Annotated in this window: 176 protein-coding genes, 7 tRNA genes, 5 pseudogenes and 1 riboswitch; of the genes and pseudogenes, 88 read left to right on the top strand and 100 right to left on the bottom strand. The window is 69.5% G+C overall.

All coding sequences use genetic code 11. The features are described 5' to 3' along the window. Nucleotides 1-102 precede the first annotated feature (102 nt). Both ABZ904_RS13565 and ABZ904_RS13560 read right to left on the bottom strand, forming a co-directional pair. Nucleotides 103-318, bottom strand: coding sequence for an acyl-CoA carboxylase subunit epsilon (locus tag ABZ904_RS13565; RefSeq protein ID WP_359390454.1), 216 nt, complete (start codon nt 316-318; stop codon nt 103-105). 951 nt (nt 319-1,269) lie between these two features. Further along, nucleotides 1,270-1,342 (bottom strand) — tRNA-Ala (locus ABZ904_RS13560). Nucleotides 1,343-1,523: 181 nt separating this feature from the next. Between ABZ904_RS13560 and ABZ904_RS13555 the strand changes: the two genes are divergently transcribed. Beyond that, the gene (locus tag ABZ904_RS13555; RefSeq protein WP_359390457.1) at nt 1,524-2,072 is read left to right on the top strand and encodes a DNA-binding protein; all 549 of its coding nucleotides are present in this window, start codon (nt 1,524-1,526) and stop codon (nt 2,070-2,072) included. Between the two features lie 86 nt (nt 2,073-2,158). Next, complete coding sequence (locus ABZ904_RS13550; protein ID WP_361823096.1) at nt 2,159-3,913, top strand: protein kinase; 1,755 nt, start codon at nt 2,159-2,161, stop codon at nt 3,911-3,913. A gap of 7 nt (nt 3,914-3,920) precedes the next feature. Here the strand turns inward: ABZ904_RS13550 and ABZ904_RS13545 are convergent, their stop codons facing one another. Both ABZ904_RS13545 and ABZ904_RS13540 read right to left on the bottom strand, forming a co-directional pair. After that, complete coding sequence (locus tag ABZ904_RS13545) at nt 3,921-5,405, bottom strand: hypothetical protein (protein ID WP_360991020.1); 1,485 nt, start codon at nt 5,403-5,405, stop codon at nt 3,921-3,923. A 189-nt stretch (nt 5,406-5,594) separates the two neighbouring features. After that, on the bottom strand, nt 5,595-5,723 hold the full coding sequence (locus ABZ904_RS13540) for a DLW-39 family protein (protein WP_003999697.1): 129 nt from the start codon (nt 5,721-5,723) through the stop codon (nt 5,595-5,597). Between the two features lie 336 nt (nt 5,724-6,059). Here ABZ904_RS13540 and ABZ904_RS13535 point away from each other — a divergent pair, with 336 nt between their 5' ends. Then, nucleotides 6,060-6,482, top strand: coding sequence for a DUF6344 domain-containing protein (locus ABZ904_RS13535; RefSeq protein WP_361823093.1), 423 nt, complete (start codon nt 6,060-6,062; stop codon nt 6,480-6,482). A 414-nt stretch (nt 6,483-6,896) separates the two neighbouring features. Here the strand turns inward: ABZ904_RS13535 and ABZ904_RS13530 are convergent, their stop codons facing one another. From ABZ904_RS13530 to dnaA, 11 genes are all read right to left on the bottom strand, one after another. Continuing rightward, a complete protein-coding gene (locus ABZ904_RS13530) occupies nt 6,897-7,523 on the bottom strand; it encodes a hypothetical protein (protein ID WP_361823090.1) in 627 nt (208 codons plus the stop codon). A 576-nt stretch (nt 7,524-8,099) separates the two neighbouring features. Beyond that, on the bottom strand, nt 8,100-8,453 hold the full coding sequence (locus ABZ904_RS13525; RefSeq protein WP_359390474.1) for a VOC family protein: 354 nt from the start codon (nt 8,451-8,453) through the stop codon (nt 8,100-8,102). Between the two features lie 336 nt (nt 8,454-8,789). Continuing rightward, nucleotides 8,790-8,866, bottom strand: a tRNA-Ile gene (locus tag ABZ904_RS13520). 306 nt (nt 8,867-9,172) lie between these two features. Beyond that, a complete protein-coding gene (locus ABZ904_RS13515; protein WP_359390476.1) occupies nt 9,173-9,907 on the bottom strand; it encodes a DUF3566 domain-containing protein in 735 nt (244 codons plus the stop codon). Between the two features lie 18 nt (nt 9,908-9,925). Beyond that, the gene (gene gyrA, locus ABZ904_RS13510; RefSeq protein ID WP_359390479.1) at nt 9,926-12,520 is read right to left on the bottom strand and encodes a DNA gyrase subunit A; all 2,595 of its coding nucleotides are present in this window, start codon (nt 12,518-12,520) and stop codon (nt 9,926-9,928) included. Between the two features lie 42 nt (nt 12,521-12,562). After that, nucleotides 12,563-14,647 (bottom strand): DNA topoisomerase (ATP-hydrolyzing) subunit B, encoded by a 2,085-nt coding sequence (gyrB, locus tag ABZ904_RS13505; RefSeq protein WP_359390483.1) that lies wholly within the window; start codon nt 14,645-14,647, stop codon nt 12,563-12,565. A gap of 362 nt (nt 14,648-15,009) precedes the next feature. Further along, nucleotides 15,010-15,543, bottom strand: a complete 534-nt coding sequence (locus tag ABZ904_RS13500) for a DciA family protein (protein WP_359390486.1) — start codon at nt 15,541-15,543, stop codon at nt 15,010-15,012. Further along, a complete protein-coding gene (recF, locus tag ABZ904_RS13495; protein WP_361823085.1) occupies nt 15,540-16,661 on the bottom strand; it encodes a DNA replication/repair protein RecF in 1,122 nt (373 codons plus the stop codon). Before recF ends, ABZ904_RS13500 begins: the two co-directional genes overlap by 4 nt. Before the next feature lie 52 nt (nt 16,662-16,713). Then, nucleotides 16,714-17,589, bottom strand: coding sequence for a phosphogluconate dehydrogenase (NAD(+)-dependent, decarboxylating) (gene gnd / locus ABZ904_RS13490; protein WP_359390492.1), 876 nt, complete (start codon nt 17,587-17,589; stop codon nt 16,714-16,716). 183 nt (nt 17,590-17,772) lie between these two features. Continuing rightward, on the bottom strand, nt 17,773-18,903 hold the full coding sequence (gene dnaN, locus ABZ904_RS13485) for a DNA polymerase III subunit beta (protein WP_359390495.1): 1,131 nt from the start codon (nt 18,901-18,903) through the stop codon (nt 17,773-17,775). A 1,104-nt stretch (nt 18,904-20,007) separates the two neighbouring features. Further along, a complete protein-coding gene (gene dnaA / locus ABZ904_RS13480) occupies nt 20,008-21,873 on the bottom strand; it encodes a chromosomal replication initiator protein DnaA (protein ID WP_360991001.1) in 1,866 nt (621 codons plus the stop codon). Between the two features lie 410 nt (nt 21,874-22,283). Here dnaA and rpmH point away from each other — a divergent pair, with 410 nt between their 5' ends. From rpmH to ABZ904_RS13435, 9 genes are all read left to right on the top strand, one after another. Next, a complete protein-coding gene (gene rpmH, locus ABZ904_RS13475; RefSeq protein ID WP_003956500.1) occupies nt 22,284-22,421 on the top strand; it encodes a 50S ribosomal protein L34 in 138 nt (45 codons plus the stop codon). Nucleotides 22,422-22,439: 18 nt separating this feature from the next. Beyond that, nucleotides 22,440-22,814 (top strand): ribonuclease P protein component, encoded by a 375-nt coding sequence (rnpA, locus tag ABZ904_RS13470; RefSeq protein WP_359390501.1) that lies wholly within the window; start codon nt 22,440-22,442, stop codon nt 22,812-22,814. Next, nucleotides 22,811-23,164: a membrane protein insertion efficiency factor YidD gene (gene yidD / locus ABZ904_RS13465; RefSeq protein ID WP_359390503.1), complete on the top strand. Its 354-nt coding sequence runs from the start codon at nt 22,811-22,813 to the stop codon at nt 23,162-23,164. Before rnpA ends, yidD begins: the two co-directional genes overlap by 4 nt. Before the next feature lie 3 nt (nt 23,165-23,167). Further along, nucleotides 23,168-24,550, top strand: a complete 1,383-nt coding sequence (gene yidC / locus ABZ904_RS13460; RefSeq protein WP_361823080.1) for a membrane protein insertase YidC — start codon at nt 23,168-23,170, stop codon at nt 24,548-24,550. A 15-nt stretch (nt 24,551-24,565) separates the two neighbouring features. Then, a complete protein-coding gene (locus ABZ904_RS13455; RefSeq protein WP_359390510.1) occupies nt 24,566-25,078 on the top strand; it encodes a R3H domain-containing nucleic acid-binding protein in 513 nt (170 codons plus the stop codon). A gap of 164 nt (nt 25,079-25,242) precedes the next feature. Then, complete coding sequence (rsmG, locus tag ABZ904_RS13450) at nt 25,243-25,959, top strand: 16S rRNA (guanine(527)-N(7))-methyltransferase RsmG (protein ID WP_361823078.1); 717 nt, start codon at nt 25,243-25,245, stop codon at nt 25,957-25,959. Between the two features lie 414 nt (nt 25,960-26,373). After that, nucleotides 26,374-27,447: a ParA family protein gene (locus ABZ904_RS13445; protein ID WP_359390733.1), complete on the top strand. Its 1,074-nt coding sequence runs from the start codon at nt 26,374-26,376 to the stop codon at nt 27,445-27,447. Then, nucleotides 27,444-28,595: a ParB/RepB/Spo0J family partition protein gene (locus ABZ904_RS13440; RefSeq protein WP_361823075.1), complete on the top strand. Its 1,152-nt coding sequence runs from the start codon at nt 27,444-27,446 to the stop codon at nt 28,593-28,595. Before ABZ904_RS13445 ends, ABZ904_RS13440 begins: the two co-directional genes overlap by 4 nt. A 322-nt stretch (nt 28,596-28,917) precedes the next feature. Further along, the gene (locus ABZ904_RS13435) at nt 28,918-29,535 is read left to right on the top strand and encodes a GNAT family N-acetyltransferase (protein ID WP_359390520.1); all 618 of its coding nucleotides are present in this window, start codon (nt 28,918-28,920) and stop codon (nt 29,533-29,535) included. A 128-nt stretch (nt 29,536-29,663) separates the two neighbouring features. On the opposite strand, the gene trxA is transcribed toward ABZ904_RS13435, so the two are convergent. The 7 genes from trxA to ABZ904_RS13400 form a co-directional block, all read right to left on the bottom strand. Next, on the bottom strand, nt 29,664-29,996 hold the full coding sequence (trxA, locus tag ABZ904_RS13430) for a thioredoxin (protein ID WP_359390522.1): 333 nt from the start codon (nt 29,994-29,996) through the stop codon (nt 29,664-29,666). 42 nt (nt 29,997-30,038) lie between these two features. After that, on the bottom strand, nt 30,039-31,010 hold the full coding sequence (gene trxB / locus ABZ904_RS13425; protein WP_360990988.1) for a thioredoxin-disulfide reductase: 972 nt from the start codon (nt 31,008-31,010) through the stop codon (nt 30,039-30,041). A 217-nt stretch (nt 31,011-31,227) separates the two neighbouring features. Continuing rightward, the gene (locus ABZ904_RS13420) at nt 31,228-32,160 is read right to left on the bottom strand and encodes a hypothetical protein (protein WP_361823072.1); all 933 of its coding nucleotides are present in this window, start codon (nt 32,158-32,160) and stop codon (nt 31,228-31,230) included. Beyond that, a complete protein-coding gene (sigM, locus tag ABZ904_RS13415) occupies nt 32,157-32,870 on the bottom strand; it encodes an RNA polymerase sigma factor SigM (protein WP_361823070.1) in 714 nt (237 codons plus the stop codon). Before sigM ends, ABZ904_RS13420 begins: the two co-directional genes overlap by 4 nt. A gap of 282 nt (nt 32,871-33,152) precedes the next feature. Beyond that, the gene (locus ABZ904_RS13410) at nt 33,153-34,877 is read right to left on the bottom strand and encodes a protein kinase family protein (RefSeq protein ID WP_359390534.1); all 1,725 of its coding nucleotides are present in this window, start codon (nt 34,875-34,877) and stop codon (nt 33,153-33,155) included. Between the two features lie 118 nt (nt 34,878-34,995). After that, the gene (gene murJ / locus ABZ904_RS13405; RefSeq protein WP_361823067.1) at nt 34,996-37,308 is read right to left on the bottom strand and encodes a murein biosynthesis integral membrane protein MurJ; all 2,313 of its coding nucleotides are present in this window, start codon (nt 37,306-37,308) and stop codon (nt 34,996-34,998) included. Nucleotides 37,309-37,354: 46 nt separating this feature from the next. Beyond that, nucleotides 37,355-39,793, bottom strand: a complete 2,439-nt coding sequence (locus ABZ904_RS13400; protein ID WP_361823065.1) for a DUF6049 family protein — start codon at nt 39,791-39,793, stop codon at nt 37,355-37,357. Nucleotides 39,794-40,015: 222 nt separating this feature from the next. Between ABZ904_RS13400 and ABZ904_RS13395 the strand changes: the two genes are divergently transcribed. After that, the gene (locus ABZ904_RS13395; protein ID WP_360990971.1) at nt 40,016-41,458 is read left to right on the top strand and encodes a CCA tRNA nucleotidyltransferase; all 1,443 of its coding nucleotides are present in this window, start codon (nt 40,016-40,018) and stop codon (nt 41,456-41,458) included. A gap of 104 nt (nt 41,459-41,562) precedes the next feature. Here the strand turns inward: ABZ904_RS13395 and ABZ904_RS13390 are convergent, their stop codons facing one another. From ABZ904_RS13390 to ABZ904_RS13375, 4 genes are all read right to left on the bottom strand, one after another. Continuing rightward, complete coding sequence (locus ABZ904_RS13390; RefSeq protein WP_359390544.1) at nt 41,563-42,033, bottom strand: hypothetical protein; 471 nt, start codon at nt 42,031-42,033, stop codon at nt 41,563-41,565. A gap of 173 nt (nt 42,034-42,206) precedes the next feature. Continuing rightward, on the bottom strand, nt 42,207-43,469 hold the full coding sequence (locus tag ABZ904_RS13385) for an MFS transporter (protein WP_360990967.1): 1,263 nt from the start codon (nt 43,467-43,469) through the stop codon (nt 42,207-42,209). A 97-nt stretch (nt 43,470-43,566) separates the two neighbouring features. Continuing rightward, entirely contained in the window at nt 43,567-44,649 is a 1,083-nt protein-coding gene (locus tag ABZ904_RS13380; RefSeq protein WP_359390550.1) for an inositol-3-phosphate synthase, read from the bottom strand. A 44-nt stretch (nt 44,650-44,693) separates the two neighbouring features. Further along, the gene (locus tag ABZ904_RS13375; RefSeq protein WP_359390553.1) at nt 44,694-45,374 is read right to left on the bottom strand and encodes a helix-turn-helix transcriptional regulator; all 681 of its coding nucleotides are present in this window, start codon (nt 45,372-45,374) and stop codon (nt 44,694-44,696) included. A 374-nt stretch (nt 45,375-45,748) separates the two neighbouring features. Between ABZ904_RS13375 and ABZ904_RS13370 the strand changes: the two genes are divergently transcribed. Next, entirely contained in the window at nt 45,749-48,418 is a 2,670-nt protein-coding gene (locus ABZ904_RS13370; protein WP_361823060.1) for a transglycosylase domain-containing protein, read from the top strand. A gap of 128 nt (nt 48,419-48,546) precedes the next feature. Beyond that, nucleotides 48,547-50,055, top strand: a complete 1,509-nt coding sequence (locus ABZ904_RS13365; RefSeq protein ID WP_361823057.1) for a glycosyltransferase 87 family protein — start codon at nt 48,547-48,549, stop codon at nt 50,053-50,055. 92 nt (nt 50,056-50,147) lie between these two features. On the opposite strand, the gene ABZ904_RS13360 is transcribed toward ABZ904_RS13365, so the two are convergent. The 3 genes from ABZ904_RS13360 to ABZ904_RS13350 all read right to left on the bottom strand — a co-directional run bounded on the left by ABZ904_RS13360 (nt 50,148) and on the right by ABZ904_RS13350 (nt 52,906). Continuing rightward, nucleotides 50,148-51,179 carry an alanine racemase gene (locus ABZ904_RS13360; protein ID WP_359390562.1) on the bottom strand — a complete coding sequence of 344 codons (1,032 nt, stop codon included), beginning with the start codon at nt 51,177-51,179 and terminating at the stop codon, nt 50,148-50,150. Between the two features lie 127 nt (nt 51,180-51,306). Next, the gene (gene femX / locus ABZ904_RS13355; RefSeq protein ID WP_359390565.1) at nt 51,307-52,425 is read right to left on the bottom strand and encodes a peptidoglycan bridge formation glycyltransferase FemX; all 1,119 of its coding nucleotides are present in this window, start codon (nt 52,423-52,425) and stop codon (nt 51,307-51,309) included. Between the two features lie 163 nt (nt 52,426-52,588). Continuing rightward, nucleotides 52,589-52,906 carry a hypothetical protein gene (locus ABZ904_RS13350; protein ID WP_359390568.1) on the bottom strand — a complete coding sequence of 106 codons (318 nt, stop codon included), beginning with the start codon at nt 52,904-52,906 and terminating at the stop codon, nt 52,589-52,591. A 263-nt stretch (nt 52,907-53,169) separates the two neighbouring features. Between ABZ904_RS13350 and rpsF the strand changes: the two genes are divergently transcribed. From rpsF to rplI, 4 genes are all read left to right on the top strand, one after another. Further along, complete coding sequence (gene rpsF, locus ABZ904_RS13345; protein WP_359390571.1) at nt 53,170-53,460, top strand: 30S ribosomal protein S6; 291 nt, start codon at nt 53,170-53,172, stop codon at nt 53,458-53,460. Between the two features lie 77 nt (nt 53,461-53,537). Further along, nucleotides 53,538-54,131 carry a single-stranded DNA-binding protein gene (locus ABZ904_RS13340; protein WP_361823052.1) on the top strand — a complete coding sequence of 198 codons (594 nt, stop codon included), beginning with the start codon at nt 53,538-53,540 and terminating at the stop codon, nt 54,129-54,131. A gap of 81 nt (nt 54,132-54,212) precedes the next feature. Continuing rightward, on the top strand, nt 54,213-54,449 hold the full coding sequence (gene rpsR / locus ABZ904_RS13335; protein ID WP_003949403.1) for a 30S ribosomal protein S18: 237 nt from the start codon (nt 54,213-54,215) through the stop codon (nt 54,447-54,449). 18 nt (nt 54,450-54,467) lie between these two features. Continuing rightward, complete coding sequence (rplI, locus tag ABZ904_RS13330) at nt 54,468-54,914, top strand: 50S ribosomal protein L9 (RefSeq protein ID WP_359390577.1); 447 nt, start codon at nt 54,468-54,470, stop codon at nt 54,912-54,914. A 156-nt stretch (nt 54,915-55,070) separates the two neighbouring features. On the opposite strand, the gene ABZ904_RS13325 is transcribed toward rplI, so the two are convergent. After that, nucleotides 55,071-56,408 (bottom strand): MATE family efflux transporter, encoded by a 1,338-nt coding sequence (locus ABZ904_RS13325; protein ID WP_359390580.1) that lies wholly within the window; start codon nt 56,406-56,408, stop codon nt 55,071-55,073. A 458-nt stretch (nt 56,409-56,866) separates the two neighbouring features. Here ABZ904_RS13325 and dnaB point away from each other — a divergent pair, with 458 nt between their 5' ends. After that, nucleotides 56,867-58,342 carry a replicative DNA helicase gene (gene dnaB, locus ABZ904_RS13320; RefSeq protein WP_359390583.1) on the top strand — a complete coding sequence of 492 codons (1,476 nt, stop codon included), beginning with the start codon at nt 56,867-56,869 and terminating at the stop codon, nt 58,340-58,342. 72 nt (nt 58,343-58,414) lie between these two features. Next, nucleotides 58,415-59,800, top strand: coding sequence for a serine hydrolase domain-containing protein (locus ABZ904_RS13315; RefSeq protein ID WP_361823049.1), 1,386 nt, complete (start codon nt 58,415-58,417; stop codon nt 59,798-59,800). A 66-nt stretch (nt 59,801-59,866) separates the two neighbouring features. Here ABZ904_RS13315 and ABZ904_RS13310 read toward each other — a convergent pair whose 3' ends face one another. Beyond that, complete coding sequence (locus ABZ904_RS13310) at nt 59,867-60,319, bottom strand: GNAT family N-acetyltransferase (protein ID WP_359390589.1); 453 nt, start codon at nt 60,317-60,319, stop codon at nt 59,867-59,869. A gap of 55 nt (nt 60,320-60,374) precedes the next feature. Then, nucleotides 60,375-60,833, bottom strand: a complete 459-nt coding sequence (locus ABZ904_RS13305) for a MarR family transcriptional regulator (protein ID WP_359390592.1) — start codon at nt 60,831-60,833, stop codon at nt 60,375-60,377. Between the two features lie 163 nt (nt 60,834-60,996). Between ABZ904_RS13305 and ABZ904_RS13300 the strand changes: the two genes are divergently transcribed. Beyond that, nucleotides 60,997-62,208, top strand: a complete 1,212-nt coding sequence (locus ABZ904_RS13300) for an MFS transporter (protein WP_359390595.1) — start codon at nt 60,997-60,999, stop codon at nt 62,206-62,208. Between the two features lie 76 nt (nt 62,209-62,284). Here ABZ904_RS13300 and ABZ904_RS13295 read toward each other — a convergent pair whose 3' ends face one another. Further along, nucleotides 62,285-63,154, bottom strand: coding sequence for a GNAT family N-acetyltransferase (locus ABZ904_RS13295; protein ID WP_361823045.1), 870 nt, complete (start codon nt 63,152-63,154; stop codon nt 62,285-62,287). 723 nt (nt 63,155-63,877) lie between these two features. Here ABZ904_RS13295 and ABZ904_RS13290 point away from each other — a divergent pair. Next, the gene (locus ABZ904_RS13290; RefSeq protein ID WP_361823043.1) at nt 63,878-65,299 is read left to right on the top strand and encodes a globin domain-containing protein; all 1,422 of its coding nucleotides are present in this window, start codon (nt 63,878-63,880) and stop codon (nt 65,297-65,299) included. Nucleotides 65,300-65,333: 34 nt separating this feature from the next. On the opposite strand, the gene ABZ904_RS13285 is transcribed toward ABZ904_RS13290, so the two are convergent. From ABZ904_RS13285 to ABZ904_RS13265, 5 genes are all read right to left on the bottom strand, one after another. Continuing rightward, nucleotides 65,334-65,816, bottom strand: coding sequence for an NUDIX hydrolase (locus tag ABZ904_RS13285; protein WP_359390604.1), 483 nt, complete (start codon nt 65,814-65,816; stop codon nt 65,334-65,336). 163 nt (nt 65,817-65,979) lie between these two features. Further along, nucleotides 65,980-66,885, bottom strand: a complete 906-nt coding sequence (locus tag ABZ904_RS13280; RefSeq protein ID WP_361823040.1) for a LysR family transcriptional regulator — start codon at nt 66,883-66,885, stop codon at nt 65,980-65,982. A gap of 259 nt (nt 66,886-67,144) precedes the next feature. Beyond that, nucleotides 67,145-68,299, bottom strand: a complete 1,155-nt coding sequence (locus ABZ904_RS13275; protein WP_360990924.1) for a cystathionine gamma-lyase — start codon at nt 68,297-68,299, stop codon at nt 67,145-67,147. Beyond that, complete coding sequence (locus ABZ904_RS13270; RefSeq protein ID WP_361823037.1) at nt 68,296-68,787, bottom strand: low molecular weight protein-tyrosine-phosphatase; 492 nt, start codon at nt 68,785-68,787, stop codon at nt 68,296-68,298. Before ABZ904_RS13270 ends, ABZ904_RS13275 begins: the two co-directional genes overlap by 4 nt. Before the next feature lie 9 nt (nt 68,788-68,796). After that, nucleotides 68,797-69,174, bottom strand: coding sequence for a phage holin family protein (locus ABZ904_RS13265; protein ID WP_359390615.1), 378 nt, complete (start codon nt 69,172-69,174; stop codon nt 68,797-68,799). Nucleotides 69,175-69,233: 59 nt separating this feature from the next. On the opposite strand from ABZ904_RS13265, the gene ABZ904_RS13260 reads away from it, so the two are divergent. From ABZ904_RS13260 to ABZ904_RS13245, 4 genes are all read left to right on the top strand, one after another. Continuing rightward, entirely contained in the window at nt 69,234-69,551 is a 318-nt protein-coding gene (locus ABZ904_RS13260) for a cupin domain-containing protein (RefSeq protein WP_359390618.1), read from the top strand. Nucleotides 69,552-69,716: 165 nt separating this feature from the next. Beyond that, nucleotides 69,717-69,929 (top strand): DUF5326 family protein, encoded by a 213-nt coding sequence (locus ABZ904_RS13255; protein ID WP_359390620.1) that lies wholly within the window; start codon nt 69,717-69,719, stop codon nt 69,927-69,929. A gap of 363 nt (nt 69,930-70,292) precedes the next feature. Then, a complete protein-coding gene (locus ABZ904_RS13250) occupies nt 70,293-71,051 on the top strand; it encodes a helix-turn-helix domain-containing protein (RefSeq protein WP_361823033.1) in 759 nt (252 codons plus the stop codon). Nucleotides 71,052-71,151: 100 nt separating this feature from the next. Beyond that, nucleotides 71,152-71,589 carry an SsgA family sporulation/cell division regulator gene (locus ABZ904_RS13245; RefSeq protein ID WP_359390626.1) on the top strand — a complete coding sequence of 146 codons (438 nt, stop codon included), beginning with the start codon at nt 71,152-71,154 and terminating at the stop codon, nt 71,587-71,589. A 189-nt stretch (nt 71,590-71,778) separates the two neighbouring features. Here ABZ904_RS13245 and ABZ904_RS13240 read toward each other — a convergent pair whose 3' ends face one another. Further along, nucleotides 71,779-73,230, bottom strand: a complete 1,452-nt coding sequence (locus ABZ904_RS13240; RefSeq protein ID WP_360990913.1) for a YibE/F family protein — start codon at nt 73,228-73,230, stop codon at nt 71,779-71,781. A 71-nt stretch (nt 73,231-73,301) separates the two neighbouring features. Beyond that, nucleotides 73,302-73,458: riboswitch (TPP riboswitch) on the top strand. On the opposite strand from ABZ904_RS13240, the gene thiC reads away from it, so the two are divergent. Beyond that, a complete protein-coding gene (gene thiC / locus ABZ904_RS13235; RefSeq protein ID WP_361823030.1) occupies nt 73,451-75,253 on the top strand; it encodes a phosphomethylpyrimidine synthase ThiC in 1,803 nt (600 codons plus the stop codon). It overlaps the preceding riboswitch by 8 nt. A 150-nt stretch (nt 75,254-75,403) precedes the next feature. Here thiC and ABZ904_RS13230 read toward each other — a convergent pair whose 3' ends face one another. From ABZ904_RS13230 to ABZ904_RS13220, 3 genes are all read right to left on the bottom strand, one after another. After that, entirely contained in the window at nt 75,404-76,270 is an 867-nt protein-coding gene (locus ABZ904_RS13230; RefSeq protein ID WP_361823027.1) for a hypothetical protein, read from the bottom strand. 192 nt (nt 76,271-76,462) lie between these two features. Then, nucleotides 76,463-77,554 carry a metallophosphoesterase gene (locus ABZ904_RS13225; RefSeq protein ID WP_359390638.1) on the bottom strand — a complete coding sequence of 364 codons (1,092 nt, stop codon included), beginning with the start codon at nt 77,552-77,554 and terminating at the stop codon, nt 76,463-76,465. Between the two features lie 244 nt (nt 77,555-77,798). Further along, entirely contained in the window at nt 77,799-78,911 is a 1,113-nt protein-coding gene (locus ABZ904_RS13220; protein WP_359390640.1) for a LacI family DNA-binding transcriptional regulator, read from the bottom strand. Between the two features lie 456 nt (nt 78,912-79,367). On the opposite strand from ABZ904_RS13220, the gene hisC reads away from it, so the two are divergent. From hisC to ABZ904_RS13195, 5 genes are all read left to right on the top strand, one after another. Next, complete coding sequence (gene hisC / locus ABZ904_RS13215; RefSeq protein ID WP_359390643.1) at nt 79,368-80,447, top strand: histidinol-phosphate transaminase; 1,080 nt, start codon at nt 79,368-79,370, stop codon at nt 80,445-80,447. Nucleotides 80,448-80,747: 300 nt separating this feature from the next. Beyond that, the gene (locus tag ABZ904_RS13210) at nt 80,748-82,256 is read left to right on the top strand and encodes a cytochrome ubiquinol oxidase subunit I (RefSeq protein WP_360990901.1); all 1,509 of its coding nucleotides are present in this window, start codon (nt 80,748-80,750) and stop codon (nt 82,254-82,256) included. 20 nt (nt 82,257-82,276) lie between these two features. Continuing rightward, a complete protein-coding gene (gene cydB, locus ABZ904_RS13205; protein ID WP_360990898.1) occupies nt 82,277-83,296 on the top strand; it encodes a cytochrome d ubiquinol oxidase subunit II in 1,020 nt (339 codons plus the stop codon). Between the two features lie 55 nt (nt 83,297-83,351). Then, on the top strand, nt 83,352-86,894 hold the full coding sequence (gene cydD / locus ABZ904_RS13200; protein ID WP_361823110.1) for a thiol reductant ABC exporter subunit CydD: 3,543 nt from the start codon (nt 83,352-83,354) through the stop codon (nt 86,892-86,894). Nucleotides 86,895-87,037: 143 nt separating this feature from the next. Next, the gene (locus ABZ904_RS13195; RefSeq protein ID WP_359390652.1) at nt 87,038-88,144 is read left to right on the top strand and encodes a M23 family metallopeptidase; all 1,107 of its coding nucleotides are present in this window, start codon (nt 87,038-87,040) and stop codon (nt 88,142-88,144) included. Between the two features lie 56 nt (nt 88,145-88,200). Here ABZ904_RS13195 and ABZ904_RS13190 read toward each other — a convergent pair whose 3' ends face one another. From ABZ904_RS13190 to ABZ904_RS13170, 5 genes are all read right to left on the bottom strand, one after another. Further along, nucleotides 88,201-89,100: a Cof-type HAD-IIB family hydrolase gene (locus ABZ904_RS13190; RefSeq protein WP_360990892.1), complete on the bottom strand. Its 900-nt coding sequence runs from the start codon at nt 89,098-89,100 to the stop codon at nt 88,201-88,203. 94 nt (nt 89,101-89,194) lie between these two features. Beyond that, a complete protein-coding gene (locus ABZ904_RS13185) occupies nt 89,195-90,097 on the bottom strand; it encodes an LLM class flavin-dependent oxidoreductase (RefSeq protein WP_361823020.1) in 903 nt (300 codons plus the stop codon). 78 nt (nt 90,098-90,175) lie between these two features. Beyond that, complete coding sequence (locus ABZ904_RS13180; protein WP_361823018.1) at nt 90,176-90,736, bottom strand: RNA 2'-phosphotransferase; 561 nt, start codon at nt 90,734-90,736, stop codon at nt 90,176-90,178. Nucleotides 90,737-91,283: 547 nt separating this feature from the next. Next, nucleotides 91,284-93,038 (bottom strand): SDR family oxidoreductase, encoded by a 1,755-nt coding sequence (locus ABZ904_RS13175; RefSeq protein ID WP_361823016.1) that lies wholly within the window; start codon nt 93,036-93,038, stop codon nt 91,284-91,286. Then, nucleotides 93,035-93,163 (bottom strand): hypothetical protein, encoded by a 129-nt coding sequence (locus tag ABZ904_RS13170; protein ID WP_359390667.1) that lies wholly within the window; start codon nt 93,161-93,163, stop codon nt 93,035-93,037. Before ABZ904_RS13170 ends, ABZ904_RS13175 begins: the two co-directional genes overlap by 4 nt. Nucleotides 93,164-93,415: 252 nt before the next feature. Here ABZ904_RS13170 and ABZ904_RS13165 point away from each other — a divergent pair, with 252 nt between their 5' ends. From ABZ904_RS13165 to ABZ904_RS13140, 6 genes are all read left to right on the top strand, one after another. Further along, nucleotides 93,416-94,378, top strand: a complete 963-nt coding sequence (locus ABZ904_RS13165; RefSeq protein ID WP_359390739.1) for an ABC transporter ATP-binding protein — start codon at nt 93,416-93,418, stop codon at nt 94,376-94,378. Next, entirely contained in the window at nt 94,368-95,276 is a 909-nt protein-coding gene (locus tag ABZ904_RS13160; RefSeq protein WP_359390670.1) for an ABC transporter permease, read from the top strand. Before ABZ904_RS13165 ends, ABZ904_RS13160 begins: the two co-directional genes overlap by 11 nt. Beyond that, on the top strand, nt 95,273-96,184 hold the full coding sequence (locus ABZ904_RS13155) for an ABC transporter ATP-binding protein (protein ID WP_360990876.1): 912 nt from the start codon (nt 95,273-95,275) through the stop codon (nt 96,182-96,184). The genes ABZ904_RS13160 and ABZ904_RS13155 overlap by 4 nt, the downstream gene beginning before the upstream one ends. Before the next feature lie 10 nt (nt 96,185-96,194). Beyond that, on the top strand, nt 96,195-96,914 hold the full coding sequence (locus ABZ904_RS13150) for an ABC transporter permease (protein WP_359390676.1): 720 nt from the start codon (nt 96,195-96,197) through the stop codon (nt 96,912-96,914). Nucleotides 96,915-97,113: 199 nt separating this feature from the next. After that, a complete protein-coding gene (locus ABZ904_RS13145; protein ID WP_360990872.1) occupies nt 97,114-97,353 on the top strand; it encodes a hypothetical protein in 240 nt (79 codons plus the stop codon). A 273-nt stretch (nt 97,354-97,626) separates the two neighbouring features. Next, nucleotides 97,627-97,712: transfer RNA gene (locus ABZ904_RS13140), tRNA-Ser, on the top strand. A gap of 213 nt (nt 97,713-97,925) precedes the next feature. On the opposite strand, the gene ABZ904_RS13135 is transcribed toward ABZ904_RS13140, so the two are convergent. The 9 genes from ABZ904_RS13135 to ABZ904_RS13095 form a co-directional block, all read right to left on the bottom strand. Further along, nucleotides 97,926-98,744: an HAD family hydrolase gene (locus ABZ904_RS13135; protein ID WP_361823010.1), complete on the bottom strand. Its 819-nt coding sequence runs from the start codon at nt 98,742-98,744 to the stop codon at nt 97,926-97,928. Beyond that, on the bottom strand, nt 98,741-100,018 hold the full coding sequence (gene serS, locus ABZ904_RS13130; RefSeq protein WP_359390683.1) for a serine--tRNA ligase: 1,278 nt from the start codon (nt 100,016-100,018) through the stop codon (nt 98,741-98,743). Before serS ends, ABZ904_RS13135 begins: the two co-directional genes overlap by 4 nt. Nucleotides 100,019-100,550: 532 nt before the next feature. After that, entirely contained in the window at nt 100,551-101,483 is a 933-nt protein-coding gene (pheA, locus tag ABZ904_RS13125; RefSeq protein ID WP_359390686.1) for a prephenate dehydratase, read from the bottom strand. Nucleotides 101,484-101,629: 146 nt separating this feature from the next. Further along, entirely contained in the window at nt 101,630-102,997 is a 1,368-nt protein-coding gene (efeB, locus tag ABZ904_RS13120; RefSeq protein ID WP_359390689.1) for an iron uptake transporter deferrochelatase/peroxidase subunit, read from the bottom strand. 8 nt (nt 102,998-103,005) lie between these two features. Beyond that, nucleotides 103,006-105,036: a copper resistance protein CopC gene (locus ABZ904_RS13115; RefSeq protein WP_361823107.1), complete on the bottom strand. Its 2,031-nt coding sequence runs from the start codon at nt 105,034-105,036 to the stop codon at nt 103,006-103,008. A 100-nt stretch (nt 105,037-105,136) separates the two neighbouring features. After that, nucleotides 105,137-105,589 (bottom strand): copper chaperone PCu(A)C, encoded by a 453-nt coding sequence (locus ABZ904_RS13110; protein WP_361823007.1) that lies wholly within the window; start codon nt 105,587-105,589, stop codon nt 105,137-105,139. Beyond that, entirely contained in the window at nt 105,586-106,260 is a 675-nt protein-coding gene (locus ABZ904_RS13105) for an SCO family protein (RefSeq protein ID WP_361823004.1), read from the bottom strand. Before ABZ904_RS13105 ends, ABZ904_RS13110 begins: the two co-directional genes overlap by 4 nt. A gap of 104 nt (nt 106,261-106,364) precedes the next feature. Continuing rightward, nucleotides 106,365-107,114: a YcnI family protein gene (locus ABZ904_RS13100; protein WP_361823001.1), complete on the bottom strand. Its 750-nt coding sequence runs from the start codon at nt 107,112-107,114 to the stop codon at nt 106,365-106,367. 148 nt (nt 107,115-107,262) lie between these two features. Beyond that, nucleotides 107,263-108,069 carry a hypothetical protein gene (locus ABZ904_RS13095; RefSeq protein WP_360990856.1) on the bottom strand — a complete coding sequence of 269 codons (807 nt, stop codon included), beginning with the start codon at nt 108,067-108,069 and terminating at the stop codon, nt 107,263-107,265. A 243-nt stretch (nt 108,070-108,312) separates the two neighbouring features. Here ABZ904_RS13095 and ABZ904_RS13090 point away from each other — a divergent pair, with 243 nt between their 5' ends. Further along, complete coding sequence (locus tag ABZ904_RS13090; RefSeq protein WP_359390703.1) at nt 108,313-108,768, top strand: ATP-binding protein; 456 nt, start codon at nt 108,313-108,315, stop codon at nt 108,766-108,768. Nucleotides 108,769-109,056: 288 nt separating this feature from the next. Here the strand turns inward: ABZ904_RS13090 and ABZ904_RS13085 are convergent, their stop codons facing one another. Both ABZ904_RS13085 and ABZ904_RS13080 read right to left on the bottom strand, forming a co-directional pair. Beyond that, nucleotides 109,057-110,514 carry an aminopeptidase P family protein gene (locus ABZ904_RS13085; RefSeq protein WP_359390705.1) on the bottom strand — a complete coding sequence of 486 codons (1,458 nt, stop codon included), beginning with the start codon at nt 110,512-110,514 and terminating at the stop codon, nt 109,057-109,059. Nucleotides 110,515-110,614: 100 nt separating this feature from the next. After that, nucleotides 110,615-112,132 (bottom strand): PP2C family protein-serine/threonine phosphatase, encoded by a 1,518-nt coding sequence (locus ABZ904_RS13080; protein ID WP_361822996.1) that lies wholly within the window; start codon nt 112,130-112,132, stop codon nt 110,615-110,617. Between the two features lie 481 nt (nt 112,133-112,613). On the opposite strand from ABZ904_RS13080, the gene ABZ904_RS13075 reads away from it, so the two are divergent. Continuing rightward, nucleotides 112,614-113,279: a bifunctional DNA primase/polymerase gene (locus ABZ904_RS13075; RefSeq protein WP_359390711.1), complete on the top strand. Its 666-nt coding sequence runs from the start codon at nt 112,614-112,616 to the stop codon at nt 113,277-113,279. A 155-nt stretch (nt 113,280-113,434) separates the two neighbouring features. Next, complete coding sequence (locus ABZ904_RS13070) at nt 113,435-113,935, top strand: hypothetical protein (RefSeq protein ID WP_359390746.1); 501 nt, start codon at nt 113,435-113,437, stop codon at nt 113,933-113,935. 256 nt (nt 113,936-114,191) lie between these two features. Here ABZ904_RS13070 and ABZ904_RS13065 read toward each other — a convergent pair whose 3' ends face one another. From ABZ904_RS13065 to ABZ904_RS13055, 3 genes are all read right to left on the bottom strand, one after another. Next, complete coding sequence (locus ABZ904_RS13065; protein ID WP_359390714.1) at nt 114,192-115,157, bottom strand: DUF5926 family protein; 966 nt, start codon at nt 115,155-115,157, stop codon at nt 114,192-114,194. A gap of 562 nt (nt 115,158-115,719) precedes the next feature. Then, nucleotides 115,720-116,262, bottom strand: a complete 543-nt coding sequence (locus ABZ904_RS13060) for an ATP-binding protein (protein WP_359390716.1) — start codon at nt 116,260-116,262, stop codon at nt 115,720-115,722. A 193-nt stretch (nt 116,263-116,455) separates the two neighbouring features. Beyond that, on the bottom strand, nt 116,456-117,265 hold the full coding sequence (locus ABZ904_RS13055) for a glycerophosphodiester phosphodiesterase (RefSeq protein ID WP_359390719.1): 810 nt from the start codon (nt 117,263-117,265) through the stop codon (nt 116,456-116,458). Nucleotides 117,266-117,542: 277 nt separating this feature from the next. On the opposite strand from ABZ904_RS13055, the gene ABZ904_RS13050 reads away from it, so the two are divergent. Next, nucleotides 117,543-119,015, top strand: a complete 1,473-nt coding sequence (locus tag ABZ904_RS13050; protein ID WP_359390722.1) for a trypsin-like peptidase domain-containing protein — start codon at nt 117,543-117,545, stop codon at nt 119,013-119,015. A gap of 95 nt (nt 119,016-119,110) precedes the next feature. Continuing rightward, nucleotides 119,111-119,195: transfer RNA gene (locus ABZ904_RS13045), tRNA-Ser, on the top strand. A gap of 965 nt (nt 119,196-120,160) precedes the next feature. On the opposite strand, the pseudogene ABZ904_RS13040 reads toward ABZ904_RS13045, so the two are convergent. After that, a pseudogene (locus ABZ904_RS13040) lies at nt 120,161-120,897 on the bottom strand (NUDIX domain-containing protein); the annotation flags it as partial. A 520-nt stretch (nt 120,898-121,417) separates the two neighbouring features. Here ABZ904_RS13040 and ABZ904_RS13035 point away from each other — a divergent pair. Both ABZ904_RS13035 and ABZ904_RS13030 read left to right on the top strand, forming a co-directional pair. Beyond that, on the top strand, nt 121,418-121,759 hold the full coding sequence (locus ABZ904_RS13035) for a DUF5713 family protein (protein WP_361822991.1): 342 nt from the start codon (nt 121,418-121,420) through the stop codon (nt 121,757-121,759). A 515-nt stretch (nt 121,760-122,274) separates the two neighbouring features. After that, nucleotides 122,275-122,589: pseudogene (locus ABZ904_RS13030) on the top strand (cation-translocating P-type ATPase); the annotation flags it as partial. 43 nt (nt 122,590-122,632) lie between these two features. Here ABZ904_RS13030 and ABZ904_RS13025 read toward each other — a convergent pair. Further along, nucleotides 122,633-123,577: a hypothetical protein gene (locus ABZ904_RS13025; RefSeq protein ID WP_361822988.1), complete on the bottom strand. Its 945-nt coding sequence runs from the start codon at nt 123,575-123,577 to the stop codon at nt 122,633-122,635. Nucleotides 123,578-124,216: 639 nt separating this feature from the next. Here ABZ904_RS13025 and ABZ904_RS13020 point away from each other — a divergent pair. Continuing rightward, complete coding sequence (locus ABZ904_RS13020) at nt 124,217-124,633, top strand: hypothetical protein (protein WP_361822986.1); 417 nt, start codon at nt 124,217-124,219, stop codon at nt 124,631-124,633. 176 nt (nt 124,634-124,809) lie between these two features. Here ABZ904_RS13020 and ABZ904_RS13015 read toward each other — a convergent pair whose 3' ends face one another. Next, nucleotides 124,810-125,313: a hypothetical protein gene (locus tag ABZ904_RS13015; RefSeq protein ID WP_361822983.1), complete on the bottom strand. Its 504-nt coding sequence runs from the start codon at nt 125,311-125,313 to the stop codon at nt 124,810-124,812. 971 nt (nt 125,314-126,284) lie between these two features. On the opposite strand from ABZ904_RS13015, the gene ABZ904_RS13010 reads away from it, so the two are divergent. Further along, nucleotides 126,285-127,658 carry a hypothetical protein gene (locus ABZ904_RS13010; RefSeq protein ID WP_361822981.1) on the top strand — a complete coding sequence of 458 codons (1,374 nt, stop codon included), beginning with the start codon at nt 126,285-126,287 and terminating at the stop codon, nt 127,656-127,658. Between the two features lie 640 nt (nt 127,659-128,298). On the opposite strand, the pseudogene ABZ904_RS13005 reads toward ABZ904_RS13010, so the two are convergent. Both ABZ904_RS13005 and ABZ904_RS13000 read right to left on the bottom strand, forming a co-directional pair. Then, a pseudogene (locus ABZ904_RS13005) lies at nt 128,299-129,172 on the bottom strand (helix-turn-helix transcriptional regulator). 28 nt (nt 129,173-129,200) lie between these two features. After that, nucleotides 129,201-129,380 (bottom strand): hypothetical protein, encoded by a 180-nt coding sequence (locus ABZ904_RS13000; protein WP_359410082.1) that lies wholly within the window; start codon nt 129,378-129,380, stop codon nt 129,201-129,203. 338 nt (nt 129,381-129,718) lie between these two features. On the opposite strand from ABZ904_RS13000, the gene ABZ904_RS12995 reads away from it, so the two are divergent. From ABZ904_RS12995 to ABZ904_RS12980, 4 genes are all read left to right on the top strand, one after another. After that, nucleotides 129,719-131,011 carry an alkaline phosphatase gene (locus ABZ904_RS12995; protein WP_361822978.1) on the top strand — a complete coding sequence of 431 codons (1,293 nt, stop codon included), beginning with the start codon at nt 129,719-129,721 and terminating at the stop codon, nt 131,009-131,011. 278 nt (nt 131,012-131,289) lie between these two features. After that, on the top strand, nt 131,290-131,520 hold the full coding sequence (locus ABZ904_RS12990) for a hypothetical protein (RefSeq protein WP_361822975.1): 231 nt from the start codon (nt 131,290-131,292) through the stop codon (nt 131,518-131,520). A gap of 233 nt (nt 131,521-131,753) precedes the next feature. Further along, nucleotides 131,754-131,921, top strand: coding sequence for a hypothetical protein (locus ABZ904_RS12985; RefSeq protein WP_361822972.1), 168 nt, complete (start codon nt 131,754-131,756; stop codon nt 131,919-131,921). A 224-nt stretch (nt 131,922-132,145) separates the two neighbouring features. Beyond that, nucleotides 132,146-133,108, top strand: a complete 963-nt coding sequence (locus ABZ904_RS12980; protein ID WP_361822969.1) for a DUF5996 family protein — start codon at nt 132,146-132,148, stop codon at nt 133,106-133,108. Nucleotides 133,109-133,301: 193 nt separating this feature from the next. On the opposite strand, the gene ABZ904_RS12975 is transcribed toward ABZ904_RS12980, so the two are convergent. Further along, on the bottom strand, nt 133,302-134,171 hold the full coding sequence (locus ABZ904_RS12975; protein WP_360990812.1) for a bifunctional DNA primase/polymerase: 870 nt from the start codon (nt 134,169-134,171) through the stop codon (nt 133,302-133,304). Nucleotides 134,172-134,451: 280 nt separating this feature from the next. On the opposite strand from ABZ904_RS12975, the gene ABZ904_RS12970 reads away from it, so the two are divergent. The 6 genes from ABZ904_RS12970 to ABZ904_RS12945 all read left to right on the top strand — a co-directional run bounded on the left by ABZ904_RS12970 (nt 134,452) and on the right by ABZ904_RS12945 (nt 140,198). After that, nucleotides 134,452-134,763, top strand: coding sequence for a hypothetical protein (locus ABZ904_RS12970; protein ID WP_361822967.1), 312 nt, complete (start codon nt 134,452-134,454; stop codon nt 134,761-134,763). Nucleotides 134,764-134,967: 204 nt separating this feature from the next. Next, nucleotides 134,968-136,023, top strand: coding sequence for an OB-fold domain-containing protein (locus ABZ904_RS12965; RefSeq protein WP_360990807.1), 1,056 nt, complete (start codon nt 134,968-134,970; stop codon nt 136,021-136,023). Beyond that, nucleotides 136,020-136,445, top strand: a complete 426-nt coding sequence (locus tag ABZ904_RS12960) for a MaoC/PaaZ C-terminal domain-containing protein (RefSeq protein WP_360990804.1) — start codon at nt 136,020-136,022, stop codon at nt 136,443-136,445. The genes ABZ904_RS12965 and ABZ904_RS12960 overlap by 4 nt, the downstream gene beginning before the upstream one ends. Next, a complete protein-coding gene (locus tag ABZ904_RS12955; protein ID WP_360990801.1) occupies nt 136,442-137,608 on the top strand; it encodes a lipid-transfer protein in 1,167 nt (388 codons plus the stop codon). Before ABZ904_RS12960 ends, ABZ904_RS12955 begins: the two co-directional genes overlap by 4 nt. A 259-nt stretch (nt 137,609-137,867) precedes the next feature. After that, nucleotides 137,868-138,443 carry a SigE family RNA polymerase sigma factor gene (locus tag ABZ904_RS12950; RefSeq protein ID WP_360990798.1) on the top strand — a complete coding sequence of 192 codons (576 nt, stop codon included), beginning with the start codon at nt 137,868-137,870 and terminating at the stop codon, nt 138,441-138,443. 78 nt (nt 138,444-138,521) lie between these two features. Continuing rightward, on the top strand, nt 138,522-140,198 hold the full coding sequence (locus tag ABZ904_RS12945) for a long-chain fatty acid--CoA ligase (RefSeq protein ID WP_359410062.1): 1,677 nt from the start codon (nt 138,522-138,524) through the stop codon (nt 140,196-140,198). Nucleotides 140,199-140,283: 85 nt separating this feature from the next. Here the strand turns inward: ABZ904_RS12945 and ABZ904_RS12940 are convergent, their stop codons facing one another. Both ABZ904_RS12940 and ABZ904_RS12935 read right to left on the bottom strand, forming a co-directional pair. Further along, the gene (locus ABZ904_RS12940; RefSeq protein ID WP_361822961.1) at nt 140,284-144,393 is read right to left on the bottom strand and encodes a PAS domain-containing protein; all 4,110 of its coding nucleotides are present in this window, start codon (nt 144,391-144,393) and stop codon (nt 140,284-140,286) included. Nucleotides 144,394-144,580: 187 nt separating this feature from the next. Next, on the bottom strand, nt 144,581-145,069 hold the full coding sequence (locus ABZ904_RS12935) for an SSI family serine proteinase inhibitor (RefSeq protein WP_361822958.1): 489 nt from the start codon (nt 145,067-145,069) through the stop codon (nt 144,581-144,583). Nucleotides 145,070-145,382: 313 nt separating this feature from the next. Here ABZ904_RS12935 and ABZ904_RS12930 point away from each other — a divergent pair. Together ABZ904_RS12930 and ABZ904_RS12925 are read left to right on the top strand one after the other, a co-directional pair. Next, nucleotides 145,383-145,473, top strand: a tRNA-Ser gene (locus ABZ904_RS12930). Nucleotides 145,474-145,691: 218 nt separating this feature from the next. After that, nucleotides 145,692-145,764, top strand: a tRNA-Arg gene (locus ABZ904_RS12925). Nucleotides 145,765-145,844: 80 nt separating this feature from the next. On the opposite strand, the gene ABZ904_RS12920 is transcribed toward ABZ904_RS12925, so the two are convergent. Beyond that, the gene (locus tag ABZ904_RS12920; protein ID WP_361822955.1) at nt 145,845-146,852 is read right to left on the bottom strand and encodes a DUF4232 domain-containing protein; all 1,008 of its coding nucleotides are present in this window, start codon (nt 146,850-146,852) and stop codon (nt 145,845-145,847) included. A 149-nt stretch (nt 146,853-147,001) separates the two neighbouring features. Beyond that, a pseudogene (locus ABZ904_RS12915) lies at nt 147,002-147,152 on the bottom strand (IS256 family transposase); the annotation flags it as partial. A 164-nt stretch (nt 147,153-147,316) separates the two neighbouring features. Between ABZ904_RS12915 and ABZ904_RS12910 the strand changes: the two are divergent. From ABZ904_RS12910 to ABZ904_RS12895, 4 genes are all read left to right on the top strand, one after another. After that, nucleotides 147,317-147,532 carry a hypothetical protein gene (locus tag ABZ904_RS12910; protein ID WP_359404776.1) on the top strand — a complete coding sequence of 72 codons (216 nt, stop codon included), beginning with the start codon at nt 147,317-147,319 and terminating at the stop codon, nt 147,530-147,532. 783 nt (nt 147,533-148,315) lie between these two features. Continuing rightward, nucleotides 148,316-149,002, top strand: coding sequence for a TNT domain-containing protein (locus ABZ904_RS12905; RefSeq protein WP_361822952.1), 687 nt, complete (start codon nt 148,316-148,318; stop codon nt 149,000-149,002). A gap of 72 nt (nt 149,003-149,074) precedes the next feature. Next, nucleotides 149,075-149,428: a hypothetical protein gene (locus ABZ904_RS12900; protein WP_361822949.1), complete on the top strand. Its 354-nt coding sequence runs from the start codon at nt 149,075-149,077 to the stop codon at nt 149,426-149,428. A 201-nt stretch (nt 149,429-149,629) separates the two neighbouring features. Next, a complete protein-coding gene (locus tag ABZ904_RS12895; RefSeq protein ID WP_359404784.1) occupies nt 149,630-150,061 on the top strand; it encodes a DUF5959 family protein in 432 nt (143 codons plus the stop codon). A 111-nt stretch (nt 150,062-150,172) separates the two neighbouring features. Here the strand turns inward: ABZ904_RS12895 and ABZ904_RS12890 are convergent, their stop codons facing one another. After that, nucleotides 150,173-152,767 carry a hypothetical protein gene (locus tag ABZ904_RS12890; protein ID WP_361822946.1) on the bottom strand — a complete coding sequence of 865 codons (2,595 nt, stop codon included), beginning with the start codon at nt 152,765-152,767 and terminating at the stop codon, nt 150,173-150,175. Between the two features lie 211 nt (nt 152,768-152,978). On the opposite strand from ABZ904_RS12890, the gene ABZ904_RS12885 reads away from it, so the two are divergent. The 6 genes from ABZ904_RS12885 to ABZ904_RS12860 all read left to right on the top strand — a co-directional run bounded on the left by ABZ904_RS12885 (nt 152,979) and on the right by ABZ904_RS12860 (nt 161,588). Further along, the gene (locus ABZ904_RS12885; protein ID WP_361822943.1) at nt 152,979-153,845 is read left to right on the top strand and encodes a DUF2797 domain-containing protein; all 867 of its coding nucleotides are present in this window, start codon (nt 152,979-152,981) and stop codon (nt 153,843-153,845) included. Between the two features lie 532 nt (nt 153,846-154,377). Then, on the top strand, nt 154,378-155,118 hold the full coding sequence (locus ABZ904_RS12880; protein WP_359404793.1) for a response regulator transcription factor: 741 nt from the start codon (nt 154,378-154,380) through the stop codon (nt 155,116-155,118). Beyond that, a complete protein-coding gene (locus tag ABZ904_RS12875; RefSeq protein ID WP_361822940.1) occupies nt 155,115-156,776 on the top strand; it encodes a HAMP domain-containing sensor histidine kinase in 1,662 nt (553 codons plus the stop codon). The genes ABZ904_RS12880 and ABZ904_RS12875 overlap by 4 nt, the downstream gene beginning before the upstream one ends. 14 nt (nt 156,777-156,790) lie before the next feature. Next, nucleotides 156,791-158,308: a bifunctional glycosyltransferase family 2/GtrA family protein gene (locus ABZ904_RS12870; protein WP_361822937.1), complete on the top strand. Its 1,518-nt coding sequence runs from the start codon at nt 156,791-156,793 to the stop codon at nt 158,306-158,308. Then, complete coding sequence (locus ABZ904_RS12865) at nt 158,305-160,557, top strand: glycosyltransferase family 39 protein (protein ID WP_361822934.1); 2,253 nt, start codon at nt 158,305-158,307, stop codon at nt 160,555-160,557. Before ABZ904_RS12870 ends, ABZ904_RS12865 begins: the two co-directional genes overlap by 4 nt. A 251-nt stretch (nt 160,558-160,808) precedes the next feature. Then, complete coding sequence (locus ABZ904_RS12860) at nt 160,809-161,588, top strand: TetR/AcrR family transcriptional regulator (RefSeq protein WP_359404804.1); 780 nt, start codon at nt 160,809-160,811, stop codon at nt 161,586-161,588. Nucleotides 161,589-161,603: 15 nt separating this feature from the next. Here ABZ904_RS12860 and ABZ904_RS12855 read toward each other — a convergent pair whose 3' ends face one another. The 4 genes from ABZ904_RS12855 to ABZ904_RS12840 all read right to left on the bottom strand — a co-directional run bounded on the left by ABZ904_RS12855 (nt 161,604) and on the right by ABZ904_RS12840 (nt 166,109). Beyond that, entirely contained in the window at nt 161,604-162,077 is a 474-nt protein-coding gene (locus ABZ904_RS12855; RefSeq protein ID WP_359404807.1) for a PPOX class F420-dependent oxidoreductase, read from the bottom strand. Between the two features lie 49 nt (nt 162,078-162,126). Then, nucleotides 162,127-162,948, bottom strand: coding sequence for a YceI family protein (locus ABZ904_RS12850; protein WP_359404810.1), 822 nt, complete (start codon nt 162,946-162,948; stop codon nt 162,127-162,129). 109 nt (nt 162,949-163,057) lie between these two features. Next, nucleotides 163,058-165,586, bottom strand: a complete 2,529-nt coding sequence (locus tag ABZ904_RS12845) for an MFS transporter (protein ID WP_360990761.1) — start codon at nt 165,584-165,586, stop codon at nt 163,058-163,060. Nucleotides 165,587-165,608: 22 nt separating this feature from the next. Continuing rightward, on the bottom strand, nt 165,609-166,109 hold the full coding sequence (locus ABZ904_RS12840; protein WP_359404816.1) for a MarR family transcriptional regulator: 501 nt from the start codon (nt 166,107-166,109) through the stop codon (nt 165,609-165,611). Between the two features lie 243 nt (nt 166,110-166,352). Between ABZ904_RS12840 and ABZ904_RS12835 the strand changes: the two genes are divergently transcribed. Continuing rightward, nucleotides 166,353-166,547, top strand: coding sequence for a hypothetical protein (locus tag ABZ904_RS12835; protein ID WP_360990757.1), 195 nt, complete (start codon nt 166,353-166,355; stop codon nt 166,545-166,547). A gap of 44 nt (nt 166,548-166,591) precedes the next feature. On the opposite strand, the gene ABZ904_RS12830 is transcribed toward ABZ904_RS12835, so the two are convergent. The 8 genes from ABZ904_RS12830 to ABZ904_RS12795 form a co-directional block, all read right to left on the bottom strand. After that, a complete protein-coding gene (locus ABZ904_RS12830) occupies nt 166,592-167,347 on the bottom strand; it encodes a hypothetical protein (protein WP_359404822.1) in 756 nt (251 codons plus the stop codon). Between the two features lie 86 nt (nt 167,348-167,433). Beyond that, entirely contained in the window at nt 167,434-168,345 is a 912-nt protein-coding gene (locus ABZ904_RS12825; RefSeq protein ID WP_359404825.1) for an RNA polymerase sigma factor SigF, read from the bottom strand. A 245-nt stretch (nt 168,346-168,590) separates the two neighbouring features. Then, complete coding sequence (locus ABZ904_RS12820) at nt 168,591-169,484, bottom strand: SigB/SigF/SigG family RNA polymerase sigma factor (RefSeq protein WP_359404858.1); 894 nt, start codon at nt 169,482-169,484, stop codon at nt 168,591-168,593. Nucleotides 169,485-169,685: 201 nt separating this feature from the next. Then, nucleotides 169,686-169,979, bottom strand: coding sequence for a Dabb family protein (locus ABZ904_RS12815; protein WP_359404828.1), 294 nt, complete (start codon nt 169,977-169,979; stop codon nt 169,686-169,688). Nucleotides 169,980-170,028: 49 nt separating this feature from the next. Beyond that, nucleotides 170,029-170,205 (bottom strand): hypothetical protein, encoded by a 177-nt coding sequence (locus ABZ904_RS12810; RefSeq protein WP_359404831.1) that lies wholly within the window; start codon nt 170,203-170,205, stop codon nt 170,029-170,031. Between the two features lie 263 nt (nt 170,206-170,468). Then, nucleotides 170,469-170,774 (bottom strand): helix-turn-helix transcriptional regulator, encoded by a 306-nt coding sequence (locus tag ABZ904_RS12805; RefSeq protein ID WP_361822926.1) that lies wholly within the window; start codon nt 170,772-170,774, stop codon nt 170,469-170,471. A 74-nt stretch (nt 170,775-170,848) separates the two neighbouring features. Continuing rightward, entirely contained in the window at nt 170,849-170,983 is a 135-nt protein-coding gene (locus ABZ904_RS12800) for a hypothetical protein (RefSeq protein WP_360990746.1), read from the bottom strand. 202 nt (nt 170,984-171,185) lie between these two features. Continuing rightward, nucleotides 171,186-171,695, bottom strand: coding sequence for a hypothetical protein (locus tag ABZ904_RS12795; protein WP_360990743.1), 510 nt, complete (start codon nt 171,693-171,695; stop codon nt 171,186-171,188). 305 nt (nt 171,696-172,000) lie between these two features. On the opposite strand from ABZ904_RS12795, the gene ABZ904_RS12790 reads away from it, so the two are divergent. Next, the gene (locus ABZ904_RS12790) at nt 172,001-172,774 is read left to right on the top strand and encodes an enoyl-CoA hydratase-related protein (protein WP_359404841.1); all 774 of its coding nucleotides are present in this window, start codon (nt 172,001-172,003) and stop codon (nt 172,772-172,774) included. Between the two features lie 143 nt (nt 172,775-172,917). On the opposite strand, the gene ABZ904_RS12785 is transcribed toward ABZ904_RS12790, so the two are convergent. The 6 genes from ABZ904_RS12785 to ABZ904_RS12760 form a co-directional block, all read right to left on the bottom strand. Beyond that, the gene (locus ABZ904_RS12785; protein WP_361822921.1) at nt 172,918-174,072 is read right to left on the bottom strand and encodes an NAD(P)-binding domain-containing protein; all 1,155 of its coding nucleotides are present in this window, start codon (nt 174,070-174,072) and stop codon (nt 172,918-172,920) included. Between the two features lie 422 nt (nt 174,073-174,494). Next, complete coding sequence (locus tag ABZ904_RS12780) at nt 174,495-177,101, bottom strand: SpoIIE family protein phosphatase (RefSeq protein ID WP_361822918.1); 2,607 nt, start codon at nt 177,099-177,101, stop codon at nt 174,495-174,497. Between the two features lie 729 nt (nt 177,102-177,830). Next, a tRNA-Ser gene (locus ABZ904_RS12775) sits at nt 177,831-177,915 on the bottom strand. Between the two features lie 66 nt (nt 177,916-177,981). After that, nucleotides 177,982-178,410: a tRNA adenosine(34) deaminase TadA gene (gene tadA / locus ABZ904_RS12770; protein ID WP_359404861.1), complete on the bottom strand. Its 429-nt coding sequence runs from the start codon at nt 178,408-178,410 to the stop codon at nt 177,982-177,984. 66 nt (nt 178,411-178,476) lie between these two features. Beyond that, nucleotides 178,477-179,010 carry a hypothetical protein gene (locus ABZ904_RS12765; RefSeq protein WP_360991268.1) on the bottom strand — a complete coding sequence of 178 codons (534 nt, stop codon included), beginning with the start codon at nt 179,008-179,010 and terminating at the stop codon, nt 178,477-178,479. A 274-nt stretch (nt 179,011-179,284) separates the two neighbouring features. After that, nucleotides 179,285-179,470, bottom strand: coding sequence for a hypothetical protein (locus ABZ904_RS12760; RefSeq protein ID WP_361822915.1), 186 nt, complete (start codon nt 179,468-179,470; stop codon nt 179,285-179,287). Nucleotides 179,471-179,627: 157 nt separating this feature from the next. On the opposite strand from ABZ904_RS12760, the gene upp reads away from it, so the two are divergent. Continuing rightward, a complete protein-coding gene (upp, locus tag ABZ904_RS12755; protein ID WP_359404853.1) occupies nt 179,628-180,263 on the top strand; it encodes a uracil phosphoribosyltransferase in 636 nt (211 codons plus the stop codon). A gap of 172 nt (nt 180,264-180,435) precedes the next feature. Here upp and ABZ904_RS12750 read toward each other — a convergent pair whose 3' ends face one another. From ABZ904_RS12750 to ABZ904_RS12720, 7 genes are all read right to left on the bottom strand, one after another. Next, nucleotides 180,436-181,083 (bottom strand): LytR C-terminal domain-containing protein, encoded by a 648-nt coding sequence (locus tag ABZ904_RS12750; protein WP_359404855.1) that lies wholly within the window; start codon nt 181,081-181,083, stop codon nt 180,436-180,438. A 193-nt stretch (nt 181,084-181,276) separates the two neighbouring features. Further along, nucleotides 181,277-181,573 carry a type II toxin-antitoxin system VapB family antitoxin gene (locus tag ABZ904_RS12745; protein ID WP_004943146.1) on the bottom strand — a complete coding sequence of 99 codons (297 nt, stop codon included), beginning with the start codon at nt 181,571-181,573 and terminating at the stop codon, nt 181,277-181,279. Nucleotides 181,574-181,945: 372 nt separating this feature from the next. Further along, nucleotides 181,946-182,092, bottom strand: a complete 147-nt coding sequence (locus tag ABZ904_RS12740) for a hypothetical protein (protein WP_359410867.1) — start codon at nt 182,090-182,092, stop codon at nt 181,946-181,948. Nucleotides 182,093-182,147: 55 nt separating this feature from the next. Next, nucleotides 182,148-182,483 (bottom strand): hypothetical protein, encoded by a 336-nt coding sequence (locus tag ABZ904_RS12735; protein ID WP_361822911.1) that lies wholly within the window; start codon nt 182,481-182,483, stop codon nt 182,148-182,150. Nucleotides 182,484-182,586: 103 nt separating this feature from the next. Next, nucleotides 182,587-183,261: an HdeD family acid-resistance protein gene (locus tag ABZ904_RS12730; protein ID WP_361822908.1), complete on the bottom strand. Its 675-nt coding sequence runs from the start codon at nt 183,259-183,261 to the stop codon at nt 182,587-182,589. A gap of 405 nt (nt 183,262-183,666) precedes the next feature. Continuing rightward, nucleotides 183,667-184,260, bottom strand: coding sequence for an HhH-GPD-type base excision DNA repair protein (locus tag ABZ904_RS12725; RefSeq protein WP_359410873.1), 594 nt, complete (start codon nt 184,258-184,260; stop codon nt 183,667-183,669). A gap of 24 nt (nt 184,261-184,284) precedes the next feature. Further along, the gene (locus tag ABZ904_RS12720; RefSeq protein WP_359410875.1) at nt 184,285-185,019 is read right to left on the bottom strand and encodes a siderophore-interacting protein; all 735 of its coding nucleotides are present in this window, start codon (nt 185,017-185,019) and stop codon (nt 184,285-184,287) included. 71 nt (nt 185,020-185,090) lie between these two features. Here ABZ904_RS12720 and ABZ904_RS12715 point away from each other — a divergent pair. From ABZ904_RS12715 to ABZ904_RS12680, 8 genes and pseudogenes are all read left to right on the top strand, one after another. Then, nucleotides 185,091-187,231, top strand: a pseudogene (locus ABZ904_RS12715) (penicillin acylase family protein). Beyond that, nucleotides 187,228-187,842: a GNAT family N-acetyltransferase gene (locus tag ABZ904_RS12710; RefSeq protein ID WP_361003249.1), complete on the top strand. Its 615-nt coding sequence runs from the start codon at nt 187,228-187,230 to the stop codon at nt 187,840-187,842. The pseudogene ABZ904_RS12715 and the gene ABZ904_RS12710 overlap by 4 nt, the downstream one beginning before the upstream one ends. Nucleotides 187,843-187,852: 10 nt before the next feature. Further along, nucleotides 187,853-188,332, top strand: coding sequence for a cupin domain-containing protein (locus tag ABZ904_RS12705; protein WP_359410879.1), 480 nt, complete (start codon nt 187,853-187,855; stop codon nt 188,330-188,332). After that, nucleotides 188,320-189,093 carry a glucose 1-dehydrogenase gene (locus ABZ904_RS12700; protein WP_361003246.1) on the top strand — a complete coding sequence of 258 codons (774 nt, stop codon included), beginning with the start codon at nt 188,320-188,322 and terminating at the stop codon, nt 189,091-189,093. The genes ABZ904_RS12705 and ABZ904_RS12700 overlap by 13 nt, the downstream gene beginning before the upstream one ends. A gap of 222 nt (nt 189,094-189,315) precedes the next feature. Further along, the gene (locus ABZ904_RS12695) at nt 189,316-191,175 is read left to right on the top strand and encodes a copper resistance protein CopC (RefSeq protein WP_361823102.1); all 1,860 of its coding nucleotides are present in this window, start codon (nt 189,316-189,318) and stop codon (nt 191,173-191,175) included. 395 nt (nt 191,176-191,570) lie between these two features. Beyond that, nucleotides 191,571-192,884: an ABC transporter substrate-binding protein gene (locus ABZ904_RS12690; protein WP_359397426.1), complete on the top strand. Its 1,314-nt coding sequence runs from the start codon at nt 191,571-191,573 to the stop codon at nt 192,882-192,884. 8 nt (nt 192,885-192,892) lie between these two features. Next, on the top strand, nt 192,893-193,873 hold the full coding sequence (locus ABZ904_RS12685) for a sugar ABC transporter permease (protein WP_359397428.1): 981 nt from the start codon (nt 192,893-192,895) through the stop codon (nt 193,871-193,873). Then, entirely contained in the window at nt 193,870-194,757 is an 888-nt protein-coding gene (locus tag ABZ904_RS12680) for a carbohydrate ABC transporter permease (RefSeq protein WP_359397430.1), read from the top strand. The genes ABZ904_RS12685 and ABZ904_RS12680 overlap by 4 nt, the downstream gene beginning before the upstream one ends. A gap of 121 nt (nt 194,758-194,878) precedes the next feature. Here the strand turns inward: ABZ904_RS12680 and ABZ904_RS12675 are convergent, their stop codons facing one another. Then, the gene (locus ABZ904_RS12675) at nt 194,879-197,590 is read right to left on the bottom strand and encodes a SpoIIE family protein phosphatase (RefSeq protein WP_361823100.1); all 2,712 of its coding nucleotides are present in this window, start codon (nt 197,588-197,590) and stop codon (nt 194,879-194,881) included. A gap of 367 nt (nt 197,591-197,957) precedes the next feature. On the opposite strand from ABZ904_RS12675, the gene ABZ904_RS12670 reads away from it, so the two are divergent. Continuing rightward, entirely contained in the window at nt 197,958-200,972 is a 3,015-nt protein-coding gene (locus ABZ904_RS12670) for a PA14 domain-containing protein (protein ID WP_361822902.1), read from the top strand. A gap of 289 nt (nt 200,973-201,261) precedes the next feature. On the opposite strand, the gene ABZ904_RS12665 is transcribed toward ABZ904_RS12670, so the two are convergent. Further along, entirely contained in the window at nt 201,262-202,350 is a 1,089-nt protein-coding gene (locus ABZ904_RS12665) for an aldo/keto reductase (RefSeq protein ID WP_359397434.1), read from the bottom strand. A 152-nt stretch (nt 202,351-202,502) separates the two neighbouring features. Between ABZ904_RS12665 and ABZ904_RS12660 the strand changes: the two genes are divergently transcribed. From ABZ904_RS12660 to ABZ904_RS12645, 4 genes are all read left to right on the top strand, one after another. Continuing rightward, the gene (locus ABZ904_RS12660; protein WP_361822899.1) at nt 202,503-203,114 is read left to right on the top strand and encodes a TetR family transcriptional regulator; all 612 of its coding nucleotides are present in this window, start codon (nt 202,503-202,505) and stop codon (nt 203,112-203,114) included. A 287-nt stretch (nt 203,115-203,401) separates the two neighbouring features. Then, a complete protein-coding gene (locus ABZ904_RS12655) occupies nt 203,402-205,090 on the top strand; it encodes a PA14 domain-containing protein (RefSeq protein WP_361822896.1) in 1,689 nt (562 codons plus the stop codon). Nucleotides 205,091-205,356: 266 nt separating this feature from the next. Beyond that, entirely contained in the window at nt 205,357-205,944 is a 588-nt protein-coding gene (locus ABZ904_RS12650; protein WP_361003236.1) for a hypothetical protein, read from the top strand. A gap of 172 nt (nt 205,945-206,116) precedes the next feature. Beyond that, nucleotides 206,117-206,713 carry a TIGR03086 family metal-binding protein gene (locus ABZ904_RS12645; RefSeq protein WP_361822893.1) on the top strand — a complete coding sequence of 199 codons (597 nt, stop codon included), beginning with the start codon at nt 206,117-206,119 and terminating at the stop codon, nt 206,711-206,713. A gap of 229 nt (nt 206,714-206,942) precedes the next feature. On the opposite strand, the gene ABZ904_RS12640 is transcribed toward ABZ904_RS12645, so the two are convergent. After that, the gene (locus ABZ904_RS12640) at nt 206,943-208,943 is read right to left on the bottom strand and encodes an Ig-like domain-containing protein (protein WP_361822890.1); all 2,001 of its coding nucleotides are present in this window, start codon (nt 208,941-208,943) and stop codon (nt 206,943-206,945) included. A 227-nt stretch (nt 208,944-209,170) separates the two neighbouring features. Between ABZ904_RS12640 and ABZ904_RS12635 the strand changes: the two genes are divergently transcribed. Further along, nucleotides 209,171-209,395, top strand: coding sequence for a hypothetical protein (locus tag ABZ904_RS12635; RefSeq protein WP_361822888.1), 225 nt, complete (start codon nt 209,171-209,173; stop codon nt 209,393-209,395). A gap of 184 nt (nt 209,396-209,579) precedes the next feature. Further along, a partial coding sequence (locus ABZ904_RS12630) for a hypothetical protein (RefSeq protein ID WP_361822885.1) occupies nt 209,580-210,179 on the top strand: 600 nt, incomplete at its 3' end.

Genomic DNA, 210,179 nt, shown 5'->3' with positions numbered 1-210,179 from the left:
GGGGCCAACCCGCCCCGGGGGGCCGCCGCCTTTGGGTCCTCCGCCCCCACGGTGGCGTTTCACGTGAAACGCCACCGTGGGGCACTCGGCTTCGCGGCGGCCTCAACTCCGCCAACTATGGGGTGCCGAGAATCCATAGGAGCGCTCCGGGCGGCGCCAGCCGGCTTTGCTCCGCCCCCTGTGGGCTGCGGCCCACGTGGACGACCGGGCCGCGGCACGAGCCAGCAGGACGGCCGTGATGGCGGCCACTTCCTCGGGCTCGGCATGGCCCTTTTCTATACGGAGGACGTCGAGGAGGTCTTCGGAGGCAGAGGTCATGGATCGTCCCATCCAGTGGTGGTCCCCGTGGGGGTGGTCTCCGCAGGATGTGGATCGCGGCTTGCTGCGGTGCTGTGCGTGCAGTAGGCGTTCGGCAGCTTCGCGCCGCGGCGCGAGACCCCCGCCGTGCCCCTGGTCGGCGCCGGGGGGGAACCCCGGAAGGGTCCGGGAAGACTCTCCTACGGAATGCTAAAAAGCGTTACATACCCGGACAAAGCGTGCAGCTTTTCTGACGCCCGACGCTTGCCCCGCGGAGCCGATCCGAGCACGTCACGGCGCCGCCGCCCGGCACCCCGCCGACCCTGGTGGGCGCGGCATTCGGCGCTACCGCGCTGGTCAGCCGCGCCGCCCAGGACCTGCCGCCGGCGTTCGTCGCCAACGGATCCGCAGATGGCCTGATGGTCCGCCAAATGGGTCTGCCGGCCCTCCGAGCCGGGGCGCGGCTGGACCCACACCAGTACTCAGGGGTGTGGGGACCGGACGCGCGGGGCGCCGGGCACCGAGTGCGGGGCGCCGGTCGCCGGTCGCCGGTCGCCGGTCGCCGGTCGCCGGTCGCCGGTCGCCGGTCGCCGGTCGCCGGTCGCCGGTCGCCGGTCGCCGGTCGCCGAACATCGGAACGAACCGTGGAGTCCCCATCGGAGCGTTTACGCCTTCCCCGTTCCATGACGTTTGCAACGCACCATCTGTGCAAGTTCCGTGGAGACTCCCCTCACCGAGCGCACCTCTCCACTCACCCACCTTTGGGCATCACGCGGGGATAAGTCGGTTTATATCAGCTCATGCCGCCAAGCAGCCGGAGTCGCCACCCGGGCAGGGGCCGCTGAACCCGTGCCCCTTGCAGGTGTTTGCGCAAAGAAATGCAATGAATGCAAATCCGCAGGTGTGGCGCGACTCACCCCTCACAACAGAACCGGCCAGCCGCCGCGAGGGGCGTCTGGCCGGTCCGAGGTGTGGAGCCTAGGGGAGTCGAACCCCTGACATCTGCCATGCAAAGACAGCGCTCTACCAACTGAGCTAAGGCCCCGGAGGAGGCGCGTCCGACCGGTACGAACTGAGACCGGCGGGCGCTGCGGACCAGCGTACCGGGTCACCCCCCGTATCTCACAAAAAGATGGGGCTCCCCGTGGACAACCACTCTCCGTAAGATGCTCGTCGTGGTTCGCGACAGCGAACCGCGGTACTTGGGGAAGCGATGGGGAGACGCAATGGACGCCGCACAGCAGGAAGCCACCGCAAGAGCGCGGGAGCTGCAGCGGAACTGGTACGGAGAGCCGTTGGGGGCGCTCTTCCGTAAGCTCATCGACGATCTCGGGCTCAACCAGGCGCGTCTCGCCGGCGTGCTGGGGCTGTCCGCGCCGATGCTGTCACAGCTGATGAGCGGTCAGCGCGCCAAGATCGGCAATCCCGCGGTGGTCCAGCGGGTGCAGCTGCTTCGGGACCTGGCGGGGCAGGTCGCCGACGGCACCGTGAGCGCCGCCGAGGCGACCGAGCGGATGGACGAGATCAAGAAGTCACAGGGGGGTTCCGTGCTCAACAACACGACACAGACGACGAACAGTTCGGGCGTGCCCACGGTCAAGCGCGTGGTCCGCGAGATTCAGTCGCTGCTGCGCTCGGTGGCGGCGGCCGGGGACATCATCGAGGCCGCTGAGACCCTCGCACCGACCCACCCGGAACTGGCAGAGTTCCTCCGGGTGTACGGCGCCGGCCGCACCTCCGACGCGGTCGCGCACTACCAGTCCCACCAGAACTGAGCGACACCTGCACTGCCGGGGACTCTCGCGCCGGGGGGTGCGCGGGAGTCCTGACCACCGTCCGGAAGGGGGCACGACGCACGACCATGGGTGAGGTCTTCGCCGGACGGTACGAGCTGGTCGATCCCATCGGGCGCGGGGGAGTCGGTGCGGTCTGGCGCGCCTGGGACCAACGCCGGCGCCGCTATGTGGCCGCCAAGGTCCTGCAGCAGAGCGACGCCCATGCGCTGTTGCGGTTCGTGCGCGAGCAGGCGCTGCGTATCGACCATCCCCATGTGCTCGCTCCCGCCAGCTGGGCCGCGGACGACGACAAGGTCCTGTTCACCATGGATCTCGTCGCCGGAGGCTCGCTGGTCCACCTCGTCGGGGACTACGGCCCGCTGCCCCCGGCCCTTGTCTGCACCCTGCTGGACCAGCTGCTGTCCGGACTGGCCGCCGTGCACGCGGAGAAAGTGGTGCACCGGGACATCAAGCCCGCCAACGTACTTCTCGAAGCCACCGGCACCGCCCGGCCCCGGCTGCGGCTGTCCGACTTCGGCATCGCCATGCGCCTGGGCGAGCCTCGGCTGACGGAGACCGACTATGTGGTGGGTACGCCGGGCTATCTCGCACCCGAGCAAATGATGGGCGCCGACCCGGACTTCACGGCCGACCTGTTCGGCGTCGGTCTGGTCGCGCTGTATCTGCTGGAGGGCGCCAAGCCGGACACCAGGGCGCTGATCGAGCACTTCATGGCACACGGCACACCGGGAGCGCCCCGCGGTGTCCCCGCGCCCCTGTGGGAGGTCGTGGCGACGCTGTTGCAGCCGGACCCCGCCGCCCGGTTCCGTACCGCCACGGGAGCACGCAAGGCCCTGGCCGCCGCCGCGGAGCTGCTGCCCGAACCCGGCCCGGACGACGAGCAGGTCGAGATCTTCGACCAACTCGGGCCGCTGCCGAAGGGATTCGGGCCCGACGGACCGCGGACGGAGGAGAGCGGGTCCGCCGACGTGAACGGCTCCGCCACGCCCCGGCCGCCCACAGCCCCCGGGACGGGCAGCGGCCCCGCGCGGCTCATGTCCGGCGCGATACCGCCGCGGCCGACCACCGCGCCCAGCGCCTCCGGCACCGGTATGTCCGCCGCCGCGTCCACAGGGTTCGGCACATCCGCGGCCGAAGGCCCCCGAACCGGCCCGTCCACGCCGCCGCCTCCCGGCACCGGCACGTTGTCATCCGTCGCTCCCCACAACGGCCTGACCACAGCCGCCGGCACCAGCAGCGCCGCGACCGCACAACCCGGCACCAGCAGCGCCGCGACCGCACAACCCGGCACCAGTACGTCCGCACCGGCTGCGTCCGCCGGCACCCCCGCACCGTCGACGGCTCCCGGGACCCCTTCCTCCGCCGCACAGCCCGGTTCGCCCCCATCCCCCGCCGTGCCCCCCGAGGCCGCACACCTGGCTGCACCACCCCGCCCCACGGTCGATCCGACGCCGTCCCAGCGGCCCCCGACGATGTCGGACACCGGGAGCTTCCATCTACCGCCTCCGCTGCCGCGAGAGGCGCTCCGGACGGTGCCGCGCCCACCAGAGCAGCCGCCGGCGCCGGCTCCGGTCCACGCAGCGCGCCCCGAGCCCACGCATGTGCCCTCCGGCCCTTCCGCGGCCCCGGTGCTGCGCCGGCCCGCCTACGCGTATGCCGTCCAGTCCCCGCACGCCGTCACGCGGCCGCAGGAGATCGCACGGCGCGGCGGAAAACCGGCCGTCCGGCGCCCGGGCCCGCAGGCGAAGATCGCCATACCGGTTCTGTTGCTCGCGCTCGTCTGCTTCGCGGTGGGGTTCTGGGCCTTGACGCGCATCTGAGCGTCGGTCACCCGGCCCACCGGCCGCGCGCCCGCCACCGGGCGACCACCGTCCACAGCGCGAGCCACAGGACCAGGGCGCTGCCGGTGCCGATCCCGCCCATCGCCACCAGCCTCATCGTCCCGGAGCTCTCGTCCTTTCCACCGTCCCCGGCGCCGCTCCGGACCGGTCCGCCGGAGCCTGCCGCCGCACCCCCTTTGGGTTCGCCGGATCCCGTGGAACCGCCCGGCCCGCCGGAACCGGTGGCACCGCCGCCCGGACCGGCCCCCTCGGACGCCCCTGCCGCCGCTTCCTCCCGGTCCGCCGCCGTCACCGTGAACACATCGCGGGGTGCGGACGTCCCTGCGTACACCGGCCCGGACTTCGGCGTCCCGCTCACCCGCACGCGCAGTGTCAGTCCGAACGGGCCGTCCCCGAACCTGTCCGTCACGGACGCCGCGAGGTGCACGACGAGGTAGTACCAGCCCGCGAACCGCATCGCGCCCGTACGGTCGCCGACGGCGTGGCGGTTCGCATAGTCGACGGGCGCGGACGGGTCGAGCGCGGCCGAGGTCTGGGCGCCGCTGTAACCGGCGTCGGCGTCGTCGACATGGGCCCGCACGGGGTTGTACAGGGACATGGCGACCGCGGTGCCGACATAGCCGTCGCCCCCGGTGGAGCTGCCCAGCTCGGCGGTGGCGGAGAGCTGCTGCCCCCAGTCGACGGGCACCTTGTAGAAGAGGGTCTGCCCGGGCCGGAACGCGTCCTGCCAGACGCCCTGGCCCACGGCGCTCGCACCGACGAATCCGGCGCCGCCCGCACGCCGCGTGGCGTCCCCGAAAACGGCCTCGGGCGGCGCGGAGTTCCAGCCTCCGGGCGGGGTCGTCGCACCGGGCTGCCGCAGGGCGGGCTCAAAGACGTAGTCGAGCTCCAGGTCCCAGTCACCGGACGAGGGCGCGGTCGGGGTCACACCGCGCCGTTCGATCACGACGTAGTAGACGCCCGCTCCCCTGCATCCGTACGTACCGGGACCGGTCTCGCGCGAGGCCGAGGCGGTGATCGGGTGCGGGCTCTGGGTGGGGCCGAAGTGCGCGGTCCCGGTGGAGCAGGTGGTGCCGTCGGCGTCCTGGACGGACAGCTTGAGACCGTCGGAGGAGGAGACCTGTGCTCCCGCCCCGGGGACCGCCGTCGCGGAGACATAGGCGTCGGCCGAGGAGTCGAGTTCCAGGCGGTAGTAGCGCTTGCCGGCGGCGGGCAGGGTGCTCCTGTACGTCCGCCCCGGATCCAGCCGTTGCGCGTCCGTGGTGCCGTCGGCGCCCACGACCGTCCGGGCGTCACGGGCGAAGGCGTACGGGGTCCGGGTTCCGTCCGCGGTCGCGGAGACCGGAGCGGCATGCACCAAAAGCGCCGGAGTCGTCAGTGCGAGCGCCGTGGCGCACAGGGTCACCGCCGCCCGCGCCGGTGGCCGCCCGTACGCGCGCGCCCCGCGTACCGCACCCGTGCGCCACCCCATCACGCGCCCCCTCGCCGTAGCCGCCCGAACCGCCGCCCATCCTGCCCCGCGGGCCACGGCGGCACCCGCACCTTGCGCAGGACCGGCCGAAACGATCCGCTCGCGATCCGGCGCCTCACCTCTTCACAACACAAAGCCCCGACCGCTCCGGCGGTCGGGGCCTGCTCCGAATCTGTTGTCTGTCGGACCTCACGAACCCGTGGGCACGGAGTCAGTCGCCTCCGTCCACAGATCCTGCTCGGCGCGATCCGCCTGGATCTGGCGGTACACGAGGAGCCCGCCGATGGCGGCCAGTGCGACCAGGAGAAGCTTCTTCACCGCGCGACCTCGTCTTTCCTTGACGTAGGGGACCTCTGGCGCCCGACTATACACACCGACCGATATCGGTCGGCGACCTGAGTCGGTCCTCAACTCGGGCCCGGGGTACCGCAGTACGGCGTACCCACACGGTCCCTGCCTCCACGTGACCATATGTCGCAGACCGTGATGTTCGCTGCCGTCCCCGCCTTTCCCGAACTTTACGGACGTCTTGCGCCCATCCGGGTGGTGTTCATCCGAAGAACGACGCGCCACGGCTGTCGGTCCACCACTTCGCGACCTCCTTACACATCATGAGGAAAGTACGCAAATCGCCCGACCCGAAAGTGAGGGGACATGACCGGGAACAAGGTCATGAAGCTGTGGACCGCCATCGTCACCGCCTTCCTGGCACTGTGCACCGCGCTCGGACTGACCACCAGGACCGCCGCCGCGGCCGTACCCCAGGCCCAGCCGGAGCGCAACAGCAACGGCAACTGCGACAGCACCGGCACCGGCACCGGCACCGGCACCGACACCGACACCGACACCGACGAGATGCTGCCAAGACAGTCCACCGACGGCTGGTCTCACAAACGGTCACTACCCCCCACGATGAAGCAACGCATCAGGGCCGAGGCCCACGGCTCCTCCCCGTCCTGCCGCCACCGCCCGCTCACGGACACCAGCCCGGCCATCCCCCTCGCCCGGTCGGCCCTGGAGTCCCGCTTCGACCCCCTCGTGGCCTCCGCCGAGCTTCCCGCGCACCTCGCGCACTGACCCTCTCCCCGCCCCACCACCGCCCACGGCGCATCGTGGGCCCACAGGCGAATTGCGTACGCCTCAGGCAGGCTGCCCGGCACCCACTCCCAGGTGCCGGGCCTTGCGGCCGTCTCCGGACAGCCTTGACCACGACCCTCCCTGCGAGAACCCGCCATGGCCGACAAGGGCGTGCCCGTGCTGTTCACGGCGGCATCGCACCTACGGCCATCGCTCATGGCCACGCGGTCACGGAGACGCAATCTTCGGTCGATGTCAGCCGTAGATGCAAAACCCCCCGATCCTGCTGGATCGGGGGTCTATTCGCTGGTGGGGCCAACAGGATGTGAACCTGTGGCCGCCCTTCATCGCCTTGTCCGGCCCTGCTTGATGCTCTGCTGCTGCGCGACGGCCTTCTTCAGCTGCTCGGTGACATCACCGGTCTGTGCGGCGGGCGGGGCCTTGATCGCGGCCGTGGCGCCGAACTTCTCGAAGTCCATCGTCACCGTCACACTGCCGAACCGCTGCTTCATCCGGACCGGGAAGTCCTTGGCACGACCCAGATGTCCATGGTGATCGAACGCGGGGGTTGCCCGCGGCGGAGTTCCCCTGGAACGCCTGGGCGCCCTTGTCGCCGAACACCGCCGACGCGTCGATCTTCATCCACTCCTTGCCCTTGAGCGGGCCGGAAGGCCGCGGGCCGATGTCGTAGTAGTAGGCGCCGTCCACGAACACCGTGTGGGTCTTGGGGGCGGCGGGCCGGTCCCCGGGCGCCCGCACGGCCTTGGTGTCCATCATGACGTCGAACGCGAGGCCATGGCCCCAGGAGTACGTGCCGTCCAGGCTGATCGGGCCGGACCCCGACCTCTCGGTCGTCCTCCCAACCTGGGCGGACCCGACGTCCTCGGTCCGATCGGTCGCCCGCGCCAGCGCCGCCACGGTCATGTCGGCGTTGTCGACGGCCTTGGCGGCCGTCTTCGCGCCCTCCGTACCGCACGCGGCCGTCACCATCAGCGCCGCCACCGTCACCCCTGCCCAGGCCGCGGTGGGCCGCAGTCTCATCCGTCCCACCCCACCGCTGTGATTCCGCTGTGGACGCCGACTCCAGCGACACCTCTCCTGAGGATCTCCGGTGTGGCTCACGCGGCCGGCACCGCCCGCGGCCGGCGTCTCGGCGGCCGCGGCACGGTGCCCGGCTTCCCGCCCTCGGGCGCGGAGGACCTGGCCCGTGTAGTCCGCGGCCGCGTGGGTGTGGATCCGCCCGGAAGCCCGCTCCTCCCGCGAGGTCAGGGGTTGGGTTGCCCAATGGCTTTCAGCTGCCATCCGCTGCCCCTGCACCCCTCGGCCAACGACGGAAAGCGCTCGCGCACGCCGGTGTGGTACTTGTGGCGCTGCCCACAGTCGCATTCGTACATTCCGGGGGCGGGAACGATCTCCCCGGGGTGATAGACCTTCTCAGCCTCTTCGCCCATGGAGCCTGCCTACGCCACCCCCTGGGGTACCGCACGCCACCGGGCGGCGATCGGGTGGATCTCCGCAGGCCCTCATATGCGGAAGCCCGGTAGACGCTGATGGTCTACCGGGCTTCTGACCTGGCAATGAGCCCGCCAGGCTGGACACGCGGGCTCTCAGGGGTTCTCACTGACGCCGTTGGCCCAGGACACAGAACTCGTTGCCTTCGGGGTCTGCCATGACAACCCACGACTGGTCGCCCTGGCCGATGTCGACACGCTTCGCGCCATGAGCCTCGAGGCGAGCCACCTCGGCGTCCTGGTCATCGGGCCTGAAGTCGAGATGCAGCCGGCTCTTGACCTTCTTGCTCTCATCAAGCCGGACGAAGTCCAACCCTGGCAGGCGATCCGGCTCCGGGCGGATCTCGAACTCGTCATCGGAGGAGTGGACCACAACCCAACCAAGAGCCTCGGCCCACCACTGCCCCAGGGCCACCGGATCCACCGAGTGAACAATTACCTGTTCCCATTCCAAGGTCATCTGCCGAGTCTAGGCGTACCGGGGGCTTCGAAAAACAGGCGCTTGAAACGCTTGGAGGGAAGCCACGCAGGGGCTGACCGGCGCCCCGAGCGGAGCCGGGAAGGCTGGCCGGCAGAGCGGAGCGCAGCCGGGGTCTGATCTTCTCCTTCGAGCACGGCGGCATGATCGATCCGTTGGGTTCTCCCGAATCTTCGATCGGCTCGTCAAGCGGGCCGTCCACCAGATCACGGGACGCGGTCGCGATGCTCGCTGAGCTTCGGGAAGGTCCGCTCATCGGCTGATGTCAGCCGTAGATGTCAAAGACCCCCAACCACAGTCGGTTGGGGGTCTTTCCGCTGGTGGGGCTAACAGGATTTGAACCTGTGGCCTCATCCTTATCAGGGATGCGCTCTAACCAACTGAGCTATAGCCCCGCCGCGCTTTGCGGTGTGTGTCCCGCGCGCTGACCCCTGAAGATTAGCGCACGAGGTGGGAAGTCCCAAAATCGATACCTGGGCCCCGCTCCGCCCGCCTCCCAGGGCTCAGCCGGGGCCGCCCGCACGGTGGCCCCGACCGGAAACAGAAGAGCGCATCCCGTCCGGGATGCGCTCTCACCGCCGAGGCCGCCGATGTGGTGGATCGACGGCCGGGCGCCGGCACGGGCGCCCGTAGCGGTGCGGCGAACGTCCGGTAGGAAACGCGCGTGCGGCCGTTGACGCCGCGGGCGTTCCGGAAGGCGCCTACTCGTCTTCCGCCAGCGTCAGCTCGACACCGCCCACGAAGCCCGCGGAAACGTTGTAGATGAACGCGCCCAGTGTGGCGAGGGCGGTCGCCAGGACGACGTCGATGACCGCGATGATCGCAGTGAACATCAGGACGTGCGGCAGGGACAGGAACGACTGCAGATCGAAACCGTTCGACTCGGTCGAGCCGGTGGCCTCCGAGATCGTGCCGCCGACCGTCGAGAAGACGCCCATCGCGTTCATGACCATCCACAGCACCGTCGCTGCCACGATGGTGCAGATGCCGAGCGCGATGGAGAGCAGGAAGCTGACCTTCATCACGGACCACGGATCGGCCTTCGCCACCCTCAGACGCGCCTTGCGGGTACGCGGAGTGGTGCTCGCGCCCGTGCGCGGCCGGCGCATGGCGCCCGTCGGCGGCTGTGCCTGATAGGCCTGCGGCGGGTGGTAGGGCCCCGCCTGCTGCTGGGTCCGGCGCTCCCCGGGCAGGGGAGACGCGGGCGGCGCGGTGGCCCCCGGCGCAGCGGTCGGCGGCACCGCCGGCGCGGGCGGTGTGGCGCCGGGAGCGGCCGGGCCCGCTCCAGCCGGCTGCTGGGTCTGCGGGCCTCGGGTGTCCGTCACAGTTCCCCCCTGGGATCCATGAGACTCATGGGAGTAGGTCGATTCCGCGGCGGAGCCACGGCCGCCGTCCGTTTCCGCACCGGTCGATCCGGGGCCGGTGGCTCCGCTCACGCTGACTCACTCCTCGTGCTACTCGGCCGAGGGCGCTTCGCCCTCGTCCGTGCCGGTGATCGCGGCATCCTCGGCGATCTCGTCCACGGCCTCGCCGCCGTCGACTTCCTCCGCCTCGCGCCCCGCCTCGGCGTTACGTGCGATACCGACCACGGCATCGCGCTTGCCCAGATTGATCAGTTGGACGCCCATGGTGTCACGGCCCGTCTCCCTGACCTCGTTGACTCGCGTACGAATCACACCGCCCGACAGCGTGATGGCGAGGATCTCGTCGGTCTCCTCGACCACCAGCGCGCCGACGAGCGAGCCGCGGTCCTCGACGATCTTGGCGGCCTTGATACCGAGGCCACCGCGACCCTGGACGCGGTACTCGTCGACAGCGGTCCGCTTCGCGTACCCGCCGTCTGTGGCAGTGAACACGAACGTACCGGGTCGAACAACATTCATCGAGAGAAGCTCGTCGCCCCCACGGAAACTCATGCCCTTGACGCCCGAGGTGGCGCGGCCCATCGGGCGCAGGGACTCGTCGGTCGCCGTGAACCGGATCGACTGTGCCTTCTTGCTGATCAGAAGCAGATCGTCGTCCGGCGAAACGAGCTCGGCCCCGATCAGTTCGTCGTCGGATCCGTCCGCCGTCTCCCGGAGATTGATCGCGATGACACCGCCGGAACGCGGCGAATCGTAATCCTTCAGAGGCGTCTTCTTGACCAGACCACCCTTGGTGGCGAGCACCAGGTAGGGCGCGGCCTCGTAGTCGCGGATGGCCAGGATCTCGGCGATCGACTCGTCCGGCTGGAAGGCGAGCAGGTTCGCGACGTGCTGACCGCGCGCGTCCCGGCCGGCGTCCGGCAGCTCATAGGCCTTCGCGCGGTAGACGCGGCCCTTGTTGGTGAAGAACAGCAGCCAGTGGTGCGTCGTGGACACGAAGAAGTGGTCGACGATGTCGTCTTCCTTCAGCTTCGTGCCGCGCACGCCCTTGCCGCCGCGCTTCTGGGCCCGGTAGTCGTCGGTCTTGGTGCGCTTGATGTAGCCGCCGCGGGTCACCGTGACGACGATGTCCTCCTCGGCGATGAGGTCCTCGATGGACATGTCGCCGTCGAAGGGCACCAGCTGGCTGCGGCGTTCGTCGCTGTACTTCTCGACGATCGCGGCGAGTTCCTCGCTGATGATGCCGCGCTGGCGGACGGGCGAGGCCAGGATCTCGTTGTACTCCTGGATCTTCGCCTGCAGCTCGTCGTGCTCCTGGACGATCTTCCGACGCTCCAGGGCCGCGAGTCGGCGCAGCTGCATCTCGAGGATGGCGTTCGCCTGGATCTCGTCGATCTCCAGGAGGCGCATCAGGCCGTCCCGCGCGATCTCGACGGTGTCGCTGCGCCGGATCAGCGCGATGACCTCGTCGATGGCGTCCAGGGCCTTCAGCAGACCGCGCAGGATGTGCGCACGCTCCTCGGCCTTGCGCAGCCGGAAGCGCGTACGGCGGACGACGACCTCGATCTGGTGCGTCACCCAGTGGCGGATGAACGCGTCCAGGGACAGGGTGCGCGGCACGCCGTCGACGAGCGCCAGCATGTTGGCGCCGAAGTTCGTCTGCAGGTCGGTGTGCTTGTAGAGGTTGTTCAGGACGACCTTGGCGACCGCGTCCCTCTTGAGGACGATGACCAGGCGCTGGCCGGTGCGCGACGACGTCTCGTCGCGGACGTCCGCGATGCCGCCGATCTTGCCGTCCTTCACCAGGTCGGCGATCTTCTGCGCGAGGTTGTCGGGGTTGACCTGGTACGGCAGCTCGGTGACCACCAGGCACTGGCGGTTCTGGATCTCCTCGACCTCGACGACCGCGCGCATGGTGATCGAGCCGCGGCCGGTGCGGTAGGCCTCCTCGATGCCCTTGCGGCCCACCACGAGGGCACCCGTCGGGAAGTCGGGGCCCTTGATGCGCTCGACGAGGGCGTCGAGCAGCTCCTCGTGCGAGGCCTCCGGGTTCTCCAGGTACCACTGGGCGCCGGCCGCGACCTCGCGGAGGTTGTGCGGCGGGATGTTGGTCGCCATGCCGACCGCGATACCGGCCGAGCCGTTGATCAGCAGGTTCGGGAAACGGGACGGCAGGACGGTCGGCTCCTGGGAGCGGCCGTCGTAGTTGTCCGTGAAGTCGACGGTCTCCTCGTCGATGTCCCGGACCATCTCCATGGACAGCGGCGCCATCTTGCACTCGGTGTACCGCATGGCGGCCGCGGGGTCGTTGCCCGGGGAGCCGAAGTTGCCGTTGGAGTCCACCAGCGGCATCCGCATCGACCACGGCTGCGCGAGACGCACCAGGGCGTCGTAGATGGAGGAGTCGCCGTGCGGGTGGTAGTTGCCCATCACGTCGCCGACGACGCGGGCGCACTTGTAGAAGCCGCGCTCGGGCCGGTAGCCGCCGTCGTACATCGCGTACAGGACGCGGCGGTGCACGGGCTTCAGACCGTCCCGCACGTCGGGCAGCGCACGCGAGACGATGACGGACATCGCGTAGTCGAGGTACGAGCGCTGCATCTCCGTCTCGAGCCCGACGGGCTCGATGCGCACAGTGGTGTCGCCGGCCTCTTCAGGCGTCACGGGAGTGTTCTCGTCGGCCATTGCTGGTGAAGATCCTTCCTGGTGCGGTCAGCGGGGACCGACTCAGATGTCGAGGAAGCGGACGTCCTTGGCGTTGCGCTGAATGAACGCGCGGCGTGCCTCCACGTCCTCGCCCATGAGGACCGAGAAGAGGTCGTCGGCCTGGGCTGCGTCGTCGAGGGTGACCTGGCCGAGGACGCGGTGGTCGATGTCCATGGTCGTCACGCGCAGCTCCTCGGCGTTCATCTCGCCGAGACCCTTGAAGCGCTGGATCGAGTCCTCCCGGACCCGCTTGCCGCGCTGGCGGCCCATCTCCAGCAGTGCGTCGCGCTCTCGGTCGGAGTACGCGTACTCGACCTCGTCCCGACCCCACTTGATCTTGTAGAGCGGAGGGCGCGAGAGGAACACGTGCCCGGCCTCGACCAGCGGCCGCATGAAGCGGAAGAGGAACGTCAGCAGCAGGGTGTTGATGTGCTGGCCGTCGACGTCGGCGTCCGCCATCAGGATGATCTTGTGATAGCGGAGCTTCTCGAGGTCGAAGTCCTCGTGCACGCCGGTGCCGAACGCGGAGATCAGCGCCTGGATCTCCTGGTTCTGCAGGATCTTGTCGATCCTGGCCTTCTCGACGTTGAGGATCTTGCCCCGGATCGGGAGGATCGCCTGGTACTGCGGGTTGCGGCCGGACTTGGCGGAGCCGCCGGCGGAGTCACCCTCGACGATGAAGATCTCGCACTTGGTCGGGTCGTTGGACTGGCAGTCCGAGAGCTTGCCCGGCAGGGACGCGCTCTCCAGCAGGCCCTTGCGGCGGGTGAGGTCACGCGCCTTGCGGGCCGCAACGCGCGCGGTGGCCGCCTGGATGCCCTTGCGGACGATGTCCGCCGCCTCGTTCGGGTTGCGGTCCAGCCAGTCGTTGAGGTGCTCGTAGACCGCCTTCTGGACGAACGTCTTCGCCTCGGTGTTGCCCAGCTTGGTCTTGGTCTGGCCCTCGAACTGCGGCTCGCTCAGCTTAACCGAGATGATCGCCGTCAGGCCCTCGCGGATGTCGTCGCCCGTGAGGTTGTCGTCCTTCTCGCGGAGCATCTTCTTGTCGCGCGCGTACTTGTTGATCAGCGAGGTCAGCGCCGCACGGAAGCCCTCCTCGTGCGTACCGCCCTCGTGGGTGTGGATGATGTTGGCGAAGGAGTACACGCCCTCGCTGTAGCCGCTGTTCCACTGCATCGCGACCTCGAGGGACAGGCTCTTGTCCCTGTCCTCGGCGTCCAGGTCGATCACCGTCGGGTGCACCACGTCTCCCTTGCGGGAGTTCAGGTACTTCACGAAGTCGACGATGCCGCCCTCGTAGTGGTACGTGACGGCCTTGACCTCGTCCTTCTCGTCGGCACCGGCCTCGTCCGCCCCTGCGGTGGCCTTCGCCGACTCCCGTTCGTCGGTGAGCCTGATCGTCAGGCCCTTGTTGAGGAACGCCATCTCCTGGAAGCGCCGCGAGAGCGTCTCGAAGGAGTACTCGGTGGTCTCGAAGATGTCCGGGTCGGCCCAGAAGGTGACCGAGGTGCCGGTGTCGCCGGTCTCCTCGTGCTGGGCGAGCGGGGCCGTCGGGACGCCCATCTTGTAGTCCTGCGTCCAGCGGTGGCCGTCGGTCCTGACCTCGACCGACACCTTGCTGGACAGGGCGTTCACGACGGAGACGCCGACACCGTGCAGACCGCCGGAGACCGCGTAGCCGCCGCCGCCGAACTTGCCGCCCGCGTGCAGAACGGTCAGCACGACCTCGATGGCCGGCTTGCCCTCGGAGGGGACGATGCCCACGGGGATGCCGCGGCCGTTGTCGACGACGCGCACGCCGCCGTCGGCCAGGATCGTCACGTCGATCGTGTCCGCGTGGCCGGCCAGAGCCTCGTCGACGGAGTTGTCCACGACCTCGTACACGAGGTGGTGCAGACCGCGCTCACCGGTCGAGCCGATGTACATGCCGGGTCGCTTGCGGACCGCGTCCAGTCCCTCGAGGACGGTGATGGCGCTCGCGTCGTACGAGGCGGTGACCTCGCCGTTCGAGGAGGTGCCCGCGCCGCTCAGGCCGGCGTCGGTGGACGGGATGTTCTCGTTGGGGTTGCCGGAATCGGCCACGAAGCGCCCTTTCTGGCACAGCACGAGCCAGGCTCGTCGGCGGGTTGCCGGAGCGGCTGCGGCATGTTGCGTTGGTAAGCCTTGATCAGCGTTGCTCAGCTTTTCCCGGACGGTCCCCACGTATGGGGCGGGATTGTCTTCCAGTCTACCGGTAGCGCCGACAGTGATGGGGGTTTGCCGGTACCTGAGTCCGCATGTGCCGCCCTCAACCGGTCTCGCCCGACTCCCCATATGCGGAGCGGGGCTCCAAGAGGCTCTACGAGGCACTCAGCGCTTCCGGCTGTCAACCCTTGGCTACTTGAGAGTCAGGTCGGTGTTCGCAACCGCGTGCGGGTACGGCAAAACAGCCGCCGGCACCTGCTCCGAGCGGCTTCGAGTGATGTCGGTCACCCGTAGGTGTCACCGGGTCCCGTGCTGCCGGGGGCGCGCAGGGGACCGTAGCGGCGGACGGGACCGCCGGGACCGTGGACCTTGAGCAACCGGACCGTGCCATGGCCGAGGTCCTCGTTCAGGCGTGCGACCAGCTGAGGGGCCAGCAGCCGCAGCTGGGTCGCCCACGCCGTGGAGTCGCAGCCGACGGTCAGCACCCGCTCATCCTCGTCGTAGCGCTCCGGCACACAGTGCTTGGCGAGGTCCTCGCCGACGATCTGGGGCCAGCGGCCCATCACACCGCCCACCGCGGCCGGGGTCTCCCAGCCGCGCTCGGTGATCAGCCGGTTGATCGCGGCGCCGAGGGCCATGGGGTCACGCCCGTCGGCGCGGGCGCCGGAGCGCAGTCCGCCTCGCCGCGCCTGCTTCTTCTGCTGCGCCGCGTCCCCTCGCGCGCGTGCCTGTTCCTTGGCGGCCCTGAGCGCCACGCGCGCGAGGTCCACGCCCGAGAGCTCGGGGGTCTTCTCCGGCAGGGGGTCGTCGGTGCTCATGCGCGCTCCACGGTGCCGTCGGACACGGTGTACCGCGCCCCCGTCAGTACGTGCGGTACGTCGTCGTCGACCGCCGCCGTCACCAGGACCTGCTCGCCGGGCGCCACCAGTTCGGCCAGGCGCTCGCGACGACGGGTGTCCAGCTCGGCGAAGACGTCGTCGAGGACGAGAACCGGCTCGTTGCCCTCGGCGCGAAGGAGGTCGTACGACGCCAGGCGCAGTGCCAGCGCGTAGGACCAGGACTCGCCGTGGGAGGCGTATCCCTTGGCGGGCAGCTGACCGAGTTTGAGAAGAAGATCGTCCCGGTGGGGTCCCACCAGGGTGATGCCGCGCTCGATCTCCTGTTTGCGGGCCTCGGCGAGGGCGGCCATCAGCTGCTCGTACAGGGCCTCGCGCGTGTGGGCCTCACCGGGCGCGGACGGCCGGTACTCCAGAGCGGTCGGACCGCCGCCGGGCGCCAGTTGCTCGTACGCCTTGTCGGCGAGGGGCTGGATCGCGGCGACCAGGTCGAGGCGCTGGGCGAGCAACTCGGCGCCGGCGCGCGCGAGGTGCTGGTCCCAGACGTCGAGGGTCGACAGGTCCATGGAGCGACCACCGTGGCGGCGGGCCAGTGCGGCCGTCTTGAGCAGGGTGTTGCGCTGCTTGAGGACCCGGTCGTAGTCGGAGCGGACGCCCGCCATCCGCGGGGAGCGCGCGGTGATCAGCTCGTCGAGGAAGCGGCGCCGCTCGCCGGGGTCGCCCTTGACCAGCGCGAGGTCCTCGGGCGCGAACAGCACGGTCCGTACGATGCCGAGCACGTCACGCGGTCTGACCTGCGAGGACCTGTTGATACGGGCACGGTTGGCCTTGCCGGGATTCAGCTCCAGCTCCACCAGCTGCTGCCGCTCGCCCTGTCTGACCTGCGCCCGGATGATCGCACGCTCGGCACCCATGCGGACGAGGGGCGCGTCGGAGGAGACGCGGTGGCTGCCGAGGGTGGCCAGATAGCCGACCGCCTCGACGAGGTTCGTCTTGCCCTGTCCGTTGGGGCCGACGAACGCGGTGACGCCCGGGTCGAGCGGGACTTCGACCCGGGCGTACGAGCGGAAGTCGGCCAGCGACAGATGCGTGACGTGCATGGTCGTTCACCGACCTCCCCCAGGGTTGTGGACCGTGGTGCGGTCCTGTGGATTACTTCTTCTCGACCGCGTGGCCACCGAACTGGTTGCGCAGGGCCGCGATCATCTTCATCTGCGGCGAGTCGTCCTGCCGCGAGCTGAAGCGGGCGAACAGCGACGCCGTGATGGCCGGGAGCGGCACGGCGTTGTCGATGGCGGCCTCGACGGTCCAGCGGCCCTCACCGGAGTCGGCCGCCCAGCCACGCAGCCTGTCCAGGTGCTCGTCCTCGTCCAGGGCGTTGACCGCGAGGTCCAGCAGCCAGGAGCGGATGACGGTGCCCTCCTGCCAGGAGCGGAACACCTCGCGGACGTTCTCCACGGAGTGCGCCTTCTCCAGCAGCTCCCAGCCCTCGGCGTAGGCCTGCATCATCGCGTACTCGATGCCGTTGTGGACCATCTTCGCGAAGTGGCCGGCACCGACCTTGCCCGCGTGCACGGAGCCGAACTCGCCCTCGGGCTTGAGCGCGTCGAAGATCGGCTGCACCTTGGCGACGTTCACGGCGTCGCCGCCGTACATCAGCGCGTAGCCGTTCTCCAGGCCCCAGACGCCGCCGGAGACGCCGCAGTCCACGAAACCTATGCCCTTGACCGCGAGCTCCGCGGCGTGCTTCTCGTCGTCCGTCCAGCGGGAGTTGCCGCCGTCCACGACGACGTCACCGGGCTCCAGGAGTTCGGCGAGCTCGTCGATCGTGGACTGGGTCGGGCGGCCGGCCGGGACCATCACCCACACCACGCGCGGGCCCTCGAGCTTGCCCACAAGCTCTTCGAGGCTGTGGACATCGGCGAGATCCGGGTTGCGGTCGTATCCGATGACGGTGTGGCCTGCGCGGCGTATCCGCTCGCGCATGTTGCCGCCCATCTTGCCGAGGCCGACGAGACCGAGCTCCATCAGTTGTTCCTTAGGTTGCGGTGTGGCATGAGGGCACTTCCGTGCCTGCGTCCGAGCCTAGACCCGGGCTCTCCTGCACACTCGGGGGCCTACGCGCTCACCTGTAGGCCCCCGACCTGCGGCTTCGTCCGGCGGACCCGGTGATCCACCGGGTCGCTCGGGGCTGTGGACAGCGATCGGCGCTCAGCCGCTGAGCCGCACCGGCATGATCAGGTACTTGTACGCGTCGTCCGCCTCGGCGTCCACAGCCGGCTTGCCGCCGAGCAGCGCGGGCTTCGTGGACGTCGTGAAGGACAACTGGGCCACCGGGGAGTCGATCGCGCTCAGACCGTCCAGCAGGAAGGTCGGGTTGAAGGCGATCGAGATGTCGTCGCCCTCCAGGTTCGCGTCGACCCTTTCCACAGCCTGTGCGTCGTCGCTGGAACCGGCCTCCAGGATCAGCACGCCCTGCTCGAAGCTCAGCCGCACCGGGGTGTTGCGTTCGGCGACCAGGGCCACGCGCTTGACGGCCTCCACGAAGGGGGCGGTCTCGATGGTGGCGACGGAGTTGAACTCCGTCGGGAACAGGGTGCGGTACTTGGGGAGGTCGCCCTCGAGGAGGCGGGTGGTCGTCCGGCGGCCGGCACCCTCGAAACCGATCAGGCCCTCACCCGCGCCCGAGCCGGACAGCGCCAGGATCACGCTGTCACCGCTGGTCAGCGCCTTGGCGGTGTCCAGGAGGGTCTTGGCGGGCACCAGGGCGACCGCGGACGCCTCCGGGTTCTCCGGCTTCCACAGGAACTCGCGGACCGCGAAGCGGTAGCGGTCGGTGGAGGCCAGCGTGACCGTGTCGCCCTCGATCTCGATGCGCACACCGGTGAGGACGGGCAGCGTGTCGTCGCGGCCCGCGGCGATGGCCACCTGCTGCACCGCGGAGGCGAAGACCTCGCCCGGGACGGTGCCCGTCGCGTTCGGCATCTGCGGCAGAGCCGGGTACTCCTCCACAGGCAGTGTGTGGAGGGTGAACCGGGAAGAGCCACAGACGACCGTCGCCCGTACACCGTCTGTGGAAATCTCCACCGGGCGGTTGGGGAGGGCGCGGGAGATGTCGGCGAGGAGCCGGCCGGAGACGAGGACCGTGCCCTCTTCCTCGACCTCCGCCTCCACGGACACCCGCGCGGAGACCTCGTAGTCGAAGCTGGACAGGCTCAGCTGACCGTCCTCGGCCTTCAGCAGCAGGCCGGCGAGGACAGGCGCCGGCGGACGGGCCGGGAGGCTGCGTGCCGCCCAGGCAACTGCCTCCGCGAGTACGTCGCGTTCCACCCGGATCTTCACCGTAAGCCGCCTCCTGCTGTTGCCGGCGTTCTCGCCCTGCCTGGCCTTCGTCGTCTGACTCGGTGTCGTGGACCTCTGTGAGGGGAAGGACACCGGGGAACAGTCTGACGCACCGCACCGACAGTAGGTGCCGCTCGGGGTCAAGTCGTGACGAGGGGCAGTCGGAGGCCGGAGAGCGAGTTGTGCACAGCACCCGCTTCGAAGCGAATTCCCGGGTCTCTCTAGTTAGGAGTAGTAGTAGGGGCTGTGGATACCGTGGATAACCGCGTTGTCCCAGGTCAGACGCGAGATTTTGTCCACGGGCCCTGTGGGCACAGGCGGTGGACAACCAGGTGTCTCTGTGGAGAACGGAAAGTTCTGCACACCCCGTGCACAGCTCCAGGGGACTTCTCCCCAGCGCCGTCCCCAGCTTTACCCGTCTTTCCCACAGGCCGCCCCAGCCCCTTGGTGTGACGCCTTTCACTCGGGCCGGTGAGAAGGCGTGCCGCGTTGCCGAACAGTGGACAGGGATGTGGAGAAGTGCCCGATCACTGGGGACAACCGGCCGCAGCCTGTGGGCCGACGGTGGACAACCCTGCCCACAGCTTGTGGATCTTCAAGTCGTCCACAGTCTGTGGAGATCGTTCGTCCACCAATCCACAGGTGGCTGAGCTGGCCTGATCGTCATTCCACAGCACTGCCTGTGGACGCGCTCTGGACAACTTCGCAGTCCCCAGGATGTGGACGGAAGAAAGTCGCCTGATCTGTGGAGAGCGGCCGTAACTCGGCAGGTATTCGAACAACGGGTGTCATGCACGCGGCCTGCGGGACGGTCCTGCATGCGGTCCGCGGGACGGCGGACGGCGGCGTCCTCGCATCGCCGGGCAGGGCTCCGGGTCGCCCTCGCGCGCGTCTGTCGGGCCCTGGGCCGCCCCGAGTGCCCCGGCCGCGTCGGACTGAGCCCTGCGACACGTGGCCGTGAGGCTGAGCCCTCCCGTACGCGGCCGAGGCGCCGAGCCTTCCGACGCACGGGAGAAGGGCGACGCAGCGGAAGCGCACAGAAACGCGGAAGGCGCCCTCGGGGAAAGTCCCCGGGGCGCCCTCGGTGCCGCGTGCGAGCGGCGGTCAGCCGTTCTTGATGCGGTTCGTCAGCTCGGTCACCTGGTTGTAGATGGAACGCCGCTCGGCCATCAGCGCGCGGATCTTGCGGTCGGCGTGCATCACCGTCGTGTGGTCGCGACCGCCGAACTGCGCCCCGATCTTCGGCAGCGACAGGTCGGTGAGCTCACGGCACAGGTACATCGCGATCTGGCGGGCGGTCACCAGGGCGCGGCCGCGCGAGGTGCCGCACAGGTCCTCCACCGTCAGCCCGAAGTAGTCCGCGGTGGCAGCCATGATGGCGGTCGTGGTGATCTCGGGGGCGGCGTCCTCGCCGCCGGGGATCAGGTCCTTGAGGACGATCTCCGTCAGACCGAGGTCCACGGGCTGCCGGTTGAGCGACGCGAACGCCGTCACCCGGATCAACGCGCCCTCCAGCTCGCGGATGTTGCGCGAGATACGGGAGGCGATGAACTCCAGCACCTCCGGCGGGGCGTTGAGCTGTTCCTGCACCGCCTTCTTGCGCAGGATCGCGATGCGCGTCTCGAGCTCTGGCGGCTGGACGTCGGTGATCAGACCCCACTCGAAGCGGTTCCGCAGCCGGTCCTCCAGGGTCACCAGCTGCTTGGGCGGCCGGTCCGAGGACAGCACGATCTGCTTGTTGGCGTTGTGGAGCGTGTTGAAGGTGTGGAAGAACTCCTCCTGCGTCGACTCCTTCTGCGCCAGGAACTGGATGTCGTCGACCAGCAGGATGTCCATGTCGCGGTAGCGCTTGCGGAACGCGTCCGCCTTGCCGTCGCGGATGGAGTTGATGAACTCGTTGGTGAACTCCTCGGAGCTCACGTAGCGCACCCGGGTGCCCGGGTAGAGGCTGCGGGCGTAGTGGCCGATCGCATGCAGCAGATGGGTCTTGCCGAGCCCCGACTCCCCATAGATGAAGAGGGGGTTGTACGCCTTGGCGGGCGCCTCGGCGACCGCGACCGCGGCCGCGTGCGCGAAGCGGTTGGAGGCGCCGATGACGAACGTGTCGAAGAGGTACTTCGGATTCAGGCGCGCGGTGGGTTCGCCCGGACCGGTCGCCGGCGCGGGCTGCGCGGCCAGTGGGCCGGGCGCGCCGGTGGTCGGGAGGACGGGGCCCACCGGACCGCCCCGGTGCACATGGCCGCCGCCGGAGGGCGGCTCCGGGAGCTCGCGTCGGGCGGGGCGCTGCTGGTCGAAGTCGGCGCGTGTGCTCTCGTACTCCTGGCGCTGCTGCTCGTAGGGCGACCGCTCCATCGACGGCGTGCGGTAGTCGTGCCCCGGCGTCGCGTACGGGTCGCGCTCGGGGAAGCCGAGGCGCTGCTGCTGCCAGCTGTAGTCGTCCTGGCCCGGGCGCGGCCAGGCTCCGGGCTCGGGACGCTGGTACTCGCCCGGGTAGGCGGGGCGGGCGGTGGGCATTTGGTCACCGGGATTGGTGGGGAGTTGGTCGGGCCTGACGGCGCGGTGGTCGTCCGCCCGGTGGCGGCCGTATCCCTCGTAGCCGCGCTGGCCGTCATAGACATCGCGGCCCTGCGCGGGCGGAAGCTCGGGCTCCTCATAGCGCGGCGGTACGGGCTGGGCCGGTACCGCCGGCTCGCCGGCCGAGTCGTCGACGGTGATCGCGATACGGATCGGGCGGCCGCACTCGCGGCTCAGGGTGTCGCTGACGATCGGCGCGAGCCGGCCTTCCAGCACGCCCTTCGCGAATTCGTTCGGTACGGCGAGCAGCGCGGTGTCCGCCACCAGTGCCAGTGGCTGACAGCGCTTGATCCAGTGCTCGTCCTTCGCCTCGACACCCGGCCCGCGGCCCTCACCGAGAAGCTGCTCGAGTACTCGTGGCCATACTGCGGCAAGATCGGCAGGTACGTCAGCCACAGGGCACGCTCTCTCACGGGTCCCACGTGTGGTTGCAGGACGGGTCGGGATGTATCTCGGGTCGGTCGGGGGCAGCCCTGCTGGGGCAGGGGAACGAATCGGAGTCCAGCCACGGTAGTCAGGGCGGCCGGTGTGGTTCAAGTTGTTGTCCCCAGCCTGTGGACAAGTGTCTCCCGCGGGTCGTTGGTTTGACCGGATGGCGTAGCCCCGCGTACCGTAACCAGGTCGAGTTGTCGATGGCTGCTGCCGCCTGCCTCCGATGGGCACAGATCACGCACCAGTGTCCTGACCAGGGCACGTTTCGGTGATCGGAAAGCGGTGCACTCGGGCGTAATGCGAGCTACTCGTGGGCGCACGGTGACAGCTAGGCGACACCCCGCCAACCATCGAATCATTACTGGAGCCCCCGAGTGAGCAAGCGCACCTTCCAGCCGAACAACCGTCGTCGCGCGAAGACCCACGGCTTCCGGCTGCGTATGCGCACCCGTGCCGGCCGCGCCATCCTGGCGTCCCGCCGCAGCAAGGGTCGCGCCCGCCTGTCCGCCTGATCGCGTACAGGTCGTGTCGTGCTGCCTACCGAGCATCGGCTGAGGCGGCGCGAGGACTTCGCGACCGCGGTACGCCGAGGACGCCGGGCCGGACGCCCACTTCTCGTCGTCCACCTTCGTAGCGGTGCCACGGACCCGCATGCGCCTGGGGAGAGCGCTCCCCCGACGCGTGCGGGTTTCGTCGTGAGCAAGGCTGTGGGTGGAGCGGTCGTACGCAACAAGGTCAAGCGCAGGCTTCGCCATCTGATACGTGACCGAGTCGCGCTGCTGCCCCCCGGTAGCCTGGTAGTCGTACGAGCGCTACCCGGTGCGGGTGACGCCGACCAAGCACAGCTGGCCCGAGACCTGGATGCCGCCCTCGAGCGGCTGCTGGGAGGAGGGGGCGCGCGATGAAATACCCACTGCTCGCTCTGATCAAGCTCTACCAGTGGACCATCAGCCCACTGCTCGGGCCGGTGTGCAAGTACTACCCGTCGTGTTCCCACTACGGCTACACGGCCATAGACCGGCACGGTGCGATCAAGGGCACGGCACTCACTGCCTGGCGCATCCTGCGGTGCAATCCGTGGTCGCTGGGCGGTGTGGACCATGTCCCCCCGCGCAAGCGTCCGCGGTGGCACGAAATGCTGCGCGACGCTTGGCGTGCACGCAAGGGCGGGCCCTTCGCCGCCGAACCGGCCATCGATGGGTCGATCTCCTCGAGCCCGGCCGCAGAGACCTCGTCCCATGCCCAAGGAGCATGATTAGTGGACACGATTGCCAGCCTCTTCAGTTTCATCACGACACCCGTCTCCTGGGTCATCGTCCAGTTCCACAAGGTGTACGGCGCGCTCTTCGGCGCTGACACGGGCTGGGCCTGGGGCCTGTCCATCGTGTCCTTGGTGATTCTGATCCGTATCTGCCTGGTCCCGCTCTTCGTGAAGCAGATCAAGGCGACCCGGGCGATGCAGACGCTGCAGCCCGAGATGAAGAAGATCCAGGAGCGCTACAAGAACGACAAACAGCGCCAGTCCGAAGAGATGATGAAGCTGTACAAGGAGTCGGGTACCAACCCGCTCTCCTCGTGCCTTCCCATCCTGGCGCAGTCCCCGTTCTTCTTTGCCCTGTACCACGTGCTCAACGGCATCGCGACGGGCAAGACGATCGGCGTCATCAACGAGCCGCTGCTCGCCAGCGCCCGTAAGGCGCACATCTTCGGCGCACCGCTGGCCGCGAAGTTCACCGACAGCGGGGACAAGGTCGCGGCGCTCGGCGCCTCGCTGACCGACGTCCGGGTCGTCACCGCGATCATGATCGTCCTGATGTCGGCGTCGCAGTTCTACACGCAGCGCCAGCTGATGACGAAGAACGTCGACACCACGGTGAAGACGCCGTTCATGCAGCAGCAGAAGATGCTGATGTACGTCTTCCCGGTCATGTTCGCCGTCTTCGGTATCAACTTCCCGGTCGGTGTCCTCGTCTACTGGCTGACCACCAACGTGTGGACCATGGGCCAGCAGATGTACGTCATCCACAACAACCCGACCCCGGGTTCCAAGGCCCAGGCCGCCTACCTTGAGCGTCTGACCAAGCACGTCACGCACCACGGGAGGATCCGCCGGCGGAGCGAGAAGGCCATCGTCAAGGCGATTGTCGCCAAGGGCCGTGAGCGCAATGAGTTCGAGCGCAAGTTCATCAACGGTCTGAGCAAGGCGGGCCTCGCGGCTCAGGCTGACGGAACCGTGGCGACGAGCGAAGCCGTGGCGTCCGTCGCCACCCTCGAGGAGGGTGCGACGACCGCCGGTGTCCCGAAGCGCCAGCAGCCCAAGCGGCAGAGCAAGGCCCAGCGCCAGTCGGGCGGTCCGAAGGCCGCGGGCGATTCCGGCTCCTCCTCCCCGTCGTTGAGCAAGTCCGACGACCTTGAGGATGCCAAGCCTGAGGATGCCAAGCCTGAGGATGCCAAGCCTGAGGATGCCAAGCCTGAGGATGCCAAGCCTGAGGATGCCAAGCCTGAGGATGCCAAGTCTGAGGGCGCCAAGGCGAGCGGAGCCGCCAAGAAGGCGACGTCGCAGCCGGGCAACAGCAGCCGCAGTAGGGCTCAGTCCGGCCGCAAGGGTCCGCAGCGGCCCAAGTCCCCGACCAAGAAGTAAGAAGGAGTCCATCCCGTGACGGAAGGCACCACCTCCGCCGCTGCCGAGGGTGCAGACACCCTGACCCGCCTGGAGCAGGAGGGCGAGATCGCGGCGGACTACCTCGAGGGCCTGCTGGACATCGCCGATCTCGACGGCGACATCGACATGGACGTCGAGGCCGACCGTGCGTCCGTGTCGATCATCAGTGACGCGGGCAGCCGCGAGCTGCAGAAGCTGGTCGGCCGCGACGGTGAGGTGCTGGAAGCGCTCCAGGAGCTCACGCGCCTGGCCGTGCACCGGGAGACCGGGGACCGTAGCCGGCTGATGCTGGACATCGCGGGCTACCGCGCCCAGAAGCGTGCGGAACTCCTGGAGATCGGCGCCAAGGCGGCGGCGGAGGCCAAGAGCAGCGGGGAGCCCGTGAAGCTCAAGCCGATGACGCCGTTCGAGCGCAAGGTCGTGCACGACGCGGTGAAGGCCGCCGGCTTGAGCAGCGAGTCGGAGGGCGAGGAGCCCGAGCGCTTCGTCGTCGTGCTGCCCGCCTGATTCGGTCCGTACGTCTCCCCGGCCCCGTCTGTTACGCAGACGGGGCCGAACTTTGTCAGCCTTGTAGTCCCTCACGGCTGCCGTTGAGGCAGCCGGTAGGTAGTCCCTGATAGTCCTGGTGGACGGCGCCCAGTGCGCTCATGCGGTACGGAAGGACGGTCCCCGTGACGGAGGCAGCAGAGCTTCCCCCTGTGCCCGAGCAGGCACGGGAGGTGTTCGGTGATCGCTTCGCGGACGCGGTCCGCTACGCGGAGATGCTCGCCGAGGCGGGTGTGCGACGCGGTCTGATCGGCCCACGGGAAGTGCCGCGGCTGTGGGAGCGACACCTGCTGAACTGTGCGGTGCTCTCGGAAGTCGTGCCCGAGGGGGTGACCGTGTGCGATGTGGGCTCCGGCGCCGGACTGCCCGGTATCCCCCTTGCCCTCGTACGGGACGACCTGAAGATCACGCTGCTTGAGCCGTTGCTGCGGCGGACCAATTTCCTCACGGAGGTCGTCGAACTCCTGGGCCTAGATCATGTGACCGTTGTCCGCGGCCGGGCCGAGGAGGTCATGGGCAAGCTGCCGCCGGTTCATGTGGTGACGGCCCGCGCCGTGGCCCCACTGGACCGCCTTGCCACCTGGGGCATTCCGCTGCTGCGTCCCTACGGGGAGATGCTCGCACTCAAGGGCGATACCGCGGAGGAGGAGCTGAAGAGTGCGTCCACGGCGCTGAGCAAGCTCGGCGCCGTGGAGACGTCGATCCTGCATGTCGGTGAGGGTGTGGTGGATCCCACGTCGACTGTGGTGCGGGTGGAGGTCGGAGAGAGCCCTGGTGGCGTTCGGTTCGCGGCCAAGCGGGCTAAGGCGGCACGCACGGGACGCACCCGACGGCGTCGCTGACGGCGCCGCGTCGCGCATGGAGCCGGAGGTGCTCTCCCCGGATGGGAGGGCACCTCCGGCTCCGTCTATGGGCCCTTTACGTGGCTTCTAGGGGCATCCGACGGGAGGGGGGAGCAGGTCGCCCCAGTGCTGCGGGTGACGAACGCCCTCCTCAAGAGGGGTTCCTCGGCGGAGTGTCGCTCACAAAAAGGGCAAATTGTTGTCATCGTGTTTCACGTGAAACGTCGCTCACTGCTGCACGGCATCATCAGTCGCGGTCGAGCCGCGGCCGAGCCCCGGGACCGCAAGCCCCTTGGTTCCCTCAGTAAACCGCCCACAAACGGCATTTCGTCCCCCGTGGAGGGCATGGCGTTGTCCACAGAGGTGGATTTCTCCACAGAAGACCAGACCTCACTGGTTCACGACCCCGAAGGCATGGGAGGCTCTGTTCATAGCGAGCCTGAAGTCGAGGAGAGTGAATCCTTGCGGTCCGACGCCAACATCGCGGGACCGATGACCGATCCGGTCCCTGGTCCCCGTACCGAGTCGATGGGGGAGGATGTTTCACGTGAAACACCGCCCCCGATGGACGACACTCCCATCGGCCGTGCTGCCCAACTTGCGGTGGAGGCACTAGGGCGCGCCGGTGAGGGGCTACCGCGGCCCGAACAGACCCGGGTCATGGTGGTTGCCAACCAGAAGGGCGGGGTGGGCAAGACCACGACGACGGTCAATCTCGCCGCTTCTCTCGCCCTGCACGGCGGCCGCGTCCTGGTGATCGATCTCGATCCTCAGGGCAATGCCTCCACGGCGCTGGGGATCGACCATCACGCCGAAGTTCCCTCCATCTATGACGTCTTGGTCGAGAGCAAGCCCCTCTCGGAGGTCGTCCAGCCAGTCCCCGATGTCGAGGGTCTCTTCTGTGCACCCGCCACGATCGATCTCGCCGGTGCGGAGATCGAGCTGGTGTCCCTGGTGGCCCGGGAGAGCCGGCTGCAGCGAGCGATTCAGTCCTACGAGCAGCCACTGGACTACGTCCTCATCGACTGCCCGCCCTCGCTCGGTCTTCTGACCGTCAACGCGCTGGTCGCCGGACAGGAAGTGCTCATTCCGATCCAGTGCGAGTACTACGCATTGGAGGGCCTGGGCCAACTGCTGCGCAACGTCGACCTGGTACGGGGTCATCTGAACCCGGCCTTGCATGTGTCGACCATCCTGCTCACCATGTACGACGGACGGACACGCCTTGCGTCCCAGGTAGCGGAAGAGGTGCGCACCCACTTCGGTGATGAGGTGCTGAGGACGAGCATTCCGCGCTCGGTCCGCATCTCCGAGGCGCCTAGCTATGGACAGACGGTGCTGACCTACGATCCAGGTTCGAGCGGTGCCCTCTCCTATCTTGAGGCGGCACGTGAGATCGCGCTGAGGGGTGTGGGCATCCACTACGACGCGCAGCAGGCCCATGTCGGCACCCAGACGGAACAGAACATGGTGGAGGGGATCCAGTGAGCGAGCGACGGAGGGGGTTGGGTCGTGGTCTCGGTGCACTGATCCCGGCTGCCCCGACCCCGGCAGGGGAGAAGGCGGTAGCTCCGGGCGGTGCACCCGGCTCCCCCGCAATGTCCCCCGTGCTGACAACGGATCGAGGGATAGCAGCCGCAAGGGTGGCCACACTTCCGGCTGTTTCACAGGAGACCGAGGAGCAGCCGACGAGCGAGGTCGTGGAGACGCCCGCGACTCCGCTTGGCGCCCACTTCGCCGAGCTGCCCCTGGACTTCATCAGCCCGAACCCGCGGCAGCCCCGTGAAGTGTTCGACGAAGATGCGCTCGCCGAACTCATCACCTCCATCAAGGAAGTGGGGCTCCTCCAGCCCATCGTGGTGCGGCAGACCGGCCCGTCACGCTATGAGCTCATCATGGGCGAGCGGCGCTGGAGGGCCTGCCGGGAAGCCGGTCTCGACCTCATCCCGGCGATCGTGCGAGCCACGGACGACGAGAAGCTTCTCCTGGACGCGCTCCTGGAGAACCTGCATCGTGCCCAGCTGAATCCGCTGGAAGAGGCAGCCGCCTACGATCAGCTCCTCAAGGACTTCAACTGCACCCATGATCAGCTGGCGGACCGTATCGGCCGGTCCCGCCCTCAGGTCTCCAACACTCTTCGACTGCTGAAGCTGTCGCCGGCGGTCCAGCGGCGGGTTGCCGCCGGGGTACTGTCCGCAGGGCATGCGCGAGCCCTGCTGTCCGTCGAGGACTCGGAGGAGCAGGACCGGCTGGCCCACCGGATCGTGGCGGAGGGGCTGTCCGTGCGAGCCGTCGAGGAGATCGTCACCCTCATGGGATCACGGCCGCAGAGTGCCCCGCGCTCCAAGGGACCGCGCGCCGGCACTCGGGTCTCTCCGGCGCTCAGTGAGCTGGCGACCCGGCTCTCGGACCGCTTCGAGACCCGGGTGAAGGTCGACCTCGGACAGAAAAAGGGGAAGATCACCGTTGAGTTCGCGTCGATAGACGACCTCGAGCGGATCCTGGGCACGCTTGCACCGGGCGAAGGATCTGTCTTCCAGCCGAGCCATGTGGACGGTGACTCCGAGTTCGCCGAGGACTTCGACGAAACTGAGCACTCCGAGGACCTCCAGCACGCCGAGGTGCCGGAGAGCTGAGGCGCCGGATGGCGAGATAGGAAGTGCCCGACCATCAGAGCGGGCCGTGTCTGGTGTGTACCGGAACACGGTCCGCTCTTTGCTTTCAGGCGGTATCGATGGAATCGCATCATGGATACGATGCGTTCGGGTATGGCGCATCCACCTGGCGACACCTTTATCGGGGAGGCAGGGTCATGCGAACCATGAGCCGCACCGGACTGATGACCGCAGGCCTAGGCCTGGGAGCGGTCGGCGGGTTCGTCGGCAGCCTGCTCATGGAGCGGGGCATTCTGACAGCCGCCCGCGGCGCTGCGGGCGAAGGAAGCGAGGAACAGGCTTCATGGGCCGTCGGCTCGTACCGCTCACGCTGGACAACCTTCAGGACCTTCCCAACCGCTGCCGGTCGTGCGTCTTCTGGGAACTCGACCCCGTCAGTGGTGAAGCCGCGGTAAGGACCGGGACGTCCGCGCTCGAGAAGGAAGCGTGGATCTCCGCCGTCCTGCTGGACTGGGGATCGTGCGGCCGAGTGGTGTACGTGGACGAGGTACCCGTGGGCTTTGTGCTGTACGCGCCACCGGCCTACGTCCCCCGTTCCTCCGCTTTCCCCACCAGCCCTGTGTCGCCGGATGCGGTCCAGCTGATCACCGCCTTCATCATGCCTGGCTACCAGGGCCAGGGCCTGGGCCGTGTGATGGTCCAGACAGTCGCCAAGGATCTGCTGCGGCGTGGCTTCAAGGCGATCGAAGCGTTCGGCGATGCCCGCTGGAAGGAGCCGGCCTGTCTTCTGCCTGCCGAGCATCTCCTGGCGGTGGGCTTCAAGACGGTGCGTCCACATCCGACGTATCCCCGGCTTCGGCTGGAGCTGCGCACGACGCTGTCGTGGAAGGAAGATGTGGAGCTGGCGCTGGACCGCCTTCTGGGAGCCGTTCAGAAGGAGCCGGCCCTCCGGCCGCTGTGACCGACGCTGCTCCTCCTCTGCTTCCGCATCCATGTACCTGCGCCATACGAATGGGCCAGCCCCAGAGGGCTGGCCCATTCGTGTTTCACGTGAAACATCGCCGCTTGGGTTCAGCGACGCCCGCCGTCTTACTCGGCGATGAAGTCCTCAAGGTCGCGGACGAGCGCGGCCTTCGGCTTGGCGCCGACGATCGTCTTGGCGACCTCGCCGCCCTGGTAGACGTTCAGGGTCGGGATCGACATGACACCGTACTTGGCGGCAGTGGCCGGGTTCTCGTCGATGTTGAGCTTGACGACCTCGATCTTGTCGCCGTACTCGGCGGCGATCGACTCGAGCGACGGCGCGATCTGGCGGCAGGGACCGCACCAGGCGGCCCAGAAGTCCACCAGGACGGGCTTGTCGCTCTTGAGGACGTCCTGGTCGAAGGAGTCGTCGGTCACATTCTTCAGGGTGCCGGCCACGGCGGGCTCCTAACTTGGTGATGCGGTGGGGCGGAAGGGGGGTCAGACGGTGGTCTTCTCAGGCTCGGCCTGCTGCTCGCTGTCCGCCAGAGCGGAGAGGAAGCGCTCGGCGTCGAGGGCGGCGGAGCAACCGGTACCGGCCGCCGTGATCGCCTGGCGGTAGGTGTGGTCGACCACGTCGCCAGCGCCGAAGACACCGGTCAGGTTGGTCCGGGTAGAGGGGGCGTCCACCTTGAGGTAGCCCTCCTCGTCAAGGTTGAGCTGGCCCTTGAAGAGTTCAGTGCGAGGGTCGTGCCCGATCGCGATGAACAGACCGGTCACCGGCAGCTCGCTGAGTTCTGCGGTCTTCAGGTTGCGCAGCGTCAGGCTTTCCAGCTTCGGGTCGCCCTTGATCTCGGCGACCTCGCTGTCCCAGACGAACTTGATCTTCGGGTCGGCGAAGGCACGGTCCTGCATCGCCTTGGACGCCCGCAGGGTGTCCCGGCGGTGGACGATCGTCACGGACTTGGCGAACCGGGAGAGGAAGGTGGCTTCCTCCATGGCGGTGTCGCCGCCGCCGATCACGGCGATGTCCTGGTCCTTGAAGAAGAAGCCGTCACAGGTGGCGCACCAGGAGACACCGCGCCCGGAGAGAGCGTCCTCGTTCGGCAGACCCAGCTTGCGGTGCTGAGAGCCGGTGGCGACGATGACGGACTTTGCCTTGTGCACCGTACCGGCGGTGTCCGTGACGGTCTTGATCTCACCGCTGAGGTCGACGGAGACAACGTCGTCCGGGACGAGTTCGGCACCGAAGCGCTCGGCCTGCGCGCGCATGTTGTCCATGAGCTCGGGGCCCATGATGCCGTCCTGGAAGCCGGGGAAGTTCTCCACGTCGGTGGTGTTCATCAGCGCACCGCCGGCAGTGACGGCGCCCTCGAACACCAGGGGCTTCAGCGACGCACGGGCGGTGTAGAGCGCCGCCGTATAGCCGGCGGGCCCAGAGCCGATGATGATCACGTTACGGACGTCGCTCACGGCTTGGTTCCTCGTCTCTCGAGACTGCTGCTGCTACTCGTGGAGGCTCTCTCTGTACTCTCACCCCACCCAACGGATCCTAAGGGGCCCGCATTCCCGGTGTGCCCGGGCACACGAGGAGAGGGCTCCGCACACAGATGCCAAGCGGTACCTGGGCTCCGGCCACGCGGCCGGAACGCCTCAGGAGTGGGCGGGCGAGTGGGACGGCAAGGCTGTCTCAGGAGCGGGCGTAGGAGTGGGACAGCAGCACCTTGCCAGGCGACACAGGCACCCGCTTCACACACGCGGCGTCGACGATGTACGCAGTGACCTTGTCGCTGTCGGTGGCGTTGGGAGTGACCACGAGATAGACCGCGGTGCCCCGGAAGACACCCGTGTCGGCGGCGAGCACGGCCAGGTTCGTCGGTACGGCCCGCTCGATGCACTCCGGGACGCTGACGGTGGTGTCCTGGAGCGTCGTGTTCGGCTGCATGCCGGACGACTCCGTCGTGGCGCCGTCGGACTCGAGGCCCCACGGCTTGGAGCTGCCGGACCTGACGTCTCCCGTCTTCTTCCTCCCGGCGAGCATGTTCGCCACCTGGCTCTGCAGGGTGCCCTCGGCGTAGGTGTGTGCCGCGTCGGTGTGCGCCTGGGGGGTCGCCTGCGGAGCCTTTGCGGAGTCGTCGGACAGGGTCTGCACCAGTAGGGTCCCCAGTCCCACAGCGGCCGCTGTGAAGACGGCTGCCAGAGCCACAGTCCTGGGGCGGCCGCGACGAGAGCGCTTGATGCGACCGGGCCCGGTGGTGGCACGACCGTGACCCGGCGGGCGGACGGTCGGGGAAGAGGGCGATGTTTCACGTGAAACATCAGCGTCGGCAGTCACTGGAGAGGGGCCCTCCGTGGCGTTGAGCGCTGTCGCGTCGAGCAGAGCCTCCGCGGCGAGTGCCGCGTCAATGCGCCCGGCAACGTCGTCCGGCATCCGCTCGGGTCCTGGCAACGTGCCCAGGAGACCGCGGATCTCCTCGAGGGAGGCGTACACGTCGCGGCAGAGGGCGCAGTCGTCGAGGTGCCGCCGTACGTCCGCGCTCCTGGAGGGCGGGAGAACACCTTCACTGAGGTCGGAAAGCTCTTCGACTTCCGGGTGTCCGGCTGTGCCGGTCGTGGATGTCACGCTCGCCCACCTCCGCCCTTCACAGCAGCTGAATCGCTTGGCCCTGCATCCTGTGGTCCTGCTGCGGGTGGGACGGACGTCCCCTCCGCCCGGTTCCGTCCACCCGCCGACTTCTTGCCGTCCCCGCCGCCACCCTCCGCCCGGAGATGAGTGAGCAGCGGCAGCAGTCTGGCTCTGCCGCGGGCGCAGCGGCTCTTCACCGTCCCGGTCGGCACATCGAGGATGCGGGCGGCCTCCGCGACCGGATACCCCTGCATGTCCACCAGGACGAGCGCAGCCCGCTGATCCACCGGCAGAGTGCCCAGGGCTTCCAGCAGCTCACGGTGCAGATCGTTGCGCTCGGCCGGAGCGGACGCCGATTCATGCGGTTCCAGGAGCTGCTCCAGCCGCTCTGTGTCATCGACCGGCGAGGTCTTCCTGGAGGCCGCCTTGCGGGCGCGGTCGAGACAGGCGTTCACCGTGATCCGGTGCAGCCACGTGGTGACGGCCGACTGGCCACGAAAAGTGTGGGCGGCCCGGTAGGCGGAGACGAGGGCGTCCTGAACGGCGTCGGCGGCTTCCTCGCGGTCCCCGAGCGTCCTCAGAGCGACGGCCCAGAGCCGGTCGCGGTGTCGGCGCACGAGTTCGCCGAAGGCGTCGGGATCGCCGTCGACATGACGGGCGAGGAGATCAGAATCTGAGAGATCGGCTTGGCCCCGCCCGCTATCCACGCATTTCCCCCGACTCCCTAGGGGAGGCAACCGTGACGCTGTTACCCGACTCGGAAACTGACCAACAGGATGCCACAGAGTCAGGACGGTCAAGGCGGTGGTGCCGGATCTTCCCGACTATGCCCCCGACGCCTCCATGAATTGGCTGAGGGCCTACCGAAACCTTGGCGAGCCCTCCAAGCCGTGCGGTACCGGTCGCGCCCCTGGGCGTCCTACGAGACCACCCAGGAGCCGAGCCTCGGGCAACAGGGCGTTGATCGCTCCCTGCCTTCGACGTGGACGTCAGCCCGTGAACTTCACTTCGGTGATGGCCTGCTTGTAGCCCGGGTCGCTGTAGGCACTCGCATCCCTTCCCGAGTACGGCACAGCGGTGATCCAGACGAGGACGTACCGCGTCTTCGCCGATGCGGCGACCTTCACGGTGGCAGTGGTGCCGCTCGTCGTGACGGAACCGATCTTCCGCATCGAGTCCATCGAGGCCGGCGTCAGCGTGTCGGCCGTGTACAGGTCGACCGTCGTGTGATCGCCTGCGTAGCGGAGCCCGATGGTCGCCTTGGCGGGTTCCTGAGCCGAGCCGAGGTCGTAGACGATGCCCACGCCCGGCTTGTACGGAGCGAGCGCGGGACCTTCTACGAAGGTGTTGCTCTTCCAGTACGTCGAGCTGTCGCCGTCGTACGTCTTGCCGACGTCCTGGGGGTGCTGGGCGTCGCCCTTGGCCACGAACTCCTGAGCGCCTTGGATCTTGAGCGTCCTGACCGGCTTGGCCGGGCTGCCGCCGTTCTTGTCGTTCCCGTCCGTCGTCTGCGTCTGGTGCGTGTCGTTGGACTTCTCGCCGTGGTCCATGAGTGCTTCCGCCAGCTGCCAGCTCCCCAGCCCCAAGGCGGCGATCAGCAAGGCGGACACGACCCACTTGAGCGCCTTGCCGGTGGGGCTCTGCAGCGGGGGCGGCGGGGCCGGAACGGGTGCGGTGGCGCCCGGATGCGTCGAGGGGCGGCCGTAGGTGCCCTGCTGGTACGTGGTGCGTTGGTACTCGGGCGGCGCGGTGAACGCCGGCTCCGGCGGGCGGATGCGGGGCATCTCGCCGATCGCCTTCACCAGCTCCTCCGGCGTGGTGCACGCAGACTCGTGCCGGGAGGCGGTGGCACCGTCATTGACCAGCGCACGCATGGAGAGCTCGGACAGACCGCGGTGGACGCCCGCGCGCACCTGGTCGGGCGCGATCAGGCCCACGCCCTTGGGCAGCCCGGACAGTCCGTAGGCGTCGTCCTCGTAGGGCCAGCGCTGGGTGAGGGCGGCGTACAGGAGCGCGCCGATGGCCTCGGTGTCGGTGCGCTGCGGGGTGTCGGAGCCGATGCCGCGCAGGGCCGCGTTCACCGCGAGACCGCGGATGCGCCACTGGCCGGAGGAGGTCCGCAGGATGGTGCCCGGGTTCAGGCGCAGATGGGCCAGGCCCTCGCGGTGGGCGGCGGCCATCGCCTGGGTGACCTGCGTGACCATCTGGTAGGCGTCGTGCGCCTCCAGTGGCCCGGAGGCGAGCAGGGTGGTCAGCTCGGCGGCGTCGGGCAGCCACTCGTGCACGACATAGACGACGTCGTTCTCCTCGACGGCGTCCAGGACCTGCACAAAGCGGGGGTCGCCGAGCAGTGCGGAGGAGCGTGCCGCGGCCAGCACGGAACGCGCCCGTACGTGGTCCGCCGGCAGGATGTGAACGCCGACGGCACGCCGGAGTTTCTCGTCCACCGCACGCCAACTACTGAATCCGTCCAGACGGGTGACGCACTCCTCGAGGCGGTAGCGTCTGGCGAGTTTGTGGCCGCTGTGCAACTCGGGAGACGAAGCCTTTCCGGGACCCTCGGTCCCGCCACTCCCCTGTGCCTCGTCGCCGTCCGTATCCCGCTCCCGGTCCTGGGCCACCCCGTCGGACGTGGTCTGGTCCGCCTTGGCGGTCAGCGGCTCGTCACCGCTGTTGTCTGCCACGTCGACGGCAGCCGTGCTCCGTTCCGCCACCGTCGTTCCTGCCTCCCCATCCGTTGCGCACTGACCGACGCAGAAACCAATTGTGCCCACACTCCGTCGCTATGCACGACACACAGCAGCGGGCGATGGTTGTGCGCCTACCCCCGCCTCAGCGCCCGAGACGCCCGCGGATCATGCCGACCATTGAGTTGAGTTCCTCGATGCGCATCTTCCGTGCGGCGACGTAGAAGACACCGAGAAGCAGTGCGCCACCGCAGACCAGGGCGGCGAGCGAGCCGCCCACGCCCTGGCCCAGCGTGTGGCCGATTTCGTAGCAGGCCGCACCGCTCAGCAGAGCGGCCGGCACCGAGGCGATCCCCAGCCGTGCGTACGTACGCACCACCCGCGAGCCGTCCAGGTCGCCGTCCAGCCGGTTGCGCAGCCGGGCCCAGGCGACGCCGACACCGATCGCGTACGCCAGGCCGTACGAGGCCGCCATCCCGACCACGGCCCAGCGGGCCGGGAGCACGAAGTAGCAGACCGCTGAGGCGCCTGCGTTCACGACGGCCACGATGACCGTGTTGTAGAAGGGTGTCCGGGTGTCCTCGTACGCGTAGAAGGCGCGGAGCACGACGTACTGCACGGAGTACGGGATCAGGCCGAGGCCGAAGGCCATCAGCATGAAGCCCATGTTGGTCGCGTCGTTGATACCGGAGGAACCGAAGATCAGGGTACACATGGGGATGCCGAGCGCGAGGAACCCGAAGGCGATCGGCACGATCGCGACGGCGGTGGTGCGCAGGCCCTGGGAGATGTCGTCCCGGACGGCCCCGTCGTCGCCCTCGGCGGCCGAGCGCGAGATCCGCGGCAGCAGAGCGGCCATCAGGGACACGGTGATGATCGCCTGAGGGAGGCCCCAGATCAGCTGGGCGTTGGCGTAGGCGGCGAAGCCGGTGCCCTTGACGGGGGAAGCCTTGCCCGAAGCCGTGGACAGCTGGGTGACGACCATGGCGCCCGCCTGGTTGGCGAGGACGAACAGGACCGTCCACTTGGCGAGCATCGCGGCCTTGCCCAGGCCGTGGCCCCGCCAGTCGAAGCGCAGCCGGAGCCGGAAGCCGGTCTCGCGGAGGTACGGGATCATCGCCAGGGCCTGGACGACCAGTCCGAGCAGGACACCGATGCCCAGGAGCCGCTCGCCCTCCGGCGGGATGGTGTGGACGGTCATCCCGGAGTCCGCGGCAGTGCCGTAGACCCAGATGAACGCACCGAGCGTCACGATGATGACGATGTTGTTGAGGACCGGGGTCCACATCATCGCGCCGAACTTCCCACGCGCATTGAGGATCTGCCCCATCACCACATGGATGCCCATGAAGAAGATCGACGGCAGGAAGTAGCGGGTGAAGGTGACGGCGACGTCGTTGGCGGCCGGGTCGTTGGCCACGGGGACGGACAGGAACCGGACCAGCAGGGGTGCGCCGAGCATCGCCAGTGCGGTCAGCACGCCCAGCGCCACCATGACGAGCGTCAGCAGGCGGTTGGCGTACGCCTCGCCCCCGTCCTCGTCCTCCTTCATCGCACGGACGAGCTGGGGCACGAAGACGGAGTTGAGACCGCCGCCGACGGTGAGGATGTAGATCATCGTCGGGAGCTGGTAGGAGACCTGGAACGAGTCGCCCAGGAGCCCGAGGCCCAGTGCCGACACGATCAGCGCGGAGCGGATGAAGCCGGTGAGGCGGGAGACCATGGTGCCCGCGGCCATGACGGCGCTGGACTTCAGCAGGCCTGAGGCCCGTCCGCCCTTCGGCGCGGCCACGGGTGCCGGGGCAGGCGCCGCCGCCGGCGCGGCGGCCGAGGGAGGCACGGGAGCGTATGCCCGGGCGTCCTGAGCCGGCGGAGCGTACGAGGGCCCCGGGTACTGTCCCGCCGGGCTGTGGTGGGCGGACTGCGCCGGAGCCGGGCCGGGCACGGACGGCTGCTCCATGTAGGGATGGGCGGGATGGCCGCCACCCTGCTGCTGGTCACGGAAGAGATGAGCGAAGGCGTCCGGCTCGTGGTGTTCCTCGCCGGCTCGGGTGACCAGGTCGTCGACTCCCACGAACTGCGTCGTGCGCGGGTCGTCGCCGTACGGAAGGTACTGCGAGGGCCCCTCGGGTTCCGGTGTGGGCGGCTGGGCCCACACGCGCGGGTCGGGGGCGTACTGCGGTGGCGACGGCTGTGCGTACAGGGGCTGCTGCGGCTGGTAGCTGCCGGGGGGCGGCGGGGGGTGCGCGGCGCGGTCGTAGAGCGCTTCGGTCACCGGGTCCTGGGCGGAGAGGTCCTGTGCGCGGTAGGGGTCCTGGTCGTAGGCGTCCTGGAGGTACATGTCCGCCGGCGGCGGCTGCGAGGGCATCTGGCCGGGCTCGTGCGGCGGCGGGCCCCCGGGGTGGCCCTGGCTGCCCGCGGCACTCTGGCCGCGGTCACCGTCGTACGGCGCGTTCATGGTTACCCCACCTCATTGTCACCAGGCCCACCGGCCACGACATCGCTCAACGGTCCACTCTCTCACCCGCGCCGGACGGGTCGGCGCTTTCCGGTGCGGTGTCCGGTGTCGGGTCACTCGGCTGCTCCGGGGCGTCTGCCCCGGTCTCAGCCTCCGACTCCTGTTCGGGCGCCATGGCGGAACCTTCGGTGTCCCCAGTGTCTACGGGGCCGTCCGCACCCTTGTTCAGACCCCTCTGTTCCGAGTCGGCGTCCGGCCCCTGCGGGCCGCCCTCGCACTCCTCCTCAGCCTGGCGCGCGGCGATCCGCTTGCGCTGGGTGTACATGCGGAATCCGGCGAGCACCAGCAGGAGGACACCGCCGGCGATGACCAGCATCACCGTGGGCGTGATCTCCGTGACGTTCACATCGAAGGTGATGGGGGGCCCGTACGCCTGCCCGTCCTGTGTGAAGAGCTGGGCGACCACGGCGGCCCGGCCGTTGGCGTTGGCCGTGGTGGTGAACTTCACGGACTGGCTGTGGCCGCCCGAGACGGTGATGGGCTGCTCGTAGTAGGGGCCGTTGCCGACCTTCAGCCGGGTCGGCTGCTGCGAGGTGAGCCGCAGCACCAGGTGGTCGACCCCCTGCATCAGGTTGTTCTGCACGGTCACGGGGATCGTGGCGCTGCGGCCCGAGAGCTTGGTCTCGGACTTGTCGATCAGTCGGACCTGGTTGGTGAGCAGCTGGAGGTAGGACCCCACGTCCAGACGGAACACGGACGCCTGGGTGGTGTGCCCGCGCCAGGAGGTGGACGTGGCGCGGTCTATGGCGCGGCCGAAGGGAGTGGCGACCCGCGAGGGGTCGTTGAGGATCACCTTGAAGTTGTCGAGTTTGTCCTGGGTGTCCTCGATCTGCTGGAAGGCCGACTGCGGAAGCTCGGCCTTGCGCAGTGAGGAGGGGTAGCGGTACGCGGACGGCACCTTTGTCGTGGCACTCGGATCCGGCCTGACCTTGGCCGCTTCGGACAGCCCGGCGGACTGCGACCAGCGGGTGCTCTGGAGGGCCGTCAGCGCCTGTGCCATCGACTGCGCCTGGCTGCCGGACGGCATCCGCTGGGGGGCCACGACGATGCTGCGTTCCTTGTCCGGCTCCTGCAGGTTGATCATCAGGCTCTGGGCCAGGAACTTCTGCACGGCGAGCGTGGAGCCGCCGGCAGAGGTCATGTCGCCCTCGAACGCCGTGGAGAGGCCGGCGTCCGCGACCACGGCCGTCGTCCCGCCGCCGATGGGGCGAGCGGCGGTGGGCGTGTAGGACAGCTGGTTGTCCTGGAGGCTGTCACTGCGGGCGATCACCTTGTCGGCGCCCGCAGAGGTGGCGACCTTGACGATGGAGGGGTCGATCGCGCCGTTCACGGGCCAGGCGAAGTCCGTCTCGGGTTTCACGTGGAGGATGGTCTCCACAGTGCTCCCCGCGACGTCCGTGGCGTCCTTGAGATGACTCAGGGAGCCGGTGACGTTCTTGCCGTCGTGCGCGAACGAGGCGAGGTCGGGGTCGGCGAAGGGGAGAGCGACGACCTCTTTGTTCTGGACCGCCTTCTCCAGGTCGGCGAGCCACTGTTTGGCGACCCCCTGGTTCTTGCCCGGCGTGACGCTGCCGCTTTCGCCCTTGACGCTGTAGGTGCCGGTCATCGCGTCCACGGAGGCAAGAAGATCGGGGTCGATCACCCAGGTGACGTCGAGGCCACTGCCCTGCGACAGGAGCTGGGAGAGACGGCCGCCCGGAGAGAGCTCCTGGGCCAGGTCGTCGTTCTGGAACACGGGTGTCTGCTGCTGGTTGGGCAGCGTCTCGGCGGTCATGTGGACCGGGGAGATCAGCGGCCACAAGTACGTCGTCTTCGTCCTCACGGAGGCGCCGTCGGGCTGCCAGGGCAGGAAGGTCCGCTGGATGCCGAGTACGTGCTCGTACGGCTCCGCGGCGGTCTGTCCGGAAAGCGAGACGCCGAGCTGGTAGACGCCGTCGGAGCCGAGATCCAGATCCTTGACCGGCACGGAGATGTTGAAGGCCTGTGCGATACCCGGGGGGAGCTTGTCGAACTTCTCGGTGTACTTGTCGCCGATCTCGGCACCGTCGGCGCTCTGCTGGAAGCCGGTGCGGTCGGCGGCGTCGTCGATGGCCGAGCGGCTGGTCAGACGCGTCGGGCTGACCCGTAGTCCCACATGGGCCCCTGTGACGGCCTGCTTGCTGTTGTTGGTGACCGTGCCCGAGACGGTCAGCGTGTCGCCGTCGCTCGGCGCGCTCGGGGTGAGCGAGTCGAGGGAGACACTGACCGTACGGGAACCGTCGGCATCCGTCGGGGAGCCCTTCTCCGCGGCGTGCGCCATCGGGCCGGCGGGCAGCTGCAACAGGCCGGCCAGCAGAGGCGCGCCCGCGATCAGCGCTCCGGTACGCCGGAGCCACCGACGGGCAGGTGAGGGACTCATCCCCTGAAAGTCTGCCGCCTCGGCCACGCGCTCGCCCGTCCCTCGTCGTCGTCAGTGGTCGTCGGAATGTGCGTCCCCGCATGGTAACGAGATGCGCGGAACCGAAGTGCCGCGGTCCATGCTCGAAGATCGGGGCCCGGCGTTGATATGTCCCAGATGTTCGCCTATTCAGGGAAGTGTGATGCCGGGCACTTGTGCACGTTTAATGGAGGCGTCCGTCCGGGCCAAGGCCACGTACCCTTTTCTGCTGTGCCGAATGCCAATGAAGACAATCCCAGTGCCCTGAGTCAGGTGCAGCGCCGCGCGGTCAGTGAACTGCTGCGGGTGTCCCCCGTCGCCGACGACCTCGCCCGCCGATTCCACACGGCCGGGTTCTCGCTCGCCCTGGTCGGCGGCTCGGTGCGGGATGCCCTCCTCGGCCGGCTCGGCAATGATCTGGACTTCACGACCGAAGCCCGCCCCGAGGACGTTCTGAAGATCGTCCGGCCGTGGGCGGACGCCACCTGGGACGTCGGCATCGCCTTCGGAACGGTCGGCGCGCAGAAGGACGGCTACCAGATCGAGGTGACGACCTACCGGTCGGAGTCCTACGACCGGACTTCACGCAAACCGGAGGTGTCCTACGGCGAGTCCATCGAGGAGGACCTCGTCCGTCGCGACTTCACGGTCAACGCGATGGCCGTCGCTCTGCCGGAGAAGGAGTTCGTCGACCCTCATGGCGGGCTCGAGGACCTCGCCGCCCGTGTGCTGCGCACCCCCGGTACCCCTGAGGACTCGTTCTCGGACGATCCGCTGCGGATGATGCGGGCCGCCCGCTTCGCGGCTCAGCTCGACTTCGAGGTCGCTCCCGAGGTTGTGGCGGCCATGAAGGAGATGGCCGGACGGATCGAGATCGTGTCCGCCGAACGTGTCCGCGACGAGCTGAACAAGCTGATCCTGTCCTCGCACCCCCGCAAGGGGCTGAGGCTGCTGGTCGAGACGGGGCTGGCCGACCATGTCCTCCCGGAACTTCCCGCACTGCGACTGGAACGTGACGAGCACCATCGGCACAAGGACGTCTACGACCACACGTTGATCGTGCTGGAACAGGCGATGGCGCTCGAGAAGGACGGTCCGGACCTCACCCTGCGGCTCGCGGCGCTGCTGCACGACATCGGGAAGCCGAAGACCAGGCGGTTCGAGCAGGACGGCCGGGTCTCCTTCCACCACCACGAGATGGTGGGCGCCAAGATGACCAAGAAGCGGATGACGGAGCTGAAGTACTCCAACGACCTGGTGAAGGACGTCTCGCGCCTGGTCGAGCTTCATCTGCGCTTTCACGGCTACGGCACCGGCGAGTGGACGGACTCCGCGGTACGCCGTTATGTGCGCGACGCGGGCCCTCTCCTCGACCGCCTCCACAAGCTCACCAGGTCCGATTGCACGACCCGGAACAAGCGCAAGGCGACCGCGCTGTCCAGTGCGTACGACGGCCTGGAGCGGCGCATCGCCGAACTCCAGGAGCAGGAGGAGCTGGACTCGATCCGCCCCGACCTCGACGGCAACGAGATCATGGAGATCCTGGGTGTCGGTCCCGGCCCGGTCGTCGGTCGGGCGTACAAGCACATGCTGGAGCTCCGTCTGGAGCACGGGCCCATGGAACGTGACGTTGCGGTCTCCGCACTCAAGGAGTGGTGGGCCGAGCAGGGCTGAGACATGGAACGGGGTCATGTTTCACGTGAAACATGACCCCGCGGACATGCGAAGGGGCGATGTTTCACGTGAAACATCGCCCCTTCACCGTCTAGGTCGCCGTATTACTTGGTTTCCTGCAGGCACAGCACGACGTCGTGGCCGCCGCCGGACTGAATGTAGGAGATCGACGCGTCCTTGACGTTCTGGCACTTGTTCTCGTCGCTGCTGCCGTCAAACTTCTGGACGACCTTGTACTGGGCCTCGCTGGAGGAGCAGTCGACTTCCTTGAGGTCGGCGTTGTTGTCCGTACCGTCGTTGTGCATGCATGAGCCGACCGACGTCGACTCCGCGTCGGTCTCGCTGAACCAGAAGCCGATGCCGAACTTGACGGCGGCGCCGATGACGATGACAGCTATGATCCCGACGATCCGGAGAGCCTTCTTGCCCCCACGCTTGCTGGGGCCGGCCTGCGGCGGTATCGGGGCCGGAGCTCCCTGGTTCGGGAACGGGGCGTACGGGGCACCCTGCGGGGGGACTCCGGGGTAGCCGGCTTGCTGCGGCGGAAAACCCGGCTGGCCAGGCTGCTGCCCCATGGGCGCCGTGGGCTGCTGAGCGTATGGATTCGGGCCCTGGGGCGGCGGAGTAGTCACTTTGGGGGTCCCCCTCGAACGTGAATGCGCATGGCGCGAAGTAAGACGCCCGTAAGTTACCGGTCCGCAGTGTCAACTCTGAAGCTGGATGGGGCTCCGTAGCCTTCATGTGACACTTACTGGCGTTCAAAGCGGTACATAGCCACAGCAACGGCTGCGTAGACCACGGCAACCGTGACCACCAAGGCGACTGAGCGGCCGTCAGGAGGCAGCATCAGGGCGGCTACCGCTGCCGCACCGACGAAGGCGACGTTGAAGAGCACGTCGTAGACGGAGAAGACCCGGCCGCGGAAGCCGTCGTCGACCGTGTGCTGGACGATCGTGTCCGTGGAGATCTTCGCGCCCTGCGTGATCAGCCCCAGGACGAAGGCGGCCACCAGCATGGGGCCGGTGGCGAAGGGAAGGCCGAGCGCGGGCTCCAGCACCGCGGCGGCCGCGGCGCACACGGCGATCCAGCCGCCGGGGCCCAGCTGTCCCGCAGCCCACGGGGTCACCACGGCGGCAGCGAAGAACCCGGCGCCGGAGATCCCCAATGCCAGCCCCAGCAGGGTCAGTCCGTGGTCGGCGTCCGAGGACAGGGCGTACCGGCACAGCATCAGCACCAGGACGAGAAGCGCGCCGTAGCAGAACCGCATCAGCGACATCGCGATGAGCGCCCGGGCAGCCTCCCGGCGCTGTGGTGCCGCGAGGTACCGCACACCGGCCACCAAGTCGCGTGTGGCGTCGGCGAGAGCCGTACCGAGCCTCGGCGGCACCGACTCCCGGTCGGGGCCCAGCCGTTCCGGCGCGAGGCTCAGCGAGGCCACGGCCGACCCCAGATACAGGGCTGCGCCCAGAAGCACCACCGCCGCGTCGGAGTCCGCGGCCACCAGACGGACGAGGAAGGCGAGTCCGCCGCCCGCCGTAGCGGCGAGCGTGCCGGCCGTCGGGGAGAGCGAGTTGGCCATCACCAGACGCTCGTCGTCGACCACGCGGGGCAGTGCCGCGGACAGTCCCGCGAGGATGAAACGGTTGACCGCGGTGACGCAGAGCGCGGAGACGTAGAACAGCCAGTCGGGGACACCGCCGAGCATCAGAACGGCCGTCACACAGGCCATCAGGGTCCGCAGGAGATTGCCGTAGAGGAACACCTGGCGGCGTCGCCAGCGGTCCAGCAGCACGCCCGCGAAGGGGCCGACGAGGGAGTACGGCAGGAGCAGCACGGCCATGGCGGCGGCGATCGCTCCGGCGGAGGTCTGCTTCTCCGGGGAGAAGACCACATAGGTGGCGAGTGCGACCTGGTAGACGCCATCGGCGCCTTGAGACAGCAGACGCACGGCGAGAAGGCGTCTGAAGTCCCTGAAGCGCAGGAGGACGCGCAGGTCGCGCACGACGGACATGGTGCACAGCCTCACATACGCGTCGGTCCCCGGGCACATGGCCCGGGGACCCGAGGAGGACCGGTGGTGCGGTCCGGACGCGGGGGTGGCGCCGTCGTCAGCGCTCGACCTCGCCCCTGATGAACTTCTCGACGTTCTCCCGGGCCTGGTCATCGAAGTACTGGACCGGCGGGGACTTCATGAAGTACGAGGAGGCGGAGAGGATCGGGCCGCCGATGCCGCGGTCCTTGGCGATCTTCGCGGCGCGCAGGGCGTCGATGATGACACCCGCGGAGTTCGGGGAGTCCCAGACCTCGAGCTTGTACTCCAGGTTCAGCGGAACGTCGCCGAAGGCGCGGCCCTCGAGACGGACGTACGCCCACTTGCGGTCGTCGAGCCAGGCCACGTAGTCGGACGGGCCGATGTGGACGTTCTTCTCGCCGAGATCCCGGTCGGGGATCTGAGAGGTGACGGCCTGCGTCTTGGAGATCTTCTTGGACTCCAGGCGCTCGCGCTCGAGCATGTTCTTGAAGTCCATGTTGCCGCCGACGTTCAGCTGCATCGTGCGGTCCAGGATGACACCCCGGTCCTCGAACAGCTTCGCCATGACGCGGTGCGTGATGGTGGCGCCGACCTGGGACTTGATGTCGTCACCGACGATCGGGACACCCGCCTCGGTGAACTTGTCGGCCCACTCCTTGGTGCCGGCGATGAAGACCGGAAGGGCGTTGACGAAGGCGACCTTGGCGTCGATGGCGCACTGGGCGTAGAACTTCGCGGCGGCCTCGGAGCCGACCGGGAGGTAGCAGACGAGGACGTCGACCTGCTTGTCCTTGAGGACCTGGACGATGTCGACCGGCGCCTCGGCGGACTCCTCGATGGTGGCGCGGTAGTACTTGCCGAGACCGTCGAGGGTGTGGCCGCGCTGGACCGTCACACCGGTGGACGGCACGTCGCAGATCTTGATGGTGTTGTTCTCCGAGGCGCCGATGGCGTCCGCCAGGTCGAGACCGACCTTCTTGGCGTCCACGTCGAAGGCGGCGACGAACTCGACGTCACGGACGTGGTAGTCGCCGAACTGGACGTGCATCAGACCCGGGACCTTGGACGCCGGGTCGGCGTCCTTGTAGTACTCGACTCCCTGCACCAGCGACGCGGCGCAGTTACCCACGCCGACGATGGCTACGCGAACCGAACCCATTCCGGTTGCTCCCTGTGTGTACTGGGTGAAGCCCCGAATGGACCTCACGTGGTGGTGTCGTCGGACGGATCCGGCCGGGTGCTGTCCCGGTGCCGGGGCAGGCCGCCCGTCTCTCCCGATGTGCTGTTCGGAGCAGAGCCGTCGGCAGCGGAACCCCTGAGGTCCCGGCCGGCCCGCTCGCTCTCGATGAGCTCGTTCAGCCAGCGCACTTCGCGCTCCACGGACTCCATTCCGTGGCGCTGGAGCTCAAGGGTGTAGTCGTCGAGGCGCTCCCGGGTGCGTGCCAGCGAGGCGCGCATCTTCTCCAGGCGCTCCTCCAGTCGGCTGCGGCGGCCCTCGAGGACGCGCATGCGCACGTCACGGGAGGTCTGTCCGAAGAAGGCGAAACGAGCGGCGAAGTGCTCGTCTTCGTATGCGTCGGGACCCGTCTGCGAGAGCAGTTCCTCGAAGTGCTCCTTACCTTGCGCCGTCAATCGGTAGACGATCTTGGCGCGGCGCCCCGCGAGCGGAGCGCCGAGGGCGTCGTCGGGGCCGCCGCCCGACTCCTCGATCAACCAGCCGTTGGCGACCAGCGTCTTGAGGCACGGGTAGAGCGTCCCGTAGCTGAACGCGCGGAATACGCCCAGTGACGTATTGAGTCGCTTGCGCAGCTCGTAGCCGTGCATCGGGGACTCGCGGAGCAGGCCGAGAACGGCGAACTCGAGGATCCCGGAACGCCGGCTCATCCGCGCCTCCCCTCGGTCACTGTCTCGTCCGCACGGCCTTTATGCCGAGCTGATGTATCGGCTCGATACATCAAGACGATAGAACGCGCCTCGTGATGCGACAAGAGGGGGCACGGTGAACGGGGTCACATCACCAATTCGTAGGAGGCAAGTTGCCTGTTTTGGGGTGAACTTCGGAGCTAGGGGGGTTTTGGCGGTGCGTAGTCTGTGCGGCATGCACATCACCGGGAACCGAGTGACGCCGGGGGACGTCCTCGTTCTTGGTGCAGTACGGGTGAATGACAAAACGACCGCATCCGTACTTCGGGGGGACCGGAAACCAGCCGCCGTTTCCAGGCGCGTCAGGATGCGCCTGCCCGAGGAGTAATCGTTCGATGAGCGAGCACCGTCGCAAACCGCAGCAGCCGCAGGAAGGCGGACGTGCCGCGGCCCGACGCGGCCAGCCGGCGCCCTCCAGCCGCCGCGCGGCACCGCGAGGCGCCACCGGGTCCCCCGCCGACTCCTATGGAGCGGGGGGTGAAGAACGCCCGTACGGTGGCCGTGCAGAGGCCCGGCGGGCGGCACAGAGAAGTGGCGGGGGTGGTCGGCGCAGAGCGCCCGACGGTCCCGGACGTGGCCCCGGCGGCCCGAACGGGCCCGGGCGCGGCAGAGGGCGGGCATCCGTCCCCGCCAAGAAGCGCATCATCGACTACCCGCGGGCGGGCAAGTACGGAGCCGCGCGCTGGGTGCCGTCGTGGAAGCTGGTGACCGGGATGTTCATCGGCTTCATAGGGGGCCTGGTGGCGGTCGCCGGCATCGGGTACGCGATGGTGAGCGTCCCGAACGTCGCGCAGACCGCGACCGCGCAGAACAACGTCTACTACTGGTCCGACGGCACCCAGATGGTGGCCACGGGCGGTGAGACGAACCGCCAGATCGTCAACCTCTCGCAGATCCCCCAGGCGATGCGGTATGCCGTTATCTCCCAGGAGAACAAGACCTTCTATACCGACAGCGGCATCGACCCGAAGGGCATCGCGCGCGCGTTCTTCAACATGGCCACGGGCGGTCAGACCCAGGGCGGCTCCACCATCACCCAGCAGTACGTGAAGAACGCGAGGCTGGACGACCAGTCGCAGACGGTCACCCGGAAGTTCAAGGAGATCTTCATCTCCATCAAGGTGGGAGCCACCGTCAAGAAGGACGACATCCTGGCCGGCTACCTGAACTCCGCGTACTACGGCCGGAACGCCTACGGCATCGAGGCGGCCGCGCACGCGTACTTCAACAAGCAGGCCATCAAGCTGAACCCGGGCGAGTGCGCCTTCCTCGCGGCGATGCTGAAGGGCGCCACGTACTACGACCCGGCGGGTAACCCAGCCATCGACCCGTCCGCGACTGCTGAGGCCAACCAGCGGCGGGCCACGCTGCAAATGCAGGACACTCTCGACAAGATGGTTCAGTACGGCCATCTGAGTGCCACGGACCGGGCCCAGTACAAGGCCCTGCCCCATGTCGACAACCCGCGCTCGAACACCCGGCTGAGCGGCCAGACGGGTTATCTCGTCGACCTGGCCAACAGCTACCTGGTCACCCACAGCGACCAGACCCACATCACCCAGCAGAAGCTGCAGCAGGGCGGACTCCAGATCTACACGACCTTCGACAAGACGAAGGTCAAGCAGCTCCACGACGCGGTCAAGAACGTCCAGGACAAGAACATCAAACCGAAGGAGCGCCCGAAGACGGACACCTTTGTCCAGTTCGGCGGCGCTTCCGTGGATCCCGCCTCCGGCGCCATCAAGGCGATCTACGGCGGTGAGGACGCGACCAAGCACTTCACCAACAATGCCGACTCGACCGGTGCCCAGGTGGGTTCGACGTTCAAGCCCTTCGTGCTGGCGGCCGCGATGGAGTGGGGGGTGCGCAACAAGGATCTCGGAGAGGAGCAGGCGCAGGACGAGCGCACCGTCGCCTCTCCGAAGAGCCTGTACAGCGGCAAGAACAAGCTCAAGATCAAGAAATACGACGGGACGGTCTGGACTGACAAGGACAACAAGGAGTGGCTGCAGGCCAACGACGGCAACCTGTCGGTCGGAAAAGCGCCGGACTACAAGATCGACCTGCGTGAGGCGATGCAGTACTCGGTCAACTCCGTATACGTCCAGCTTGGCATGGACGTTGGTACGGACAAGGTCGAGCAGTCGGCTCTGGACGCCGGCATCCTGAAGTCCAGCCTGGCCAGTTCCAACTTCCCCTCGTTCTCCATCGGTACCTCTGACCCGAGCGCGATCCGTATGGCTGGCGCCTATGCGACCTTCGCGGCCAGCGGTCGGCAGAACGACCCCTACTCGGTCGACAAGGTCAGCAGCAAGGACGGGACGGTCTTCCAGCACGTCAAGCAGACCAAGGACGCCTTCACCCCGAAGGTCGCCGACAACGTGACCGACGTCCTGAAGACCGTGGTCGACAAGGGCACGGGTACTGCGGCGCGGCTGCCCGGCCGCGACGTGGCCGGCAAGACCGGTACGACAGACGACAACAAGTCCGCTTGGTTCGTGGGATACACCCCGCAGCTGTCGACCGCGATCGGCATGTACCGCATGGACGACAACGCGGCGAACAAGAACCGCACCTTCCTGAAGATGTATGGAACGGGCGGTCAGAAGGAGATCCACGGTGCCTCGTTCCCGGCCCAGATCTGGCACGACTACATGGCCGAGGCGCTCAAGGGCCAGCCTCCGGCGCAGTTCCCGACCCCCGAGCCCATCGGTAAGGTCATCAACGACACCCCGAGCCCGAGCGTGACGCCGACGCCCACGCAGAGCGTCACGGACAGCCCGACGCCGACCCCGACGCCCAGCGAGTCGCTGAATTCGCCCTTGCCGACGCCGAGCGACACCTGCCGCAAATTCGACTGGACGTGTGGCAGCAACGGTGGCACCGCCGGCGGCACCGACGCCGGCGGCACGGGTGGAGTGACCTCCTCGCCGACCGAGAGCTCCAGCAGCGGAAACTCCCGGGGCAACGGCAACGGAGGCCTCTTCGCAGGACCGAACGGCTAGTCGTCACCGCATGTGTTTCACGTGAAACGCTCCGTTTCACGTGAAACATCGGCCGGAGAGGGCCGTCACACCGAGCAGGTGTGGCGGCCCTCGTCGTTTTCCTAGCCGGATGCGGCAGGATGAGCCCCATGCCCAGTGCAGAGACGACGCGAGCCAGCGTCCACGAGCCGGAGGCCGTGCGGCCGACCCGGGAGGACGCGGTTGCCGCGGCCGGCAGCGAGCTGATCGGCGGTCCTATCGGACGGCGCGCACTGCTCGGGACGTCCTGGTGGACTCCCGTGCGGGTCGTGGCGCTCGTCATGATCGGCATGTTCGCCCTCGGTATGGTCCAGAAGCTGCCCTGCTACGACAGCGGCTGGTTCTTCGGCGCCAGTTCGCAGTACACCCACGCCTGCTACTCGGACATCCCGCACCTCTACCAGGGGCGTGGTTTCGCCGATGGGCTCGTGCCCTACTTCGACAAGCTTCCCGGCGACATGAGCTACCTCGAGTACCCGGTGCTCACCGGTGTGTTCATGGAGGTCGCTTCATGGCTGACCCCGGGCAGCGGCGCCCTGCAGGCCCGGGAGCAGACCTACTGGATGGTCAATGCGGGGATGCTCATGGTGTGCGCCGTGGTCATCGCCGTGTGCACTGCGCGTATTCACCGGCGCCGTCCCTGGGACGGCCTCCTGGTGGCCCTAGCGCCCGCCTTCGCGTTGACGGCCACCATCAACTGGGATCTGCTCGCCGTGGCCCTGCTGGCCGCCGCGATGCTGATGTGGTCGCGGGGCCGGGCGCTGGCTTTCGGGGTTCTGGTCGGTCTCGCCACGGCAGCCAAGTTCTATCCGTTCCTGGTGCTCGGGCCGCTCCTTCTGCTGTGCTGGCGAGCTGGCAAGTGGCGTGAGTACGCGACCGCCGTGCTGGGGGCCGTGGGGGCATGGCTCGTGGTCAACCTGCCGGTGATGTTCCTGGCTCCCGAGGGCTGGTTGAAGTTCTACAGCTTCAGCCGTGAGCGCGGCGTCGACTTCGGTTCCGTCTTCCTGTTCATCTCGCGCTGGCTGAACATCGAGATCACCAAGGACACGGCCAACACCAGCGCGATGATCATGATGCTGTTGGCCTGTGCGGGTATCACCGCGATGACGCTCACGGCCCCGCGTCGCCCCCGTTTCGCGCAGCTTGCCTTCCTGATCGTCGCGGCGTTCATCCTCACCAACAAGGTCTACTCGCCCCAGTACGTACTGTGGCTGGTCCCCCTCGCCGCACTGGCCCGCCCGCGCTGGCGCGACTTCCTGATCTGGCAGGCCTGCGAGGTGGCGTACTTCCTCGGGATCTGGACATATCTCGCATATACCACCAGTGGAGATGCCCACAAGGGTCTACCGACGGACGGGTACCAAGTGGCCATCGCCGTCCATCTGCTGGGGACGCTCTACCTGTGTGCCGTCGTCGTCCGCGACATCTTCATGCCGGAACGGGACGTCGTGCGCAAGGCCGGCGACGACGACCCGTCGGGCGGTGTCCTGGACGGGGCGCCGGATGCGTTCGTGCTGGGAGCCGCCGCTCATCCGCCGCGGCACGCGGCGCACTTCGACGGTCCGCACGTGGAGTGGGGCAGCCAGTCTGTGGAGCCCACGGGCAAGAGTTCGCCCTGAGCGAACGGGACGCAGAGGTGCTACGACAGGGGCCGCACACGGAATCCGTGGCGGCCCCTGTCGTAGCTGCTGGGCGCTTCAGGCTGTGCCGTTCAGCGGTCGACGAGCCGGTCGAACTGCGTGGTGGTGTGCCGCAGATGCGCCACCAGCTCGTCACCGACCTTGGGCTCCGTCGCATCCGCGGGAACGAACAGGATCGAGACCTGCATGTGCGGAGGCTCGGCGAACCAGCGCTGCTTGCCCGCCCAGACGAAGGGCGAGAGGTTCCGGTTCACCGTCGCGAGGCCGGCGCGGGCGACGCCCTTGGCGCGCGGCATGACGCCGTGCAGGGCCTTGGGGGCCTCCAGACCCACACCGTGCGACGTTCCCCCCGCTACGACGACCAGGTAGCCGTCCGAGGCCGCCTTCTGCTGCCGGTACCCGAAGCGCTCGCCCTTGGAGACGCGTGTGACGTCCAGGACCGCCCCGCGGTACTCGGTGGCCTCGTGGTCCCCCAGCCACAGCCGGGTGCCGATACGGGCCCGGAAGCGCGTCTGCGGGAACTGCTGCTGCAGCCGGACCAGCTCCTCGGCCTTGAGGTGGCTGACGAACATCGTGTGCAGCGGCAGCCGGGCCGCGCGCAGCCGGTCCATCCAGCCGATGACCTCCTCGACGGCGTCGGAGCCGTCGGTGCGGTCGAGCGGGAGGTGGATGGCGAAGCCCTCGAGGCGGACGTTCTCGATGGCGGAGTGCAGCTGCGGCAGGTCCTGCTCGCTGACGCCGTGCCGCTTCATCGAGGACATCACCTCGATCACCACACGGGCGCCCACGAGCCCGTACACGCCGTCGACGGACGACACCGAGCGGATGACCCGGTCGGGCAGCGGTACGGGCTCCTCGCCCCGCCGGAAGGGCGTCAGCACCAGCAGGTCACCGCCGAACCAGTCCTTGATCCGGGCCGCCTCGTACGTCGTGCCCACGGCGAGCACGTCGGAGCCCAGCCGCGTGGCCTCCTCCGCCAGCCGCTCGTGGCCGAAGCCGTAGCCGTTGCCCTTGCAGACGGGGACGAGCCCCGGGAACTGCTCCTGCACGTGCTTGTGGTGTGCCCGCCAGCGCGCGGTGTCGACGTAGAGCGTGAGCGCCATGGCCGGTCCCGGAACCTTTCTCGTGGCTGGGGTGTGTCAGAGGTCTGAAAGGGAATTGTGACGGATCCGCCGGACCGACGGGGATCATGCCGGGCCGCACGGGCGCCCCGGCACGGGAACTACGGCCTCAGCGGCGCGACATGTAGATGTCGAGCGCCTTGTGCAGCAGCTTGTTGAGGGGGAAATCCCACTCGCCGAGGTACTCGGCCGCCTGACCGCCGGTGCCCACCTTGAACTGGATGAGACCGAAGAGGTGGTCGGTCTCGTCCAGCGAGTCGGAGATGCCGCGCAGGTCGTAGACGGTGGCACCGAGCGCATAGGCGTCGCGGAGCATCCGCCACTGCATCGCGTTCGAGGGACGGACCTCACGGCCGATGTTGTCGGACGCCCCGTAGGAGTACCAGACGTGCCCGCCGACGATCAGCATCGTCGCCGCCGAGAGGTTCACACCGTTGTGCCGCGCGAAGTAGAGCCGCATGCGGTTGGGGTCCTCGGTATTGAGGGCCGTCCACATGCGCTGGAAGTACGACAGCGGGCGGGGCCGGAAGTGGTCACGCACGGCCGTGATCTCGTAGAGCCGCTGCCATTCCTCGAGGTCGTGATAACCGCCCTGGACAACCTCGACACCGGCCTTCTCGGCCTTCTTGATGTTGCGGCGCCACAGCTGGTTGAAGTTCTTGTGGACCTCTTCCAGGGAACGGTTGGCGAGCGGCACCTGGAAGACGTAGCGGGGCTGCACGTCGCCGAAGCCGGCTCCGCCGTCCTCGCCCTGCTGCCAGCCCATACGGCGCAGCTTGTCGGCCACCTCGAAGGCGCGCGGCTCGATGAAGTCCGCCTCGATGTCGCGCAGGCGCTTTACGTCCGGGTCCTGGATGCCCTGCTTGATGGAGGTGGCCTCCCAGCGCCGGATGATGACCGGCGGGCCCATCTTCACCGAGAAGGCGCCCTGCTGCTTGAGGTGGGCCAGCATCGGCCGGATCCAGTCGTCCAGATTCGGCGCGAACCAGTTGATGACCGGACCCTCGGGCAGGTACGCGAGGTAGCGCTTGAGCTTCGGCAGCTGGCGGTAGAGCACCAGTCCCGCGCCCACCAGTTCGCCGTTCTTGTCGAACCAGCCGAGGTTCTCCGACCGCCACTCCGCCTTGACGTCTGCCCAGGCCGGGACCTGCATGTGGCTCGCCGACGGCAGGCTCTGGATGTAGGCCAGATGCTGCTCGCGGCTGATCGTCCTCAGGGTCAGGCTCATTCGGGGCGCTCCTCGGGCTGGTGTGTCCCCATGGGTACAGGGGCTCCGGCTCTCGCGCCGAAGCCTACTGCGCCCTGTCGCCGCCCCGAATGGCCGTACGGAACCTGTGTGCCCATCCGGGTCGTCCGACGGCCCTGCCGGGAGCCGTCGGACGACCCCGCGCTCAACCGCCGACGATCCCGCCGAAGAGCCCGCCGTGGGCCATGCCGAGGAAGAATCCGATGGCCGAGGCCCCGAGGCCCAGGATGAGCCCGAAGCGCTGCCGGGTCGTGATGGAGACGAACTGTCCGTAGGCACCGGTGATGATCCCCACCAGGCCGGTCCAGGAGCTGATCAGATGCAGGCTGTGGAACATCGCCGTGACGAAGGCCGTGATACCGAGCACCAGGGTCACCACAAGAAGCGTGTCCTGGAGGGGATGGGCCTTTCCGTCCGTGGCGAAGAGAGAACCGGTGGTGTTGGGTCGCAATACCTGTGCCATGGGGCACCTCCTGCGGAAGGCGGCGCATCGTAGCGCCTTACACACCCGATGTGTACAGATTGACGGGCTACGCGGTCGGATTTCAACCGGAAGCTCGTGTGCGGGTACTCTGTACCGTCTGCACCGGTGTCTGCCCAGGCCGAGCCGGGTCAACCGTCGACTGGCCCCGATTGTCAGTGGCGGCCGATACCGTTGCGTACGCATCACAACCCTCCTGCCACGGAACGACCGTGGCCGCTGAGTCCAAAGGAGGTGGGTTCCACATGCGTCACTACGAGGTGATGGTCATCCTCGACCCCGATCTCGAGGAGCGCGCTGTCTCCCCGCTGATCGAGAACTTCCTCTCCGTCGTCCGTGACGGTGGCGGAAAGGTCGAGAAGGTCGACACCTGGGGTCGTCGCCGTCTCGCCTACGAGATCAAGAAGAAGCCCGAGGGCATCTACTCGGTCCTCGACCTGCAGGCCGAGCCTGCGGTCGTCAAGGAGCTCGACCGCCAGATGAACCTGAACGAGTCGGTCCTCCGGACCAAGGTCCTCCGTCCCGAGACCCACTGAGCCTCCCGCTCAGCTGATCCCGGGATTCGAGTAGCAGCCCAAGCAGCCAGCAGCAAACCCGCCGAGAGGTTCCCCCAATGGCAGGCGAGACCGTCATCACGGTCGTCGGCAACCTTGTCGATGACCCCGAGCTGCGCTTCACCCCGTCCGGTGCGGCGGTCGCGAAGTTCCGCGTCGCGTCCACTCCCCGCACCTTCGACCGCCAGACGAACGAGTGGAAGGACGGCGAGAGCCTGTTCCTGACCTGCTCGGTCTGGCGTCAGGCGGCGGAGAACGTCGCCGAGTCGCTCCAGCGAGGCATGCGCGTCATCGTGCAGGGCCGGCTGAAGCAGCGGTCCTACGAGGACCGTGAGGGCGTCAAGCGCACGGTCTACGAGCTCGACGTCGACGAGGTCGGCGCGAGCCTGCGCAACGCGACGGCCAAGGTCACCAAGACCGCCGCCAGCCGCGGTGGCCAGGGTGGCCAGGGTGGTTACGGCGGCGGTGGCGGCCAGGGTGGCGGCGGCTGGGGCGGCGGCCCCGGCGGCGGTCAGCAGGGCGGCGGCGGCGCTCCGGCCGACGACCCGTGGGCGACCGGCGCTCCTGCCGGTGGCCAGGGCGGTGGCGGCTGGGGCGGCGGCTCCGGCGGCTCTGGCGGCGGTGGCGGCTACTCGGACGAGCCCCCCTTCTAGGCCTTGGTTCCGGGTCCCCGGACCTGGACCGGTCGAGGGTGGGCCGTACCCCACACTTCTTGATCACACAGGAGAAACACCATGGCGAAGCCGCCTGTGCGCAAGCCGAAGAAGAAGGTCTGCGCTTTCTGCAAGGACAAGGTCACGTACGTGGACTACAAGGACACGAACATGCTGCGGAAGTTCATTTCCGACCGCGGCAAGATCCGTGCCCGCCGCGTGACCGGCAACTGCACGCAGCACCAGCGTGACGTCGCCACGGCCGTCAAGAACAGCCGTGAGATGGCGCTGCTGCCCTACACGTCCACCGCGCGCTAAGGGAAGGGTGACCGACCAATGAAGATCATCCTGACCCACGAGGTCTCCGGCCTCGGTGCCGCGGGCGAAGTCGTCGACGTCAAGGACGGTTACGCTCGCAACTACCTGATCCCGCGGAAGTTCGCGATCCGCTGGACCAAGGGTGGCGAGAAGGACGTCGAGCAGATCCGTCGTGCTCGCAAGATCCACGAGATCCAGACCATCGAGCAGGCCAACCAGGTCAAGTCTCAGCTCGAGGGTGTGAAGGTCCGCCTGGCCGTCCGCTCCGGCGACTCCGGCCGACTGTTCGGTTCCGTCACTCCGGCCGACATCGCCTCGGCGATCAAGGCCTCCGGTGGCCCCGAGGTCGACAAGCGCCGCATCGAGCTGGGCTCGCCGATCAAGACGCTGGGCTCTCACGAGACGTCCGTGCGTCTGCACCCCGAGGTTGCCGCCAAGGTCAACATCGAGGTCATCTCGGCCTGACGCCGTACTCGGCACAGCTGAGAGAAGGGCCGTACCCCCCGGGGTGCGGCCCTTCTTCATGGCTCTTGAGGCAATGCAACACGCGTGCGCGGGGGCGCCCACGGCGGTGTGTTTCACGTGAAACGGACCAAGCCACGCTGGTCGGCTCGGCCGACCTCAGCGGGTCGCACCCGTCACGATCCAGCGGCCCGAGCGGGAGCGCAGCCACAGGGTGAGCAGCCGCACGGTCATCATCAGCGTCATCGCCGCCCACAGGGCGGTGAGTCCCCCGCCGAGGACCGGGACGAACAGAGCCACGGGGGCGAAGACCGCCAGCGTCAGCAACATCGCCCAGGCGAGATAGGGCCCGTCGCCCGCTCCCATCAGTACGCCGTCCAGTACGAAGACGACGCCGCAGATGGGCTGTGAGACAGCCACGAGTACCAGAGCGGGCAGGGCCGCACGATGGACGACCGCGTCACTGGTGAAAAGAGGCAGGAAGAGCGGACGGGTGACAAGGACCAGCAGTCCCAGCACCACCCCGACGACGAGACCCCACTGCACCATGCGCCGACACGCTTCATGGGCTCCCTGCGGATCGTTCGCACCGAGGTAGCGCCCGATGATGGCCTGCCCGGCGATGGCGATCGCATCGAGGGCGAAGGCGAGCAGACTCCACAGCGACAGGATGATCTGGTGCGCGGCTATGTCGGCGTCCCCGAGCCGGGCGGCGACAGCAGTGGCGATCATCAAGACGGCCCGCAGCGAGAGCGTACGGACCAACAGGGGAACACCCGCCTGCGCACTCGCACGTATCCCGGCCGAGTCCGGTCGCAGCGAGGCGCCGTGGCGACGAGCGCCCCGGACGACGACACGCAGATACACGGCGGCCATGCCGCACTGGGCGATGACGGTGCCCCAGGCCGAGCCCGCGATCCCCAGGTCGGCGCCATAGACGAGCCCCGCGTTGAGGGCGGCATTCGCGACGAAGCCCGCGCCGGCGACGTACAGCGGTGTCCTGGTGTCCTGGAGTCCGCGCAGGACACCGGTCGCCGCGAGCACGACGAGCATCGCCGGGATACCCAGGGCGGAGATCCGCAGATAGGTCGTCGCGTAGGGAGCGGCGGTCTGCGAGGCGCCGAAGAGGTCCACGATGCCGGGGGCCGTGGGCAGAACGACGACGATGAGGGCCGCTCCCAGGAGCAGCGCCAGCCAGATGCCGTCCACGCCCTGGCGGATGGCTGCCCGCAGGTCTCCCGCGCCGACCCGGCGGGCGACGGCGGCCGTGGTGGCGTACGCGAGGAAGACGAACACGCTCACCGCGGTGGTCAGCAGCGCGGAGGCGATGCCGAGCCCGGCCAGTTGGGCGGTGCCGAGATGACCGACGATGGCGCTGTCGGCCATCACGAAAAGGGGCTCCGCGACCAGTGCGCCGAAGGCCGGAACGGCCAGTCCGAGGATCTCCCGGTCGGGTCGGCGTCGGACGGCGCGGGATGCTGCGGGAGCCTGTGTCATGGCCACCAATCTAGTCGTCCACAGGTAAGAGATACAAAGCAATAGTGCCCCTTACTTTGGTTACGGTGGGATACGGCGCTGTGTACCGTTCGCGGGGATCTTGACCCTGCTGGGGAAGTTTTTCTTCTGCACAGCCGGTGGACGGGAAAGGTGCAGGTCAGAGGCGTTTGGGCGAAGCACCCGAGTGCTTGTTCACAGGCCTGTCCACCGGGTTGTGCACAGGTTTTGCGGAGTTCTCCACAGCATCCGGGCGCTCGTCCACATGGCCTGTGGATAACCAGATTGGCTGAAGGTGCCGACGGGCCTACCGTGGTCCGGCGCCCGCTCTCTCCTCCGGCCTCGGAAAACATGCAAAACCGACGCTTCTGAACGGAGCCGGGCCTCTCGATTTGTCAGTGCCGTGCCCTAGAAAAGAGAGGCACGGCGAGGTCCGCGGAGCGGACGGGAGGAGGCGGCTCGTGAGCATTTCCGAGCCCTTGGACGACCCCTGGGCCGACAGCGGTACCGGCGATCGTGTCCCCACCTCCCGCCGCGGCCGAGACGGCGGCCCCGGTCGCGACGAGCAGCACGAACGCGGGCCGGACAGCGGTGCGTGGGACGGTGGCGGCTCCTCCTTCGAACGCGTGCCTCCGCAGGACCTGGACGCCGAGCAGTCCGTCCTCGGCGGCATGCTTCTGTCCAAGGACGCGATCGCGGACGTCGTCGAGGTCCTCAAGGGCCATGACTTCTACCGGCCCGCGCACGAGACGATCTACCAGGCGATCCTCGACCTGTACGCCAAGGGCGAGCCGGCCGACCCCATCACGGTTGCCGCCGAGCTGACCAAACGCGGTGAGATCACCAAGGTCGGAGGCGCCTCCTATCTGCACACCCTGGTGCAGACAGTGCCCACCGCGGCGAACGCCGAGTACTACGCGCAGATCGTGCACGAGCGCGCGGTCCTGCGCCGCCTGGTCGAGGCCGGCACGCGGATCACCCAGATGGGATACGCGGCCGACGGCGACATCGACGAGATCGTCAACAGCGCCCAGGCCGAGATCTTCGCGGTCACCGAGCAGCGCACGGCCGAGGACTATCTGCCCCTCAGCGAGATCATGGAGGGCGCGCTCGACGAGATCGAGGCGATCGGCTCCCGATCGGGGGAGATGACCGGCGTGCCGACCGGCTTCACCGATCTCGATCAGCTCACCAACGGTCTGCATCCCGGTCAGATGATCATCATCGCCGCCCGTCCCGCCATGGGTAAGTCGACGCTTGCGCTGGACTTCGCGCGGGCGGCGTCCATCAAGCACAACCTGCCCAGCGTGATCTTCTCGCTCGAAATGGGCCGCAACGAGATCGCGATGCGTCTGCTGTCCGCCGAGGCTCGTGTGGCCCTGCACCACATGCGGTCCGGCACGATGACGGACGAGGACTGGACCCGTCTCGCACGGCGCATGCCGGACGTCTCGGCCGCTCCGCTGTACATCGACGACTCGCCGAACCTGTCGATGATGGAGATCCGCGCCAAGTGCCGCCGCCTCAAACAGCGGAACGACCTGAAGCTGGTCGTGATCGACTATCTGCAGCTCATGCAGTCCGGCTCCAAGCGGTCCGAGAGCCGGCAGCAGGAGGTCTCGGAGATGTCGCGAAACCTGAAACTGCTCGCCAAGGAGCTAGAGCTGCCCGTCATCGCGCTCTCGCAGCTCAACCGTGGCCCCGAGCAGCGGACGGACAAGAAGCCCATGGTGTCGGACCTGCGTGAGTCCGGGTCGATCGAGCAGGACGCCGACATGGTGATCCTCCTGCACCGCGAGGACGCGTACGAGAAGGAGTCACCGCGCGCCGGCGAGGCGGACATCATCGTCGGCAAGCACCGTAACGGCCCCACGGCGACCATCACCGTGGCCTTCCAGGGGCATTACTCCCGTTTTGTGGACATGGCGCAGACCTGATCCGCTCTCTGCCGTCGGTGCTGCCGCACATATGCACTCGACGCGGAATCCCGGGCCAGGTGGACTGTAGCCATGACGACATCTCAAGCAGAGCTGCTTCCTGCCACGCGCCGGGCACTGTCGCACCGCATCGCGGTCGCGCAGTCCGAGGGACGGGCGCCGTCGCTGGTGGGCGCGGTCGTCCGGGACGGGCAGGCGGTGTGGCACGGCGCGCGCACCTCCGTGGACGGCCACGCCCCGGACGAGAACGTGCAGTACCGGATCGGATCCATCACCAAGACCTTCACCGCGGTCCTTGTGCTGCGGCTCCGTGACGAGGGCCTCGTGGATCTCGGCGATCCGCTGGAGAAGTACCTGCCCGGCACCGGCGCGGGGGAGGCGACCATCGCCGAACTACTGGCCCATACGGGAGGCTTGGCGGCCGAGTCGCCCGCGCCGTGGTGGGAGCGCACGCCCGGTTCGCTGCGTCCCGAGCTCGTGGACGTGCTGGGCGAGCAGCCGCTGAGGCATCCCGTCGGCCGTAGATTCCACTACTCCAACCCCGGCTACACGCTGCTCGGCGCCCTGGTCGAGGAGGTGCGCGGAGCCGCCTGGGAAGACGTGCTGCGGCGTGAGGTGCTCGAACCTCTGGGGCTGCGCCGGACAAGTGGCCGATCACGGGCACCGCATGCGGGCGGATGGGCCGTGCACCCCTGGGCGGACGTAATGCTGCCCGAGCCCGCCGAGGACCTCGGGCGGATGGCACCGGCCGGCCAACTCTGGTCGACCACCGACGATCTGGCCCGCTTCGCCGTCTTCCTGGCCCGTGGCGACGACCGGGTGCTGAGCGCGCAGTCCGTACAGGAGATGCGGACACCCGCTGCTCCGGCCGAGACCGCGGACCTGGCGGCCGGTACCGGCTATGGCCTCGGTCTGCAGCTACAGCACCGGGACGGCCGGCTTCTCGCGGGGCACTCGGGCTCGCTGCCCGGGTTCCTCGCCAACCTCACCTTCAGCGTCGAGGACGACATGGCGGCCGTGGTGCTGGCCAACTGCACATCGGGTCCGCAGGTGACCGCCGTCGCCGCCGATCTGATCGGCATCGTGGCCGAGGCGGAACCGAGGATCCCCGAGCCATGGCGGCCGCTGCCGGAGGTCGATCCGGCCGTACTGGAGTTGACGGGCCAGTGGTACTGGGGAACGCAGGGTTTCATCTTGCGGCTCATGGCCGACGGAGGTGTCGCGCTGGAACCGCTGTCCGGAGTGGGCCGCTGCTCACAGTTGCGGTCCAACGGTGACGGGACGTGGACCGGACTTGACGGCTACTACGCGGGAGAGGTTCTGCGGCCAGTGCGGCGAACGGACGGATCCGTGAGCCACCTGGACCTCGGCTCGTTCGTGTTCACACGCCAGCCGTACGACGAGGGCGCTCCCGTGCCCGGGGGCGTGGACCCGGAGGGGTGGAGCGGCATCCGCTAGACACCGCTGTGGCGCCGCAGGGGTGTGTTTCACGTGAAACGCGCCCCTGCGTCCTGAACGGCCCTGTCAGAGCACCAGCTTGAAGCCCATGTGCGAGGCCTCGAAGCCCAGACGCTTGTAGAAGCGGTGGGCATCGGTGCGGGTGGCATCGGAGGTCAGCTGGACCAACTGACAGCCCTGGCGCCGGGATTCGTCGATCGCCCACTCGATGAGCTGCGTGCCGAGTCCACTGCCGCGTTCGTCGGAGTGGATGCGTACGGCCTCGATGATCGACCGGGTCGCACCCCTGCGGGACAGTCCGGGGATGATCGTGAGCTGAAGTGTGCCGACGACACGTCCGTCCCGTTCGCCGACCACAAGGTGCTGGTTCGGATCGCCGCTCACCCGCTCCAGCGCGTTCAGATACGGCGCCAGATCGTCCGGCGACTCGCGCTGAGCACCGAGCGGGTCGTCGGCCAGCATGGCGACGACCGATGGAATGTCTTCCGCGACGCAGGGGCGTATCTCAAGGTCTCCCATGCTCGCACCCTATGCGGGTGCCCTGGCTGCCGCGTGTCCAGGGCGCCGGCGCAAGCTACGCAGATACGTGCAATGACTCGACCGCGCGGACCAGGGGCGCCAGCTCGGGGTTCTCGGCCGCGTCGTCCAGAGCCTCCCGCAGAGCGGTGTCATTGGTGGGACGGGCCGCCTCGAGCAGTTGAAGGCCGGCGGCGGTGACGTTGGTGTAGATGCCACGACGGTCGGTCGGACAGAGGTAGCGCTCCAGCAGGCCGCGGTCCTCAAGCCTGGTGACGAGCCGGGTCGTCGCGCTCTGGCTGAGGACCACCGCGTCGGCCACCTGCTTCATCTGCAGATGTCCCCCCTCGCCGTCGTGCTGGCGGCTGAGCACGTCCAGCAGGGAGTACTCCCGCACGCTGAGCCCGTGCTTGCTCTGCAGGGCGCGCTCAATACGGGCCTCGATCCTCCCGTGCAGCAAGGAGAGGGCGCACCAGCCCTGGGCAAGGGCGGTGAGCGCAGGGTCCGTCGCTGTCATGGCGTCTTTCCTCCGTCCCAGAGGTCGTATCCACCCGTCCCAGAGGTGGTATCCACCCAGGATAGACCACGTCCGCAATAGACTGCGTTTGCATGTATCAAGCGTCTGCAATTATTGTGAGGGCACGCAAAGCGCTCATGCAATCGCTTGGAAGGGCTTCCCTATGCCTCTCGCGCTTCTGGCCCTCGCGATCGGGGCCTTCGGGATCGGAACCACGGAGTTTGTGATCATGGGCGTGCTGCCCGAGGTCGCGGGCTCCTTCGGAGTCTCCATTCCCACTGTCGGACTGCTGGTGACCGGCTATGCCCTCGGCGTGATGTTCGGCGCCCCGATCATGACCGCGCTCGGCACCAAGGTCTCCCGCAAGCGGATGCTGATGCTGCTGATGGGCCTGTTCGTGCTCGGCAACCTGCTCTCGGCGATGGCCCCGACCTTCGGTCTGATGCTCGCGGGCCGGGTGGTCGCCTCCCTGGCCCACGGCGCGTTCTTCGGCATCGGCTCGGTGGTCGCCGCCGAGCTGGTCGCCCCGGAGAAGAAGGCCGGGGCCATATCCATGATGTTCAGCGGTCTGACCGTCGCCAACGTCATCGGAGTCCCCCTCGGCACCTTCGTCGGTCAGTCCGTCGGCTGGCGGGTCACCTTCGGCCTCGTCGCCGGGCTCGGCGTGGTCGGACTGCTCGGTGTCGCGAAGCTCGTACCCGATATGCCCAAGCCGGCAGGTGTGCACCTGCGCCATGAGCTGGCCGCCTTCAAGAACGCGCAGGTGTTGCTGGCGATGGCGATGACCGTCCTCGGCTTCGGCGGCGTCTTCGCGGCCATCACCTACATCGCGCCGATGATGACCCACGTCACCGGCTTCGCGGACGGCTCGGTCACTTGGCTGCTGGTCCTCTTCGGCCTCGGTATGGTCGGCGGCAACCTCATCGGCGGCAAGTACGCGGACCGCGCCCTGATGCCGATGCTGTACGTGTCGCTCGGCGGCCTGGCCCTCGTGCTCGCGCTGTTCACCCTCACCGCGCACAGCAAGGTCCTGGCCGCGCCCACCATCGTGCTGATCGGCGCCCTGGGCTTCGCGACGGTCCCTCCGCTGCAGAAGCGGGTCCTGGACCACGCCCATGGAGCTCCGACCCTCGCCTCGGCCGCGAACATCGGCGCCTTCAACCTCGGCAACGCCCTGTCCGCCTGGCTCGGCGGCATCGTGATCGCCGCCGGCCTCGGGTACACCGCTCCCAACTGGGTGGGCGCGGCGCTCGCCGGGTCCGCTCTGCTGCTGGCGGTCTTCTCGGCCGCGTTGGAGCGTCGGCAGACGGCTCCTGGCGGGCCTGCGGCGGAGGGTGCCGTCTCCGGCGAACCTCACCTGGCCGTGCACCGCTGAGCGGGCCGCTCACGGCCGTTGACGCGAACGCGTGTCTCCGAGACTCCGGAGGCACGCGTTTCGCATCACTGCGGACTCAGCCCGCGGCCACCGTCACCGGAGCGAAGCGCCGCGTCCAGTCACCGGGCAGGTCCGGGACGCCGTACGTCATGACCGCGTTGAAGCTCACGGAGGCGAGCCCGCACTCCTTCAGCCAGGTGAGCAGGCTCTCGTGGCGTACGTCGACGTCGGTGCGCAGCGGCCGGTCGGTGCAGGCGGCGAGCGATGCGACGAGTGCCTTCGCCGTCTCTGTGTCGCGGGCGATGAGAGGGCCTACGACATGGGTGTCCATGTTGGGCCAGAGGGCCGCGTACCCGATGATCCGGCCGCCCTCCTCGGCGACATGCAACTGATCCGCGAAAGCCGGCAGCCGTGTGATCACATGCGTTCGGTCGACGCCGAACACTTCCTCATCGAGCCGGACCAGATGGGCCAGGTCTTCCCCGGTGGCCGGACGGGTGGCGACGGTCGGCGGAGGGCCTCCGGCCCGGAAGGGGCCACGCACCATCTCGGAGCTGCCGGTGACCTTGAAGCCGAGTCCCTCGTAGAGGGGGCGACCGTACGGAGTCGCGTACAGCGTCAGCGGGGTGGTCGTGTCCGTCTCGGCCACCACGTGCCGCATCAGTCGGCGGCCGATGCCCTGGCGCGCGTGGCGCTGGGCGACGAGCACCATGCCGATGGCGCAGAGGTCCGGACGGTGGCGAGACCCGTACTCGGTCACCACACAGGCACTGACGAGCCCGCCAGCGGGGTCGTCGATGCCGTACCCCCTGCCGGCGGCAAGGAGCAGCCCCCACTTGTGTTCCTCACGGGGCCAACCCCGGTCCTCGGACAAGTCGGCGCAGGCGATGAGATCGCGGGGCGTCAGACGGCGGATGGGCAGAGCGGCGAGGGGAGGTGTCGACACGCAGGTCAGGCTGTCCGACTCGGGGCACCGGCGTCCACCGCTTTGCGGTCGAGCGCACACGCTTTTAGCCATGTCATGCCGGAGCGCACAGGACCGGATCAGATGTTTCACGTGAAACCGCAATGACCTGATCACGATTGATCGGTAATGGGCTGATGACTCGTCATGACTCAGACGACGGGGATGAGTCATGCGACGGTGAGAAAGGGAGAGCGTAGATGTTCTCGCACTTGCGAGGCTTCATCGCATCAAGGAGCCGAGCAGGATCTCCGGGATGCTGTGAATGAGTATGCCGTGCCCGGTAATTGACGCCGATTCCGGTTCGCTCGACCGACACTTCATGGCGAACCGAGGGGGGACTTGTGCATGGCACGGCGACCGGTATGGTCGAGTCCGGTTCGCCTCCGGTGTGATGTGCGCACGTTCCGCAGGGCGCGAACGCAAGCCAATGCAACCTAACGAGACGGAGAGATCCAAGACCCGCATTTCCCGCTGAGCGACCGGGCGCGAAGGCTGGGTGGAAAGCTGCTGTGAGGTTACTGCGGCCTATGTCACACTCCCCCCTTACTTGTCCGTACGCAGCCGGTTTCCGGGTTGACTGTGCCGCATTGGACGTCAAAGCGATCGAACGGGGAAAGCAGGGCTGTCGGCGGGGAGAAGGAAGCACGCTCCGACCGGGGAAGTGCGCAGACCGACCGGAAGATGTTCGAGGCGAGGCACACCATGGACGCTCCGACCACCGCGTCGGCCGACAACGGCACCTCCGGCGACAGCGGCGGGGGCGGCTGGTTCACACCCCACAGCCAGCCCCCGACGCCTCCGGGCGGGGAGCCTCCGACGCCGGAGGGCGGCCGTCTCGCAGCGATGCGCCCCGTCGGCCGTTCGCCCGTCGGCGACGGTACCCACCAGGGACGAATACAGCCGACGGCGAGCACCCCGGAGCACCGGCACAGCGAGCCAGAACCCGCCCATCAAGGGATCCGCCCCGAGCCCCGCACCCCCGTCCAGCCCTCCGCCCCGGAGCCTCGGGCGTCTCCGGACGCCGTGCTGATCCGGCGGACCATGTCGGAGATCGGGCCCATCGCGGACAAGGTCACCTCGTACTTCTACGCACTTCTCTTCGTGCGCTATCCCGACCTGCGGTCCCTGTTCCCCGCCGCGATGGACACCCAGCGGGACCGGCTGCTCACAGCACTGCTGACCGCTGCCGAGCACATCGACAACACCGAGGTCCTCGTCGCCTATCTGCAGAACCTGGGCCGCGGCCACCGCAAGTACGGCACGCGGCCCGAGCACTACCCGGCGGTCGGCGAATGCCTCATCGGCGCGCTGAGCAAGTACGCCTCCGCGATCTGGGACGGAGAGAGCGAAGCCGCCTGGGTGCGGGCGTACACGACGATCTCCCAGGTGATGATCGACGCGGCGGCGGCGGACGAGTTGCGCGCCCCGCCCTGGTGGCACGCGGAGGTCGTGTCGCACGATCTCCGCACCCCGGACGTCGCGGTGATCACGATGCGCCCCGACCAGCCCTACCCGTTCCTGGCCGGGCAGTACACGAGCGTGGAGACCCCGTGGTGGCCGCGGATATGGCGGCACTACTCCTTCGCCTCCGCGCCGCGCTCCGACGGACTGCTCTCGTTCCATGTGAAGGCGGTCCCGGCGGGCTGGGTCTCCAATGCGCTGGTGCACCGCGCCCGGCCTGGTGACGCCATCCGTCTCGGCCCGCCCGCGGGCACGATGACCGTCGACCACACCAAGGACAACGGACTGCTCTGCCTCGGTGGCGGCACCGGCATCGCGCCCATCAAGGCCTTGGTGGAGGATGTCGCCGGGCACGGCGATCGGCGCCCCGTGGAGGTCTTCTACGGTGCCCGCACCGACCACGACCTGTACGACATCGACACCATGCTGCGGTTGCAGCAGAGCCATCCCTGGCTCTCGGTCCGTCCGGTCGTCGACGCACTGGCGCATGTCCAGCTACCGGACGTCATTCGCGAGTACGGGCCCTGGCACGAGTACGACGCCTATCTCTCCGGCCCGCCCGGAATGATCCGCAGTGGTGTGGACGCGCTCCGGAACATCGGTATCCCGTCCGAGCGCATCCGCCATGACTCCGTCGACGAACTGGCCGTGGCCGAACGCTGAGCGCCGGACGGGAGTGCCGTTCTCGGTCCGGAGATCAGCCCAGGTCGGGTGCGTGCATGGCACGTACGCCCTCGATGTTGCCGTCGAGGTAGTGGCGCAGGGACAGCGGCACCAGATGGACGGACGCGATGCCCACCCTGGTGAAGGGCACCCGTACGATCTCGTACTCGCCGGCGGGCTCCTCGATCTCGGGTCCGTGCCGCAGACGCTCGTCCATGGACTCCAGGCGGCAGACGAAGAAGTGCTGGACCTTGACTCCGGTCGCGCCGCCGCCTTCGCCGATGTGCTCGACGGTGTCCACGAAGCAGGGCACCACGTCGCTGATCTTGGCGCCGAGTTCCTCGTGTACTTCGCGGTGGAGCGCGTCGACGACGGTCGCGTCCGACGGCTCGACCCCGCCGCCCGGTGTCACCCAGTAGGGATCGACTCCGGGCTTGGTGCGCTTGATGAGAATCAGGTCGTCGCCATCGAGCAGGATGGCGCGGGCGGTGCGTTTGACCACGGGGCGAACGGTCATGGGTGGAATGTGGCCCAACCCGTTCCACGTGAAACATCGTGGAGCCCACACGAGGTGGAACCAGATGTGAACACACGGTGGCGTCGCCTGGCGGACCTGGCCCAGGGCCCAGCCCCGTCGCTTCCGTTCGCAGGGTTCGTATCGCCTTCGCTCCTGGTCGGCCTCATCCCCAGTCGGCCGCCGTCCGCAGCAGCCACTCATGGGCTCGGGCGATGTGCGGCATGGCCAGTGTCCCCGTGCGGACGACCAGGAAGTACGTCCGCAGTGGAGGGACCGCCGGCTCATGGAGTGCCACCACATCACCGCGCTCCAGCGCCGCGGCACAGAGGTAGCGCGGCAGCACGGCGAGCCCGGCACCCGTGGTGGTGCAGGCGAGGACCGCACGCAGATCGGGGACGATGACCGTGCCGGAGGCGGTCGGGCGGGAGTCGAAGACGGAGGCCCAGTAGCGGGAGACGAACGGCAGCGACTCGTGCACCTCGACCACCGGGAGGTTCTCCAGCCCGTGTGCGTCCGTGTGACGTGGTGTTCCGGGGCCGCCGGTGCGGGAGGCCCAGCGAGGCGCCGCGACCAGAACGTGCTCCTCGTCGCACAGCGGGGTCGCCGTGAGCAGGGCTCCGCGCGGCCGGGCCGTGCTGATGGCCAGATCGTGGTGTCCGGCGGCAAGGCCCTCGAGGGTCTCGTCCGCGTTTCCGAAGGTGGCGCGCAGGGCGATCCCCTGGCTGTCCTCGGTCAGTGTCGCGAGCGCGGGCAGGGCGCGCTCGGCGGTGAACTCGGGCGGTCCGGCGAGATGGAGGGTGCGCGGTGAGGACTGCTCGTCGAGCCCGGTCTCGGTGATCTCCACCAGGGCGTCGAGATGGGGCGCGGCCTTGTGCGCGAGTTCGTCGCCGATGGTCGTGGGAGTCACACCGCGGGCCTGGCGCAGGAAGAGAGGACGCCCCAGCTGCCGTTCCAGGGTGCGGATCTGGGACGTGACCGCCGGCTGGGAGAGGCCGAGCAGCGCTGCGGCACGGGTGAACGAGCCGGCCCGGTGCACGGTCACGAAGGTGCGCAGCAGGGCCAGATCCATGGTGCTACCTTGCCTCCCCACACCCGCGACCGGGCCCAACTATAAATAAGTCGATAGGTCTCTGTCGCTACTGTGATTGGACACTGACACAGAGTCAACTAGCCTTGTTCGCGCGGTTCTTCGCGCGCAGAACCGGGACGGTCCGAGCCACGAGGGGGGAGGCTCGGACCGTCCGTCGTCCGTATACGACGTTTCGGGGGCGGCCCGTCGCCTCCCCGTATGTACGTAGCCGAGGCAGTGGACGCCGCTCAGGAACCGGTCATTCCGCCGACTCGTCGAGCGCACGCAGCACATCGGCCACCAGGTCCTCGGGATCCTCGGCGCCGGCCGAGAGACGGATGAAGCCCTCGGGCACCGCGTCACCGCCCCAGCGTCCACGTCGCTCCGCGGTCGACCGTACGCCTCCGAAGCTCGTCGCGTCGTCGACGAGGCGCAGTGCGTCCAGAAAACGATCGGCACGTGCCCGTGTGGGCAGCGAGAACGACACCACGCACCCGAAACGCCGCATCTGCTGCGCCGCGGTCTTGTGCGACGGATCGTCGGGCAGCCCTGGATAGCGCAGACCGGTCACCTCGGCGCGGGCGCGCAGTGCTTCGGCGACCGCGAGCGCGTTGGCGGTCTGGCGGTCGGCGCGCAGGTGCAGGGTGGCCAGCGAGCGGTGCGCGAGCCAGGCCTCCATCGGACCGGGGATCGCCCCGACGATCTTGCGCCAGCGGCGCACGGAGGCCATCAGCCCCGCGTTCCGGGACACCACGTACCCGAGCAGCAGGTCCCCGTGCCCGGTGAGCATCTTGGTGCCGCTGGCCACGGAGAAGTCGGCACCCAGCTCCAGCGGGCGCTGGCCGAGGGGTGTCGCCAGGGTGTTGTCGACGGCGACGAGCGTCCCCTGCGCGTGGGCCGCCGCCACGAGGCGCTGCACGTCGCAGACGTCGAGCCCCGGGTTCGAGGGGGTCTCCACCCACAGCAGTTTCGCGCCGTCGAGGACGTCGAGCTGGGCATCGCCGCCGGTCGGCGCGGTACGCACCTCGATGCCGTACGCGGTCAGCTGCTCGCGCACCAGCGGCAGCACCTGGTAGCCGTCCGCCGGCAGCACGACGGTGTCGCCGGCGCGCAGCTGGGAGAAGAGGACCGCCGAGATCGCCGCCATGCCGGAGGCGAAGGCGAGCGTTTCGACGCCGTCCTCGCCGGGCGCCTCCAGCTCGCCGATGGCCCGTTCCAGATGGGTCCACGTGGGGTTCTCGTCACGTCCGTAGGTGTACGGGCCCGTCGGCTCGCCGGGCAGGTGGAAGTGCGCCGCGAAGACGGGCCCCGGCAGAGTCGGCTCGTACTTGACCGGCTCCGGCAGTCCCGCCCGTACCGCGCGGGTGCCGTCACCGATTCCCGCGCCGGATGTGCCGAAATCCCCTGATGTCATGCTGCCCGTCCCTCCAGGTTCTCGCGTACCGCGGCGAGCAGACCGGTGCTCGCCGCTTCCACCATCTCAAGACACGCCTCGAATCCGTCCATCCCCCCGTAATAGGGATCCGGTACGTCGAGGTCGTCGTCGGCGGCCGGGTCGTACGAGCGCAGCAGCCGGATCTTCGCGGCGTCCTGCGGGGTGGGCGCGAGACGGCGCAGGGCCTTGAGGTGGCCGGTGTCCAGGGCGATCACGAGGTCGAGACGGGAGAACCAGGAGGGCTGGAACTGCCGGGCGATGTGATCGCTGCCGTAGCCCTGTTCCTCCAGGACGGCGACCGCCCGCGGATCGGCCGGGTCCCCCTCGTGCCAGCCGCCCGTGCCGGCGCTGTCGACCTGGACCTGGTCGTCGATACGGGCCTCCTCCACCCGCGCGCGGAAGACGGACTCGGCCATCGGCGACCGGCAGATGTTGCCTGTACAGACAAAGCAGACGGAAAAGGTCATAAGGTTCACTCAGTCCTTGTCGGGCAGCACCACGTGCAGCGCCCAGGAGACGATCGAGATGATCAGGCCGCCGAGGACGGCGGTCCAGAAGCCCTCGACATGGAAACTCAGATCCAGCTTGCCCGCCACCCATGAGGTGAGCAGCAGCATCAGGGCGTTGACCACCAGGGTGATCAGGCCGAGCGTCAGGATGAACAGCGGGAAGGTCAGCACCTTCAAGATCGGCTTGACCAGGAAGTTGACCAGGCCGAAGATCAGCGCCACCACGATCAGCGTGCCTATCTTCTTGCCGGTGCTGTTACCGGTCAGGGTGATCTTGTCGAGCAGCCACACGGCGACGGCGAGGGCCCCGGCGTTGGCGATCGTCTTGACTACGAAATTCTTCATGTGTCTGATCGTGGCAGACGGGATCACCGGCGAGTAGCGAGCAAGGGCGGTCAACTGCGATGAAGGCATTCCGGCTGGACGAACTGGAGGCGGAGCGGGCTGCCAACGACGGTGCCTATCTGCAGTTCCTCCGGGAGCGGAACATGTCCGTGGGCCTGTACGCACTCGATGCGGGCGACCTGGACTCGCAGAAGCCGCATCAGCAGGACGAGGTGTACTTCGTGGTCAGCGGCCGTGCCTCGATCACCGTGGGCATGGAGACCACGCCGGTCGCACGCGGCAGCGTCGTCTATGTGCCCGCTGGCATCGCACACAAGTTCCATCACATCACCGAGGACCTGAGGGTTCTGGTGGTGTTCTCTCCCCCCGAGAGCTGAGGCCGGTCTCAGGGTTCCCTAGGGGAACGGTCAGGGGAGGACGGGGGACACCAGGCCTCCGCTCCGGCCCTCGGCGGCCCTAGCATCGAGAGCAGGACAAGGATCCCGGAAGCAGAGCCCCCGAACTGTGCGCGGGGCAACGGGCGGAGAGACAAGGACAAGGCGATGCGAGAGATCTTCGCGGGTTTGCCGTGGTGGGTGAAGTGGATCGCGGTGCCGGTCATCGCCCTGGTCGTCTTCGGCGGCCTGATCGCGTCCGTCATCGGCTTCGTCATCGGGCTGCTGTTCAAGGTGCTGCTCTTCGTCGCACTGGTCGGCGGCCTGATCTACATCGTGCGGAAGTTCCTGTCGGGCTCGTCGTCGCGCGGCGACTGGTGAGCAGACCGGAGCATGCCGAGCGGGCGGGGCGGGCAACGGTACGGAGCGCGGCCGGACACGTGCCGGGGTGGGCAGACCGGAACAGACGGCCGGTAACAGGAATCTGAGGTTCGCTCGGGCGGGGGAAGTTTCCTCGGTGAGGCCGTCCCAGGGCACCGTTGGACCGTTAGAGTCCGGAGTTCGACGCGCGGCAGGCCCCGCGCGCGGCGCATCCCCTCCCGTGTCCCCGCACGGGAGGCCCTCCTCGCGCTCCGGGAGTGATCCTTGGCCACGGTTGGCACCGCACGCGCAGACTACTCACCCGCGCCGCTCGCCCCGCCCGTGCAGCGGCGCGCATCACCGGCGGAGGAGCGTCTCCCGCCCGTGCAACCGCAGTCCACCACTCTCATCGGCTCGGTGCAGCGGGCGATGCGGCTGCTGGAGGCCGTCGCCGACCGTGAGCACGGAGCCCCCGCCAAGCAGCTGGCCCGCGAGGTCGGCCTGGCCCTTCCTACGGCCTACCATCTGCTGCGCACCCTGACCCACGAAGGCTATCTGCGCCGGGACAAGGGTCTGTTCTTCCTCGGTGACGCCGCCGAGCGGCTGAGCGGCAGTGCAGCCCAGCAGAAACGTCGCAGCGCCATGGACGACGCGCTCGCACAATGGCGTGATTCGATCGGTGCTCCTGTTTACTACGCGGTCTATCGCGATGGAGAGATCGACGTCCTCAGCGTCGCTGACAGGCCGGGCAGTCCGGCCGTCGCCGAGTGGGCCGACTTCCGTGAGACCGCCCACGCCCATGCGCTCGGCCAGTGCCTGCTCGCGCAGCTCGACGAAGAGGCCCGGCGGGACCACCTCGACCGCTACCCCGTGCAGTCGATCACCCGCTACACCGTGCGCGACGAGCGAACTTTCCTGCGGAGACTGGAACTTCTGGGGCGGATGGACCCCGTCATCGAGCGCCAGGAGTACGCGCTCGGGACGGCTTGCGCCGCGATTCCCCTCACCGCCGGGACGACGGCGGCGGCTGTTGCCATCTCCCTGCCCTCGCACCAGGCCGACCGGTTGCTGCCGGCGGCACTTCAGTTGCAGGCCGAGATCGGACGGCTTCCAGGGGGACTGACCTTCTCTATCAGCATCTGAAAACTCACTCCTTGTGATCTGCCATACACGTTCAGCAAACTTCCTGCATGTGTCAGGGGGATCATTCCTGGCCAGTCCACGGCTATTGACGGGGTAGGCGATGCGTGAGTCGGTACAGGCAGAGGTCATGATGAGCTTTCTCGTCTCGGAGGAGCTCTCCTTCCGCATTCCGGTGGAGTTGTCCTATGAGACGTGTGATCCGTATGCCGTACGGCTTACCTTCCACTTGCCCGGCGACGCGCCCGTGACGTGGGCCTTCGGACGCGAGTTGCTGGTCGACGGGGTGGGCAGGCCGTGTGGCGACGGGGATGTGCACATCGCCCCCGCCGAGCCGGACACCTTCGGTGATGTGCTGATCCGGCTCCAAGTGGGCGCGGACCGGGCTGTGTTCCGCTCGGGCGCGGTGCCGCTCGTGGCCTTCCTCGATCGCACCGACAAGTTGGTGCCGCTCGGGCAGGAAGGCTCGCTGGCCGACTTCGACGCGCATCTGGACGAGGCTCTCGACCGGATCCTCGCCGAGGAGCAGAGCGCGGGTTGAAGCCGCCTGCGGCGCTGTAACGGTTCCTCGTGGACGCGGGGCGCAGCAAGGTGCCGTAACGGTTCCTCGGCGCCGTGACGGGCTCCTGGCGCCCCCTCGCGAGGGGCGGGAGTGACAGGCCGCGGAGTCGCCGGCACGGGCCGTGGACGCGAGAACACCGCTGCGCGCCCTCGCACGGCTTGGGCGGACTCAGCGCTTGCGGCGGCGTCCCCTGCCGCCACGAGCCGCTGCCATGGCCGGTGCGACGGCCTCCTGGCGGTCGGCGGAGACGACAAGGGCGGCCAGGGCCGTGGTGACCGGTACCGAGGCGACCAGTCCGATCGAGCCCACAAGGGTGCGCACGATCTCCTCGGCGACCAGTTCGCTGTTGGCGACCGACACCACACTGCTCTGCGCGATCGAGAAGAGCAGCAGCAGTGGGAGGGCGGCGCCCGCGTACGCCAGGACCAGCGTGTTGACGACCGAGGCGATGTGGTCGCGCCCGATGCGGATGCCCGCGCGGTACAGGCCACGCCAGCCCATCGACGGATTCGCCTCATGCAGTTCCCAGACAGCCGACGTCTGCGTCACGGTCACATCGTCGAGAACACCGAGTGAGCCGATGATGACGCCGGCGAGCAGCAGACCGCTCATGTCGATGTGCGGATACAGGCCGTGGATCAGACCGGTGTTGTCGTCCGTGTTGCCGGTCAGCGCGGCCCAGTCGATGAACTCCGAGCCCAGCAGGCCGATGAGTGACAGCGAGATCAGCGTGCCGAGCACCGCCACGGACGTACGGGCCGAGAGTCCATGGCACATATACAGAGCGACGAGCATGATGGCGCTCGCCCCGACCACGGCCACGAGCAGCGGATTCGACCCCTGAATGATCGCCGGCAGGACGAAGAGGTTCAGGAACATAAAGCTCACGCCCAGCGCGATGAGCGCCATGACGCCACGCAACCGGCCCACGACCACCACGGCGACGGCGAAGATGCCCGCGAGCAGAGCCATGGGGAACTTGCGGTTCACATCGGTGACCGAATACTGCAGGTCCTTCGGAGCGGATGGTTCGTACGCCACCACGACCTTCTCGCCCTCATGCAGTTGGCGCGACTGGTCCGGCTGGACGATCTCCGTGAAGGTACGACCGATGTCATTGCCGGTGTCGACGCGAACTGTTGCCTTCTTGCAGGTGCCGCTCGATCCCTGCACCGCGGAGGAGCCCTCGGCGGTGGAGGTGTCACCGGTCGGGGTGTCGCCCGAGGCGTTCACGGACTTGCAGTCCACGTCCACGACCCTGGTCACCGTGGCCTGCTGGGTCTGCCGGTCGAAGCCGACGCCGGTGCGCTTGTGCGAGGGCACGCCGCCCGGCCACAGCACCACCAGGCCCACGATGACCGCCGCGGTGAAGGGAATGAGGATCGCGGCGATGACCCTGCGCAGATGTCGGGAGACGGGAGCCGCGGGCCCATGACTGTGCCCATGCGAATGGTCGTGGCCGTCACCGGATCCAGGTCCGTGGCCACCTCCATGACCGTCCCCGGGTCCCTCGCCGGAGCCGTGACCGCCTCCAGGGCCATGGCCGTGGGTCTCGCCGGGGGCATGGTTGTGGGGTGGTCCGGGAGGCGGATAGGAGGGCGGATGCTGCATCGTGGTCACCGACCGATCATCGCAAGAAGGCGTGAGGCGCACTGTGCAGCCCGTGCAATTAGACGCTAGCGTGAGAGGACCTTTGCACACGCGGGAGCTCGGAGCACCGGGCTGAGAGGGCGCTGACCTCCGTTGACGCGATGCTTCACGTGGAACATCGCCGGGCGGAAACCGCTGCGTCGACCGCTGAACCTGTTACCGGGTAATGCCGGCGTAGGGAGTAGGTCTTATGGCCAACAAGGACGTACACACGCCTGCCTCCGATCAGGGGGAACCGTCACCGGAGGCCGGAAGGTCCATCGGATGGCACAAGGCGTATGTCGGGGGTTCACGCCCTGATCTTCGAGTGCCGGTCCGTCAGGTGCACCTCACCAATGGACAGTCGGTCGCCCTGTACGACACCTCCGGCCCGTACACCGATCCACTCATGGAGACGGACGTCCGCAGGGGGCTGGCGTCGCTGCGCGAGAACTGGATCATCGGCCGTGGCGACACCGAGGAGTACGCGGGTCGCCCTGTCCGTCCCGAGGACGACGGGATCAAGCACACCGCGCCGCGGGGCGGGCTACGCAACCTCGACGCGGTCTTCCCGGGCCGGCCGCGTCAGCCCCGCCGCGGCCGGGCCGGCACGGCGGTCACGCAACTGGCCCATGCGCGACGTGGCGAGATCACGCCCGAGATGGAGTTCGTGGCGATCCGGGAGAACGTGTCGCCCGAGGTCGTCCGTGAGGAGATCGCGGCGGGACGCGCGGTTCTCCCCGCCAACGTCAATCATCCGGAGACCGAGCCGATGATCATCGGCAAGCGGTTCCTGGTGAAGGTCAATGCCAACATCGGCAACTCCGCGGTGACGTCTTCCATCGAGGAAGAGGTCGAGAAGATGACTTGGGCGACCCACTGGGGCGCGGACACGGTCATGGATCTGTCCACAGGCCGCAACATCCACACCACGCGCGAGTGGGTGCTGCGCAACTCCCCCGTGCCGATCGGCACGGTGCCGCTGTACCAGGCCCTCGAGAAGGTCGACGGGAAAGCGGAGGAGCTGACCTGGGAGATCTACAAGGACACGGTCATCGAGCAGGCCGAGCAAGGCGTGGACTACATGACGGTGCACGCGGGCGTACGGCTGCCGTACGTACCGCTCACCGCGAATCGCAAGACCGGCATCGTGTCGCGGGGCGGCTCGATCATGGCCGCGTGGTGCCTCGCGCACCACAAGGAGTCGTTCCTGTACGAGAACTTCGAGGAGCTCTGCGAGATTCTCGCGGCCTACGACGTCACGTACTCGCTGGGCGACGGCCTGCGGCCGGGCTCGATCGCGGACGCCAACGACGCGGCGCAGTTCGCTGAACTGCGCACTCTGGGGGAACTCAACCGGATCGCCCGGCGCTTCGACGTACAGACGATGATCGAGGGCCCGGGCCATGTCCCGATGCACAAGATCAAGGAGAACATCGAGCTTCAGCAGGAGATCTGCGACGAGGCACCGTTCTACACGCTCGGGCCGCTGACGACGGACATCGCCCCGGCGTACGACCACATCACCTCCGGCATCGGTGCCGCGATGATCGCCTGGTGGGGCACGGCCATGCTCTGCTACGTCACACCCAAGGAGCACTTGGGCCTGCCCAACCGCGACGACGTCAAGACGGGTGTCATCACCTACAAGATCGCCGCTCATGCCGCGGATCTCGCCAAGGGGCACCCGGGCGCTCAGGACTGGGACGACGCGCTGTCCGACGCCCGCTTCGAGTTCCGCTGGGAGGATCAGTTCAATCTGGCCCTCGACCCGGACACGGCCCGCGCGTTCCATGACGAGACCCTCCCGGCCGAGCCGGCCAAGACGGCCCACTTCTGCTCGATGTGCGGGCCGAAGTTCTGCTCGATGAAGATCAGCCGAACCATCACCGAGAAGTACGGCGACATCGCGCCCGAACCGGACTACGACGAAGCCGCTCTCGCGGGCATGAAGGCGAAGTCCGAGGAGTTCGCAGCCCACGGCAACCGGGTCTACCTCCCGCTCGCCGACTGACGCTCCGGCCCGGACGCAAGATCCGGCCCGCGCTAGGGAGCGCGGGCCGGACTTCGGCGGGCGGTGCGGGCCGGGCCCCCGGGGGGCGGGCCGGAGGGGGCCAGTGGCCACGCTCGCCGCTGCTGCCGGCGGGCCGTCGGCCGGTGGCCGTCACTCCGGCTGATGTTCGGGCCCCCCGAAGTCTGGGCTGGTGAAGTCCGGGCTGGTGAAGCTGGGACGTGGCCCCGCGGCCGGACCGCCGTCGGGACTGCTGAACCCCGGACGGTCGTAGCCGAGATGCGGGATGCGGCTGGGGGCCGTTTCCGGTGCCTTCCGGCTCATCGCGGCCGCCCCCGGGTCGGCGAGCGCATCACGGAGGAACGGCAGGATGCCGCGCTCCAGCAGGGCCTCGTGCCAGGCTTCCCGAGCCCTGGCCACTTCCACCGTCAACTCGCTCCGTGCCACCTCCTCCCTTTCCGAGGAACTGTTGCGCAGAGCGGTGAGCAGCAAGCCGACCGCGGCGATCAGGATCGCCGCCGCGGTGACCCCGCCGAAGACCCACCCGGTGGTCAGGAGGGTCCGTGCGAACGCCTGGTCGGGGTCGACCACCTTGAGGATGTAACCCACGAGCAGGAAGATCGCCGCGGCGGCACCGGCGAGGAAGGGAGCGAGGACCGTGGCGACGGCACCGGCTCCGGCGCTCGCCGCGGCCTCTCCCACACTGGCCGCGAGCCCCAGGCCGTCCATCTCCGAATCCACGGAACCGGCGGTGTTCTCATGGACGGACGGGGTGGACGGCGCCGGCCGGCGCAGTTCCTCGCGGACCTTCACATACCGGTGGTACTCGGCGGCCGCCGCCGCGGTGATGAATGCGGTGGCGTTCAGCGCCATGGTGCGCAGTTGTTCGGGGTTGAGCCGCTGTCCCACAGCGGCCAGTTCCGGGCGGTGTGGTGCGGAGCGCAGCGCCTCATCGAGGACCCGCTCATAGTCTTGGCGGTCCTCGCTCAGCAGGTGCTGCGGAACGCTGTTCATGTGCATCCCCCGATGCTCCGTAGGGCTTGGGACTCGGCATGCTGACGAGCCGTCGGGCAGAAACGGAGGGGAGCCTGCTACGGATAAGGCGATGGTAGAGCGGCGACGGCACACGGTGACAGGGGGTTTCCAGAAATTGGCCCTGGGTCGCGCGGCCTTCGAGGGGTTCCGGGCGGCGGACGCGTGCCCGGTGAACGCCTAGGCGTTCAGGGGAAGTTGCTGGACGAGCAGCTTTCCGGCCATGGTCACTCCGCCGTCCATCGCGATCGCCAGCCCGTCGGCATAGACGTGCGGGCCCTCGACCACCGGACCGGTGGCGTCCTCGCCCTCTTCCGAGCCGACCTCGCCCAGCAGGTACGGAATGGGGCTGTGGCCGTGGACGATGCGCCTGCCGCCGTATGTCTCCAACAGGGACCGCACGGCGTCGGCGCCGCCTTCGTCGCGGAAGGAGAAGCGCTTGGTGAACTTCCGGAACAGGTCCCACACCTCGTCCGCGTCGTTGCGCGTGAGTGTTTCGTGGACGGTGTCGTTGACCGCTTCGATGGAGTCGCCGTAGTCGAGGTAGGCGGTGGTGTCCGAGTGGACCAGAAGATGTCCGTCGACCTCCTCGACCGCGTCCAGACGCGCCATCCACTGGAGGTGGTGGTCCTGCAGGCGGTCCATGTCCGTCTTCTGGCCCCCGTTGAGCAGCCAGGCCGCCTGGAAGGTGGCGGTCCCGGCGCCGGAGCTGACCGGGGTGTCGCCGAACCGCTTGGCGCCGAGCAGCAGCAGCTCGTGGTTGCCCATGAGCGCCTTGCAGTAGCCGCCGGCGGCGGCCGCCTCCGCGGACAGCCGCATCACGAGGTCGATGACGCCGATGCCGTCGGGCCCGCGGTCGGTGAAGTCGCCCAGGAACCACAGGCGCGCCGTGCCCGCGGACCAGTTGCCCGCGGCGTCGATGAGGCCCTTCTCCTGGAGTGCCGCCTCGAGCTGGTCGAGATAGCCGTGGACGTCCCCGACGACGAAGAGCGGACCGGGACCGTCGGTGGGCTGCGGGGCGGGCGCGGACGCGGGGTCGGCGCTCAGCAGGGTGGCACCGCGGTCGATGACCGGGAGGTCCCGCTCGGTGGGCGTGTAGGCGTCGGAGTACTCGTGGGGGTGTCCCTCGGGCGCGGCGACGGGCTGGGCGAGCTCGCCGGGGGACGTGCTCTGCGCATACGGACCGGTCTCGTGGACGTACGCGGGCACCCGGAAGTCGCGCATCGTCGCCGTGCGCTCCACCTCGGGTCCCTGACCGGCCCCCTGAGTCATCGACCCCTCCACCATCCCGCCGCATCTGCACCGCTTCGGACTGCCTGGTCGCAGCGGCCCGCGCTGTCGTGCGCCCATCATAGGAATGCGGGTCGCGCCATGTGATGACCCAGGGGTGGTGAATCCGGGAAGGCTCCAGTTCACCGCGGCATTCGCCCCAAATGGGCGGAGGTTTCCCCGGGCGGGGTCCCGGCCGTCGGCCGTCCGCGGGCAACCTGCGCGCCGCCCGCGGATCATCACCTGGTCACCCGTGCTCGGGCGACCGGGGCGGGCTGACCGTCGTACGGGGCGGCCGCCGCTCGGACGACGTACGGACGATCAGCTCCGTCGGTATCACCTGCTCGACCGGCTGGTCGGACTGGACACCCTCGATGGCATCGATGAGGAGCTGGATCACGGCCGTGCCGATCCGGCGCGGCTTCAGCGAGAGCGTCGTCACGGGCGGCTCGGTGTTGGCGTACACCGCGGACTCGCTGCAGCACACGAGCAGCAGGTCGTCGGGGACGCGCAGCCCGTACCGGCGGGCGGCGGCCAGCAGGTCGGTGCCGTTCGGGTCGAAGAGTCCGTAGACCGCGTCGGGGCGGTCGGGGCGGGCCAGTAACCGGTCGGCGGCCACGGCGCCCGCGCACGGGTCGTGGGCCGGGTAGGCCTCGTAGACCGGGTCCTGCCCGACGCGCTCGCACCAGTTCAGGTACGCGGTCGTGGACAGATGCGTGTAGGTGTCCGTGGTGGTCCCGGTCAGCAGTCCGATCCGGCGGGCGCCGGCCTCGGCCAGATGGTCGAGGATGCCGAGGACCGCGGCCTCGTGGTCGTTGTCGACCCAGGCGGTGACCGGCAGGGAGCCGGCCGGCCGGCCGTCGGAGACGACGGGTAACCCCTGCCGGACCAACTCGCTGACCACCGGGTCCTGGTCGGAGGGGTCGATGACGACCGTGCCGTCGAGGGCGACGTTCGACCACACGTCGTGGCGCGATGTCGCGGGCAGGATGACCAGGGCATAGCCCCGGGCGAGCGCGGCCGAGGTCGCGGCTCTGGCCATCTCCGCGAAGTACGCGAATTCGGTGAAGGTGAAAGGTTCATCCCCGTACGTCGTCACCGTCAGGCCGATCAGGCCGGACTTGCCCGTACGGAGGGTGCGGGCCGCGGCCGAGGGGCGATACCCGAGCCGGTCCGCGACCTCGCGGACATGGCGTCGGGTGGCGTCCGGCAGCCGGCCCTTGCCGTTGAGGGCGTCGGAGACGGTCGTGATGGAGACCCCGGCGGCGGCGGCCACGTCTCTGATGCCCGCCCGGCCCGGCCGGCTTCCGCGGCGGGAGGTTTCCGCCCGGCTCACCTGGTGCTTCCCTGCTGCTGTCATGGCGAGCCGATAGTAGGGCTCATGCGGTGGGGTGGTGCGGACGCATATGCACCCGTTGACAGACACGTTTCTGCATGGTCAATAGAGGTCAAGTGCCTTAGATGTAAAGGGATTTGAACGATCCATCCTCAATACGTGCCTTGTCTGCACGCATGGGCCTGCCGAGGTCGCCATATTTCGAAGAGGTCTCAACTCACCTGCACGAGGGATGCGCGCCACGGAGTGAGCCACCGGCGCGTCATACGCGGGGGCGACGCGCCCCCCGAAGTGTGCGCCATCCTGCGGTGATGCGCCCGGGTTCGTACGCCGATGCGGCCGGGCTCCGACGGTTACGCGGAAGGTGGCGGAGACTGTTGTCCACGGCCCGTTCGCAGCGGCGCCGAATCCTCATAAGGTGAGAAGCATTGGACGCCGGTGGCGATCACGGAGCCGGTGATGTGCGCGAGGAGGACTGCAGTGAGCGAGACGAGCCCGAAGCTGCGTGCCGAGCTGGAGGGTATCCCCACCTACAAGCCCGGCAAGCCCGCCGCGGCAGACGGGCCGGTGGCCTACAAGCTGTCCTCGAACGAGAATCCCTACCCCCCGCTGCCCGGCGTGATGGAGGCCGTGACCGCGGCGGCCCATTCCTTCAACCGCTACCCGGACATGGCGTGCTCGGGCCTGATGGCCGAGCTGTCCGAGCGCTTCGGGGTGCCGCAGACCCACCTCGCGACCGGTACGGGCTCGGTGGGTGTCGCCCAGCAGCTGCTGCAGGCCACGAGCGGCCCGGGCGACGAGGTGATCTACGCCTGGCGGTCCTTCGAGGCGTATCCGATCATCACCCAGATCAGCGGTGCCACCTCGATCCAGGTGCCCCTGACCCCGGGCGATGTGCACGACCTGGACGCGATGGCCGACGCGATCACCGACCGGACCCGGCTGATCTTCGTCTGCAACCCCAACAACCCGACCGGCACGGTGGTGCGACGGGACGAGCTCGAGCGCTTCCTCGACCGTGTGCCGGACGATGTGCTGGTGGTGCTCGACGAGGCGTACCGGGAGTTCATCCGCGACATCCAGGTGCCCGACGGCGTCGAGCTGTACCGCAAGCGGCCGAACGTCTGCGTGCTGCGCACCTTCTCCAAGGCGTACGGGCTCGCGGGACTGCGCGTCGGCTTCGCCATCGCCCATGAGCCGGTCGCCGCGGCGCTGCGCAAGACGGCGGTGCCGTTCGGAGTCAGTCAGCTGGCGCAGGAGGCGGCGATCGCCTCACTGCGCATGGAGGACGAACTGCTCGGCCGGGTCGGCTCGCTGGTGTGCGAGCGCAGCCGCGTGATGGAGGCACTGCACGCCCAGGGCTGGACGGTGCCCGAGACCCAGGCGAACTTCCTGTGGCTGCGTCTGGGGGAGCGGACGACGGCCTTCGCAGCCGCCTGCGAGCAGGCCGGCGTGGTGGTGCGTCCCTTCTCGGGCGAGGGGGTGCGCGTGACGATCGGCGAGGAAGAGGCGAACGACATCTTCCTGAAGGTCGCGGAAGGCTTTCTCCGGGAGCAGTAGAGCAGTAGCCGCCATCGCGGCCTCGCGCACCCTCGCCGGCCCGCATGGGCGAGGGTGCGCGAGGCGTGCCCGGAACCTCCGGAGCATGGCCGAAGTACGCCAGGGGCCCGTCGGCCCCGGCTTGAGGACCCTGCGCCCAGCTTCTTAGGGACCCCCCGCCCATCCGGTCTCGAACCCCTATGCGCCATAATTGCTTGTGAATGTGAACGCGTTCACAAGCTCGTCCTGATTGCTCCGTGATGTGTGGGACAACCTGGACAAACTGCCGCTTGACCACGGCGATGTAAGGGAGAAGACGACGTGGACATGGCTTTGGCACCGGAGACTCTGGCGCGATGGCAGTTCGGTATCACCACCGTCTACCACTTCCTGTTCGTTCCGCTGACCATCTCGCTGGCCGCGCTGACGGCCGGACTGCAGACCGCCTGGGTGCGTACGGAGAAGCAGAAGTACCTCAGGGCCACGAAGTTCTGGGGCAAGCTCTTCCTGATCAACATCGCGATGGGTGTCGTCACCGGCATCGTCCAGGAGTTCCAGTTCGGCATGAACTGGTCCGACTACTCGCGCTTCGTCGGCGACATCTTCGGCGCCCCCCTCGCGTTCGAAGCCCTCATCGCCTTCTTCTTCGAGTCCACCTTCATCGGGTTGTGGATCTTCGGCTGGGACAAGCTGCCGAAGCGGCTCCACCTCGCCTGTATATGGATGGTCTCCATAGGCACCGTCCTGTCGGCGTACTTCATCCTCGCGGCCAACTCCTGGATGCAGCACCCCGTCGGCTACCGGATCAACAAGCAGAGGGGGCGTGCCGAACTCACCGACTTCTGGCACGTCCTGACCCAGAACACCGCACTCACCCAGGTCTTCCACACCCTGTCCGCGGCCTTCCTCACGGGCGGCGCCTTCATGGTCGGCATCGCCTCCTTCCACCTGCTGCGCAAGAAGCACGTGGCCGTGATGAAGACCTCGCTGCGGCTCGGCCTGGTCACCGTCGTCATCGCCGGCATGCTCACCGCGGTCAGCGGCGACCTCCTCGGCAAGGTCATGTTCAAGCAGCAGCCCATGAAGATGGCGGCCGCCGAGGCCCTGTGGGACGGCGAGAGCCCCGCGCCCTTCTCGATCTTCGCCTACGGAGACGTCAGCAAGGGGCACAACACCGTCGAACTGTCCGTCCCGGGGCTTCTGTCCTTCCTCGCCGACGACAACTTCAGCTCCTATGTTCCCGGCATCAACGACACCAACAAGGCCGAGCAGCAGAAGTACGGCCCGGGCGACTACCGGCCCGTCATCCCCGTCACCTTCTGGGGGTTCCGCTGGATGATCGGCTTCGGTATGACGTCCTTCGTCATCGGGCTGGCCGGCCTCTGGCTCACCCGCAAGAAGTTCATGCTGCCCACGCATCTGCGGGTCGGTGAGGACGAGGTGCCGCATCTGGTCCTCTTCCGCAAGAAGGCACTCGGCCCGAAGCTCACCCCGTGGTGCTGGCGCATCGCGGTCTGGACCCTGGCCTTCCCGCTGATCGCGAACTCCTGGGGCTGGATATTCACCGAGATGGGACGTCAGCCGTGGGTCGTCTTCGGCGTGTTGCGCACCCGTGACGCGGTCTCCCCCGGTGTCTCCCAGGGCGAGGTCATCACCTCGATGACCGTGTTCACCCTGCTCTACGCGGTACTGGCGGTCATCGAGGTCAAGCTGCTGGTGAAGTACGTCAAGGCCGGACCGCCGGAGCTCACCGAGTCCGATCTCAACCCGCCCACCAGGATCGGCGGCGACTCCCAGGACGCCGACAAGCCGATGGCCTTCTCGTACTAGGCCGAGGGAGCGCTCACATCATGCAACTTCACGACGTCTGGTTCGTTCTGATCGCGGTCCTGTGGACCGGCTACTTCTTCCTGGAGGGCTTCGACTTCGGGGTCGGCATCCTCACCAAGCTGCTGGCCCGCAACCGGCCCGAGCGGCGGGTGCTGATCAACACCATCGGGCCGGTCTGGGACGGCAACGAGGTCTGGCTGCTCACTGCGGGCGGCGCCACCTTCGCCGCCTTCCCCGAGTGGTACGCCACCCTCTTCTCCGGGTTCTATCTGCCACTGCTGGTCATCCTGGTCTGTCTCATCGTGCGCGGTGTCGCCTTCGAGTACCGGGTGAAGCGGCCCGAGGAGAACTGGCAGCGCAACTGGGAGAACGCGATCTTCTGGACCTCGCTGATCCCCGCGTTCCTGTGGGGTGTGGCCTTCGGCAACATCGTGCGGGGCGTGAAGATCGACCAGCATCTCGAGTACGTGGGGAACGTCTGGGATCTGCTCAACCCGTTCGCACTCCTCGGCGGTCTGGTGACGCTGACCCTGTTCACCTTCCACGGCGCGGTGTTCACCGCACTCAAGACCCTCGGCGACATCCGGGAGCGGGCCCGGAAGCTGGCCCTGCGGGTCGGTCTGGTGACCGCCGTGCTGGCGCTGCTTTTCCTCTCCTGGGCCCAGATCGACCAGGGTGACGGCAAGAGCCTGGTCGCGATGATCGTGGCGGTGGTCGCGCTCCTGGCGGCGCTCGCGGCGAACCAGGCCGGCCGCGAGGGATGGTCGTTCGCGTTCTCCGGCATCACCATCGTGGCCGCGGTGGCGATGCTCTTCCTGACGCTCTTTCCGAACGTCATGCCGTCCACGCTCAATGCGGACTGGAGCCTGACGGTGACCAATGCCTCATCGAGCCCCTACACCCTGAAGATCATGACCTGGTGCGCCGGGATCGCCACGCCGCTGGTCCTGCTCTACCAGGGATGGACGTACTGGGTCTTCCGTAAGCGCATCGGTACGCATCACATCGCCGCCGACGCCGCTGCCGGAGCCGTGCACTGAGTTCTGGTGGGGAGGGGCGTTTCACATGGAACGCCTCTCCCCCGACCGGAAAGGCATGTTTCACGTGAAACCGATCGATCCGCGACTGCTCCGCTACGCCCGCACCACACGCTTCTTCCTCATGGCCGTCATCGGGCTGGGTGCCGTCGGAGCGGCTCTGGTCATCGCTCAGGCCATGCTGATCGCCGAGGTGGTGGTCGGTGCTTTCCAGCACCACCATTCGGTCACCGAACTGCGCACGCCCCTGACCCTCCTGGCGGCTGTGGCGGTCGGCCGGGCGCTGGTCTCATGGCTCGTCGAACTCGCCGCCCACCGGGCCGGCGCGGCAGTGAAGTCCGAGCTGCGGGGGCGGTTGCTTGCCAGGGCCGGAGCTCTTGGCCCCGGGTGGCTGGGTGAGCAGCGGACCGGATCGCTGGTCGCCTTGGCCACACGAGGGGTCGACGCCCTCGATGACTACTTCTCACGCTATCTGCCGCAGTTGGGGCTCGCGGTCGTCGTGCCTGTCGCGGTACTCGCGCGGATCGTCACCGAGGACTGGGTGTCGGCCGCGATCATCGTCGGCACGCTGCCGCTCATCCCGCTCTTCATGATGCTGATCGGCTGGGCCACCCAGTCCCAGATGGACCGTCAGTGGCGGCTCCTGTCACGGCTTTCCGGGCACTTCCTCGATGTCGTCGCCGGACTGCCGACCCTCAAGGTGTTCGGCCGGGCCAAGGCCCAGGCCGAGTCCATCAAACGGATCACCGGTGAGTACCGGCAGGCGACCATGCGGACGTTGCGGATCGCGTTCCTGTCGTCCTTCGCGCTGGAGCTGCTCGCCACGATCTCCGTGGCGCTCGTCGCGGTGACGATCGGCATGCGGCTCGTCCACGGGGACATGGACCTGTACATCGGCCTGGTCATTCTTGTGCTCGCCCCGGAGGCCTATCTCCCGCTGCGGCAGGTGGGTGCGCAGTACCACGCTGCGGCTGAGGGGCTTTCCGCCGCCGAGGAGATCTTCGCGGTACTGGAGACGCCCGTACCGCCGTCCGGAACGCAGCGCGTGCCGGACGGGGAGGTCGTCTTCGACGATGTGACCGTACGGTTCCCCGGGCGGTCGTCGGACGCGGTGTCCGGGGTGTCGTTGACGGTGGCACCCGGAGAGACGGTCGCCCTCGTCGGGCCGAGCGGTGCCGGAAAGTCGACGCTGCTCAACGTTCTGCTCGGGTTCGTGGCACCCACGAAGGGGCGTGTACGGGTCGGGGGAGTCGATCTTGCCTCGGCCGACCTGGAGCAGTGGCGCTCGGGGATCGCCTGGGTGCCGCAGCGGCCGCACCTGTACGCGGGCACCATCGCCGAGAACGTACGGCTGGCCCGGCCGGATGCGGACGACGCGGCGGTACGGGAGGCGCTGGCCGACGCCGGGGCGCTGGAGTTCGTGGACGCGCTGCCGGCCGGTGCGGCCACGGTGCTCGGCGAGGACGGGTGGGGACTGTCCGCCGGTCAGCGGCAACGGCTCGCCCTGGCCCGGGCGTTCCTTGCCGACCGGCCGGTGCTGCTGCTGGACGAACCGACGGCGTCCCTGGACGGGGCGACCGAGGCGGACATCGTGGAGGCGGTCCGCCGGCTGGCCGTCGGACGGACGGTACTGCTGGTCGTGCATCGCCCGGCGCTGCTCGAGGTGGCGGACCGGGTCGTCCGGCTCGACGCGGCGGAGTCCGTCACCACGGGCGCTCACGCACGGATCGCGGCTGTCCCCCGGCCCCGCCAGGCGGCGGACCCGGCCCGGGCCCTCGCCGAGCGGACGCCCGCCGTAGCTCCGGCGCGGCATGGCCGTGTGCTCACCCGGGTCCGTGCCATGGCCGGTCCTCGGCGCGGACGGCTCGCCCTCGCGCTGCTGCTCGGCAGTCTGGCGCTGGGCAGCGCCGTGGGGCTGATGGCCACCTCCGGATGGCTCATCTCGCGGGCGTCCCAACAGCCTCCCGTGCTGTATCTGATGGTGGCGGTGACGGCCACGCGGACGTTCGGGATCGGCCGGGCCGTCTTCCGCTACGCGGAGCGGCTCGTGTCGCACGACGCGGTACTGCGGATGCTGGCCGACACGCGGGTCGCGGTCTACCGGCGGCTCGAGCGGCTGGCACCGGCCGGGCTGCGGACGACCCGGCGCGGAGACCTGCTCTCGCGGCTCGTCGCCGACGTGGACGCCCTGCAGGACTACTGGCTGCGCTGGCTGCTGCCCGCGGGCGCCGCGTTCGTGGTGTCCGCCTGCTCCGTCGGCTTCACTGCCTGGCTGCTCCCCGAGGCCGGCGCCGTCCTGGCCGTCGGCCTCCTGGCTGCCGGAGCCGGCGTACCCCTGCTGACATGTGCCGTGGCCCGTCGCGCCGAGCGGAGACTGGCGCCCGCCCGGGGCGAGTTGGCGACCAGGGTGACCGACCTGCTCACCGGGACGGCCGAGCTGACCGTCGCGGGTGCGCTGTCCGGGCGGACCGCCGAAGCGCGACGGGCCGACGGCGTGCTCACCCGCATCGCCTCCCGTGCCGCCACCGCCACCGCGCTCGGCGACGGGCTCACCGCGCTCGTCACCGGGCTGACCGTCGCGGCCGCCGCACTCGTGGGCGCGCAGGCCGTGGCCGACGCACGGCTCGGCGGCGTGGCCATGGCCGTCGTGGTCCTGACCCCGCTGGCCGCCTTCGAGGCGGTCCTCGGGCTGCCGCTCGCGGTGCAGCACCGGCAGCGGGTGCACAGGAGCGCTGAGCGCGTCTTCGAGGTCCTGGACGCCCCCGAACCCGTACGGGAACCGGACCGGCCGCTGCAGGCACCGTCCTCGCCCTTCCCGCTCGTCCTCGACAGGCTGACGGCCCGTCACGACGGGCAGCGGCGGGACGCGCTCAGCGGGTTCGACCTCACCCTCGAACAGGGCCGCAGGGTCGCCGTGGTCGGCCCGTCGGGCGCGGGCAAGACGACGCTGGCGCAGATACTGCTCCGGTTCCTGGACGCGGACGCCGGCTCCTACAAACTGGGCGGCACCGAGGCGTCCGCGCTCGACGGCGACGATGTGCGGCGCCTGGTGGGGCTGTGCGCCCAGGACGCCCACCTCTTCGACAGCTCGGTGCGGGAGAACCTCCTGCTGGCGCGGAGGAACGCGAGTGAGCAGGAACTGCGCGAGGCCCTTGAGCGGGCGCGACTCCTGGAGTGGGCCGAGGGACTGCCCGACGGCCTCGACACCCTGATCGGCGAGCACGGCGCACGGCTGTCCGGCGGCCAGCGGCAACGGCTCGCGCTGGCGCGGGCCCTGCTCGCCGACTTCCCCGTCCTCGTCCTGGACGAGCCGGCGGAACACCTCGACCTGCCGACGGCGGACGCACTCACCGCGGATCTGCTGGCCGCCACCCAGGGGCGTACCACGCTGCTGATCACCCATCGGCTCGCCGGTCTCGAGGCCGTCGACGAGGTGATCGTGCTCGCGGAGGGGCGGGTGGTCCAGCGAGGCCCGTATGCGCGGCTCGCGGCGACGGAGGGGCCGCTGCGCGAGATGGTGGAGCGGGAAGCGCGGGGGGATCTGCTGGCGGACCGGAGGGGTCACGCGGGCCCGTCGGCGCCGGCCTTCGCGGGCGCCTAGGAGCCAACACCCGCGGGCATGGCGGACGGAGCAGTGGCGGCCCCTCGGCCGGGGGACGCCGCTGAGCCATCCGTGGCCGTCCCTTCCTCCAGCCGTAGGACGTCGACAGGACGGCGGCCGCGACACGGGCGACGATCATTGACATGCATTCATCTCATTGTTCTCGCCTGCTCGTTCCCCTTCTGCTGTGCACCGTCGCGGCCTTACCGGCGAGGTCGGCCGCGGCCGAGAGCGGGACGGGGGGTGGTGGAGCGGATACCAGTGCCAATGCCAGTGCCATTGCCAGTGCTCGGGTGGCACGGCTGTACGACGACACGGCCGTGGTGGCCCGGCAGTACGAGACCGGACGCCGTGAGGCCGAGAAACAGCACTCCATAGCGGGGCGGGACGACAAACTCATCGTCCGGGAGCGCACCTTGATCGCGGCCCTGCACAAGGACCTCGGCCGGATCGCGCGAGACCAGTACCGCAAGAGCGGAGGACTGTCCTATGTCCCGCAGACCCCGCTCCCGGACAGCCCTCAGGAACTGACGCAGGGGCACGAAGTGCCCGGACGGGTGGACCTGGTGGTCGCGGACGCGGTCGCCAGGAGCCGTCTGGCGGAGACCCGCCTCACCGAGGACCGGGCACGGGCGTCGGCGCAGTGGCGGGCGCTGCAGAAACGGAACGGCGAACTCGCCGCGCGGAAGCGAACTCTGGAGGCGCAATTGGAACAGGCACGCTGGGTACTGCAGAGTCAGGCCAACGCGGCCGCGGCCGCGAGGACGTGCCGGGGTGCCGTCCACCTGGACCAGCCCCGGGGCAGGCTCGGGCGCCCATGGGTGACGCCGGTGGAGACGTACCGGCTCTCCGCGGGCTTCGGCAACGGCGGTCAGCACTGGGCGCACCGGCACACCGGCCAGGATTTCGCGGTGCCCATCGGGACGCTGGTGCGGGCGGTCGGGGCCGGGAAGGTGCTGCGGGTGACGTGCGGGGGCGCGTTCGGCATGGAAGTCGTGATCGCGCATCCGGGCGGCTACTGCACGCAGTATGCCCATCTCGCGGCCGTCGCCGTCGAACCGGGCGACCGGGTGGCCGCCGGACAGCGGATCGCCCAGTCGGGTACGACGGGCAACTCGACCGGACCGCATCTGCACTTCGAGGTGCGGGCCACCCCGGAGCTGGCCTCGGTGGTCGATCCGGTGCCGTGGCTGGCGGCCCGGGGCGTGAAGCTGTCAGGCGCGTCTCGCCTGGGATCACCCGCGACGTGAGGCGCTGAGGTGTGTGCTCGGCGAACTCCGCCAGGCACCTTTCGCCGAGCCGCCCGTCAGTGACTCAGGGCGTCCTTGGCCGTGTCCTGCAACCGGTCCGCGAGGATCCGCTCGATGATCACGGCCACCCCGTCCTCGTTGTTCGCGACCGTTCGCCCGGAGGCGGCGGCTGTCACGTCCGGGTGCGCGTTGCCCATGGCGTACGACTGGCCGGCCCAGGTGAGCATCTCCACGTCGTTCGGCATGTCGCCGAAGGCGATGACCTCTTCGTGGGATATGCCGCGCTCGGCGCAGCACAACGCGAGGGTGCTGGCCTTGGACACTCCTGGACCGCTGATCTCCAGCAGCGAGCTGGGGCTGGACCGGGTGATGGTGGCACGGTCTCCGACGGCGATCCGCGCCAGGGTGAGGAAGGCGTCGGGGTCCAGTTCCGGGTGGTAGGCGAGGACCTTGAGCACCGGCTGGTGCGTGCCGGGGGCGTCCGGGGCGAGCAGTTCCTCGGCGGACGCGAGCAGATCCGGAACCTCCACGTGGAGCTTCGGGTACCCCGGCTCCTGGTAGAAGCCGTACGTCTGCTCGATGGCGTAGACAGTCCCGGGTGCGGCGTCCCGCAGCAGTCCTACGGCGTCGACCGCGTTCTCCCGGGGCAGCTCCCGGACCTTGACGAAGCGGTGGGCGCCCGGGCCGCCGTGCAGGTCCACCACGGCGGCGCCGTTGCCGCAGATGGCCAGTCCGTGGCCGTGGACGTGGTCGCTGACGACGTCCATCCAGCGTGCCGGACGGCCCGTGACGAAGAACACCTCGATGCCGGCCGCCTCGGCGGCGGCCAGCGCGGCGACCGTGCGCTCGGAGACCGACTTGTCGTCGCGCAGCAGAGTGCCGTCGAGATCGGTCGCGATGAGCCGGGGCGGAGCTGCGGAGGCCGGGGTCTCGGGCTGTCTGGTCGCTGAGGTCACGGGCCCCATTCTCGCGCATATGCCCACAGGGTCCTGAGAGGGTCCGCACAGACGGGTGTGACGCTGCTCACCAGCGGCGTCACACCCGGGCGGGTCAACGCAGCTGCGCCGGGGCCTCCATGGCGATCCGCTCGAAGACCTTCACATCGGAGGCGAAGTCGGAGTCGGGGATCGGCCAGTGGATCACGATGTCGGTGAAGCCCAGTTCGCGGTGCCGGCCGGCGAAGTCGACGAACGCGTCGAGGGACTCCAGCGGGCGGCCGCGGTCCGGGGTGAAGCCCGTGAGCAGGATCTTGTCGAGCTCCGTCACATCACGGCCGACCGCGGCGCACGCCTCGGCCAGCTTCTCGGCCTGCGCCCGCAGAGCCTGTACCGACTCCTCGGGGGTGCCCGTCTCGAACAGCTTCGGGTCACCGGTGGTCACCCAGGCCTGACCGTGGCGCGCGGCGAGCTTCAGCCCGCGGGGCCCCGTCGCGGCCACCGCGAACGGCAGCCGGGGGCGCTGCACGCAGCCGGGGATGTTGCGCGCCTCGAGCGCGGAGTAGTGGGTGCCCTCGTACGAGACGGAGTCCTCGGTGAGCAGCCGGTCGAGCAGCGGGACGAACTCGCCGAACCGGTCGGCGCGCTCGCGCGGCGTCCAGGGCTCCTGGCCGAGGGCGGTGGCGTCGAAGCCGGTGCCGCCCGCGCCGATGCCCAGTGTGATCCGTCCGCCGGAGATGTCGTCGAGGGAGATCAGTTCCTTGGCGAGGGTCACCGGGTGCCGGAAGTTCGGCGAGGTCACCAGGGTGCCGAGGCGGAGGCGCTCGGTGACGGCGGCCGCGGCAGTCAGCGTCGGCACGGCGCCGAACCACGGACCGTCGCGAAAGGACCGCCACGACAGGTGGTCATAGGTGTACGCGGTGTGGAAACCGAGCTCCTCGGCACGCTGCCACGCGGAACGCCCGCCCTCGTGCCAGCGGAGGTACGGCAGGATCACGGTGCTCAGACGCAGACTCATGCATCGAGCGTAAGGGGAGGTCCGGGTGGTCGTGTCCCGGGCATGATCGGCAGGACCCCGGAAATCACAGGTGAGAGGTCAGTGGGTTCCGGGGAAGCGCAGGTACTGCGGCGGTACGGCCTTGGTGAGCCAGACTCCGTTGGCGCTGACGTGGAAGACATGGCCGTCGCGGTGCATGGCGCTGGCGTCCACGGTGAGGACGACGGGACGGCCGCGGCGGGCGCCGACCCGGGTGGCGGTCTCGCGGTCCGGCGAGAGGTGCACGTCGTGGCGGTTCATCGGCCGGAGACCCTCTGCGCGGATGGCGTCCAGATAGCGCGCCACGGTCCCGTGGTAGAGGAACGGAGGCGGGGTCGCCGGAGGAAGCCCCAGGTCCACCTCGACGCTGTGTCCCTGGCTGGCGCGGATCCGGGTGCCTTCGACGGCGAAGCGCTGCTTGTCGTTGTCGGCGACCACGTGCTCCAGCTCGTCCCGTGTGATCCGGAAGCCGTGCGCGGCCGTCGCGGCGAGCAGGGTGTCGATCTCCACCCAGCCGCCCTCGTCGAGCGTGAGCCCGATCCGCTCCGGCTGGTGTCGCAGGTGTTTCGAGAGGTACTTCGACACCTTCACGGTGCGTCTCTCGTCGTTCCCTTCTTTCATCTCTCCAGCGTGCGGCAGAGACGTGGATCACGCACTTGATTTTGACGCCGATGTTTGATCCACAAGCAAGTGGGGTTATCCACAGGCTACTTGGCAGTTCTGTGGACAACTGACGCCTGACTGGACATGGTTCGCCAACTCTGCCCTCATTAAGGCTGTCTGTGGCCCACCGGGGCAAGAGGGTTGCGTGAGGCCATAGTTCAGCGGATGTCGTGGCTGGTGATGCGAGGTCACCCTGATCAACATGGGGCGGTCTGCGGGTCCTTGTGCGCGCGTGTTCGGGAGGTGGCGTTAGGGCGTTGCCGAACTGACGGGTCATCAATCATGTTCCCTCACACGGATGGACTGATGTCACTGTCCACGCATCCACGGCCGATGCAAGTGATCTTCCCGAAGAAGACAGCGCAAGTCGCAGAGGACGGGCCGGTCGCTGCAGACGGGTAGTCAAATATGGCGTCAACAAGTCATTTGGTGTCAGAGTCGACCAAATAGCCCAATTATCAGGACAGAAGAGGCGAAACAGCCCACCTCATGACCAATCGAGCGCTCACAAAGGCAGGTTCATCCTCCCGAACGCGCGCAGTGCCCTCGGTGTGAAGCCGGACATCAGATGCGCACCTCGTGCCTCAGGAGTCACAGGAACCACGGCCAGGTCGCGTACGACCGCTCTCAGGACCGCGTCGGCGACCTTCTCCGGTGGGTAGCCCCGCAACCCGTACCAGCGCGCAGCCCTCTCCTGCCGCCGCTTCTCCTCCGACGCGTCAACGCCGGTGAATCGCGCGGTCGATGTGATGTTGGTGTTGACGAGCCCGGGGCAGATGGCCGACACCCCGATGCCCCGTGCAGCGAGCTCCGCACGCAGGCACTCGCTGAGCATCAGGACCGCCGCCTTGGACGTGCTGTACGCGGGAAGCGTCTTGGAGGGCAAATAGGCGGCCGCAGAAGCGATGTTGACGATGTGACCGCCCTGCCCGCGGTCGGCCATCTGCTTCCCGAAGAGCCGGCAGCCGTGGATGACGCCCCACAGATTGACATCGAGGACCTTGCGCCAGTCGTCCGCGGTCGTGTCGAAGAAGGAGCCGGCCAGGCCGATTCCCGCGTTGTTCACCAGCACGTCCACCACGCCGTACTCGGTGGCGACCTTCTCGGCCAGCTTCTCCATGGCCTGCTCGTCGGAGACGTCGGCCGTTTCGGCCCATGCCGCGGCCGCCCCGCCCTGCCGGGCCTGCGCGGCCGTGCGGGCCGCACCCTCCCCGTCCCGGTCGACGGCCACCACCCGGGCGCCGGCCTCGGCGAACGCGAGCGCGGTGGCCCGTCCGATGCCGCCGGCCGCTCCGGTCACCAGGACCAGCTGCCCGCCGAAGCGGTCCGCGTACCGTCCGCGGGCCGCTGGCGCGGGCCGTCCGTTCTCGACGGCGGTCACGAAGTCCGTGATCCAGCCGGCGACTTGATCGGGCCGTGTGCGCGGGATCCAGTGCTTCGCGGGCAATGTGCGGCGGGTGAGCTGCGGGGCCCACCGCTCGAGTTCGTCGTGGAGCCGCTCCGACAGGAACGCGTCGCCGAGGGGGGTGATGAGCTGCACGGGCGCGTGCGCGTAGGCGTCGGTGCGGGGGTGGCTCAGCCGGGACCGTACGTTGTCGCGGTAGAGCCAGGCGCCGTGGGCGGCGTCCGAGGGCAGCGACGGGGTGGGGTAGTCGCCGCCCGGCAGCCGCTCAGCTCGCTGCAGGATCCTCGGCCAGCGTCTGCCCAGGGGGCCGCGCCAGGCCAGTTCCGGCAGCACGGGCGTGTGCAGCAGGTACACGTACCAGGACCTGGCACCCTGACCCAGCAGCTGACCCACCCGGCGTGGGGTGGGACGGCTCATCCGCTGCCTGATCCAGTGCCCGAAGTGATCCAGGGACGGTCCGGACATCGACGTGAAGGACGCGATCCGGCCCTCGGTGCGCCTGACCGTGACGAACTCCCAGGACTGCACCGAACCCCAGTCGTGCCCGACGAGGTGCACCGGCCTGCCGGGGCTCACGGCGTCCGCGACCGCCAGGAAGTCGTCCGTCAGCTTCTCCAGCGTGAAACCGCCGCGCAGCGGCATCGGCACCGTCGACCTGCCGTGGCCCCGGACGTCGTACAGCACGACGTGGAAACGGCCGGCGAGGCGGGTGGCCACCTCCGACCACACCTCCTTGCTGTCCGGATACCCGTGCACGAGCATGACCGTGGGCCGGCCCGGGTCCCCCAACTCCGCGACGCACAGCTCGATTCCGCCCGTGCGCACCCGGCGTTCGCGCGCCCCTGCGAGCGTCACCTGCCCACCACCCACCCCTGGCCGGCCATGAGGCACTCCTCCTCCGCGTACTCGGTCGCGAGTCGCCACACCGTTCGGAACTCCCGCAGATCGGCGCGGCGTTCGGCCGACACCTCCGTCGTCACGGCACCGTCCTCGCCATGCCACCGCCTCTCGGCAGCGGCGACGACTGCGCTACGTGCCCGTAACGTGACACCGGCGAATCTCGCAGTTGTTAGAGAAGTCGTCAATAGCGCCGTCTCGGCCTGTGGAAAACCCGGTAGGTGTTCGACCTCAGGGTGACCCCTAAGGACCTGTACGACTGGAGTCGGACACGAATACTGCTCTGGGGTCTGACGACGGGCGTGGTGCGTGTCACTACCGTCGGGTCCGTGACTGTGATCGCGACCGAAAGCCTGAGCAAGCGGTTCCCGAGGGTGACCGCGCTTGACCGGCTCTCCGTGGACGTCGGACCCGGTGTGACAGGGCTCGTCGGTGCCAATGGAGCCGGCAAGTCCACATTGATCAAGATCCTGCTGGGTCTGTCCCCCGCCACCGAGGGCCGCGCCGAAGTGCTCGGACTCGATGTCGCCACCAAGGGCGGCGCCATCCGTGAGCGCGTCGGGTACATGCCGGAGCACGACTGCCTGCCGCCCGACGTGTCGGCCACCGAGTTCGTCGTCCACATGGCGCGGATGTCCGGGCTGCCCCCGGCGGCCGCCCGTGAGCGCACCGCGGACACCCTGCGCCACGTCGGTCTGTACGAGGAGCGCTATCGCCCCATCGGCGGCTACTCGACCGGCATGAAGCAGCGCGTCAAGCTCGCTCAGGCCCTTGTCCACGACCCGCAGCTGGTCTTCCTGGACGAGCCGACCAACGGTCTCGACCCGGTCGGCCGCGACGAGATGCTCGGCCTGATCCGCCGGGTCCACACGGACTTCGGCATCTCGGTCCTGGTCACCTCCCACCTGCTCGGCGAGCTGGAACGCACCTGCGACCACGTCGTCGTCATCGACGGCGGCAAGCTCCTGCGGTCCAGCTCCACCCGGGACTTCACCCAGACCACGACGACACTCGCGGTCGAGGTCACCGACACCGACGAGCACCCGGACGGCACCGGCGCGGTCCGCGACGCTCTCCTGGCGCGCGGGGTGACCACCCACGAGGGCAGCGGTCTGCCCGGCGCCGGGCACATCCTGCTGCTGACCGCGGAGGGCGAGCAGACGTACGACACGGTCAGGGACGTCGTCGCGGAGCTGGGTCTCGGCCTGGTCCGCATGGAGCAGCGCAGGCACCAGATCGCCGAGGTCTTCAAGGACAGCGACGAGCAGCGGAAGGAGGCGGTCGGCCATGGCGGTTGAGCAGCCCACGGTCCGTGAGGCCGAGCAGACCCGGATCCACAACATCGGCTACCGCACGTACGACGGTCCGCGCCTGGGCCGTGCCTACGCGCGCCGTTCGCTGTACTCGCAGTCCCTGCGCGGCGCCTACGGCCTCGGCCGCTCGGTGAAGTCCAAAGTGCTGCCGATGCTGCTGTTCGTGGTGATGTGCGCTCCGGCCCTGATCATGGTGGCGGTCGCGGTGGCCACCAAGGCGAAGGACCTGCCCGTCGAGTACACGCGCTACGCGATCATCATGCAGGCCCTCATCGGCCTGTACGTCGCCTCGCAGGCGCCCCAGTCGGTCTCCCGGGATCTGCGCTTCAAGACCGTGCCCCTGTATTTCTCGCGGCCCATCGAGACCGCCGACTACGTGCGCGCCAAGTACGCGGCCCTGGCCTCGGCGATGTTCATTTTGACGGCCACGCCGCTGCTCGTCCTGTACGTGGGCGCACTGCTCGCCAAGCTGGACTTCGGCCATCAGACGAAGGGATTCGCGGAAGGACTGGTCTCCGTGGCCCTGCTCTCCCTGCTGTTCTCCGGCATCGGCCTGGTCATCGCCGCGGCCACCCCCCGGCGCGGGTTCGGGATCGCGGCCGTCATCGCCGTGCTCACCATCTCGTACGTGGCCGTCTCCACGATCCAGGCCATCGCGCACGTACAGTCGGCCGGCTCCGACGCCATCGTCTGGATGGGACTGTTCTCGCCCGTCACGCTCATCGACGGCGTGCAGACGGCCTTCCTGGGGGTGACGTCCTCCTACCCCGGAGGGGAAGGACCCTCGGCCGCGCAGGGCGTCGTCTTCCTCCTCGTCGTCCTCGGGCTCATCGCGGGCAGCTACGGCCTGCTGACGGGCCGCTACCGAAAGGCCGGACTGTGACCACGCTCTCCATCGACCACGTCTCGCGCTGGTTCGGCAACGTGGTCGCCGTCAACGACGTCACCATGAACGTCGGCCCCGGGGTCACCGGCCTCCTCGGCCCGAACGGCGCCGGAAAGTCGACCCTGATCAACATGATGGGCGGCTTCCTCGCCCCCTCCACCGGCACCGTCACCCTCGACGGACAGCCCGTGTGGGGCAATGAGCAGATCTACCGGCACATCGGCATCGTCCCCGAGCGTGAGGCGATGTACGACTTCCTCACCGGCCAGGAATTCGTCGTCGCCAACGCCGAGTTGCACGGCCTCGGCGCGAAGGCCGCCGCGCGGGCCCTCGCCACGGTGGAGATGGAGTACGCGCAGGACCGGAAGATCTCGACGTACTCCAAGGGCATGCGCCAGCGCGTGAAGATGGCGTCCGCCCTCGTGCACGATCCGTCCCTGCTGCTGCTCGACGAGCCGTTCAACGGCATGGACCCGCGCCAGCGGATGCAGCTCATGGAGCTGCTGAAGCGCATGGGTGCCGAGGGCCGCACGGTGCTGTTCTCGTCCCACATCCTCGAAGAGGTCGAGCAACTCGCCTCGCACATCGAGGTGATCGTCGCCGGACGGCACGCGGCGAGCGGCGACTTCCGCAAGATCCGCCGCCTGATGACCGACCGCCCGCATCGCTATCTGGTGCGTTCCAGTGACGATCGCGCGCTGGCGGCCGCGCTGATCGCCGACCCGTCGACGTCGGGTATCGAGGTCGACCTCACCGAGGGTGCGCTGCGCATCCAGGCGGTCGACTTCGGCCGGTTCACGGCCCTGCTGCCAAGGGTCGCCCGTGATCACGGCATCCGGCTGCTCACCGTGTCACCGTCGGACGAGTCCCTCGAGTCCGTCTTCTCGTACCTGGTCGCGGCGTAGGAGGCCGAAGATGTACGACCCCACAGTCGCCCGGCTCACCTACCGGGGCCTGCTCGGCCGCCGCCGGGCCCTCATCCTCGGCACACTGCCCCTGCTGCTCGTCGTGATCTCCGCGGTCGTCCGGTCGCTGACCGGCGCCGACGACCAGGTGGCGCATGACGTCCTCGGCGGATTCGCGCTCGCCACGATGGTGCCGATCATCGGCGTCATCGCCGGCACCGGCGCGATCGGGCCGGAGATCGACGACGGCTCGGTGGTGTACCTGCTGGCCAAGCCGGTGAAGCGGCCCACGATCATCTTCACCAAGCTGATCGTGGCGATCGCCGTCACCATGGCGTTCTCGGCGCTGCCGACGTTCGTCGCCGGGATGATCCTGAACGGCAACGGACAGCAGATCGCGGTCGCGTACACCGTCGCCGCGCTGGTCGCCTCCATCGCGTACGCCGCGTTGTTCCTGCTGCTCGGCACGGTGAGCCGGCACGCGGTGGTCTTCGGGCTGGTCTACGCGCTGGTCTGGGAGGCGCTCTTCGGCTCGCTGGTCTCCGGGGCGCGCACGCTCAGTGTCCAGCAGTGGGCGCTCGCCGTGGCCCACAAGGTCTCCGACAGTTCCCTCGTCACCTCGGACGTGGGGCTGCCCACCGCGACGGCGCTGCTGATCGCGGTGACCGTCGCCGCCACCTGGTACGCGGGCCAGAAGCTGCGGAAGCTGACGCTGACGGGCGAGGAGTAACCCCGGGCCGGGCTCCGGTGGAGGTGCGACCCGAAAGCGGCCGTGCCTTCACCGGAGCCGTCTCGTCTTCCGGCGGTCGTTCCTGCCGTCGTTCTTGCTCGCAGTCGTTCTTGCCTTGTTCGAAGGTTTTTTTGACGGCGGTTTCACACCTGCCCGGGCACACTTGGGCAAAGGGGATACACAGCGGAAAGGAACGGGGATGGCAGCGCAGGCACCAGACGGAAACGGGGCGGGCGAGGCCGGAGACATATTCGACGGTGTCGTGTTCGATGAGGACTTCGTACGGTCCGCGCCGACCATCGAGCCTTCGGGACGCGCCCGGATGCTCGCCGCGCGGTGGCGCGACCAGGCGCCCGATCCCCAGCCGTGGCGCTCCGACCAGCCGCCCGCCGGCTGGTTCTTCAGCAAGGCGCGCCGTCGTAAGTGGCGGCGCCGGTAGCGGCCCCGCACGCCCTGCGGCCCGGGTTTTATTCAGTGGCGCCCGATCCGGCGGACGGGCACAGTGATGACGTCCACGACGCCGGACGGTCCGGCGCCACGTTCTGGGAGAGGAGCCGGGTGATGTCCATGCACGACAGTTCGCCGGGCTCCCAGCAGGGCGGCCCGCGGCGGGCTCCGGAGTAGTTACCCCTCCGTCGAGCCCCGCCCCCACGGGGAGCTGCCCGGGGCGGCCGCTTCGAGCGCGCGACACGTTCGCGCGGGCCGCCCACCCGGAGGATTGGCCGAGTGACAAGGCACCGGCTTGCTAAGCCGTGGTCGGGGTCAGTCCCCGCGCGCGTTCGATCCGCGCATCCTCCGCGAGATGTCATGAGTGCGACCAGACAAGTTCCAAGGTCCTGGCCGGGTTCCGAGCGCCTTTTCCGGCCGGGTTCCGAGCGGCTGCCCTGACCGGTTTCCGAGCAGGTTCCCCAGACGGTTCTCCCTGGCCGAAGTTTTCGGACCGGGTTGCGGATGGGGCTTCGGATCGGGATTCCGGTCGGCGTACGCCGTGCACGCCTTCGCGTTCCCCCGCTATCCGAGCAACCGTTCCAGCACCACGGCTATGCCGTCCTCTTCATTGGACAGCGTCACCTCGTCCGCGACCGCCTTGAGCTCCTCGTGCGCGTTGGCCATGGCCACGCCGTGCGCCGCCCAGGCGAACATCGGGACATCGTTCGGCATGTCGCCGAAGGCGATCGTGTCCGCGGCCGTCACCCCGAGGCGGCGCGCCGCCAGCGACAGTCCCGTCGCCTTGGTCAGGCCCAGGGGGAGGATCTCCACGATCCCCTCGCCCGCCATGGTCACCCCGACCAGGCCGCCCGCGGCCTGCCGCGCCGCCTCGGCCAGCTCGTCGTCGCCCAGCCTCGGGTGCTGGAGGTACACCTTGTTCAGCGGCGCCGACCACAGGTCTTCCGGGTCCCTGATCGGCTGGTACGGAAGCGGCCCCTCATGGACCCGGTACCCGGGGCTCACCAGGACCTCCCCGTCCAGGCCGTCCCGGCTGGCGGCCAGCAGCAGCGGGCCCACCTCGGCCTCGATCTTCGCCAGCGCCAGGGTCGCGATCCGTCGGTCCAGCGTCACCGACGTCAGCAACCGGTGCTCTCCCGCGTCGTACACCTGCGCTCCCTGGCCGCACACCGCGAGGCCCCGGTAGCCGAGGTCATCGAGGATGTGACGCGTCCAGGGCACCGCGCGCCCGGTGACGACGATATGCGCCGCGCCCGCCGCGGTGACCGCGGCGAGCGCCTCACGCGTGCGCTGCGAGACCGTCCCGTCGGGGCGCAGCAGCGTCCCGTCGAGATCGGTGGCTATCAGCTGGTAGGGGAAACCCGCGACCTCTGTCGTGCTCACTTGCCCACGGGCTCCAGCAGCTCCCGGCCGCCCAGGTACGGGCGCAGGATCTCCGGGACCCGTACCGAGCCGTCGGCCAGCTGGTGGTTCTCCAGGATGGCCACGATCGTGCGGGGTACGGCGCACAGCGTGCCGTTCAGCGTCGCGAGCGGCTGCACCTTCTTGCCGTCCCGCATACGGACCGAGAGTCGGCGCGCCTGGAAGCTGTCGCAGTTGGAGGTCGAGGTCAGCTCGCGGTACTTGCCCTGGGTGGGGATCCAGGCCTCGCAGTCGTACTTACGCGAGGCGGACGCGCCCAGGTCGCCCGTCGCCACGTCGATGACCTGGAACGGCAGCTCAAGAGCGGCGAGCCACTCCTTCTCCCACTCCAGGAGCCGCTTGTGCTCGTTCTCGGCGTCCTCGGGGTCCACGTACGAGAACATCTCGACCTTGTCGAACTGGTGCACGCGGAAGATGCCCCGCGTGTCCTTGCCGTACGTGCCGGCCTCGCGGCGGAAGCACGGCGAGAAGCCCGCGTAGCGCAGCGGCAGCTGCTCCGCGTCGACGATCTCGTCCATGTGGTACGCGGCGAGCGGGACCTCGGAGGTGCCGACCAGGTAGAAGTCGTCCTTCTCCAGGTGGTACACGTTGTCCGCGGCCTGGCCGAGGAAGCCGGTGCCCTCCATGGCACGCGGGCGGACCAAGGCCGGGGTCAGCATCGGGGTGAACCCGGCCTCCACGGCCTTCGCCATCGCCGCGTTCACGAGCGCCAGCTCCAGCAGGGCGCCGACACCCGTCAGGTAGTAGAAGCGCGAGCCGGAGACCTTCGCGCCGCGCTCGACGTCGATCGCGCCGAGCGCCTCGCCGAGCTCCAGGTGGTCCTTGGGCTCGAAGCCCTCGGCGCCGAAGTCGCGGATGGTGCCGTGCGTCTCCAGGACGACGAAGTCCTCCTCGCCGCCGACCGGGACGTCGGGGTGCACCAGGTTGCCGAGCTGGAGCAGGAGCCGCTTGGTCTCCTCGTCGGCATCGTGCTGCTCGGCGTCGGCCGCCTTGACGTCGGCGGCCAGCCGGCTCGCCTTCTCCAGCAGCTCGGTCTTCTCGTCGGCGGAGGCCTTGGGGATCAGCTTGCCGAGCGACTTCTGCTCGGAACGGAGCTCGTCGAAGCGGACACCGGACGACCTGCGCCGTTCGTCGGCAGAGAGCAGGGCGTCGACGAGCGCGACGTCCTCTCCACGGGCGCGCTGGGAGGCGCGAACACGGTCGGGGTCCTCACGGAGCAGGCGAAGGTCAATCACCCCTCAAGGCTACCGGTGCGGAGTTACGGCTCACGACTCTGTATTCGGATCCGCAGGTCATGTCCTGTTATTGGTCAATGACACTGTGTGTCAAGAAAAGGGCCCCGCTCGCTCAAAAGGGGCACTTCGGTCGCGGAGCGTTGACTCGATTTCCTTGGGGTACACGGGATTTGGCGTGCGCTTGTCCACAGGTGTCCACAGCCCCATGGAGTTATCCACAGGCTGTGCGGAAGATCTGTGGATTTCGGAAGTGATCATTCCGAATGACCCGCCCGGCGAGGAGAATTCCCAGACCAAAACCGAGCGAGCTGCCCTTTTGGGTTCAAAAGGGTCACTCGAAAGCGGTGATCGAGAGAAACAGGTGGACAACTGTTGCGGACACGCGGGTGGACGAAAGGCGATCCGTAGAGAGATTTGTCGACTGACGGACGCCACGTTGTCGACTTGTCCCCAGATCGAGTTGCCAACCTGTGGATAACTTCTGTGGACAACGAAAATCTGCAGGTAGGACCGAACTCCTGGTCCCGACCGTCTAGAAGCGGCCGTCCTGGCAGCGCGCCACCCAGTCCGCCGCCGTCATGAACTCGTCGTCCGACGTCCCGGGCAGCGGGGTCCGGACGTCGTCCGGCTTGATGTCCGCGCGCGGGTACGAACCGAGGTACCGCACCTGCAGACAGATCCGCTTGAGTCCCATCAGCGCCTCGGCCACCCGGCGATCCGAGATGTGGCCTTCCGCATCGATGCAGAAGCAGTAGTTCCCGATGCCTGCACCGGTCGGGCGGGACTGGAGCAGCATCAGGTTGACGCCCCGCACGGCGAACTCACCGAGCAGATCCCGCAGCCCGCCGGGGTGGTCGTCGCGCTGCCACAGCACGACGGACGTCTTGTCCGCGCCTGTCGGCGCCGCCGGCCGCGCAGGCCGGCCGACGAGCACGAACCGCGTCTGGGCGTTCTCCGCGTCGTGAATGCCGGTCTCCAGGGCCTTGAGGCCATAGCGTGCGGCGGCGAACTCGCCCGCGAACGCGGCGTCGTAGCGGCCCTCCTGGACCAGTCGGGCGCCGTCCGCGTTCGACGCGGCCGACTCCCAGACGGCGTCCGGGAGATTGGCCTTCAGCCAGTTGCGCACCTGCGGCTGGGCGGCCGGGTGCGCGGTGACCGTCTTGATCTCGGAGAGCCTCGTACCGGGCCGGACCAGCAGCGCGAAGGTGATCGAGAGCAGCACCTCGCGGTAGATCATCAGCGGCTCGCCCGCGACCAGCTCGTCGAGCGTGGTGGTGATGCCGCCCTCCACCGAGTTCTCGATCGGTACGAAGGCGGCCTCGGCATCGCCGCTGCGGACGGCGTCGAGGGCCGCCGGGACCGACACCATCGGGACGAGCTCCCGGGTCGCGGCCTCGGGCAGAGTACGCAGGGCGACCTCGGTGAAGGTGCCCTCGGGACCGAGATACGCATAGCTGGCTGGCATGACCTCACCCTAATGGGCCGCGGGGGAACCCGGCTCACCGTCGTGACACGGCCGCCCCTCCCGGGGGACCTCCCGACGGGGTGAGGCGGCCGGAGGCCCCGCGGACCGCCGAGGCCGCCCTGCCGCGAAGGAAGCGCCGCGCCGGGTCACCCTTCGAGCAGCCGCTGGCCCACGTACTCCCCTGGCGCGGCGCCGCCCGGCACCGCGAACAGGCCGCTCGCCTCGTGACGGATGAACTGGGAGAGCGCGTCCCCCCGGTCGAGCTTGCGCTGCACCGGGACGAAGCCGCGCAGCGGGTCCGCCTGCCAGCAGATGAACAGCAGCCCCGCGTCCGGCGCACCGTCCGCGCCGAAACCGTCGTGGTAGGAGAACGGCCGCCGCACCATCGCTGCGCCTCCGTTCTGATCGGGCCGCGTGATGCGCGCGTGCGCGTTCATGGGGACGACCGGACTGCCGTCTGCGCCGGTCTTCTCCAGGTCCATCTCGGTCGTCTCACCACCGCCGCTCAGCGGCGCCCCATCGGACTTGCGGCGCCCGATGACATCCTCCTGGGCCTTGACCGAGAGCTTCTCCCAGTCGTCCAGGAGCATGCGGATCCGGCGCACCACGGCATACGAGCCGTTCGCCATCCACGCCGGGTCGCCGGACGAGGGCAGGAAGATCCGCTGGTCGAAGTCCGCGTCGGTCGGCTTCGGATTGCGTGTGCCGTCGATCTGGCCCATCAGATTGCGGGCCGTCATGGGGTGCGCGGTCGCGCCCGGGGAGCGGTTGAATCCGTTCATCTGCCAGCGCAGCCGGGCCGCGCTGCCGGCGTCCTTCTGGATCGCACGCAGCGCATGGAAGGCGACGAGCCCGTCGTTGGCTCCGATCTGGACCCACAGGTCCCCGTCGCTGCGGGACTTGTCGAGGTGGTCGGAGGAGAAGTCGGGCAGCGGGTCCAGGGCCGAGGGGCGCTGTTTCTCCAGTCCCGTACGGGAGAAGAAGCTGTTCCCGAAGCCGAAGGTGATCGTCAGGGAGGACGGGCCGGCGTCCCGGGCGACGTCCGTGTCGCCGTGGTCGGCCGCCTCGCCCGCCATCAGCCGCTCCGCGGTGGCCGACCAGCGGCGCAGCAGAGCGGCGGCCTCCCGGCGCCCCGCGCCGGCGGCCAGGTCGAAGGCGACGAGGTGGCCACGGGCCTGGAGGGCCTCGGTGATGCCGGGCTGATGTTTCCCGTGAAACATCGCCCGGTCCGAGCCGAGCGAGGCCAGCGGCGTGGCCTTCTTCTCGGACGGTGCGGCGGCGTAACCGGCCGCCCCGCCCGCCGCACCCAGCGCGAGCCCAGTGGCACCCGCCGTGCCGAGGAGCCGCCGCCGCGAGATCACCCCGTGCGAGGGGGCATCGCCGGGCACGGTATCCCCGGGGCCGCGTGGGCCGGGAGCGGGCTTGTCGAGGGCGCGCTTCCGGCCGGAACCGGCCTTGCCCTTCTGGGGCGGAACGGCCTCGGCGGGCGCTTCCGGTGTGGACTGGTCAGCCATGGTGTGTCTCAGCCGATCTTCGCGTTCTTGGTGACGGTCACTTGGTCGATGTCGGACGTCCGCACGGTCACCGCGATCTTCCAGTCGCCCGCCATGGGGATCTGCACGCCGATCGCGGACCAGTGGCCGATGGTGATGTGGTCGGGAGCGACGGGCAGCGGGCCGATGCTCTTGGACTCGAGAGTGAAGGCCACCTTCACTTCGGGGACGTCGAAGGGCTTGCCGTCGGGACGCACCACGTAGAGGTGCATCTCGTTTCCGCCGACGCGGGCCGGGTCGAGGGTGAACTGCACGGTTCCCTTGCCGTCCTGGCCGCCCGTGTCGAAGGGCATCTTCAGCGACAGGGGTCCGGACCGCTGTGTCGCGGAGGCGGTGGCGGCGCTGGCCGCCTCCTCCGTGCGTCCCGGCTCGGTGGTCGTCAGCGCGGTGGTGACGGCGAGCACGACGATCGCCACGGCCGCCTCGGCGAGCACGGAGCGGCGCAGCCCCGAACGGACAGGGTCGGAGTCCCGGGTCCGCTTGGCCCGGGCGGCGGCCATCGCGGCCTGCTGCCGGGCCAGCTGCGCGGCGCGCTCGGACCGCTTGGACGCTCCGGACCCCTTGCCTGCGGAGCCGTCCTCCTGGGAGGCCCCGCTCCGGCCCGCAGCCGCCTTGGAAACCCTGCCCTTGGCCGACCCGCGACCATTGGCCGACGCCTTGGCCGCCACGGGCGACCACTTTTTCGACGTCGTACGCCGTACCGTCACCCCCGAGGCCGGCGCATCCGCCAGCTGGGCGGTCCAGCGCCGGGAGATCCAGGCGAGGCCGACGAGGACGGCGACCAGACCGACCTTCACGAGCAACAGTCGGCCGTAGCCCGTCCCGGTCAGCGCCGACCACGAGCCGAGCTGACGCCACGACTGGTAGACGCCGGTCACCGCGAGCGTCGCGACGCTCCCGAAGGCGAGCCGCGAAAAACGCCGTACGGACGCCGCCTCGATCGACGGCGCCCAGTACAGGGCGACGAGCAGCGACGCGAGTCCGCCGAGCCAGACGGCGACCGCCAGCAGATGCAGAATGTCCACCGGCATGGCGAGCCCGGTCTGGATGCCGGTCGAGGCATGCTCGGCCATCGCCCAGGTCGCCGCGAGCCCCGCCGCGACGACCGTCCCGCCGACGGCGAGCCCGAAGGTCAGGTCCTTCTTCTCCGCCGCCCGGTCCGCGTCCTCCCCGTCCGAGGCGCCGTCACCCGGTGTGCTCTTCTCGTTGCCGAGCACACCGGACCCGTCCTCCACACCGTCGGCGTCCCGTTTCACATACGCCCCGAAGAGCACCGCGATGAACAGCGCGCCCGCCGCGAGCAGCAGCAGCCGGGAGACCAGGGCCGCTCCCGCCTTCGTCTGCAGCACCGGGCCGACCAGGGAGAGGTCGAAGATGTCCGCGACCTTCCCCGACCCCGTGTACGAACCGCGCAGGAGCAGCAGCGCGAGCGTGGCGGAGGTGAGCGCCACCCATCCGGAGACCACGAGCCGCTGAACCGCCCGCACGCCGGCGCCCCGCTGCCAGCAGGCCAGCACGAAGGCCGCACCACCGATCATCACGATGAACCCGGCGTAGGACACGTACCGTGCGAACCCGTAGAGCCCCCCGACCACTCCGCCTCCCGCGCCCTGGCCGGAGGCGACGACCGCGGTCGCGGACGGGGCGCCGATGGAGAAGGTGAAGGCGCCGGAGACGGGGTGGCTGTCCGCGGACACCACCTGGTAGGTGACCGTGTAGGTGCCGCGGGCCAGCCCCGCGTGCAGCTTCACGCCGTACATCGTGCCGCTCAGGTTGGACGCCTGGCCGGTGTCGACGCGCTGTCCCTTCGGGTCGAGGACCCGCAGCGAGCCGTCGGAGAGCGCCACCTTCTCGGAGAAGGTGAGGGTGACCTGGGTGGGCGCCTTGTCGACCACCGTTCCCTGCGCGGGGTCGCTGCCGAGCAGCGCGGCGTGCGCGGAGGCGGGGGCGGCGGCGCCGAACAGCGCGCCCGCGACGGCGAGCAGCAGCGCCAGCAGCACACGGACAGCCCTGGTCCGCAGCGTGCGCGGGAACGCCGTGCGGACGGTCCCGGGGACGTGCCCGTCGGAAGCGATGGCCTGCGTCACGGTGATCCCTCTCTCAGTGCCCGGTCATCGGGTTGTACGTCGCCGACTTCACCGGCATCTCGACCGTGACTGTTCCGGACTTGGCAAAGTGCAGTTGCACGGACACCTTCTCGCCCTGCTTCGGCTTGCGGGTGAGCTTCTCGAACATGACGTGGTTGCCGCCGCTGGCGAAGTCGAGCTTGCCGTCGGCCGGCACGGCGAACGACTTCTCCTCCTCCATCTCGCCGCCCTTGGTGGAGTGCAGCGTGACGTCCGCGGCGAGGCCGCTGGTGACGGAGGTGAGGGTGTCGGCGCCGCCCGAGTTGGCGACGGTGAAGAAGCCGGCCGCCAAGTCGCTGGAGACCGGGGCCGGCATATAGGCGCCCGTCACCTTCAGTTGGGGATGCGCCGAAGCGGAGCCGCCGCAGCCCGCGAGCACCAGCCCAGCCGCTGTCGCCGCCGCGGCGCAGCCGAGACGGCGGTTCACGGGTTCTCCCCCTTGACGATCTTGGGGAGGTCCTTGATGTAGTCGTCGACGGTCGTGTCCTCGCCGTACACCGCATAGCCGCCGTCGGTCTTCGGCGAGAACGCGATGACCTGGGTGCCGTGGGTGGAGACGATCTTGCCGTCCTTCTCCTTCTTCGGCGCCTCGATGCTGATGCCGAGGCTGCGGGCCCCGGCCTGGATGGTGGCGAAGTCGCCGGTCAGGCCCACGACATCGGGATCGATGCCGCCCAGCCAGGTGCTGAGCGCGGTGGGCGTGTCGCGCTCCGGGTCGGTGGTGACGAACACGATGCGCAGCGAGTCCTTCTGCGCCTGCGTCAGCTCCTTGCTCTTCTCCACCTCCTTCTTGGCGACCGCGAGGTTGTTCATGGTCAGCGGGCAGACGTCGGGGCAGTGGGTGTAGCCGAAGTAGATCAACATGGGCTTGCCCTTGGTCTCGGCCCTGAGGTCGTACTTCTTGCCATGGGTGTCGGTGAGGACGAGGTCCGGCTTCGCGAACGGCTGGTCGAGCACGGTCCCGGCCTTGTCCGAGCCCGGCTCCATGGAGACCTGCGCGACCGGCTTGCCGGTGTCGTCGCCGGAACCGCAGGCGGAGAGGGTGAACGCGGCGGCGGCGAGAAGGCCGGCCGCGATGAGCGTTTTCTTCTTGTGCATTGAGAAATGTCCCAGATGTGAGTGCTCGGTGTGCGCCGGGGCCGTGCGCCATGCGGCACGGCGTGTCGTACGGCCCCGGCGCGGGCCCGGAGGCGAGATGGAGGTCAGGCCCCGGTGACGCGCCGACGGCCGGCCAGGACGCCGTACGCCACGCCCGCCGCGCCGACGACGATGCCCACGACGCCGAGGACGCGGGCGGTGGTGTCACTGCCGCCGGAGGATCCCTCGGCCGTGGTGTCCTTGCCGGGAGAGGTGGCGGAGGCGTCCTCGGCCGCGGAGCCGTGGTGGCCGGAGGAGGCGGCGGAGGCCAGTTCGAGCACCGGGGCGGGGTTCTCGGGCTCCTCCTGGCCGTCCTTCTGGAGTTCGATCCAGCGGACGGTCTCCTTGTTGGAGTACGTCTGCAGGGCCTTGAAGACCAGTTGGTCGGCGTCCTCGGGCAACGGGCCGAGGGAGAGCGGGAACTTCTGGAAGTAGCCCGGTTCGATGCCCTTGCCGGTGGCGGTCCAGGTGATCTTGGTGACGGCCTCGTCGATCTGCTCGCCGTGCATCGTGAGCGGCTTGTCGAGCTTGGACTTGGTGATCTGCACCGTCCAGCCGTCGATCGGCTGCGGCATCACCGAGGCGAGCGGGTGGTCGGCCGGGAGGTTGACCTCGAGCTTGGTGGTCGAGGCGTTGTCGCGCTCGTTCGGCACCTTGAAGTCGACGACCGCGTAGCCGCCCTTGGCGGCCTGGCCCTCCGGCTGAACCGTGACGTGCGCGAACGCGGGCGAGGACAGGACGAGCACGGCCGATGCGGCGGCGGCACCGGCGACGGCGACGCGGGAAGCCCGCAGGGACCCGTTGATGGCCTTCATGGCAAAGAGCACTCCACTCCGAGTGAGAGTCCGTTGATGAAGAGGGGTGTACGCGTGCGCAGGGGTGACCTCTGGGGCACACCGCGGGCACGCGCGCATGCCGCACGACGGCAGCCCCTCCCCATGACGGGTGGAGTGGCGCGTCGCGTCAGGCAGCGAGGAACTGAGGAGTGAAGGACGGCGGTCCGCGCCGGATCACCGTGTGTTGCAGTGCGGTCGTCCGCGCCTTCGGCGGAACGAGGAAGACGGTGTGCGGGGCGCGCGGCCCGGCTTCCGGTGTCGCCGGGAGCCCGGCCAGCAGGGCGCGCGCGAGCGCGAACGCCGACCGTAGGGACCGTACGAGCGCCCCCTCCGCGACCCCGTGCGCCGACAGTCGCATGAGCCGGGTCAGCGCCATGTCCCCGTGGCGCAGCACCCATCCGGCGGCGACGGCCGCGAGGACGTGTCCGAGCAGCATGGGCACGGAGGGCAGGACCGACCACCACGAACCGGCCGTGGCCGGGTGGTGCATGGCGGCCATGTCGGGGCCCGTGCCGAGACGTGCGTCGGTGAGGATCTTCTGGGCCTGCGCGGGGGAGATCGCCGCCGCGGTGGCGCCGCACATGATGTGCGCCGCCCGCGCCACGAGCGAGGCGTCGTACGAGGGCATCGTGTTCGGGGCCATCGACATGGCACCGGAGTGCTGTCCCAGTCCGAAGAGCGTGTGCAGCGCGACCTGGCCCACCGCGAGGACCGCGGCGATGCCCGGCAGCGAACGCTCCCGCCCGGCGAGCGGAGCGGCGACGGAGAACACCCCGAGGAAGCCCGCACCCAGCGTCCACAGCGGAACCGTGGCGCAGGAGGCGAGCCCGTGCCCCGCGGCGGCCAGCACGACGCAGACCGCGGCGAACACCGCGGCCCGCAGAGTCCGGAGATCACCTCCGGTGCGCACCGTGCGCTGGTGGGGGGCACTCATGGCGGCCTCATCATCCCACTGGCCACGCGGGCTTCGTACGGCAGGTCCGCAAGGTGACATCCGTACGGTTGTCGGAGGGGCGATCCGGAAGATCGCCTTCTGGTGAGAACGGTCTAGCGCATACACCGGTCCGCTGCCCGGCGCATCCGCCGAATGAGCGGGATCTCGTCCGTCGGGCGATTGCGGTCCGGTACGCGCGGCAATACGTAACGGTATGTCGAGCCGCGGCCAGGAGGCTGGAGCATGAGCATCTGGTGGTCACTCCATCTGCGGCGCGAAGCTGCGAGCGTACCGCTCGCCCGGCGGCTCCTTCTGGGCACGATGGAGACCGCGGGCGTCGACCCGGACATCTCCTACGACCTTTCCGTCGCCCTCAGCGAGGCCTGCGCCAACGCGGTCGAGCACGGCGGCGGCACCGCGCACGGCGGTATGTCCGAGGCGTACCGGGTCACGGCCTACCTCGACGGCGAGACGTGCCGTATCGAAGTAGCCGATTCGGGCCCCGGTTTCCCCACCGGCAGAACCCGGCCCTTGATCCGGCCTGCCCGCGCCGACGCCGAAAACGGGCGTGGCCTCTGTCTCATCCAGGAACTCGCCGACCACGTCCACATCGGCAACAGGCCGGACCGGACCGGTGCGGTGGTGAGCTTCGACAAGATCCTGAAATGGAAGAAGGACGCCCCGCTGGTCGCCGTGTAGGGAGAGGCTGTGAGCTTTTCGGGGGAGCGGACGCGACGCGCGGCCGCAGTCCGATAACGCGGGGCGCGCGCACGTGGGGCGCCGCCCGAAGCCTGTCGTTCCGTCAAGTACCCCTCGACGACGAGCTGGTCGTACGCCGCTTTCGCAGTGCGTCCGGAGAAACCCAGCTAGGTCGTGGGCCGCCGGAGCGCCCGCGGCCGCGTACCCGGTCCTGCGAACGCTGATCCCCTCGTATGCGATCGAACGGCCGGGTACCGCCCTTGCGGTACCCGGCCGTTCGATCGCGTATCAGCCCTTCAGGGCGGCCATCCACGCCTCGACCTCGTCGGAGCGCCGGGGCAGACCCGCCGACAGGTTCCGGTTGCCGTCCTCCGTGACCAGGATGTCGTCCTCGATGCGGACGCCGATGCCGCGGTACTCCTCCGGGACGGTCAGATCGTCCGCCTGGAAGTACAGACCCGGCTCGACCGTGAGCACCATGCCCGGCTCCAGCGTGCCGTCCACGTACGTCTCGACGCGTGCGGCGGCGCAGTCGTGCACGTCCATGCCGAGCATGTGGCCCGTGCCGTGCAGGGTCCAGCGGCGCTGCAGGCCCAGCTCCAGGACGCGCTCCACCGGGCCATCGACCAGACCCCACTCGACCAGCTTCTCGGCCAGCACCCGCTGGGAGGCGTCGTGGAAGTCGCGGTACTTGGCGCCCGGCTTCACCGCCGCGATACCGGCCTCCTGGGCCTCGTAGACGGCGTCGTAGATCTTCTTCTGGATCTCGCTGTAGGTGCCGTTGACCGGCAGCGTGCGCGTGACGTCCGCGGTGTAGTAGGTGTGCGTCTCGACACCCGCGTCCAGCAGGAGCAGGTCGCCGGAGCGGACCGGGCCGTCGTTGCGCACCCAGTGCAGGGTGCAGGCGTGCGGGCCGGCGGCGCAGATCGACCCGTAGCCGACGTCGTTGCCCTCCACGCGCGCGCGGAGGAAGAACGTGCCCTCGATGTAGCGCTCGGAGGTGGCCTCCGCCTTGTCGAGGACCTTCACGACGTCCTCGAAGCCGCGCACGGTCGAGTCGACCGCCTTCTGCAGCTCGCCGATCTCGAAGGCGTCCTTGACCAACCGCATCTCGGACAGGACGACGCGCATCTCCTCGTCGCGCTCGGCGGTCACCTTGTCGTGCAGCGCCGTCTCGATGGCGGCGTCGTACCCGCGGACGACCCGGACCGGGCCGGTGGCCTCCTTCAGCGCCTCCGGCAGCTTGCGCACGTCCGCCGCGGGGATGCCGTACAGCTGCTCGGACTCGGTGAGCGAGTGGCGGCGGCCGACCCACAGCTCGCCCTGGCCGGAGAGCCAGAACTCGCCGTTCTCCCGGTCGGAGCGGGGCAGCAGGTAGATCGTCGCCGAGTGGCCGTCGGAGGTCGGCTCCAGGACCAGGACGCCGTCCTCGATCTGGTTGCCCGTGAGGTACGCGTACTCGACGGAGGCGCGGAAGGGGTAGTCCGTGTCGTTCGAGCGCGTCTTCAGGTTGCCCGCGGGGATCACGAGACGCTCGCCCGGGAAGCGCGCGGAGAGCGCGGCGCGGCGGCCGGCGGTCTCGGTGGCCTGGGCGATCGGCTGCAGGTCGCGCAGCTCCGTGTCGGCCCAGCCGGACTTCATGTTCTCGGCCAGCTCGTCGGAAACGCCCGGGTACAGGCCGTTCTTGCGCTGCTTGATCGGCTCTTCGGTCTCTTCCGGGGTCTCCGGAGTGAGCTCGTCCGCCACGGTCATCCTCCTTGAATACGGCACTGGGCCTCCTCCATCGTACGGTCGCACTGAAGGGGGCCCCGGCCCGGAGGACCTGTTACCGCAGGCAGTCGCGCCCTCACTCGAAGCGCGCGGCCAGCAGGACCACGTCCTCGGTGCCCTCCGTCCGGCCGGGGCCGTCCGGCAGCACCGTCCGCAGGACGTGGTCGGCGATGGCTCCCGGGTCGACGCGCATCGGTCTCGGCACGCTCGCGGCCGCCGCGTGCAGCCGGGCGAAGGCGCGGTCCATGGGGTCGCCGGTGCGGTGCAGCAGGCCGTCGGTGTAGAGCAGGACGGTCTCGCCGGGCTCGGCGGTCAGTTCGATGCTCGGCGCCTCCCAGCAGGCCAGCATCCCGAGCGGCGCCGACAGGGAGGTCTCCACGAACTCGGTGCGGCGCGGGCCGGTCACCAGCGGCGGGCTGTGCCCGGCACCGGCGAGCGTGAGCTTGCGCAGTGCGGGCTCGCAGTACGCGAACAAGGCGGTGGCCGTCCGGGCGGGTTCGGTGAGCCGCAGCAGCAGCTCCAGGTCCGACAGGACCGCCACCGGGTCCTCGCCCTCCATCACGGCGTACGCCCGCAGGGAGGCCCGGAGCCGGCCCATCGCGGCGACCGCGCTGGGCCCGGACCCGGTGACCGAGCCGACCGCGAGACCGAGCGCGGCGTCCGGCAGGGACAGCGCGTCGTACCAGTCGCCGCCTCCGTAGGGGCCGCTGCTGCGCCGGGCGGCGAGCTGGACGCCGGGGAGCCGGGGCAGCCGGGCGGGGAGCAGCTCTTCGGCGATCGTCGCCATGCACGCGCGCGTGCGCTCGAGTTCCACGATCCGGGCCAGGTGCTCGGTCGCGTACCGGATGTAGAGACCGGCGAGGTGACGCTGGCGCTCGACCGGCTCGGCCGGTTCGTCGTAGAACCACACGGCGGCGCCGAGACGGCCGGCCGCGTCGGTGGACAGGGGGAGGGCGTAGCTGGCGGCGTAGCCGAGCCGGGCGGCCACCTCGCGGTGACGGGGGTCGAGCCCGTCCTCGGAGAAAAGGTCGGGCTCGGCGATCTCGCGTTCACCGCCCGGCAGCCCGTCCAGGATCCGGCCGTACGACATGGAGCTGCGCGGCACGGTCTCGATGTGCCCGAGGTCGGCACGGGCCAGCCCGAGGCCGATCGTTCTGTCGGGGCCCAGGCCGTCACGCGGTTCCAGCACGAGGAGACCGCGCCGGGCGCCCACGAGGGCGGCCCCCGCACGCAGCACTTCCTGCAGCGCTTCGGCGAGGGCGGACGTGCGCGCCAGACGTTCGGTGAGTTCGTGGAGCGTCGTCAGGTCGGAGACCCAGCCGGCGAGCCGGTCCTGGAGGAGGGCGACCTCGCCGACGGACCCGGGTGAGACGCCCGAGGGGACATCCGCGGAGGCAGCCGGCGGCGCGACAGTGTGTGCGGGCGGGAGAACCGTTGAATCGATTCCGGCCACTTTCGAAGGGTGAGGGGCGTTCATGGCATCCGGCTTTCGCACCGGTGCATATTGCTCGATAGCATCGCAAACCCCCATGTCAATCTGCGCCGCTAGCAGTGGCTCCACATGTACACGCACTCGTGAGGAGATGTCCAGCATTGTCCTGCTGGGATTCCTGGTGTCCGAGGGGCGCTCCTACTCTCCTGCGCCAACGCAAAGTTGGCTTAAAACAGCCTCAGGTATCCGCTAATTGGGGTCGACTGGCCTCGTTCGACGGAGCGTCACAGCGGTCGTGATGGGTACGTACTCGGTGAAGGCCAGGGGTGGTCGGGAGTCACCCGGAACCTGGCGCCGGACCCGGGCGTCTTAACCACCGACGACCGTGCCCCATCCTCCCCTGGCGGAGGCGGAGAAGAAGAGCGGGACGGCAAATCGCCAGGTGCCGCCACCCCACGCCATGCCCATGCTTGTGATGGGCGCAGTATGGACGCGGACGCAGCCAACGCTCGACCCATAGGGGTTCCCCTTGTCCAAGACAAGGGTGTGATGCGCCAGTAGGTACGCACAGTGAAGTGATCGACACATGGTGTGATGTGACCCACGGTGTTGCCAGGCGTGCAACGGAAAGGAACGAGCGCTCATGCGCGAGATCCTCGGAAGGCGACGCAGGCTCCTGTCCAGGCGGAACAACGGAAGGCCTGAGTTGATCAGCGCGGCCCTGACCTTCGCGACCCGATGGCAGTGGCCCGTTCTCCCGGGTGTCGCGGCCGACCCGCAGGGGCGAGCCCGCTGCGGGTGCCCCGACCCGGAGTGCACGGTGCCCGGCGCACACCCCTTCGATCCCGGACTGCTCGCGGCCACCACGGACGAGCGCATGGTGCGCTGGTGGTGGACCAACCGGCCGTCCGCACCCATCGTGCTGGCCACCGGGGGCCGGGCGCCCTGTGCGGTGAGCCTGCCGGCCCTCGCGGCCTCGCGGGCCCTTGCCGCACTCGACCGCAAGGGCATGCGCCTCGGCCCGGTCGTCGCGACGCCGCACCGCTGGGCGATCCTCGTGGCGCCCTACTCGATGGAGCAGCTGGGCGAGCTGCTCTACGCCAAGGACTTCGTCCCCGGTTCACTCCGCTTCCACGGGGAGGGCGGCTATCTCGCGCTTCCGCCCTCGGAGGCCGGCCCCGGGGAGATCCGCTGGGAGCGGGCGCCGCTGCCCGGCTCCGCCTCGCCCTGGGTTCCCGATGTGGAGGCGGTCGTGGACGCCGTTGTGGAAGCCCTCACTCGTACGGGTGTGAGTGCGCCCGAGTTGTAGGGGTGTCGGGCGTTCGGCGAACCGGGCGCCCCTGATCGGCCGATATCTTCGGCCTCATGGTGATGCGTCCCGGGGGACACGGGGATCTGGGGCACGGAAGGGGATCGCGAGCCGTCGACCGACTCGAAACCGGCAGGTTCAGGCTGCTGGTGCTCATGGGCGTGGTGGCGGCCGTGCTCGCGCTGCCCCTCGCCGTGGCATCCGCCGGTCCGGTCGGCGAAGCGGATCGCGCGGCGCTTCGCGAGCCCGCGCACCATGACGTGAAGCTGCCCACCTCCGCCCGCTCCCCGCTCCTGGGCCCGGGGCTCACCACGGCCGCCCGCTGCGGTCCCCAACTCTCCTCCGCCGACGGTATCGAGGCGCAGACGTGCGTGATGACACAGGGCCAGGAGACCTGGGCACGCACGTACTACCGCAATGCCACAGGGGAGCGGCTGAGTTCCGTGCTGAGCTTCATGGGCCCACAGGGGCGCAGTATCGAGATGCACTGCGCGGTGGCCGCCGCGGACGACCCGGGGGCCTGTGAGACGCCACGGCAGCGGCTGAAGGGGGAGCCGGTCGTGTACTCGGCGGTCGCGGAGTTCGCCGGGGCCGAGGGAAGCGGACCGCTGCTGCTGCGTGCCGGAAGCGACACCGCCAGGGGGAACGCAGAGTAACTCGGCAGATCCGCACGGAAGTTGGCGCCGACCCGGGTTCGGGACCGTACGCACACATGGAAAGACCCGGTTGCTGGCGACGGGGGATGCACCAGCAACCGGGCTACTGGAACGGTAACAAGAGATCGGCGGTTCGCAAATTCGGTCTCGGCTATTCGGACACGGATTCGCCGGTCGCAGACGGGACTTGTGACGGGAGTCACCTATCGCGTGAGCCTACGACGAGCTGACCGGTCGGTCAGCGGAACGCCGTGGCTCAGCTGAGCGTGACCTGGCGGTTGGTCAGTCCGCCGCGCGCCCGGCGCTCGTCCGCGGTGAGCGGTGCGTCCGAGGCGAGGGTGTCCGCGAGGCGCTCGGCGAACTCGGCCGCCGGCTTCTCGACGTCCTCCGCGCTCATTTCGCTAGGCAGGTCCCAGACCGGCACCGTGAGCCCGTGCGCACGGAAGGAGCCGACCAGACGCGTGCCCTCGCCGAGGCTCGACCGCCCGGCCGCGTGCAGCCGTGCGAGAGCGTCCAGAAGCCGCTCCTCCGGGTGCGGCATGACCCATCGCAGATGGTTCTTCTCGGGGGTCTCGCACCAGTACGCGGAGTCCACGCCCTTCAGCTTCACGGTGGGGATGGCGGCCTCGTTGGCCCGCTCCAGCGAGGCGGTCACCTCGGGGGTCGCGTTCTCCACGTCCGGGACCCAGAACTCGAAGCCGCTGTGCACCACCGGCTCGAAGGCGCTCTGCGGGTCGAGCAGATCCTGGAGCCGCGGGCCGCCGGCGGGTGCACGCCTGGCCTGGACCGGGCTGCCCGGTGCGGCGGTGAGGGCACGCTCGAGGACGTCCGCGAGATCGCGGCTGATGTCGCCCGACGCCGTGTCGTTCTGCAGGCCGATCAGGACCGAACCGTCGTCGCGGCGCAGCGCCGGCCACGCCATCGGCAGCACCGTGGCGAGTGTGACGGAGGGGACACCCTCGGGGAGCTCGTCCCTCAGCTTCAGCTCGACGGTCGCCGCGGGTACCAGCTCGCGCAGCGCCACCCAGTCGCACTCGCTGTGAAGCCCCTCGAACGGGCGCTGCACCAGCTCGGTCGCCGCATGCGCGGCGGCCCGACCGTGGCAGGCCTTGTAGCGGCGTCCGCTGCCGCAGGGGCAGGGCTCGCGAGCGCCGACGACCGGGATCTCGGCATCCGTGAGCTGCGGGCGCTCGGCCTTGGTCTGGGGTCGCTTCTTGGCCATCGTGGATGTCTCCCGGTTACGGCTCGTTTCGTACGGGCGCGAGCCTAGTCGCTCGTACGACGGCCGACGGGATCCTGTGGACAACGCACCGAGTCGTGCCCGAAGGGATGCTTCGGCCCGGGCCGGAATCATCCGTACGGGCCTGCTCGGCGGGCGGTGCGGGGAGCGGGCCGCCTTGGGCGCGAGCGCTTGGGCCCCGTTGCCCGTGTGACCGCTTCGGTCCGGCTGTCGGTGGGAGTGGGCCGGTTCCGTTGTCAGGGTGACCGCCGCTGTCCGATTGTCTGTGCGACCGTGTCGGTCTGGTTGGTGATGTGGGCGGATCGGCCCGGTCGTCGGCGCGGGCTGTCGCAGTCCGGCCGTTCAGGTCCGATCGGCTCGGTGCGGGCTTGCGGAGCCGACCCGTTCGAGTCCGACCGGCTCGGTGCGGGCTTGCGCAGCCGGTCGTTCGGGTGCGGACGGCTCGGTCCGGGCGGTCGCCGGTGCGTCGGCCGGGTCCGCGGTCATCCCGGTCGCAACGGCCTCAGCCCCGTCCTCGCGTCCGTAGGCTTCGTTCCTCGCGACCTCAGTCCACGTCCTCGAACGCGTCGGTGAAGTCCAGGTCGGGTATCTGCGACACGGGCGGCGCCGTGATGCGCGTGGCGAAGTCGTCCCGACGGTGAGCCGTGCCGACGTCGTCCTGCACCACCACCCAGACCGTGACCTCGCCGCGGGCGTCGTCGCGTACGCCCCAGTCCTTGGCCAGTGCCGTGATGATGTTCAGCCCGCGACCGCCGTGTGCGGTGACCGAGGGCGTCGCCGGTACGGGACGGGTGGGACCACCACCGTCCGTCACCTCCACCGTGAGCCGCCCGGAGACGTCGACACGCCATGCGGCGAGTACGTCCCCGTCCCCCGTCAGCCTGTCGCCGAGCGGCCTGCCGTGCCGGCAGGCATTGCTGAGTAGTTCCGAAAGGATCAGTACGGCATCGTCGATGACCGATTCCGACACGCCACCGGTTCGCAGTTGATCACGCATCCGGTGTCTTGCTTTCCCCACGCCCGCAGGACCATGGGGTACGGCCATGCTCGACGACGTGGGCACCTCCTGTGCCACCACCAACGCCACCCCCGAGACCTCCTTCGCCCCACGCCACGGTGTGAATGCCCCAACGGACTGGGGCGGAAACCGTCCGCGTACGTGTGCTGACGCACTCGTAACGGTCGAACACCATCCGAACGCGCCGGAGCACTCCTTGTAATGAGGGTGGCCGGATTTCGACGCCTATGGGGAGCAATAAAGGACCCGGAACCGATGCCTCTCAGCGACCGAGCTGGCTCAGCACCGCGCGCGGCCGGTTGGTGATGATGGCGTCGACGCCCAGCTCGAGGCAGAGGTCGACGTCCTCCGGTTCATTCACAGTCCACACGTGCACCTGGTGACCGACCTGCTTCAACCGCTGGATGTACGCCGGGTGACTGCGCACGATCCGCATGGAGGGGCCGGCGATCCTGACACCCGCCGGAAGGCGTCCGTCGCGCAGCCGGGGAGAGAGGAACTGCAGCAGATACACGGTCGGCAGCGTCGGGGAGGCGACCCGCACCCGGTGCAGTGAGCGCGCCGAGAAGCTCATGACGCGCACCGTCGACTCGGCCGGGGAGGCCGGGGACTCCAGGCCGAATCGCTTGAGCAGGAGCAGCAGCCGCTCCTCGACCTGTCCCGCCCAGCGCGTCGGATGCTTCGTCTCGACGGCCAGGTGGATGGTGCGTCCGGCGTCGGCGATGAGTTCGAGCAGGCGCTCCAGGGTGAGAACCGAGGTGTCCTCCGGGTCCTGAGGGCGGTGCTCCCAGTCCGGCTCCTCGTCGCGGCTCTTCCAGGAACCGAAGTCCAGGGCGGCGAGGTCGGCGAGCTCCAGCGCGGAGACCGCACCGCGGCCGTTGGACGTACGGTTGACGCGGCGGTCGTGAACGCAGACGAGATGTCCGTCCGCGGTCAGCCGGACATCGCACTCGAGGGCGTCGGCACCGTCCTCGATCGCCATCTTGTACGCGGCCAGGGTGTGCTCGGGGGCCTCTTCGGAGGCTCCTCGGTGGGCCACCACCTGGACCAGGTGCTGTCGTGCGTGGGTCACCGCGTCATGGTGCCACCGTCACGGGGCATGTGTGGGGTCGGAAGGCGACGCCAGGCCGTCGGCGAGGCGTCGGGAATGCAGATTTTTGTTCGGACAGGTCCCATATAAAGGTAGGTCGGCGACCCACAGCCACCGCTTATGGTGGCCTGACGTCCGGTGGGAAAAGCTTGACGGCGTACAACAGACTGGCACAGCTGAACGCGCCCGGCGCCGCCCAGGGTGAGCGAAGGCGCCGGAACGAACCCAGAATGACTGCCGTGGAACGAGGAGAAGAGCTGTGAGCACCGAGAACGAGGGCACTGCGGTCCCCCCGGCCCCGTCTGCACCCCCCGTGCCGGTGGACGCTCCCGCTTCCGCGCCGGACGCGGCTCCCGAAGGGCACACGCCCGCGGCGGATGCGCCCCGGCACGACGGGGGCAGCACCGCGCCCGCGGGGAGCACACCGTACGGGCCCGGCGCGCCGCAGCAGGAAGGCGCGCCGACCGCTCAGTTCCCGCAGGGACAGCCGGGAGGTTTCTCGGCCGCCGAGGCAGGCTGGCCCCCGCCTCCGCCGGCCACTCCGGCCTACGCGGGTGGCGGCGCGGGCGGCGCCTGGGGTGCCTCGTACCAGGCGCCCGCACCGAAGCCGAGGAACGGCCGTGGCGGTCTGGTCGCGGCGGTCCTCGTCGCCGCGCTGGTCGCGGGCGGTGTCGGCGGCGGCATCGGTTACCAGCTGGCCAAGAACGACGACTCCGGCGGTTCGACGACCGTCTCGGCCGCGACCAGCGGCGGTGACGTCAAGCACGACAACGGCTCGGTCGCGAGCGTGGCCGCCAAGGCGGTGCCGAGCACGGTGACCATCGAGGCCGAGAGCTCGAACGGCCAGGGCGGCACCGGTACGGGCTTCGTCTTCGACACCCAGGGCCACATCGTCACCAACAACCACGTCGTCGCCGACGCGGCCGACGGCGGCAAGCTCACGGCGACGTTCCCGAGCGGCAAGAAGTACGACGCCGAGATCATCGGCCATGCGCAGGGCTACGACGTCGCCGTCATCAAGCTCAAGAACGCCCCGTCGGACCTCAAGCCGCTCCCCCTCGGTGACTCGGACAAGGTGTCGGTCGGCGACGCGACGATCGCGATCGGTGCGCCCTTCGGCCTCTCGAACACGGTGACCACGGGCATCATCAGCGCCAAGAACCGCCCCGTGGCCTCCAGCGACGGCAACTCCAGCAGCAAGTCGTCGTACATGAGCGCCCTTCAGACGGACGCCTCGATCAACCCGGGCAACTCCGGCGGCCCGCTCCTGGACGCCCGGGGCGCGGTCATCGGCATCAACTCGGCCATCCAGTCCACGAGCGGCGGCGGGCTGGGCAGCAGCGGCCAGTCCGGTTCGATCGGCCTTGGCTTCGCGATCCCGATCAACCAGGCGAAGTACGTCGCCCAGCAGCTGATCAAGACGGGCAAGCCGGTCTACGCGAAGATCGGCGCCACGGTGTCGCTGGACGACAGCACCGACGGCGCGAAGATCACCGACCAGGGCTCGGGCGGTTCCTCCGCGATCGAGGCGGGCGGCCCCGCGGCCAAGGCCGGCCTCAAGCCGGGCGACGTGATCACCAAGCTGGACGACAGGGTGATCGACAGCGGCCCGACCCTGATCGGCGAGATCTGGACCCACCAGCCCGGCGACAAGGTCACCATCACCTACCAGCGCGGCGGCCAGTCCCACACGGTGGAACTCACCCTGGGCTCCCGGGCCGGCGACAGCTGATCCCGGCCATGGGGCCGCGCGACCGACGCTGAACCACGCGCGCGTGTGCCACCCGTTACTCTTGTCCCCGCGCCCGCCGATCCCGGCGGACGCGGGGTGGGTTGCCCGAGCGGCCTAAGGGAACGGTCTTGAAAACCGTCGTGGCGCGAGTCACCGTGGGTTCAAATCCCACACCCACCGCTTGCAGGTCAAAGACTGTGCAGGTCAGAAGGGGTGCCTCTGAGTGAGGGGCACCCCTTTCTGCGTGCGGTCTGTCTCACCGTGGCTCGCCCGTATCCCACCTCTGACCACTGTGTGTGGGCCATCTGCGGGCCAACCTTGGCCTATACGTCCTTGCTCAGCTCGAGTGCGATGAGCTGGTTGGGAACGCGTCCGACCGCCTTGGAGGATCTTCGCGTAGAAGCGGTACAGCACTGCGATGCTGTGCCCGGCACGCTGAGCGACTTCCGCGGGGTCGACACCCGATTTGATCCACAGAGAGACACCGGCGTGACGCATTGAGCAGGGCACCTTCGCCAGAGGGGACGCCGCTTCTTCTCTTCTTCTTTCGACAGCACGGCGATGCGTGCGGCCTCCCACATATCGCAGTACTCCGTGGAGCGGACCCGCCCGCCCTGCGCCGCGCGGAACAGACGGCCGTCCGGAGCGGTCCCGTACCGTGCGATGTGGTCACGCAGCATGCGCACGAGAACGGGCGGATTGGGCACTGCTCGCGTCGCTCCACGGGCTCTACGCTTGAGGTTACGAGCCTCGTATGAGGCCCCGTCGTCGGTCCATCCGCCACCAACCTCTGGGCGACTTTCCTCCAGCAGCAGCTCGCCCCACTCGTCGGCCGTCTCCGGGGTCTCGGGCGGCAAGGTGCAATCCGCGGCCTTGAGAGAGGCGATCTCGGCGGGGCGCATGGCGGCGTAGTACAGGCACCCGAAAAATGCGCCCAGATGCTCCCCACGGGGCCGGAGTCTCGTACGGCCCCGATGAAAGCCCGGGCGAGAGCGGGACCCGGCACGTACCGGAAATCGATCTCGTCGTCCGTCTCCGGCGGCGTCCAGTCGACGCGGGGTAGCGCGTTTACCGTACGCCGCAAGCGCATGGTGCTGAGCAACTTGCTGCGATACACGGTCGACGAGAAAGGGTTGTTGACCGCCAGCCACGAGGGTGCCCGAGCCGATGAGTTCACCTCGCGCCAGCAGCCCGGGGATATCGGAGAGAGGCACCCAAGCGATGTGCCCGGCCTCTTCCAGGTCTGTCGGCTTCCCCACGAGCTTGGCGCCCTTGCCCACGAAGATCTCGTGCGGCGAGTCGACCATGCCCACCATGGGCTGATAGGTGACCACGTGCTCCAGAGCATCCGGCCGCCAGCCGGTCTCTTCCTCCACTTCGCGCAGCGCCGTCTGTGACGGGTCTTCGCCCTCATCGACGATGCCGCCGGGCAGCTCCCAGCCGAACGAGTCGGGGACGAAGCGGTAGCGCCACATCATCAGGACGCGGTCCTGGTCGTCGATGACGGCGGCGATAGCCACGTGATGAAGTCTTACGACGTGATGCTGGAAGCGCTCGACACCAGGCGGCTCCACGTCGACGAGGGGGGCTGAGCTTCACTCAGCGGTTGTCATAGAGCGTCCGCATGGATCTGCCACGGCTCCACATCCGCTGGCGCCTCGGTGGTCACGGACCGATCCGGCACGCGGTAGGAACTGCGGCCATGGACCTCGATGACGCCCTCGGCAACGAGCCGCGCGAGCACCTGGCGTAGAGCCGTCCGGCCAATGCTCAGCTCTTCTGAGAGGGTCCGCTCAGACGGAATCTTGGAGCCAGGCAGGTACTTCCCCGTTGAGATCCACTCGCGGATCGTGCGGTAGACCCGCTCCGACTTCGGTCCCATCAGATGAGCCAACTCCTTGCGTCCCTTGATACCGGTCGGCTCCAGCGTTGCCGCGTGCCTACTCACGCGAGTAGGGTCACCCGGACCGAGATGATCACTGAGGGTCACTGAGGGGCGCGGTAAGACTTTCCCTACTTCATCAAGCCCCGGCTGCGCTCCGCTCCGCCGGGCGCGCTCCCGGCTCCGCTCCGCGCGACGCTCCTGCCTTCGGCCCGCTCCGCGCGGGCTGCGCCGACGCGCGCCCTGGAGAGGGTTGGCCGGCGGCATGAGGTCAGAACCCGTCGTGGCTGGGGCGGTCGGCTCCACGGCTTTAGGCAGCCACCATGGGGCGAGCCTCGAAGATCATGGCCCCAACGTCGTGCTTTACCGGGCAGGTCCACAGACTGCCCGACGCGCCGGAAGCTTACGGGGCCATGATCACTCGCCCCATGGCAGCTCCCGCCCAAAGCCGTTCCACCGACCTTGTCAGTGCCCTGGTGCATGATCGGCGCACCGGTTCTGAACTGAGGATGGGCGGGCGATGGCTATCACGAATCAGCAGGTGGCAAAGCATGCGTTTCTGGAGGGGATGTACTCGGACACGTACTTTCCCGATTCCGTGGTCGACAAGGGCAGGGCGATCCTGCTGCGACTCTGCGAGCGGATCGAAGCCGAGCAACCGACGGACCTGCCCTCCCTGTACGTGCTCACCCATGCCGCGACTGAGGAGTTCAACGACCTGGAGGCCGAGTTCGATGCAGCGGGCAGTGAACTCGACACCGTCGCCCGCGAGATGATCGGCGAGGGCTTCTGGTTCGTGGCGACGGCCTACGGCTACCGTGAGGCCGACGCAGAGGAGCTGATCGCACCCCGGGATTGGTGACCACAGTCCCTGAACTGACATCAGTGCCCGACACCAACAGGCACGAACAGCATGGGGACCTTGTGCATCGAGTCCTTCGCGCTCATGGAACGCAACATGGGCGCGGCCATCGATCCCGGGTGGATGGACACGCGCTTCGCACCGTGCTACTCGCCTCACCCTCCGAGCTCTTCGGGCAGTCGGAGGCAGCGTGGCTCCCATGAGCACACCGAGCACGTCCTCACACGAGACGCGGCGAAGTCGGAGCCGTCATCGGGCCGTCCGAGGTGAACCAACGTTGACAGGCATCGACAGCCATCGCCAGCGTTTACGCTGGCCAGAATGCCCCAGCCGGGAAGACTCCCACGTGGGAGACTGGCTGCACCACTTCCAGAAGAACTGATCGAGTGCCCCTTGCGCCCTTGTCCCGGTCATTGAAACTCCCGGCCAAATTCGCTACGCCGACCGCTCGGTACCGTGCACCCTGTGGACTCTGAAAACAGTTGCGGGCCGAGGAAGGCGGCGCCTGGCGAGATCTGATCGTCCGGCACCACTACGCGGGTCCTGGCTCACTGGACGCGGAGACCAGCGCGGCGACCCTCACTCTGTTCCTGATCTCCATGTGGGTGCTGGCGATCGTCGCCCGGCCCTACACCTGGTGGCGCGTCACCCTGGTGGCGGCGATGGGCGTGGCGTTCCTGTTCGTCCTGATCGTGCCCGCCCTCCAGCGCTTCTTCGCACTGAAGCTGGTCGGGGTCGCCATCCCGTGGATCGCGGTGGGCATCGCGGCGCTGGCGGCGGTCGCCCTCGAGTTCGTCTGGAAGTGGGTCGACCGCCGTTTCCCGGCGTGACGCGGTACCTGGCGGGCACCGCGTCGCCTGCTGCCGCGGAGTCTTACTTCACGTCGACGTAGTCACCCGTGGCGTTTGCCGCCCCGGTCGTCGGGGAGCCCGCGAAGCTGAAGCGCCAGTAACCGTCGTACTTCGCGGTGGTGGTCGTCTTCAGGTTGCCGTACGAGTCCGAGTACACCGTCTTGATGGTGGTGTACGTGGTCGTGCCCGCCTTCCTGAACTGCAGCTTGACCGGCTGCTTCGCGTAGCCCTTGTAGGTGTTGGTCTCCCAGTCGGCGCGGGTCAGCTTGCCGGTGGCGGTCAGGGTCTTGCCCTTGGCGACCGGCTCCGGTCCGGCGTTGACCGTCAGCTTGGCGAAGCGCTTGACCTTGGTAGTGCCGAGACCGCCTTGGTCGGCGTACCCGACCTTGGTGATGTCGAAGGTGGGGCTGGACGGGTCCTGGCCGTTCAAGTCGATGGCCAGGGCACCGGCGCTCCAGGTGCCCGCGTCCGCGTTCATGAGGTCGCCGTCGGCCGCGTAGATGTCGACGTTGCCCTTGCAGGTGGCGGTGGTCGACGAGGTGGCCGTGCAGGTGGCCGGGGCGTCGCCGAAGAGCTGGTTGCTCATCAAGTCGTACGAGCCCTTGTAGATGTACGGGCCGGTCTGGAAGTCGGACGAGGTGATGTCGACGTCCGCGCCGTGCGTCAGGGTGTACGAGACCGGGATCGCGACGTGGTTGGTGGTGCCGACCGAGTACGAGCTGCCGATCTTGAAGTTGGAGAAGGTGACGTTCAGGGCGTACGGCTCGTCGGCGGTCCCGGTGGCGGCGCTGAACGCGGTCTTGCCGGAGGTGGCGGGAGCGGCCTGGGCGGTGTGAGCGGCCTGCCAGACCTTCGCGACGTCTTCGCGGTGGGACGCGGCGGAGTCGACAGCCTGCGCGGCCGGCACGGCGAAGGCGGAGAGAGCCAGGGCGCCGGAGACGGCGGCCACGGTGGCACGTATGCGCATTGCGTTCCCCAAGTGGAGAAAGGGGCCCACGGGTTGGCTTCACGTGGGGCCCGAGTGTCTGGTGAGTCTCTTGACTCGCGTGATCAGATCCGCGGCCGAATCGCATGGTTGTACGGAGGTGGAACTTTTTGTCGCAGCGTTACTGGACCGGACCCCGCTGTCCGGTCCCCGCCTCCCGGAGGGGGCGCGGGGACCGTGGGGCGCTTGCCGGGTCATGAGCCGCCCGGCAGCCTGTATGACCTTCAATGACCGATCTCTGTAGAGCTACGGATCAGAAGGTGCCCGTGCCCCATCCGTGCCCGATCGCACGGGGAACCGCGGGGATTCACGGTGCCGAGCGGGCACCGCACAACGCGACGGCCCCTGACCGTATCGCCTGATCAGGGGCCGCTCACCTGCGCGGTGGGTGTGGGATTTGAACCCGCGGTGACTCGCGCCACGACGGTTTTCAAGATCGTTCGTGCGCTTGACCCGCCCATTGAGACTCCGCCGACCGCGCTTGCCCCCTCGGGCATCATGCTGGCACGCAAGGACTGGCACCTCACCAGAACACGGGACGGTCACGTCATCGCATCAACCGGCTACGAGCCTCTCACGTGATGATCAGCGTCCTTACCTGCGCATATACGATCCCCGACCATGAAGCGTTCGATGATCGCGCTGGTCAGCGCAGGAGCAATCACGCTCACCGCAGGCGGGTACGCCGTCGGAGCGACGCGGCACGACAGCGCATCCGAGCAGTCCGCTACGTGCCAGCAGGCCAGCAACGACTTCGGGAAGCGGGCCAGTCAGCTGCGGAAGCAGAAGAAGCGCGAAGCCCATGATGAGGACTACCTCAACTCCATAAACGCGTACGCGGAATCGGCCCAGGTGCAGATCCTCGGCTTGATCGTCGAGCAGAATCCGACCTGTTTCGGTGACGCGACTCGTGCCGCAGCGGCGTATCTGCAGAAGCCTCGATCCACGGACGCGGAGGGCGCCGCGGGGGAGGATGCCGCCGCCTGTGAACTCCTCAGCATCCCGTTCAAGGACTGCTCGGTCACAGCAGACGACTGAAGTTGCTGACGGCGCGGCGCAGGTCGTGCAGCCTGTCGTGGTTGCCTGACACCAACAGCTGAAACTAACAGCGGCGAACAACCCCGGACGTCTACGGACCGTCCAGCAGGTGAGAGACATACCAGCCCGAGGTCAAGTGCCCAGCAAACTTCCTTCGGGACGAAGCGGTCGTGGTTTCACATCCCGCCATCTGCAGGCACACGGAATACCGGGCCTCGGGCACCCAGGACCCCGGGCACGCCCTGCCATAGGGCTGCACCGTTCTCCCGCTCCCAGCCCGCTGTCCCCCGGGACCGCACCCACGCGGCCAGGGCTGCCGGAATCAACATGACGGGCGGCATCACCTCATGGAACGCAACGCCGATGAGCACCATCCAGCAGCCTCCCGCGCCGACGAATCCGGCCGTGCGCCGTAGCGACAGCCGTCGCGCCGCGTCCTGGCCGGCGCGCGGTTCGTCGACACCGTCGATCTGCGCGGCCTGCTCGTACTTGCGGCGGAGCCGGGCGGGGAGACGGAAACCGAGTGGCAGCAGCGCCAGGCACCCCAGAGTGACCGCAACCGTGCCGACCAGCAGGGTCTCCAGCCGGTGAGTCGTTCCGATCAAGAGCAGCAACAACCCTTCGGACAACACCGCGCCCGCGCCCATCATCAGCGCAGACGTCTGCTCGAAGTACACCACCCTTATCAGCCCGGGTCCGGCACCCTCAGTCATAGAGTCAGCTCTCTGCCCGGACACCCGCACGGGCAGGGTAGATCCAACGCCGCGCGGAACGCGGGGTCAACCGGCCACGTGTCAGAACATCGTCAAGACTGTCCCGCCCCAGCGCCCGGGCTCGCGCAAGGCAGACATAGCCACGTTCAAGGGGCAGTTGGATGCTGTCGCCGACCCCGCGAGTGCCGGCACCATCGCTTTGCTCGCCCAGTACTGCGACGACCCTCTCTCGTAGAGGGCTCGGTGGTGCATCAGTCACGACCGTGGCCGTCTCAATTTCCGTCTCATTCAGCCCCGTTCACCGCCGTTCAGGCGAGACCTATGGCCGAGCCCGACCCGGCGACCGTCCACCCATGAACCCAGGTGAACGCCCCCGAACGACGCGTACCACGCCACCAACACAGTTGGAAAGCGTGTTGGTGGGGACCTGCGCAGCCTGCCGTTCCGGCCGGCAGACGTTGTCGGGCCGGATCATGATCCTGGCCGCACGATCAACTCGCCTGGAAAGCGAACGGTCGCGGGTTCGACCCTGGCCCCAGCCACCGCCGCCTTACCAGGGCAAACACCCCCTCCGGGATCTTCCGGAGGGGGTTTTCGTATCGGGTACGCCAACGGCCCCAGCCGTGCCCTTCGTGCATGCACCTCGACGGCAGCCGTTGAGGGGCAGCCGGGTGCACATCCCGGGCCGTGCGGCTCAGCCGTTCGGACGAGTCAGAACTATGCATCGGCCTCGCCCGAGGGCCGTCCCGTAGCGGCCTTCAACCCGCGAGAGTGAAGTCCGCTCGGCCATCTGGCCGATGCGCAGCGTGTCCGGTTTGGAGGTTTTTCGGTGCAGGCCAACCTCGCCCCCAAAAGCCGGGGCGAGGTTGCCGAAAGCCGAAAGGTGCTGCTGCACGATGAATCAGACCCTGACCCGCTTCCGAGCGTGCACCGTCGCGGTGTCCGCCGCACTGGGCCTGGTGACGGCCCTGGCAGGTGGCGCCACGGCCCAGACACAGGCGGTTGACCATGCCACCAGCGTGCACGTGCCGTGCAAGGTCAAAGATCTGGTCGAGGCGATCAACACGGCCAACGCCTCACCGGGCGCCGACACCCTCCGGCTGGCCCGTAAGTGCACCTACAAGCTGACGTCCCCGGACACGGCCAATCCCGCCAACGGCTTGCCCGCCATCACCAGCGAGATCACCATCGACGGCAACGGTGCGACCATCACACGCGCCAAATCCGCCCCAGACTTCCGCATCCTCCTCGTGGCCGACACGGGCACCCTGACGCTCAACAAGACCACCATCAGCGGCGGCCGGGCGACAGACTGCCCCATCATCCCCGGAGGAGCGGGAGCGGTCTGCGGGGGCGGCATCAACAACCAGGGAACCTTGACGGTGAACCACAGCCGGGTGGTCCACAATGCCGCCGATTCCGCCACCGACGGCATCTCTGTGGAGGGCGGCGGCATCGACAGCGATGGGCCCGCGGCGACTTTGAACGACACCGATGTCAGCAACAACACCGCCATCTACACCGGCAAGACTGCGGGCACCGCCGACGGCGGCGGGATCGGCAACGACGGCCCTCTCACGCTCAACCGCAGCCGCGTGACCAACAACACCGTGAGCGTCACCGAGAACCCCGACAGTTTCGCGTTCGGTGCCGGCCACGCCGCTTTCGCGACGACGACGATCGACCACAGCACCATCAGCGACAACCACGCGAGCGCCCCGGGCGGCACCGCGCGCGGTGCTCTGTCCAACGCCGTTGACATGAAGGTGACCGACACCGTCATCAGTCGCAACACCACCAGCGCCCCGCGCGGCCTCGCCACGGGCGGCGGAGTCGCGAACAACGCCCCCATGCGCATGATCAACACCCGCGTCATCGACAACACCGCCACCGCTGCAGGCGGTACCGCGCGGGGCGGCGGGATCAGGAACGGTGCCCTCGGCGAGCTCATCATGAAAAGCAGCAAAGTGCTCGGCAACACGGCCAGCGCTCGCGGCGGCACCGCCCAGGGCGGGGGCATCGACAACCCTGAGGGCGGCACCGTGACGACTCATCGGTCGGACATCAGCGGCAACACCGCCAAGGCTCCGGACGGCGGCACCGCCCAGGGCGGGGGCATCTACAACGCCGCCGGCCTCACGGCCACCGGCTCCACGACCCTGAACGACAGCACCGTCACCGACAATAAAGCCTCCGACGGAGGCGGCATCTTCAAAGCCTCCGGCACGGTCACGCTGAACAACACCGTGGTCAGGCGCAACAAGCCGAATAACTGCGCCCCGCCGAACAGCGTTCCCGGCTGCATTGGCTGAGCCCATCGGCGAGGCCCGTACCCCGCGCGGTACGGGCCTCGCCTGCAAGCTGATGTCCACGTGAGGTCGCCTCGCCCTCCGGGCCAGTCCTGCCGCCACCGGGCGCCCCCGAAGACGGCCTGCAAAGCGGGCGGCCGTCACATCGACGCTGACATCAACGTCCGCAGACAACGGCATCCAAGCCCGCACGTGCGCAGTCGTCATCCTCGCTCAACGCCCCACCCTGCTGGGGCCAGAGATCGCCTGAAAAGCGAACGGTCGCTGCGGTCCAGCCAGGTGCTTGATGCGATGGCTGTGGGCCATGTGTGGGCCAGCGGGAGGATAAGCCGTCTCCTTCAGGGCGTTGACGCAGGTCAGGGGCCGAATCGGCAGCGACACCACAACGCTCTTGAAAACCGTCGTGGCGCGAGTCACCGTGGGTCCAAATCCCACACCCACCGCTTGCAGGTCAGAAGCATCGCAGGTCAAAGGGGGTGCCCCCGTCATCGGGGGCACCCCCTCTGCATGCGCTCTGTCGCGTCCTGATCCGCGGTATCCCACCTTTGACCAGCGCATGCGGCCCACCTGTGGCCCGGACTTAGGGGCGTCTTCCGCCGACCGGACCGCCGGATGCCGAGCCGGTGTCCTGCGGCCGGCCGCCTCACCGTACGGGCAGGCCGGTCTGCCCTGTGGGAAATCCCTGGATACCGAGTACCCGCAGCAGGTCCAGCCGCTCGCGGGTCTCGGTGTCCGCCGGGGTGAGTACCACCAGTTGCTGACCCTGGTCGGGGGTGACCAGGGTCTCGCAGTCCATCAGCAGGCGGCCCACCCGTGGGTTCAGGAAGGTCTTGCGGTCAGCGCGCCGGACCGCCACCTCGTGCTCGGTCCACAGCCGGCGGAAGTCGGCGCTCGCGGCCTGCAACCGGTCGACGAGTCCGGTGACTGTGAGGTCGCCGGAGCGGCGGCCGGCCGCCGCGCGCAGGTCGGCCACGAGCTGGCGGGCGTGGTACTCCTGCTCCTCGGGCGGGCAGATGGCGCGGGCAGCGGGGTCGGTGAACCAGCGATGTACGACGTAGCGCCGATCGCCGGAAAAGCCGGTGTGGTCGCCTGACAACAGGACGGCTGCCCGGTTCTGGGCGAGGACCTCGCCCAGGTCGGACAGCACCAGGGCCGGGGTGTCGCCGAGCAGATCGAGCAACGTGTAAGGCCGGCGCGGGCCAGGCGGGCCACCCAGTCGGCGGGCGGGGCTGGTGGCCCGCCAGCTGGAACAGGCGGTCGCGCTCGTCGTCGGACAGACGCAACGCCCGGGCCAGCGCCCCCAGCAGCTGGGTCGAGGGCTGACTGCTGCGGCCGTGCTCGAGACGTACGACGTAGTCCACCGACACACCGGCGAACATGGCCACCTCTTCCCGGCGCAGGCCGTTGGTGCGGCGGCGGGGGCCGTCGGCGAGGCCGACCTCGGCCGGGCGGATCGCCTCGCGGCGGCGGCGCAGAAAGTCGGCGAGCCGTGATTCCCCGCACGATCCGGCACGGATGGGGCTCGGCAACTTCTGATCCGTAGCCCTACGGGGACAGCCAGCCTTCGCCGTGACTGGGTGCCGTGAGGTTCACCCATATCCACGGCTCGTACTGCCACGTGCGTACTTCGCCGATGAGGAGGTCGACGGTCGCTCCAACTGGCGGCAGTTCCTGGGCGAGTCGCTGCACCCCGGGCTCGCTGCCGTGGCGAATGACTCCCAGCACGTCGGAAGACGGGCACAGCACCGCGCACACCACGCGACCGAAGCACGCGCCCAACCCCCGGTCACGCCCTCGACCCCGCAGCGGAATGCGGAGTCCCGGCACAGTGCTGACCTGCGACATCGACCGGATGGGGGCGTACCGTCGCCGGGGTGCGGGACGTGCGGCCGGGAGGGGACGGAGTCCGTTGTCGCGTGAGCTGTTCGAACAAGTGTGGCCTGCGCCTTTACCTCCCACTGAAGATCTCGTCGCGTGCCGGACATCTTCCCTTGGTCAATCACCTCCCAAAGCTCCTTATGTTCGCGGTCAAGCAATGGGCAAGAACACCAACGGAGGATGTTGTGTCCCAGGATGTTCGTAGGGCGCGGCGGTTCGCTGCTCCTGCGGCTGCCGCAATCGCCGCGGCCGTCGTGACGATGGTGGTCAACCCGACGCTGGGCGCGTCGGCTTCGGCTCCGCACGCCCCGGCCAAGGCCAAGGCCCCGGCTGCCAAGAACGTCATCTTCATCAACGGTGACGGCATGGGCGCCGCGATGCGCCAGGCCGCCCGCCTGCACTTCACCGGCCTCGGCGGCCAGCTCGCGATGGACAAGCTCCCCGTCTCGGGCCAGCTGACCACCGAGCCCGACGACCCGAAGGCCGTCGTCACCGACTCGGCCGCCGCCGCCACCGCGTGGGCCACGGGCGAGAAGACCTACAACGGCGCCATCAGCGTCGACGTCGACGGCAACCCGCTGGCCACCCTCGGCCAGCAGGCCAAGGCGGCCGGCAAGGCCACCGGCCTGGTCACCACCGCGCAGGTCACCGACGCCTCGCCGGCGGCGTTCTTCGCGAACACCGCCAACCGCTCGGCGCAGGACGAGATCGCGCGCCAGTACATCGAGGTCAGCAAGCCCGACGTCATCCTGGGCGGCGGCGAGGACTGGTGGCTGCCCGCGGGCGACGCCGGCGCGTTCAAGGACCAGCCCGCCGAGGACCCGTCCGAGGCGAGCAAGGGCACCAAGGGCGACCTCATCAAGAAGGCCCAGAAGGCCGGTTACTCCTACGTCTCCAGCGCGGACCAGCTCAACCGCGCCAAGGACGGCAAGCTCCTCGGCCTCTTCGCCAACGAGGAGATGTTCCAGCAGCGCCCCGAGGGCCAGGGCGACGTGTACAGCCCGGTGGTCGGTCTGTCCACGATGACCAGCAAGGCGCTGAGCACGCTGGACAAGAACAAGAAGGGCTTCTTCCTCATGGTCGAGGAGGAGGGCACCGACGAGTTCGGTCACTCGAACAACGGCACCCGCGTCCTGCAGTCCATGCAGGAGCTGGAGAAGGCCGTGGCCGTGGCCCGCGCCTACGTCGCCACCCACCCCGACACCCTCCTGGTCGTCACCGGTGACCACGAGACCGGCGGCCTGGCCGTCGAGGAGTCGGACGCCGCCGACGAGTCCGGCACCGGCATCTCCGCCGAGGACGGTCCGTTCACCATCCACGGCAGCGAGAAGAGCTTCTACATGGACTGGACGACGTCCGGCCACACCGGTGTGGACGTGCCCGTGACCGCGGCCGGCCCGCTGTCCGACCGCTTCACCGGCAAGCACGCCAACACCTACGTGTACGACGTGCTGCGCCAGGCCCTGACGCGCCACTGAGCGACGCGCTGACGGCGGATCCCCGGGGTGCGGTCACCCCGGGGATCCGCTGTCTTCACTGAGCGCGGGGCGACGGCACCTGTCTCGTGGCCGTCCTATGGCCACTTCGGCGCGTGCCAGGTGCGCATCGGCGGGCAGCCTTCGGTCGCCCTTCCCCGCCGGGCATCGATGCTGGTTCAGCGGCCTTGGCCGATGGGTACGCTTCCGGGCAGCCTCTGATGATCAGTGCCTGGGCGCCATGTCGCGCGGCGCGGTCTGAGGGGGAGGAGGGGGTGACCATGGTCTACCTGGTACTGGCTGCGTCGGCGGTCGGGGCCGTCGTGGCGGCCGCCATGATCGTGCTGGTGCGTCGTGAACGGCGCCGGTCGGTTTCGAGTCCGGAAGCGCGACGAATCGAAGCGGCGGCTACGAGGGGCCTGCGCGATGCGCGCCGCCAGGCGCATGCCTACCAGCACTTCAGCGACTCCAGCGGCGTCAGTGCCCTGCGGGATCGTGACTCCCGCTCGTAAGACCGTCCGCTCGTAAGGCGCCGTCAAACTCTGCGGCGGCACCCGAGCGGTCTTGAAAACAGGGACAGCCGCCCCCGACAGAGATCGGATCGCGGTCGGCCTGGTCGCCGCCATTCCCACCATCGCGACCGCCGTCGGATCATGCGTGCTGGTCGGCGCGGCCGGCATCGTCTTCCTCGCCACACGGGAACGCCACGATCCAGCTCGCCTCCGATCCCGACCACCGCGGCCAGGTGACCGCCCTGTGGTCGACGGCGTTCATCGGAAGCACCCCCATCGGCTCGCCGAACATCGGCGCGCTCTCCGACGCGGCCGGCGCCCGTTATGCGCTCCTGCCCGGCACCGTCGCGCGCCTGTGCGCCGTGGTCATCGGCAGCCGGCCCGCCGGGCAGAGCCGCTGACCAGCACAGGGAATGACCGCCGCGAACACCGCGCGCCTGCCGCCCACCACATCGGTCCCATCTGGTCGGTCCCGACCCCGGGGAATAGTCTGGGCGTATCGGATCTTTTCGGGCAGTCTGCTCGTCGGTGCGGGTGCCAGGGGTGGTGATCGGGGCACGGTTTCGGCGACGCCGGGAGCGGGCGACTGCGAGCCGCCGGAGCGGCGAGGCCCGTGGGAGGCACGATGGCCGCGCACAAAGCACACGCCGGGCACAAGACGGAGCAGGTCGGGGCCTGGCCACGATTGCGGGTGGCCGACTGGGTCGAGGCCCGGGACACACTGCACATGTGGACCCAGATCGTCGGCAAGATCCGGCTGGCCCACGCACCCATGGTCAACCACTGGTGGCAGGTCACCCTCTATGTCACCCCTCGGGGGTTCACCACGTCCTCGATCCCGTACCGGACCGGTGCGTTCGAGATCGAGTTCGACTTCGTCGACCACCGGCTGGGCATTCGTACCAGCGACGGAAGCAGGCGTGAGCTGGTGCTGGAGTCCAAACCGGTGGCCCGGTTCTATGCCGAGATCATGGGCGCGCTGGGAGAGCTGGGCATTCAGACGCGGATCTACCCGCGGCCCAACGAGGTGGAGCCCGCCATCCCGTTCGCGGACGACTACCGGCACACCTCCTACGACCCGCACGCCGTGCGGCTGTTCTGGGGCCAACTGCTGCAGGCGAACCGGGCTTTCGGCGAGTTCCGGTCCCAATTCGTCGGCAAGGCAAGCCCGGTGCACTTCTTCTGGGGGTCGATGGACCTGGCCTGCACCCGCTTCTCCGGGCGGCCCGCGCCGCCGCATCCCCCTGGCGGTCTCCCCAACGTGCCGGACTGGGTGACGACGGAGGCCTACTCCGTCGAGTTGGCCAGCTGCGGGTTCTGGCCCGGCGGCGGTGAGGAGGGCGCGTTCTACGCCTACGCCTACCCCGAACCGGCCGGCTTCCCCGAGTACCCGGTCCGCCCCGCGGCGGCGTCGTACCAGCGGGTGAGCGGTGAGTTCGTGCTGCCCTACGAGGCGGTCGCCGCGGCCGCCGATCCGGACCGGGCGCTGGGCGAGTTTCTCCACAGTACCTATGAGGCGACCGCCGAGCTGGCCCACTGGGACCGGGCAGCGCTGGAGGTCCGCCCCCACCGCTGGGAACACCACTGACAGCGGAGATGCGGCCTGGCCGGCCCGGCACCGGCCAGGCGGTCGGTGCTGCCCACTCGATCGTGGGTGCGGCGGGTGGTCACGGAACCCCGCTCTGTAGCCGCCGGTCGCCCGGGAACCGGACTCCCGGCGGCCGGCGGATGTCATGACTGTCGTCGTGTGTGCACAGCCGCGGCACGTGGCCGGTGGCCGGTCATGGCCGCGCCGTCATCCGGGCCGCCGACGCGATCGTCGAACGGGCCTCGCGCGGGGTGAGACCGGTGCGGACCGCCGCGTCGATCAGGGCAGGGGTCAGTTCGGGGCCGATGCCGTTCTCGTACGCCCGGCAGGCGGCCCAGAAGAGGCGGGTGTTGCGCTGGCCCTCGTGCGCCGCGAGGACGAACTGGACCAGGCCCTGGCCGTGCCGGCCGGTGGACGACGGCGTGGGGTGGCGGGTGCGCGGCGGGGGTGTGAGCAGGTGCAGCAGGGCGGGCGGGCAGGGTGCGGGCGGCAGGTGCGCGGTGCCCGGGGCGGTGCCGTACACACCGCGCTCGGTGCGCGATCCGGGGCCGACCAGATAGCCGCCCGCGCCGCGTACGTCGATGCCGGGGGCCAGGCGGCTCGCGGAGTTCGGCACGACGACGTCCGGCGGTCCGCTCAGCCACAGGTGGCGGCCGCCGCTCGGGGTCAGCACGACCACGGTGTCGGGGATGGTGAACAGGTGGCGCAGGGCGAGTTCGCGCAGCGCCACCGAGGAGTCGGTTCCGGACTTGGTGTCGAGGTCGATGCCGATGAGGTGATGGGGATGGAGGCCGCAGGCGATGCCGTAGCCGGTGGCCCAGGGCGCGGCGGCGAACAGTTCGCGGATGCGGCGGGGGTCGATGGAGGCGTCGTACACGCCGTGTCCGAATCGGCCGCATTCGCCGTGGCAGGCGCGGGCCGTCGGATCGGGGTCGTCTCGGTGGGGGGAGCGCAGGGCCGGCAGCTTCGTCCGGGACAGCGGGATCACCGCGAGGCCGCGCTCCGCGGCGGACAGGGCGTGGGCCAGGGCCAGAGTGGTGGCCTGCCGGTCGATGGTGGCCATGCCTCTATGTTCGTACGCATGTTCGAAAAAAGGAAGGGGTGAGGTGATCGAACGCCGGTCAAGAAAGGTGAAGCACGGCGAAAGGGGTTTATCGACATTTCCTCACGCTTGAGGGCGAATCACGTCCTGAGGGGCGATTCGGCGGTGATCCGCTGGGCAACTCTGAAGTCGCGACGTCGTACACCGGCCGGGGAGGTCGGCCAACTCCCCCGGAATCAGAACTACTTCACGCACGTCCCGGCCACCGTGCCGGAACATACGGGGTCCTGGAGGAAAGAACATGGCAACCATCCGTACCGCCCGCGTCCTTGCCGCCGTGGCGGCGCTGCCGCTGGCCGCGGCGCTCTTCACGGGCGTCGCCTCGGCAGACAACGGCGCCTACGCGGACGACGGATCGAACGCGGCGGCTGCGAGTGTCTCCCGCAGCGGGGTCGGACGCGACAACAACGGCAACTCCTCCACCACGCAGCAGCAGGCGGTCGGCTTCGGCGCCTCGAACCGGAGCAACACCGCCCAGGTGAACCGCTCGGCGTTCACGGCCATCGACCAGAGGAGCGAGAACGTGCTCATCAACTTCAGCCACCTGTGGTGAGCGAGGGACCGGTGCCCCGACATCGGTCCTGAACTTCCGTGACATGTGCTTTCAAGGGTCATCACACGTTCGCGCGGCGGTACTTCGGTGCCGCCGCGCGGGCGTTTTCCGCCCACGAGTCCACAAGCACGCGCGGTTGCCCCGCGTCCACAGTGACCTTGACAGCGAGTCCTATCTGACGGACAGTCAGAAGACCATGGAACGGTGGCCCGGGACGCGGACGAGGGGGCAGCGGCGATGAGGGGCGGGAGCAACGAGAAGGTCGAGGCGCCGCCCGTCGAACGCGGCGCGCCCCGACTGACGACCGCCGGGAGGCCCGGGACGCAGCCTCCGGAGCCGGAGGAGTTCGCCGCGCGGCTGAAGACGTACGAGGGGCGGGCCGCGTCGGTCGCCGGAGTCGGCAAGGACGCGGTCAACCTGCCGATGATCCGGCACTGGTGCGAGGCGATGGGCGACGCCAGCCCCGCGTACACCGGCCCGGACGCGATCGCGCCGCCCACCATGCTCCAGGTGTGGACGATGGGCGGCCTGTCGGGCCACGCGGGGCGTTCGGACGCGTACGACGAACTGCTGGGACTGCTCGACGAGGCCGGCTGCACCTCGGTCGTCGCCACCGACTGCGAGCAGGAGTATCTGCGCCCGCTGCGGCCCGGGGACGAGGTCAGGTTCGACGCGGTGATCGAGTCCGTGTCGGACCGGAAACGCACGAAGCTCGGCGCCGGGTACTTCGTCACGACGCGGATGGAGGTGCGGGTGGACGACGAACCGGTGGGAACCCACCGGTTCCGGATCCTCAAGTACGCCCCCGCCCGTGAGGCATCCCGCGGCAGAAGGCCCCGGCCGGTGATCAACCGGGACAACGCCGGATTCTGGGAGGGCGTGGCCCGCCACCGGCTGATGATCCAGCGGTGCGCCGGCTGCGGCACCCTGCGCTTCCCCTGGCTACCGGGGTGCAACGCCTGCGGCTGCCAGGACTGGGACACGATCGAGGCGAGCGGCGAGGGAACGGTCTACTCGTACGTCGTGATGCACCACCCGTCCTTTCCGGCCTTCGACCTTCCGTACGTGGTCGGCCTCATCGAACTCGCGGAGGGCGTGCGGATCGTCAGCAACGTCGTCGGGGTGCCCTGCGAGGCGGTGCGGATCGGCATGCCGGTGCGCCTCGAATTCCTGCGGTGCGACGAGGAACTGGAACTCCCCGTCTTCCGGGCCCGGGACGTGGAACCGGTGCCCGTCGTCCGGGAACGGGGTGCGCAATGAGGGAGCCCGGACCGGAGGCCGGTGCGCTGGAGCCCGGTACGCGCCTGCCGCCGCTGGAGATCGAGATCACGCCCACCCTGATCGTGGCCGGGGCGATGGCCTCGCGCGACTACCAGGACGTGCACCACGACGCGGAGCTCGCCCGCCGCAGGGGCTCACCGGACATCTTCATGAACATCCTGACCACCAACGGCCTGGTCGGGCGGTACGTCACCGACCACTTCGGGCCGGACGCGGTCCTGCGCAAGGTGGCCATACGACTCGGCGCCCCCAACCACCCGGGGGACACGATGGTGTTGACCGGCACGGTGGAGGAAGTGGACGGGGACACGGCCGAGGTGCGGGTCGTCGGGACGAACGGCGTCGGCCGGCATGTCACGGGCACGGTCACGGTCACCGTCCCGAGCGGGAGGGCCGGATGAGCGTACGGAGGAAGGACGCCCTCGGCGGCCGGGCGGCCGTCGTGGGGATCGGGGCCACCGAGTTCTCCAAGGACTCGGGGCGCAGTGAGCTGAGGCTGGCGGTGGAAGCCGTGCGCGCCGCGCTGGACGACGCGGGGCTCGAACCCGCGGACGTGGACGGCATGGTCACGTTCACGATGGACACCAGCCCCGAGATCACCGTGGCCCAGGCGAGCGGTATCGGCGAGCTGTCCTTCTTCTCGCGGATCCACTACGGGGGCGGGGCGGCGTGCGCGACGGTCCAGCAGGCCGCGCTGGCGGTGGCGACCGGAGTGGCCGAGGTGGTGGTCTGCTACCGCGCGTTCAACGAACGCTCGGGCCGCCGTTTCGGCTCCGGCGTGCAGCATCGCGAGCCGTCCGCGGAGGGCGCCGCGCTGGGCTGGTCCCTGCCGTTCGGGCTGCTCACCCCCGCCTCCTGGGTCGCGATGGCGGCCCAGCGGTATCTGCACACCTACGGACTGACCCCTGAAGCGTTCGGCCAGGTGGCCGTCGTGGACCGAGGGTACGCGGCGACGAACCCGGCGGCGTACTTCCACGGCAGACCCATCACGCTCGCCGACCACGCGGCCTCGCGCTGGATCGTGGAGCCGCTGCGCCTGCTCGACTGCTGCCAGGAGACGGACGGCGGGCAGGCATTGGTGGTGACCTCGGTGGAGCGGGCGCGCGATCTGCCGCAGCCACCGGCCGTGGTGACGGCGGCCGCTCAGGGCGCGGGCCGCGCCCAGGAGCAGATGACCAGCTTCTACCGGGACGACCTGACCGGACTGCCGGAGATGGGCGTCGTGGCCCGCCAGCTGTGGCGCACGTCGGGGATGGGTCCCGCAGACATCGATGTGGCGGTCCTCTACGACCACTTCACGCCGTTCGTGCTGATGCAGCTGGAGGAGTTCGGCTTCTGCGAACCGGGCGCCGCAGCGGACTTCGTGGCCGCGGGAATGCTGCCGCTGAACACCCACGGAGGGCAGCTGGGAGAGGCGTATCTGCACGGGATGAACGGCATCGCGGAGGCAGTACGGCAACTGCGCGGCACGGCGGTGAACCAGGTCCCCGGTGCCGCCCGGACCCTGGTCACGGCGGGCACCGGCGTCCCCACGTCGGGTCTGATCCTGACGGCCGACCGCTGACGCCGATGAGGGTGGGTCCTGACGCCTGGGGACCGACGCCTGCGGACCGACGACCGGTGATCCAGAACTGATGACTGACGTCCGAGGGCCGACGCCCGGCGCCCCGCCCCCGTCTCTCAGGGATGAACCCTCAGGGGTGCGCATCGTCTCGTCCACCTTCAGTAGGTGGGGTCAACCCCCCGCCTACAACCTGAGGCGGAGGCCGCTTCGGGACCTGCGGGCGATCCGCCGGAACACGTGGTGAACCTAGCGTGGAGCCATGACCACACCCGTCTGCACCAGCGCTTCGAACGCTGCTACGTCAGCGAGGCAGACTCTTCCGTACCCGTCCTTCTCGTCCTATGTGAGGGCCCGCCAGCCGGTGCTGCTGCGCACCGCCCGGTCGCTCACCGCGAACCCCAGCGACGCGGAGGACCTGCTGCAGACCGCCCTGGCGAAGACGTACGTCGCCTGGGACCGGATCGAGGACCACCGCGCCCTGGACGGGTATGTGCGCAGGGCGCTGCTGAACACGCGGACTTCGCAGTGGCGCAAGCGCAAGGTCGACGAGTTCAGCTGTGACGAGCTGCCCGAACCCGAGGGGATACCCGAGGCGGATCCCGCCGAGGAGCAGGCACTGCACGACGCCATGTGGCGGGCGATCATGAAGCTGCCGGCGCGCCAGCGGGCGATGGTGGTCCTGCGCTATTACGAGGACCTGAGCGAGGCGCAGACCGCCGATGTGCTCGGTGTCTCCATCGGTACGGTCAAGTCGGCGGTCTCGCGGGCCCTTGGGAAACTCCGGGAGGATCCCGAGCTGGAGCCGGTGCGCCGGACACCACGGTGCGACGCCTGATCGATCATGTCCGGGCGTAGTGACATACCGCGCGGTATGTGCGCAGAATCAGCGCAACCCCCTACTACCGCGTAGGAAATGTCGCCCCGGGAGGACTCCGTGCAGAGCACGATGCAGGACGTACCGCTGCTGATCTCCAGGATCCTGACCCACGGGTCGACAGTCCACGGAACTTCCCAGGTGACCACCTGGACCGGTGAGGGCGAGCCGCATCGCCGCTCCTACGCGCAAATCGCCGCCCGCGCCGCCCAGTTGGCCCACGCCCTGCGCGAGGATCTCGGCGTCCAGGACGACGACCGGGTCGCCACGCTCATGTGGAACAACGCGGAGCACGTGGAGGCCTACTTCGCGATCCCGTGCATGGGTGCCGTTCTGCACACGCTGAACCTGCGCCTTCCGGCCGAGCAGCTGACCTGGATCGTGAACCACGCGGCCGACCGCGTCGTCATCGTCAACGGCTCCCTGCTGCCGCTGATCGCCCCGCTCCTGCCGCAGTTGCCGACGCTCGAGCACGTGGTCGTGTCCGGTCCCGGTGACCGCTCGCTGCTCGACGGTGCCTCCCCCCAGGTGCACGAGTACGAGGACCTCATCGCCGGCAAGCCGACCACCTACGACTGGCCCGAGCTGGACGAACGTCAGGCCGCCGCCATGTGCTACACCTCCGGCACCACCGGAGATCCCAAGGGCGTCGTCTACTCCCACCGTTCCGTCTACCTGCACTCCATGCAGGTCAACATGACCCAGTCGATGGGGCTGACCGACCAGGACACCTCGCTCGTCGTGGTCCCGCAGTTCCATGTCAACGCCTGGGGTCTGCCGCACGCCACCTTCATGACCGGCGTCAACCTCCTCATGCCCGACCGCTTCCTCCAGCCCGCGCCGCTCGCGGAGATGATCGAGTGCGAGCGGCCGACGCATGCCGCCGCCGTCCCCACCATCTGGCAGGGCCTGCTCGCCGAGCTGACCGCCCGGCCCCGCGACGTCTCCTTCCTCGGCCAGGTCACCATCGGCGGCTCGGCCTGCCCGCCCTCCCTCATGGTGGCCTTCGACAAGCTCGGCATGCGTGTCTGCCACGCCTGGGGCATGACCGAGACCTCCCCTCTCGGCACGGTGGCCCGGCCGCCGGCCCATGCCGTCGGTACCGACGAGGAGTTCGCCTACCGGCTCACCCAGGGCCGTTTCCCGGCCGGCGTCGAGGCCCGGCTCACCGGCCCCGGCGGCGAGCGGCTGCCCTGGGACGGCAAGTCCGCGGGCGAGCTGGAAGTACGGGGTCCGTGGATCGCGGGGGCGTACTACAACGGCCCGGACGCCGAGCCGCTGCGTCCCGCCGACAAGTTCAGCGAGGACGACTGGCTCAAGACCGGAGACGTCGGCACCATAAGCCCTGACGGCTTCCTCACCCTGACCGACCGCGCCAAGGACGTCATCAAGTCCGGCGGCGAGTGGATCTCCTCGGTGGACCTGGAGAACGCCCTGATGTCCCACCCGGATGTCGCCGAGGCCGCGGTCGTCGCCGTGCCGGATGACAAGTGGGGCGAACGCCCGCTGGCCACCGTGGTGCTGAAGCAGGGCGCCACCACGGACTTCAATGCTCTGCGCTTGTTCCTCGCGGAGGAAGCCAAGATCGCCAAGTGGCAGCTGCCGGAGCGCTGGACGATCGTCGAGGCGGTGCCCAAGACCAGCGTCGGCAAGTTCGACAAGAAGGTGCTGCGCAGGCAGTACGCGGCGGGCGAACTGGACGTCACAAAGATCTGACAGCAGAAACAAGGGCGTTGGGGTGGCGTTTCACGTGAAACACCACCCCAACGCCCTTATGTCCCTGTGTTCCAGGAATGTCCGGTCAGTTGGTGCCGACCCTCGCCAGCAGATCCACGATCCGATCCTGCACCTCGGCGCTCGTCGAGCGCTCCGCCAGGAACAGGACCGTCTCCCCCGAGACCAGCCGGGGCAGGTCGGCCTGATCGACGGCAGCGGTGTAGACGACGAGCGGGGTGCGGTTGAGCAGGTTGTTCGCACGCAGCCAGTCGACGACTCCGGCCTGGCGGCGGTGCACCTGCATCAGGTCCATCACCACCAGGTTCGGCCGCATCTGCGCGGCCAGCGTGACCGCGTCCGCGTCCGAGGCCGCCCGTGCGACCTGCATTCCACGCCGCTCCAGCGTCGCCGTGAGCGCCAGCGCGATCTCCGCGTGCTCTTCTATGAGCAGGACACGCGGCGGGTGCTGTTCCGAGTCCCGCGGGGCGAGCGCCTTCAGGAGCACGGCCGGATCGGCACCGTACGCCGCTTCACGCGTGGCCTGTCCGAGTCCCGCTGTGACCAGCACGGGCACCTCGGCGGCCACCGCCGCCTGGCGCAGCGACTGGAGCGCCGTCCGCGTGATGGGGCCGGTCAGCGGGTCGACGAAGAGCGCGGCCGGGAAGGCGGCGATCTGGGCGTCGACCTCCTCACGGGAGTTGACGACGACGGGCCGGTAGCCGCGGTCGCTCAGCGCCTGCTGGGTCGTCACGTCCGGCGCGGGCCACACGAGCAGCCGTCGCGGGTTGTCCAGCGGCTCCGGGGGCAACTCGGCGTCCATCGGTCGCGCCTGGGGCTGGTCGGCGATCTCCACGGCACCGCCGGGGCCGTCGAGCGGCTCGGGGCCTTCGTCGGCGTTCTTGTCCGGTGCTCCTATGGCGTACGACCGCCCGGCGCCCTCGCTGACCCCGGCCGGACGGGACTGCCCGGCCCGGGTGGACTGGGCCGGTAGGGAAGACCCCGCGCCCTGCGGGTGCGCGCGCGCCGCCGTCTCCGGCCGCTCGCCGGCGGGTTCGGGAGGCGTGCCGAGCTTGCGGCGGCGGCCCGCACCGTTCGACTGGTGCGGGGGAGGCGTCGGTGTCTGGGAGCGGGGCTGGGCCTGCGGCTGTGCGCCCTGGCGGGCGAACGGCACACCCTGGCCGAGCGTCCGCACACTGATCGCCCGTCCCTGGGTCGAGTTGGCGTCGACGACGGGTGCGGCCGACTCGGCGGGCAGCGGCTGAGCGGTCCGGGGCCGTGGGGCGTGTTCCGGAGGGAGCGGGGTGCCCGCCGAAGGAGTCGACTGCGCCACGGGAGCGGCCGCGCCGGAAGCGGGCCAGGCCTGCGGGGGCACCGGAGTGCCGGGGGCGGGCGTGGCTGCTCCCGGAACACCGCCCGCCGGAGTGGACTGCGGAGGCACGGGCTGCTGCGGGACCGGCTGGGCCTGCGGCGCGAGGGCGGGCTGCCCCGGAAGCGCCGGCGCGGGCAGGGGCTGCCTGGGCGCCACCGGAGCGCCCTGAGCCGGAAGGCCGTGCGGGGGAACGGCCCGCGCGGCGGCCGCGGGCAGGCCCTGTGCGGGAACGGGCTGCGGGCCCCCCTGCACCGGGACGCCACCGGCCGGAGTCCCGGGCGTCATCTGGGCGGGCAGGCTCTGGGGAGGCGTCGGCTGGATCGGTACGCCCTGGGGAGGGACCGTCGCGGTCGTGCCGGCCCCGGCCGGCTGCTGCTCGGGCGCCGAGGCCGGGCGGGCCCGGCGGCGGCCCTTGGGCGAGGGCGCCGGGTGCGGCTGCGGCGGCGTGTGGTCCTCGGTCCGGTCGTGCGGGACCGCGTCATGGCGGCCCTCGCCGTCCCAGCCGGGAGCGGGAGTGCTCTGCTGCGGGGCGCGGTCCGCCTCGGCGGGCGGCAGTGCGAACACCGTCCGCGGCGCGGCATCCGCCGCGGCGGCACGCTCGTTGGCGGCGGCCAGGGCGCGCCGCCGGCGTCCTCCTCCGGAGGCATCGGGGTCGTCGGCGGACGGGGCGTCCGAGGCGGCGGGCAGAGCGGGCGGCAGTGCCTGGAGCTCGCCGCCCCGGCGGGCACGCCGTCCCGTGGGCACGGGCACGCCCTGCGGCGGCACGGTCTCCCCCAGCCCGCCGGCCGGGGCGCCCGCGGCGTGCTCGGCGGCGGTCACGACCGAGCCCTCGGCCGTCCCTTCGGCCGTGCTCGGACGTCCGCGCCGCCGTCCCGTGCCGCCGGACGCCGGGGACTTGGCGGTGCCGTCCTCGGACGCGGTCGCCTGTGCGGGAACCGACGCCTCGGCGGCGGACTCCTCCGCCGCGCGCCGCCTGCGCCGTCCGGTGGGCGCGGTGGTCGTGTCGGCGGGGGCGGCTTCGCCTCCCTCGCTCTCCAGGAAGGCGTCCACGGACGACCGGCGGGCCCGCCGCCGTCCACCGCTTTGCTGGGGGGTCTGCTCGGGTGCCGGGCCGGTGCCGGGCTCCAGCGCGAGAGCCGTGGCAACAGGCGGCGGGACGGCCCCGGCGCCGCCGCCGATCGGCACTTCGAGCACGTAGGCGTTGCCGCTCATGCCCGGCACCTCGTGCGTCTGCAGCACACCGCCGTGCGCGCGCACGATGCCGCCGACGATCGGCTGGTGCACCGGGTCTCCCCCGGGGTACGGGCCGCGCACCTCGATCCGGACGACCTCCCCGCGCTGCGCGGCCGCCACGACCACGGTGCTGTCCATGTAACCGCCCGCCGAGACGGGCGCGTTGCCGGTGGCGTCGACGCCCGCCACATCCGCGACGAGGTGCGCGAGCGCCAGTGCGAGCCGTTGCGGGTCCACCTCGGCCTCGATGGGCGGGGCGTGCACGGCGAACTGCACGCGCCCGGGCCCGATCAGTTCGATGGCGCCTTCGACACCGGCGGCGACGACGGCGTCGAGCATGACGGCCGTACGGACGAGTTCGTCGTCACCGGCGTCCAGCCGCTGGTAGCCGAGCACGTTGTCGACGAGGGTGGTGATACGCGAGTAGCCGGCCGAGAGGTGGTGGAGCACCTGGTTGGCCTCGGGCCACAGCTGGCCGGCGTCGTCCGCGGCGAGCTTCGACAGCTCCCCGCGCAGCTGGTCGAGGGGGCCGCGCAGCGACTGAGCGAGCACCGCGAGCAGTTGATCGTGCCGGGCGGCCAGCGCCTCGTAGCGGTCCTTCTCGCGCTCACCGAGGGCGGCGTAGCGTTCGTCGCCCGCCGCGATGTCCTCCGCGTGCTGCTCGCGCAGCTCGGCGAGCTCGGCGGCGTGCTCCTCGCGCAGCCGCTCCAGCTCCTCCTTGTGCTTGCCGGCGATCCGCTCGAGCTCCTGCTCGTGCTGCCTCGCGGCCTCTTCCTTCTCCGCGACGAGCATGTCGAAGGGGCGCCGGTCCGTGAACGTCAGCACGGCGCCGACGAGCTGATCGCCGTCGCGCACGGGCGCGGTCGTCAGGTCGACGGACACCTTGTCCCCGGCCTTGGACCACAGCACCTGCCCGCGCACCCGGTGCTTGCGTCCGGAGCGCAGGGTGTCGTGCAGCGGCGACTCCGTGTACGGGAAGGGCGAGCCGTCCTCACGGGAGTGCAGCACCAGGGTGTGCAGCTCCTTGCCGCCGAGGTCGCTGGCACGGTAGCCGAGGATCTGGGCGGCGGCCGGGTTGACGAGCACGATCCGCCCGTCCGTGTCCGTGCCCACCACGCCCTCGGCCGCGGCTCGCAGGATCATCTCGGTCTGCCGCTGGGAGCGGGCGAGTTCGGCCTCCGTGTCGACGGTGCCGGACAGATCGCGGACGACGAGCATCAGGAGCTCGTCGCCGGTGTAGCCGTAGCCGTCGTACGCCTGGCGGCCGTCCTCGAGATTGGCGCTCGTGACCTCGACGGGGAACTCGCTGCCGTCCGTCCGGCGGGCGATCATCCGCGTCGGCTTGGTCCGCCCGCTCGGGTCCACGGAGTCGGGTCGCCGCATGGACCCGGGGATCAGGCGCGAGTCGAACTCGGGCAGCAGATCGAGCAGGCCGCGCCCCACCAGGGCGGTGCCCGGGGTCTCGAAGGCCTCCAGGGCGATGGTGTTGGCGTTGACGACGGTTCCGTTGGCGTTGACCAGTACCAACGCGTCGGGAAGAGCGTCCAGTATGGCAGCGAGGCGAGCAGCGCCTCGGGATGGCCTGCTGCTCACGAGACGCTTCCTCCCTGTTACCGCACCTTGCCGACCGCGGGGGCCATCTTGCCAACCGGCCCGCAGCGTGTCACGTGAGCGAGTCTACGGGCAGCGCCCCAGCCTGCGGCGCCGGATGAGAGGGAGGTCGCACGCGGAAGTGACGCAGATCGTGTGACTGCACAGGTGACCGGGCGGAACCCGGACATTACCCGTGGCGCCGGCCGGTGCCCGAGGTGGTCCGACTGGGCACGTTTTGCGAACGAACGTCCGGAAGCAGCGGCACGAGGTCGTTCCAGCGTGCGATCTGGCAGCCGTCGCTGCGGTCGTAGCGGGCGTCGACCGGACGTCCCGCCCAGACCCCCGTGACGCGCGCGGTGGCGGGGCCGCCGTACTGCATCGTGCACAGGCTGCGTGGCGGGACGGGCGCGAAGGGGTCCCGGCCCCAGACGGTCCGCCGGTCGAGCGCGCCGCAGGCCTCCAGGGCTCTCGGATGGGTGCCGCCCCCCGGATGGCAGCGCAGGACGTACGTGCCGTCCGCCTGCCCCGCGTGGCGCACGGTGAGGACGAGCCGGTCGGTGCCCGGCACCCGGGGCCGGCTGTGGGCGTCCGCCGCGACGGACACGGCGGGCACGGCGGACACGGAGAGAAGGGTGAGGGCCCCGATGATCAGACCGCGCGAGGTGAACTGGACCATGCCCTGACCAACGGCAAAGAAGCGGGACGGTTGCGCCCCGGGCCCCGCCGTCCGCCTGTCGGCGGAGTGACGGATGGGGCCGGTGAGGCGCGGCACGCGCCCGGCCGGCCAGGTTCCGCGAGCGCACCGCCGAGGGAGAGGCCGCCCGGAGCGGCCCGCGGGGTGACGTCGCCGGATCGCGCCCCGCGGTTTGCGGCCCAGTGCTTTGCCCTGTGGCCTTTCCGCCTAGTACCGTGGGGGGCGATTGGTGACAGCACGCTCAGCTGTGTCATCATCTGCACGCACCACTCGCGCTCGCGCGGGCGGTTGTGCTGGAGGCGTCGCCTAGTCCGGTCTATGGCGCCGCACTGCTAATGCGGTTTGGGCCTTAAAGCCCATCGAGGGTTCAAATCCCTCCGCCTCCGCGCTTGATCACCGAAGCCCCGGTCCGTACGGCCGGGGCTTCGGCGTTTTCGAGGGGCCGCTCGGAGCCTCGCCCTCGACCCCCCGACTGAGGGTGTCTCCGCAGGTCACAAGGGGTAGGGCAAATGGATTTCACATGGCGGCGGCAGTCATGTAATGTTCTTCCTGTCGCCGCGAGCGGGCCGGAAGGGCCGGGAACGGCGGAGAAAAAAGAGAACAAGCACTCGTAGCTTAACGGATAGAGCATCTGACTACGGATCAGAAGGTTGCAGGTTCGAATCCTGCCGAGTGCACACCGATCAAAGACCCCCCGGGCTCAGCCCGGGGGGTCTTTGACATCAGCCGGTGACATCAACGTGGCCGGAAACCGTGCTCAGTCGTCGGTGCCGGGCTCCACCACGTCCTCCGAACCCTCGTCGGAGTCATCGAGGCCGAGAGCGTCGTCCACCTGATCGGCGGCGGCCCGCAGCGTCGTCCCAAGCACATGTGCGTGCGCATCGAGCGTCATCGTGACGTGTCGTGACCGAGCCTCTCCATGATCGTGCGAGCGTCGGTTCGGCCGCAGGCGCGTTCTGGGGGACCTCGTAGGTGTTGTCGGGGTGGTGCTGCCTGGGTCGATGACGTAGCCGCCCCATGCGCGTGAGTCGATGTACGGTCCGAAGTCGACGCAGACCTCCACCTCGGTGGGCGAGGTCACCCCGCTGAGGTGGGGCGATGGGCCTCGGCCGGTGATTCCGAACGGGGTGATTCCGATTTTTCCGTGGCAAGGCGAGATGGGCAGCAGTGTCACGACCACAGGCGCGGAGTCGCCGGGCACCCAGATGTCCGCGGCGTACGGCGGGTCGTAGAAGTCGGCGCCGTTGCAGACCGTCTCCGTGGCCGACTTCCAGACGAGGCTGAACGATGTGCTCCGCCCGGGAGCGAGCCGGACAGCTGTGGGGTGCCCCGGACCGTAGCGCGTCACCGACAGGCGCCGCCGGCTCGTCGTGTCGATGCGGCCGAGGTGCTGCCGGCCCGGATGGCCCGGCACGCACTTCGTGGGGGGCTCTGCTTTCCCACCGACGAAGTCGACGCCCGGCCACCCGTCGAGTACACAGTTGATGCCGGAGCGGTTGCGCAGCCGTATGTCCATGGCCACATCCCCCGGGTTGCCCAGGACGGCCCGCCTCGGCTTGTCGGAAGTGAGTACCAGATCGCGCGTGGCGCAGTCGTTCGCGGGGGACGGGGCACGGCGGATCGCGTGGGGGGCGCGCTCGGGGCGGGTGTGGCGCTCTGTCGGGCCGTCGTGGGAACCGCCGACGGCGTCACCTCGGCGCGCGGCGCGCTGGAGCGCGGAGCCGGAGCCACGACCGTGTCGTCGGGCGGCGGCGTCACCTCGCACGCGACGGCGCCCACGGCCGCCAGAAGGCAGAACAGGAGGGCGGTGATGCCCCGGGGATGTATCACCGCCGCACGACAGGCAGGTGATCGTCTCCGCACGAGCCCACGCGGAATCCGGCCGGACATTCTTCATCGGGCGTTCACCGCTCCCCGGCCCCTCGCCCCTCCGTCGCGGCTGTTGCCGTTGTCCTTCCCGGCTGGGTCGTGCTTCTCGTGGCCGAGGTGATCGGTGATCTCGCCTTCCAAGGAAGGACTCCAGCACCCGTTTGGTCAGTTGCCGCAACCACCCGCCCTGGCCGGATGCGGCATCGTCCGACTGTGTCCTGTACCTCGGGCTCCCCGGCGACCTCGCCCATCTCGTTCTGTACCGAGGGGGATTGACCGCGAGGCTTTTGGTCTAGGTCGCCACCAGGTCCATCGCTATCATCCGAACTGAGCACTGATGCCGATCACAACGGGGGTTTCATGATCGAGCTGGGAGTCCTGTTCGGACTCATGGTGACGTTGGCGATCGTTCTGATCGTCAAGCTCGTACGGCGCAGAAGCGGTACCACTGAGAGCGCCGAAGGGCTCCTTGTCGAGCAGGCACGACGGGTGCAGGCGTACAACGACCGGGTGTCCTTCAACGCCAACACGATGCACGGCTCCTCGCCCACCATGACCGACCATTACCGCAACTAGGCCCACATACACGCACGATTGGGGCGCCGAAGGTCGGGAGAACGCCATCGGTGCCCTCTGCGTGCCCGGTCGGGCGGCGAGCGTCGGGGAAGCCGTGAACCGCTGCGGGTGGAACCTGTGTTGGTCAGTCCGCCGGCGGGATCTCGCGGCGGACATGCATGAGTTGTACGAGCGGTGGCCTTACAACTGCGCTGGGTGCTGCGCGCGGCGGATGAATCGGTCGGCATGACCGTCTGCAAGTTCCCGGGAAAACGTGCGCCTTCACTCGACGTACGCCAGTGATTTGGTGCGCGGTCGGCACTGGCAGGTCTCACTCTTGGCCATCGGCGAAGCCCGACCGTCGGTTAGGTCCCGGGTTGGTCCCGGGCCGCCCCCGGACAAAGCCGGGGATGCAGCTGCTCTACAGAGCTGGACACCTCGGAGGCCGACCGCGCGTCCGCGAGCCTAGCCATGGGGACTGACAAGCCGCCCTACGCCCGTGGCGTCCCTCGATCGTGCGCAGCTCAGCCCGCACCACCAGATTTGCTGCCATGGATCACCCCGCGTGGAAGAGGAGCGCATCACCACCTCGCGGTCCCGCGCGGTCCGGTCATCGTCTCCGCTCTTCGGCTGTCCGAGGACTCGCGTTCATCGGTTCGGGTGACTATCTGCGACGCCTTCGCCCCTGACGGTTGTACCGCGCATGAAATGAGCCCTGTCCGATGAGGCCGGCAACTGGTGACCGACACCGGCTGCCCGCCCCCAGGCGGCGCCGGGTTGGCGCCGGAAGAGAAGGGACACCGAATGCGCGTACTGCGCGCCTTCATGGGGAGTGCTCTCGCTTCGCTCCTCCTGCTGACCGGCATCTCACCGGCGACGGCCCAAGCCGTCCATCCCCGTGCGGGGAACACCGCGTACTGCCCCACCGAGAACCGCAGCCGCGGGTCCAACGGCGCCCCGGAGACGACAGATCAGCGCTACTACCGCAACGACTGGCGGCTGGGACCGGCATACCTTCCTCAGAGAGGTGCCCTCGGCAGGATGCTGAGGGGCTATGAGCAAACGGACCACCTCTCCGTGTCCCAGTTCCTCGCGTGTTACTGGCAGACGGATCCCCAGACAGGGAAGTCGGGCTGGTGGTATCCCGACAGCAATGGCTTCGTGCTGAGGAACGGCAAGCCGGTCGAGCATTCCACGACGCTCCACAGGGGCCAGTTGGTCGACCTCTTCGGCAGCGGTTTCGGCAATTTCCTCGCCCCCGCAGGCACGCCGTACGCCAGCCGTGCCATTCCGCCGAGCAATCTCGACACCTACACCGAGGACTATCCGTACAGTTACCACCTCTACCGGGTCATCAGGCCGTTCACCGTCGAGGCCGGCCCGATCAGGCCCTGGTTCGGCCAGCGTGGCCTCGGTCTCCGGTACGTGACGAAATCGGCGGTCTCCGACCTCGTCACGTTGAAGTATCTGCAAGCATTGCCGGTGACCTGACCCGCGGCGTCCGGGGTGGCCTCAACCCCCTGCGTCGGGGCCTACCTTGAGCCGGGCGACGGGACGAACCTGATGGACAGCGCAGAACTCGTCGAAAGACTCCGCGAAGCGGACGTTCCCGAGGCGTTCTACGAGATTGCCGACGTCCACGATGTGCCCGTCCAACCGGACGCCTACTACTTCCTGCGCCGTGAGGCGGATGCCTGGACCGTCGGCCTGCGCCAACGCTCCCAGGACAGGGTCATTCGGCGTTTCGGCACCGAAGCAGAGGCCTGCGAGTACCTGTACGACACGCTCACCCAGATGCCCGCTCCTCCTTCAGGGGCCGCGGAGCCCCTGGAGAAACTCCTCGCGAACGCCGACGAGATCCAGCGGCAGGCATGCGAGGACTTCTACGGCCGCCGTGGGCCGGCTGACGAGGGTTGAACACCGGCTCTCGTCACCGTCCCGGCAGGTTCGGACCCTGCCGAACACGCAGGGATCAGACGGCCCGCCGGATCATCCGGCGGGGCATCTGACATGGGTGGGTGGCACAAGACCCGACCCACTCTTGGTCACCTCTCGGTCGCCTTCGCGTGGCTGCCGACGATCAGGGTTCGGCACATGCGCGAGCCGGGAGGGGTAGTCATGGCTGAGGATCCGATCGACCTGATCCGCCTGGAGGGCGAAGGCAACAGCGTCGTTCTCCGGATCATGGGGAAGCAGGAGCGGACGAGCCCGACGGAGTCCGATGTGCTGGCCGGGGAGTTCCTGGTCGACACGCCCTTCGTGCGCGGCGGTCTGAAGACCTGGATCGGGCCCGAGGACCTGCGGCAGTGGCAGAAGGCCCTGGACATGCTCGACGCAGGGCTGGACATCGCCTGGCGTGAGCGCACACGTGCCCCGTGGCTGTTCATCGAGCTCGACGAGGACGATGACCGGTGCCGTGCCACGATCGAGGACCACTCGATGTCCCTGACCACGGTGACCGTGACCGTCCCGTTGAACGACGCCTGGTTCGACGACGCCTACCGGCGCCTTGACTCGGTCTGGGAGACCTGGCGCCTGGACGAGGACTGAACGACGGCCCGCCGCAGCCCCGTTGAACGGGCTCGAGGGCTGTGAACCCGGGGCACTCCAGTGACGGAGAGGCCCCGGCCGGTGAGGCCGGGGCCTTACGCGGTCGTGACGTCAGCGGACGTCGACGAAGTCGCCGCCGGCGTTGACGGGAGCCGTGGTGGAGGTGCCCCCGTAGCTGTAGCGCCAGTAGCCGTCCACGGAGGCCTTCACCGTGGTCTTCAGGTTTCCGGAGCTGTCCGTCGTGACCGTCTTGACGGTCGTGTACGTGGACGATCCCTTCTTGCGGAACTGGAGCTGCACTTTCTGGCGGGGGTTCCCGTGATAGCCGCCGAGCGTCTCCCAGTCCACGATGGAGAGCTTGCCGGTGACGGTGAGTGTCTTGCCCTTGGTCACCGGTTCGAGGGACGCGTTGGCCGACAGGGTCGTGTCACGCAGCAGGGACTGCGTGGCGGCTGCGTGCAGGTCGATGCGTCCTGTGCCGTCCGCGGACTCGGCCCAGGCCGCGACCTTCCAGGGACCGGCAAGGGAGTTGCGGCCCAGGGTCCAGCGCGGCTCGATGTAGGCGAAGGACACCTGGCAGGTGGACGTGGTCGCATTGACCTTGGTGCACGCTCCCGGCCACGGGCTGTAGAGGACGGCGCCGGGAGCGTCGTACGAACCCCGGTAGAGGTACATGTCCCCGCGCGCGATTCCCGAGGGGTCGGTGGCGGTGAACTTCGCATCGAAGTGCTGGAGCGGCTGGTCGGTCAGTTCCACCGGCTTGCCGCCGTTCACGGTGACGTTCGAGATACGGGTCGCGCCAACGGTCTCGTTGCCCTGCGGGGCGGGCCCGGCGAACGCCCGGTCGATGGTGCGGCTGAGGCTGCCGCCCTGGTCGTCGACGGCGGCGACGCGCAGAGTGATGAAGGAGGCGGCAGGGACGTCCAGCGTCGCCGAGCCGTCGGCCGCGGCGGGGAGATCGGTCCAGGTGGTGCCGTCGTCCGTGGAGTACGCCAGGCCCGTGATCCTGGTGTTCGCCTGGGCCGCGTCCGTGGCGCGTGTGGTGGCGCTCGCGTCGATCCGGACCGGCCCGGCGGCCGCACGTCCCAGCGCGTCGAGCCCGGAGACCTTCACATCGGTGTCGATCAGGGGGAGTTCTTTGCCGCCGGCGTAGCCCGACCGGAACGTCCACTGGTTGTGTACGTCCGTGGACAGCCGGGAGTAGGGGACATGGCGGTGCATGGTCTGCTCGAGGGTGTACGTCTGCGGAGCGGTGGGCACCGTCGCCGACGTCAGGGAGTGGCCGGAGTCGAGACCCGATGCCTGGGCGTAGGTGACGCCATCGGAGCCCGTCAGCTTGTACGAGTACGTCGCCCTGCGGTCGTAGCCGTAGTGGCCCGTGGTGTCGCCGAAGGTGCGCGTCTCGAACAGCGAGGCCTTGCCGTTGTACCACTGCGATCCGGGGGACGGCCCGCGCACCGGCTGCAGCGGAGCCGCGCCCAGGACCTCGCCCGGACTGGTCCCGGCGGGCAGGGTCCGGTCGGGCAGGATCAGGTACAGATCACCCACGGCGTAGTCCAGCGAGCGCATGTAGCTGACTCCGGGGGTGACGTACTCGGTGACGGAGCCGGCCACCGGCACGTTGCTGCCGAGGAAGACGCCCGTCCACTCGCCGAGATCCGGGGCCGTCTCCAGGTACGCGGTCGTGTGGGCACCGGGGGCGTCGACCTGCGTGACGGTCTTCGACAGCGCTGACGTACGGACCGTCGCAACGGGCGAGCTCGGCACCGTGGTGGTGAAGCTGTGCACAAGGTCGTACCGGTAGGGGCTCGGCGCGCTCGCCGAGGAGCCCTTCTTCCCCAGCACGTCGTGGATGCGCAGCGCGACGCCCGGCACCGAGAACGGGGTGACGTACACCTTGTCGGCGCCTCCGCCGGCGAAACCCGCCAGGTCACCGCCCGGGACGCTGATCCACACGGACGAGTCCAGCCGTGTGGCGGTGGTGTCGTCGGACCGGATCCCGGCCTCCTTGGCTGCACGCTGGTCGAAGGTGACAGTCGTGGCGGCCGATCCGACGGTGAAGGTACGGGTGAGGAGATAGCTCGGCTGTCGCCAGTCCATGTGCAGAGCCACCGAGAAGTAGTCACCCGGCGGCAGCTTCACGGTCGCCGTGGGACCGGCGGCGTCGCTGTTGACCAGGTATGCCGCCCAGGTCTTGCGGTTCCAGACATAGAAGTACTTGCTCGTGACGTCGGCGTTCGTGATGCTCAGCTTCACCGGGTACGTCGACGTGGCGGCGCTCAGCGCGGTGAGACCGCTCCGCGTGGCGGGCGTGCGCGTGGCGTCGGCACCCGCCGAGGTCAGCGGGAGGTTCGCGGCCCTACGGTCTGCCGTGTGCGGCCCGGACGGCCGTACGGTCACCGTCCCGTTCATGGCGCCGAAGGCATAGCGGGCCGCTTGACCCGCAGCGTCCTTCGGCTGCTTCGTGACGTGGATGTCGTGACCACCGACGAGTTCGACGCGTCCGCCGTCCCCCAACTCGGCGTTCGGCGCCCGGTGGTCCACCGCGTTCCTCGCGTCGGAAACCACTCCCACGGTTCGCCCTGCGGCAGGCTCCCCGCCCGACGCGGTCGCGGCGGGCGCGACCAGTACCGAGGCGGCCAACAACGCGCCGCACAACCCCACTTCGGCAGGTCTTCGGATACGCCCGTGCAGAACCTTGGACATGACACGCCCCCCAGCCTTCCCCTTGAGCACCGCTCCTGACTCATCCGTCAGAGCAGCCGATCGCCCTACTTTAAAGCCGCATCACCGCCGAGGGGCAGGCCGTTTCTCTCGGCTGACGCCGTCCATGAGCTCCCCGGCTGGGACGGCGCGGGTCACTGCCGGGGCTTCACGCCCCGGGCGTTGTCAGTGGTGGCCCCTACTGTCGAGAGCGATGACTCAGGTGTGGAGATGCACGGGGCTGCGGTGGGGTGAGGACGGGCCCGTGCTCGGATGGGAAGGCGGGCGGCGCAGTGGTGTCGGGCGCGGGAAGCGGGTGGCCTTCGCAGTCGTGGGCGGGGGCGTGCGGACGTGTGTGGGCGCCCGCGGCCACGCGTGTCCGGTGCGGGCCGAGGTGTCCGGGCGCAGCACGGGGGCGCGGTGCGAGGAGTGCGCTCGCCTCGACCGGGCGCATTCCGTCGCCGCCGATACCGTCGCCGACGATCCGCGGCCTTACCGGGTGTATCTCGCCTGGTTCGGGCCCGGTCTGGTCAAGGTCGGGATCACCGCGGCCGAGCGCGGTTCGGCGCGGCTTCTCGAGCAGGGTGCCGTCTCCTTCAGCTGGCTGGGGCGCGGGCCGCTGATGGCGGCTCGGCGCGCGGAGGAGCTGCTGAGGGCAGCGCTCCGGGTGCCGGACCGGATTCCGTACGCCGGCAAACGGGTGGTGCGCGCCGCGCTGCCCCCGGCCGGGGAGCGGGTCGCCGAGCTGGCGGAGCTGCACGCGCGGGCGGTGGCACTCGATGGCTGGCCGGAGTCGCTGGAGCGGGCGCCGTTCCGGGCCGTCGACCACAGTGCGGTGTTCGGCCTCGACGGGCTGCCCCGTGCGGACGGTGTGGTGAGCGAGCTCGTGGCCGGCGGGGCGCTGAGCGGAGAGGTGCTGGCCGCCGCCGGACCCGATCTTCATCTGCTGACGGGACGCGGGGTTCTCGTGCTGGACACGCGGCTGATGACGGGCTGGGAGCTGACGGCCGCCACGCGCGACGAAGTCACCGTTCCGGTGCGGAAGACGGGGGAGGCTGAGGTGCAGGACGGTTTGTTCTGAGGGCCTCGCCGCAGGACACGCGCGTACCCCGGGCAGGTTCTCGATCACCGTCGGGTACTTCCGGGACCTGGCTGCCATCGAGGAGTGGCGGAGCGATCTGGAGCACCGCGCGGCCCAGGAGCACGGGCGCACGCACTGGTACGAGTCGTACACGCTGCACGTGGCCAGGGCCGAGCGCAGTTACACGTTCCGGCGGGCGCCCGAGTGAGCCACGCGCCGGGCCGCACCGGGTCCGGCCTCGCGGAGGCCCTCGAGATGCTCCGGCAGGCTCGGGCGGCGCATCGGGCGGCGCATCGACGTCCCAGGCAACGCCCTGCCTGAGTCCCCGTCAACCCAGGGCGCGCACAGGGGACTCATGACGACGCCCGCTCATCCGCGTCTCATCCCTGTGCCCGGGCCGGGCCACGGACCCCGGAAACCAGGCTGCTTCGCGATCTTCCCAGGAGTTCCCTGAGAGACGTCTGTGCGTTTCTCAGGAAAATCACAGATTCGTGAAAGGGCGCTCTCAGAGGGCCCGGACATGGTGTCCACCATGACCACGACCTCGCCCCAGGGGCGCACCGAACTGCTGAGGGCGGACGGGAGCCCCGTCCGAGTGCTGGTGGTGGACGACGAGCTGTCCATCACCGAACTGCTGTCCATGGCCCTCCGCTACGAAGGCTGGCAGATCCGCAGCGCGGGTGACGGACACGGCGCCATGCAGACCGCGCGCGAGTTCCGGCCCGACGCCGTCGTCCTGGACATGATGCTCCCGGACATGGACGGTCTGGCCGTGCTGGGGCGGCTGCGGCGCGAACTGCCGGACGTGCCCGTCCTCTTCCTGACCGCCAAGGACGCCGTCGAGGACCGGATCGCGGGTCTGACCGCCGGTGGCGACGACTACGTCACCAAGCCGTTCAGCCTCGAAGAGGTCGTGGCCAGGCTGCGTGGGCTGATCCGGCGGGCCGGTGCCGCCGACCGCCGTTCCGACTCGGTGCTGGTCGTCGGTGACCTCACCCTCGACGAGGACAGCCACGAGGTGTGGCGGGCCGGTGAGAGCATCCATCTCACGGCCACCGAGTTCGAACTGCTGCGCTTCCTGATGCGCAACCCGCGGCGCGTGCTCAGCAAGGCGCAGATCCTCGACCGCGTGTGGTCGTACGACTTCGGCGGCCAGGCCAATGTCGTCGAGCTGTACATCTCCTATCTGCGGCGGAAGATCGACGCGGGACGCGAGCCGATGATCCACACCAGGCGCGGAGCCGGCTATCTGATCAAGCCAGCCGCGTCATGAGCAGTCGGCGACGGCCGCGTACGCAGAAGCAGCGAGGACGACAGCCGCGCACACTGCGAACGCGGCTCGTCGTCTCGGCGGTCAGTCTGATCGCCGTGGTGTGCGCCGTGATCGGCACCGTGACGACCATCGCGCTGGGGCAGCACCTGTACGGGCAGTTGGACGGGCAGGTGGCCGACACCGGCACGCGGGTCTCCGGCCCGCCAGGGAAGCCGGCAGGCCTGGGCAACGGCGGTCCGGACCCGGGCAACCGGTACGGCGACCTGTCGGCGGCCGGCTCCGGCAGCGCCTCGGGGCAGGACAGGCTGAGCGAGTTCGTCACCAAGGGCCCGACCCAGCTCGACACGGTCGCCGCCGAGGTCGACTCCAGTGGCGCGGTCACCAAGGCTGTCATAGCCAAGGCCGTCTCCTCCGACAGCGGCGGCTTCGAGCGGATGAACGCCGTCCTGCTGTCCGGGGCGCAGACCACCGCGCTCGCCTCCGTCCCCCGTGACGACAAGCTGCACACCGTCACGCTCCCGGGGCTCGGCGAGTACCGCGTCAAGTACGTCACCGGCGGCCGGGGCACCTTTTATGTCGCCCTGCCCACCCGGTCCGTCACCAACACCATCAACACCCTCATCATCGTCGAGGTCAGCGTCACCGCCGCCGGGCTCGTCGCCGCCGGGATCGCCGGATCCGTACTGGTCGGGATCGCACTGCGCCCCCTGCGCAAGGTCGCCGTGACCGCCACCCGGGTGTCCGAACTGCCGCTGCACAGCGGTGAGGTGACCCTCGACGAGCGGGTTCCGGAGTCCGAGACCGATCCGCACACCGAGGTCGGGCAGGTCGGGGCGGCGCTCAACCGCATGCTGGACCACGTCCACGGCGCCCTGCACGCACGGCAGCAGAGCGAGACGCGGGTCAGGCAGTTCGTCGCGGACGCCAGTCATGAGCTGCGCACGCCGCTCGCCTCGATCCGCGGGTACGCCGAGCTGACCCGGCGGGGACGCGAGGAGACCGGGCCCGACACCCGACACGCCCTGCAGAGGATCGAGTCCGAGGCCGGGCGCATGACCCTGCTCGTCGAGGACCTGCTGCTGCTCGCCCGGCTGGACGCGGGCCGCCCCCTCCAGTTCGAGCGGACCGACCTCGTACCGCTCGTCGTGGACACCATCAGCGACGCGCGCGCGGCCGGACGCGACCACAACTGGCGGCTGGAACTGCCCGACGAGCCCGCGCTCGTGTCGTCGGACGCGGCACGGCTGCAGCAGGTGCTCGTCAATCTGCTCGCCAACGCGCGCACCCACACTCCGCCCGGTACGACCGTCGTCGCACGCGTGCAACGACGCGGTCCATGGCTGTGCGTGGACGTCCAGGACGACGGCCAGGGCATCCCGCCGGATCTGCTGCCACACGTCTTCGAACGGTTCGCGCGCGGTGACTCGGCACGTTCCAGGGCCACCGGCTCGACCGGCCTGGGCCTCGCCATCGTGCAGGCCGTCGCGACGGCGCACGGCGGCGCGGTGACCGTCGACAGCGCGCCCGGCCGGACGGTGTTCACCGTGCATCTGCCTGCGCTCACCCCCTACGTGTCCTCGCCCGCGCCCGAATCAAGCCGGCAGCAGCACTCACAGGCGCACCACAGCACCACCACATGGGTGCGACAGGGCGGTTGAGAAGAGTCGGTGCCATGCGAACCGACTCTTCTCCCGGCACCCTGCCGGCGCGGGAGCACCTCCCGGCCGGCGACGCCGGTACGCCTGTCCTGGACGTAGTGATCCCCGTCTACAACGAGGAGAAGGACCTCCGGCCATGTGTGCTCAGACTGCACGGTCACCTCGAGCGCACCTTCCCGTACGCGTTCCGGATCACGATCGCGGACAACGCGTCCACGGACGCCACCCCCGTGGTGGCCGCGCGGCTGGAGGCGGAGATCGCCGGGGTGAGGTCCTTCCGGCTGGAGCAGAAGGGCCGCGGCCGCGCGCTGCGCACCGTCTGGTCCGCCTCTGACGCCCCGGTCCTCGCCTATATGGACGTGGACCTCTCCACCGACCTCAACGCGCTGCTGCCGCTGGTGGCGCCGCTCATCTCGGGTCACTCCGATCTTGCGATCGGTTCCCGGCTGGCCCGTACCTCCCGCGTCGTGCGAGGTCCCAAGCGCGAGTTCATCAGCCGGGCCTACAACCTGATCCTGCGCGGCTCGCTGCAGGCCCGCTTCTCGGACGCCCAGTGCGGATTCAAGGCGATCCGCCGGGATGTGGCCCAGGCGCTGCTGCCGCTGGTCGAGGACACCGGCTGGTTCTTCGACACCGAGATGCTGGTGCTCGCCGAGCGCGCCGGACTGCGCATCCACGAGGTGCCGGTGGACTGGGTCGACGACCCCGACTCCACGGTGCACCTCGTGAAGACCGCCACCGAGGACCTCAGGGGCGTGTGGCGCATCGGCAAGGCACTGGCCACCGGTTCGCTTCCGCTGGACCGGCTCGTCCGGCCCTTCGGCGACGATCCGAGGGACCGGGACATCACGGACGTGCCCCGGGGCCTGGCCCGCCAACTGGTGGGCTTCTGCGTGGTGGGCGGCCTGTCCACCCTGTTCTACCTGGTGCTCTACAGCCTCTTCCGGCAGTTCTCGGGCTCGCAGATCGCCAACGCCCTCGCCCTGCTGGTCTCGGCGCTCGCCAACACGGCGGCCAACCGCAGGCTCACCTTCGGGATCCGCGGCCGGCGGGGTGCGGTCCGCCACCAGGCACAGGGCCTGGTGGTCTTCGGGATCGGCCTCGTCCTCACCAGTGGCTCGCTCGCCGCCCTGAACGTGGCGACGGCCGACCCCGAGCACTCCACGGAGCTGGCAGTGCTGATCGCCGCCAACCTCGCGGCGACGGTGCTGCGGTTCCTGCTGTTCAGGGCCTGGGTGTTCCCGGACCAGCGCGAGGACTGCCCGGCGACCGCACGGTCAGTCGTCGCTCAGGAACCGTCTTCGCCCACCCGCTTCACGACGGCGACCCAGCACGGGGAGCCGTACCGGCAGCTGTACGAGCCCTACGAGCAGCATGCGCCGCTGCCCCGGCGGACCGCGGCGCCGCAGTCCGCGTACGACACGACCCGGTTGCGCGCCGGTGCCACCGCGGACGACACCACCTGGGGGGACGCGACCGTGCCGCTGCAGCCGGTGCACCCGCAGGACACCGACCCGAGGGACTACCGATGACCACCCATTACGACCAGTCGACCCACCAGTCGGGGGCGGGCCACCACTCCTGGGGACCACCCCAGGCCGCTCCCCCGCAGGAGCCCGCCGTACCGTCGGCGCCCGCTCCCGGCTCCGGTGAACCCAAGCAGCCGTTCGCGCGCAGAATCCGGCGCGGCCGGCCCGAGGACCCGCGCTGGGTACGCCCCGCCTTTCTCGGTCTGCTGCTCGCCACCGCGCTGCTGTACCTGTACGACCTGAGCGCCTCCGGGTACGCCAACTCCTTCTACTCGGCTGCGGTCCAGGCGGGCAGCACATCCTGGAAGGCGTTCTTCTTCGGCTCGCTGGACGCGGGCAACGCGATCACCGTCGACAAGCCTCCGGCCGCGCTGTGGCCGATGGCGCTCTCGGTGCGGATCTTCGGCCTGAACTCGTGGGCGATCCTCGTCCCCGAGGCCGTCATGGGCGTCCTCACGGTCGCCGTGGTCTACGCGGCCGTGCGGCGCGGGTTCAGCCCCGCGGCTGGCCTGATCGCGGGCGCCGTGCTCGCGCTGACCCCTGTCGCGGCGCTGATGTTCCGGTTCAACAACCCGGACGCACTGCTCGCGCTGCTGATGGCGCTCACCGTCTACTTCGTCGTCCGGGGCCTGGAGCACGGCCGCACCAAGTGGCTGGTGTGGGCGGGGGTGGCGGTCGGCTTCGCCTTCCTGACGAAGACCCTCCAGGCCTTTCTGATCCTGCCGGCGCTGGCGGTGGTGTACGGCGTCTGCGCGCCCGTGCGGCTGAGGAAGCGGCTCGTACAGCTGGGGCTCGCGACCGTCGCGATGGTCGTCTCGGGCGGCTGGTGGGTCGCGATCGTCGAGCTGTGGCCCGCGTCCTCGCGTCCCTACATCGGCGGCTCGCAGAACAACTCCTTCCTTGAACTGACCTTCGGCTACAACGGGTTCGGCCGCATCAACGGAGACGAGACCGGCAGCGTCGGCGGAATGGGGGGCGCCGGCGGCGGACAGTGGGGCACCACCGGCTGGAACCGGATGTTCAACTCGGAGATCGGCAGCCAGATCTCCTGGCTGCTGCCGGCCGCGCTGATCCTGCTGGTGGCGGGCCTCGCACTGACCAGGAAGGCGCAGCGCACGGACCTGGTCCGCGGCTCGTTCCTCGCCTGGGGCGGCTCACTGCTGATGACCGTGATCGTCTTCAGCTGTATGGCGGGCATCTTCCACCAGTACTACACGGTGGCCCTGGCTCCTTATGTCGCCGCCCTGGTCGGCATGGGTGTCACGGTCCTGTGGGAGGAGCGGTCGAGGACGTGGGCGTCGCTCACGCTCGCGGCCACCGTCACCGCGACCGCAGCCTGGGGTTACACGCTCCTCAACCGCACGCCGGACTACCTGCCCTGGCTGAAGTGGCTCGTCCTCATCGGCGGTCTGGCCGGCGCCCTCGGTCTGATCTTCGTGACCCGGTTCGGCCGGCGACTCGCCCTCGCGGCGGTGGGCCTGAGCCTGGTGGCGTCGGTCGGGGGTCCCACGGCGTACACGCTCACCACGGTGAACCAGGGCCACTCCGGGTCGATCGTCACGGCCGGTCCGGCGGGCGCGAGCATGATGGGCGGTCGCGGCGGCCCCGGCCGCGGCGGCTTCGGTGGTGGCACGGCCGGCGGCTTCGGCGGCGGTGCACCGGGCCAGAACCAGCAGAACGGCAACGGCAACACGCAGGGCTTCCCGGGCGGCGGTTTCCCCGGTGGCGGCACCGGCCGGTTCCCCGGCGGCGGGATGCCGGGCCAGAACGGCCAGAACGGCCAGAACCAGCAGGGCAACCAGCAGGGAGGCTTCCCCGGCGGCGGCGGCGGCCGGGCGGGCGAGGGCGGCATCGGCGGAGCAGGCGGTGTCGGCGGACTGCTCAACGGCGCGAACGTCGGCTCCGCGGCCAAGAAGCTGCTGACGAAGGACGCCGGGAAGTACACCTGGGTCGCCGCGTCCATCGGCTCGCAGAACGCCGCGAGCTACCAACTCGCCACCGGTGACGTGGTGATGGCGATCGGCGGCTTCAACGGCAGCGACCCGTCTCCGACGCTCGCCCAGTTCCAGAAGTACGTGACAGAGGGCAGGATCCACTACTTCATCGCCGGTGGTGGCTTCGGCGGCCGCGGCGGCAGCAACGGCGGCTCGGACGTCGCCTCGCAGATCAGCTCGTGGGTGGAGAAGAACTTCAAGAAGGTGACGGCCGGTTCGGCCACCTTCTACGACCTCACGCAGAAGACGAACGGCTGACGGTTCGCTTCCCAGGGGCGGTGGTCCGGGCGCGCTCGCCCGGGCCACCGCCCCTGTGTCGTTCGTCGCGAAGACGGCGTGCCGGGGGTGGAGCGGGCAGACTCGGAGATGGTGTCGCCCGGCAGCTCGGTGGGCGAAGTGGTCGTCGGGCCGCCGCCGTTCGGGGCCGGCCGCGCCCTTCCCCGGGTACCTGCCGGGGCGCGGGCGCCTAGCATCGTGATCAGCGGTCGGAGTCTCGAGGAAGGTGCGCCATGGTGAAGGCAGCCCGGCAGGCGGGACGTCCGGCGCGTGCCAGCGTCTGGCTGGACGGCAAGGCACCCCGGGGCGGCGGGACGCGTGGCGGCGGTCAGCCGTCCGGCCTCGACCGCGACCGGATCACCGACGCGACCGTACGGCTGCTGGACGCGGAGGGACTCGCGAAGTTCTCCATGCGCCGGCTCGCCGCGGAACTCGACGTGACGGCGATGTCGGTCTACTGGTACGTGGACACCAAGGACGACCTGCTGGAGCTGGCGCTGGACGCGGCCTTCGGAGAGGTGCGGTTGCCGGCCGCGGACTCGGACGAGGACTGGCGCGAGCAGCTGCGGGGGCTCGCCACCGAGTACCGGGCGCTGCTGGTGCGCCATCCCTGGCTCTCGCCGCTCGCCGGGCGGTTCCTCAACATCGGCCCGCACTCCGTCGCCTTCTCGCTCGCCGTGCAGCGGGTGATCCGGCTGACCGGGCTGCCCGTGCACGGCCGGAGGGGCGCCATCTCGACGGTCTTCCAGTTCGTGTACGGGTTCGGCACGATCGAGGGCCATTTCATCGACCGCTGCGCGGCGGCCGGCACGAGCCAGGACGAGTACTTCCACCAGGCGATGAGCGCGGTGACGGAGAGCCCGGAACTCGGTGAGGTGGTGCGCCGGTCCGCGGACCTCATGGAGGCCCGCGGCGGTGACACGGTGGAGGAGATGCGCGACCGGGACTTCACGTTCGCGCTGGAGACGCTGATCGCGGGGATCGAGGCGATGGTCGCCCGGGGCCGGTCCTGACGGCCGCCGCGGTGGTCAGTCCTCCGACTGCACCAGGCGGGACGGGAAGCCGCCCGTCGCCACCGGGCCCCAGCGCACCGGGGTGACCCGGATGATCGACTTGCCCTGCTTGACCATGGCCTCCCGGTACTCGTCCCAGTTCGGGTGCTCGCCCGCGATGTTGCGGTAGTACTCGACGAGCGGCTCGACGGAGTCCGGTGAGTCGATGACCTCGGCGGTGCCGTCGATCTGGACCCACGGCCCGTTCCAGTCGTCGCTGAGCACGATCAGGCTGACCCGCTCGTCGCGCTTGGCGTTGCGGGTCTTGGCGCGCTCGGGATAGGTGGAGACCACGATCCGCCCGGCATCGTCGACCCCGCAGGTCAGCGGCGAGCCCTGGGGGCCTCCGTCGGTGCGCCGGGTCAGCAGGATGGCATGGTGCCGGGGGCGCACGAAGTCGAGCAGCTCGTCCAGCGATACGGCGGTGTTCGTCGCGATGTTCGGTGCCATGGGGGCAGCCTAGGGGCAGACGCGGCGATTCAGGGTGACCCTGCCGTGCCTACGCCTGCGGCAGCGAGTCGCCCTGCACCGCCTGGATGTCCAGTTCGACCTTGAGGGTGGTACCGACCAGAGCGACGCCCGCCTGGACCACCTGGTTGTAGTTCATCGCGAAGTCCTCCCGGCGCAGTTCCGTCGTCGCACGGAAGGCCGCCCGGGTGCCGCCCCACGGGTCGGACCCCGTGCTGAGGTAGGCGAGGTCCAGGTCGACCCGGCGTACGACACCGCGCATGGTCAGCTCGCCGTGGACCGTCCAGCGGTCGGCGCCGGCGGCCGTCAGGCCCGTCGAGCGGTAGGTGATCTCCGGGTACTTCTCGATGTCCAGGAAGTCGGCGGACCGCAGGTGGTTGTCGCGCATCCCGTTGCCGGTGTCGATGGACGCGGCGCGGATGACGGCCTCGACGCGGGACTTCGTCACGTCGTCCGGGGCGATCTCGATGAGCCCGGAGAACTCCGTGAAACGGCCGTGCACGCTGGAGATCCCCAGGTGCTGGGCGACCGCGCCGACGGAGGAGTGCGCCGGGTCGATGGTCCACGGTCCGGGCGGCGGCAGTTCCGTACCGCCCTGACGGGCCAGTGTCACCGTCCCGATCTCGACCCGCCCGCTCGCCGTGACGATCGCGCTGGAGGCGACGGGCGCATAGCCGACCGCGGTCACGATCACGGTGTACGCGCCGGGCGCCAGGGCGGTCGCGTCCCGTACGGCCCCGTCCCCGTCGGCCTCGGCGCGCAGCACCTGCGTGCCGGTCATGTCGGTCACGGTGACGACCGCGTGCGACACGGCCCATCCGTCCCGCGTACGGATGCGTGCGGTCAGTGCCATCGTGTGGTCTCCCTCTAAATCCTTGAATATCCCCGTAGAAGGCTCAAAAAACCCCGGCCTGTGGGGGCGCATCTCCGCTCGGAGCGCGCCCCCACGAGCCGGGGTCCTCCTACTCGCCCGGGTGGGCCAGTTCGATGTCGTGGTCGTCGACGCCGCGGCCGCTCACCGACACCGCCGTCGCGGCCGGCGGGTAGCCCGTCGCGATGACGGTGTACTCGCCGCTGTTCAGGTCGGTGAAGGCGTACGCCCCGTCCGTGCCGGTCGTGGCCGAGCCGACCACGTTGCCCGCCGCGTCCACCAGCGTCACGCGGGCGTCCGCCAGGGGCCCGTGCGGGGCCCGCACGACGCCCTGGACCCGGGCGCCGGAGTCGAGGTCGACCTCGAGCCGGGTGACCCCGGTGGCGCCGATCTCGACGGGCAGGGCCCGCGGCCGGTGGCCGGCGGCGTTCACCGCCACGGTCACGGAGCCCGGCACCAGGTCGGCGAACGAGAACTCGCCCTGCTCACCGGTGGCCGCGGTGGCCAGCAGCTCGCCCCGGACGTCCGTGACGATCACCATCGCGTCCTTGACCGGCAGCCCGGTCTCGGCGGCCCGGACGACACCGCTCAGACCGCTGGTGCCGCTGAGCAGGATGTCGTAGGACACCGGTTCCTCGTGCACGAGGATCGTCGAGGCCTGCGGCTGGTGGCCGTCGGCGGAGGCGATCAGGACGTAGCTGCCGGCGCCGGGGGCGTCCACCCCGTAGGAACCGTCCGGCCGTGCGACGGACCGGCCCAGCTGGCGTCCCCCGAGGGAGATCAGCGTGACGGCCGCCTGCGGAACCGGTGCGCTCTCGGCGCCCCGGACGAATCCGCGGACCGGCACGCCACCGCCCTCACCGGTGGAGGTGGGCGGCGCCAGTGTGGCGACCGCGGCCAGCTTCTGTGCGCCGTCGGGAGCGGCCTCGGTGCTCGACACCGCCCAGCTCGGGACGTGCTCCTCGACGGGCGCGGCAGCCTCGGCCGCGGCAGCCGGGACTTCCTCGGCCTCGGCCTCGGACTCGGCGGCCGCGGCCTGCGCCAGACCGCCCTTGGTCCTCAGCGGGACCTCCTTGATGAACAGCGTGATCAGGAAGGCCAGGAACGCCAGGCACGCCGCGATCAGGAAGACGTCCGCGATGGCGTGGCCGTACGAGCTCTCCATCAGGGTGCGCAGCGGCCGGGGCAGCTTGGCCAGGTCCGGGATGGCGCCGTCGGAGCTCGCGTGGGCCGCCAGCCGCGCGTACTTCGGGCTGAGGTCGGCGAGTCCGTCCGTGAAGTAGGTGGTGATCCGGTGGGCCATGATCGCGCCGAGCGCGGAGACGCCCACCGCACCGCCGAGGGAGCGGAAGAAGGTGACCGTCGAGCTGGCCGAGCCGAGGTCGCTGGGGGCCACCTGGTTCTGCGTCGACAGCACCAGGTTCTGCATCATCATGCCGATGCCGAGACCCATCACCGCCATGAAGACGGCCACCTTCCAGTAGGCCGTGTCGTAGCGGATCGTGCCCAGCAGACCCAGACCGGCCGTGACGAACAGACCGCCGGTGACCAGCCAGGCCTTCCACTTGCCGGTCTTGGTGATGATCTGGCCGGAGACGGTGGAGGAGACGAACAGACCGCCGATCATCGGGATGGTCAGCACACCGGACAGCGTCGGGGACTTGTCCCGGGCCAGCTGGAAGTACTGGGCGAAGAAGACGGTGCCGGTGAACATCGCGACGCCGACGAAGAGCGAGGCGAGGGACGACAGGGTGATGGTGCGGTTGCGGAACAGACGCAGCGGGATGATCGGCTCGCTGGCCTTGGACTCGACAAGGATGAAGACCAGGCCGAGGACGATCGATCCGGCCACCATCGTGTAGGTCTGCCAGGACAGCCAGTCGTACTTGTCACCGGCGAAGGTCACCCAGACCAGCAGCAGGGAGACGGCGGCGGAGACGAAGAACGCGCCGGCCCAGTCGACCTTGACGTCCCGCTTGACCACGGGCAGGTGCAGGGTCTTCTGCAGCACGATCAGTGCGATGATCGCGAAGGGGACACCGACGTAGAAGCACCAGCGCCAGCCGAGCCACGAGGTGTCGGTGATGACACCGCCGATCAGCGGGCCGCCGACGGTGGCGACGGCGAAGGTGGCGCCGAGGTAGCCGGAGTAGCGACCGCGCTCACGCGGCGAGATCATCGCGGCCATGACGATCTGCGCCAGAGCGGACAGACCGCCGACGCCGATGCCCTGGACGACTCGGCAGGCGATGAGCATGCCGGGGTTCTGCGACAGACCCGCGGCCATCGAGCCGAGCACGTAGACGATCAGGGCTATCTGGACGAGCGCCTTCTTGCTGAACAGGTCCGCGAGCTTGCCCCACAGCGGGGTGGTCGCGGTCATGGCCAGCAGGGAGGCCGTGATGACCCAGGTGTAGGCCGACTGGCCGCCGCCGAGGTCGCCGATGATGTGCGGCAGCGCGTTGGAGACGATCGTGGACGACAGGATCGCCACGAACATGCCCAGCAGCAGGCCGGAGAGCGCCTCCATGATCTGCCGGTGCGTCATCGGAGCGCCGTCCGGGGAGCCTCCCCCGTGCTTGGCGTGGGCCCGCACACCGGCTGGTGTGGTCGTTGCCATGGGCTTCCTTTTCTTACGTTCGTTATGCGGGTGTACGGGTGGTCTGTTCTGCAACGGTCTCCGCCGCGGGGGCGAACTGTGTGAGCCGGGGGGCCGCGCGGCAGTCGAAGCTCTCTCGCAGGCGTCCCATCAACTGGATGAGCCGGCCGACGTCGTCGTCGGACCAGTCGCTCAGCCGTTCGGCCAGCAGTTCGACGGCTCTGCGGGACAGCTCGTCGAGCTGGACCTTGCCGGGCGCCGTCAGGCGGAGGATGCGGGAGCGTTTGTCCGCGGGGTCGGGAAGGCGCTCGATCCATCCGCGGTCCGCGACATGCGCGACATGGCGGCTGGTCACCGACATGTCGACGGCGAGCAGCTCCGCGAGCTTGCTCATGCGCATCTCGCCATGGCTGCCCAGCAGGGTCAGCACGGCGGCGGAGCCGGTCGAGCAGTGGTGCGGCAGGATGCGCCCCATGTCCCTCTTCACGGCGCCGATGGCGCTGAGCTGACGGGCAAGTTCCTCGTACTGCGCTCGCGCGGCCATCACACCTCCCAGGTTGTTGCTTAGGGCAACCATAAGGAGATTGGTTGCTGCAGGCAAACTAAATCGGGGTCACGGGGCTAAAAACTTGGCAAAGGCAAGTATTGGCAACCGTAAACTCGCTGGTGGAGTGACGCCTGTGCACTCTGAGGCGTGTGGGGGTGGGGTGTTCACGGCGGAGCAAAGCTGTGGGGACGTGGGCCCCCACTTGGGCTGCACCCCACGTATTCGCTAGGGTCCGGGGCCATGGCTAACACCCAGGGCCCCCAGGGCAACTACGACCCCGCGGGCAACACCCAGATGTTCCGTGCCTTCGTCGACGAGGCCCCGCAGGGCGGCCCGCAGGAGACCGCCTCCTCGGGTTCCCGCGTCGGACTGATCATCGGCGTCGTCGTCGCCGTGGTGGTCGTCGCCGCGGTCGCCTGGCTGGCGCTGAAGTAGTACGGCTTCGGGGGCGCGGCTGCCGCGGTACGGCAGACCGGGCCCTACTTCCACTGGACGGAGACGTCCCGTGTCTCGATGTGCATGCCCAGCGGTACACGCCATGCGTCGACGCACACCGTCCAGGTCTTCTTCACCGACGCCCCGGCGGCGAGCGGTGCGGGAAGCGCGTCCTTGGACTCGATCGTCGCCCAGTCGATCCCGAGCGCCCCGATGACGTGCGTGCCGAAGGTCACCGTCCCCGAACGCACCGCGCTGCCACCGGTGTTACGGAAGGGGACGGTCACCTTTTCGCACCAGCGTCGGTCTGTCGTCTCCCGTACGGTCTCTCCCACGCTCAGCGCGGCCGGTCCGCTCGGCGTCGCTCGGGGGACCGTCGGTGTGGGCGAGGGCGAACTCGTGTCCGCCGGAACGGGGTTGGGCGAGGGCTCGGCGGGGTGAGCGGAGGTGTCCCCGCCCGCAGGTCCACCGCTCGGGCCGAGGGCGCCGGCTGAACCCGGGGCGACGGTGCCGGCTGCACCCGGGCCAGGAGCAGGGGAGCCGGAGGCGGTGGACGCACCGCTGCCGGCCTCGCGCCTCTGACTGCCGGCCCGCTCCAGCGGCACCAGCGTCACATCGCCCGTCGGAGCCACCGCCGAACCGGAGGCGCGAGGAGAGCCGCCCGCCGGTCCGACCGCCACATATCCCTCGCCGCCCGCGCCACCCGCGGACGCGGCCAGCACTCCGCCCAGGCACACGACCGCCGTCGAGGCACCGATCACGGCCCCTCGACGGCCCCGCAACCACGTCGCTCGCAGCATCGCGCCAGTGTGACTGACGCACCGTCAGGTAGGAAGCCCCGGGGCGGACGGTGAATCCGCGGGGTGTTCCAGGGGCCGACTGCGACTCAGTCCGAGATGAGACCCTCGCGCAGTTGCGCCAGGGTGCGCGTGAGCAGCCGGGAGACGTGCATCTGGGAGATGCCGACCTCCTCGCCGATCTGCGACTGCGTCATGTTCGCGAAGAAGCGCAGCATGATGATCCGCCGCTCGCGGGGCGGGAGCTTGGCCAGCAGCGGCTTGAGGGACTCGCGGTACTCCACGCCTTCGAGAGCCGAGTCCTCGTAGCCGAGGCGGTCCGCCAGGGAGCCTTCGCCGCCGTCGTCCTCCGGCGCCGGGGAGTCCAGCGAGGAGGCCGTGTAGGCGTTGCCCACGGCGAGGCCGTCGACCACGTCCTCCTCCGACACGCCCAACACGGCGGCCAGTTCGGTGACGGTCGGGGAACGGTCCAGCCTCTGCGACAACTCGTCGCTGGCCTTGGTGAGGGCCAGGCGCAGCTCCTGAAGGCGGCGCGGTACGCGCACCGACCACGACGTGTCCCGGAAGAACCGCTTGATCTCGCCGACGACCGTCGGCATCGCGAACGTCGGGAACTCCACGCCCCGTTCGCAGTCGAAGCGGTCGATCGCCTTGATCAGCCCGATCGTGCCGACCTGGACGATGTCCTCCATCGGCTCGTTGCGGCTGCGGAAGCGGGCGGCCGCGTACCGGACGAGCGGGAGGTTCAGCTCGATGAGCGTGTCCCGGACGTAGGCACGTTCAGGGCTGTGCTCGTCGAGGGCGGCGAGCCGCAGGAAGAGGGAGCGGGACAGGGTGCGGGTGTCGATGGCTCCGGACGTCGGAAGGTCCTGGACCTCGGGGGCCGGAAGGGTCTCGGCATCCGGGAGGTCCTGCGGGGCCTGAAGGTCCTGAAGCACATCGGGCGCGGAGTCGCTCTGCATGAGCGTGAGCACCTTCGAGCTGCCCTGGTCTGCGGACATGCCACCCCCTTTGGGTCGCGGGACGGTCGCGGCGGACGCTCCCGTCGGAGGAACGCAGCCTCCACCTGAATACCGGCCGCGAGGCTGCGGCAAACGCGCTCCCGGAAGAATGTCACATGTCGGCAACACGCTGTAGTGACATGTCGATATGCGAGATGAGAATGCGCCCTGGTTGGAAGGGTTCTGAGGGTTTTTCGGCGCAGAACTGTCGGGAAGAGACCTTGTGGGCGATTCGCTCGTGCGAGCTAGGCATCGATCCTGTTTGCGGATCTAAGTCGCGCGAAACTCCTGGCGAGGAGCCTTGACACATGCATCTGGGAGACTCCCAGCTCGGCACTGATCTGCGACTGGGTCAGATTGCTGTAGTAACGGAGCAGCAGGATCCGCTGCTCCCGTTCGGGCAACTGGACGAGCAGATGCCGTACGAGGTCACGGTGTTCGACCCCGTCGAGTGCCGGGTCCTCGTAGCCGAGCCGGTCGAGCAGGCCCGGCAGTCCGTCTCCCTCCTGGGCGGCTTCCAGCGAGGTCGCGTGGTACGAGCGGCCCGCCTCGATACAGCTCGTCACCTCCTCCTCCGTGATGCGCAGCCGCTCGGCGATCTCGGCGGTGGTGGGGGAGCGTCCGAACGCCGTCGTCAGGTCCTCCGTCGCGCTGTTGACCTGCACCCACAGCTCGTGCAGCCGGCGCGGCACGTGGACCGTGCGAACGTTGTCGCGGAAGTAGCGCTTGATCTCACCGACGACGGTCGGCATCGCGAAGGTCGGGAACTGCACGCCGCGGTCGGGGTCGAAGCGGTCGATCGCGTTGATCAGGCCGATGGTGCCGACCTGGACGACGTCCTCCATGGGCTCGTTGCGGGAGCGGAAGCGGGCGGCGGCGTAGCGCACGAGCGGGAGGTTCGCCTCGATGAGCGCCCCGCGCACGCGGTGGTGCTCCGGCGTACCCGGCTCCAGGTCCTTGAGCTCGGCGAAGAGCATCTGGGTGAGGGCCCGGGTGTCGGCGCCTCGGCGCTTGGGGGCGATGTCGGACGGAGGAGTTTCCTGAGAGGGGGCGTCGGTCGTGGCGGACTCCTGGGGCCGGCCGGGAGCGGGGGCCGAAGCCTCGTCCTGAGGCGGCGCGGTACTGGCCGACACGGTCAACGCCACCTCTTCATCCGTTTACGTATCCCTTAAATTCACCGTCAAAAGCGGTCATAGCATCACAAGAAATGGACACTCTGTGCAAGCACCCCATAACTCCGTGTTGAGGGAGAGTTGGGGTACATCACGCAGGAAAGCCCCCCACCGTTTCCGGTGAGGGGCTCCGCGGCGGTGTCGCCCGGAATTGGCGGGCGGTGTCGCTCAGATTTCGTAGTCGGCGATCACCCAAGTGGCGAACTCGCGCCAGAGCGCGACGCCCGCCTGGTGTGCCGGGTGCTCGAGGTAGCGCCGCAGCGCGTCCGGGTCGTCCACCGCCGAGTTGATCGCGAAGTCGTACGCGATGGGGCGGTCGGTGATGTTCCAGGCGCACTCCCAGAACCGCAGTTCCTCGATCTGGTCGCCGAGCGCCTCGAAGGCGCGTACGCCCGCCACGACCTGCGGGTCGTCGCGCTGGACGCCCTCGTTGAGCTTGAAGAGGACCAGATGCCGGATCACGGGCGCTCCAGGTGCGACGACGACGGTGGCCGCACGGCCGCGGGAAGCCTCACTTGGCCCCGTCGGCGAGCCAGGTCATGAAGTGGCCGATGGCCTTGGCGGCGTTCGAGATGCCCTCGAACCCTATCTGGACGTAGTCGGCGGCTTTGGCCGGGTCCGTGATGATCAAGTAGAGCACGAAGACGACGACAGCGTACAGCGCGATCTTCTTTCCCTGTACCGCCACAGCGGCCTCCCCCGTCTGCTGCGCCCCGCGGGCCCGTTCGCCGGCGTGAGTGTAACCCGGCCGAGTGTTCGGGTCTCGCAAATGATCACGTATGCACTACATCCTCACGCCATTCATGCCCGTGCGACCTCGATGCCGAGACCTCGGACGCCAGGTGGGTGACGTGCCGGTGCGCGGTGAATGAGACCTGCGGGTCCTGGGAGGCTGTCCGTGCGACTCACGCTGCCGGAGCTCCACGGGCTCGTGGCGGCCGAACGTCCCGATCAGCCGCCGTCAGCCAGGTTGTCCGGGTAGGCGTAGCCCACGGCCTGGGCGCGGTCGGTCGCGCCGACCTTCGCGAAGATCCGGTTGATGTGCGCCTTCACCGTGGCCTGGCTCACCACGAGCCCGGCGCAGATCTGCGCGTTGGACAGGCCCTGGGCGATGAGGGTGAGCACCTCGGCCTCACGCGGGGTCAGACCGCCCGGCAGTGCGTCCGCTCCCCGCCGCGTGGAGCCCTGTGCGTCGGGCGTCGCCGCCGGCGCGGTTCCGCCGGGCTGGAGGGTGGCGACCAGTCGGGCCTGAACCACGGGGTCGAGCCATGTACGTCCGCCGTGCACACGCCGGATCGCCGTCTCGACCTCCTCGTCGTCCGCGTCCTTGGTCAGATAGCCCCGCCCGCCCGCAGCGCCGGGAAGACGGAGTTGTCGTCCATATAGGTGGTCAGCACCAGTACGGCGCTGCCCGGCACCTTCTCCCGTAGGGCCGCCGTGGCCGCGACTCCGTCGAGCACCGGCATTTCGACCGTCCGGGTTGCAGCGGCACGGGCGGTTCCCCGCCTTATCGGGCACGGATGGGGCACGGGTGCCTTCAGATCCGTAGCTCCATGTGGAGGGGTCAGTGGCGGGCCACAGCGGTCGCTTTGAAGGCGCTGAAGGACCCTCCTGGGCGATGTCGGTTGCTGCAGTTGCTGTACTTCCGTGCTGTACCGGGCGCGGCGGCTACCCCACTTGCTCAAAGGTCAGGCCGCTGCGCATGGGCTCGGCTCGCCACATGGCCGCCAGCTGGGGGTAGGACTCGATGAACCGGCGCACTTCTCTCAGCGCGGCGATCCTTGGCGCGCCGATCTCGTCGTGGTCGAACCCGGTGTCTTGGTGCCCGAGGCTGTCGACATCTGCCCATGCCGGCCCCTCGGCGAAGATGAGTTGCAGATCCACTTTCCAGTACTCCGGCTGCCAGTCGGGGCCATCACGGTCGTCGGCGTCGTTGACCGCAAGCAGGCGCCCGAAGGACAACGAAGGCTGGTCGTCGTTCCAACTCCACCTGCCCCATTCGACGATGAGGCCGTCGCCGTCGTTCTCGGGCTGCTCGATCCCCTCGATCTCGATCTGGAGAAACTCGACGAAGGCATCCCAGGCGGCGTCGACGTTGCCTACGGCATCGGGATCGACCCCGTGCTGTCTCAAGATCTGCGCGAAGACGTTCGCGCTGGATTTCCATGGAATGGGCATGCGGGAGGCTATCCCGCCGCCGGTGCGGCACCGCCGGATCCCCCCTCGAACTGCTCACGCAGCCGCTGAGGGTACGGGCCGAACCTGCCGACCGGCAGGAACGGTCCCAGGAACTCTCACCCGTTGTCGGTGAGCTGAGTACGCGTTACACCGCAGTCCCCCTCGGACCGACACCGCACCCTGGGCTTGATCCCGACCGAAGGCAGTCCCTGGGTGACCTGCTCTCTTCGGCCAAGGCTGTGGCCGATGGTCGACGTGTCGTGGCAGAACCGGTGCCCGGCGTGGCCCGGGCGTACGCTGGGATTGTGATTGGTTCCGAGCGTGTGACCGTGTCCACCCGGGGTGATTTCACCTGGGTCACCCTGAATCACCCCGAGCGCAGGAATGCCCTGAGCTGGGACATGCTGCAACAACTGCAGAAATCCCTGACGGACGCGGCCGACTCCCCCGCGCGCGGGATCGTGCTGGCGGCGAAGGGACCGGTGTTCAGTTCCGGGCACGACTTCGCCGACATGCTGGCCCTGGATCTTCCCGGCACGCGCGAACTGCTGCAGCTGTGTACCGACGTGATGCGGCTGGTCGAGTCCGTTCCCCAGGTGGTGGTGGCCCGGGTGCAGGGGCTGGCCACGGCCGCCGGGTGCCAGCTGGTCGCATCCTGCGACCTGGCCGTGGCCGCAGAGTCCGCCGGGTTCGCGCTGCCCGGCGGCAAGGGGGGCTGGTTCTGCCACACCCCTGCCGTGCCGGTGGCCCGGTCCATCGGGCGCAAGCGGCTGATGGAGATGGCCCTGACCGGCGACGTGATCGACGCCCGCACCGCACTGGAGTGGGGGCTGATCAACCGCGCGGTACCGGACGACGAGCTGGACGAGGCGGTCGAAGAACTCCTCGCCCGGGCCACCCGTGGCAGCGCGGCCAGCAAGGCCCTCGGCAAGCGCACCCTGTACGCGCAACTGGACCGCCCTGAGGCAGACGCCTACGAGATCGCCCGCGAGGTCATGGCCGACTCCTCACAGACCCCCCAGGCCCGCGAGGGGATCGCGTCCTTCCTGGGCAAGCGCCCGCCCGTGTGGCCCGAGTAACGCGAACAGCGGGCGGCCACCGCCCACGGTGGTACCAGGGGAGGGCGAGTCATCACTGCCGCGATTCCGGCGGTGCAGGCGCCGCCCCGCGCAGCACGCCGTCATCGCCGCCAGTCGGCGTCTGAACGGGCCGGGCTCCCGCGTCATCCCAAGCGGGCCTGGAGGTGTCGCACAAGGATGGTGGCCGAGGCCGGGGCGGCTTTGACGAAACCCAGGAACGGGCCGAAATCCTGGGCGGCCGCAAAGCCGGTGAGGTAGAGACCGGGAACGGATGTCTGGAAGTTCTCGTCCAGCACGGGGAATCCCTCGCGGGTTGCGATCCGGTCGTGGAGGCCGGCGAGGTAGGGGACACGTGCCAGGTCAGGTGCGTATCCGGTGGCAAAAATGACCTGATCGACCGTCAGGGAGTCGGCACCGGACAACGTCACCCGCACCCCGTCGTCCCCCTCGCCGCCGCGCGCATGGACGACTTCTGCATTGGGCCAGACGTGCACCACTTCGGGGTTCAGCCGGGCGGGCAGCCATGGCTCCAGCGTCCCCCGCCCGGCCGCCCAGCACTGCGTGATGATCGCCTTTCGCTCCGTGGCCGTCAGCCGACGCCACCACCCCGGCACCTGCACCGTGCCCTCGACGCAGTCGTCGAAGAACTTCCAGCTCACTGCCTCGAAGCGGGGAACGGGGTGGCGGTGGACGATGTCGACGCGGCCGCCACCGTGTTCGGCCAGCAAGGCCGCCCACTCGTACGCGCTCTGCCGGCCGCCCACGATCAGGACGCTCCGGCCCGCCAAGGCGTCGAACCGGACCAGGTCACCGCTGTGCGTCGCCCGCGCTTCCGGTACACCGGCCGCCCAGCAGGGCATCTGCTGGAAATATCCCACGCCGGGAGCGGCGACCACGGCCTGGGCACGGATGCGTCCCCCGCCGGTGAGTTCCGCATCGAACCCTCCCTCGCGTCGCGCGATGTCCAGCACGTGTTCGAGCCGGACGGGCACCTGTTTGACACGGCGAAACCACTCGGCGTAATCACGGAACAGGGCGAGGGGGATCGGGAGGGCCTCGTCGCGGCTGAGGCCTCGTTCGCACAGGTAAGCCTCGAAGGTGTGTACGTCGGCTGCGTCCAGGTGCCAGTCCGTCCCGGAGCGCAGCAGCATCCCCTCAGGCATGTGCTCATGCCAAAATCCCATCGGCCGTCCGACCACCTGCGTATCCATGCCGCGCTCGCGGGCGAGGGCGGCCGCCGACAGTCCGTACGGCCCGGCACCGACAATGAGCACACCGGTGGAGAGGGCGTCGTCCATACCGGGCTCCTTTCCAGCCTGCGGAACGCGGAGCCCGGGTGAACCAGGACAACCACGGTGCCGTCAGACCCAAGGCCAGGCCGGTCCTGCACAACCCGCGGGGCGGGTCGGCCGGATTCGTTCCCTGAGGACATTCCACCGCACGCATCCCGCACGAGCATCACGACGTGGCCCTTGCCGCCCTGGACGGGTCGGCGTCGGTGAGCGCTGCCTAGGACAGGCTGCAAGACGACGAAGGGGCAGCCCCAGCGGGGCCGCCCCTTCGTTCACGAGGGCTGCGGCACGTGGCTTCCCCCTGCTGAACCTGGCCGACGTCTTACTCGTGGTACCTCACTGCTTCCAGCTTCCCACGTCACGCACGCCCCGCCGACGCCTTGGCTACGCGCCTACAGCCGCTCGCCTGAAACAAGAAAAGGACGCCTTCACAGGAGCGTGAGGGGCTGCTCGGTCCAGATGACCTTGCCCTGGGCGCCGTACCGGGTGCCCCAGCGCTGGACCAGCTGGGCGACCATGTACAGCCCGCGACCGCCTTCGTCGGTGGTGCGGGCCCGGCGCAGGTGGGGGGAGGTACTGCTGCCGTCGGACACCTCGCAGATCAGTGTGCGGTCGCGCAGGAGACGCAACGTGACGGGCTCTGCGCCGTAGCGGATCGCGTTGGTGACCAGCTCGCTGACGGTCAGTTCGGTGGTGAACGCCAGCTCTTCCAGGCCCCACTGCGTCAGTCGTGCGATCGCCTCTGCTCGGATCCGGGAGACGACGGCGGGCTCGGCGGGCACCTCCCAGGTGGCGACCTGGCCGGCATCCAGCGCCTTGGTGCGGGCCACGAGCACGGCGATGTCGTCGGCGGGGTGGGCTGGCAGCAGTGTGTCCAGTACCCGGCAGGTCTGCTCCGGGGTCCGGCCCCGGTGGGCGAGCACTCTGCGCAGCTGATCGAGCCCGAGCTCGACATCCCGGTTGCCGACGTGCTTGATCAGTCCGTCCGTGTAGAGGACCAGCAGGCTGCCTTCGGGCACCTCGACCTCGGCGGTCTCGAAGGGCTGGCCGCCCAGGCCGAGCGGGGGTCCCGCGGGCAGCTCCAGGTACTCCACGGTGCCGTCGGGCAGGACCAGGGCCGGCGGGGGGTGGCCGGCGCGGGCCAGGGTGCAGCACCGGGTGGTCGGGTCGTAGACGGCGTACAGGCAGCTCGCACCGATGAGCTCGTGGCTGCCCGTCTCCGCCTCCTCCTGGTCGAGGTGCAGCTGCCCGACCAGGTCGTCCAGCTGGGTGAGGACCTCGTCGACGGCGAGATCGAGGGAGGAGAAGTTGTGGACTGCGGTGCGCAACCGGCCCATGGTGGCGGCGGCGTGCAGACCGTGGCCGACGACGTCGCCGACGACCAGCGCCACCCGCGCCCCGGACAGCGGGATGACGTCGAACCAGTCGCCGCCGACCCCGGATCGCGCGGACAGGTAGCGATGGGCCGCCTCCACGGCGTGCTGTGTGGGAAGGCCACGCGGCAGCAGGCTGCGCTGCAGGGCCAGGGCCACGGCGTGCTCGCGGGTGAAGCGGCGGGCGTTGTCGATGCACAGCGCCGCACGTGCGACCAGTTCCTCGGCCAGCGACAGGTCGTCCTCCTCGAAGGGCTCCTGGAGCCGGGAGCGGTAGAAGCTGACCACGCCGAGTACGGTGCCGCGGGCGAGCATGGGCACAGTGATGAGTGAGTGGACCCCGGCGCCCAGGATCTTCTCGCCGCGGACCGGATCCTGGGCGAGCCAGCCCACGGCCTTGGCCAGCTCCGGCTCCAGGACCGGCTCTTCGCTCATGAGGGACCTGGCTTGCGGGGTGGACGCGGTGTAGGTGATCAGATCGCCCGCCGCACGGAGATAGGAGCCCGCGTGGACACCGGCGATCGCCGCCCGGCGCAGCGGCCCGTCCACGCGGATCGGTTCCTCGCCGAGCAGGACTGCCACCGGCAGGTCGACAGCGGCGAAGTCGGCGAACCGGGGGACGGCCACCTCGGTCAGTTCCTCGGCGGTCCGGGTCACGTCCAGCGTGGTGCCCACACAGGCACCGGCGTCGTAGAGCAGCCCCAGACGCTCCCGGGCCCGTACGGCGAGCCTGCCGATCCCAGGCTCCCCCACGGCCAGCAGCCATGGGCCGGTACACGCGGAGGGTTCGGCGGGAGGGCCGGCCGGGGCAGGGGTCGCCATCTGAGGCGTGGTCACGACAGCGGGCCTGCGGCAGGGCGCGGCGACCGGCGATGCGGCCTCGGGCGCCGCCGGGGCGAGGCGACGCAGGACACCGGCAGGAAGGGCGGCCTCGACGGCGAAGCCTGTGACGCCGCAGGAGCTGGTGACCGGTCGGCAGAGGAGGACGGCCGTGCGCCCGCGCGGGAGGCGTACCTCGGCGAGACCGGTCCGCCCCGAGGAGATCAGCGCAGCCGCGCTCTCCTCCAGAATCCGCTGATCGTGGCGGTCGAGCGGCTCGGTCGCCGGGACGCCCGCCCCGACACCTTCGTTGGCCATCGTCCGGCGGCGGGCCTCGTGGAACGCCTGGAGCAGGGCGCGCTCGCGGGAGGTGACGCGTTGCAGCAGCCGCTGTTCGATGCCGCGGGCCGCCTCGAGGGCCACGGTCAACATGGAGGAATCGGCGTGACTGCTCAGACCGGTCAGGTCGAACACCCCGATGATCTGCCCGCTCAGGGGATCGCGCACGGGCGCGCCCGCACAGGCGGTCCCGCCCAACTGGTCGGTGAAGTGCTCGCGGCCGGTTACGAAGGCGGGTCGCCGCGTGGCCAGGACGGTGCCGACGCCGTTATTGCCGATGATCTCCTCAGGGAAGGCGAACCCCGGAGCGACCTGGATGGAGTCGAGATACCGGTGGAGCACGGGATCGCCCACCCGCCGGTGGAGCAGCTGGGCGCGTTCGTCGCTCAGGAGCACGGTCACCCCTAGACCCGAGAGGCGGGACCCCAGGGTCTCGAGTACGGGGCGGGCGGCGTCGGCGAGACTGTAGGCGTCGTCCGGGTCCTGCTGGTAAGGGAGGTCCACGTGGTGGTCCGGCTTGAGACCCAGGGACCGGCACCTTCGCCAGGAGGCCAGAATGGGATCGCGCACAAGCGACCCCACTGGCATGTCCGCCAGGAGCCGCTCGTGGGCTTCGGAGAGAGCAGCAACGTCCGGCCTGACCGCCACTTGATCCACTTCCTCTGGCCAGTTCCCTCGGCGTGCTCAAGTTTCACCTGTTAAGGGCGAAATGCCAAGTATCACCCAATTCAGCCACAGGTATGCAGCGGCTTGGCCACCATGGCCAGCAGCGCCTCACCGACGAGGAAGGGGTAACTGTCCAGCCTGACAGGGATGCCTAGGACAGTCCGATCGGCACCCGCGGCGGTATGTGCGTGTCGACTTGACTTGCGCCGCGGGCCACGGCTTCGCGCGCATCCTGGGAAACCACAAAGGCGCAGAGTTCATAGGCGTTGAGCCCGTACGTGACCGCAGCCCGTCTCGGTTTCCGTCTCGTTCATCCCCGGGCGCGGCCCTCCGGAGCCGTTCGCGCATCCCCGGCGAGCACGGCTGGCGCACCGGGGCGAACGTCGATGAACGAGCCCGGATCATGCTCTGCCCTGCGCGGACGAACCCGCATAGCGGGTATGTGACGGCAGGCACTGGTGTCGTCGCCGGCGTCGAACCGTCTGCAACGCAGGCCAACTGAGACGGAAACCGAGACGGAAGATCACGAGAGGCCCGGTCCATCGGACCGGGCCTCTCGTCTACCTGCGGTAGCGGAGGGATTTGAACCCTCGGTGACTTGCGCCACACTCGCTTTCGAGGCGAGCTCCTTCGGCCGCTCGGACACGCTACCGAGGGAGACCTTACCCCAAGGTGGGCCGTGGTCTGAAATCCGTTTCCGGTGGTCCTCGGCGTGGGCTCAGCGGCTCCGGAAGAAGTCTGTGAGAATCCTGGCGCACTCGTCCGCGAGCACGCCGTCGATGACCTCGGGGCGGTGGTTGAGGCGCCGGTCGCGCACCAGGTCCCAGAGCGACCCGACCGCGCCGGCCTTCTCGTCGCGCGCGCCGTAGACCAGCCGGTCCACCCGGGACTGCTGCACCGCGCCCGCGCACATCGTGCAGGGTTCCAGCGTGACGACGAGTGTGCAGCCGGGCAGCCGCCACTCGCCGAGCGCCGCCGCCGCCCGGCGCAGCGCGACGATCTCGGCGTGGCCCGACGGATCGCCCGTCGCCTCGCGTTCGTTGTGACCGGTGGCGAGCACCGCGCCGTCCGGGGACAGCACGACGGCGCCGACCGGGACGTCACCGCCTTCGGCGGCCCGCCCGGCCTCGTCCAGGGCGAGCCGCATCGCGGCCCGCCACCGGTCGCGCACCGGATCGGGGGCCGGCGTCCTGTCCTCGGTCACCCAGAGGCCCTAGCGGACGGTCTCCAGGACCTCCGAGGCGCCCAGGGCTTCGGCGATGGAGCTGAGCGCGTCCTCGGCGTCCAGGATGCGTAGTTCCTTCTCGCTGACACCGAGGTCGTCGAGGATCTCGCTGTCTCCGACGGGGCCGTGCGGCACGGCGTTGTCCGCCGTGGGCCCGTCGTCGTCGGCGTCGTCGTCGGGCTCACCGTCCTCGGTGCCGTCGAGGTCGAGGGAGTCCAGGTCGGCGACGTCGTCACCGGGCTCCCTTCCGAGCAGTTCGTCGGTGAGCAGGATCTCGCCGTACGAACTGCGGGCCGCGGCCGCGGCGTCCGAGACGTAGATACGAGGGTCGTCCTCGCCGTCCAGGCGGACGACGCCGAACCACGCGTCCTCCTGCTCGATGAGTACGAGCACCGTGTCCTCGTCGACGGAGACGTCGCGGGCCAGGTCGGTCAGGTCCGACAGGGTCTCCACATCGTCGAGCTCTGTGTCGCTCGCTTCCCACCCGTCTTCGGTGCGCGCGAGCAGTGCGGCGAAGTACACCGTGACTCTCCCACTGGTCATAGGCGTGCCGGTTGGGGTTCCCCCCGGCGGAGGTTGTGGGCGGGGAGTGCTTCTCCGAGCCCCGCCCACTCGGAATCGTGGCAGAAACAAGGCGCTCAGGGGACGTCTTCGGCTCCCTGTGTCTGGCCGTTTTGACCGCGGTTGCTCCGATCAAAAGCAGTGCACTCACCAGCACACTCATTGCCGCCACCTGCGGATCGTACGCGGCCCGGGGCGCTGTGGCCGCACGGCCACCCCCAAGGCGGCCGAGTCGCTACCAGCGGAAGGTGCGCATGCGCACGGCGTGACGCAGCCGCGCGGCCTTGGCACGGCGGGGCTGGACGCGGTCGCGCAGTTCGCGTGCCTCGGCGAGTTCACGCAGGAACCGGGCCCTGCGTCGGATGCGGTCGGCATCCGTCTTCAGCGTTTCGGGCTCCTCTTGGGACTCCCCGTCGGACATAGACACACCACCCCAGTTGTGTCCCTCTCACTTTCCCTCTGATGGGGGGTTCGATGCCACAGACGGAGTCGCGCGCGGACGGTCCGCCGAGCGGGCCGGCGTGCGCGTGCGTACGGGGGGCGCGTCGGGGCCGTGAGGCCCGGTTACTGTTATGGACATGCGTCTCCACGTCGTCGACCACCCCCTGGTCGCCCACAAGCTCACCACGCTGCGCGACCGGCGCACCGACTCCGCGACCTTCCGTCGGCTCGCCGACGAGCTCGTCACGCTGCTCGCCTACGAGGCCACGCGTGACGTGCGCACCGAGCAGGTCGACCTCGAGACCCCTGTCGCCGCGACCACCGGTGTGAAGCTCGCCCGCCCGCGTCCGCTCGTCGTGCCGATCCTGCGGGCCGGCCTCGGCATGCTCGACGGCATGGTCCGGCTGCTGCCGACCGCCGAGGTGGGCTTCCTGGGCATGATCCGCAACGAGGAGACGCTCCAGGCCTCCACGTACGCGTCGCGCATGCCGGAGGACATCTCAGGGCGCCAGGTGTACGTCCTGGACCCGATGCTGGCGACCGGCGGCACGCTCGTCGCGGCGATCCAGGAGCTGATCAAGCGCGGCGCGGACGATGTGACGGCCGTGGTGCTGCTCGCCGCCCCTGAGGGTGTCGAGCTCATGGAGCGCGAACTGGCGGGTACGCCGGTGACCGTGGTGACGGCAGCGGTCGACGAGCGCCTCAACGAGCACGGCTACATCGTGCCGGGACTGGGCGACGCGGGTGACCGGCTCTACGGGGCCGCGGAGTAGGCGGGGTTCGGCACGCATCACGGGGCGCGTTCCGTAGAGGAACCGCGCCCCGTTCGGCTTTTCGGCCGCGTACGGGCCGGCCCTCTCAGCGGTTGGCGTACGGGGCCGGTTTCCTCGGCGGTTCGAGTGCCGCGCCGGCTTGTTCAGTCGTTCGTGTACGGCGCCGGCTTGCTCAGCAGTTCTTCCCGGCCTTCTTGTCGGCCGCCGGAGCGGGGGCGGTCAGTGCGGCCAAGGCCTTGTCCGCGTCCGCCTTGCTGCTCAGTGACTTGAACTTGTCGCCCAGGATCAGGTCCACCGACGCGCCGGTGCGGGAGATGTCGGTGCGGCGGTCGACGCCCGCGAGCTGAGTGCCGAGCACCGGCAGGGTGGTGTCGAGGGCGGCCTTGGGGCCGAGCAGCACTCCGATGCCCTTGACCTTCTTGTCGAACTCCTGGGTCGCGTTGCCCACGGTGCCGATGTGGAAGCCGCGCTTCTTCAGCTCGTCCGCGGTCTCCTTGGCCAGGCCGCTGCGTGGCGTGGCGTTGAGGACATTGACAGTGATCTGGGCGGGCTGAGGCAGCGCCTTGGCGTTCGCCGCGGGCGACGGGCTCGCCTTCGTCGCGCAGTCGGCCTTCGCACCGGACGCCGACGACTTGCCGCCGCGACCGGTGAAGACGTCGATGAGCTGCAGGCTCCCCCAGCCGATCAGCCCGACGGCGGCCGCGGAGGCGACGATGGCGAACACCAGCCTGCCGCGGCGCCGGGGTCGGCGCATGCGCGGGTATTTGTCCCCCGTGATCCGGTACTGGCCGCCCATGCCGGGGGGAGTCAGCATGCTCATGAGGCGCAGCGTAGTGCGCCGGGACGGCAATGCCTACTAGATGATCATTGGGTGCTGCCCACTCCAACCCGAAAGGGTCAAAGAGGCGCCCGCGAGCGGGCTAGGGCGCACAGGAGTGCGGAACGGTCGCAAGGATGAAGCGGCCTGCCGGGCAGAGTGGAGCGCGTTCCGGATGGGGCGGGCGTACCCGGGATCAGTCGAGCTCGAGCACTCGGGCGTGCAGGACCTGACGCTGCTGCAGCGCGGCACGGACCGCGCGGTGGAGGCCGTCCTCCAGGTAGAGGTCGCCCTGCCACTTCACGACGTGTGCGAAGAGGTCGCCGTAGAAGGTCGAGTCCTCGGCCAGGAGGGTCTCGAGGTCCAGCTGCTGCTTGGTCGTCACGAGCTGATCGAGGCGGACCGGGCGCGGCGCGACGTCCGCCCACTGCCGGGTGCTCTCCCGGCCGTGGTCGGGGTACGGCCGGCCGTTTCCGATGCGCTTGAAGATCACACGGAAAGCCTACCGGTCAAGACGTTCTGGGCGCAGCCATGGCGACGGAGTACGGCACGGGAAAAGCTGCGGTAAACGTGGGCAAAACGGCAGTGGGGCGCGGACGGGTCACAGCCGGAGTGCGCCCGAGTGCTTCGCGCGGGGCGCACTCGATAGCGCTTCCGCGCACCCTGGAACGCCCAGATGCGCCCCCACGAACAACCCGGATGCGCCCCCGGTCGACGGGGTACCCCCGGCCGATCGGGTCGGCGGACCCGAGACGGCCAGGGCTCGTCGGAGACGTTCCTTTCCGCTGGAAGCCGGTCCGCTTGTCAGCCCGGACCCCTGGAAGCCCGGCGTGGCCGCCCGTTCCGCGGGCGGCCGCCGGGTGTACTACTCGCTGTCCCTTTCGGGCGGGGCCGACGGCCGGGGCTCATCCCCGGCCTCGTGTTCTTGTTCGGGTTCGGGTCGCGGCTTGGTGCTGCGTGCGGCTTCGGCACGGAGCAGCGCGTGCAGGACCGCGTACGGGTCGATGAGCATGACTGTGTCCTTCGCGAGTGCCGGCAGATCTGACGTGTCGGGGGAGCCGGATCTGTCAGCAGCGCAGGACCACGGTGCGCAGGGCGCCGAGGGCGGGGGAGTGGCCCTGGCGCGTGGGGGCGGGAGGGAAGCCGCCGGCGCCGTGCGGCCTGGGGCCGGGGCGCGGACCCGGTCGCGAGGACGCGACGGTGCGCTGAGAACGCACGCCTCCGAGAGCCGAGGCGGGTACGTCGTACTCCCCGTCGCACGCCTGACCGACGGAGGCAGTGACGGAGGGGGCCGCCACCGCCCCGGTGTGCGCGCCCGCCGCGAGCAGCGCGACGAGCACCACCAGCACCCGCACCCAGGCGCACCGTCCGGCGGTGCGCGGGGCGTGCGGGGTGAGGCTCACGGGAGGTCATGTGCCCGCTGCGCGAGCACCCTTCATCGTGTCGGTCGCTAAACCGCTCGCTCGGCGTACCTGTCGGACGTGGACGTTGACGCTGGTCCGACGGTCAGACGGTACGAGGGATCTGCTTCGCCCGGCCGTGGATCCGGATCGCCGTGAAGATCTCGACGATGCCGACGACGACCAGCCACCAGCCGGCTACCAGGGTGAGCACGGCGATCGACTTGAACGGCGAGGTGATCAGCACGATCCCGGCGACGAAGGTGACGAGGCCGAGGAAGACCTGCCAGCCGCGCGCGGGCACCGAGGGATCGTGGGCCGCGGCCATGGTCTGGGTGATCCCCCGGATCAGCCAGCCGATACCGATCCACAGGGCCAGCAGCAGGATCGACTCCAGAGGGCCGCGGAGGCAGAACAGACCCAGCAGGATCGACAGGGCGCCGCTGATGAAGGCCAGGACGCGCAGCGAGGTGGCCGCGTGGGTGCCGAAGGCGGACGCCAGCTGGAGCACACCGCTGATGATGAGGTAGAGGCCGAAGAGGATCCCGGCGGCGAGCAGGGACGGCCCCGGCCAGACGAGGATCAGGACTCCCAGGATCAGGGAGGCGACGCCGGTGGCCAGGACGACCTGCCAGGCGGTGCGCGACAGGACGTGCAGGAACCCCTCGACGGGCTCGACGTCCTCCGCCGAACGCCTGGGTGCCTCCGCGTCACGCATGGCGTGTACACGGCGGTCGTCGAACTCGGGCCCCTGGGCGGAGCCGGTCGGTGCGTCGGTCATGGTCCATGCTTGGACCGGACTGGGCCACCCCGCCACCCCGGACGGTCCAACCGACTGACGCCAACCGGCCCCGATTCCACCGGTTCCCGGTCCCCCGCCTTGCCGACCCGGCCTGACAGCTCCGGGTCCTGCCGGCCCGGTCCCTGACCTAGCGGCTCCCGGCTCCCGGGCCTCCGGCCTCGTTGGCCTGGCCTGGCGGCTCTGGTTCCTTGGCTTACCGACCCCAGGCCTGACAGCTCCCGGTAGGCCCCCGTCCCTCGGCCTGTCGGGCTCCGGCCCCTCGGCCTGCCGGCCCGGCCCCTGGCGCTCCGGTTCCTACCGGCCCAGGCCTGGAGACTCCCGGTCCTGTCGGGACCGGCCCCCGACCTATCGGCCCCCGGCCCGACGGTCTCGTCCGCCTCGCCCCTACCGTCCCCCCGCCTTGGCGGCCTTCGCCGCTGCCTTCAGTTCCTGTTTGTGGGCGCGGACCTTCGCCAGGGACTCCGGTCCGGTGATGTCGGCGACCGAGCGGTACGACTTCGCCTCGCCGTACGCGCCCGCGGCCTCGCGCCACCCCGTGGGGTGCACGTCCAGTTGCTTGCCGAGCAGGGCGAGGAAGATCTGCGCCTTCTGCTTGCCGAACCCGGGCAGGTTCTCGAGCCGCTTCAGCAGTTCCCGTCCGCCGGAGACGTCCTTCCAGATGGCCTCCGCGTCCCCGTCGTAGTGTTCGACGAGGTACTGGCTCAACTGCTGGATGCGCTTGGCCATGGAGCCCGGGTAGCGGTGTACCGCGGGCTTCTCGGACAGCAGTCCGGCGAAGGCCTCCGGGTCGTGCGCCGCGATCTCGTGTGCGTCGAGGTCGTCCGCGCCGAGCCGCTGCGCGATGGTCCACGGCCCCTTGAAGGCCCACTCCATCGGAATCTGCTGGTCCAGCAGCATCCCGATCAGCGCGGCGAGCGGACTGCGCCCGAGGAGCGCGTCGGCCTCGGGGTCCTGGGCGAGGTGAAGGGAGACGTCCATGCCCCGATGATCCCGCGTGCGGGATCAGGTTGCGCGCCAGTACCCCAGAGCGCTCACCCGCCGCCCCGGGACGCCCAGCTCCTTGCGCACGTACGCGCTCAGCGTCCGGGTCGTCGCGGTGTCGCATGCGATCCACACGTACGGGTCCGGCGTCGTCGTCAGCAGCGCGGGCAGCGCCGACCTCACCTCGGCGGCCAGATGGGCGCCCGCATCCTGGCGCGGGACGGCACGCAGATCGTGCCGGGCCGGGTCGGTGCGCACGGGCAGACCGTCGGGATCGCCTTCGAACCAGATGGTCGCGGGGGTGTCCGCCAGCGCGTGGAGAAGGGAGTTGAGCGCGGGAAGTGAGGCCGGGTCGGCGATCGCGAAGACATGGGAGGGCTCCGGGTCGGGCCGCTGGAAGGCGGAGCCCTGGACCGTCGCCTCGATGGTGTCGCCGGGCCTCGCCGCCCGCGCCCAGTCGGCCGCATGCCCGTCATGGAGGGCGAACTCCAGGCCGAAGGTGCCGGCCACGGGATCCGGGTCGATCAGGGTGTACGCCCGCTGGTGCGGCCGGCCCGCGCCCGGGAACCACAGCCGTATCCACATCGTGGGGTGAACTCCGGTCGCCGCGAGCATGCCGCCGTCGGTGAGGCACAGGCGCCGGTAGAGCGGCGTGACGTCCTCCGTGTCCGTCACGGTGCACACGAAGTCCTTCGCGCGCAGCAGCCTGAGGACGGTGCCCTCCCACCCGCGCCCCTGCCCCTGCCCCTGCCCCATCGGATCCTCCCCTTGGCGTACGATCTCCGCGATAAGTTAGGCAAGGCTAACCTAAAGAGAAGGTCACTGGAGTGACAACCGAGACCTACCGCGATGCCTGGGGCATCCCGCACCTGCGAGCCGGTGACGCGCTCGCCCTGGCCCGCGCCCAGGGCCGGGTCACCGCTTCGGACCGGGCGTGGCAGTTGGAGGTGGAGCGGCATCGCGTACAGGGCACCTCGGCGTCCTTCCTCGGTGCAACCGGCCTGGCCTGGGACCTTTTCGCGCGCCGCGCCCGGCTCGACGACACGGCCAGACGTTGTTTCGCGGCCCTTGAGAGACAGGACCCCGAGACCGCCGCCTGGGTGCGCGCGTACGCCGACGGGGTCAACGACGGGCTGGGCGAGGGCACCCGGCGTACCCCGAGTTCGCCGGGACCGGTCTCGTCCCCGGCCACTGGGAGCCCTGGCACCCTCTCGGCATCTGGCTCTCCACCCACATCCTGTTCGCCGGTTTCCCGGCCAAGCTCTGGCGCGAGGAGGCCGTAGGGCATCTCGGCGAGGACGCCGTGGGCCTCTTCGCGGCCGACGGGCCCGGCACCTCGGGCAGCAACGGCTGGCTGGTGAGCGGTGAGCGCACGGTCACCGGGCAGGCCGTCATCGCAGGCGACCCCCACCGCTTCATCGAGGACCCCGGCGTCTACCAGCAGATCCGCCTCGCCTGCCCCGAGTTCGACGTCGTCGGGCTCGCCGTCCCGGGCGTCCCCGGCATCGCCCACTTCGGTCACGCGGGCCCGGTCGCCTGGGCGATCACCAACGCGATGGCCGACTACCAGGACCTGTACCGCGAGCGCCTGCGGCGGACGGCGGGCGGTGGTGTCGAGGCCTTGGACCCGGACGGGCGATGGCGGGCCGTGACCCGGCTGGTCGAGACCGTCGAGGTCGCCGGGGGCGATCCCGTCGAAGTTGAGGTGATCGAGACGGAGCGCGGCCCGGTCGTCATCGGCGGCCCCGAGCAAACCGGCTCGGAGGGAGCCGGCCGGGAGGGAGCCGGCCCGGAGGAATCCGGATCCGAGCGAACCGGACCCGACGCGGACATCCCCCTGGCCGTCTCCCTGCGCCATCCGCCCCGTGTCACCGAGGACCTCGGATTCAGCGCGCTGCTTCCCCTCCTCCGTGCCCGGCGCGTCGCCGATCTGGACCGGGCACTCGACCGGTGGGCCGAGCCCGTCAACGTGGTGCTGGCGGCTGACGTCCACGGCGGAGTGCTGCACCGTGTCGCGGGCACGGTGCCCCTGCGCGCCGCCGCCAACCGGACGCGGCTCGTTCCCGCCTGGGAGCCCGGCCACGAGTGGCGGGGGCGGCATGACACCCCTTACGGAACGGTGGAGAACGGCATCGCCGTCATGGCCAACCAGCGCGGACCGGCCGCCCCGCTCGGGGTCGAGTTCGCCCCCGGGCACCGGGCCGCCCGCATCCGCCATCTGCTGGAGCAGCGGTCCGCCTGGTCCGCCCAGGAGATGCCGGCCCTCCACATGGACACACGCCTCGGCTCCGCCGGCCCCCTGCTGGACCGCCTCCGGGACCTCGACGGCCTCACCCCCGCGGCGGCCGCGCTGCGCGACCGCCTGCTGCGCTGGGACCGGCACATGGGCGCGGACAGTGAAGAGGCGGCGGTGTACGCGGCGGTGCGCGGCGCGGTCGTACGGCGGCTCGCGGCGCACCCCGCCTTCGCCGGGCTCACCGCCCCACCCGCCTACCCGGAGGTCTTCCAGCCCTGGCTCGCCCTGCTTCCCCGGATCGGACTCGCCCTCGAACACCTCCTGGGCGCGGACGAGTTGTACGGCATCGACCGTGCCGCGATCGTGCGGGAGGCCATCGAGGAGGCCGCCGGGAACCCGCCGCAGGGCACCTGGGGCGACACGCACCGACTCGCTCCCTGGCGGGCGCTCACGGGGACGCCGTACGACGAACCGGGTCTGTCCGGCGACCACGACTGCGTTCTGTGCACCTCGTCGGTCCCCGGGCTGACCGATCTGAGCGCACGCGGCCCGGCGGCCCGCTACGTCTGGGACCTCGCCCGGCGTGACGACAGCCTCTGGGTGGTCCCCCTCGGAGCCGACGGCGTCCCGGACTCGCCCCATCACCGCGACCAACTCCCCTTGTGGCTGAGGGGAGATCTCGTCCCGGTCGTCACCGACTGGAACCGTCTGACCAAGGAGAGACGCCGATGACCACCGAGCCGAACGCCGTCGCCCGCGAGGCCGTCCACGAGCAGGTCCTCGACGGCTTCGGCACCGTCCGGATCCTGCCCTTGGACCCCGAGGCCGATCTGGACGTCGTCCACGCCTGGGTGAGCGAGGAAGGCGCCTCCTTCTGGGGCATGAACAAAATGACCAGGCAGCAAGTGGCCGAGATCTACGCCCATATGGCCACCCTCGACACCCACCACGCCTTCCTCGCCGTGAAGGACGGCGAACCGGTGGCACTTCTGCAGACCTACGAACCGGAGGCCGACCGGGTCGGCGAGTGCTACGCGGTCGAACCCGGAGACATGGGAGTCCACGTCCTCCTCGCTCCGCCCGGCTCCGCGGGTCCACGTGCCGGCTGGACGTCGGCCCTGCTCACCGTCTTCGCGTCCTACGTGCTCACCGGACTCCACCGGCAGCGGATCGTCGTCGACCCCGACGAGCGCAACGAGAAGGCGATCGCCCGCTTCCTGTGCCAGGGCTTCGAGGCCGGGCCGGTCGTCGTGCTGCCCGAGGTCGACCTGCCGGACGTGTACCTGCCCGAGAAGCGCGCCCAGCTCGCGTTCCTCACCCTGCGGGCCGCCTCCGGCAACTAGCCTGCCTGCCGTGACCCCTGACGACCTCATCGCGCACTACGGCCTGGAACCGATCCCGCGCGAGGGCGGCCGGTTCCGGCAGACCTGGGCCGGGCCGCGGCTGCCCGACGGGCGTCCGGCGGGCACCGCGATCGTCGCCCTGCTGACCGCGGAACCGGACGACTACTCGGCGCTGCACCGCCTCCCGGCGGACGAGGTCTGGCACTTCTACCTCGGCGATCCGCTGGAGCTGCTGCTCCTCGCCGAGGACGGCAGCGCCCGTACCGCCGTCCTCGGCCCCGAGGTCCTGCAAGGCCAGCACGTCCAGTTCACCGTGCCGGCCGGCACCTGGATGGGCGGACGGGTCGCCGCTGGCGGGGCGTGGGCGCTGTTCGGCTGCACGATGGCACCGGGCTTCACGTACGAGGGCTACGAGCACGGCGAGGCAGCCGAGTTGACCGCCCGCTACCCGGCCGAGGCGGCCCGGATCGCCGGGCTGTGCCGGTCGTGAGCGGGCTGCTGGCGGGACAGGTGGCCCTGGTGACCGGGGCGGGCGGGGGCATCGGACGGGGGATCGCGCTGCGGTTCGCCGAGGAGGGGGCCGCGGTCGCGGTGCACTGCCGCACCTCGGTCCGGGCGGCCCACGACGTGGCGGCGCGCATCCGTGACACGGGCGGCCGTGCCGTGGTCCTGCGGGCCGATCTCACCGTCGAGGACGGATGCCGGCGTCTGGTCCGCGACGCGGCCGAGTGGGGCGGCGGCCGGCTGACCGCGCTGGTCAACAACGCGGGGGTGCAGCCGGTCCAGGAGCTGGCCGGGATGACGGCCGCCGACTGGCAGGCCGTGGTCGACACCAATCTCTCCGGCGTGTTCGCCTGCACCCAGGCGGCGGCAGAGGTCATGCGAACGGCGGGCGGCGGCACCGTCACGCACATCGCCTCCATCGAGGCCAGGAACCCGGCACCGCTGCACGCCCACTACTGCGCGTCCAAGGCGGCCGTCGTCATGCACGCGCGGTCGGCGGCCCTCGAGTACGGCCCGTACGGCGTCCGGGTCAACACCGTCTCGCCCGGTCTGATCGACCGCGAGGGCCTGGCCGAGGAGTGGCCGGAGGGGGTGCGCCGGTGGCAGCAGGCGGTGCCCACCGGCCGGTTGGGGCGCCCCGAGGACATCGGCGACGCCTGTGTGTTCCTGGCCGCGCCGCTCGCGTCCTGGATCACCGGCCACGATCTGGTGGTGGACGGCGGGGTGTCGGCCCGGCCGACGTGGTGACACGGCTCCCCGGCATGATGGCGTGACGCACGTACGGGTGTGCCTCGTCGCCGCCGCGCTGAGCGCGCGGCGGGTCCCGTCCGTACCTAACCAGGACCCGGGACCGGCCGACACGGGAGACATGACGTGGGCGCAGAACGCGTGGGCGCAGGGCGTGCGGGAGCGGTCGCGCGCGGAGGGCGGCTGCGGCACCTCGCGTTCGTGCTGCTCGTGGTGCCCCTGATGCTCCTCGCGGGCGCGGGCTCCGCCTCCGCGCACGCGACCCTGAAGGGCACCGACCCGGCGGACGGCAGCGTGCTGAAGGCGTCGCCCAGGGCCGTCACGCTCACCTTCTCCGAGTCGGTGGGCCTGCTGGACGACTCCATCCGCGTGTTCGACCCGGGCAACCGGAGGGTCCACACGGGCAAGCAGGAGCACGCCGACGGCCGGTCGGACACCGCCCGCGTCACCCTTCCCGGCCTTGCGCAGGGCACGTACATCGTGGCGTGGCGTGTGGTGTCCGCCGACAGCCACCCGGTGTCCGGTGCCCTCACCTTCTCCGTCGGCAAGCCCTCGGCGACGACCGCGGCGCTGCCGTACGACGAGGTCCAGGACACGGCCTCCGTGCGGCTCTACGACATCGCCCGCTACATCGCCTACGGCGGTCTGGCCCTGCTGCTCGGCGTGACCGTGTTCGCGATGGCGACCGGTGTGGAGCCGGCCCGAGGTCTGCTCGTGGGCGGCTGGTGGACGCTGCTGGCGTCCACGCTCGCGTTGCTGGTGCTGCGGGGGCCGTACGAGCGCGGCAGCAGCCCGGCCACGGCCTTCGAACTGTCGGTCCTGCGCGAGTCGTTGACGAGCCGCCCGGGTCTGGCCCTGCTCGCTCGGCTGGTGCTGCTGGGCGCGGCGGCGGTGGTCGCCGCGCGGCTGGGGCCGGCGCCCTCACGGGGCGGGAAGCGGACGGCCGACGGTCCCGGGACGGCGGGTGCCGCGGTGCTCGGCGGCCGGCTGCGGTTTGCGGTCGTGAGTCTGACGGCGCTCGCCCTCGCGCTCACCTGGTCGGTGGCCGAGCACGCCGCGGCGGGCACCCAGGTGCCGCTCGCGATGACCTCGGCCGTGCTGCACCTGCTGGCGATGGCGGTGTGGCTGGGCGGTCTGGTGGCCCTCTTCACGGCGCTGTACCGGGCACCCGACGAACTCCCGGCCGCCGCCGTGACCCGCTTCTCGCGGCTGGCCCTCGCCGCGGTCGCCGTCCTGGTCGTCACCGGCGCCTACCAGTCCTGGCGCGGCCTCGGCTCCCTCGGCGCGCTCACCTCCACGCCCTACGGCAGGTTGCTGACCGTGAAGCTGGTCGCGGTCGTGCTGCTGCTCACGGCGGCGGCGTTCTCGCGCCGCTGGACGGCACGGCTCGGGGTGCCGGCGGAGGTGACGGCGCCGGACGTGACGGTGCCCGAACGGGTGCGGGAACCGGTGGGAGCGGCGAGGGCACAGGCGGAGGCGGCCCTTGGAGACGGCGCCCCCCGGCAGCCGCGCACCGAGCCGGATGCCACACCCGAGGACGGCGAAGAGGAGAGCGGCCGCGCGGATTCCGGGCCGGGCAGGGCGTCCGAGGGCGACCGGGCGCCGTACCGGAGGGCCCTGCGCCGCTCGGTGCTGGCGGAGATCACGATCGGGATCGTGGTGCTGGTGATCACGACCCTGCTGACGGGTACGCAGCCGGGCCGGGCGGCCGCCGAGGCGCAGGCGGCGCAGACCGCGGCCGAACAGCCCCTCGGCGCCACCACGGTGGTGCCGTTCGACGTGGGGACGCCCGGTGGGCACGGCAAGGTGCAGATCGAACTGACGCCGGGGCGGGTGGGCGAGAACCAGGTCCAGGCGGTGGCCTACGGTCCCGACGGCGGTATCGCGGCCGTCCCCGAACTGCGGCTGGCCTTCAAGCTGGGGGACATCGGTCCACTGGATGCCAAGGTGAGGGACCGGGGCGGCTATTGGACCGCGGACGCGCTGAACCTTCCGCTGCCGGGCACCTGGACGTTGAAGGTGACGGTCCGCACGTCGGACATCGAGCAGGTCACGGTGTCGAGGACGGTACGGATCGGCTAGCCGCAGCGGGATCTGACGAAGCGCCACTCGTGACGGGTCAGCCGTGGCCGGTGCGGGAAACTGTTTGGTTCGCCTGCCTCCCGGACGGCCGCGGCTCGCGGCCCCGCCCCGGTCCGGCGTCCTTCGGCGACCGTAGGACCGCCGCTGACCTGCGGAAAGGCCATTCGAAATGCCGGACGGACGCGGGCGTCGCACGCCCTGTGGGCGGCCCGCTCGTCAGCGGGGGCAATCGATGCGGTGTCGATTACGTTTCCAAAACGGTCGTTGTACCTCTTGACGTACACCGGACATGCGAGTGGGATGACGGCCACAATGTTCGGTCAAGTTGGTTTCTGATTGATTCTGACCCGGTCCCCAGTGCCAGTCATCGCCGACCCTGCCCTCCAGGAGCCGTCATGCACCAGACACCCTCCGGTCTCTCCCTCCCCAGCCCGAGCCGCCGTTCCCTGCTGCGCGGAGTCGGTGGAGCAGCCCTCCTCGCCGGTGCCGGCATACCCCTGCTGAGCGCCTGCGGCGGCAGCGGCGCGGCTGCCGACTCGAAGACCGTCACCGTGGGCTCCAATGCCTCGGACGCGGTGCCGAAGAAGGCCTTCGAACAGGTCTACGCGGCCTTCAAGAAGCAGTCCGGCATCACGGTCGACGTGAACACCAAGGACCACAACACCTTCCAGGAGCAGATCAACTCCTATCTGCAGGGCACGCCGGACGACGTGTTCAACTGGTTCGCCGGCTTCCGCATGCAGTTCTTCGCCGCGAAGAAGCTCGCCACCCCGATCGACGACGTGTGGCAGAAGATCGGGGACAACTTCCCCGAGGCGATGAAGAAGCTGAGCAAGGGCGAGGACGGCAAGTACTACTTCGTGCCGCTGACGACGTACCCGTGGGCGGTCTTCTACCGCAAGAGCGTCTTCCAGCAGCACGGCTACCAGGTCCCCACCACCTGGGACGCGTTCCTGGCCCTGTGCAAGCAGATGAAGAAGGACGGACTGGTCCCGATCGCCTTCGGCGACAAGGACCAGTGGCCGGCGATGGGCACGTTCGACCAGATCAACTTCCGCCTCAACGGCTACGACTTCCACGTCCAGCTGATGGCGGGCAAGGCGTCCTGGACCGATGCCAAGGTGAAGGCCGTCTTCGACCACTGGACCGAGATCCTGCCCTACCACCAGGACGGCGCCCTCGGCCGCACCTGGCAGGACGCCGCGCAGACGCTGGTCGCGAAGAAGGCCGGCATGTACCTCCTGGGCAGCTTCGTGGCGCAGCAGTTCACCAACCAGGCCGACCTGGACGACCTCGACTTCTTCGCCTTCCCGGAGATCGACTCCGCGTACGGTCAGGACACCGTCGAGGCGCCGACCGACGGCTTCATGGTCAGCAAGGCCCCGAAGAACCACGACGGTGTCGTGAAGCTGATGGAGTACCTGGGCTCCCCGGAGGCCGAGGAGACCTACCTCAAGACCGACCCGAGCGTGGTGGCCGCCTCCTCCAAGGCCGACACCTCCTCGTACAGCGCGCTGCAGAAGAAGGCGTTCGACATGATCAGCGGCGCCAAGTCCCTCACCCAGTTCATGGACCGCGACAGCCGGCCGGACTTCACCTCCACGGTGATGCAGCCCGCGCTGCAGAAGTTCGTCCAGAACCCCAAGGGCGTCGACAGCCTGCTGTCCTCGATCGAGCGCCAGAAGAAGACGATCTTCGCGTCCTCGTGACCAGCGCCATGACGACCGACACGACGACGAAGAACCCGGAGGCGGCCGCCGTGCCGCCTCCGGGCGCTGCTTCCCGAACCAAGCGGGCCACCCAGAGCCACCGGCGTCTGCTGACCCGCCGTGACCGGTTCACACTCGCCTTGATGGCGGGCGTGCCCACGGTCCTGCATGTGGCCCTGGTCTGGGTCACCGCCCTCGCCTCCATCGCGCTGGCCTTCACCACCTGGGACGGCATCGGGTTCGACTCGATCAAGTGGGTGGGCCTGGAGAACTTCAAGCAACTGTTCTCCGACAACCCGCAGTTCTGGCCCGCCGTCGAGCACAACGTCATCTGGTTCGTGGTGCTCATCCTGATCCCGACCCCGCTCGGCCTGTTCCTGGCCGTGCAGTTGGACAAGAAGATCCGGTTCAGCCGTGTCTACCAGACCGCGTTCTTCCTGCCGGTCGTCATCTCGATGGCCTGCATCGGGTTCGTCTGGCAGCTCGTCTACAACCCCGACACAGGCCTGATCAACAGCATCATCGGGGCCAACAAGCCCGGCCACTACATCGACTGGATCGGCGACCCGAAGCTCAACCTGTGGGCCGTGCTCATCGCCGCGTCCTGGCGGCACACCGGCTACATGATGATCCTGTACCTGGCCGGCCTGAAGAGCGTCGACCCGTCGCTGCGGGAGGCCTCCGCGCTGGACGGCGCGAACGAGTGGCAGACGTTCAAGAGCGTCATCTTCCCCACCCTGAGGCCGACCAACACGGTCGTCCTCGTCGTGACCATCATCGAGGCGCTGCGCGCCTTCGACCTCGTCTTCGTCTTCAACAAGGGCGCCCAGGGCACGGAGTTGCTGTCCATCCTGGTGACGAACAACATCATCGGGGAGTCCAGCCGCATCGGTTACGGCTCAGCGATCGCCGTGGTCCTGCTGGTGATCTCCCTCGCGGTCATCATCCCCTACCTGGTGGCCACCTTCCGGAAGGAGCGGCGATCGTGAGCGCCTCCACCGCCGCACTCAAGCGGCGCGCCCCGGTGCGGCCGGCCCGGATCCTGCTGCACGTCTTCCTCGCCGGCGCCGCCCTGGCCTGGCTGGCACCCCTGCTGTGGGCGATCTTCTCGGCCCTGCGCCCGTACAGCGAGACCAGCAACAAGGGTTATGTGTCCTGGCCGGACAAGCTGAGTCTGGAAAACTTCACCAACGCGTTCACGCAGTCGGACATGCTGCACTACTTCGGCAACACGCTGATCATCGCCGTCCCGGCCGTGCTGCTGACGCTGTTCCTGTCCTCCTGCGTCGCCTTCTACGTCGCCCGCTTCGACTTCCGACTCAACCTCGCGCTGCTGCTGGTCTTCACGGCGGGCAACCTCCTCCCGCAGCAGGTCATCATCACCCCGCTGTACCGGCTGTACCTGCTCACCGACCTCCCGGGCATCACCCCGAGCGGCAAGCTGTACGACTCCGCGCTCGGCCTGGTCCTCATCCATGTGGCGTTCCAGTCCGGTTTCTGCGCGTTCGTGCTGAGCAACTACATGCGCTCCCTGCCGCACGAACTGACGGAGGCGGCGCTGGTGGACGGTGCCTCGGTGTGGCGGCTGTACTGGCAGATCACTCTGCCGCTGTGCAAGCCGGCGATGGCGGCGTTGGCGACCCTGCTGTCGATCTGGATCTACAACGACTTCTTCTGGGCCCTCGTGCTGATCTCCACCGGTGAGAACATGCCGATCACCTCGGCGCTGAACAACCTCTCCGGCCAGTACTTCACGGACCCCAACCTGGTCGCCGCCGGCGCTCTGCTCACCGCGATCCCCACGCTGGTCGTGTACTTCGTGCTCCAGCGCCAGTTCGTCAGCGGGCTGACCCTGGGCTCCAACAAGGGCTGACCGGCAGAACGGTTCGCGACCGCGCCCGCCCGACGGCACGTCCGCTTATGGACAGTGGCGGGCGCGGGACGGCATGTGCCGAGACCGCCGGCGGCCGGATGGTCTCCGGCGGCCGGCGCGCTCAGAGGGTGGCCTCGCCGAACTGCTCCAGGAGAACGTCGACCGGTGTGAGGGTCGGGACGGCGAACGGGCCTTCGTCCAGGGTCTGTTCCGCCCAGATGACCTTTCCGTCGGGTGTGTACCGCTTTCCCCACCGCTGTGCGAACTGCGACACGAGGAACAGCCCCCGCCCGCCCTCGTCCGTGGCCGCCGCCCGGCGCAGGCGCGGCGAGGTGCTGCTGCCGTCCGACACCTCGCAGATCAGGCAGTGCCCCTTCAGCAGCCGTACCCCGACCGGCGGAGATCCGTACCGGATCGCGTTCGTCACCAGTTCGCTGAGGATGAGTTCCGTGGTGAACGCCATCTCCTCCAGCTCCCACTCCCGCAGCTTCTGCGTGCAGCGCGCCCGTACCGAGGGCACCACCGCCGGGTCTGAGGGCACCTCCCACTCGGCCACGTACGAGCGGGGAAGGAGCCGGGTACGCGCCACCAGCAGCGCGATGTCGTCGGAGGGATGGGCCGGCTTCAGGGCGTCGATCACGACCTGGCAGGCCTCCTCGGGACTCCGCTCGCCGTCCCCTTCCAGCGCCAGGTGCAGCCCGCGCAGCCCGACGTCCATGTCGCGGCGACGGTCGACCACCAGGCCGTCGGTGTACAGCACCAGTTGTGCGTTCTCGGGCAGACGCAGCTCCGCTGTCTCGAAGGGGTAGCCTCCCAGCCCGAGCGGGGCAGAGGCCGGCACGTCGAGCCAGGTGACGGTCCCGTCCGGGCACACCACCACCGGGTCGGGGTGTCCCGCGCGGGCCATCGTGCAGGCCCCCGTCACCGAGTCGTAGACCGCGTACAGGCACGTCGCTCCCGTCACCCACTCGCCTTCTTGGCCCTCGGCGCCCTCCTCGCTGTCCATGCGCACCACCAGGTCGTCCAGGTTCCCGAGCACCTCGTCCACCGGGAGGTCCAGCGTGGAGAAGTTGTGCACCGCGGTGCGCAGCCGCCCCATCGTGGCGGCCGCGTGCAGCCCGTGACCGACGACGTCGCCCATCACCAGCGCCACCCGGGCGCACGGCAGCGGGATGACGTCGAACCAGTCCCCGCCCACCCCGGCCTCCGCGGGCAGATACCGCCAGGCCACCTCCAGCGCGTCCTGTTCCGGCTGTCCCCGCGGCAGCAGACTGCGCTGCAGTGTCACCGCCATCGCGTGCTCCCGTGTGAACCGCCGGGCGTTGTCGATGGCCACCGCCGCCCGCGCGGCCAGTTCCTCCGCGAAGGACAGGTCCTCCGGCACGAACGCGGGGGAGTCCCCCATCCGGTAGAAGTTCGCCACGCCCAGCGGCACACCCCGCGACTGCAGCGGCACGGTCACCAGGGAATGCAGCCCGAGCTCCAGGGCTTTCCGGGTGCGCTCGGGGTCCTGCTCCTGCCAGCCGCGCGCCTCCTTGAGGTCCGGCTCCAGCACACCCCGGCCCAGCCGTAGCGCCCACATCTGCGGGGCGCCCGTCGGAAACGTGATCAGTTCCCCCAGTGGGTACACCGGCAGCACCATGTGATCACCGCCGAGGGCCACACGCCGCTGCTGCCGCCAGCCCTCCGCCGTCGGTTCCCAGCCGTACAGCACCGCGTCCAGCAGATCCACCGTGACGACATCGGCGAGCTGCGGCACGGCGACCTCGGCCAGCTCTTCGGCCGTACGCCCCACATCCAGCGTCGTTCCGACCCGCACCCCCGCCTCGTACAGCAGCTTCAGCCGCTCGCGCGCCACCTCGGCCCGTCCGGAGACCGTCGCCAGCTCGGTGGTGTCGCGCAAGGTCACCACGCTGCCTCCCCGGCCCTCGTCGGGGAACGTGGGCCGTTTGTTCACCGCCACCAAGCGGTCCCTGGCCAGATGCACCTCGTCGGTCGCCGTTCCCGGCGACGCGAGCAGGCGCGTGATCTCCTTCGGAAGTCCCAGCTCGTGCACCGGACGCCCCAGCTCGCCCTGGTCCAGAGCCAGCAGTCGCTTCGCCTCTTCGTTGGCCAGCACCAGCCGCCCGTCGGCGTCGGTGATCAGCACCCCTTCCCGGACCGCGTGCAGCACCGCGTCGTGGTGCTCGTACATCCGGGCGAGTTCCGGAGGGCCCAGTCCGCGTGTCTGGCGCCGGAGCCGCCCGGCCATGATCGAGGTCCCGGCCGTGGCCAGCGCCAGCGCGCCCGCACCGGCCCCGGCGATGAGCGGCAGCTGCGGCACCCACAGCCGCGTGACGTTCTTGACGGTGATCCCGGCGGAGACCAGGCCGACGACCCTGCCCCGGGCGTCGGTCACCGGAACCACCGCCTGCACGTCCGTTCCCCGGCCCGCGGGCAGAGGCGGGCCGCCGGCCTGCTCCACGATCGTGTGGCCCCGCAGCGCCGGCCCGATGTTCCCGACGAACTTCTTGCCGATCTGACCGGAGTAGGGGTACGTGTACCGGATTCCCTCTGTGCTCAGGGCGATGACGAAGTCCACGCTCGCCTTCTTGCGGGCCGCTTCGGCCTTCGGCTGGAGCACCGCGCTCGGGTCCGGGCTGCGGAACGCCTTGGCCACCCCGGGCGCATTGGCGAAGGACTGGGCCGCGACGACCGACTCCCGCCGCCCCAGAGCGAGCGCGTCACGCGCCGCCTGGAGCACCACGGCGGCGACCGCGGCCAGCACCAGCAGCACGACGATCACGAACTGGATGAGGAACACCTGTCCGGCAATGCTGCGCGGGTTCAACAGGGAAACGCGACCCTTGTGCGAGCGTCCGGTGGAAGGTGACACGACGAGCTCCGAAAAAGCCGGAGATACAACCTCATGACCCCTTCATAACACCGCACGGTAAGCGTGGGCGCCTCACCCGGGGAGCGAGTCGATATCAGGGACCCGGGTGCGGTCCGCCCGGCTCATGACCGCGTCGCCGCTCCGCCGAAGAGCCCGCTGCCGCACGGCGAGTGTTACCGAACGCGGACACGATTTCTGCACGAAACCTTCATGCGAATAGCTGTTCGCATGCCATCATTCCGGCGGCAGAAGCGATCACCCGGTGGACACCCGAGCCGTCATGCCGCACCGGGTGCGCCGGGCCTGAGGAGGGATGACGCCCCGGATGGGCAGACCCGTTCCCCCGCAATCCCGCGCCCGAGCGCCGCACCGGCTGCTGTGGCCGGTCACCGCGGCCGCCGCCGGGGCCGCGCTCATCGCCAGTACCGTGCAGACCCCGCCCCAGGCGCGACCGGACACAGCGCCGGTCGCGGCCCTGAGCTGCGCCGACGGTGTGTGGAAGGCCGACTACTACGCCAACACCACCCTTACCGGCACACCCCGCAAGTCGCTGTGCGACAAGTCCATCGGCGAGAACTGGGGCAAGGGCCATCCCGCCGGGATATCCGTGCCGAACGACCGCTTCGGCGCCCGCTGGACGATGCGCCGCAACTTCGGTGGGGGCGGCCCCTTCCTGCTGAAGACCGCGGCCCAGGACGGCATCCGGGTCTGGATCGACGGCAAGCGCTACGTCAACCTGTGGCGCGACTACGCCTCCACTCAGCACGCCGGCGTCAAGGTGACCGTGCCCTCCGGGACACACACCGTGCGGGTCGACTATGTGGCGTTCACGGGCTCGGCCAACGTCGCCGTCAGCCTCGCCCCGACCACCCCGGACAAGGTCGCCCCGCTGGCGCCCGCCTCCGTCAAGGCGGCGAGGGGTGACGGCAAGGCCACCGTCAGCTGGGGCCGCAACGCCGAAGCGGACCTGGCCGGTTACCGGGTCTACCGCTCCACCAGCACCCCCGTGGCGATCGACACCGCACACCGGATCAGCGGCTCCGGTCTGCTGACCGGCGGCTCGTTCACCTCGACCGGGCTGCGCAACGGCACCAAGTACTGGTTCGCCGTCACCGCCGTGGACCGTTCCGGCAATCAGTCCCGCTCCTCGGCCAACGTCTCGGCCGTCCCGGCCGACCTCACCCCGCCGCGGGCACCGGACAACCTGGGGGCCGATGGCTACGGCGACATCGACCTCAACGGCAACGGCGTGCCCGACCCCGACGACGACCTCGGCGAGAACTACCTGACCTGGGGGCCGAGCTGGGACGACGACTACAGCACCAAGGACTCCTTCGCCGGCTACCACGTCTACCGCGCCACGTCCCCCGGCGGTCCCTGGACCAGGATCCGGAGCGCCGACGCCCGGGTCGTCCAGGACAACGCCTACGCCGACAAGGACGCCCCGATCGGCATCACCGCCTACTACCGGGTGACCGCCGTCGACACCGCCGGCAACGAGTCCGCCCCGGCCGCCACCGAGCCCGGCGAGTACGCCAAGAACATCGCCTCGGGGCTGCGCCCCGACACCGGCCTGTACCCGCCGGCGCAGCCCACCGGTCTCCAGGGCCGGCTCAGCGGTGCCGACGCCGTGCTGGACTGGGCCGACAACCCGGTCGGCAGCCCCGTGCACGGCCTGGCCACCGGCTACCAGGTGCAGTCCGCCCCCTCGGCCTCCGGCCCCTGGACCCTGCTCGCGGGCAGCAACGCCCCGCTCGTCCCGTCGGAGTTCACCGAAAGCGGCCTGCCCTTGGGCGCGACGCACTACTACCGGGTCCGCGCCGTCGGCAAGGTGATCGACGCCTACACCCCTCGCGCGTACTCGGCCTGGACCACGCCGGTCGCCGTCAACCGCCCGGTGCCGCCGGGCACCACCCCGCCCGCCGCGCCCGCCGCTCCCGAGGTCACCGCACCCGACGGCGGCACCACCGCCACCCTGACCTGGGTCACCGACGGCTGGCCCGGCTATGAGCAGGACTTCGCCGGCTACCAGGTGACCCGCAGCGCGGGCGCCGGCGGCCCGTTCACCGACTCCGGAAGCCCCAGCACTCCCCAGTGCACCGACGTCCCCGGTGCCGTTCAGGTCCGCTGCACCCTCACCGACGGCCCGATCGCCGCCGACGCCACCCCGTACTACCGGGTCGTCTCGGTGGACCGGGTGGGCAATCGCTCCTCCGGCACCCTGGTGCAGCTGAAGCGGCTGCCCCCTCCGGCGGCGCCCAGGCCGTCCCCGGCCACCGGTCTGACAGCCACGCGCGACGACAGCGGCGGCATCCTGCTCGACTGGGACGACTCCCCGTCGTCCGAGGCCTACCGCTACTACCTGTACCGGACGACGTACGGCAGCCAGTGCGCGAACGCCGTCACCTACGACACGGCCGACTCCTACTACCTGGACACCACCCCGTACCGAAAGGCCCGTTACTGCCTGGCGGTGCGCGGTTTCCAGGGCACCTACAGCGACCCGATCTGGATCGACGTGTCCGACGAGCCCGGCCCCGGTCCGCAGGCGGCCGGCAGGCCGACCGCGCAGGGCACCACCGACGGGATCCGGCTGACCTGGTCGGCCAAGGACCCCAGCACGGCCCGCTACGAGGTCTGGCGCCGCACCGAGACGGACGCCGTGTTCATCAAGGCCGCGAACCTCACCGCGGCGACGTCCCCGGACTGGACGGACGCCGACGCACCGGCCGGCGTGCCCACGTGCTACCGGACGGTCGCCGTCGACGCGGCCGGGAACCGCTCGAACTTCTCCGACTACGACTGTGCGGTGCGCCCGTACCCCGAGGGCACCACACGTCCCGACCGGCCCGCGGGCCTGGCCGCACGGCAGGACGGCGACCACGCGGTGCTGTCCTGGCAGCCCGTCCCCGGCGCCACCGGGTACCGCGTCTACCGGAACTGGGTGGACGCCGCCCACCCCGGCACCCCGGTCCAGGACCAGCCCGTGACAGGCACCACGGTGACCGACACCAGCGCGCCCGGCCCCAGCTTCGGCACCTACTACGCGGTGGTGGCCGTGGACGCCGGCGGGGTGCGCTCCGAAGCGGCGGTGCTGCCGTGGACGGGCGACGGCTACGGCACCTCCATGACCCTGGCCGCGAGCAGCTCCACGGACGGGGTGCTGCTCACCTGGTCCTGGGCCTGTCGGTTCGACTCGTGCCCGGCCCCGTCCTCGGTCACGGTCGAGCGCTGGAACCCCGCCACCCAGGTGTGGGACGAGCTGACGTCGACCCTGTCCGCCACCGAGGTGTCCTACCTGGACACCACCGCACAGGCCGGGGCGACCTCGTACTACTGAATGCAGGTGTACGGCGAGGAGAGCGGCGCGACATCCCGGATCGGCGACGCGGCGGTCCCCGCCACCCCCCGGCGGCGCCCACCTCGACCTGACGCCCTCCCCACGCATCAGCCCCGCCGCCCCGTGGCACAGGTCGGCGGCGGGGCACAAGGCACGACATGACGAGGGTCCCGGCCGATGATCGGCCGGGACCCTCGTTTGCCCTGCCGGGCGGCGCGGAGGAGGTCGGGGCACGGAGTAGCCGCCGTCGACGGGTAGGGCGATGCCCGTGACAATGCCCGGCTCCGGGTCAGTAGCGAGTGGGACTGGCCTGCAGCAGCGGGGAGACGATCGACGGGGTGCCGTCGACGGTGGCGCCGGCGAACTGGAGCATCCGCGCCAGGGTCCGGTTGTTCTCCGCGGGGAAGTTGAGGGTGGGCGCGGACACCGCGTCGAGCGCGGTGCGCTGGGCGTCGGTGAAGGTGACGTCGAGCGCGGCGAGGTTCGCCTCGAACTGGTCGAGACGGCGGGCACCTAGGAGCGTGGACGTGATCGGGGTGCGGCTCTGCACCCAGGCCAGCGCCGTCGCGGCGGAGGTGGCGCCGATCTCGCGGGCGACGTCGTTGAGCGCATCGATGACGACGTAGTCGCTCTGGCTGGGTTCACCGACCAGATGCGCGCGGCGGGTGTCCACGCGGCCGGTCGTGGCACTGGAGTACTTGCCGGACAGGAACCCGCCCTTCAGCGGGCTCCAGGCCAGCACTCCCATGCCCATCGCCTCGGCCATGGGCAGCAGTTCGCCCTCGGCGGTCCGCTCGAGCAGGGAGTGCTCCAGCTGCAGCGCGGTGATCGGGGCCCAGCCGCGGAACCGGGCGACGGTGGCCGCTTCGGCGGTCGCCCAGGCCGGCACATCGGAGAAGCCGACGTAGCGGATCTTGCCGTCGCGGACCAGGTCGTCCAGGGTGCGCAGGGTCTCCTCGACGGGGGTGGCCGGGTCGAAGTTGTGCAGCCAGTACAGGTCGACGTAGTCGGTCTGCAGACGGCGCAGCGAGTTCTCCAGCTGCTGCACGATCGCCTTGCGGCCGGGGCCGCCGCCGTTGGGGTCGTTCTCGTAGAGGTTGGCGAAGAACTTGGTGCCGATCACCACGCGGTCGCGCAGCTCGGGACGGCGCGCGAAATAGTCTCCGATGATCTTCTCGGAGTGTCCGTTGGTGTAGATGTTGGCGGTGTCGATCGAGTTGCCGCCGCGCTCGAGGTAGGCCGTCAGGATGGCGTTGGATTCCTCCGCACTGGCGCCCCAGCCGTGGTCCTCCCCGAACGTCATCGTCCCGAGGGTGAACGGGCTGACCCGCAGCCCGGAGCGGCCGAGGCTGACGTAGGAACTCAAAGACGTGCTCATGCGGTGCTTCCTCTGGATGCGTTGCCACTTGTGATGGGTCCGGTCCGGTCAGTTGCCGTGCCAATGGGCCCAAACCAAACGGTTCGGTTTGGACCGTACTCCGGGTCGGATCCGGGGTCAAACCGAACCGTTTGGTTTGATATTCTGGGATCATGACCGCCCCCAGCCCCGCAGACTCCACGCGTGCACGCATCGCCGCCGCGGCGAAGACAGAGTTCTCCCAGTACGGGATCGCCGGGGCGCGAGTGGACCGGATCGCCAAGGAAGCCAGGACCAGCAAGGAACGCGTCTACGCGTACTTCCGCAGCAAAGAGGCGCTCTACACCTTCATCGCAGGCCGGGAGCTGCTGGCGGTGATCGAGGCGACGCCCATGGACCCCACCGACCTGCCCGAGTACGCCGGCGGGCTCTTCGACTACTTCAACACCAACCCCGAGCACTTCCGGCTGCTCAACTGGGGCCGCTTGGAACGCGCGACCTTCCTCGCCGAACTGGAGGACGCCTATCAGGCGGCCATCCTTCACAAGGTCGAGCAGATCCGCGCAGGGCAGCAGGACGGGTATCTGGACCCGACGTGGGATCCGATCGACGTCCTCGCCCTCGTCCACCAGATCGCCAGCTCCTGGGTCGCCCAGGAAGAGCTGGCCCGGCTGGCAGCCGAGCAGGCCCTCGACCCCGACACGGCGGCCCGTAGGGCGGCCGTCGTCCACGCGGTCCAACGCCTTTTCCCCGCTGCCGCGGACGCGAGGGACGCCACCGCCTGACGTTCGCGTAGCTGTGGACGATCCGGTCTGGGGCGCCTGTGCCATCGACCGACGTACCCAGGGCCTGTTGCGAAAGTGGACCTCGGCCGGACTCACCAGTCGCGAGTGGCGATCAGTTCCTCGGCGTCCGCGTCCGGGAATCCGTAAGCCGAGGCGTGCCGTCCGCACGGACGCGCGGCGTAAAGCCCTGGTCGTGGGACCGTAAAGATCGGTACAACCTCTTCCCGGCCTCGCGTGTCGTGATCACGAACGCTCTTCTCCGCGTCCTGATCCGATCAGAGGACCGAATGAACTCAGCCAGACGACGCACGACCTCCACGGCCGCCGGCGCCGTCGTGCTCGCCACCGCGGGCGGTCTGCTCACCGTGCTCGCCACGCCCGCCTCAGCAGCCGTCAGCTGCACTTCCCCTGTCTACAAACGACAGTTCTTCGCGAACACCACGTTCTCGGGCACACCGAAGAAGACCGACTGCGACTCCACGATCAGCGAAAACTGGCGTACGGGCGCACCCGCTTCGGGCCTGCCGTCCAACAACTTCTCCGTCCGCTGGACACTGACGCGCGACTTCGGCTCCGGCGGTCCCTTCGCCCTCACCGCGTCGGCCCAGGACGGCATCCGCGTCTACCTCGACAGCACCCGCAAGATCGACCTGTGGAAGAACGTCTCGTCGACGGTCTCCAAGACCGTCAACCTGACCATTCCCTCCGGCAAGCACACCCTCCGCGTCGACTACGTCAACTGGACCGGGGCGGCGAACGTCAAGTTCGCCTACTCACCCCGTACTTCCGCGACCGTCGACAAGGTCAGGCCGCTCACCCCGACCGGGACCTCCGTGTCGTACGACAAAGCTACGGGGAAGGCCAAGCTCGCCTGGTCCAAGAACAAGGAGATGGACCTGGCGGGTTACCGGGTCTACCGGCGCCCGAAGGGCAGCGCCGGCTGGACGAGGCTGGCGACCACCACCGCCACGACGTACACGGACGCGAGCCTGCCGATGACCGGCGCGGCGTACTACTACGAGATCCGCGCCTACGACAAGGCGGGCAACGAGTCGACGGGCACCGCCGATCAGGCGGTCACGACCGTCGACCGCACCGCGCCGCCCGCGCCGACCGGACTGAGCATCGCCCGGGAACCGGAAGATCTGCGGGTCCGGTGGAGTGCGGTCGAAGGAGCGGCGTCGTACCGGGTGTACCGGGCGACCAGCGCGGACGGGACCTACATCGGCATCGGCGCTACCGCCCAGGTCTCGTACGTGGACGCCTCGGCCGCCGAGGGCACCACCTACTACTACCGGGTGACGGCTCTCGACGCCGCGGGCAACGAGTCGGCGCGGTCCGTCGCCGCCAGCGGCACGCTCTGGGACCTCACCCCGCCCTCCGCCGTCACCGGGGTGACCGTCACTCCGACCGAGTACGGCTTCGAGGTGCACTGGGACGCCAACCCGACCGCCGACCTGGCGAGGTACGTGGTCCGACGGGGCGAGCTGTGGGGGGACGAGGAGGAGCAGGTGTGCTCCCTCTACCCCGGCTATTACGTGTCGGCCGACACCACCTCGTACGCGTACACCACCGTCCCGGACGGCGAGGAATCCTGCTTCATCGTCGACGCCGTCGACGACGCCTGGAACTCTTCCTTCGACTCGACCGGCGAGGCGCAGGTCGTGACCGCGACCGAGCTCGACATGACGCCGAGCGTGGCGACGCCGGAGGGCTCGCCGATAGAGCTGACGGCCACCTCGGAAGAGGCGGGCGTCGAGCTGTCCTGGTCTCCAGTGACCGACGCCACCGGCTACCAGGTCTACCGCTGGAACTCGGACGCCAAGACGTACGAGAAGCTGGCGGCCCCGACAGGGACCTCCTACGAGGACACCGGCGCCGCCAAGGGCACCACTCACTTCTACTGGGTGACAGCCCAGTACACGGACGGCACCGAGTCCGCACCCGGCGCCGACGGGGTGGCCCTGGCGCCCTGAGCACAACGAAGGGGCCCGGACGAGTCGCCGGGCCCCTTCCACGCCGGGGTCCCGCTGCCCGAGCGGAGCCGAGCGCTCAGAAGATGCGGGCTCAGGACACCGAGGGCGTGACCCTGAAGAGGCGGCCCGGGCGCGCCCCGGCCAGTGGCCCGCGCGGCCGACCAGGTGCGAGCCATCCGGGCGAGGCGCCGGGCCCGTACGGCATGGTGACCAGGGCCGCGGCGGCCCGCGGCGGATGCTGATGCCTCCCCCTGCAGGAGAAGCACGTGAGTGATCCCAGCCCCCGAGTGACCCCGAGGCCGGCATCCGTCGCAGCAGGCGATGACGTTCCCGGTCCCGGGGTCATCGGCATCGGACTCGCCGCGGTGCTGACCTTCGCGCTCGCCCAGGGCTCGTGGCAGTGGTTCGCCACGTGCATCGGGGTGACGCTCCTCGCGGTGATGCTCGCCTTCCAGCGACGGGCGGCGTGGACGCCGGACATTCGCTCGGCGTACATGCGCGGCCTGGGCGCGTACGCGCTGGTCGTCGGCCTGTGTGTGGCGATCGCACTTGCTCCCTTGCTGCAGCGCCGGGCCTGGCTGTTCCCGGTGCCGGGCACGCGCAGCGAGTGCGATCTGATGGGCAGGTACGAGGCCCTCCAGGTGAAGGCCGCGCTGGGCAACCTGGCCGGCAGTGACGGCGCCGCCCTGGCTCTCGCGCGGGGGACCCAGGCCCGCAAGGCCGTCGCCGAGTGCCTGGCGGCCACGACGACTCTGTGGCTGCCCTTGTACGGGGTGGGGGCGGCGGTGCTGGTGGGGGCGGCTGCGTGGTTCCGCGACCGGGCCCGGGCCCGGCCGGGCCCCGTCGGCTACTGAGGTTCTCGGTTCGGGGTCAGGTCCGGCGGGGCCGGTGCGTGGTCGAGCCGGAACGCTCGGCCGCGGTGTGAAGGTTGAGGATGCCCCCTTGTCGCGTTCGTTCAAGACTCGGCATCGTCGTCCTGCCCACTGTGTTCTGACGTGAGGCGGGAAAGAGGCGAGAAGGGATGGCATGGAGCTGAGATCTGTGATGACCCGGGCCTCGGAGGCGGCCGTGGACATCGTGTGCGGAATCGGACCGGACCAGCTCGATGGGCGGACACCGTGCCCGGAGCTGAAGGTCGGGGCGCTGGTGAATCACCTGATCTTTCTGACGGGTGTGCGGGGGTACGCCGCGGGACTCAAACAGCCGCCGCAGGACCGGCCGGGTCAGGTGGCGGAAGGCCATGACTTCACGGCGGAGGCGGGGTGGGCCGAGGCGTATGCCGCCCGGTCGGCGGCGACGGCCGCCGTGTGGAGCGATCCCCAGGCATGGGACGGCGAGACGGCGATGACAGGGAGCAGCCGGATGCAGGCCCGCTTCATCGGTGGGATCGTGCTGGGGGAATGGCTGCTGCACGGCTGGGACCTGGCGGTGGCCACCGGGCAGAAGCTGAACGTGGACGACGCACTCGCGGCCGCGCTGTACGAGGACATCACCGAAAAGGCCGATATGGCCAGGCAGTACGGGGTGTACGGCCCCGAGGTCACCGTGCCGCCGACCGCGCCGCTGTTTGATCGTGCTCTGGGCCTGGCGGGCCGCGACCCGTCGTGGAAGCGCCAAGCCTGACCTCATGGATCGGGAGCCCGGGGAGCCGCGCGGATGGGAGGCCCCGTACATGCGTGTGACGGGGACCATGTTCCGAAAGGCCGCCCAACAAGTCGGAGATGCCCTCGGGGAGCTGTCCGAAGAGAGCCGAAAAGCCAACCGAGACGGAAACCGAGAGGGATGAACGCCAAAGGGCCGGACCACTTTCGTGGTCCGGCCCTCTGAACCGGCGGAGAAGCCGAGCGCAGCGTCAGCTGGTGAAGATGAAGTACTTCCAGCCGCCGTACGTCGTCGTGTTCACGTTGTCGCCCGACGACGTGTCGATGTAGGACGACCGGATCCGGAACCGTACGCCCTTCGGCGGGGTGCCCGTGAGGACCACCGAGTCGTTGCCGTGGGTGGAGAGCGCGAAGTACTCCGTGTCCGTGGTCCTCCAAGCGCCGTTCACGTATGCCTGGACCTGCACCTGGTACTTGCGGTGCGGGTACGCCGTCATCGTCGTGTTGAAGACGGGGTCCTTGGACTGGTGGAAGTAGCGGTACGTCTGGCTCCAGGCGTACTTGCTCGTGTAATAGCCGCTGAGCGACGTCGAGACCTGGACCTTGGTGCCCACCGTGCTGGTCGTCGTCTTCGGCGCGTACCGGGTGTCGCCCGTGAACTTCGCCGTGACCTTGGTGTCGCGGGTCAGGCGGAGGGTGACGGACAGGTTTCCGTGGGAGTCGACCGTGCCGGTCTTGACCCGGGTGTTCGGCTTGTCCGAGCCGTACGGGTCGGCCCAGATCTCGACCGTGCGGTTCTTGTAGGTCGCACCGAGGTGCGCCGTGAACGTCACGTTGCTGCCGTACGCGTACACCTTGCCGTTGTTGGTGAGTGTCAGCGTGGTCGCGGTGCGGGCGACGTTCACCGAGGCCGTGGTCGTGGAGCCCGCGTGGTCCGCGTCGCCCGCGTACGAGACGCCGTAGGTCACCTTGCCGCCCGCCGGCGGGGTGTCGGTGAAGGAGTACGAACCGTCGGACCCGACGGTCGCCGTGCCGACCGCCTTGCCGTTCGGCGACTCGTCGTCGGTGCGGGTGACGGACACCGTCGTTCCGGCCGGGAACGGCGCGGAGGACGTCAGCTTGCCCGTCAGGGTGAGGGCCGTGCCGCGGGTGCCCGTGGCCGGGGCGCTCGCCGTCAGGGTGGTGGCCGTCTTGGTCGGGTCGTCGAAGACGCGCAGCGAGTAGACGTTCGCGTCGTTGTACGACACCGCGAACAGCTTGCCGGCGTCCGGTGCCCAGGCGAGGCCACGCGCGGCGAGGGTGTCGGAGCCGCTGCTGGTACCGGTGTTGGGGAAGTCGTACTGCCGCACGGGCGTGGAGACGCCCGGCTTGAAGACGTGGACGTCCGGGTCGTACCAGGAGAAGGTGCCCGCGGCGACCGTGCCGTCCGGGGCGATGTCCACCGCGTTCGGGTAGGAGTTGGTCTGGTACATGCCGTCGGCCGACAGGTCCGAAAGCTTGTACACCGCCTGGTAGTACGGGGAGCCGCTGGCCGTGACGACGTCCTTGCCGTCGGGGGTTACCGCGAGGTCCGCCAGGTTGCCTCCGCCGGTGTTGCCCGGGTCGAAGGCGTACGCGGTGCGGCTCGCCGTTCCCGACGAGACGTCGTACACCGCGAGTTCGACCGGACTCTGGCCGGGTGCTCCCGCGACGAGCGTGCCGGGGGCGCCGGCGGAGGCATCCAGGATCGGGGCGTCGTACCAGGTGCGGCTGGTGTCCTGGCCGACGGCCACGACGGGGTCGGTGCCGCTCAGGTCGAGCGAGCCGATGTTGCCGTTGCCGGAGGCGCCGTACGAGAACCAGAGCTTGCCGCCCGCGAGGGCCACGGACTCCGGGTCGATGCCGGCGCCGGTCGCATAACGCTTGGCCTCGGTGACGGTGGCCGTGTCGATGGCGACGACCGCGTCGGCGCCCGGCACGGCCGCGTAGAGGGTGCTGGAGTCGGCGGACAGTTCGAGGCCGTTGGCGCCGGGCAGCGAGTCGACGGTGCCGACGACCGTGCCCGCGTAGTTCGTGGCAACGACCTTGCCGCTGGTCGGATCGCTGATGAAGACCCGCTGGTGGACGCCGTCCACCACCATGTCGTCAGCCGACTTGACCGGCAGGAGCGTGCTGCTGTCGGCCAGCGCGGGCGCGGCCGATCCGACCGCGAGGGCGGCCGAGGAGAAGAGGACCGCGAGCGCCGTCGCGGCAGGGAGAGTGCGTATACGCACGGTGGTTTCGAACCCCCTGGAACGAAAAGAAAGGGAGCGGCGTCTGCGCCATGAAAGCGTGTGAGGGGCGGCCGCAGCCTATGTGATACATGTGATGGGCGGGGTAAAGAATTCGTGCACATGACCTGGTGAGGACCCGTTCGAGGGGCGGTCCGGGTTCTGCCGGGCGGCCGGCCTCGTCGCCATGGCGGGGAGGTACCGCTCAGCGCACGATGCCCCCTGCCGGTGTGCTGGTCGCCTGGGCGACGTCTGACGGATTCGCTGCGCCGGCTGCTGACCAGCTTGGCGGTGATTGCAGGGATGGCATGCGGGTTGCGGTGCAGGCTGCCGTCTCGGGTTTGATGACCGCCCTGGGATACCCGGTCATGGGCAGGCCCAACGGCGACATCATCGTCCTGGTGAAAGGCGGCGATGCCGGCTGGACGGGCATAGCAGCCGGCATGCCCAGTTGAGGCGAGAGCTGCCGAGATGGCGCCTCCACACGGCGGGACGCCCGCGGGGTCCCGGGGATGGCTCCCACGTCGGTGATAGGTCTGTTCGTTGTCTGTTCGTGCTTGATCCGTCGTCAGGCGGGACTGGATGCTGGGCTGCCCCCTCCACATCTTTCCAGTCGTATCTCGAAGATGGGCCTGCCCCATGCGTACCCTTATCCGCGCCGGCGCGCTGACCGCCGGCGTCTCGGCCGTGCTGCTCCTTGCGCCGGCCGCGCACGCCACCGCTCCCGGTGACAACGGCACAGTGAAGATCCACGACGCCAAAACAGGCGAGGAGCTGCGCCGCAACGAGCCCCACGTCTGCACGTTCTACCTCGACGCCTTCGGCTTCGACGCGGTCCAGAAGGTCGACTGGCACATCGAGGCCTGGGCTCCGACCGCCGCCACCAAGGGCGAGACCGTCAAGGCCGGCGCCATCACCCTGGACGGCCAGGGTCACGGCCGCACGGCGGACCTGTCGCTTCCCGACGGGCACTACAAGCTGTTCTGGAACTTCGACGGCGAGAAGGGCGCCGCCAAACACAAGGTGTTCTGGACCGACTGCAAGGACTCACAGGGCGGTGGTGGTGGTACGACGCCGTCCGCCTCCGTGTCGCCCACGTCGTCAGCGTCGCCCACGTCGTCAGCGTCGCCTTCGCCTTCGGGCCCGGCAGGCGCGACGGCCTCGCCGAGTGCGTCGTCCGGCGAGGGCGGGGCCGCCCCGTCGGCCGCCGCATCCCCGTCCGCGCAGGGCGGAAGCGGC

Source organism: Streptomyces sp. NPDC046900 (assembly GCF_040644975.1).
Classification (GTDB): Bacteria; Actinomycetota; Actinomycetes; order Streptomycetales; family Streptomycetaceae; genus Streptomyces.
The sequence above is the reverse complement of the archived record's forward strand: the minus strand, read 5'-3'. Positions and strand labels throughout refer to the sequence as shown.

What these genes read in the sequence shown, in the direction of transcription:
- ABZ904_RS13565 (WP_359390454.1), bottom strand. Translation starts at nt 318, where the DNA reads ATGACCTCTGCCTCCGAAGACCTCCTCGACGTCCTCCGTATAGAAAAG.
- ABZ904_RS13555 (WP_359390457.1), top strand. Translation starts at nt 1,524, where the DNA reads ATGGACGCCGCACAGCAGGAAGCCACCGCAAGAGCGCGGGAGCTGCAG.
- ABZ904_RS13550 (WP_361823096.1), top strand. Translation starts at nt 2,159, where the DNA reads ATGGGTGAGGTCTTCGCCGGACGGTACGAGCTGGTCGATCCCATCGGG.
- ABZ904_RS13545 (WP_360991020.1), bottom strand. Translation starts at nt 5,405, where the DNA reads ATGGGGTGGCGCACGGGTGCGGTACGCGGGGCGCGCGCGTACGGGCGG.
- ABZ904_RS13535 (WP_361823093.1), top strand. Translation starts at nt 6,060, where the DNA reads ATGACCGGGAACAAGGTCATGAAGCTGTGGACCGCCATCGTCACCGCC.
- ABZ904_RS13530 (WP_361823090.1), bottom strand. Translation starts at nt 7,523, where the DNA reads ATGAGACTGCGGCCCACCGCGGCCTGGGCAGGGGTGACGGTGGCGGCG.
- ABZ904_RS13525 (WP_359390474.1), bottom strand. Translation starts at nt 8,453, where the DNA reads ATGACCTTGGAATGGGAACAGGTAATTGTTCACTCGGTGGATCCGGTG.
- gyrA (WP_359390479.1), bottom strand. Translation starts at nt 12,520, where the DNA reads ATGGCCGACGAGAACACTCCCGTGACGCCTGAAGAGGCCGGCGACACC.
- ABZ904_RS13500 (WP_359390486.1), bottom strand. Translation starts at nt 15,543, where the DNA reads ATGAGCACCGACGACCCCCTGCCGGAGAAGACCCCCGAGCTCTCGGGC.
- recF (WP_361823085.1), bottom strand. Translation starts at nt 16,661, where the DNA reads ATGCACGTCACGCATCTGTCGCTGGCCGACTTCCGCTCGTACGCCCGG.
- gnd (WP_359390492.1), bottom strand. Translation starts at nt 17,589, where the DNA reads ATGGAGCTCGGTCTCGTCGGCCTCGGCAAGATGGGCGGCAACATGCGC.
- yidD (WP_359390503.1), top strand. Translation starts at nt 22,811, where the DNA reads ATGAAATACCCACTGCTCGCTCTGATCAAGCTCTACCAGTGGACCATC.
- ABZ904_RS13445 (WP_359390733.1), top strand. Translation starts at nt 26,374, where the DNA reads ATGGGAGGCTCTGTTCATAGCGAGCCTGAAGTCGAGGAGAGTGAATCC.
- ABZ904_RS13435 (WP_359390520.1), top strand. Translation starts at nt 28,918, where the DNA reads ATGGGCCGTCGGCTCGTACCGCTCACGCTGGACAACCTTCAGGACCTT.
- murJ (WP_361823067.1), bottom strand. Translation starts at nt 37,308, where the DNA reads ATGAACGCGCCGTACGACGGTGACCGCGGCCAGAGTGCCGCGGGCAGC.
- ABZ904_RS13390 (WP_359390544.1), bottom strand. Translation starts at nt 42,033, where the DNA reads ATGGGGCAGCAGCCTGGCCAGCCGGGTTTTCCGCCGCAGCAAGCCGGC.
- ABZ904_RS13385 (WP_360990967.1), bottom strand. Translation starts at nt 43,469, where the DNA reads ATGTCCGTCGTGCGCGACCTGCGCGTCCTCCTGCGCTTCAGGGACTTC.
- ABZ904_RS13380 (WP_359390550.1), bottom strand. Translation starts at nt 44,649, where the DNA reads ATGGGTTCGGTTCGCGTAGCCATCGTCGGCGTGGGTAACTGCGCCGCG.
- ABZ904_RS13375 (WP_359390553.1), bottom strand. Translation starts at nt 45,374, where the DNA reads ATGAGCCGGCGTTCCGGGATCCTCGAGTTCGCCGTTCTCGGCCTGCTC.
- ABZ904_RS13370 (WP_361823060.1), top strand. Translation starts at nt 45,749, where the DNA reads ATGAGCGAGCACCGTCGCAAACCGCAGCAGCCGCAGGAAGGCGGACGT.
- ABZ904_RS13365 (WP_361823057.1), top strand. Translation starts at nt 48,547, where the DNA reads ATGCCCAGTGCAGAGACGACGCGAGCCAGCGTCCACGAGCCGGAGGCC.
- ABZ904_RS13360 (WP_359390562.1), bottom strand. Translation starts at nt 51,179, where the DNA reads ATGGCGCTCACGCTCTACGTCGACACCGCGCGCTGGCGGGCACACCAC.
- femX (WP_359390565.1), bottom strand. Translation starts at nt 52,425, where the DNA reads ATGAGCCTGACCCTGAGGACGATCAGCCGCGAGCAGCATCTGGCCTAC.
- ABZ904_RS13350 (WP_359390568.1), bottom strand. Translation starts at nt 52,906, where the DNA reads ATGGCACAGGTATTGCGACCCAACACCACCGGTTCTCTCTTCGCCACG.
- rpsF (WP_359390571.1), top strand. Translation starts at nt 53,170, where the DNA reads ATGCGTCACTACGAGGTGATGGTCATCCTCGACCCCGATCTCGAGGAG.
- ABZ904_RS13340 (WP_361823052.1), top strand. Translation starts at nt 53,538, where the DNA reads ATGGCAGGCGAGACCGTCATCACGGTCGTCGGCAACCTTGTCGATGAC.
- rpsR (WP_003949403.1), top strand. Translation starts at nt 54,213, where the DNA reads ATGGCGAAGCCGCCTGTGCGCAAGCCGAAGAAGAAGGTCTGCGCTTTC.
- rplI (WP_359390577.1), top strand. Translation starts at nt 54,468, where the DNA reads ATGAAGATCATCCTGACCCACGAGGTCTCCGGCCTCGGTGCCGCGGGC.
- ABZ904_RS13325 (WP_359390580.1), bottom strand. Translation starts at nt 56,408, where the DNA reads ATGACACAGGCTCCCGCAGCATCCCGCGCCGTCCGACGCCGACCCGAC.
- ABZ904_RS13315 (WP_361823049.1), top strand. Translation starts at nt 58,415, where the DNA reads ATGACGACATCTCAAGCAGAGCTGCTTCCTGCCACGCGCCGGGCACTG.
- ABZ904_RS13310 (WP_359390589.1), bottom strand. Translation starts at nt 60,319, where the DNA reads ATGGGAGACCTTGAGATACGCCCCTGCGTCGCGGAAGACATTCCATCG.
- ABZ904_RS13305 (WP_359390592.1), bottom strand. Translation starts at nt 60,833, where the DNA reads ATGACAGCGACGGACCCTGCGCTCACCGCCCTTGCCCAGGGCTGGTGC.
- ABZ904_RS13300 (WP_359390595.1), top strand. Translation starts at nt 60,997, where the DNA reads ATGCCTCTCGCGCTTCTGGCCCTCGCGATCGGGGCCTTCGGGATCGGA.
- ABZ904_RS13290 (WP_361823043.1), top strand. Translation starts at nt 63,878, where the DNA reads ATGGACGCTCCGACCACCGCGTCGGCCGACAACGGCACCTCCGGCGAC.
- ABZ904_RS13285 (WP_359390604.1), bottom strand. Translation starts at nt 65,816, where the DNA reads ATGACCGTTCGCCCCGTGGTCAAACGCACCGCCCGCGCCATCCTGCTC.
- ABZ904_RS13280 (WP_361823040.1), bottom strand. Translation starts at nt 66,885, where the DNA reads ATGGATCTGGCCCTGCTGCGCACCTTCGTGACCGTGCACCGGGCCGGC.
- ABZ904_RS13275 (WP_360990924.1), bottom strand. Translation starts at nt 68,299, where the DNA reads ATGACATCAGGGGATTTCGGCACATCCGGCGCGGGAATCGGTGACGGC.
- ABZ904_RS13270 (WP_361823037.1), bottom strand. Translation starts at nt 68,787, where the DNA reads ATGACCTTTTCCGTCTGCTTTGTCTGTACAGGCAACATCTGCCGGTCG.
- ABZ904_RS13265 (WP_359390615.1), bottom strand. Translation starts at nt 69,174, where the DNA reads ATGAAGAATTTCGTAGTCAAGACGATCGCCAACGCCGGGGCCCTCGCC.
- ABZ904_RS13260 (WP_359390618.1), top strand. Translation starts at nt 69,234, where the DNA reads ATGAAGGCATTCCGGCTGGACGAACTGGAGGCGGAGCGGGCTGCCAAC.
- ABZ904_RS13255 (WP_359390620.1), top strand. Translation starts at nt 69,717, where the DNA reads ATGCGAGAGATCTTCGCGGGTTTGCCGTGGTGGGTGAAGTGGATCGCG.
- ABZ904_RS13245 (WP_359390626.1), top strand. Translation starts at nt 71,152, where the DNA reads ATGCGTGAGTCGGTACAGGCAGAGGTCATGATGAGCTTTCTCGTCTCG.
- thiC (WP_361823030.1), top strand. Translation starts at nt 73,451, where the DNA reads ATGGCCAACAAGGACGTACACACGCCTGCCTCCGATCAGGGGGAACCG.
- ABZ904_RS13230 (WP_361823027.1), bottom strand. Translation starts at nt 76,270, where the DNA reads ATGCACATGAACAGCGTTCCGCAGCACCTGCTGAGCGAGGACCGCCAA.
- ABZ904_RS13225 (WP_359390638.1), bottom strand. Translation starts at nt 77,554, where the DNA reads ATGACTCAGGGGGCCGGTCAGGGACCCGAGGTGGAGCGCACGGCGACG.
- ABZ904_RS13220 (WP_359390640.1), bottom strand. Translation starts at nt 78,911, where the DNA reads ATGACAGCAGCAGGGAAGCACCAGGTGAGCCGGGCGGAAACCTCCCGC.
- cydB (WP_360990898.1), top strand. Translation starts at nt 82,277, where the DNA reads ATGCAACTTCACGACGTCTGGTTCGTTCTGATCGCGGTCCTGTGGACC.
- cydD (WP_361823110.1), top strand. Translation starts at nt 83,352, where the DNA reads ATGTTTCACGTGAAACCGATCGATCCGCGACTGCTCCGCTACGCCCGC.
- ABZ904_RS13195 (WP_359390652.1), top strand. Translation starts at nt 87,038, where the DNA reads ATGCATTCATCTCATTGTTCTCGCCTGCTCGTTCCCCTTCTGCTGTGC.
- ABZ904_RS13185 (WP_361823020.1), bottom strand. Translation starts at nt 90,097, where the DNA reads ATGAGTCTGCGTCTGAGCACCGTGATCCTGCCGTACCTCCGCTGGCAC.
- ABZ904_RS13180 (WP_361823018.1), bottom strand. Translation starts at nt 90,736, where the DNA reads ATGAAAGAAGGGAACGACGAGAGACGCACCGTGAAGGTGTCGAAGTAC.
- ABZ904_RS13160 (WP_359390670.1), top strand. Translation starts at nt 94,368, where the DNA reads ATGGCGGTTGAGCAGCCCACGGTCCGTGAGGCCGAGCAGACCCGGATC.
- ABZ904_RS13150 (WP_359390676.1), top strand. Translation starts at nt 96,195, where the DNA reads ATGTACGACCCCACAGTCGCCCGGCTCACCTACCGGGGCCTGCTCGGC.
- ABZ904_RS13145 (WP_360990872.1), top strand. Translation starts at nt 97,114, where the DNA reads ATGGCAGCGCAGGCACCAGACGGAAACGGGGCGGGCGAGGCCGGAGAC.
- pheA (WP_359390686.1), bottom strand. Translation starts at nt 101,483, where the DNA reads ATGCCAGCCAGCTATGCGTATCTCGGTCCCGAGGGCACCTTCACCGAG.
- efeB (WP_359390689.1), bottom strand. Translation starts at nt 102,997, where the DNA reads ATGGCTGACCAGTCCACACCGGAAGCGCCCGCCGAGGCCGTTCCGCCC.
- ABZ904_RS13105 (WP_361823004.1), bottom strand. Translation starts at nt 106,260, where the DNA reads ATGCACAAGAAGAAAACGCTCATCGCGGCCGGCCTTCTCGCCGCCGCC.
- ABZ904_RS13100 (WP_361823001.1), bottom strand. Translation starts at nt 107,114, where the DNA reads ATGAAGGCCATCAACGGGTCCCTGCGGGCTTCCCGCGTCGCCGTCGCC.
- ABZ904_RS13095 (WP_360990856.1), bottom strand. Translation starts at nt 108,069, where the DNA reads ATGAGTGCCCCCCACCAGCGCACGGTGCGCACCGGAGGTGATCTCCGG.
- ABZ904_RS13090 (WP_359390703.1), top strand. Translation starts at nt 108,313, where the DNA reads ATGAGCATCTGGTGGTCACTCCATCTGCGGCGCGAAGCTGCGAGCGTA.
- ABZ904_RS13080 (WP_361822996.1), bottom strand. Translation starts at nt 112,132, where the DNA reads ATGCTGGACATCTCCTCACGAGTGCGTGTACATGTGGAGCCACTGCTA.
- ABZ904_RS13075 (WP_359390711.1), top strand. Translation starts at nt 112,614, where the DNA reads ATGCGCGAGATCCTCGGAAGGCGACGCAGGCTCCTGTCCAGGCGGAAC.
- ABZ904_RS13070 (WP_359390746.1), top strand. Translation starts at nt 113,435, where the DNA reads ATGGGCGTGGTGGCGGCCGTGCTCGCGCTGCCCCTCGCCGTGGCATCC.
- ABZ904_RS13065 (WP_359390714.1), bottom strand. Translation starts at nt 115,157, where the DNA reads ATGGCCAAGAAGCGACCCCAGACCAAGGCCGAGCGCCCGCAGCTCACG.
- ABZ904_RS13035 (WP_361822991.1), top strand. Translation starts at nt 121,418, where the DNA reads ATGGCTATCACGAATCAGCAGGTGGCAAAGCATGCGTTTCTGGAGGGG.
- ABZ904_RS13025 (WP_361822988.1), bottom strand. Translation starts at nt 123,577, where the DNA reads ATGCGCATACGTGCCACCGTGGCCGCCGTCTCCGGCGCCCTGGCTCTC.
- ABZ904_RS13020 (WP_361822986.1), top strand. Translation starts at nt 124,217, where the DNA reads ATGAAGCGTTCGATGATCGCGCTGGTCAGCGCAGGAGCAATCACGCTC.
- ABZ904_RS12990 (WP_361822975.1), top strand. Translation starts at nt 131,290, where the DNA reads ATGGTCTACCTGGTACTGGCTGCGTCGGCGGTCGGGGCCGTCGTGGCG.
- ABZ904_RS12980 (WP_361822969.1), top strand. Translation starts at nt 132,146, where the DNA reads ATGGCCGCGCACAAAGCACACGCCGGGCACAAGACGGAGCAGGTCGGG.
- ABZ904_RS12975 (WP_360990812.1), bottom strand. Translation starts at nt 134,171, where the DNA reads ATGGCCACCATCGACCGGCAGGCCACCACTCTGGCCCTGGCCCACGCC.
- ABZ904_RS12970 (WP_361822967.1), top strand. Translation starts at nt 134,452, where the DNA reads ATGGCAACCATCCGTACCGCCCGCGTCCTTGCCGCCGTGGCGGCGCTG.
- ABZ904_RS12960 (WP_360990804.1), top strand. Translation starts at nt 136,020, where the DNA reads ATGAGGGAGCCCGGACCGGAGGCCGGTGCGCTGGAGCCCGGTACGCGC.
- ABZ904_RS12955 (WP_360990801.1), top strand. Translation starts at nt 136,442, where the DNA reads ATGAGCGTACGGAGGAAGGACGCCCTCGGCGGCCGGGCGGCCGTCGTG.
- ABZ904_RS12950 (WP_360990798.1), top strand. Translation starts at nt 137,868, where the DNA reads ATGACCACACCCGTCTGCACCAGCGCTTCGAACGCTGCTACGTCAGCG.
- ABZ904_RS12945 (WP_359410062.1), top strand. Translation starts at nt 138,522, where the DNA reads ATGTCGCCCCGGGAGGACTCCGTGCAGAGCACGATGCAGGACGTACCG.
- ABZ904_RS12935 (WP_361822958.1), bottom strand. Translation starts at nt 145,069, where the DNA reads ATGGTCCAGTTCACCTCGCGCGGTCTGATCATCGGGGCCCTCACCCTT.
- ABZ904_RS12910 (WP_359404776.1), top strand. Translation starts at nt 147,317, where the DNA reads ATGATCGAGCTGGGAGTCCTGTTCGGACTCATGGTGACGTTGGCGATC.
- ABZ904_RS12905 (WP_361822952.1), top strand. Translation starts at nt 148,316, where the DNA reads ATGCGCGTACTGCGCGCCTTCATGGGGAGTGCTCTCGCTTCGCTCCTC.
- ABZ904_RS12900 (WP_361822949.1), top strand. Translation starts at nt 149,075, where the DNA reads ATGGACAGCGCAGAACTCGTCGAAAGACTCCGCGAAGCGGACGTTCCC.
- ABZ904_RS12895 (WP_359404784.1), top strand. Translation starts at nt 149,630, where the DNA reads ATGGCTGAGGATCCGATCGACCTGATCCGCCTGGAGGGCGAAGGCAAC.
- ABZ904_RS12890 (WP_361822946.1), bottom strand. Translation starts at nt 152,767, where the DNA reads ATGTCCAAGGTTCTGCACGGGCGTATCCGAAGACCTGCCGAAGTGGGG.
- ABZ904_RS12885 (WP_361822943.1), top strand. Translation starts at nt 152,979, where the DNA reads ATGACTCAGGTGTGGAGATGCACGGGGCTGCGGTGGGGTGAGGACGGG.
- ABZ904_RS12880 (WP_359404793.1), top strand. Translation starts at nt 154,378, where the DNA reads ATGACCACGACCTCGCCCCAGGGGCGCACCGAACTGCTGAGGGCGGAC.
- ABZ904_RS12875 (WP_361822940.1), top strand. Translation starts at nt 155,115, where the DNA reads ATGAGCAGTCGGCGACGGCCGCGTACGCAGAAGCAGCGAGGACGACAG.
- ABZ904_RS12870 (WP_361822937.1), top strand. Translation starts at nt 156,791, where the DNA reads ATGCGAACCGACTCTTCTCCCGGCACCCTGCCGGCGCGGGAGCACCTC.
- ABZ904_RS12865 (WP_361822934.1), top strand. Translation starts at nt 158,305, where the DNA reads ATGACCACCCATTACGACCAGTCGACCCACCAGTCGGGGGCGGGCCAC.
- ABZ904_RS12860 (WP_359404804.1), top strand. Translation starts at nt 160,809, where the DNA reads ATGGTGAAGGCAGCCCGGCAGGCGGGACGTCCGGCGCGTGCCAGCGTC.
- ABZ904_RS12855 (WP_359404807.1), bottom strand. Translation starts at nt 162,077, where the DNA reads ATGGCACCGAACATCGCGACGAACACCGCCGTATCGCTGGACGAGCTG.
- ABZ904_RS12850 (WP_359404810.1), bottom strand. Translation starts at nt 162,948, where the DNA reads ATGGCACTGACCGCACGCATCCGTACGCGGGACGGATGGGCCGTGTCG.
- ABZ904_RS12845 (WP_360990761.1), bottom strand. Translation starts at nt 165,586, where the DNA reads ATGGCAACGACCACACCAGCCGGTGTGCGGGCCCACGCCAAGCACGGG.
- ABZ904_RS12840 (WP_359404816.1), bottom strand. Translation starts at nt 166,109, where the DNA reads ATGGCCGCGCGAGCGCAGTACGAGGAACTTGCCCGTCAGCTCAGCGCC.
- ABZ904_RS12835 (WP_360990757.1), top strand. Translation starts at nt 166,353, where the DNA reads ATGGCTAACACCCAGGGCCCCCAGGGCAACTACGACCCCGCGGGCAAC.
- ABZ904_RS12830 (WP_359404822.1), bottom strand. Translation starts at nt 167,347, where the DNA reads ATGCTGCGAGCGACGTGGTTGCGGGGCCGTCGAGGGGCCGTGATCGGT.
- ABZ904_RS12825 (WP_359404825.1), bottom strand. Translation starts at nt 168,345, where the DNA reads ATGTCCGCAGACCAGGGCAGCTCGAAGGTGCTCACGCTCATGCAGAGC.
- ABZ904_RS12800 (WP_360990746.1), bottom strand. Translation starts at nt 170,983, where the DNA reads ATGCCGGTGCTCGACGGAGTCGCGGCCACGGCGGCCCTACGGGAGAAG.
- ABZ904_RS12795 (WP_360990743.1), bottom strand. Translation starts at nt 171,695, where the DNA reads ATGCCCATTCCATGGAAATCCAGCGCGAACGTCTTCGCGCAGATCTTG.
- ABZ904_RS12785 (WP_361822921.1), bottom strand. Translation starts at nt 174,072, where the DNA reads ATGGACGACGCCCTCTCCACCGGTGTGCTCATTGTCGGTGCCGGGCCG.
- tadA (WP_359404861.1), bottom strand. Translation starts at nt 178,410, where the DNA reads ATGCGGCTCGCCCTGGACGAGGCCGGGCGGGCCGCCGAAGGCGGTGAC.
- ABZ904_RS12760 (WP_361822915.1), bottom strand. Translation starts at nt 179,470, where the DNA reads ATGTCCGACGGGGAGTCCCAAGAGGAGCCCGAAACGCTGAAGACGGAT.
- upp (WP_359404853.1), top strand. Translation starts at nt 179,628, where the DNA reads ATGCGTCTCCACGTCGTCGACCACCCCCTGGTCGCCCACAAGCTCACC.
- ABZ904_RS12750 (WP_359404855.1), bottom strand. Translation starts at nt 181,083, where the DNA reads ATGAGCATGCTGACTCCCCCCGGCATGGGCGGCCAGTACCGGATCACG.
- ABZ904_RS12740 (WP_359410867.1), bottom strand. Translation starts at nt 182,092, where the DNA reads ATGCTCATCGACCCGTACGCGGTCCTGCACGCGCTGCTCCGTGCCGAA.
- ABZ904_RS12730 (WP_361822908.1), bottom strand. Translation starts at nt 183,261, where the DNA reads ATGACCGACGCACCGACCGGCTCCGCCCAGGGGCCCGAGTTCGACGAC.
- ABZ904_RS12725 (WP_359410873.1), bottom strand. Translation starts at nt 184,260, where the DNA reads ATGGACGTCTCCCTTCACCTCGCCCAGGACCCCGAGGCCGACGCGCTC.
- ABZ904_RS12720 (WP_359410875.1), bottom strand. Translation starts at nt 185,019, where the DNA reads ATGGGGCAGGGGCAGGGGCAGGGGCGCGGGTGGGAGGGCACCGTCCTC.
- ABZ904_RS12710 (WP_361003249.1), top strand. Translation starts at nt 187,228, where the DNA reads ATGACCACCGAGCCGAACGCCGTCGCCCGCGAGGCCGTCCACGAGCAG.
- ABZ904_RS12695 (WP_361823102.1), top strand. Translation starts at nt 189,316, where the DNA reads ATGCTCCTCGCGGGCGCGGGCTCCGCCTCCGCGCACGCGACCCTGAAG.
- ABZ904_RS12690 (WP_359397426.1), top strand. Translation starts at nt 191,571, where the DNA reads ATGCACCAGACACCCTCCGGTCTCTCCCTCCCCAGCCCGAGCCGCCGT.
- ABZ904_RS12685 (WP_359397428.1), top strand. Translation starts at nt 192,893, where the DNA reads ATGACGACCGACACGACGACGAAGAACCCGGAGGCGGCCGCCGTGCCG.
- ABZ904_RS12670 (WP_361822902.1), top strand. Translation starts at nt 197,958, where the DNA reads ATGGGCAGACCCGTTCCCCCGCAATCCCGCGCCCGAGCGCCGCACCGG.
- ABZ904_RS12665 (WP_359397434.1), bottom strand. Translation starts at nt 202,350, where the DNA reads ATGAGCACGTCTTTGAGTTCCTACGTCAGCCTCGGCCGCTCCGGGCTG.
- ABZ904_RS12660 (WP_361822899.1), top strand. Translation starts at nt 202,503, where the DNA reads ATGACCGCCCCCAGCCCCGCAGACTCCACGCGTGCACGCATCGCCGCC.
- ABZ904_RS12655 (WP_361822896.1), top strand. Translation starts at nt 203,402, where the DNA reads ATGAACTCAGCCAGACGACGCACGACCTCCACGGCCGCCGGCGCCGTC.
- ABZ904_RS12645 (WP_361822893.1), top strand. Translation starts at nt 206,117, where the DNA reads ATGGAGCTGAGATCTGTGATGACCCGGGCCTCGGAGGCGGCCGTGGAC.